199 protein-coding genes and 1 pseudogene (1 of these 200 only partly in view) are annotated in these 226,760 nt (G+C 62.6%); 101 read left to right on the plus strand and 99 right to left on the minus strand.

All coding sequences use genetic code 11. From position 1 onward, the window contains the following. Positions 1-166 precede the first annotated feature (166 nt). From OIS53_RS05000 to OIS53_RS05055, 12 genes and pseudogenes are all read left to right on the plus strand, one after another. Complete coding sequence (locus tag OIS53_RS05000; protein ID WP_264681297.1) at positions 167-964, plus strand: HipA family kinase; 798 nt, start codon at positions 167-169, stop codon at positions 962-964. Further along, entirely contained in the window at positions 942-1,337 is a 396-nt protein-coding gene (locus OIS53_RS05005; RefSeq protein ID WP_264681298.1) for a DUF3037 domain-containing protein, read from the plus strand. Before OIS53_RS05000 ends, OIS53_RS05005 begins: the two co-directional genes overlap by 23 nt. Before the next feature lie 202 nt (positions 1,338-1,539). After that, positions 1,540-2,334 (plus strand): isocitrate lyase/PEP mutase family protein, encoded by a 795-nt coding sequence (locus tag OIS53_RS05010; protein ID WP_264681299.1) that lies wholly within the window; start codon positions 1,540-1,542, stop codon positions 2,332-2,334. Then, positions 2,331-2,810 (plus strand): annotated as a pseudogene (locus tag OIS53_RS05015) (bifunctional transcriptional activator/DNA repair enzyme AdaA); the annotation flags it as partial. The gene OIS53_RS05010 and the pseudogene OIS53_RS05015, both read left to right, overlap by 4 nt. A gap of 247 nt (positions 2,811-3,057) precedes the next feature. After that, positions 3,058-3,402, plus strand: a complete 345-nt coding sequence (locus OIS53_RS05020) for a methylated-DNA--[protein]-cysteine S-methyltransferase (RefSeq protein ID WP_319805491.1) — start codon at positions 3,058-3,060, stop codon at positions 3,400-3,402. 152 nt (positions 3,403-3,554) lie between these two features. Next, positions 3,555-4,022, plus strand: a complete 468-nt coding sequence (locus OIS53_RS05025; protein ID WP_264681300.1) for a Dps family protein — start codon at positions 3,555-3,557, stop codon at positions 4,020-4,022. Between the two features lie 113 nt (positions 4,023-4,135). Continuing rightward, positions 4,136-4,852 carry an XAC2610-related protein gene (locus tag OIS53_RS05030; RefSeq protein WP_264681301.1) on the plus strand — a complete coding sequence of 239 codons (717 nt, stop codon included), beginning with the start codon at positions 4,136-4,138 and terminating at the stop codon, positions 4,850-4,852. Between the two features lie 123 nt (positions 4,853-4,975). After that, entirely contained in the window at positions 4,976-5,113 is a 138-nt protein-coding gene (locus OIS53_RS05035; RefSeq protein WP_264681302.1) for a hypothetical protein, read from the plus strand. 254 nt (positions 5,114-5,367) lie between these two features. Next, positions 5,368-5,994, plus strand: coding sequence for an FKBP-type peptidyl-prolyl cis-trans isomerase (locus OIS53_RS05040; protein WP_264681303.1), 627 nt, complete (start codon positions 5,368-5,370; stop codon positions 5,992-5,994). A 272-nt stretch (positions 5,995-6,266) separates the two neighbouring features. Continuing rightward, positions 6,267-6,821, plus strand: a complete 555-nt coding sequence (locus tag OIS53_RS05045) for a hypothetical protein (protein WP_264681304.1) — start codon at positions 6,267-6,269, stop codon at positions 6,819-6,821. A gap of 120 nt (positions 6,822-6,941) precedes the next feature. Further along, positions 6,942-8,876: a KUP/HAK/KT family potassium transporter gene (locus OIS53_RS05050; RefSeq protein ID WP_264681305.1), complete on the plus strand. Its 1,935-nt coding sequence runs from the start codon at positions 6,942-6,944 to the stop codon at positions 8,874-8,876. 385 nt (positions 8,877-9,261) lie between these two features. Further along, positions 9,262-10,824: a S8/S53 family peptidase gene (locus OIS53_RS05055; RefSeq protein ID WP_264681306.1), complete on the plus strand. Its 1,563-nt coding sequence runs from the start codon at positions 9,262-9,264 to the stop codon at positions 10,822-10,824. Between the two features lie 174 nt (positions 10,825-10,998). Here the strand turns inward: OIS53_RS05055 and OIS53_RS05060 are convergent, their stop codons facing one another. Then, positions 10,999-12,798 carry a M61 family metallopeptidase gene (locus tag OIS53_RS05060; protein ID WP_264681307.1) on the minus strand — a complete coding sequence of 600 codons (1,800 nt, stop codon included), beginning with the start codon at positions 12,796-12,798 and terminating at the stop codon, positions 10,999-11,001. A 323-nt stretch (positions 12,799-13,121) separates the two neighbouring features. Here OIS53_RS05060 and OIS53_RS05065 point away from each other — a divergent pair, with 323 nt between their 5' ends. Further along, complete coding sequence (locus OIS53_RS05065; RefSeq protein WP_264681308.1) at positions 13,122-13,667, plus strand: C40 family peptidase; 546 nt, start codon at positions 13,122-13,124, stop codon at positions 13,665-13,667. 699 nt (positions 13,668-14,366) lie between these two features. After that, positions 14,367-14,807 carry a DUF2147 domain-containing protein gene (locus OIS53_RS05070; RefSeq protein ID WP_264681309.1) on the plus strand — a complete coding sequence of 147 codons (441 nt, stop codon included), beginning with the start codon at positions 14,367-14,369 and terminating at the stop codon, positions 14,805-14,807. A 269-nt stretch (positions 14,808-15,076) separates the two neighbouring features. Here the strand turns inward: OIS53_RS05070 and OIS53_RS05075 are convergent, their stop codons facing one another. After that, positions 15,077-15,541 carry a hypothetical protein gene (locus OIS53_RS05075; protein WP_264681310.1) on the minus strand — a complete coding sequence of 155 codons (465 nt, stop codon included), beginning with the start codon at positions 15,539-15,541 and terminating at the stop codon, positions 15,077-15,079. Positions 15,542-15,663: 122 nt separating this feature from the next. On the opposite strand from OIS53_RS05075, the gene OIS53_RS05080 reads away from it, so the two are divergent. Beyond that, on the plus strand, positions 15,664-16,296 hold the full coding sequence (locus tag OIS53_RS05080) for a hypothetical protein (RefSeq protein ID WP_264681311.1): 633 nt from the start codon (positions 15,664-15,666) through the stop codon (positions 16,294-16,296). A gap of 101 nt (positions 16,297-16,397) precedes the next feature. On the opposite strand, the gene OIS53_RS05085 is transcribed toward OIS53_RS05080, so the two are convergent. Next, a complete protein-coding gene (locus OIS53_RS05085; RefSeq protein WP_264681312.1) occupies positions 16,398-18,425 on the minus strand; it encodes a M1 family aminopeptidase in 2,028 nt (675 codons plus the stop codon). 202 nt (positions 18,426-18,627) lie between these two features. Here OIS53_RS05085 and OIS53_RS05090 point away from each other — a divergent pair, with 202 nt between their 5' ends. After that, positions 18,628-20,838 (plus strand): gliding motility-associated C-terminal domain-containing protein, encoded by a 2,211-nt coding sequence (locus tag OIS53_RS05090; RefSeq protein WP_264681313.1) that lies wholly within the window; start codon positions 18,628-18,630, stop codon positions 20,836-20,838. 206 nt (positions 20,839-21,044) lie between these two features. On the opposite strand, the gene OIS53_RS05095 is transcribed toward OIS53_RS05090, so the two are convergent. The 3 genes from OIS53_RS05095 to OIS53_RS05105 all read right to left on the minus strand — a co-directional run bounded on the left by OIS53_RS05095 (position 21,045) and on the right by OIS53_RS05105 (position 22,609). Beyond that, on the minus strand, positions 21,045-21,689 hold the full coding sequence (locus OIS53_RS05095; protein WP_264681314.1) for a cytochrome c oxidase subunit 3: 645 nt from the start codon (positions 21,687-21,689) through the stop codon (positions 21,045-21,047). Positions 21,690-22,029: 340 nt separating this feature from the next. Then, a complete protein-coding gene (locus OIS53_RS05100; RefSeq protein ID WP_264681315.1) occupies positions 22,030-22,377 on the minus strand; it encodes a hypothetical protein in 348 nt (115 codons plus the stop codon). Continuing rightward, the gene (locus tag OIS53_RS05105; RefSeq protein ID WP_264681316.1) at positions 22,370-22,609 is read right to left on the minus strand and encodes a hypothetical protein; all 240 of its coding nucleotides are present in this window, start codon (positions 22,607-22,609) and stop codon (positions 22,370-22,372) included. The genes OIS53_RS05100 and OIS53_RS05105 overlap by 8 nt, the downstream gene beginning before the upstream one ends. A gap of 188 nt (positions 22,610-22,797) precedes the next feature. Here OIS53_RS05105 and OIS53_RS05110 point away from each other — a divergent pair, with 188 nt between their 5' ends. The 4 genes from OIS53_RS05110 to OIS53_RS05125 all read left to right on the plus strand — a co-directional run bounded on the left by OIS53_RS05110 (position 22,798) and on the right by OIS53_RS05125 (position 27,389). Further along, positions 22,798-23,598, plus strand: a complete 801-nt coding sequence (locus OIS53_RS05110; RefSeq protein WP_264681317.1) for a TapB family protein — start codon at positions 22,798-22,800, stop codon at positions 23,596-23,598. Between the two features lie 54 nt (positions 23,599-23,652). Next, positions 23,653-24,171, plus strand: a complete 519-nt coding sequence (locus OIS53_RS05115) for a DUF4920 domain-containing protein (protein ID WP_264681318.1) — start codon at positions 23,653-23,655, stop codon at positions 24,169-24,171. 387 nt (positions 24,172-24,558) lie between these two features. After that, positions 24,559-26,751 carry an NAD-dependent DNA ligase LigA gene (gene ligA, locus OIS53_RS05120; RefSeq protein WP_264681319.1) on the plus strand — a complete coding sequence of 731 codons (2,193 nt, stop codon included), beginning with the start codon at positions 24,559-24,561 and terminating at the stop codon, positions 26,749-26,751. A 197-nt stretch (positions 26,752-26,948) separates the two neighbouring features. After that, positions 26,949-27,389 (plus strand): rhodanese-like domain-containing protein, encoded by a 441-nt coding sequence (locus tag OIS53_RS05125; RefSeq protein ID WP_264681320.1) that lies wholly within the window; start codon positions 26,949-26,951, stop codon positions 27,387-27,389. Between the two features lie 115 nt (positions 27,390-27,504). On the opposite strand, the gene OIS53_RS05130 is transcribed toward OIS53_RS05125, so the two are convergent. Next, a complete protein-coding gene (locus OIS53_RS05130; RefSeq protein WP_264681321.1) occupies positions 27,505-28,434 on the minus strand; it encodes a polysaccharide deacetylase family protein in 930 nt (309 codons plus the stop codon). Between the two features lie 129 nt (positions 28,435-28,563). On the opposite strand from OIS53_RS05130, the gene dapA reads away from it, so the two are divergent. Beyond that, positions 28,564-29,478, plus strand: coding sequence for a 4-hydroxy-tetrahydrodipicolinate synthase (gene dapA / locus OIS53_RS05135; RefSeq protein ID WP_264681322.1), 915 nt, complete (start codon positions 28,564-28,566; stop codon positions 29,476-29,478). 281 nt (positions 29,479-29,759) lie between these two features. Here the strand turns inward: dapA and OIS53_RS05140 are convergent, their stop codons facing one another. Both OIS53_RS05140 and OIS53_RS05145 read right to left on the minus strand, forming a co-directional pair. Continuing rightward, positions 29,760-30,494 carry a (Fe-S)-binding protein gene (locus tag OIS53_RS05140; protein WP_264681323.1) on the minus strand — a complete coding sequence of 245 codons (735 nt, stop codon included), beginning with the start codon at positions 30,492-30,494 and terminating at the stop codon, positions 29,760-29,762. Between the two features lie 130 nt (positions 30,495-30,624). Continuing rightward, a complete protein-coding gene (locus OIS53_RS05145) occupies positions 30,625-31,515 on the minus strand; it encodes a hydroxymethylglutaryl-CoA lyase (RefSeq protein ID WP_264681324.1) in 891 nt (296 codons plus the stop codon). A gap of 120 nt (positions 31,516-31,635) precedes the next feature. Here OIS53_RS05145 and OIS53_RS05150 point away from each other — a divergent pair, with 120 nt between their 5' ends. After that, positions 31,636-32,967, plus strand: a complete 1,332-nt coding sequence (locus OIS53_RS05150) for a M23 family metallopeptidase (protein WP_264681325.1) — start codon at positions 31,636-31,638, stop codon at positions 32,965-32,967. Between the two features lie 147 nt (positions 32,968-33,114). On the opposite strand, the gene OIS53_RS05155 is transcribed toward OIS53_RS05150, so the two are convergent. The 3 genes from OIS53_RS05155 to OIS53_RS05165 form a co-directional block, all read right to left on the minus strand. Beyond that, positions 33,115-33,717 (minus strand): hypothetical protein, encoded by a 603-nt coding sequence (locus OIS53_RS05155; RefSeq protein WP_264681326.1) that lies wholly within the window; start codon positions 33,715-33,717, stop codon positions 33,115-33,117. A gap of 276 nt (positions 33,718-33,993) precedes the next feature. Continuing rightward, the gene (locus OIS53_RS05160; protein WP_264681327.1) at positions 33,994-34,722 is read right to left on the minus strand and encodes a hypothetical protein; all 729 of its coding nucleotides are present in this window, start codon (positions 34,720-34,722) and stop codon (positions 33,994-33,996) included. After that, positions 34,719-36,446, minus strand: coding sequence for a S8 family serine peptidase (locus tag OIS53_RS05165; protein ID WP_264681328.1), 1,728 nt, complete (start codon positions 36,444-36,446; stop codon positions 34,719-34,721). The genes OIS53_RS05160 and OIS53_RS05165 overlap by 4 nt, the downstream gene beginning before the upstream one ends. 139 nt (positions 36,447-36,585) lie before the next feature. Here OIS53_RS05165 and OIS53_RS05170 point away from each other — a divergent pair, with 139 nt between their 5' ends. Together OIS53_RS05170 and OIS53_RS05175 are read left to right on the plus strand one after the other, a co-directional pair. After that, the gene (locus OIS53_RS05170) at positions 36,586-37,416 is read left to right on the plus strand and encodes an OmpA/MotB family protein (protein WP_264681329.1); all 831 of its coding nucleotides are present in this window, start codon (positions 36,586-36,588) and stop codon (positions 37,414-37,416) included. 683 nt (positions 37,417-38,099) lie between these two features. Beyond that, positions 38,100-38,333 (plus strand): hypothetical protein, encoded by a 234-nt coding sequence (locus tag OIS53_RS05175; RefSeq protein WP_264681330.1) that lies wholly within the window; start codon positions 38,100-38,102, stop codon positions 38,331-38,333. Between the two features lie 330 nt (positions 38,334-38,663). Here the strand turns inward: OIS53_RS05175 and OIS53_RS05180 are convergent, their stop codons facing one another. The 6 genes from OIS53_RS05180 to surE form a co-directional block, all read right to left on the minus strand. Then, entirely contained in the window at positions 38,664-39,209 is a 546-nt protein-coding gene (locus OIS53_RS05180) for a 2'-5' RNA ligase family protein (RefSeq protein WP_264681331.1), read from the minus strand. Positions 39,210-39,358: 149 nt separating this feature from the next. Further along, positions 39,359-40,747, minus strand: a complete 1,389-nt coding sequence (locus OIS53_RS05185; RefSeq protein WP_264681332.1) for a M28 family peptidase — start codon at positions 40,745-40,747, stop codon at positions 39,359-39,361. A gap of 389 nt (positions 40,748-41,136) precedes the next feature. After that, complete coding sequence (locus tag OIS53_RS05190; protein ID WP_264681333.1) at positions 41,137-41,715, minus strand: SixA phosphatase family protein; 579 nt, start codon at positions 41,713-41,715, stop codon at positions 41,137-41,139. A 10-nt stretch (positions 41,716-41,725) separates the two neighbouring features. After that, positions 41,726-42,724, minus strand: coding sequence for a DUF1028 domain-containing protein (locus OIS53_RS05195; RefSeq protein WP_264681334.1), 999 nt, complete (start codon positions 42,722-42,724; stop codon positions 41,726-41,728). 110 nt (positions 42,725-42,834) lie between these two features. Next, complete coding sequence (locus OIS53_RS05200; protein ID WP_264681335.1) at positions 42,835-43,557, minus strand: TIGR04283 family arsenosugar biosynthesis glycosyltransferase; 723 nt, start codon at positions 43,555-43,557, stop codon at positions 42,835-42,837. A gap of 47 nt (positions 43,558-43,604) precedes the next feature. Beyond that, positions 43,605-44,474: a 5'/3'-nucleotidase SurE gene (surE, locus tag OIS53_RS05205; protein ID WP_264681336.1), complete on the minus strand. Its 870-nt coding sequence runs from the start codon at positions 44,472-44,474 to the stop codon at positions 43,605-43,607. A gap of 141 nt (positions 44,475-44,615) precedes the next feature. Between surE and OIS53_RS05210 the strand changes: the two genes are divergently transcribed. From OIS53_RS05210 to OIS53_RS05220, 3 genes are all read left to right on the plus strand, one after another. Beyond that, positions 44,616-45,263 (plus strand): hypothetical protein, encoded by a 648-nt coding sequence (locus OIS53_RS05210; protein ID WP_264681337.1) that lies wholly within the window; start codon positions 44,616-44,618, stop codon positions 45,261-45,263. Between the two features lie 116 nt (positions 45,264-45,379). Further along, positions 45,380-45,814, plus strand: a complete 435-nt coding sequence (locus OIS53_RS05215; RefSeq protein ID WP_264681338.1) for a DoxX family protein — start codon at positions 45,380-45,382, stop codon at positions 45,812-45,814. Between the two features lie 501 nt (positions 45,815-46,315). Beyond that, positions 46,316-48,097: a M14 family metallopeptidase gene (locus tag OIS53_RS05220; protein ID WP_264681339.1), complete on the plus strand. Its 1,782-nt coding sequence runs from the start codon at positions 46,316-46,318 to the stop codon at positions 48,095-48,097. 305 nt (positions 48,098-48,402) lie between these two features. Here OIS53_RS05220 and OIS53_RS05225 read toward each other — a convergent pair whose 3' ends face one another. Further along, complete coding sequence (locus OIS53_RS05225; protein ID WP_264681340.1) at positions 48,403-49,221, minus strand: hypothetical protein; 819 nt, start codon at positions 49,219-49,221, stop codon at positions 48,403-48,405. Positions 49,222-49,567: 346 nt separating this feature from the next. Between OIS53_RS05225 and OIS53_RS05230 the strand changes: the two genes are divergently transcribed. The 5 genes from OIS53_RS05230 to OIS53_RS05250 all read left to right on the plus strand — a co-directional run bounded on the left by OIS53_RS05230 (position 49,568) and on the right by OIS53_RS05250 (position 53,718). Beyond that, a complete protein-coding gene (locus OIS53_RS05230; protein ID WP_264681341.1) occupies positions 49,568-50,512 on the plus strand; it encodes a hypothetical protein in 945 nt (314 codons plus the stop codon). 37 nt (positions 50,513-50,549) lie between these two features. Next, the gene (locus OIS53_RS05235; RefSeq protein ID WP_264681342.1) at positions 50,550-51,281 is read left to right on the plus strand and encodes a PoNi-like cognate immunity protein; all 732 of its coding nucleotides are present in this window, start codon (positions 50,550-50,552) and stop codon (positions 51,279-51,281) included. Between the two features lie 20 nt (positions 51,282-51,301). Then, a complete protein-coding gene (locus tag OIS53_RS05240; RefSeq protein ID WP_264681343.1) occupies positions 51,302-51,865 on the plus strand; it encodes a DUF6630 family protein in 564 nt (187 codons plus the stop codon). A 268-nt stretch (positions 51,866-52,133) separates the two neighbouring features. Then, positions 52,134-52,889, plus strand: a complete 756-nt coding sequence (locus OIS53_RS05245; RefSeq protein ID WP_264681344.1) for a type IIL restriction-modification enzyme MmeI — start codon at positions 52,134-52,136, stop codon at positions 52,887-52,889. A 16-nt stretch (positions 52,890-52,905) separates the two neighbouring features. Beyond that, positions 52,906-53,718: a hypothetical protein gene (locus tag OIS53_RS05250; protein ID WP_264681345.1), complete on the plus strand. Its 813-nt coding sequence runs from the start codon at positions 52,906-52,908 to the stop codon at positions 53,716-53,718. Here the strand turns inward: OIS53_RS05250 and OIS53_RS05255 are convergent, their stop codons facing one another. After that, positions 53,719-54,600: a DNA-methyltransferase gene (locus tag OIS53_RS05255; RefSeq protein ID WP_264681346.1), complete on the minus strand. Its 882-nt coding sequence runs from the start codon at positions 54,598-54,600 to the stop codon at positions 53,719-53,721. 10 nt (positions 54,601-54,610) lie between these two features. Here OIS53_RS05255 and OIS53_RS05260 point away from each other — a divergent pair, with 10 nt between their 5' ends. Beyond that, positions 54,611-54,889 (plus strand): type IIL restriction-modification enzyme MmeI, encoded by a 279-nt coding sequence (locus tag OIS53_RS05260; RefSeq protein WP_264681347.1) that lies wholly within the window; start codon positions 54,611-54,613, stop codon positions 54,887-54,889. A gap of 243 nt (positions 54,890-55,132) precedes the next feature. On the opposite strand, the gene OIS53_RS05265 is transcribed toward OIS53_RS05260, so the two are convergent. The 7 genes from OIS53_RS05265 to OIS53_RS05295 all read right to left on the minus strand — a co-directional run bounded on the left by OIS53_RS05265 (position 55,133) and on the right by OIS53_RS05295 (position 64,649). After that, entirely contained in the window at positions 55,133-56,377 is a 1,245-nt protein-coding gene (locus OIS53_RS05265) for a bifunctional 3,4-dihydroxy-2-butanone-4-phosphate synthase/GTP cyclohydrolase II (RefSeq protein ID WP_264681348.1), read from the minus strand. 310 nt (positions 56,378-56,687) lie between these two features. Continuing rightward, positions 56,688-57,500 (minus strand): pyrroline-5-carboxylate reductase, encoded by an 813-nt coding sequence (gene proC / locus OIS53_RS05270; protein ID WP_264681349.1) that lies wholly within the window; start codon positions 57,498-57,500, stop codon positions 56,688-56,690. Positions 57,501-57,656: 156 nt separating this feature from the next. After that, a complete protein-coding gene (locus tag OIS53_RS05275; protein ID WP_264681350.1) occupies positions 57,657-58,829 on the minus strand; it encodes a glycosyltransferase in 1,173 nt (390 codons plus the stop codon). Next, on the minus strand, positions 58,826-60,100 hold the full coding sequence (locus OIS53_RS05280; protein WP_264681351.1) for a glycosyltransferase family 4 protein: 1,275 nt from the start codon (positions 60,098-60,100) through the stop codon (positions 58,826-58,828). Before OIS53_RS05280 ends, OIS53_RS05275 begins: the two co-directional genes overlap by 4 nt. 409 nt (positions 60,101-60,509) lie before the next feature. Beyond that, entirely contained in the window at positions 60,510-61,577 is a 1,068-nt protein-coding gene (locus OIS53_RS05285; protein WP_264681352.1) for a potassium channel family protein, read from the minus strand. A gap of 150 nt (positions 61,578-61,727) precedes the next feature. Further along, positions 61,728-63,776, minus strand: coding sequence for a DNA primase (gene dnaG, locus OIS53_RS05290; RefSeq protein ID WP_264681353.1), 2,049 nt, complete (start codon positions 63,774-63,776; stop codon positions 61,728-61,730). 180 nt (positions 63,777-63,956) lie between these two features. Further along, entirely contained in the window at positions 63,957-64,649 is a 693-nt protein-coding gene (locus OIS53_RS05295; protein WP_264681354.1) for a head GIN domain-containing protein, read from the minus strand. Between the two features lie 161 nt (positions 64,650-64,810). Here OIS53_RS05295 and OIS53_RS05300 point away from each other — a divergent pair, with 161 nt between their 5' ends. Both OIS53_RS05300 and OIS53_RS05305 read left to right on the plus strand, forming a co-directional pair. Further along, the gene (locus OIS53_RS05300) at positions 64,811-65,914 is read left to right on the plus strand and encodes an Mrp/NBP35 family ATP-binding protein (RefSeq protein WP_264681355.1); all 1,104 of its coding nucleotides are present in this window, start codon (positions 64,811-64,813) and stop codon (positions 65,912-65,914) included. Between the two features lie 218 nt (positions 65,915-66,132). Further along, complete coding sequence (locus OIS53_RS05305; protein WP_264681356.1) at positions 66,133-66,468, plus strand: NifU family protein; 336 nt, start codon at positions 66,133-66,135, stop codon at positions 66,466-66,468. An 85-nt stretch (positions 66,469-66,553) separates the two neighbouring features. Here OIS53_RS05305 and OIS53_RS05310 read toward each other — a convergent pair whose 3' ends face one another. Next, the gene (locus OIS53_RS05310; protein WP_264681357.1) at positions 66,554-66,859 is read right to left on the minus strand and encodes a hypothetical protein; all 306 of its coding nucleotides are present in this window, start codon (positions 66,857-66,859) and stop codon (positions 66,554-66,556) included. Between the two features lie 191 nt (positions 66,860-67,050). After that, positions 67,051-67,215 (minus strand): hypothetical protein, encoded by a 165-nt coding sequence (locus tag OIS53_RS05315; RefSeq protein ID WP_264681358.1) that lies wholly within the window; start codon positions 67,213-67,215, stop codon positions 67,051-67,053. A 233-nt stretch (positions 67,216-67,448) separates the two neighbouring features. Here OIS53_RS05315 and fahA point away from each other — a divergent pair, with 233 nt between their 5' ends. Then, the gene (gene fahA / locus OIS53_RS05320; RefSeq protein WP_264681359.1) at positions 67,449-68,738 is read left to right on the plus strand and encodes a fumarylacetoacetase; all 1,290 of its coding nucleotides are present in this window, start codon (positions 67,449-67,451) and stop codon (positions 68,736-68,738) included. Positions 68,739-68,823: 85 nt separating this feature from the next. On the opposite strand, the gene cobC is transcribed toward fahA, so the two are convergent. Genes cobC through cobT form a run of 3 tightly spaced genes read right to left on the minus strand, consistent with a single transcriptional unit; the run spans position 68,824 to position 71,215 of the window. Continuing rightward, complete coding sequence (gene cobC / locus OIS53_RS05325; RefSeq protein ID WP_264681361.1) at positions 68,824-69,402, minus strand: alpha-ribazole phosphatase; 579 nt, start codon at positions 69,400-69,402, stop codon at positions 68,824-68,826. Continuing rightward, positions 69,387-70,166 carry an adenosylcobinamide-GDP ribazoletransferase gene (locus OIS53_RS05330; protein ID WP_319805476.1) on the minus strand — a complete coding sequence of 260 codons (780 nt, stop codon included), beginning with the start codon at positions 70,164-70,166 and terminating at the stop codon, positions 69,387-69,389. The genes cobC and OIS53_RS05330 overlap by 16 nt, the downstream gene beginning before the upstream one ends. Continuing rightward, positions 70,163-71,215: a nicotinate-nucleotide--dimethylbenzimidazole phosphoribosyltransferase gene (gene cobT / locus OIS53_RS05335; RefSeq protein ID WP_264681362.1), complete on the minus strand. Its 1,053-nt coding sequence runs from the start codon at positions 71,213-71,215 to the stop codon at positions 70,163-70,165. Before cobT ends, OIS53_RS05330 begins: the two co-directional genes overlap by 4 nt. 225 nt (positions 71,216-71,440) lie before the next feature. Between cobT and OIS53_RS05340 the strand changes: the two genes are divergently transcribed. Both OIS53_RS05340 and OIS53_RS05345 read left to right on the plus strand, forming a co-directional pair. Continuing rightward, positions 71,441-72,598, plus strand: a complete 1,158-nt coding sequence (locus OIS53_RS05340; protein ID WP_264681363.1) for a zinc-dependent alcohol dehydrogenase — start codon at positions 71,441-71,443, stop codon at positions 72,596-72,598. A gap of 12 nt (positions 72,599-72,610) precedes the next feature. Beyond that, positions 72,611-73,135, plus strand: coding sequence for a hypothetical protein (locus tag OIS53_RS05345; protein WP_264681364.1), 525 nt, complete (start codon positions 72,611-72,613; stop codon positions 73,133-73,135). A gap of 279 nt (positions 73,136-73,414) precedes the next feature. Here OIS53_RS05345 and acs read toward each other — a convergent pair whose 3' ends face one another. The 9 genes from acs to OIS53_RS05390 form a co-directional block, all read right to left on the minus strand. Further along, positions 73,415-75,340 carry an acetate--CoA ligase gene (gene acs, locus OIS53_RS05350; RefSeq protein WP_264681365.1) on the minus strand — a complete coding sequence of 642 codons (1,926 nt, stop codon included), beginning with the start codon at positions 75,338-75,340 and terminating at the stop codon, positions 73,415-73,417. Between the two features lie 66 nt (positions 75,341-75,406). Continuing rightward, a complete protein-coding gene (locus OIS53_RS05355) occupies positions 75,407-77,623 on the minus strand; it encodes an AMP-binding protein (RefSeq protein WP_264681366.1) in 2,217 nt (738 codons plus the stop codon). 280 nt (positions 77,624-77,903) lie between these two features. Continuing rightward, the gene (locus OIS53_RS05360) at positions 77,904-78,305 is read right to left on the minus strand and encodes a response regulator transcription factor (RefSeq protein ID WP_264681367.1); all 402 of its coding nucleotides are present in this window, start codon (positions 78,303-78,305) and stop codon (positions 77,904-77,906) included. Positions 78,306-78,524: 219 nt separating this feature from the next. Continuing rightward, complete coding sequence (locus OIS53_RS05365) at positions 78,525-81,281, minus strand: sensor histidine kinase (RefSeq protein ID WP_264681368.1); 2,757 nt, start codon at positions 81,279-81,281, stop codon at positions 78,525-78,527. 41 nt (positions 81,282-81,322) lie between these two features. Further along, complete coding sequence (locus tag OIS53_RS05370; RefSeq protein ID WP_264681369.1) at positions 81,323-81,694, minus strand: four helix bundle protein; 372 nt, start codon at positions 81,692-81,694, stop codon at positions 81,323-81,325. Positions 81,695-81,792: 98 nt separating this feature from the next. Further along, a complete protein-coding gene (locus OIS53_RS05375; protein ID WP_264681370.1) occupies positions 81,793-82,005 on the minus strand; it encodes a hypothetical protein in 213 nt (70 codons plus the stop codon). A gap of 345 nt (positions 82,006-82,350) precedes the next feature. Further along, positions 82,351-83,868: an MFS transporter gene (locus tag OIS53_RS05380; RefSeq protein WP_264681371.1), complete on the minus strand. Its 1,518-nt coding sequence runs from the start codon at positions 83,866-83,868 to the stop codon at positions 82,351-82,353. Between the two features lie 301 nt (positions 83,869-84,169). Further along, entirely contained in the window at positions 84,170-85,813 is a 1,644-nt protein-coding gene (locus OIS53_RS05385) for a hypothetical protein (RefSeq protein ID WP_264681372.1), read from the minus strand. Between the two features lie 137 nt (positions 85,814-85,950). Further along, complete coding sequence (locus tag OIS53_RS05390) at positions 85,951-86,373, minus strand: IS1/IS1595 family N-terminal zinc-binding domain-containing protein (RefSeq protein ID WP_264681373.1); 423 nt, start codon at positions 86,371-86,373, stop codon at positions 85,951-85,953. A gap of 263 nt (positions 86,374-86,636) precedes the next feature. On the opposite strand from OIS53_RS05390, the gene OIS53_RS05395 reads away from it, so the two are divergent. Then, positions 86,637-87,551, plus strand: coding sequence for a flavin reductase family protein (locus OIS53_RS05395; RefSeq protein ID WP_264681374.1), 915 nt, complete (start codon positions 86,637-86,639; stop codon positions 87,549-87,551). Positions 87,552-87,556: 5 nt separating this feature from the next. Here OIS53_RS05395 and OIS53_RS05400 read toward each other — a convergent pair whose 3' ends face one another. From OIS53_RS05400 to tsaE, 3 genes are all read right to left on the minus strand, one after another. After that, the gene (locus OIS53_RS05400) at positions 87,557-88,105 is read right to left on the minus strand and encodes a hypothetical protein (protein ID WP_264681375.1); all 549 of its coding nucleotides are present in this window, start codon (positions 88,103-88,105) and stop codon (positions 87,557-87,559) included. 44 nt (positions 88,106-88,149) lie between these two features. Beyond that, a complete protein-coding gene (locus OIS53_RS05405; protein ID WP_264681376.1) occupies positions 88,150-89,379 on the minus strand; it encodes an alanine dehydrogenase in 1,230 nt (409 codons plus the stop codon). 104 nt (positions 89,380-89,483) lie between these two features. Further along, positions 89,484-89,909, minus strand: coding sequence for a tRNA (adenosine(37)-N6)-threonylcarbamoyltransferase complex ATPase subunit type 1 TsaE (gene tsaE / locus OIS53_RS05410; RefSeq protein ID WP_264681377.1), 426 nt, complete (start codon positions 89,907-89,909; stop codon positions 89,484-89,486). Positions 89,910-90,110: 201 nt separating this feature from the next. Between tsaE and OIS53_RS05415 the strand changes: the two genes are divergently transcribed. Beyond that, positions 90,111-91,394: a pyridoxal phosphate-dependent aminotransferase gene (locus OIS53_RS05415; protein ID WP_264681378.1), complete on the plus strand. Its 1,284-nt coding sequence runs from the start codon at positions 90,111-90,113 to the stop codon at positions 91,392-91,394. Positions 91,395-91,605: 211 nt separating this feature from the next. On the opposite strand, the gene OIS53_RS05420 is transcribed toward OIS53_RS05415, so the two are convergent. After that, complete coding sequence (locus OIS53_RS05420; protein ID WP_264681379.1) at positions 91,606-94,167, minus strand: PA14 domain-containing protein; 2,562 nt, start codon at positions 94,165-94,167, stop codon at positions 91,606-91,608. Between the two features lie 759 nt (positions 94,168-94,926). Here OIS53_RS05420 and OIS53_RS05425 point away from each other — a divergent pair. Then, a complete protein-coding gene (locus OIS53_RS05425; protein ID WP_264681380.1) occupies positions 94,927-96,267 on the plus strand; it encodes a sigma-54-dependent transcriptional regulator in 1,341 nt (446 codons plus the stop codon). A gap of 204 nt (positions 96,268-96,471) precedes the next feature. Here the strand turns inward: OIS53_RS05425 and OIS53_RS05430 are convergent, their stop codons facing one another. The 8 genes from OIS53_RS05430 to OIS53_RS05465 all read right to left on the minus strand — a co-directional run bounded on the left by OIS53_RS05430 (position 96,472) and on the right by OIS53_RS05465 (position 106,475). Continuing rightward, positions 96,472-97,287, minus strand: a complete 816-nt coding sequence (locus OIS53_RS05430) for an amidohydrolase family protein (RefSeq protein ID WP_264681381.1) — start codon at positions 97,285-97,287, stop codon at positions 96,472-96,474. 76 nt (positions 97,288-97,363) lie between these two features. Next, positions 97,364-97,903, minus strand: coding sequence for a hypothetical protein (locus OIS53_RS05435; RefSeq protein ID WP_264681382.1), 540 nt, complete (start codon positions 97,901-97,903; stop codon positions 97,364-97,366). Positions 97,904-98,060: 157 nt separating this feature from the next. Continuing rightward, positions 98,061-99,479 (minus strand): dipeptidase, encoded by a 1,419-nt coding sequence (locus OIS53_RS05440; RefSeq protein ID WP_264681383.1) that lies wholly within the window; start codon positions 99,477-99,479, stop codon positions 98,061-98,063. Positions 99,480-99,597: 118 nt separating this feature from the next. Continuing rightward, complete coding sequence (locus OIS53_RS05445) at positions 99,598-100,734, minus strand: aminotransferase class I/II-fold pyridoxal phosphate-dependent enzyme (protein ID WP_264681384.1); 1,137 nt, start codon at positions 100,732-100,734, stop codon at positions 99,598-99,600. A gap of 311 nt (positions 100,735-101,045) precedes the next feature. Next, complete coding sequence (locus OIS53_RS05450) at positions 101,046-103,103, minus strand: hypothetical protein (protein WP_264681385.1); 2,058 nt, start codon at positions 103,101-103,103, stop codon at positions 101,046-101,048. Continuing rightward, on the minus strand, positions 103,081-104,448 hold the full coding sequence (locus OIS53_RS05455; RefSeq protein WP_264681386.1) for a hypothetical protein: 1,368 nt from the start codon (positions 104,446-104,448) through the stop codon (positions 103,081-103,083). The genes OIS53_RS05450 and OIS53_RS05455 overlap by 23 nt, the downstream gene beginning before the upstream one ends. Positions 104,449-104,450: 2 nt before the next feature. Further along, positions 104,451-105,461, minus strand: coding sequence for a hypothetical protein (locus OIS53_RS05460; RefSeq protein ID WP_264681387.1), 1,011 nt, complete (start codon positions 105,459-105,461; stop codon positions 104,451-104,453). 180 nt (positions 105,462-105,641) lie between these two features. Beyond that, positions 105,642-106,475, minus strand: a complete 834-nt coding sequence (locus OIS53_RS05465; protein WP_264681388.1) for a hypothetical protein — start codon at positions 106,473-106,475, stop codon at positions 105,642-105,644. Between the two features lie 373 nt (positions 106,476-106,848). Between OIS53_RS05465 and OIS53_RS05470 the strand changes: the two genes are divergently transcribed. The 3 genes from OIS53_RS05470 (at position 106,849) to OIS53_RS05480 (ending at position 111,335) form a co-directional block, all read left to right on the plus strand. Continuing rightward, entirely contained in the window at positions 106,849-109,311 is a 2,463-nt protein-coding gene (locus OIS53_RS05470; protein WP_264681389.1) for a TonB-dependent receptor, read from the plus strand. 141 nt (positions 109,312-109,452) lie between these two features. Then, positions 109,453-110,433, plus strand: a complete 981-nt coding sequence (locus OIS53_RS05475) for a hypothetical protein (protein WP_264681390.1) — start codon at positions 109,453-109,455, stop codon at positions 110,431-110,433. A gap of 239 nt (positions 110,434-110,672) precedes the next feature. After that, positions 110,673-111,335 (plus strand): hypothetical protein, encoded by a 663-nt coding sequence (locus tag OIS53_RS05480; RefSeq protein ID WP_264681391.1) that lies wholly within the window; start codon positions 110,673-110,675, stop codon positions 111,333-111,335. A gap of 80 nt (positions 111,336-111,415) precedes the next feature. On the opposite strand, the gene OIS53_RS05485 is transcribed toward OIS53_RS05480, so the two are convergent. Further along, positions 111,416-112,054 carry a cysteine hydrolase family protein gene (locus OIS53_RS05485; protein ID WP_264681392.1) on the minus strand — a complete coding sequence of 213 codons (639 nt, stop codon included), beginning with the start codon at positions 112,052-112,054 and terminating at the stop codon, positions 111,416-111,418. A 243-nt stretch (positions 112,055-112,297) separates the two neighbouring features. Here OIS53_RS05485 and OIS53_RS05490 point away from each other — a divergent pair, with 243 nt between their 5' ends. From OIS53_RS05490 to OIS53_RS05500, 3 genes are all read left to right on the plus strand, one after another. After that, a complete protein-coding gene (locus OIS53_RS05490) occupies positions 112,298-112,678 on the plus strand; it encodes a TonB-dependent receptor plug domain-containing protein (RefSeq protein ID WP_264681393.1) in 381 nt (126 codons plus the stop codon). A 152-nt stretch (positions 112,679-112,830) separates the two neighbouring features. Then, positions 112,831-113,082, plus strand: coding sequence for a hypothetical protein (locus OIS53_RS05495; protein WP_264681394.1), 252 nt, complete (start codon positions 112,831-112,833; stop codon positions 113,080-113,082). Between the two features lie 245 nt (positions 113,083-113,327). Continuing rightward, entirely contained in the window at positions 113,328-113,633 is a 306-nt protein-coding gene (locus tag OIS53_RS05500; RefSeq protein WP_264681395.1) for a hypothetical protein, read from the plus strand. A 162-nt stretch (positions 113,634-113,795) separates the two neighbouring features. Here OIS53_RS05500 and porX read toward each other — a convergent pair whose 3' ends face one another. Beyond that, the gene (gene porX, locus OIS53_RS05505; protein ID WP_264681396.1) at positions 113,796-115,361 is read right to left on the minus strand and encodes a T9SS response regulator signal transducer PorX; all 1,566 of its coding nucleotides are present in this window, start codon (positions 115,359-115,361) and stop codon (positions 113,796-113,798) included. Positions 115,362-115,551: 190 nt separating this feature from the next. On the opposite strand from porX, the gene OIS53_RS05510 reads away from it, so the two are divergent. From OIS53_RS05510 to OIS53_RS05545, 8 genes are all read left to right on the plus strand, one after another. After that, the gene (locus tag OIS53_RS05510; protein ID WP_264681397.1) at positions 115,552-115,920 is read left to right on the plus strand and encodes a four helix bundle protein; all 369 of its coding nucleotides are present in this window, start codon (positions 115,552-115,554) and stop codon (positions 115,918-115,920) included. Between the two features lie 47 nt (positions 115,921-115,967). Further along, positions 115,968-117,197 carry an HD domain-containing protein gene (locus OIS53_RS05515; protein ID WP_264681398.1) on the plus strand — a complete coding sequence of 410 codons (1,230 nt, stop codon included), beginning with the start codon at positions 115,968-115,970 and terminating at the stop codon, positions 117,195-117,197. Between the two features lie 122 nt (positions 117,198-117,319). Beyond that, on the plus strand, positions 117,320-118,360 hold the full coding sequence (gene lpxD, locus OIS53_RS05520; RefSeq protein WP_264681399.1) for a UDP-3-O-(3-hydroxymyristoyl)glucosamine N-acyltransferase: 1,041 nt from the start codon (positions 117,320-117,322) through the stop codon (positions 118,358-118,360). A 113-nt stretch (positions 118,361-118,473) separates the two neighbouring features. Next, the gene (locus tag OIS53_RS05525; RefSeq protein WP_264681400.1) at positions 118,474-119,868 is read left to right on the plus strand and encodes a bifunctional UDP-3-O-[3-hydroxymyristoyl] N-acetylglucosamine deacetylase/3-hydroxyacyl-ACP dehydratase; all 1,395 of its coding nucleotides are present in this window, start codon (positions 118,474-118,476) and stop codon (positions 119,866-119,868) included. Between the two features lie 120 nt (positions 119,869-119,988). Further along, positions 119,989-120,789 carry an acyl-ACP--UDP-N-acetylglucosamine O-acyltransferase gene (lpxA, locus tag OIS53_RS05530; protein ID WP_264681401.1) on the plus strand — a complete coding sequence of 267 codons (801 nt, stop codon included), beginning with the start codon at positions 119,989-119,991 and terminating at the stop codon, positions 120,787-120,789. Between the two features lie 106 nt (positions 120,790-120,895). Continuing rightward, positions 120,896-121,531, plus strand: coding sequence for an ABC transporter ATP-binding protein (locus OIS53_RS05535; protein ID WP_319805477.1), 636 nt, complete (start codon positions 120,896-120,898; stop codon positions 121,529-121,531). 49 nt (positions 121,532-121,580) lie between these two features. Beyond that, positions 121,581-122,198, plus strand: a complete 618-nt coding sequence (locus OIS53_RS05540; protein WP_264681402.1) for a Uma2 family endonuclease — start codon at positions 121,581-121,583, stop codon at positions 122,196-122,198. Between the two features lie 179 nt (positions 122,199-122,377). After that, a complete protein-coding gene (locus tag OIS53_RS05545) occupies positions 122,378-122,743 on the plus strand; it encodes a hypothetical protein (RefSeq protein ID WP_264681403.1) in 366 nt (121 codons plus the stop codon). Between the two features lie 221 nt (positions 122,744-122,964). On the opposite strand, the gene OIS53_RS05550 is transcribed toward OIS53_RS05545, so the two are convergent. After that, positions 122,965-123,726: a DUF4197 domain-containing protein gene (locus OIS53_RS05550; RefSeq protein ID WP_264681404.1), complete on the minus strand. Its 762-nt coding sequence runs from the start codon at positions 123,724-123,726 to the stop codon at positions 122,965-122,967. Positions 123,727-123,833: 107 nt separating this feature from the next. Between OIS53_RS05550 and OIS53_RS05555 the strand changes: the two genes are divergently transcribed. The 3 genes from OIS53_RS05555 (at position 123,834) to OIS53_RS05565 (ending at position 127,124) form a co-directional block, all read left to right on the plus strand. Continuing rightward, positions 123,834-125,090, plus strand: coding sequence for a competence/damage-inducible protein A (locus tag OIS53_RS05555; RefSeq protein WP_264681405.1), 1,257 nt, complete (start codon positions 123,834-123,836; stop codon positions 125,088-125,090). A 312-nt stretch (positions 125,091-125,402) separates the two neighbouring features. Continuing rightward, positions 125,403-126,833: a dihydrolipoamide acetyltransferase family protein gene (locus OIS53_RS05560; protein WP_264681406.1), complete on the plus strand. Its 1,431-nt coding sequence runs from the start codon at positions 125,403-125,405 to the stop codon at positions 126,831-126,833. A gap of 84 nt (positions 126,834-126,917) precedes the next feature. After that, the gene (locus tag OIS53_RS05565; RefSeq protein WP_264681407.1) at positions 126,918-127,124 is read left to right on the plus strand and encodes a hypothetical protein; all 207 of its coding nucleotides are present in this window, start codon (positions 126,918-126,920) and stop codon (positions 127,122-127,124) included. An 84-nt stretch (positions 127,125-127,208) separates the two neighbouring features. Here OIS53_RS05565 and OIS53_RS05570 read toward each other — a convergent pair whose 3' ends face one another. The 3 genes from OIS53_RS05570 to OIS53_RS05580 all read right to left on the minus strand — a co-directional run bounded on the left by OIS53_RS05570 (position 127,209) and on the right by OIS53_RS05580 (position 132,795). Beyond that, positions 127,209-129,338 (minus strand): S9 family peptidase, encoded by a 2,130-nt coding sequence (locus OIS53_RS05570; protein ID WP_264681408.1) that lies wholly within the window; start codon positions 129,336-129,338, stop codon positions 127,209-127,211. 162 nt (positions 129,339-129,500) lie between these two features. After that, positions 129,501-132,212: a valine--tRNA ligase gene (locus OIS53_RS05575; RefSeq protein ID WP_264681409.1), complete on the minus strand. Its 2,712-nt coding sequence runs from the start codon at positions 132,210-132,212 to the stop codon at positions 129,501-129,503. A 232-nt stretch (positions 132,213-132,444) separates the two neighbouring features. Then, on the minus strand, positions 132,445-132,795 hold the full coding sequence (locus OIS53_RS05580; RefSeq protein ID WP_264681410.1) for a 4Fe-4S dicluster domain-containing protein: 351 nt from the start codon (positions 132,793-132,795) through the stop codon (positions 132,445-132,447). Between the two features lie 150 nt (positions 132,796-132,945). Between OIS53_RS05580 and OIS53_RS05585 the strand changes: the two genes are divergently transcribed. The 3 genes from OIS53_RS05585 (at position 132,946) to OIS53_RS05595 (ending at position 134,883) form a co-directional block, all read left to right on the plus strand. Beyond that, entirely contained in the window at positions 132,946-133,959 is a 1,014-nt protein-coding gene (locus OIS53_RS05585) for an acyl-CoA reductase (RefSeq protein ID WP_264681411.1), read from the plus strand. Between the two features lie 114 nt (positions 133,960-134,073). After that, entirely contained in the window at positions 134,074-134,382 is a 309-nt protein-coding gene (locus OIS53_RS05590; RefSeq protein ID WP_264681412.1) for a hypothetical protein, read from the plus strand. Positions 134,383-134,571: 189 nt separating this feature from the next. After that, complete coding sequence (locus OIS53_RS05595) at positions 134,572-134,883, plus strand: hypothetical protein (protein ID WP_264681413.1); 312 nt, start codon at positions 134,572-134,574, stop codon at positions 134,881-134,883. 169 nt (positions 134,884-135,052) lie between these two features. Here OIS53_RS05595 and OIS53_RS05600 read toward each other — a convergent pair whose 3' ends face one another. The 9 genes from OIS53_RS05600 to xerD all read right to left on the minus strand — a co-directional run bounded on the left by OIS53_RS05600 (position 135,053) and on the right by xerD (position 147,709). Beyond that, positions 135,053-135,925 carry a nucleoside phosphorylase gene (locus OIS53_RS05600; protein WP_264681414.1) on the minus strand — a complete coding sequence of 291 codons (873 nt, stop codon included), beginning with the start codon at positions 135,923-135,925 and terminating at the stop codon, positions 135,053-135,055. A gap of 140 nt (positions 135,926-136,065) precedes the next feature. After that, a complete protein-coding gene (trhO, locus tag OIS53_RS05605; RefSeq protein WP_264681415.1) occupies positions 136,066-137,019 on the minus strand; it encodes an oxygen-dependent tRNA uridine(34) hydroxylase TrhO in 954 nt (317 codons plus the stop codon). 107 nt (positions 137,020-137,126) lie between these two features. Beyond that, positions 137,127-137,759: a NeuD/PglB/VioB family sugar acetyltransferase gene (locus tag OIS53_RS05610; RefSeq protein WP_264681416.1), complete on the minus strand. Its 633-nt coding sequence runs from the start codon at positions 137,757-137,759 to the stop codon at positions 137,127-137,129. Between the two features lie 298 nt (positions 137,760-138,057). After that, positions 138,058-139,311 (minus strand): hypothetical protein, encoded by a 1,254-nt coding sequence (locus OIS53_RS05615; protein ID WP_264681417.1) that lies wholly within the window; start codon positions 139,309-139,311, stop codon positions 138,058-138,060. A gap of 54 nt (positions 139,312-139,365) precedes the next feature. Then, on the minus strand, positions 139,366-140,655 hold the full coding sequence (locus OIS53_RS05620) for a DUF2851 family protein (protein ID WP_264681418.1): 1,290 nt from the start codon (positions 140,653-140,655) through the stop codon (positions 139,366-139,368). Between the two features lie 266 nt (positions 140,656-140,921). Continuing rightward, positions 140,922-141,566: a LolA family protein gene (locus OIS53_RS05625; protein WP_264681419.1), complete on the minus strand. Its 645-nt coding sequence runs from the start codon at positions 141,564-141,566 to the stop codon at positions 140,922-140,924. Positions 141,567-141,682: 116 nt separating this feature from the next. Continuing rightward, complete coding sequence (locus OIS53_RS05630; protein ID WP_264681420.1) at positions 141,683-144,673, minus strand: FtsK/SpoIIIE family DNA translocase; 2,991 nt, start codon at positions 144,671-144,673, stop codon at positions 141,683-141,685. Positions 144,674-144,835: 162 nt separating this feature from the next. After that, positions 144,836-146,569 (minus strand): DUF6044 family protein, encoded by a 1,734-nt coding sequence (locus tag OIS53_RS05635; RefSeq protein WP_264681421.1) that lies wholly within the window; start codon positions 146,567-146,569, stop codon positions 144,836-144,838. A 237-nt stretch (positions 146,570-146,806) separates the two neighbouring features. After that, positions 146,807-147,709 carry a site-specific tyrosine recombinase XerD gene (xerD, locus tag OIS53_RS05640; RefSeq protein WP_264681422.1) on the minus strand — a complete coding sequence of 301 codons (903 nt, stop codon included), beginning with the start codon at positions 147,707-147,709 and terminating at the stop codon, positions 146,807-146,809. 174 nt (positions 147,710-147,883) lie between these two features. Here xerD and aroQ point away from each other — a divergent pair, with 174 nt between their 5' ends. The 6 genes from aroQ (at position 147,884) to OIS53_RS05670 (ending at position 152,895) form a co-directional block, all read left to right on the plus strand. After that, entirely contained in the window at positions 147,884-148,330 is a 447-nt protein-coding gene (aroQ, locus tag OIS53_RS05645; RefSeq protein WP_264681423.1) for a type II 3-dehydroquinate dehydratase, read from the plus strand. Between the two features lie 244 nt (positions 148,331-148,574). Next, positions 148,575-149,642, plus strand: a complete 1,068-nt coding sequence (locus OIS53_RS05650; protein ID WP_264681424.1) for an aminotransferase class V-fold PLP-dependent enzyme — start codon at positions 148,575-148,577, stop codon at positions 149,640-149,642. Between the two features lie 147 nt (positions 149,643-149,789). Then, positions 149,790-150,350: a MarC family protein gene (locus OIS53_RS05655; protein WP_264682307.1), complete on the plus strand. Its 561-nt coding sequence runs from the start codon at positions 149,790-149,792 to the stop codon at positions 150,348-150,350. Between the two features lie 113 nt (positions 150,351-150,463). Beyond that, positions 150,464-150,931: a ribonuclease HI gene (gene rnhA / locus OIS53_RS05660; protein ID WP_264681425.1), complete on the plus strand. Its 468-nt coding sequence runs from the start codon at positions 150,464-150,466 to the stop codon at positions 150,929-150,931. Between the two features lie 64 nt (positions 150,932-150,995). Beyond that, positions 150,996-152,120 (plus strand): acyltransferase family protein, encoded by a 1,125-nt coding sequence (locus OIS53_RS05665; RefSeq protein ID WP_264681426.1) that lies wholly within the window; start codon positions 150,996-150,998, stop codon positions 152,118-152,120. 52 nt (positions 152,121-152,172) lie between these two features. Further along, complete coding sequence (locus tag OIS53_RS05670; protein WP_264681427.1) at positions 152,173-152,895, plus strand: tRNA1(Val) (adenine(37)-N6)-methyltransferase; 723 nt, start codon at positions 152,173-152,175, stop codon at positions 152,893-152,895. A gap of 21 nt (positions 152,896-152,916) precedes the next feature. Here the strand turns inward: OIS53_RS05670 and OIS53_RS05675 are convergent, their stop codons facing one another. The 3 genes from OIS53_RS05675 to OIS53_RS05685 are packed head-to-tail and all read right to left on the minus strand — an operon-like array spanning position 152,917 to position 155,966. Next, positions 152,917-153,636 (minus strand): ATP-binding cassette domain-containing protein, encoded by a 720-nt coding sequence (locus OIS53_RS05675; protein WP_264681428.1) that lies wholly within the window; start codon positions 153,634-153,636, stop codon positions 152,917-152,919. Then, a complete protein-coding gene (locus tag OIS53_RS05680; RefSeq protein WP_264681429.1) occupies positions 153,629-154,588 on the minus strand; it encodes a hypothetical protein in 960 nt (319 codons plus the stop codon). Before OIS53_RS05680 ends, OIS53_RS05675 begins: the two co-directional genes overlap by 8 nt. A gap of 4 nt (positions 154,589-154,592) precedes the next feature. Beyond that, the gene (locus OIS53_RS05685; protein WP_264681431.1) at positions 154,593-155,966 is read right to left on the minus strand and encodes a saccharopine dehydrogenase C-terminal domain-containing protein; all 1,374 of its coding nucleotides are present in this window, start codon (positions 155,964-155,966) and stop codon (positions 154,593-154,595) included. A 246-nt stretch (positions 155,967-156,212) separates the two neighbouring features. On the opposite strand from OIS53_RS05685, the gene cdd reads away from it, so the two are divergent. Continuing rightward, the gene (gene cdd, locus OIS53_RS05690) at positions 156,213-156,701 is read left to right on the plus strand and encodes a cytidine deaminase (protein ID WP_264681432.1); all 489 of its coding nucleotides are present in this window, start codon (positions 156,213-156,215) and stop codon (positions 156,699-156,701) included. 130 nt (positions 156,702-156,831) lie between these two features. Next, the gene (locus OIS53_RS05695; protein WP_264681433.1) at positions 156,832-157,491 is read left to right on the plus strand and encodes an alpha/beta hydrolase; all 660 of its coding nucleotides are present in this window, start codon (positions 156,832-156,834) and stop codon (positions 157,489-157,491) included. A gap of 375 nt (positions 157,492-157,866) precedes the next feature. Here OIS53_RS05695 and OIS53_RS05700 read toward each other — a convergent pair whose 3' ends face one another. The 4 genes from OIS53_RS05700 to OIS53_RS05715 all read right to left on the minus strand — a co-directional run bounded on the left by OIS53_RS05700 (position 157,867) and on the right by OIS53_RS05715 (position 162,556). Further along, entirely contained in the window at positions 157,867-158,616 is a 750-nt protein-coding gene (locus OIS53_RS05700) for an SDR family NAD(P)-dependent oxidoreductase (RefSeq protein WP_264681434.1), read from the minus strand. A gap of 26 nt (positions 158,617-158,642) precedes the next feature. Then, positions 158,643-159,461 carry a type IX secretion/gliding motility protein PorT/SprT gene (gene porT, locus OIS53_RS05705; protein ID WP_264681435.1) on the minus strand — a complete coding sequence of 273 codons (819 nt, stop codon included), beginning with the start codon at positions 159,459-159,461 and terminating at the stop codon, positions 158,643-158,645. Beyond that, positions 159,410-160,138, minus strand: coding sequence for a bifunctional demethylmenaquinone methyltransferase/2-methoxy-6-polyprenyl-1,4-benzoquinol methylase UbiE (gene ubiE, locus OIS53_RS05710; RefSeq protein WP_264681436.1), 729 nt, complete (start codon positions 160,136-160,138; stop codon positions 159,410-159,412). The genes porT and ubiE overlap by 52 nt, the downstream gene beginning before the upstream one ends. A 129-nt stretch (positions 160,139-160,267) precedes the next feature. Beyond that, a complete protein-coding gene (locus OIS53_RS05715) occupies positions 160,268-162,556 on the minus strand; it encodes an OmpA family protein (RefSeq protein WP_264681437.1) in 2,289 nt (762 codons plus the stop codon). 449 nt (positions 162,557-163,005) lie between these two features. Here OIS53_RS05715 and yihA point away from each other — a divergent pair, with 449 nt between their 5' ends. From yihA to OIS53_RS05730, 3 genes are all read left to right on the plus strand, one after another. Further along, positions 163,006-163,623, plus strand: coding sequence for a ribosome biogenesis GTP-binding protein YihA/YsxC (yihA, locus tag OIS53_RS05720; RefSeq protein WP_264681438.1), 618 nt, complete (start codon positions 163,006-163,008; stop codon positions 163,621-163,623). A gap of 74 nt (positions 163,624-163,697) precedes the next feature. Then, a complete protein-coding gene (locus tag OIS53_RS05725; protein WP_264681439.1) occupies positions 163,698-164,174 on the plus strand; it encodes an energy transducer TonB in 477 nt (158 codons plus the stop codon). Between the two features lie 31 nt (positions 164,175-164,205). Next, complete coding sequence (locus OIS53_RS05730; protein WP_264681440.1) at positions 164,206-164,886, plus strand: DUF5606 family protein; 681 nt, start codon at positions 164,206-164,208, stop codon at positions 164,884-164,886. Positions 164,887-165,190: 304 nt separating this feature from the next. Here the strand turns inward: OIS53_RS05730 and fbp are convergent, their stop codons facing one another. Next, positions 165,191-166,219, minus strand: coding sequence for a class 1 fructose-bisphosphatase (fbp, locus tag OIS53_RS05735; protein WP_264681441.1), 1,029 nt, complete (start codon positions 166,217-166,219; stop codon positions 165,191-165,193). A gap of 150 nt (positions 166,220-166,369) precedes the next feature. Here fbp and OIS53_RS05740 point away from each other — a divergent pair, with 150 nt between their 5' ends. From OIS53_RS05740 to rsgA, 6 genes are all read left to right on the plus strand, one after another. Then, positions 166,370-167,647: an aspartate kinase gene (locus tag OIS53_RS05740; protein ID WP_264681442.1), complete on the plus strand. Its 1,278-nt coding sequence runs from the start codon at positions 166,370-166,372 to the stop codon at positions 167,645-167,647. A gap of 215 nt (positions 167,648-167,862) precedes the next feature. After that, on the plus strand, positions 167,863-168,645 hold the full coding sequence (locus OIS53_RS05745) for an enoyl-CoA hydratase-related protein (protein ID WP_264681443.1): 783 nt from the start codon (positions 167,863-167,865) through the stop codon (positions 168,643-168,645). Between the two features lie 365 nt (positions 168,646-169,010). After that, positions 169,011-169,475, plus strand: coding sequence for a Fur family transcriptional regulator (locus OIS53_RS05750; protein ID WP_264681444.1), 465 nt, complete (start codon positions 169,011-169,013; stop codon positions 169,473-169,475). A 159-nt stretch (positions 169,476-169,634) separates the two neighbouring features. Next, positions 169,635-170,270, plus strand: coding sequence for a peroxiredoxin (locus OIS53_RS05755; protein WP_264681445.1), 636 nt, complete (start codon positions 169,635-169,637; stop codon positions 170,268-170,270). Between the two features lie 197 nt (positions 170,271-170,467). Then, complete coding sequence (locus tag OIS53_RS05760; protein WP_264681446.1) at positions 170,468-171,730, plus strand: 3-deoxy-D-manno-octulosonic acid transferase; 1,263 nt, start codon at positions 170,468-170,470, stop codon at positions 171,728-171,730. Positions 171,731-171,812: 82 nt separating this feature from the next. Next, the gene (gene rsgA / locus OIS53_RS05765) at positions 171,813-172,739 is read left to right on the plus strand and encodes a ribosome small subunit-dependent GTPase A (RefSeq protein ID WP_264681447.1); all 927 of its coding nucleotides are present in this window, start codon (positions 171,813-171,815) and stop codon (positions 172,737-172,739) included. Between the two features lie 217 nt (positions 172,740-172,956). Here rsgA and OIS53_RS05770 read toward each other — a convergent pair whose 3' ends face one another. Next, positions 172,957-173,589, minus strand: a complete 633-nt coding sequence (locus OIS53_RS05770; protein ID WP_264681448.1) for a fasciclin domain-containing protein — start codon at positions 173,587-173,589, stop codon at positions 172,957-172,959. Positions 173,590-173,931: 342 nt separating this feature from the next. Here OIS53_RS05770 and OIS53_RS05775 point away from each other — a divergent pair, with 342 nt between their 5' ends. The 5 genes from OIS53_RS05775 to OIS53_RS05795 all read left to right on the plus strand — a co-directional run bounded on the left by OIS53_RS05775 (position 173,932) and on the right by OIS53_RS05795 (position 179,354). Further along, complete coding sequence (locus OIS53_RS05775; RefSeq protein ID WP_264681449.1) at positions 173,932-174,390, plus strand: peptidylprolyl isomerase; 459 nt, start codon at positions 173,932-173,934, stop codon at positions 174,388-174,390. A gap of 662 nt (positions 174,391-175,052) precedes the next feature. Then, complete coding sequence (locus OIS53_RS05780) at positions 175,053-175,475, plus strand: response regulator (protein ID WP_264681450.1); 423 nt, start codon at positions 175,053-175,055, stop codon at positions 175,473-175,475. A 355-nt stretch (positions 175,476-175,830) separates the two neighbouring features. Beyond that, on the plus strand, positions 175,831-177,507 hold the full coding sequence (locus tag OIS53_RS05785) for a hypothetical protein (protein WP_264681451.1): 1,677 nt from the start codon (positions 175,831-175,833) through the stop codon (positions 177,505-177,507). A 225-nt stretch (positions 177,508-177,732) separates the two neighbouring features. Then, on the plus strand, positions 177,733-178,977 hold the full coding sequence (locus tag OIS53_RS05790; RefSeq protein WP_264681452.1) for a radical SAM protein: 1,245 nt from the start codon (positions 177,733-177,735) through the stop codon (positions 178,975-178,977). A 119-nt stretch (positions 178,978-179,096) separates the two neighbouring features. Beyond that, positions 179,097-179,354: a hypothetical protein gene (locus tag OIS53_RS05795; RefSeq protein WP_264681454.1), complete on the plus strand. Its 258-nt coding sequence runs from the start codon at positions 179,097-179,099 to the stop codon at positions 179,352-179,354. Positions 179,355-179,679: 325 nt separating this feature from the next. Here OIS53_RS05795 and OIS53_RS05800 read toward each other — a convergent pair whose 3' ends face one another. Next, a complete protein-coding gene (locus tag OIS53_RS05800) occupies positions 179,680-181,206 on the minus strand; it encodes a sigma 54-interacting transcriptional regulator (RefSeq protein ID WP_264681455.1) in 1,527 nt (508 codons plus the stop codon). Positions 181,207-181,421: 215 nt separating this feature from the next. Further along, positions 181,422-182,528, minus strand: a complete 1,107-nt coding sequence (locus OIS53_RS05805) for a vWA domain-containing protein (protein ID WP_264681456.1) — start codon at positions 182,526-182,528, stop codon at positions 181,422-181,424. 213 nt (positions 182,529-182,741) lie between these two features. Here OIS53_RS05805 and OIS53_RS05810 point away from each other — a divergent pair, with 213 nt between their 5' ends. From OIS53_RS05810 to OIS53_RS05825, 4 genes are all read left to right on the plus strand, one after another. Then, positions 182,742-183,023, plus strand: a complete 282-nt coding sequence (locus OIS53_RS05810; RefSeq protein ID WP_264681457.1) for a DUF427 domain-containing protein — start codon at positions 182,742-182,744, stop codon at positions 183,021-183,023. 263 nt (positions 183,024-183,286) lie between these two features. Further along, a complete protein-coding gene (locus OIS53_RS05815) occupies positions 183,287-183,922 on the plus strand; it encodes a hypothetical protein (RefSeq protein WP_264681458.1) in 636 nt (211 codons plus the stop codon). A gap of 346 nt (positions 183,923-184,268) precedes the next feature. Continuing rightward, the gene (locus OIS53_RS05820) at positions 184,269-185,126 is read left to right on the plus strand and encodes a methylated-DNA--[protein]-cysteine S-methyltransferase (protein ID WP_264681459.1); all 858 of its coding nucleotides are present in this window, start codon (positions 184,269-184,271) and stop codon (positions 185,124-185,126) included. 79 nt (positions 185,127-185,205) lie between these two features. Then, positions 185,206-185,685 carry a DUF1203 domain-containing protein gene (locus OIS53_RS05825; protein WP_264681460.1) on the plus strand — a complete coding sequence of 160 codons (480 nt, stop codon included), beginning with the start codon at positions 185,206-185,208 and terminating at the stop codon, positions 185,683-185,685. A 152-nt stretch (positions 185,686-185,837) separates the two neighbouring features. Here OIS53_RS05825 and OIS53_RS05830 read toward each other — a convergent pair whose 3' ends face one another. After that, positions 185,838-186,818 (minus strand): acyl-ACP desaturase, encoded by a 981-nt coding sequence (locus tag OIS53_RS05830; protein WP_264681461.1) that lies wholly within the window; start codon positions 186,816-186,818, stop codon positions 185,838-185,840. A gap of 110 nt (positions 186,819-186,928) precedes the next feature. Beyond that, positions 186,929-188,584: a hypothetical protein gene (locus tag OIS53_RS05835; RefSeq protein WP_264681462.1), complete on the minus strand. Its 1,656-nt coding sequence runs from the start codon at positions 188,582-188,584 to the stop codon at positions 186,929-186,931. 339 nt (positions 188,585-188,923) lie between these two features. Here OIS53_RS05835 and OIS53_RS05840 point away from each other — a divergent pair, with 339 nt between their 5' ends. Beyond that, the gene (locus OIS53_RS05840; protein ID WP_264681463.1) at positions 188,924-190,600 is read left to right on the plus strand and encodes an ArnT family glycosyltransferase; all 1,677 of its coding nucleotides are present in this window, start codon (positions 188,924-188,926) and stop codon (positions 190,598-190,600) included. A gap of 242 nt (positions 190,601-190,842) precedes the next feature. Here the strand turns inward: OIS53_RS05840 and OIS53_RS05845 are convergent, their stop codons facing one another. The 3 genes from OIS53_RS05845 to OIS53_RS05855 all read right to left on the minus strand — a co-directional run bounded on the left by OIS53_RS05845 (position 190,843) and on the right by OIS53_RS05855 (position 194,346). Beyond that, positions 190,843-191,772, minus strand: a complete 930-nt coding sequence (locus tag OIS53_RS05845; protein ID WP_264681464.1) for a glycosyltransferase — start codon at positions 191,770-191,772, stop codon at positions 190,843-190,845. A gap of 87 nt (positions 191,773-191,859) precedes the next feature. After that, positions 191,860-193,140, minus strand: a complete 1,281-nt coding sequence (locus OIS53_RS05850; protein ID WP_264681465.1) for an MATE family efflux transporter — start codon at positions 193,138-193,140, stop codon at positions 191,860-191,862. Positions 193,141-193,338: 198 nt separating this feature from the next. Next, entirely contained in the window at positions 193,339-194,346 is a 1,008-nt protein-coding gene (locus tag OIS53_RS05855) for a GNAT family N-acetyltransferase (RefSeq protein WP_264681466.1), read from the minus strand. A gap of 219 nt (positions 194,347-194,565) precedes the next feature. Here OIS53_RS05855 and corA point away from each other — a divergent pair, with 219 nt between their 5' ends. After that, on the plus strand, positions 194,566-195,780 hold the full coding sequence (corA, locus tag OIS53_RS05860) for a magnesium/cobalt transporter CorA (RefSeq protein WP_264681467.1): 1,215 nt from the start codon (positions 194,566-194,568) through the stop codon (positions 195,778-195,780). Between the two features lie 319 nt (positions 195,781-196,099). On the opposite strand, the gene OIS53_RS05865 is transcribed toward corA, so the two are convergent. After that, positions 196,100-198,889, minus strand: a complete 2,790-nt coding sequence (locus OIS53_RS05865) for a hypothetical protein (protein WP_264681468.1) — start codon at positions 198,887-198,889, stop codon at positions 196,100-196,102. Between the two features lie 306 nt (positions 198,890-199,195). On the opposite strand from OIS53_RS05865, the gene OIS53_RS05870 reads away from it, so the two are divergent. The 5 genes from OIS53_RS05870 (at position 199,196) to OIS53_RS05890 (ending at position 205,512) form a co-directional block, all read left to right on the plus strand. After that, positions 199,196-200,866: a type VI secretion system Vgr family protein gene (locus OIS53_RS05870; RefSeq protein WP_264681469.1), complete on the plus strand. Its 1,671-nt coding sequence runs from the start codon at positions 199,196-199,198 to the stop codon at positions 200,864-200,866. A gap of 55 nt (positions 200,867-200,921) precedes the next feature. Beyond that, the gene (locus OIS53_RS20365) at positions 200,922-201,815 is read left to right on the plus strand and encodes a PAAR domain-containing protein (RefSeq protein WP_319805478.1); all 894 of its coding nucleotides are present in this window, start codon (positions 200,922-200,924) and stop codon (positions 201,813-201,815) included. A gap of 127 nt (positions 201,816-201,942) precedes the next feature. Further along, positions 201,943-202,518: a hypothetical protein gene (locus OIS53_RS05880; RefSeq protein ID WP_264681470.1), complete on the plus strand. Its 576-nt coding sequence runs from the start codon at positions 201,943-201,945 to the stop codon at positions 202,516-202,518. A 12-nt stretch (positions 202,519-202,530) separates the two neighbouring features. After that, the gene (locus OIS53_RS05885; RefSeq protein WP_264681472.1) at positions 202,531-203,430 is read left to right on the plus strand and encodes a glycoside hydrolase family 19 protein; all 900 of its coding nucleotides are present in this window, start codon (positions 202,531-202,533) and stop codon (positions 203,428-203,430) included. Between the two features lie 549 nt (positions 203,431-203,979). Next, positions 203,980-205,512, plus strand: a complete 1,533-nt coding sequence (locus OIS53_RS05890; RefSeq protein ID WP_264681473.1) for an APC family permease — start codon at positions 203,980-203,982, stop codon at positions 205,510-205,512. Between the two features lie 174 nt (positions 205,513-205,686). Here the strand turns inward: OIS53_RS05890 and OIS53_RS05895 are convergent, their stop codons facing one another. Together OIS53_RS05895 and OIS53_RS05900 are read right to left on the minus strand one after the other, a co-directional pair. Beyond that, entirely contained in the window at positions 205,687-206,409 is a 723-nt protein-coding gene (locus OIS53_RS05895) for a carboxypeptidase-like regulatory domain-containing protein (RefSeq protein WP_264681474.1), read from the minus strand. A gap of 342 nt (positions 206,410-206,751) precedes the next feature. Beyond that, entirely contained in the window at positions 206,752-207,159 is a 408-nt protein-coding gene (locus tag OIS53_RS05900; protein WP_264681475.1) for a hypothetical protein, read from the minus strand. Between the two features lie 160 nt (positions 207,160-207,319). Here OIS53_RS05900 and OIS53_RS05905 point away from each other — a divergent pair, with 160 nt between their 5' ends. From OIS53_RS05905 to OIS53_RS05915, 3 genes are all read left to right on the plus strand, one after another. Continuing rightward, the gene (locus tag OIS53_RS05905) at positions 207,320-208,651 is read left to right on the plus strand and encodes an NAD(P)/FAD-dependent oxidoreductase (protein WP_264681476.1); all 1,332 of its coding nucleotides are present in this window, start codon (positions 207,320-207,322) and stop codon (positions 208,649-208,651) included. Between the two features lie 103 nt (positions 208,652-208,754). Next, positions 208,755-208,979 carry a hypothetical protein gene (locus tag OIS53_RS05910; RefSeq protein ID WP_264681477.1) on the plus strand — a complete coding sequence of 75 codons (225 nt, stop codon included), beginning with the start codon at positions 208,755-208,757 and terminating at the stop codon, positions 208,977-208,979. Between the two features lie 171 nt (positions 208,980-209,150). Further along, positions 209,151-210,572 (plus strand): 4Fe-4S binding protein, encoded by a 1,422-nt coding sequence (locus OIS53_RS05915; RefSeq protein ID WP_264681478.1) that lies wholly within the window; start codon positions 209,151-209,153, stop codon positions 210,570-210,572. Between the two features lie 43 nt (positions 210,573-210,615). Here OIS53_RS05915 and OIS53_RS05920 read toward each other — a convergent pair whose 3' ends face one another. Both OIS53_RS05920 and OIS53_RS05925 read right to left on the minus strand, forming a co-directional pair. Then, a complete protein-coding gene (locus tag OIS53_RS05920) occupies positions 210,616-211,299 on the minus strand; it encodes a GAF domain-containing protein (RefSeq protein ID WP_264681479.1) in 684 nt (227 codons plus the stop codon). A gap of 270 nt (positions 211,300-211,569) precedes the next feature. Beyond that, positions 211,570-212,034, minus strand: a complete 465-nt coding sequence (locus OIS53_RS05925; RefSeq protein ID WP_264681480.1) for a peroxiredoxin — start codon at positions 212,032-212,034, stop codon at positions 211,570-211,572. Between the two features lie 529 nt (positions 212,035-212,563). Here OIS53_RS05925 and OIS53_RS05930 point away from each other — a divergent pair. The 3 genes from OIS53_RS05930 to OIS53_RS05940 all read left to right on the plus strand — a co-directional run bounded on the left by OIS53_RS05930 (position 212,564) and on the right by OIS53_RS05940 (position 216,597). After that, the gene (locus tag OIS53_RS05930) at positions 212,564-213,277 is read left to right on the plus strand and encodes a glycosyltransferase family 2 protein (protein WP_264681481.1); all 714 of its coding nucleotides are present in this window, start codon (positions 212,564-212,566) and stop codon (positions 213,275-213,277) included. 156 nt (positions 213,278-213,433) lie between these two features. Further along, positions 213,434-214,918, plus strand: coding sequence for a cellulose synthase family protein (locus OIS53_RS05935; protein ID WP_264681482.1), 1,485 nt, complete (start codon positions 213,434-213,436; stop codon positions 214,916-214,918). A gap of 293 nt (positions 214,919-215,211) precedes the next feature. Further along, a complete protein-coding gene (locus tag OIS53_RS05940; protein WP_264681483.1) occupies positions 215,212-216,597 on the plus strand; it encodes a glycosyltransferase 87 family protein in 1,386 nt (461 codons plus the stop codon). Positions 216,598-216,602: 5 nt separating this feature from the next. Here OIS53_RS05940 and OIS53_RS05945 read toward each other — a convergent pair whose 3' ends face one another. From OIS53_RS05945 to OIS53_RS05975, 7 genes are all read right to left on the minus strand, one after another. Next, positions 216,603-217,550, minus strand: coding sequence for a hypothetical protein (locus OIS53_RS05945; RefSeq protein ID WP_264681484.1), 948 nt, complete (start codon positions 217,548-217,550; stop codon positions 216,603-216,605). Positions 217,551-217,587: 37 nt separating this feature from the next. Next, a complete protein-coding gene (locus OIS53_RS05950) occupies positions 217,588-218,217 on the minus strand; it encodes a TIGR04282 family arsenosugar biosynthesis glycosyltransferase (protein ID WP_264681485.1) in 630 nt (209 codons plus the stop codon). Between the two features lie 273 nt (positions 218,218-218,490). Then, complete coding sequence (arsS, locus tag OIS53_RS05955; protein ID WP_264681486.1) at positions 218,491-219,546, minus strand: arsenosugar biosynthesis radical SAM (seleno)protein ArsS; 1,056 nt, start codon at positions 219,544-219,546, stop codon at positions 218,491-218,493. Positions 219,547-219,717: 171 nt separating this feature from the next. Next, positions 219,718-220,056: an arsenosugar biosynthesis-associated peroxidase-like protein gene (locus tag OIS53_RS05960; RefSeq protein ID WP_264681487.1), complete on the minus strand. Its 339-nt coding sequence runs from the start codon at positions 220,054-220,056 to the stop codon at positions 219,718-219,720. A 99-nt stretch (positions 220,057-220,155) separates the two neighbouring features. Further along, positions 220,156-220,704, minus strand: coding sequence for a heme NO-binding domain-containing protein (locus tag OIS53_RS05965; protein WP_264681488.1), 549 nt, complete (start codon positions 220,702-220,704; stop codon positions 220,156-220,158). Between the two features lie 121 nt (positions 220,705-220,825). Next, positions 220,826-221,701 carry an anti-sigma factor gene (locus tag OIS53_RS05970; protein WP_264681489.1) on the minus strand — a complete coding sequence of 292 codons (876 nt, stop codon included), beginning with the start codon at positions 221,699-221,701 and terminating at the stop codon, positions 220,826-220,828. A 2-nt stretch (positions 221,702-221,703) separates the two neighbouring features. After that, positions 221,704-222,261 carry an RNA polymerase sigma factor gene (locus tag OIS53_RS05975; RefSeq protein WP_319805479.1) on the minus strand — a complete coding sequence of 186 codons (558 nt, stop codon included), beginning with the start codon at positions 222,259-222,261 and terminating at the stop codon, positions 221,704-221,706. A gap of 208 nt (positions 222,262-222,469) precedes the next feature. Between OIS53_RS05975 and OIS53_RS05980 the strand changes: the two genes are divergently transcribed. After that, positions 222,470-223,867 (plus strand): NAD-dependent succinate-semialdehyde dehydrogenase, encoded by a 1,398-nt coding sequence (locus OIS53_RS05980; RefSeq protein WP_264681491.1) that lies wholly within the window; start codon positions 222,470-222,472, stop codon positions 223,865-223,867. A gap of 99 nt (positions 223,868-223,966) precedes the next feature. On the opposite strand, the gene OIS53_RS05985 is transcribed toward OIS53_RS05980, so the two are convergent. From OIS53_RS05985 to OIS53_RS05995, 3 genes are all read right to left on the minus strand, one after another. After that, positions 223,967-224,731: a YdcF family protein gene (locus tag OIS53_RS05985; RefSeq protein ID WP_264681492.1), complete on the minus strand. Its 765-nt coding sequence runs from the start codon at positions 224,729-224,731 to the stop codon at positions 223,967-223,969. Positions 224,732-224,850: 119 nt separating this feature from the next. Next, a complete protein-coding gene (locus OIS53_RS05990; protein ID WP_264681493.1) occupies positions 224,851-225,192 on the minus strand; it encodes a thioredoxin family protein in 342 nt (113 codons plus the stop codon). Positions 225,193-225,546: 354 nt separating this feature from the next. Next, positions 225,547-226,760: the 3' portion of a DUF885 domain-containing protein gene (locus tag OIS53_RS05995; RefSeq protein WP_264681494.1), read on the minus strand. 565 nt of this gene lie beyond the right edge of the window; 1,214 of the gene's 1,779 nt are visible here — the last part of the coding sequence; the start codon falls outside the window, past its right edge; it ends in the stop codon at positions 225,547-225,549.

Genomic DNA, 226,760 nt, shown 5'->3' on the forward strand with positions numbered 1-226,760 from the left:
TTGCGGCGCTGGAGTCTATCAGCTGCTAAAGGCGTTGCAGAAGCTGCGGCAGCTGTAGCTAAGGCGGTGTCTGGCTTAATTGGCGCAGCCACGGCAGCCGGAGCCCGCCCGGCTTCAGAAACCACCGAAATTTGCCTGTCCTTTGCCGGTCCCCGCTGTTCCTGCTATGCCCGCCTCCAACGACGACCTCTCTTTGCGCACCGTGGACGTGACGCGCTACGTGACACCCCTGCGCGAAGGCGGTTCGCTGCCGGCGCTGGTGGAGGCCGATGATGGCTTTTTGTACGTGCTTAAGTTTCGCGGGGCCGGGCAGGGACTCAAGGCCCTGATTGCCGAGCTGCTGGTGGGCGAGCTGGCGCGGGTGCTGGGCCTGCGGGTGCCGGAACTGGTGTTGTGCCAGCTCGACGAAGCCTTCGGCCGCACCGAGCCCGATGAGGAAATTCAGGACCTGCTGCGCTTCAGCACCGGCCTCAACCTGGGCCTGCACTACCTGTCGCAGGCTAGCACCTACGACCCGCTGGTCACCACCATCGAGCCCCACCTGGCGTCCCAGGTGGTGTGGCTTGATGCCTTCACGCTGAACGTGGACCGCACGGCCCGCAACACCAACCTGCTTATGTGGCACCGGGAACTGTGGCTGATCGACCACGGCGCGGCCCTGTACGTGCACCACACCGGTCCCGGCTGGGCCGACAACCCGCGCCGGGCGTTTCCGCAGATCAAGGACCACGTGCTGCTGGCCCAGGCCACGGAGCTGGCCGCCGTCGATGCCGACTGCCAGGCCCGCCTCACGCCCGAGGTGCTGCGCGCCCTGGTGGCCCTGGTGCCCGACGACTGGCTGCGGGAGCCCGACCTTTCGCCGGCCGAGCAGCGGGAGCAGTACGTGCAGTTTCTGGCCGCCCGCCTGGCCGCATCCGAAACCTTTGTTCAGGAAGCCGACCATGCCCGACAAGCACGTGTTTGAGTACGCCGTGGTGCGGGTGGTGCCGCGCGTGGAGCGGGAGGAGTTTCTCAACGTGGGCGTGGTGCTCTACTGCCGCGCCCAAGGCTTCCTGCAGTGCCGCTTCGCCGCTCCCGACGCCCGCCTGCGCGCCTTCGCCGGCCCCACCCTCGACCTGGATGAGCTGACGGCCCGCCTGCACGCCTTCGAGCGGATCTGCCAGGGTCGCCGCACTGGTGGTCCCATCGGGCAGTTGGGCCTGGCCGAGCGGTTCCGCTGGCTCACGGCCCAGCGCAGCACCGTCGTACAAACCTCGCCCGTCCACCCTGGCCTCTGCGAAGACGCCGCAGCCACGCTAGAGCGGCTGTACGCGCAGCTGGTGGACCTCACCCCCTAGCCCCCTCTCCAAAAGAGAGGGGGAACTAGTAACCCCACCCCCTCCCCAAAAGGGAGGGGCTCTAGTTCTAACTTTTTAGTCTAGAAACTAGTCCCCCCTCTCTTTTGGAGAGGGGGCTAGGGGGTGAGGTCCCAAAAATACCTGTTCATTTTTCGGTTGCGGGCCGGGGCGGCGGCCGGTTCTTTTGTCTTCCAAAAAGACTATGCACCACGACCTGTACCACCGCTTCCGGCAGCTGCACTTTCAGCCGCAACCTCTATTACTGCCCAATGCCTGGGACGCGCGCAGCGCCGCGGCGTGTGAGGCGGCGGGCTTTGCGGCCGTGGGCACTTCCAGCGCGGCCATAGCCAGCCTGCTGGGCTATGCCGACGGCGAGCAGCTGTCTTTCCCCGAGCTGCGCTACATCGTAAGCCGCATCTGCGCCAGCACAACCCTACCCGTAACCGTTGACATCGAGGGCGGCTACAGCCGCGACCCGGCCCGGATTGGGGCCCACGTGCAAGAACTGGCGGCCCTGGGCGTGGTAGGCGTGAACCTGGAGGACTCCGTAACCGAAGGCGGCCAACGGCAGCTGCTGGACCCGGCGGCCTTCGCCGCCACGCTCCGCGCCCTGCGCCACCACTGCGAAGAGCAGCAGCTACCTATGTTTCTTAATGTGCGCACCGACACGTACCTGCTGCTGCCGGAAAATCAGGCGGCGGCCACCCGACAGCGGCTGGCCCGGTACGAAGCCGCCGGGGCCGACGGCCTGTTTGTACCGGGCCTGACTGACCTGGCCGAAATCAGTGCCCTGTGCCGGGCTACTGCTTTGCCCATCAACGTCATGGCCCTGCCTGGTCTGCCGGACGTGGCGGCGCTGGCCGCGGCGGGGGTGCGGCGCATCAGCATGGGTAATTTTCTGTTTGAAGCTGTAGCCGCCCGGCAGCAGGCCCTGGCCCGCCACATCTGGCAGCAGGGTAGCCTGGCGCCCTTGTTTGCCGAGGTTCCTGCCCTATGAAAGCCCTGCTTCTTCCTTCTGCCGCCGAGTGCTACCGGGCCCTGGTAGCCAAAAACGCCGCCTACGAGGGCCGGTTTATTGCGGCGGTGAAAACCACGGGCATCTTTTGCCGCCCCACCTGCACGGCCCGCAAGCCCAAGCCCCAGAACGTTGAGTTCTTTGCTACCGCCCAGCAGGCCTTGCTGCGCGGCTACCGGCCCTGCAAGGTGTGCACGCCCCTGGCTGCCCCCGGCGCCACGCCCGCCTTCGTGCGCGACTTGCTGCGGCAGCTGGAAGTGCAGCCCGGCCGCAAACTTACCGACTACGACTTGCGCCAGCAGGGCCTGGAGCCGGCCACCGTGCGCCGCTGGTTTCGGCGCCAGCATGGCCTTACCTTTCAGGCCTACCAACGCCTCTACCGCATCAACATGGCTTTCCACAATCTTCAGAACGGCGCCTCCGTGACGGATGCCGCTTTCGGCAGTGGCTACGAGTCGCTGAGCGGCTTTCAGGATTCCTTCAAGGCCGTGTTTGGGGTGGCGCCCTCGCACAGTCAAGAGCAGCAGGTCATCCACCTCACCCGCCTCGACACGCCCCTGGGCCCCATGCTGGCCTGCGCCACGGACGAGGGCCTCTGCCTGCTCGAATTCACGGACCGGCGCGGACTGGAAACCGAGCTACAGGAGCTGGCCCAGCGCCTCCAGGCCACCATCGTGCCCGGTGAGCATCGGTACTTTGCCCGGTATGCGCGTCGAGCTGGCCGAGTACTTTGCCGGCACGCGCCGCACGTTTACGGTGCCGCTGCTGGCTCCCGGCACTGCGTTTCAGCGGGCGGTGTGGGAGGCCTTGCAAACTATTCCGTACGGGGCCACCCGCTCCTATGCCCAGCAGGCCGCGGCCCTGGGCAAGCCCGCCGCCGTGCGGGCCGTGGCCGCCGCCAACGGCCAGAACCGCCTGGCTCTGCTCATTCCTTGCCACCGCGTTATTGGGGCTGGGGGGCAGCTTACGGGCTACGCCGGCGGGCTGTGGCGCAAAAAGCGGCTGCTGGAGCTGGAGCAGGGCCCGGCGGCGCAGCTACCGTTGTTTTAGTCGGACCACGGGAGCCGGCCAGGCCAGCGCAACATCGGGGCGGGTTCTTGCGGTAAACGGGCACGCGCCGCAACTTCTGGCCGGAGCGCCGGTTCTGCCGGGGTGCCGCGCGGCGCCATACGTCCTATCTTTTTCCTGCCACCTGCTTTCCTATGAAAAACCAAATCGGCCTCGATACCGCTCAGGCCCAGGAGCTGGCTACCAAGCTCAACCTGCTGCTGGCCAACTACCAGATGTTCTACATCAACGCCCGCGGCTTCCACTGGAACATCCAGGGCGAGAAGTTCTTCGAGCTGCACGCCAAGTTTGAGGAGCTGTACACCGACGCCCTGACCAAGGTGGACGAAATAGCCGAGCGCATCCTCACGCTGGGCCACCGCCCCCTGCACTCGTTCACGGACTACCTGCGCACGGCCACCATCCAGGAGGCCACCAACGTATCGGACGGGACGACGGCGGTGCAGACCGTGCTGCAAAACTTCCAGGTGCTTATCGGCCTGGAGCGCGAAACCCTGACCCTGGCCGCCGAAGCCGACGACGAAGGCACCAGCGCCCTGATGAGCGACTACATCCGCCAGCAGGAAAAGGAGGTCTGGATGTACAACGCCTACCTGGGCTAAGCCGCCCGCGTGGCCCCAGAGCCCACCTCATCAAGCAGCCCGCCGCATCTTTCGGATGCGGCGGGCTTTTTCTTTTTTGCGCGGCCCTTTCTCTTTCACTTTATTTTCTCCCGATGCCCTACCTCTACGTGCGCCAAAGCGTCCGAAAGTACGGCGTAGCCGCTGGCCTGCTGCTTTTCTGCTTCGGCTTCCGTGCAGTCTGCGCTGCGCAACAGCGCACTTTTTCCATTCCCAATGGCTCCAGCCACTACACGGCCACCATCACCGTAGCCGGCTGCCCCGATAACTACTGCCGGGGCCGGGGCACGGTTCAGCTCTTCGACAAGCAAACCAAACGGCTGGCGCACACCTTTTCTTCCGAAGACCTGACCTTCTTCCTGGACCCGCCACGCCACCAACCCACCGTCAATGTGGTGCAGCTCTACAACGAGCAAAGCCCGCTGATTTTTGCTGACTTCAACTTCGACGGCACCGAGGACCTGGCCATCCGCAACGGTAACAACAGCGGCTACGGCGGCCCTTCTTACGACGTGTACGTGTTTACTAGCCGCTCCCGCCGCTTCATTCGCAGCCGGGAGCTTACGGCCCTGGCCACCGAAAACCTGGGTATGTTTCAGGTAGACAAGAAACGTCAGCGCCTGATTACCTTTCAGAAAAGCGGCTGCTGCTGGCACCTAACTACCGAATTTGCCGTGGTGCCCGGTCAGGGCCTGGTGAAAATGCTGACCGAGGAGGAAGATGCTACCACTGAAACCATGGTAGTAACCACCCGCCGCCGCGTAAACGGCCAGTGGACCACCAGCGTCAGAAAACATCCGCGCCAGGACTAGCCTGCCCAGCAACTCTAGCAGCCTCAACACAACAAATTAATTATGCTTGCATAACAATTTGTTGAACTGCACGTAGTATCTTTGCGTCAACAAATTGACTAGTACACACATACACGCATAGCCATGAAAAAGAGCACTGCTGCCGTTTCTTCGCTGCTATTCCTGGGAGGCTTGAGCTCGTTGGGTTTCCTGGCCGCTCAGGTTCGCAACCTGAATCTGTTTTTCGACCTGCGCGACGAAGAGGAATACCACTACTGTTAAGCCTCGCGTCTTAGCTTAATTCACCTGCGGACCCTGCCTTGTGGCGGGGTCCGTTTTTGTTTGGGCTGGAAGAAACGGCCGGTAAAAATCAGGCAGTTACGGGCGTGTTCCGAAAAAACCACATCCATTCGCGCTGGTTTTCGGTACTTCACGGCAGCGGCCGTCCAGGGTGGGCGGTCCACGTGCGTTTCACCGGCTGGGGCCGGCCTGGGGCCTCCTGCTGCCCCGGCCACCCAGCCAAACCTCCTGAACCTATGGAATTGAGTAGCCTCAAAGACCAGGTAAGCTACATCATCGGGCGCGACATGGCCCGCAACTTCGCCCAGCAAGGCCTCGACCTCAACATCGACGTGCTGGCCCAGAGCATGAAGGAAACCATGGGCGGACAGCCCAGCCGCCTCTCGCCCCAGCAAATGCAAGCGGCCATGCAGCAGCTCCAGGAGCAGCTGCAAGCCGCCGAAGACTCCAACCAAGACCCCAACGCCATGAACAACAACCGCGCGGAAGGCGAAGCCTTCCTGAAAGAAAATGCCGGCAAGCCTGGTGTGCAGACCCTGCCCAGCGGCCTGCAATACGAAGTGCTGAAAGAAGGCAACGGCCGCAAGCCCGGCCCCGGCTCGTCGGTGACGACGCACTACCACGGCACGCTCATCAACGGCACCGTGTTCGACTCCTCCTACCAGCGCGGCCAGCCCGCTACCTTCGGCGTCAACCAGGTTATTGCCGGCTGGACCGAAGCCCTACAACTCATGCCCGAAGGCTCGAAGTGGCGCCTCTACATCCCCTCGGAGCTGGCCTACGGCAAGCGCGGCGCCGGCCGCGACATCGGCCCCGACTCGGCGCTTATCTTCGACGTGGAACTGCTGAAGGTGAATAATTAGGTGAGTGATGGGGTGATGAGGTGACAAGTGCCAGGTGACAAGTAGAACGTCCTGCTCCATCTGGCGTCTGCTTGCCAAAGCATCTCTACCACTTCGTTGTGGTGCTATTGTCATGCTGAGCTTGTCGAAGCATCTCTCCCGCTGGCTAATCAACCAGAGTAGCAACGAAGCGGTAAAGATGCTTCGACAAGCTCAGCATGACGACCTCACTTGTCACTTGTCACCTGTCACTTTTCACCTCCCCACCTCCTCACTTCATCACCTAGAAAACAATGACCGAGCTGGCTCCTGATATTCCTGAGGTACCGGAGGGGTACGCGGACGGAGCGCCGGAGCCGCTGCCCCCACCGGAGCCTGAGCAGTTTGCGGAGCTGCGCAGCGAGGATGGGCGCGTGGTGCTCGGCAACAACGTGCTGGAAATAGAGGGCCAGCGGTTTGCCTGGCGCGAGCTGGCCGGAGCCGACGTGCAGCCGGTGCGCTGGCTGCTGTGGTTTTTGCTGGGTGGCCTCACGCTGGCGGGCTTCACGCTGGGGTACCTGCAGTTCTGGCTGCGCACTATGCCGGCTGCCCTGGGCATGGCCGCTGGCGCCCTGCTGCTGGCCTGGGGACTGCGCGGTACCAACCGGTGGCGCCTGCACCGCTCCGGCCGCGAAACCCTGTTTTTTTCGTTGCCGGGCCCCGCCCGGTCCTGGCAGCAGCTGGCCCAGGAAGTGAACCGCCGCATCCGCCAGCGCCACGACGAAGCCGCTGCCGCCGCCGATTACTGGCTGCAACTCACGGCCCGCACCAGCCCCGGCCCCACCGGCGGCGCCCTGCCGATTTCCTGAGCAGCCTGCCACTTTTAGGGTGGCGTTGCGTAAGCGCGCCCAGGCCTTTGATTTCAGCCCAACAGCTACCTTTGGCCCCGTTTAGGTAAAACCGGCTTTTTCACCCCTTTTCCCCTTCCCATGGACGCCAAACACCCGCACACCGCGGTTTCGACGGCTGGCTTGCTGATTGCCCTCGGCATTATTTACGGGGACATCGGCACCTCGCCGCTGTACGTGATGAAGGCCATTGTGCCCGAGCAAATCAACCCCATGCTCGTGTACGGCGGCATTTCCTGCGTTTTCTGGACTCTGACGCTGCAAACCACCATCAAGTACGTGCTGCTCACGCTGAACGCCGACAACAACGGCGAGGGCGGCATTTTCTCGCTCTATGCCCTGGTGCGCCGGCGGGCGGCCTGGCTTACCATTCCGGCCATCATCGGCGGGGCGGCCCTGCTGGCCGATGGCGTCATTACGCCGCCCATCTCGGTGTCGTCGGCCATTGAAGGGCTGGAGGCGGTGTACCCCGATATTCCGACGGTGCCCATCGTCATTGGCATTCTGCTAGGCTTGTTTCTGCTCCAGAGCTTCGGCACCCAGATTGTGGGCAAGGCCTTCGGGCCGATTATGTTTATCTGGTTTACGATGCTGGGCGTGCTGGGCGTGAGTTGGATTGTGCAGCACCCCGAGATTCTGCGGGCCCTCAACCCCTACTACGCCTACGACCTGCTGGCGAACTACCCCGGCGGCTTCTGGCTGCTGGGCGCCGTGTTCCTGTGCACCACCGGGGCCGAGGCCCTATACTCTGACCTGGGCCACTGCGGCAAAGGCAACATCCGCATCAGCTGGATTTTCGTGAAAACCTGCCTGGTGCTCAACTACATGGGCCAGGGTGCCTGGCTGCTGGCTCACCAGGGCGAGCAGCTCAACAAGCGCAACCCCTTCTATGAGCTGATGCCCGACTGGTTCCTGCTCATCGGCATCGGCATTGCCACTATTGCCGCCATTATTGCCTCCCAGGCCCTGATTACGGGCTCGTTTACGCTGGTGGCCGAGGCCATCCGCCTCAACATGTGGCCCAAGGTGCGCCTCAACTACCCCACCGACGTGAAGGGCCAGCTCTACGTGCCCAGCATGAACCGCCTGCTACTTATCGGTTGCATTGCCGTGGTGCTCTACTTCCAGAAGTCCGAGAACATGGAAGCTGCCTACGGCTTGGCCATCACGCTTACCATGCTCATGACCACGCTGCTGCTTACCGTGTGGCTGCGGGCCAAGAAGGTGGCTCTGCCGCTGGTGGTTTTGTTTGCGGTGGTGTACGGCGCCATCGAGGGGTCGTTTCTGGTGGCCAACCTCATCAAGTTCCCGCACGGCGGCTGGGTGTCCCTGGCCATTGGTGCTGCCCTGGTGGCCGTGATGTACGTGTGGCTGCGGGCCTATTACATCAAGCGCCGGCTCACGGAGTTCGTCAAGATTGAGCCCTACATGGAGGCCCTCAAGGAGCTGTCGGCCGACGAAACCGTGTCTAAGTACTCCACTCACCTCGTGTTCATGACCTCGGCCGAGCGGGCCACGGAAATCGAGTCGAAAATCATCTACTCCATCTTCCAGAAGCGCCCCAAGCGGGCCGACATCTACTGGTTTGTGCACGTAGACACCACCGACGAGCCGTATACCATGGAGTACAAGGTAATCGAGCTGGCCCCCGACGACGTGTTCCGCATCACCTTCCGCCTGGGTTTCCGGGTGGAGCAGCGTATCAACCTCTACTTCCGCAAGGTGGTGGAAGACCTGGTGCGCAACAAGGAGGTGGACATCACCTCCCGTTACGAGAGCCTCAGCAAGCAGCACGTCACCGGCGACTTCCGCTTCGTGGTGCTGGAGAAGTTTCTGTCGGTTGAGAACGAGTTTCCGTGGGCGGAAAAGCTGGTTATGCAGGCCTACTTCTACATCAAGCAGTTTATTGCTTCGGAAGACAAGTACTTTGGCCTCGACACCAGCTCGGTGAAAGTGGAGAAAGTGCCCCTCGTCATCACCCCCGTCCGCGACGTAGCCCTCAAGCGCGTTTCGTAGGTTGTTGGTGATGGGGTGACAAGTAACAGGTGACAGGTGACAGGTGACAGGTAGACCGTCATGCTGAGCGAAGGCGGAGACGAAGCCGAAGCATCTCTCCCGCTTCGTTGGGCAAGCATCAGAAGTTAGCCAGAGGTAGAGATGCTTCGGCTGCGCTCAGCAGGACAGACGTGTTACCTGTCACCTGTTACCTCCTCACTTATCACCTCCTCACCCCATCACCGTTCATACCCCAGCCCCGCTGCCAAAAACAGCGGGGCTGGTTTGTTTTTAAGCGGGAGTCAAATCCGCAAGCTCAACCATAACTATCTGATTTGTTTGCCTGTATCATCTACAGTCTGGTAAGCCAGTCCCTGTTCTTTTCCCAACCCAAACCCACCACTTCATGCGTACTACTACCCTGGCCACGGCGGCCTTGCTGGCCGCGGCGTTGGCCTCGTGCCAGCACGACTCGGCTGAACAAGCAGCTCCTCAGCCTTCCAGTGAGCCGATGACCGTCCAGCAGCTCGACGAAACCATTTTGGACCAACTGCGCCGCACCGGCGAGTTCAACTGGAATCAGGCGCCCGAACACGTGGTCTGGAGTGCCCTGCGCCGCTCCGACCAGGTGCTGTCGGTGGGCTACCGGCCGGCGGGCTTCCGGGGGCGCATCCCCGCCCACGCCGCCACCGACCCGGCCTGGCAGGCCGCCCGCCAGCAGGTGCTCAACCTGATTTTGGCGGAGGAACGCGCCGGGCGCCCGGAGCTGACGGTGGAGCAGCTGCTGGCTTACGACGAAAACCAGCTGCCCGTACTCGACGTGAACGTGCGCGAATTGAGCACCATCCGGCGCCTGCGCCAGTCGGGGCTGGTGCGTTACGCCGAGCCTATCGGCTACGAGCCCAACCGGCCGCGCGACAACGGCACGGCTTCCACCCTGTTTGATTTCGGCTGCGGGGCCAACGTACCGACCCCGGATTTGGTGGCGGGCTCCGACTTTACCGTGCTCAGCAACGGCAGCCGGTCGTCGTGGCACCAGACCAACCGGTTTCACGGCATCCGGGCGGCCTGGAGCCAGAGCACGGGCCGGGGCATCAAGGTGCTCATCATCGACTCGGGCAGCGCCGAGGCCCAGGAAAACTTGGGCAGTGGCTTCAATCAGGGCCTAAGCAGCGGCCGCACCGTGGAGCGCCTCGTGACCCTGCCCCGCCCCACCTTCCTGGGCATCCCCACCGGCCCCCAGGAAACGCCCGACGACCCCTGCGGGCACGGCACCAGCATGGCCGGGGTGTGCGCCGCCCCCCGCGGCACCGATGGCGCCTCCGTGGGCGTGGCCTTCAATGCCGACCTGGTGACGGTACGCGCCACCACCGACGTGTTCCTAGATGAAAGCCGCGAGGTGAAAGGCGTGGCCGATGCCTTCCTGCTGGCCGGCAGCCGCCCCGACGTGCGCATTATTAGCATGAGCTTGGGCCGCCTCACCACGTCCTCCCAAATCACCGATGCCATTCAGTACGCCCACAGCCAGGGAAAGCTGATTTTCTGCGCCGCCGGCACTTCGCTCAGCTTCACGGCGGGCTTCGTGGGCGTCATCTTCCCGGCTTCCCTGCCCGAGGCCGTAGCCGTAACGGGCCAAAAGGACGACCTGAACACCCCTACCCGCTGCAGCGAGTGCCACGTGGGCCCCGACGTTGAATTCACGGTGGTCATGCAGAAAGCCAGCAACGACCGGCGCCCCCTCACCCTGGCCCAGGACGGCGACGAGCCCGCCACCGTAGGCGGCTCGTCGGTGGCCACGGCCAGCATGGCCGGCATGGCCGCCGTGGTGTGGTCCCGCTACCCCACCGAGTCGCGCGCCCAGATTATGAGCCGCCTGGTTGCGGCCAGTTCCAACCGCACCCGCCGCGACGCCAGCTTCGGCTGGGGCCGCGTAAACGTGGCTGAGGCCGTGGGCGCGCCGGCTCTTTAGGTAGAAGTGATTGTGTAGAAGTGATTGTGTAGAAGTGAGTACCGAGAAGTGAGAGGTGAGACTTTCGTTCTGAACCCATTCGGGCTACCAGAACGAGAGTCTCACCTCTCACTTCTTTGTACTCACTTCTATGATAGAACGAGAGTCTCACCTCTCACTTCTCGGTACTCACTTCTACTTACGAACTGGCAGCCACTTATTGAGCACGGCTTGCTGCTCGGCGGTGGGGTTAGCCTGCCGCTCGATGCGGTAGCGCTGGGCAGTGCTGGCCAGCAGCGGGAAGTTTAGCTCTTTGATCTGTCCGTCGCGGGAGACGAGCAGCTTCACCTGGGAGCCTACGGGACGGCCGGTCAGCAGGCGGTTCACGTCGTCGGTGACGCGCAGGCCGTCTACGCTCAGGATTTCGTCGCCCACGTTGAGGCCGCCCTGCCAGGCGCTGCCGTTGCGCAGCACGCTGGTCACGGTTTGCCGGCCGCCGGCCCCGCTGATGCTGGCGCCCAATGCTGGCTCGGTGGCGGGCGTAGCGGTGAGCTTGAGGCCGGCGTAGCCCAGGGCCGTTTCGTAAGGCAGGGTTTCGGTGCCGTACACGTGGCGGCGGAAGAAGTCGTCGAAGCGGCGGCCGGCTACTTTGGCTACGGCGTCCTGGTACTCGGCGTCGGTGAAGCCGCGGCCCAGCTTCGCGTAGTACTGGTCGTAGAGCAGGCGCATCACGTCGTCCAGATGCTTCTGGCCCTTGGTTTCCTGAATCACCAGCAGGTCTAGTACGGCCCCGATCAGCTCCCCTTTGTCGTAATAGCTGATGCCGGTGTTGGGCGAGTTTTCGTTGGGGCGGTAGTACTTAATCCAGGCATCAAAGCTCGACTCGGCCGCCGACTGCACCTTGTTGCCGGGCGTGTTTTCGACCCTGGACAACACGTTGCTCAGGTCGCCCAGGTACTCGTCGGGGGTCAGCAGGCCGGCCCGCTGCACAATCAGGTTGGCGAAGTACTCGGTGCCGCCCTCGCTCACCCACAGCATGCGGGTGTAGTTTTCCTGGTCGTAGTCGAAGGGCCCCAGGGCCACGGGCCGGATGCGCTTCACGTTCCAGAGGTGGAAGTACTCGTGCGCTACCAGCCCCAAAAAGCCCTTCCAGCCAGCCTCGGTGCTGTAGGCAGTGCGCGACACCGACAGCGTGGTGGAAAACAGGTGCTCCAGGCCGCCCGTGCCCCGTTCAATGTTGTGCACAATGAACACGTAGCGGTCCAGCGGGTTGCGGCCCACCACGCGGTGCGCTTCTTCGCACACGCGCTGCATACTCTGGAGCAGGCGGGCCTCGTCAAACTTCGGGTTGCCGAACATGGCTACCGTGTGGGGCGTGCCGTTGGCCGTGAAGGTCAGTACCTGCTGGTTGCCGATTTCAATGGGCGAGTCGGCCAGCTCGTCGTAGTTGCTGGAGCGGAACGTGAACGTGCCCCCGGCCGGCTTGAGGCTAGTGCTGACCTGGGCCCAGCCCGGCGCGGGCTTCACTTCCAGGGTGCTGGGCAGCTGCTGGCCGCCGTCGGGATACATAAACACGCTGGTGCCGTTCACGTAGCCGTGGGCGGCATCCACGAAGCTGGTGCGCACGCTCAGCTCAAACGCATACACCTTGTAGCGCACCGTAAAGTTCTTGGCCTTAGGGTGATACACCCGCCAGGTATTCTTGGCGACTTTTTCGGTGCGGAGCGGGCTGCTGCCAGCCGCGGCCTCGAAGCCTTCTACGTTTTTGGCAAACTCGCGCACCAGGTAGGAGCCCGGCGCCCACACGGGCATTTTCACGTCGGTGTAGGGCTTGCCGAAATCAGTAAGCGCCATTTCCACCTCGAAGTAGTGGGTCTGGGGCTGGGGCATGGCCAGGGTGTAGCGCAGGGCGGGCGCAGCCAGTGCCAGCCCGCAGGGGCTCAGCAGCAGCACCAGCACCGCTGCCGCCAGGTGGCGGGCACGGAAAAGGAGCATGGAGTGAATGTGAGAAGTGAAGGGTGAGAAGATGGGAAAGTAGGTTGAGACAAAACCGGCCTTGCCGCCAGCAGCCCGGCAAAAGCCCAGCCAGCTGAGCCCCCGTTCTGCCGGGCAACAGAGAGTACGCCAGCTTGCTGAGCTATTCCGGTTGCCAAGCTGCTGACAGCAGAAAGCAGCCAGGGTTGCAAAGTAAGCCCGAAATCCGGGCTGTTGGCTGCTTTTTTGTATTGTAGCGCTGGAACTGCTCCACCGCCCGGCACCCGAACTTCCACCGTGAACCACTCGTTACCAGGGCATTGTTGGGCTTATCACTTTCCGCTATGCGCTACGTTTGGCTTGTTTTCCTGATGCTGGTGGGCCTGTTGCTGGGCCGCTTTGCCTGCGCCCGGCGCCCCGCTCAACCTGCTACCCCTGCCGCCGGGCTGCCCGCGCACCGCACGGCCTACGTGGTGGCAGACCGCACCCCGGCCCGCGCCGACAGCATTGTGGCCTTTGCCCTGCGCCAGCTAGGGGCGCCTTACAGCTACGCCGGCACCTCCCCCACCACCGGCTTCGACTGCTCCGGTTTTGTTTATTACGTGTTTGCCCGCTACCGCGTGCCGGTGCCCCATGCCACGGCCCTGCTCATCAGCACCGGCCAGCCCGTACCTCGCGCCCAAGCCCGCCCCGGCGACATTGTGGTGTTTACGGGCACGGCAGCCACCTCCACCACGCCGGGCCACGCCGGCATCGTCATCTCCCAGCCTGGCCAAACGCTGCGCTTCGTGCACTCCTCTTCCGCCAAACGCGAACCAGGCGTTAAAATCAGCCAGGTAGAAGGCACCGACTACGAACGCCGCTTTATGGGCATACGGAGAGTTTTATGAGAGTTAAAAAGGTAGAAGGTTGAGAAGTTAGAAAGTGAATGCAACTATACAGAACGGCACCTCCCAACACGCAACTTTCTAATTTCTCAACCTTCTACCTTCTAAACTAAAACAACGATGCCCGGCCGCCTGTGCATGGATATGCTGGGCGGGCCGGGCATCTAATCCTTCAAATCTTACCAAGCGACAGGTCTGGGGTACAGCCCCGCCATCTTCTTATCAGGTAAGACCTTGCCGTGATGCGGGTGTCAACTCAACTAGGAGCGGACACCGCGCGAAAGCTGTTGTTTAAGCGCGTCCGGCGGTGAAGCGGACCACATTCGACAGGCTTGGCAGGATTTGGTTGGGACTACTAGACATTTTGTACCTCCTTTCTTTAGATCCGACATAACTCCGGCCGCGCTTCCCAGCACCTTAGGGCGGCTTGGCCGAAGCTGTAGCACTCGCTACGGAAGGTAAAGTTAAAAACCCAGTCGATGGTTCAAAATAACTAACCCATTATTTCTGGCTGGACAGGCCATTATTTTTCATTTACCTGAACCTCAACACCTTCCTTAGTTATATTTTTTTTCGTTTTCAACAGCCTTTACAGTTGGCCTTAAACTTGTCTTACTCCGTACACGCAATCAACCCGGTAGCTTGCAATTTCCCCCAACTTTTCTCCTATCTTTTCCCGGAAATTCACCTCTCTCCCTGCCCATGAAAAAATTCCTGTTTCTCTGCCTGAGCGTGTTGCTGAGCGCTGCCGGCGGGGCTTCCGCTCAGACCCTCTCTCCCTTGGGTACCTGGACCAACGCCGATAAAAAAGCCACGTTTGAAATCTATAAGTGCGGTAACAAGCTGTGCGGCAAAATTGTAACGCTTACCGTTCCGAACGACCCCAAAACCGGCAAGCCCAAAACCGACACCATGAACCCCGACCCCAAGCTGCGCAACCGGCCGCGCCTGGGCATGGTATTCATGCAGGGCTTCGAGTATGACGCCGACAACAAGTGGGACGACGGTAAAATCTACGACCCCGAAAGCGGCAAAACGTACTCCTGCTACATGAAAATGCTGAACGCCAACTCCATGGAGGTGAAAGGCTACATCGGCTTCTCGCTGATCGGCAAGTCGCAAACCTGGACCCGGGTGAAGTAAGCCAACCGCTACCGCCCCACAAGAAAGCGCCGCTCCCTCCCCGGAAGCGGCGCTTTTTTGTGAAGCGGTTGAGGAAGTCGTCAGAAGCACACTAGCCAGTCCGTCATGCTCCATCTGGCATCCGCTTGTCGAAGCATCTCTCCTGCTTCGTCCGCACGGTTGAGATTAGTCAGAGGTAGAGATGCTTCGACTGCGGCTGCGGCTGCGCTCAGCATGACGGGCTATGGACTTTCTAAACAAGCTTATTTTTTCACCTCTCGCTTCTCACCTTAAAAAATCTCCTGGATGCGGTAGGTCTGGCCGCGGAACTGAAAGGTGTCGCCGGGGTGGTGCGGGGCCATGGCCTGAAACAGGGGCGAGAAGGCCGACAGCGCAAAGTAAGCGGTATCGTCGACGCGGATTTCGCCCAGACTCAACGACACGTAAAAACGCTGGGTGTTGGTAATAACGACCGAGCCCAGCCCGACCTGGTTTTTGGGCGAGCGGGCTTCGGGCACGCGCTGTAGTACCTGCAAGCCACTCAGGGCCTCGTCGAGCTGGCGCGCGAACAGGTCGCGCTGGCGCTGGCAGGTTTCGCGAAACGACTCGAACACGTCTTCTGCGCTGTGGTCTTCGAGGGCACTTTCCTGCACTGCGAGCATGGCCTGGCGGGCGTGGTCGGCTTTCAGTTGCTGCATGCGGCGGCACTCGGCCAGCAGCCGCTGTTTGAGCGTGGTGCGTTGGGTGGTTGTCATAGCACAAGCAAGAAAAAATAGGACATAAATCAAAAGACGACGCGGCCAAGTGCAGGGCTGCATCGTCTTCCCGAAAACCATTTATGCTCCGCAGTGTTACCCCTGAAAGCTCCTCTCCTGCCGTGTCTACGTTTCTGCAACGGTTTTTTGGTGGCACCCGCCCCACCGCCCCAGCTGAGTGGCAGCCCCTGCGGCGCAGCGCCGCCCAGGAGCGGGTGCGCCAGGCCTGGGTGGCCGACCAGGTGTACCTGAACTGGATGGGGCCGTTTTTCAAAGCCTACCATTACCAGAAGGCGGGCCTGCCCGGCGCTACGTTTCGGGTGCAGCTGGCCCAGGAAGAAGGCCGGCGCGGGGCCGTGTTTTTCTACGACCCCAGCATTGGGCCCGGCAACTTCCGCCACCTATTTGATTTTGTGCGCGACCGGGTGCTGCGCCTGGGTTACAACCTGGCTTCCTCGGATGAGCGCCGCCTGCGCCATCCGCGCTACACCGAGACCGTCAGCAAGCACTTCCTCAAGCCCCAGCCCCACGACTGCACCAGCACCGGGCGCTGCAACCAGCGCTTCGGCAACGTTACCATCGACCTGGTGAGCATCAACGGGCAACCCGGCTTTCTGCGCTTGCTCAGCAACCCCTTCACCGACGACATCTTCACCCCGGCCGCATCGTTTGATGAGCTGATGGACGCCGTATTCAACCTGCCCTCTGCCCCGCCCGAAGTCGAACAGCTCATTCGGAAGTATTATAAGAAGTGAGTTTTTTAGACCTGAGATGGTGAGACATGAGACTATCGTGCTGATGTAAAAACCAACAGAACGGAGTCTCACTTCTCATATCTCACGGTCTCAGGTCTAAACTATTCCCGCACAAACCGGGCTTGCGACACCTCGCCGCCGGGGGCGGTGAGGCGCAGCAGGTAGAGGCCGGCCGGGAGCGGGGCGGTATGCAGCACGGGGTCGGTGGCGCGGATGGCCTGGCGCAGCACCACGCGGCCAGTGGCGTCGAGCACTTCGGCCTGGGCGGGGCGGCCAGTCAGGTCGCGCAGGCGCAGCTGCTCCCGGCACGGATTGGGGTACACGGCTACTGGGGCCACGCGCGCCACCTGCCGCGACGACAAGACCAAGCTGGCGTCGCGCACGACAGTACCAGCCGGGTTGTTCAGAATCCACTGCTCGGGGTCGACCTGCACGGAAGCTACCTCGCGGGTTTCGGGCAGGGTGAAGCCACTTACGGGCTGGCTCTGGCGCAGGCGCACGGTGCGGGAGCTGCCGTCGGTGAAGACCAGGCGGTAGTCTACGTCGGTGTCGAAGAAGGGCGTTACGCTGGGCATGGACACGGTTTCGGCGGCTTGCAGGTACACGGTGCCGCCAGTCTGGTTCCAGCGCACGGTAAACGTGGGGTACCCCTCGCCCCGGAACCACTGGTCGAAGAAATACTGCAAGGAGCGGCCGGCTTCCTGCTCAAACACCCGCTGCAAGTCGCGGGTGCGGGCCGTGCGGCCGGCGTAGGTGCTCTGGTAGGTACGCAGGGCCCGGAAAAACTTGGCGTCGTCCTGGAGCAGGTAGCGCAGCATGTGCACCACGGCCGCGCCCTTCTTATACGACAAGGCAGAGCTGAAAATGCGGCCCACGGAGGTGGTATCGGCGGCCCGCACGCTGCCGCCCGCCGCCCGCATGGCCGACTGGTGGGCTTGGTCGAGCCACTGGCGCGCGGCGGCCGGCGAGGACAGCTGGTGCAGGGCCAGGTATTCGCCGTAGGATGCAAAGCCTTCGTTCAGCCAGATGTCTTCCCAGGCCCCGCAGGTAACATTGTTGCCGAACCACTGGTGCATCAGCTCGTGGGCCGTGAGCGTGAAGTTGAAGGTAGTTTGCGTGGTCATGGTCTGGTGCTCCATGCCCCCGCCCATGGGTGCCATAGAGTGCCCGTACTTTTCGTTGGCAAACGGATACAGGCCAGCCACCTCCGAGAAGTACTCCAGAAAGCCCGGCGTCCGGTCAATCTCCGTGCGGAAGGTGTTCAGGGCCGCTTGGTTGTAGACGTAGTTGACGATGGGAATGCGCGGCCCGCCAGCGGGGCTGGCGTAGTTGACATACTCCAGGTACGGCCCCACCGCCACCGACACGAGGTAGTAGGCAATGGGGTGGCGCGACTTCCACTCGTAGCGGACTTTGCCCTCGCCCACGGGCGTGGTGGCCACCAGCACGCCGTTGGAACCCACTTTGTTGGTGGCCGAAGTCGTTACCCACACGTCGGTGGAGTCGGCCTTATCGGTGAGCACCTGCTTGCAGGGCCACCACTCGTAGGCGTGGTAGGGCTCCGAGAGGCTCCAGGTGACGTTGACGTTGTAGTTCGGGACTAGGCGGGTGTCCAGGGCGTTGCCGATGGCGGCCCCGCCGCCGCTGGGCGCCGTGCCGCGGTAGCGGATGGTGGCCGTGAACAGGGCGCCGGGCGCGGCCGTGGCGGGCAGGGCCGCCGTGACGTCGCCGCCGGCGCGGCGCAGGCCGGGGCTCGGCCGCCCGTCTACGCTCACTGCTTCAATGGTGTAAGTGGGATACAGCTCAAAGGCCAGGGAATCGAGGCCCTCGGTGCCGGCGCGGGCCTTGATGGTCACGGTGCCCTCTACGGCGCGGGAATTGTTTTCGAGGCTGATGTCAAGCTTGTAGTAGCTGACGTCGTAGCGGCTCATCTGCTGGCGGTGGCGCACAGAGGCGTAGGCTGGGCGCTGGGCGTCGCCCTCCAGCTGGCGCAATCGGGTGTGGGCGCAGACCTGGGCGGCGGTGCCATCAAGGTCGGCAGGGTCGAGGTGGGGGGCGGGAACCTGGGCGGCTACGGGGCCAGCCAGCAGGACCAGCACCCCGGCCGCACGGCGGAATAGTTGCTTCATACTCAGTTGGAAAGGAGGGAAAGAATGGAAAGGGAGCAGGGCGGAAGTACGGCCCAAGGTAAGCAGGGGCGGCGCAAGTTTCGGGCGCGCTGCACGGAAACCGGGCCGGCGGTTCGTATCTTCCCTCTATCGTTATCCTTTCCTTCCAACCTGCGCTATGTCAATTCCTTACCCTCTGCCCTGCCGATTACGCCTACTCCTCTTGCTTTTCCTCGTGCTGGCCGGCGCTCCGGCGGCGTGGGCTACGCACCTGGTGGGCGGCGAGCTGGACCTGCAACACCGCGAAGGCAACACCTACCAGCTCACGCTGAATCTGTACTTCGACGCCCTGAACGGCAACGCCGGCGCCCTCGACAATGAGCTGACAGCCAGCATCTTCGACCGTGCTACCAATGCCCGCGTGCTGGACCTGGAGCTGCCGCTCACCAGCAACACGTTTGTGAGCTACACCAACCCCGCCTGCACCTCGCCCACGCTGGTGACGCGCCGGCTGGTGTACACGCGCAGCGTGGTGCTGCTGCCCCAGAACTTCGGTAGCGCGGGCGGCTACTACGTGGCCGTGGAGCGGTGCTGCCGCAACGTGAGCATCAGCAACATTCAGGCCCCCGGCGACGCGGCCCAAACCTTCTACCTGGAGTTTCCGGCCGTGGTGCGGGGCGGGCAGGCCTTTCGCAACTCCACACCCCATCGGTTTGCGCCCCTGGGCGACTACGCCTGCCTGAACGAGCAGTTCACCTACCCCTTCGGGGGCCAGGATGCCGACGGCGACTCCCTGGTGTATGAGCTGACCACGCCCCTGAACGGCCACGCGTCGGTGTCGGTGCCCAAGCCCATGGTGGCCAGCCCCGCACCCTATGAGCCTATCCGCTGGAACCCCGGCCTGTCGGTGAGCCGGCAGATACCGGGCTCCCCCACCCTTACCATCGACCGGCGCACGGGCCAGCTGCAAGTGCGGCCCACCCAGCTGGGGCTGTTTGTGTTCGGCATCCGGTGCGTGGAGTACCGCCGGGGCGTGAAGCTGGGCGAGGTGCGGCGCGACTTCCAGTTGAAAGTGGTGCAGTGCCCGGTGAATGCCCGGCCCAAGGTGCTGCTCGGCATGCCGGGCCGGGCAGCACCCTACCAGGTGGGCCGCGACACGCTGCGCCTGCGCCCCGGTGCGCCCCGCTGCTTCCGCCTGCGCTTCACCGACGCCGACCCCTCGTCGGCGCTCAGCCTGAGCTTGCGGCCCGTCAACTTCACGGCCCCGCTACCCACGCTGAGCGTGCTGCAAGGCACCGTGCGCGGGCCCGGCACCCCCGACACGCTGGTGTCGGAGCTGTGCTTTCCGGCTTGCTTTAACACCAGGGGCCGGGTGTACTTGCTGGACCTGATAGTGGCCGACAACGGCTGCCCCCTGCCCAAGCGCGACACCGTTCGGGTGGCTTTCACGGCCCAGCCCGACCCCAACGGCCCGCCTACGCTGCGCACCACGGCCGCCCAGCCCCTGCTAGCCCGCCCCGGCGACCTGATAACGTTTGACCTCGCCGCCATCGACCCCGACAACGACCCCGTGCAGCTGGAAATGACCGGCCGCGGCTTTGCGCCGGCCAGCCTGGGCGCCCAGCTTACCCAGGCTCAAAGCGGCAACCAGCGCACCGGCCGCTTCACGTGGCGCGTAGACTGCCGGGCCGTGGACCGCCCGGTGTACGAGTTTGAGTTTGCGGCCGTGACAACGCCCTGCAACGAGCGGACGGTGGCTACCGTGGTAGTGCCCGTGCAGATTGTGTACGAAAACCGCCCCCCGGCCCTGACCAGTACCCTGCCGCCCGCCACGGGCACGGCCCCGGTCGTGATTCGCCGGGCCTTGGGCGAAGTATACGAAGCCACCCTCACCGGCCTCGACCTGGACAATGACGCCCTGGCTCTGACGGCGGCGGGCCAGGGGTTTGAGCTGGGAGCCGTGGGCATGTCGTTTGTGCCCCGCAACGGGGCGGGCCAGGCCAGCGGCACGTTCCGGTGGGAGGCGTCTTGCGCCGCCGTGGCGGGCAGTGGTTCCGGCAACGGACTAGAGGTAACGTTTCAGTTGCAGGAAACCACCTGCCGACCCCAGCCCCAGACCCGCACGGTGCGCTTCGAGGTCATCAGCCCCGACACTACTACCTTCCTGCCCCCCAACATCATCACGCCCCGCCAGCGCGACAACAAAAACGACTTTTTCGAGCTGGACAACGTGCAAGCCAAGCTCCCGCCCGACTTCTGCAACTCCCGGTTTGCGGGCGTTAAAATCTTCAGCCGCTGGGGCAGCCTGGTGTACCAGTCGGGCAACCGCAGCTTCCGCTGGGACGGCGGCGGCCGGCCGGCGGGCGTGTACTACTACCTGGTCGAATTCACCGACAAGCGCCGCTACAAAGGCACCGTGACCATAGCAGAGTAAGTTTTTGCGTTTTTGGGTAATGGGGTGACACGTAAACGGTCATGCTGAGCGCAGCCGTAGTCGAAGCATCTCTACCGCTTCGTCCCCACGAATGGAGTTAGCCCGCGGTAGAGATGCTTCGCGGGGCTCAGCATGACTGTTCTCTTATCACCTGTCTCCTGTCACCATTTACCTCATCACCCCATCACTTCTTCACCCCAAAAAACCTAATACAAAAACAGAAACGCCATGAACAGCGCCACCCACAGGCCGTCGATAAAGTGCCAGTAGAGCGTAATCATGTGCAGCTGGAGGCGGCGGTAGGGGTTGCGGATGAAGACGAGGCTGCGCACAGCGTCGCGGGCGGCGTGGCTAGTGCGCAGCAGCAGGGCTAGCAGAAATAGCATGCCGCCCAGCAGGTGTGCTACGTGCAGGGCCGAAATCAGGTAGATGTAGGTGCCGCTGGCCACGCCATCGAGCACCACGCCCTGGGCCATCAGCTCGCGCCAGCCCAGCACTTGCAAGCCCGCGTACACGCTGCCCAGCAGCAGGGTGGCGCCCAGGCAGCGTTGCAGGGCCCGCAGGTCGTCGGTGGCGTAGAGGCGCTTGGCCTGGCTGATGGTATAGCTGCTGATGAGCAGCACCACGGTACTCAACGAGAAAAAGCGGGGCAGCGGATACACGCCGGTGGGCGTCCCGCTGATGGCGCGGGTGTGGGCGTACGCCACTACCAGTATCACGAACAGCACCGTAATTCCGACCAGCCCCAGGTAGAGCATCATGAGCAAGGGCGGCAGGCGCTCCATGCGCTGAAAGGCGGAGGCGGGGCGGCCGGCCCCTACACGGTTGGTAGATTCTTTATCGGAGTTCATCGGGCGGAAAAATCGGGCGGGGTGCGACTAGGCAAACCAATCTAAAGCCCTTTAGTTCCGGCCCTGATGGGCATTTTCGGCGCAGCGGGCCACCAGCAAGCTACGCAAAACCCACGGCCCCCGCTATACGGAATTCCGGCTTTATTCGGCCCGGTGCCCGGATTTTTTCTGTGCCCTGCCGAGCTTAACCAGACCTTGTACTGAGGCGCTGGAAACCCTGCAAGTCGCCGCAGGCGGACAGTTGGCATTTTTCTATCGAATCGTCCTGCTGCGCAGGTGGCGCATCAAGCCAAGGTGCGGAGCAGGACGGTCTACTTGTCACCATTCACCCCATCACCACCTACTTTCCCCGGAAAAAGGAGCCGATTTTTCCCAGCACGGCATTCAGGGTGATTTTGTGGGTGCGGCCTTCCCCGAATACTACGTGGGTTTTGCCGGTCACGCGCAGGTCCAGCACCAGGCCCAGCTGCACGGCCAGGTTGTGGAGCTGTTGCAGCGGGTCGGGGGCGTTGGGGTTCTTGGGCTTAGGCGGCGCGTTGGGGTCGCGGGGCGGACCGGCCGTAATTTTGTCGAACACGCGCTGGCTGGGGAAGTTGATGATGAGGTAGCCACCCGCGGCGGCCACCTGGATATCGTCGCCATCGAGGGTAATCACCAGCCGGGCCTCCAGTTCCAGGCCGCTAGCCAAGGTGCTCGGGGCTAGCTGGGGGCAGCGCCGGGCTGACGGCCGGCAGGTTTTCGCCGCGGGTCCGGATGCGCAGGGAACCGTTGAGGCGCCACGTGGTGGGCACGGCGGGGTTTTGCGGATTGGGCACCTGCAATTCCATCTGCTCGAAATTCAGGGCCAGCTCTACCCCGCCCGAAAGCTTGGAGAGCAGCGAAGCGGCCGTGTCGGCCCAGGAAGTAGATTGATCAGCCATACAGAGCAATGCGGTAAGCCGGCGCGCCGCCAGCAGCGCAAAGATGCGCGGAAAGTGCAGAAAACAAACCTGGCCCAGGGACGCAGAGTGCACAACCGGACCCGCCGAACCTAAACCACGGCGCCCTGCGTATGCAAGCCCCACGGCAGAATGCCTCTTTTAGTGAGTGGTGATTTTTCGAGTATACTATGCTTCGTTCTTCTTTGCTTGGGCTGCTGGCTCTGGTTCTGGTTCCGGGAGGTGCGTGGGCGCAACAGCCCGCCGCGGCAGCACCCTCCACCCCTACCCCATTTGGCTTGCACGACGACACCGAGCTGGTGTATGAGCTACAGGACGGCAAAGGCCGGCGCACCGGCACGCTGCGCCAGCGCGTGGTACACTTCGGGGAAGAGCAAAACAAGAAAAAGACCGTCACGACCACTACGGCCCTGCTGAAAAGCGGCCAGTACGACGCCCGCGACCGGCTGCTGAATATGCAGGACCTCACCTTCCGCTGCCGCCAGGACACCAGCTTCACCGACGGCGCCAGTGAGCTGCCGCAGGAACGCCTGCGCTCTTTCCGCGACCGTCTCTTTACCTACTCGCCCGTGCCGCTGGCCTGGCCCAATCAGCCTACCGTGGGCAGCACCCTGCCTAGCGGCGGCACCAGCGTGCAGGTCAGCAGCACGGCCGTGGATATTGCCCGGGTGTACGCCACCGTCCGGAACCGCCGCGTGGCCGGTGGGCCCGCCCCGCTCGCCACGCCGGCCGGTACGTTTAGCTGCTACCAGGTGGAGGCCCAGCACGAAACCGGCACCGTCGCCCGCACCGACATGACCATGCGCACCGCCGTGCGCGTCGTCGACTACTACTCGCCCACGGTGGGGCTGGTGAAGTCGGAGGTGTACGACAAGAACGGCAAGCTGGAGCGGGTGCGGGTGCTGACGGCCGTTAACCGGACCGGCAACCCCGCCCCCGCCCCAGTCGGCAGCCAGTCGAACCGGCCGTAAGGGCAAAAAGTCGTATTTTCAGGCCTCCAACCTGACTTCCCGACTTCCCCCACGATGAACTACGCCCTTCTTCCCGCCGCGGGCCTGCTGGCAGTGCTGGCCGGCTGCCAGCCCTCGGCCCGCTCTGAGGCCGACGAGGCGGCCCAGGCCTCGTCCGCTTCCGCTACCCAAGCTGCCCTCAGCGGCAAAACCTACGGCACTCCCATTTCAGCCGCCGGCGCCCAGCCGGTAGCCAAACTAGCCAACCTGCTCGGCAGCAACGACTCGGCGCAGGTGAAGCTGGTGGGCAAGGCCACGGCCGTGTGCCAGGCCAAGGGCTGCTGGCTGACCATGCAAACCCCACAGGGGCAGTCGATGCGGGTGCGGTTCAAAGACTACGCCTTTTTCGTACCCAAAGACATAGCCGGCAAAACGGTAGTTATCAACGGCTGGGCCCACCGCGAAACCGTGCCGGTGGAAGACCTGCGCCACTATGCCCAGGACGCCGGCAAGTCGGCTCAGGAAGTGGCCGCCATCACCCAGCCCGAGCAGCAGCTCAACTTCGAGGCCGACGGGGTGCTGGTGGCCGAGTAATGGCCAGACCTGAGACTGTGTCAAGTGAGGGGTGAGACCCAAGCACAGTAGCCCCGGCGGGGCGGCATGTCGGTAGAAACTTCTCTCAACATCAAAAAGCCCCAGCGGGGCGACACTTGTTATCCACGGATAGCAGGTGCCGCCCCGCTGGGGCTTTGCTTTTCTGGCGGCGTACGTGTGCTGTAGATGTGCTTTTCTTCCCCTCAACCGGTTCAAGCGCAGCGGTTGAGCTTTGTCCGGTCTCCAATTCTCCGTTTCTACTCACTTGCTGACCTGGTTGGCCCCGACGTTTTTTGCGCCACCTGCCGTACCAGGGCTGGGGGGCGTTGCGTACTTTCGTCCTGGCTCTTCTGCGGAGGTAGCCGACCCGTTCCATTCTTGCTTTTTATGTCCGAAACCGACGTTCAAGCCCGCATCCTGGCCCTCACTGAGCGCCTGCACCACCTCAACTACCAGTATTACCAGCGCGACATCTCGGAGGTGTCGGACCAGGAGTTCGACCAGTTGCTGGCCGAGCTGGCCCGGCTGGAGCAGCAGTACCCGCAGTTTGCTCAGCCCAACTCTCCTACCCAGCGCGTGGGCGGCACCATCACCAAGCAGTTTCCCACGGCCGAGCACCGCTACCCCATGCTCAGCCTGGGCAACACTTACTCCGAAGCCGACCTGCGCGAGTTTGACGAGCGGGTGCGCCGCGGCCTGGAGGGCGCCGACTACACCTACGTCTGCGAGCTGAAGTTTGACGGCGTGGCCATGAGCCTGACCTACCAGGACGGCCAGCTTACCCAGGGCGTAACGCGCGGCGACGGTACCCGCGGCGACGTGGTAACCAGCAACGTACGCACCATCAAGAACCTGCCCCTGCACCTGCGCCGCGAAGGCCCGCCCCAGCCTCCGGAGTTTGAGGTGCGCGGGGAGGTGTTCATGCCTCTGCCCGTGTTTGCGGAGCTGAACCAGGAGCGCGAAGCCAACGGCGAGGCCTTGCTGGCCAACCCGCGCAACGCCGCCAGCGGCGCCCTCAAGCTCCAGGATTCGGCCCTGGTAGCGGCGCGGCGCCTGCGCTTCTACGCCTACGCGTTTCTGATGCCCGGCCGCAACCAGTTTGCCACCCATAGCGAGTCGCTGGAAGCTCTGGCCGCCTGGGGCCTGCCCGTGTCCGACACCTGGCGGCGCTGCCACTCCCTGGCCGAGGTGCTGGACTTCGTGCACGAGTGGGACAAGAAGCGCTTCACCCTGCCCGTGGCCACCGACGGCATCGTAATTAAGCTCGACGACTTCCGCCAGCAGGAGGTGCTGGGCTACACGGCCAAAAGTCCGCGTTGGGCCATTGCCTACAAGTACCCGGCCGAGGCGGCCCGCACCCGCCTGCGTGAGGTGGAGTACAACGTGGGCCGCACCGGGGCCGTGACGCCCGTGGCCCTGCTCGACCCCGTGCCCCTGGCCGGCACCGTGGTCAAGCGCGCCTCCGTGCACAATGCCAACCAGATTGCCGCCCTCGACCTGCGCCTGGGCGACCTGGTGTTTGTGGAGAAAGGCGGGGAAATCATTCCCAAGATTACCGGCGTAGACGTGGCCGCCCGCCCGGCCGATGCCGCGCCCATCGTGTACCCCACCGCCTGCCCCTCCTGCGGCACGCCCCTAATCCGGCCGGCCGGCGAGGCGCATTTCCGCTGCCCCAACGACCGGGGCTGCCCGCCCCAGCGCAAGGCTCGCCTGGAGCACTTTGTGTCGCGCAAGGCCATGAACATCGACGGCCTGGGCGCCGAAACCGTGGGCCGCTTCTTCGACCTGGGCCTTGTTTCGGACGCGGCTTCCCTGTACGACCTGCCGGCCAAAGCCGCCGAGCTGGCCCAGCTGGAGCGCCTGGGCGAGAAGTCGGTGCAGCGCCTGGTGGCGGGCCTGGAAGCCAGCAAGCAGGTGCCGTTTGATAGGGTGCTGTTTGCCCTGGGTATCCGGTACGTGGGCGAGACGGTGGCCGAGAAGCTGGCCGCCCACTACCGCACCATCGACGCCCTACTGGCCGCCTCGGCTACCGAGCTGGCTGCCGTGCCCGAGGTGGGCGGCGTCATTGCCGAGTCGGCGGCGGCCTGGTTTCAGGAGTCCGACAACCGCGCCATGGTGGAGCGGCTGCGGGCCGCCGGCGTGCAGCTGGCCCTTACCGGCGAGGCCCCGCAGGCCGTCAGCAACCGCCTTGAGGGTCTGACCTTCGTGCTGTCCGGCGTGTTTGAGCTGCACTCCCGCGACGAGCTGCAAGCCCTGATTCAGGCCCACGGCGGCAAGGTGACGGGCTCCATCAGCAAGAAGCTCAGCTACCTGGTGGCCGGCGACAAAATGGGCCCCGCCAAGCGCGAAAAAGCCACCGAGCTAAAGGTGCCCATCATCACGGAAGCTGACCTGCTGGCCATGCTGCCCACCGACACCGAAGCTGCCGAAACACCCGAGGAAGCGGATTCTGCTGCGTTGCCGGCCAGTGCAGCTAGTGCCGCAATCGGCTCTACTGATGGTCCGGTAGCAGCCTCCGCTGTGGCCCCGCCACTGCCCGGCCCGAAGGCTGGCACAGGTCAGCAAGGTTTGCTATTTTAGAGCCCTGAAACCGGCTCCCGGGCCGGAACTTCTCACGCTGTGCCAATCCGGGCCGCCGCGCGGCCGGACACCACTCCCACCTTGGCGCACCGGGGAAGCCTCCGCCCGGGAGTTCCGGTGGCGAACAGCCCTTCAGCTGCAACCTTCGCCCCGGCCGCGTATCTTTCGCGCATCTACCACCTTCTATCGGTTTCGGTATGCTTCGCTTTCTGACTATCAGCGCTTTCCTGAGCCTGCCCCTACTGGCTCAGGCCCAAACCCTGCCCACCACGGCGCCCGAGCTACAGCAACAGCCCCGTTTCACCGACACCGGCGTCGTAGCGCCGCCCAGCCTGCCCGTAGCGCCGTTGCCCGAGGTCAAGAAGGCCCTGACTCAGCCCGATGCGGTGCTGCTCGACGTGCGCACCCCGGCCGAGTACGCCGCCGGCCACCTGCCCGGCGCCCAAAACCTCGATTACCGCTCCCCGGAATTTGCTAAGCAGCTGGCCTTGCTCGACCCCCAGAAAACGTATGTGCTCTACTGTGCCTCCGGCAACCGCAGCGGCAAAGCGGCCGTGCTCATGCAGGAGAAAGGCTTTCAGAAGGTAGTAAATGCCGGTGGCTATCCGGCGTTGAAAGAGAGCGGCGTAAAAAAGTAATGCTGAGCTCCCGCTTGGCGCTACGAGCAGAGCGAGTATCCTTGCGGCTGCACCACAGGGTGCGGTACTAGATACTCGCTCTGCTCGTGGCGCCGAGCGGGAGCTCAGCGTTACATTAAAAAGACTGCACCATGCTGTTGTGCAGGGTACGGGGGCTCCAGTAGCCGCTGGCAATGATGCGGCGGATGGTGTAGAGTGGGTCCTGAGGGTCGCGCTTCTCGGCCAGGATAAAGGCCGCGTCCATGCCCCGTTTTTTCAGCTCCGGAATGGCCTCCGGGTTCCAGAGGCCGAAGGGGTAGGCGAAGTAGTTGATTTTCTTGCCCGTAATTTCTTCGAGCTTTTTGGTGGGCTCCTCGATTTGCGTCACCCAGTCCTGGCCCTGGTATTTCTTTACGTTGTGGTGGTCCCAGGTGTGGGAGCCGATGACATTGCCTTCGTCGGCGAGCTGCTTGATCTGGGCCTTGCTCATGTAGCGCGGCCGCCCGATGCTCACCGTCATGATGAAGTACACGGCCTTGAAGCCGTATTTGTCGAGCGTGGGCCGGGCCACGGTGAACTGGTCGAGGTCGGTGTCGTCGAAAGTCAGCATCACCGGCTTGGAGGGCAGGGGCGCCCCGGTGGTCAGGTAGGCGAAGAGTTGGTCGGGCAGAATGGTGTGGTAGCCCGAGTCGGCCAGCATCTTGATTTGCTCTTTGAAGCGCTCCACCGGCACGATGTAGTCCTTGGCGCCTTTGGAATCCTTGGGTCGCCACTCCCGAATCTGGTGGTAACACAGGATAGGCACCTGCGGGCGGGCCGTGATGGTGGCGGCGTCGGCCCGCTTGCCGGGCGGGATGGTGGTGGGGCTGCCGGTGTTGCCAGCGGGGGCGGCCGGGGCCGGACTGGCGGCAGAAGAGCCGGCCGTGGCAGCGGAGTCGGCGCCGGGGCTGGCGTTGGAAGCGGCCGACTCGGCAGCGTTGGCGGTTTTGGAGTCGGTACAGGCGGGCAGGGCGCCGAGGGTGGCCAGGGTAGCTGCGGCCAGCAGCGGGTAATGGGTAAGCTTCACGGATGAGGGATGTAACGCGGCGGGCGGGGCCCGGGCCGTACTGGGGAGAGAAAACAGGACGACCTTCGCCGCCGGCATTGTACCTTCGCCGCGGGTCATTCCTCCACAAATCAACCGCTAATTTCCCGCATGGACAAACTTGCCCAGCGTCTTCCCGCCGGTGGCGGCTCCCCCCTGCTTTCCCTACGTGGCACAGGCGTAGCCCTGGTTACTCCCTTCACTTCCACGCCCGAGCGGGCTGTGGATTACGAGGCCCTGCGGCGGCTCGTGGATTTTGTGCTTGACGGCGGCGTGGAGTACCTCGTGGTGAATGGCACCACGGCCGAGTCGCCCACGTTGACCACCGAGGAAAAGGCCGAAATCCTGCGCGTGGTGCGGGAGCACACCGCTGGCCGCGCCCCCATTGTATACGGCATCGGCGGCAACGACACGGCCGCCGTGGAGCGCACCATCCGCAGCACCGACCTGGCGGGCGTCACGGCCATCCTGTCGGCCTCACCCTACTACAACAAGCCCAGCCAGCGCGGCATCGTGGCCCATTACGAGCGGCTGGCCGACGCCGCGCCCGTGCCGCTGCTGCTCTACAACGTGCCGGGCCGCACCGCCTCCAACCTTACGGCCGCCACCACCCTGCACCTGGCCCGGCACCCCAACATCATCGGCACCAAGGAGGCCAGCGGCAACCTGGAGCAGTGCATTGCCATTGCCGCCGCCAAGCCCGACGATTTCCTGCTGATTTCCGGCGACGATATGATGACCACCAGCCTCATCAGCTTCGGCGGTGTGGGCATCATCTCCGTGCTGGCCAACGCCTTCCCCCGTCGCTTCTCCGACATGACCCGCGCCGCCCTGGCCGGCGACTTCGCGGCGGCCAGCCAACTGCTGTTCGGCTTCTCGGAGCTAAACCCGCTGATGTACGAGGAAAGCAACCCCGTCGGCGTGAAAACGGCTTTGGACCTACAGGGCGTGTGCTCCGGCGCCGTGCGCCTGCCGTTGGTGGAGGCCTCGGAGAGCCTGCGGGAGCGGGTGAAGCAGCTGGTGTAGCCTCACCCCCCGGCCCCGCAACTGCTTGATGCGCAGTATCCCGTGGAGAGGGGGAGCCTGACGACATTGTTCTACGCCGCCTTTTCGGCTCGCGCCTCCGAGGCAGCTTGCCAACCAGCACTAGAGAAGCAAAGCGCCACTCCTGCGGCAGGAGTGGCGCTTTATGATTGGTAGCAGTACTTGAGGCGGTAGCCGAAAGTGCTGCGCCGGGCGGAGCGTCAGGCTCCCCCTCTCCACGGGATACTGCGCATCAAGCAGTTGCGGGGCCGGGGGGTGAGGCCCTACCACCCACTAGCCAGCACATCGGCTACGTGCAGGGTCTGGATGGGCTTTTTCTCGCGACGGATGTAGGCGTCGAGGTGCATGAGGCAGCTCGTGTCGGTGCTGACGATGTATTGGGCGCCGGTGGCCAGCGCGTGCTCTACTTTCTGCTCGGCCATAGCAACGGATATGGCCTCAAACTTCACGGCGAAGGTGCCGCCGAAACCACAGCAGGTTTCGGTTTCAGCCATTTCCAGGCGCTCTAGCCCAGGCACAGCGTCGAGCAGGCGGCGCGGGGCCTCCCGGATGCCGCACTCGCGCAGGGCCGAGCAGGAATCATGGTAGGTGTAAGTGCCCTGGAGCCGAGCCTGCGGAATGCGGGTCACGCCCAGCACATCCACCAGAAACTCAGTCAGCTCGAAGGCCCGGCGCTGCACCCCGTGGTAGCGCCCCGACTCCGGCGTGCCCTCAAACAAATCGGCGTAGGTGTTGCGCACCATGCCGATGCACGAAGCCGACGGACTCACGATGTAGTGCTCCTGCTGGGTCGGGAAGTCGTCCAGAAACTTGCAGGCTACTTCGCGGCTTTGCTGCTTATAGCCCGCGTTGTAGGCCGGCTGCCCGCAGCAGGTTTGGTTGGCATTATAGTGCACCGTGCAGCCCACGCTTTCCAGCACCTTCACCATGTTCAGGGCGGTCTGGGGGAAAAGCTGGTCTACGAAGCAGGGAATGAACAGGTCGACGGCGGCTGGCATAGGTAGTGGAACTTCACCCCCTAGCCCCCTCTCCAAAAGAGAGGGGGAACTAGCTTTTTAGTTTTTAGAACTAGAAAACCCAGCTGGTGGTGAGGTATGAAAGGGTAAACTGGAAGCTACTGTTTTAGAGCTAGTTCCCCCTCTCTTTTGGAGAGGGGACTAGGGGGTGAGGTTCCACAAAGATGCGCTGATTCAGCTCCAAAGCCGCACCCAGGGCCTCTGTTAGCAGCACTGGCTCCTCGCCTACCTCGCGGGCAAACTCCAGCAGCCGCTCGGTGGGCATGTTGCCGGTGAGCTGGTCGGCGGCCATGGGGCAGCCGCCGTAGCCACCCAGGGCTCCGTCGAAGCGGCGGCAGCCGGCCTCGTAGGCGGCCTGTACTTTCTCCCGCCAGCTCTGGGGCGTGGTGTGCAGGTGGGCGCCAAATTGGATGTGGGGGAAAGCGGCGGTCAGCTCCCGGAAGGCGGGGCCGATGGTGGCCGGCGTGGAGGCCCCGATGGTGTCGGACAAGGCCACGCGGCGTACGGCCAGGGCGTCGAGGCGCTGAGTGAACTCGCCCAGCACGCCGGGGCTCCATGGGTCGCCGTAGGGGTTGCCGAAGCCCATGCTCAGGTACACCACCTGCTCCTGCCCGGTGCGGGCACACAGCTCCTGCATCCGAGTTACGTCGTCGAGAGCCTGGGCAATGCTCTTGTTGGTGTTGCGCTGCTGAAACGTTTCGGACACCGACAGCGGGAAGCCGATGTAGCGGATTTCGGGGTGCTGGGCGGCGGTTTCGGCCCCGCGCAGGTTGGCCACGATGGCCAGCAGCTGGGTACGGGTCTGGCTCAGGTCGAGGCCGGCTAGCACTTCGGCCGTGTCGGCCAGCTGCGGAATGGCCTTGGGCGAGACGAAGGAGCCGAAGTCAAGCACGTCGAAGCCCACACCCAGCAGGGCGTTGAGGTAGGCTGTTTTTTCTTCGGTCGGAATGAAGGCCGGCCAGCCCTGCATGGCGTCGCGGGGGCACTCGGTGAGGTGGAGCATGGCAGAAATGGGGGGAATGGGCCGGTAAAGGTACACGGCTCCGGCGGGTAGAGCAGCAGCAGAACTAGTCGGCGCCAGCTGGGGTTTAGCTCATACCGTCTATCCTTCATCCTACTGCACTTGTCCCTGCTTCGCTTGCGCGCCCTGCCGGCGCTGATTTTCGTTTTATTCCTCACGGCTTGTAGCCAAAGCCAAACCCTGCAAGGCATCTTCCAGCGGGGCACGCCCCACGAGGAGTATGCCCGCCGCCTGCGCCAGGCCGGCCTCCACCAAACCGCCCTGGGCCGCGACTGGCTACACGCCGCCGAGCAGGCCCTACGCGACTCGCTGGTCGTCACGTTGCCTTTCCAGGAAAGCGGCTTCTTCCCCGCCGACCGCGCCACCGCCGCCAGCTACCGCTACGGGGTGCGCACCGGCGAAACCATCCGCATCAGCCTCACGCTGGCCCCCGGCACCGAGGCCCCGCGCGTGTTCGTGGATGCGTTTGAGCTGAGCCCCGCCCAAGCCGCTCCTACCCGGCTGGCTTCGGCCGATACCGCCAGCCTGGACTTCAGCTACGTAGCCGAGGCCGACCGCCAGCACCTGCTGCGCGTGCAGCCCGAGCTGCTGCGCGCCGGCCGCTACACCGTGCGTATCCGGCGCGAACCTAGTCTGGGCTTTCCGGTGCCCGGCAAAAACGACGTGGCCGTGGGCTCATTCTGGGGCGTGGAGCGCGACGGCGGGGCCCGCCGCCACGAGGGCATCGACATCTTTGCCCGACGCGGCACGCCGGTGGTGGCCGCCGCCAACGGCTACATCACGCGGGTAAACGAGACGCCCCGCGGCGGCCGGGTGGTGTGGCTGGCCGATACCGAGCACGGCCAGCACCTCTACTACGCCCACCTCGACCGGCAACTGGTGCAGCCCGGCCAGCAGGTGCGCATCGGCGACACGCTGGGGCTGGTCGGCAACACCGGCAACGCCCGCTCCACCCCGCCCCACCTGCACTTCGGCATCTACCGCAGCGGCCAGGGCCCCGTCGACCCGTTCCCGTTCGTGCGGCGGGCCGACGCGCTGCCGCCGGCTCCCAAGACGCTGCCGGAGCAGCTGGGCCACTGGGTACGGGTGCGCGACAAGCAAGCAATCCTGCGCCTCTCCCCCGCCGACCGGGCCGCGGCCCTGGGCACGGCTCCCCGCCAGACGCCTCTATTGGTAGTGGGCGCCCAAGCCGGCTGGCTGCGCGTGCAGCGCCCCGATGGCCGCGTGGCCTACGTGTCGGCGAAGGCCGTGGCGCCGGCCGCGCCCCTGCGCCGGGAGCAGCTGGCCGCCCCCGCCGACCTGCGGGCCCTGCCCCACCCCGACGCGCCCACTATTGCTGCCCTGCCCGCCCAAACCGCCGTGGCCGTGCTGGGCGAGTTTGGCCGCTACCGCCTGGTGCGCCAGCCCGACGGCCGCACGGGCTGGCTGGGGTAAGAAGAGGTGGTTAGTGATTAGAAGATGCATCAGGTCTGCCGCTGGCAGACCACTTGTCAATTAACTCTATCAGATTTCTTTCACAAACAACAGCGCCGCCCAAATGCTTGGGCGGCGCTATTGCGTTTGTAGGAGGCTACGGGCGCGTTATTCGGCAATGACCACGGCCCGGCCCAGCTTGCGGGAGAAAGCCAGGCGCCGCTCCCGGCCATCGGCGGCGGGGTAGTCGAAGCCTACGGCGCGGTTGTCTTCTTTTACTGAGGTCCACGATTGGGCATCCACGTTTTCGGGCTGCACGGCAGAGCGGGGCACGGCCGGCTGCACAAACCGCTCCTCACGAAAGAAATTGTTCATGCCCTGCAAAATGGCAATTTCCTTGTCGCGGACGGTTGCGGCCCGCGGGTCGTCCAGGTCCCGCTCGTTGATGAGGGCTATGGCCGGCATGGCCTCTTTGCGGAGGGTGTCGCCGGTGCTGCTGATGATGAAAAAGTGGGCCTGCGAGGTGGCAATTTTCGGGCCCCGCAGTTGCAGCACAAACCGGTCTTTGGTGCGGGGGTTAGAGAAGGCGTGGGTGGCGTTGACGGTGCGCAGCACGGTGCGCTCCGTCAGCCGCGCCCGGGCACCTTCGGGGGTGGGCGTAAATACTTGCTGGGAATTTCTGGAAGTCCCTACCTCCCGCTCGGTGTTGATGCACGAGGTGGTGTGCAAAGCCAACAACAGCCCGGCGGCAGGGAGTACAATTTTTCTCATGAGTAAGAAAGTGACCTGTTTAGGTAAATCAATTCGGCAAACAACAAAACCGGCGGGCCACTCCTTGGCCCCTACCTACGTCCTTCTGATGCGTCTTGTGCTGACGAGAGCAGTGTACCGCAAAATGCAGGCCGGGGTTGTAGGCTCCGGTGCGCGGCAGGCGGTTTTTTTAGTTGTTTTCAATCGAAGCAAAAGGCTGACTTCGCTCCGGCACAATTCGCCTTCCAGCAGCCTCACGCTCTGCGCTTGCCCCCTGCCCTGCCCTGACCAGCACCTTCACAACCAGCCCAGCTCCAGGCCAACGGTCCAGCGGGGCAGCTCCGGGTAGCGCGACCGGGCTTCGGCGCTGAAAGCAGGGCTCAGGCGGTAGCGGGCCACGGCGGCGTAGCGGCCGGAGCCCAGGCGCGTGCCCACGCCGTAGGGCCAGCGGTTCAGATACGGCAAGCCCCGGTTGACGACCTGGGTGCGGGCGGCCCCGGCCGGGCCGGGCCGGTCTTCGTAGCGGTGGGCGGTGCCCGTTACCCAGCCGGCCCAGCCCGCCAGGTCGAGGTAGCGGCCCACCACGTTGCCGCGCCGCCCAACGTTGAGGCGCACGTAGGGCTCCAGCTGCACCTGCGGCAGGGTCAGCGACTCGGTGTGGTGGCGGGCGGGCGTGGGCAGCACCTTCCGGCCGTTTTGCCGCAGCCGATACGTGAGCCAGGCGTAGCGGGCATCCACGCCCACCGCCAGAGCTGGCGAAAGCCGAAACTTGTGGCGCAGCCCCACGAAGAAATCGGCCGAAACGCCGTAGCGCAGGTCGGCGCCCGGCCCGCTGGCTGCGCCCGCCACGGGCGCGTAGCCCAGGTAAAAGTGGCGAAACACGGCCCGGTTTGGCCCCCGGCGTACCTCCATGGAGTCGGTGGCGGGCGTGGCGCGCAGCAGCACCCGCTGCGCCCGCGCCGGGCCGGCGGCTAGCAGCAGGGTGCCGGACAGCAGCAGCAGAGCCGGTGCATGCAGGATTTTCATGGGGTAGGATACGTGAGGGTGTAGCCCCGGTAGTGCACCCGCAGGGCCTCACCAGGCTGCAGCAACTCCCGAGGCACGCGCAGCACGGCCCGCTGCTGCACCTCCACCACTTCGTACAGCCGCGGGCGGCCGGCCCGGTCCAGCACCTGCCAGTACAGATACGCCGGCGCCTCGGCGGGGAAGGCAGGACCGGTTTCGGGGGCCGCCTCCCCGGCCAGGGGCGCGGGCGCCGCGTCGGCTACCAGAGGCAACACGGCTGGCTGGGTCCGGGCCGCTTCCGGCCGAATCACCACGGCCAGCACCGAATCCTGGGGGGTAATATCGAAAGTGGGCAACGCGGGTGCCGCAGGCGGCTGGGTGAAAAAGCGGGCCTGGGGCAGGCCGTAGCCGTGGGCGTAGTCGAAGTACGGGTAGAGCGTGGCCGACTGCTGCAACCGCTCAAACAGCTGCATGACGGTAAGGCCGCGCTGCTGCTGCCACACGCAGGCCGCAAACCCCGCCACCAGCGGACTGGCAAACGAAGTGCCCTGGATACGCTCGTAGCCCCCGTTCGAGGCGGCAGCTACCACTTCGCCGAAGGCCGCCACGTTGGGTTTCAGGCGCTTGCCCGGCGCGGGCCCGTAGGAGCTGAAGTCGATGTGCAGGTACGTAGCCGGGTCGAGGCCGCCCACGGCCAGCACCGAGTCGCCATCGGCGGGAGTGCCGATGATGCGCCAGCGCGGGTCGTCGCCGGCGTTGCCGGCGGCATTCACCACCAGCATGCCCTTGCGCACAGCCAGCTCGGCGGCGCGGGCTACCAGGCTGGTGCGGCCATCCATCTGCTCCGGAAAGTAGCGCCGGTCGGTGTAGCCCAGCGAGGAGTTGATGATGTCGGCGCCCTGGCGGTCGGCCCACTCGGCAGCGGCCAGCCAGGCTTCTTCCTCGGCGTACTGCTCGCGGTGCAGGTGCTCGGTGCGGGCCAGCAGAAACTCGGCGTCGGGAGCCAGGCCCAGGGCGGTGCTGTCGGGCCCAGGCAGGCGGCCCGCCAAACACGACAGCACTTTGGTGCCGTGGCTGCCGCCCAAGTACACCTGCGGCGAGTGACGCAAAAAGTCGTAGGTAGCCACCACGGCCCCGCGCCGGTAGAGGTGGGCAAAGGCCGGGTGACGGTCGGTGCCCAGAAAGCCCACGTCGAACACGGCAATGCGCAGGCCCCGGCCGCGGAGGCCGGCCCGGCCCAGCTCGGCGGCGCCCAGGCTGCTGGTCTGGCGCCGGGCCAGCTGGCGGTCGGCGGCGGTGAGGGGGCGGGCGGCAGAAGCCGGCGCCGGGTGCGCCGCCACGGGCAGGGGCGCGGCGGGCCAGGGCTGCACCTGCCGCACGCCGGGCAGCTGGCGCAGGGCGGCGGCCTGGGCCGGCGTGGCGCGGCAGGCTACGGCATTAAACCACCGGCTCACCAGCGTCACGGTGTCTGCGGCGGCGCGCACCTGGGCCACGTAATCGGGGCGCACGGGAAAGTCGGTGCTGTCGGCGGCGGGCAGGTGCTGGCGCTGGCGGCGGGCTTGGGCCGGGGTGCTGAAGTAGGAGGCCGGCGCCAGCTGCTGGCCGGCTTTGTCGCGGAACACGACCCAGTAGCGGGCCGGTGCGGCAGCCGGCGGCGCCTGGCCGGCGGCGCCAAGCACGGGCAGCAAGCTGGCTGCCCCCAGGCCGGCCGCCAGGCGCAGGAGTTTCTGTACTTGAAGACGCAACAACACGGAAACGGGCAAAACCAAAAACGCAGAACGGGACGCCGAAGGTACGACAAAGCACCGCACCTGGTACGGCCGCAACTCGACGGCGCGGCGCCTCGTTTAGCAGGACAATTTCACCTGTCTAGCTTGTTTAGCGATGCGCTCTACCTTCCTGCAACCTGTTCTGGCGGCCCTGCTGGCCACGGGCCTGCTCGGCACCTCGGCCTGCGTTTCCCAGAAAAAATACGCCGCCCTGCAAACCCAATACACCGACCTGACCAAGGCCCGCGAGCAGCTACAGGCCGAGAAAACGGCCCTGGAGCAGGACAAAGCCCGCAGCGAAGAAGCCCTGCGCACCAGCCTGCTCAGCAAAAACCAGCAAGTCAGCCAGCTGAACGCCAGCCTGAGTGGGGCCCAGCAGGAAAACTCCCAGCTGTCGGCCGACCTGCGCACCAAAGAGCAGCGCATCGCCGACATGCAGCGCATCCTCGACCAGAAGGACGCCGCCGTGAAGGCCCTGCGCCAGAAAGTCGGCGACGCGCTGCTGGGCTTCAACGCCCAGGACCTCCAGGTAAACGTGCGCAACGGCAAGGTGTACGTGTCGTTGTCGGAGCAGCTGTTATTTAAGTCAGGCTCGACGAAAGTGGACCCCAAGGGCCAGGAAGCCCTGCGCAAGCTGGCCACCGCCCTCAAGGGCAACCAGGACGTGAACGTACTGGTGGAAGGCCACACCGACAACGTGCCCGTGGCCCGCGGCACGGCCGGTATGCGCGACAACTGGGACCTAAGCGTGCTGCGCGCCACCGAAATTACGCGCATCCTGACCGAAGCCGGCCTGTCGGCGGCTCAGGTGACGCCCTCGGGCCGCAGCCAGTACGTGCCCGTCGCCCAGAACGACACCCCCCAAAACAAGGCCCTCAACCGCCGCACCGAAATTATTCTGACGCCCAAGCTCGATGAGCTATTTCAAATTCTGGAGCAGAATTAGCGCGTATTGCACAATGTGTGGAGGTAGAATTGGTAAGGTTGAGCTTACCGAACCAGAGCAAGCGGCAACGCAAACCTGTTTTTAGCCTACGCAAGCTATTTTGTATAACAGCACGGTCTTTCGCGGCGAAGGACCGTGTTTTTTTATTCGGCTTATTCAGCTAAAAAAGAAACTGCCAATTGGTTTGTTTAATTTGGTTGGCTACCCCACCTGCGCTTTTAGAGCCGGCCATTCACTTCGGCTTGTAGATTTCTCAGGATTTTGTCTTTCCCTCTCTGCGCCAGTTATTGGCTAAGACTTGCGGGTTTTCGGTGCGAATGGGCGTGAACTGCCGGATTATAAGGCACTATTAGAACAAAAATCAACCAAAAGAGGCTGCCATATTTAATCAGACAAATTTAGTCTGAAAATTCACGTACTGTTACAATCTACAACCTACGTTGACGCCGCCCTGGTTTACAACTCGCTTACTATTTCTTCGTAAGCTGAGGTATTCTACTCTCTGCCACTCAATTGGGCTTTTTATGCAGCTTAGGGCGCGCTGAGGACTGATGGTTGCAGCTGCTTTGCACTGGCGAATTTTACTTGAAGAGAAAAACATTTTTCCTAAAGTTGACTTCCCAGTAATTTTCTTTGACCTTTGAGCCAAACATTTGTCTTTCCTGTAAGTAATCTACTTCCCTATGGCCACTGCTGACCTCAACAAGCTCCAACAAATTCTGGCAAGCGCCGAAGAAAACGAAGCCGTCATCTCGCAGATTCGCAAGAACATGCAGAAAGTAAACGAGCTGCTGACCGAGATTAATACGATGCTGGAGCCCGGCTACAAACCGGAGAAAAAAGAGCGTAAGCCGCGCGCCACTAATGGTACTGGTAAGCGTCCCGGCCGCCCCAAGAAAAATGTAAGCGCCGAGTAACAAAGAAATACTTCCGATTCTTTCGGAGAAAAGGCCTGCCGAACGAAAATTCAGCGGGCCTTTTTTTTCGTCAGCTAAAGCAATTATATGCACCGGAAGCCGTGTGTCGGAGAAATATATACCGCAGCAAGCCGCAGCCAAGGGGTGCATTACTACAGCTATTTCCCGGTGCATGAAAGTAGTGTAGCGAATCAGGCGGCTGATGCTACCAATTGCTTTGTCTGCCGAAGAGCAGCGGGCTGCTTTTCGGCGAAGTTAATAGTAGCCAGGACCTACCAGCACTTCCGGCCGGCAAGCTACTCCTCGGAGCACCGCCAGAAAAGCCAGTTGCTAAGCGGCTGCCGCAGCCCCCAGCGCGCAGTGTTGCAGCGGTACCCATTGCTGCCCGTCGTGCCGAAACAAAACCAGCTGCTCGGCTAGGCAGGTAGCGCGGTAGGTGCGGGCGGCAAAGTCGCGGCGCAGGCCGGGCACGTGCTCGGCGGGCAGGTCGCGGGTGGCCAGCGTAACGTGGGGCACAAACGGCCGGGTTGGGGCGGGCACTGCCGGCAGCTCCTGGGCCAGCCAGGCGGCCAGCGCGGCGTGCAGCTGCTGCACCGGGCCGGGCAGCACCCGCACGTAAAGGGTGCGCTGCCCAAACCACGCAAAATCGTGCAGCTCTAGCGGGCACGGCGCTTGCCCGGCCGCAAAGCGCCGCAGCACGGCGGCAGCTTTGGCGGCAAATGCGGGCGGCTGCCGGGTGGGCGGCACCAGGGTAATGTGCGGGGGCAGGCGCACGGCGTTGCGGCTGCCCGTGCGCTGGTGCACCTGCTGCTTCAGCTCCCACACCTGCCCGTGCACCGGCTCCGGCAGCAGCACTACCACGAGGTACAGGTCCATTTAGAGAGGTGAGAAGTGAGAGGTGAGCAGGGATACAGATGACGGATGCGCAGTACCGCGGGGCGTCTGCACATCCGTCCGCTTACGCCTGCTACCCGCTTTGCTCGTCGCGGAAGCAGAACCGCAGGAAGGCGGAGTTAAGCTTCGCGCTACAGGCCGTACTTGCTGAGCAGGTACACGAGGGCGGCCATGCTGGCGCCGCCCAGCTCCAGCTCCCGGCGGTTTACCTTGTCGAAGGTGTCGGCGGCGGTGTGGTGCAGGTCGAAGTAGCGCTGCGAGTCGCAGTCGTAGCCGATGAGGACGCGGGCCTGGCTTTTCAGCGGGCCGATGTCGGTGCCGGCGTGGCCGGGGGTCCAGTTGGTGCTGCCGTAGGGCCGCAGCAGGGGCTGCCACTGCCGCACGCGGCGCACTGTGGCCGCATCGGCCTCAATGTTGAAGCCCCGCGGCGTAAACCCGCCCCCGTCGGATTCCATTGCAGCCAGGTGCTTTTCGCCGGCCGCTTTGGCCAGCTCGGCGTACTTGTTGCCGCCGCGCACCCCGTTTTCCTCGTTCATAAACAGCACGGCCCGCACCGTCCGCTCGGGCCGCAGGCCGGTGGCCTTGAGCAGGCGCAGCACCTCCATGCTCTGCACGCAGCCCGTGCCGTCGTCGTGGGCGCCCTGGGCCAGGTCCCAGGAGTCGAGGTGGCCGCCCACGGTAATGATTTCGTCGGGGTACTTCGAGCCCTTGATTTCGCCCACTACGTTGTAGCTTTTCACGTCGGGCAGGGTCTGGCAGCTCATTTCCAGCTCCACGGTCAGGTCGGGGTCGGCTTTGAGCAGCTGGCTGAGTTGGTCGGCGCTGTTGGTGCTGAGCGCCGCGGCCGGCACCTTGGCCACTTGGTCGTCGTAGCGCAAGGAGCCCGTGTGGGGGTAGTCGTCGTGGGCCAGAGTGAGGCTGCGCACCAGGGCCCCCACGGCTCCGCGGCGGGCGGCGGCCGAGGGGCCGGCGCGGCGCTGGTCGCCGGCTTCCCCGTAGGCTTGGCCGGTTTCGATGTAGAGCGGGTTCATGGGCCGGTTGAACAGCACAAACTTGCCTTTCACTTTCTCGGCGGGCAAAGCGGCCAGCTCTTGCAGGCTCTGCACCTCCACCACCTGGGCCCGGAGCTTGCCGCCCGTGCCCACCGAGCCACCCAGGGCGCACACGGCCAGGTCGAGGCCCTTGCCCTTAGCACCGCGCACCACGGCCTTTTCCTTGGCCCCGCGCACCCAGTGCGGCACCATTACCTCCTGCAAATACACCCGGTCGAGGCCCAGCATTTCCATCGTAACCTTGCCCCACTGCACGGCCTGCTCGGCCTGGGGCGAGCCGCTCAGGCGCCCCCCGATGCGGGTGCAGAGGTGGCGCAGGTTGTCGTAGCTCTGCCCGCGGGCCAGGGCCTCGTCGTAGAGGCGGCGGATGTTGACGGAATCGGTGGTGGCGGCCGTTTGGGCCGCGGCGGGCAGGACCGTGAGCGTGAGGCCGGCCCAGAGCAGGCGGCGGAAAGTAGCAACTAGCATGTGCGAAATGAAACCAAAGCTGGCGGTGGAGTCACTGGAACCGGGGATACCCCAAGGGCTAAAGTAGCAGAAAGCGGCTACGAGTTGCAGAGCCGCAGCCGGAAGCAGCCTCTTTCTTCGCCGAAAAGGTAGCTTTCTGAAGACAATACCACCCTTGTCAACAAGGCGTGAATGCAGCAGGGCTCGTGCAATGACCCCACCATGCGCAACCTTAGCTGCGCGAATCGGCTGACCTGCAGCAGCCCTTGGTAAGCTGATGTGGTGGACCATAACAACGAGCCCCTCACTGGCTAGCTCCACGGGAGCAGCCGGCGCGGGGCCCGTTTGAGAAGGCGCGCAGCTACAGGCAGTCCTGGCCGGCGCTGAAGGCAACGGTGAAAGAAATAATACTATTTCTCGGAGACTCCATAGCGCCGGGCTACAGCAGTTACGGCCTGGGTCGAATCCTGGGGCAAACGCACTTCCAGCAGGTAGTCGTATTCGTTATCCTGAACAGCAGGCACGGGGCGCGGGGCACCCAGGGCTTCCACGGTTTCCAGAATGGTGTTGGAGTGGCCCACCACCAGCACGGCCTGGCCGGGCTTTTCTTGCCGGATGCGGCGCACCAGCTGCGGGAGCTGGCGGGCATCGTAGGGCAGAATCGTGAGCCGGCGAGCCTGGGCTAGGGGCTGGGCCGTGGACTGGGTGCGCAGCGTAGTAGTGCTGTAGATGGCCGCCACCGGCCGGCGCAGCAATGTGTCGCGCAGGGCCTGGGCACGCTGCTGCCCGGCCGGGGTCAGAGGCGGGTCCTGTAGGCCGGGCGCGAGGTCTTTCTCGGCGTGGCGCACGATGTACACCGTTGTGAAAGTCGGCTTAGGCGTTGTACGCGGGCCGGCGCAGCCACTCAAAACCAGCAGGGGCAGCAGCACGCACAGCAGCCAGTTGGCGAGGCCGCGGACCGGAGTCATCAGCAAGAGAATACGGATCATCGGTAGCAGCTTATTTCAGCGCCAGAATTTGCTTTAGCTCGGCTTCGCTCACGGTCAGCAGGCCCACTTTGGGCAGGCGCTCGGTGAGGGTGCGCCAGTTGGGGTCCTGCTTGAAGATGGGCTTCAGCAGCTTCAGGGCTTCGGGTACCTGCTGCTTGTTGGCCAGGCTGATGGCGTGCCAGTACTTCATTTCCAGGTTCTGCGGAAACAGCTTCTCGGCCGCCTCGTACTCGCGCAGGGCCAGCGGAATGTCGTTTTTCTCCACGGCCAGGTCGCCGGCGTTCATGTGCTCGTAGGCCCGGTGCAGGCGCAGCAGGCGCCCCAGTTCCCGCAGCGGCTCGGCCGAGTCGTCCACGCGCAGGTCGATGAGCCGGTCGGTCCAGGGCGCGGCCGTGGCTTTGGCGCGCACCACCAGCAGGGCCGCCGACTGCCGCCCCCGGATGTCGCCGCCCTGGGCCTGGGCCGCGTCCAGGGCCGTGAGCAGGCGCTCGGGCAGGGGCAGCTGGGGGTTGGCCTCGAAGGCTTGGGCCATGGCGTCGGGCACGGTGTTCTTGAGCATCATGTTGGCCTGCACCGAAAACTGATTGCCCTGGCGGTGCCCGGCCATATCAATGCACTTGCTACCGGTGTGGGTGGCCACGCGCCCCTTGGCATCCACAATGGCCACCTGGCGCACCTCGCGGCCTTCGTCGGTGCGCAGCAGCTCGTCCAGGGTTTCGCGCGCCGACTTGCCACTTTTCAGCAATGCCAGTCCGCGCGGCCCAAACGACTTATTGGTAAACGACTGCGTAGCAATGGCACCCACGCCCGCTTCGGCCCAGCTCACCGAGGTGCCCACCGAAAACCAGTGGCTTTGCACGGCCACGGCCAGGTCGCCGGTGAGCGGGTCGCGGGCCACAATGCTGTAGGTGTGGGCCAGGGGCTCGGCGGCGGAATAAATCTGCGCCTGGACGGGACGCACCAGCAGGGGCAGCCCAAGCAGCAGGAGTAGCAACAACAAGCGTTTCATGAAGGGGAAGTGGGAGTTGGGCCCCCAAGATACGCGCCCGCGCTAGTTTCCTTGCATTTGCGCCCGGCGCCTTGGTGGGCGCGCCGCCGCGGGCCGGGCGGCTCTACTGCTCACACCTTGTTTTGCCGGATGAGGCGCCGGTACAGGCGCACCAGCCGCTCCTGCGGCACGCCCAGCCAGTGCAGCACGGCAATCAGCGTAAACACGGCCTGCAACCGGAAGGCACCGTTTTCGTGGTATTTGCGGGCCGAGGTGGTAACGGCCTGGGGCAGCACCCGAAACGGGCCGTGCCGCCGCAGCCGCCCCACAATCTCCTGGTCTTCCATCACCACCAGCTCGGGGCGGTAGCCGCCGGCCTGCTCAAACACCGCGCGGCGCACAAACAGGCTTTGGTCGCCGAAGCGAATGGCATCCACGTCGAAGCGCGTAAACCAGGCGTTCAGGCGCAGAAACCAGTGCTGGCTGTCGAAGCGGAGGCGGAAGCAGCCGCTGCCCGCCCCGGCGGCCACCGCCGCCCGCACGGCCGCCAGAAAGCCGGGCGGCGGGTAGGTGTCGGCGTGCAGGAAATAGAGGATGGCCCCGGCAGCAGCAGCGGCGCCGTGGTTGAGCTGGGCGGCCCGGCCTTTGCGCGGGCACCGCAGCACCCGGGCCCCGGCGTGGTGGGCTACCTCGGCCGTGCCGTCGGGGCTGCTGCCGTCGGCTACCACAATTTCTACCGGGCCCTCGGCGTGCTGGCGCAGGTAGGCCACCAGCTCGCCTATTCCCGCTGCTTCGTTGAAGGTGGGAATGATGATGCTGACCAGCTCAGGCGACGCAGCGGCACCGGGGTGCATAGGCAACGGAACGGTTGGGGAAACCACACAACGGGAGCCTAATGCTCCTACCCCAGCCCCTCGGCCGACTCGCCGGGACCGGGCTGGGCACTGCCCAGGTGCGGAGCTTCTTCGGCGGGTCCGGTGGGCGCCGGGCTCAGCTGCCAGCTGGCGTTCATCTCGCGCAGGGCGTAGAGGGCCGTCAAGTCATACTGGCAGGGCACAATGGAAATGTAGTTCTGCCGGAGGGCGTACTCGTCGGTGTCCTGGCCCTGGTCTTCGTTGACGAAGGAGCCAATCAGCCAGTAGTACGGGCGGTTGTGCGGGTCGTAGCGCAGGTCGAACTCCTCCTGCCACTTGGCCCGCGCCTGCCGGCACAGCCGCGCCCCCCGGATGGGCTCCGCCGACTTTTTCGGAATGTTGATGTTGAGGGCCGTGCCCCGTGGGATGCCGTGCGCCAGGGCCTGGCGGGTGAGGTGCTCCACCCACTCCTCCACGTGCGAGAAGTCGGCGCCGTGGCCGTAGTCGCACAAGGAAAAGCCGATGGCGGGCAGGCCCTCGATGGCTGCCTCGATGGCCGCCGACATGGTGCCGGAATACAGCACGTTGACCGAGGAGTTGGAGCCGTGGTTGATGCCGGACACCACCAGGTCGGGGCGGCGGTCCTTGAGCACGTGGTGCTTGGCCAGCTTCACGCAGTCGGCCGGGGTGCCGCTGCACTCGTAGGCCTCGATGCCCTCGAAGATGGTGCTGGCGTCGAGGCGCAACGAGGTGCCGATGGTGATGGCGTGGCCCATGCCCGACTGGGGCGAGTTGGGCGCCACCACCACCACCTCGCCGATGCGGCGCATAATGCGCACGAGCGTGGCAATGCCGGGGGCGGTGATGCCGTCATCGTTGGAAATCAGAATCAGGGGGGTGCGGGCGGAAGTAGACACGGGCAAGCGGGAAAAGTGTACGAAAGCCGGGGCGAAGATACGCCGCGGCCGGCCGGGGCGCCGGCTGTACTCGCTGCTGCTAACGCCACGTTTGGCCTGGCGGTTGCCAACGCCCGGCGCGGGCTGTGCGTATGCCGCTGTATGCGCTGCCGTATTGTCGTTCTGCTTTCCGGGCTCGGCCTGGCCGGGCTCCTGGCCTGCGACGGGTCGGCTACCCGCACGCCCACCGCTTCGGGTGGGGCAGAGCCGCCGTTTGTGTCGCCGGCCGCGCCCGCCGACCCCGGCAGCCCCACCGCCACGCCCTCACCCAGCACCGCCCCCGACTCTCTGCACCTGCTCAGCCCCGACCGGGCCGGGCGCTTGCGGCTGGGCATGCGCGAAGATGAAATCCGGGCTCAGTGGCCCGCCGACCTACTTCGGCTCGGCACCCGCACGCAGGAAGGCCTGCGCAACCCCGTGCTTTTCCTCACCGACGCCCAGCACCCGGAAGCCCCGCCCCTGGAGCTGGAGCTAACCGCCGACCCCGACGGCAGCCAGCGCCTCTGGCGCATCCGCGTCACGGACCTGCACTACCGCACGGCGGCCGGCATTGGCGTTGGCTCGCCGGTGGGCGCCGCCCGGCAGCAGTACGGCCTGGACGTGGTGGAGCGCACCGAAGCGGGCCTGGTGGGCATGTCGAGGGCCGCGGGCATGACCTGGATGCTCGACGATGCGGGGCTGCCGGCGGCTCCCCGACCGGCGCAGGTGCCCCCGGCCACGCGCATCACCGGGGTATTACTTTACCAGTAGAGCCGGGCCGCGCCGGGGTTGCATTCCAGCGTAAATATTGTACTTTGGCAACCACGAACGTATGGCTATACGGCCATATGATGTTAAATCAGGCGCCCGGCCTTCTCCCTTTGCCTATGGCTCTGTTTGCAAACCAGTACCGAACCCACGACGTAGGCCTGCTGCTGCTCCGCGTGGGCATTGGCACCATGTTCACCATGCACGGCTACCCGAAGCTGTTTAGCGGGCCCGAAGCCTGGGCCCAGCTGGGCGGGGTAATGAAGCTGGTCGGCCTCGATTTTGCGCCCGTGTTCTGGGGGTTTCTGGCCGCCGTAGCCGAAACGGTAGGCGGGCAGCTGCTGGCCCTGGGGCTGTTTTTTCGGGTAGCCTGCGCCCTGCTGCTGGGCACCATGATTATGGCCACCGTCATGCACGTGAGCACCAGCGCCGACTTTCAAGGCTACTCCCACGCCCTGGAATCGGCTTTCCTATTTCTGGGCCTGCTCTTCGCCGGGCCCGGCAAGTACAGCATCGACCAGCTGTTGTTTCCGGCGCCCCGCCGCCTGTACTAGCGCCGGGCCGGTAAGGGTGCGCTTCAGAATAAGCCGCGGCGCTACTATTGGCCACTAGCTTGTAGCAAGGGCCTACTATTCATAACCACCAGGGGCTTTTTACCCGCCAACCCCATCTATTTACAGGAGCCGCATAACGGCCCAGAGGTGTGTAGTCTTACGAGCTAACAAGAACGTAGCGCCGCGTAGCGGGGCAAGAAACGTTCGGGCGCCTCTTGCCCCGCTACGCGGCGCGGTGGGATGCCTACTTCGTGTAACTACAAATCTTCTGGCCGCTATGCGGCTTTTCGACAGCTTGGTTGGCTCAGCAGCAGTTTACTACCGCCGAAGCCATATGCGCGCGTCGTTTCTTCACCATTACTTTTCTGCCCAAACTGTACATGCTTTCGGCTGGCTGCTACAGGCAGCGCGTAAGTTGTTTCGGGAGCGGCGAAGGGTACCCGCGGGGCGGTGGGTTCGGAAGTTGGCACTACCTTGCCGGCTCCATTTGCCGCTTCCGCTATGTTTTCCCTGCTGCTCGCGTTCCTGCTCTGCACTGCCCCTGCCTCACTGCCCGCCACTGATCCTGCCTCACCGCCCGCCGACTGGCGCACGCCTTTCGAGAAGGGCAACGGCAACACCACCGCCACCTACGCCGAGTGCCTGGCTTACTACCGCCAACTCGATGCCGCTTACCCCGAAATTCTGCTACGCGAAGCCGGCCCTACCGACAGCGGGGAGCCTTTGCACGAGGTGGTGGTGTCCCTGGACGGGGACTTCGACCCGGCTTCGGTGCGGGGCAAGGGGCGGCGCGTGGTGTTTGTGCAGAACGGCATTCATCCCGGCGAGCCGGAGGGCATCGACGCGGCCATGATGCTGGCCCGCGACTACGTGCAGAAGAAGACGCTGCGCCGCCAGCTGGCCGATGTGGTGCTGGTCATCATCCCGATATACAACGTGGATGGGGCCCTCAGCCGCAATGCCACCACCCGCACCAACCAGAACGGCCCGGCCGAGTACGGCTTCCGCGGCAACGCCCGCAACCTCGACCTCAACCGCGACTACATCAAGCAGGACTCGCGCAACGCCCGCTCGTTTGCCCAGCTGTTTCAGCGCTGGCAGCCTCATGTGTTTGTTGATACGCACACCTCCAATGGCGCTGATTATCAACACACCATGACGTTGATCACTACCCAGAAAGACAAGCTGCACCCAACCCTGAGCCGCTACGTGCAGCAGCGCCTGCTGCCGGCCTTGCAGGCGGGCATGGACAAGCGGAAGTGGCCGCTCACGCCCTACGTCGACTTTGAGGGCCGCACGCCCGACGCCCGCGGCCTGCGCGGCTTTCTGGAAACGCCCCGCTACTCTACCGGCTACACCACCCTGTTTAACACCATCGGGTTTGTCACCGAAACCCACATGCTCAAGGCCTACGCCCCGCGGGTGCGGGCCCAGTACGACTTCTTGGACCTGCTGGTGCGCTGGGTGCACCAGGATGGCATCGCCCTCCAAGAGGCCCGCGCCACCGCCGACCGCCAAGTGCGGGAGCAGCGGGAGTTTGCCCTGAGCTGGCAGCTCGACACTACCCAGGCCGAGCGGGTTAGCTTCCGCGGCTACGAAGGCAAGCTCAAGCCCAGCGAAGTTAGCGGGCAGCCCCGCCTGTACTACGACCGGGCGGCCCCGTTTACCCGCTCGATTCCGTACTACAACACGTTCCGGCCTAGCGTTACGGTACAGCGGCCGGCAGCTTACCTTATTCCGCAGGCCTGGGGCGAGGTAGTGGACCGCCTGCGCCTGTCGGGGGTGCAGCTGCGCCAGCTGCGCCGCGACACGGTGCTGAGCGGGGAAGTCTATTACATTCAGGACTACAAAACCAGCTCCCGCCCCTACGAAGGCCACTACCTGCACAGCAAAGTCGAGGTGCGCCCCGTTACTCAGGCTCTACCCTTCCGCCGCGGCGACTACGTGGCCCGGCTCGACCAGCCCGCCGCCCGCTACCTCGTCGAAACCCTGGAGCCCCAGGCCACCGACTCGTTTTTTGCCTGGGGGTTCTTCGACAGCATCTTGCAGCAGAAAGAGTACTTCTCGGATTACGTGTTCGAGGACCTAGCCGCCGAACAGCTGCGCCGGCAGCCCGAGCTGCGCCAGCGCCTGGAAACCCTTAAAAAGAACAACCCCGCCTTCGCCGCCAGCCCTGCCGCCCAGCTCGACTTCCTCTACCGCCAGTCCGACCACTACGAAAAGTCCCACCTGCGCTACCCCGTGCTGCGCTGGCTCGGCGGCCCGCTGCCGGTAAGTGAATGAGTGGATGAGTGAATGAGTAAATGGGTGGATGAGTGGATGAGTAAATGAGTGATGGGAAGGTGATGGATGAACAGTCAGCTCCAGCGGGGCGGCATGTCGGTAGAAACCCAACGGGTAAATGTATTTAAAGCCCCAACGGGGCGACACCCATCGTTTGCGGATGATGGTGTCGCCCGGCTGGGGCTTGCTCGTTTTTCTGGCTCCGGCCTGCTACCGACATGCCGCCCCTCCGGGGCTGACCGTTCATCCACCACCTTCCCACCCATCCCTCCCTCACTCATTCACTCATCCACTCATTCACTCATTCACTCGCCCAGCGAGTTGGCGTAGTTTACGATGTAGGCCAGGTCGCGGGGTTCGGTGAAGCTGAGGCTATGCTGCCTGGCGTATTGCTCCAGCTGGCGCGCGTGGCGGCCGAAGTAGCTCAGCAGGTCTTTGCGCGGGTTGCGCAGGGGCAGCACGGTGCCGTTGGGCAGGCCCAGGAAGAAGCTGTCTTTCACGTCGGTGTAGAAGCCGGCTACGCGGCCGGGCGCCCCGCCGTAGCTGTAGGCCTCGTACGGCCCGGAGTAGGCCACGGGGCGCTCAATCAGGCCTTCGCGCCGCAGCAAGATGGTGGGGCCGCTGCTGAGCTGCTCGAAAAACGCCGGGCTGCGGAAGTCGCTGTAGTCGTTGTTGCGGTTCCAGCGGTAGGTCCGGAACACCCGCACCAGGGCCGTATCGGGCCGCTGGCGGCGGCGCGGGGGCGGCAGGGCGGTGAACACGGGGCTGCCGTAGTAGTACCCGCGGCGCATGTCCAGGAAGTCGTCGTAGTAATACTGGTCGCGGCGCGGGTCGTACCGCTCGCCCTGCACGGCAAAGCTCTGCACAGCCACGGCCGGCAGGGTGCGCACCGAGTTGTCGGGCAGGGTCATGGTAAGCATGTCCTCGGAGCGGTGCAGGGCCACGGGGCCCGTGAGCGTGTCGCCGGTGCTCAGTAGCACGGTGGCCTGGGTAAACTCCTGCACGAAGCCCTGCCCTCCGCCCCGCTGGGCCTGGGCCGCCAGGGGGCCAAGGAGCAGCAGACCGCCAAACAGCATCCTCTTCACCCGCAGAGCAATAGGCCTACTACTGAACGTGACTTTCATAAGATTATCGGAGTAAGCTGCTACCAGACAACATGGAAATATACGCAGTAACCCGCCGGCTCTACTACCTTCCCAAAGCGCAAAGCAGGGAAATGCAGGGCCACAAAGCCGATAACTCAGCCAGCCGACCGGCGCTCCACATACGTGCCCATTGCCTCACCCAGGAGCCGGCGTATCTGGGGCAAATGGGTATCTTACCTCCCAATCGTGTTTTTCCGGGCAGCGCCTTCCCTACAGCTACTACTGCTCCGTACCGGAGGCACGCGGCCACGCGCCCGTAGCCTCGCAGCCGAAATAGAGTACCAGTTAGTGCCATTGTTTTCTACCTACCTATTTTACCTTATATATGCCTCCTCCTTCCCCTGCCCAGGCCTTGTACTGGTGCTTTGGCGCCTGGCGCTACCGCGTGGCCGAGTTCCAGTACCGCCTCTACCAGGCCCTGGACGCGGCCCGGCGCCGCAGCACCCAGACGCGGGCCGACCACGTGCGCTTCTCTCTGCTCGACGCTGACGCCCACTCGGCCGTGGTAGCCTACGCGGCCTGCTCCTACCAGCGCGCCCACAGCGTCTTTGAACTGGAGTGCCAGGATGGCTCCTGCCGCCCCTGGCTCACGGTGCAGGCTGCCCACCTCACCAGCTTCGTGGAAGAACTGCGCCCCGGCCCTGGCCAGGAGCCCAGCCACCGCCAGCGCCTAGCCCTGTCGGCGGCGGCCCTGGTGCTGCGCGACGGCACCACCATTCAGCGCCACACCGTCATTCCCTGGGATGCCCCGCCCGAGGTGGAGCGCCGTGCCCGCCTTGAGGGCTGGAGCCGGCCCCAAGCGGCGGCCATGCCCGCTCCCTATCCCGAACTAAAGGTCTCAGCTCCGGCCAAGACGGGCCCGCCCGCGCTGTCCGGCAATCAGGAAAAAAGTATTTACGGGGAGCACCGCAGTGACGCCTTCATGCGAGCCCAGGGCCACACGAAGCTTAATGACGGCGGCCATCTTACTCCATTGCCGCCGCACCCTTCCCGCGGTCAGGGCATCGACGGAGTGTGGCGCCATGCCAGCCCGCCGCCCGACTACATCATCACCGAAGCCAAGTACAATAAGAGCCGCTTGGGCTATACAAAAGGCAGTGGTCGGCAAATGAGTGACCAGTGGATAATTTCTGATAACCGTTTGGAAAGAGCGGTAGGACGACCCGAAGCTCTACGTATCGCTGCTGCGTTACGCCGGCCGGGCAGAGTAGAAAAGCGGTTACATAATGTGGCACCTGATGGCACTTTAACGGAAACGATTCTTACCTAAGAGAAGACTGATGAGCATGGTAAAACGTGAGCCACTAATGAATGAATCGTACTTCGATAATGATATCGAACTAGTACGTGCTGAACTTCTGGTACTGGAAGACGAGAAAAGACTGCCTCCGGAAGAAATTAAACTTGATTTGGTGTACTTATGTGACTTTAATTACCGCTCCAATTTAGTTTCATCTTTGTACTCTCGTGGGTATGCTATTGAGGAAATAAGGAATGAATTTGTCGCATTAGTAAGTTCTCTTGAGCAGTTTGTACACTATTCTGCTGCTGAGAATGAAGGTATTTTCTTCAACGGCGAAATGGATGGTTACACGCACGCCGTGGCCCTCCTCTCGCTCGGCTTACTGCTGCGCGTAGACACCGATGTATTCAGGCGCTTAGTCGAAGCCATTGGCCTCAACGGGCAGGACTACCTGCTGGAATGGCTGGCTGGGCGACGTCTGCCCCAGCGCCCGCCGACCGTGCAGCTGTTGTTTCCCAAGACCTACGCCCGCCTGCGCGACGCCATCCAGGCCCCGCGTGATATCACGCCGCAGTTGCTCAAGAGCTTTCTGGCCCACTGGTACGAGAGTGTGGATACCATGTGGTACGAATGCCATCTAGGGCCGGAGGGGGGCGGCTTTACCGGGTACTGGTGCTGGGAGGCAGCAGCCGTGGCGTTTGCCCTGCGCGTGGATGACTCCGAGTTGCAAACCATGCGCTACTACCCTAAGGACCTGGCCGACTTTGCCTTCGGGCGCAAGCCTCAGCCTGCTTAATACCAGGCTCTTTTTACCTTTTGTCATTCACCTTCATCATGCACTCTACCGAATCCTTACGCGCCTTTGTTGGCCTGCTGGCAGGCAAGGCAACCGTCCAAGCCGATACCGTCTTAAAGCACGTAGGCTTGGCCCTCCGGGAGCCCGCAACCTACCTCACTGAATTTGCGGATGACTTGTCGGAGCGGGGCATTGATGAACTAACTCCCGACATAGCTGCCAACCTACCCCAAACAGCCTTGGTGCATGAATTGGAAAAAGCCAGCTTGGTGGGAGAAGTTGATTGGAAAGCCGATGCGGAAGATATAGTCTGGAACGTGAACAACGTGCTGGAGCAACAAGGCCGCCCGCAGCTGGAGGGAGACGACCTGGAAATAACCGATGAAGATGAAGTGGAAAGTTGCCTTAGGTATGTAGGCTCCGTGCTGCGTGCCCGTCATCTTACCCTCATCTATCTTCTCGACCTTGATAGCGACTCGTATCCGCTGTCCATCGTAGCAGCGGCCGATATGCCCCGCTTCACTCAGCTTGCCCACGAGCTGTCTGTCCGGTTCGAGGTGTATGATGGCGCAGTACAAGCCTAACTCCCAGCCCGCCTACACACCAGTACCACTCCGCCGGTACCTCTGGCACGCAAAAGCCCCGCCCCCAGCCAATGGCCGCAGGGCGGGGCTTTTGTATGCACTACCTGAATCCTGTAGCACCGTTTCTACCCCGTGGCCCAGGTGAGTAGTTGCCGGAAAGCCCGCTGCCGGGCGGCAGGTGTTTCTGAGATTTTATCTGGCCCGCTACGGCCGGGCAGCCCTACTGCCGTGCTACCTTGCGCCGGTACTTCTATTCACGTATTCCCCTATGCCGCTTAGCTGGAGTGAAATCCGCAAAAACGCCTACCAGTTTGCCCGTGAGTGGGCCACTGCCACCGACGAGCGGGCCGAGGCCCAGACGTTCTGGAACGAGTTTTTTGACGTGTTCGGCATCACCCGCCGCAAGGTGGCCGCCTTCGAAAAAAACGTGCGCAAGCACGCCCCCACCCTGCCCGCCGGCCTGGTAGAGGAGCCGGGCGGCGCCGTTGAGAAAGGCCGGATTGACTTGTTTTGGCCGGGCGTGCTCATCGGCGAAAGTAAAAGCCGCCACAAAAACCTCGACAGAGCCTACCAGCAGGCCCTGGAGTACGTGGGCGGGCTGCTGCCCCACGAAAAGCCCCAGTACATCTTCGTGTCGGACTTTGCCCGCCTGCGCCTCTACGACCTGCGCCGGAGCACAGTGTTTCCGGCGGTGCAGGAGCATACCGAAATCCTGCTCCAGGACCTGGGCCAGCACGTGCGCCTGTTTGGGTTTATGGCCGGCTACCAGCAGCGCACCTACCAGGAGCAGGACCCCGTGAACGTGCAGGCCGCCGAGCGCATGGGCCGCCTGCACGACCAGCTGGAAGCCAGCGGCTACCGGGGCTCCGACCTGGAGCGCTACCTGGTGCGCCTGCTGTTCTGCCTGTTTGCCGAAGACACCGACATCTTTCCCCGCGCCGCGTTCATGGACCTGGTAAGCCAGCACGCCGGCCCCAAAGGGCAGCAGCTGGGCGGCACTTGCCCTTATATTTGCTGTACCTAGCTCTACCATAAAACTCATGCAACCTATCCAAACGCCAGCCACAGAAGCTCGTATCGCCCGTATTGTCTCTTATTTGCCTCATTTGCGCGATGGCCAGCTAGTTTGGGTTGAGCGAATTGTCCTACAGTTTAAACAACCAAAAAGCTTCGTCGCTCACCAACCTGCCGGATTGATTAATGAATGCTTCTTGGAGGACTTTGGTGATGCGCTCCGCCTACACCACTGCTTCTCTGACGGCGCTTTCGCCAAAGATAAGTTTGAGTACACTGCTGTTAGAGTCTGGCAGCAGTGCGGGCGACAAGCAGCCATGGCTACCCGTGGTAACCCAGGCCATGATATTACGCTGGATGCGGAACGCATTTCGCTAAAAACCCAAGCTGACCGTAATCTTCGATTAGGCGTTGTCAATATCCATAAATTCATGGAACTTGGCCGCGGTGATTGGACTAATAATCCCACTGACCTAGTGCAATTGCGGGCGCAATATCTAGCCCATTTATCAGGCTATGAGCGGGTGCTCGTTTTACGCAACACAGCTTATCCAACTCCGGCTAGTCCCTTTTGGCGCTATGAATTGCTTGAAATTCCTATTCCGTTACTTGCACAGGCTTCGCACGGCACCTTGGAAATGATGCTTGACAGCAGACAGATGCCGAAGCCTGGCTACTGTCACGTAGTGGACACCGACGGAAATCCGGCCTTTCGATTATATTTTGATGGTGGAACTGAACGTAAATTGAAAGTCCAAAATATCAGGCGTGATCTGTGCGTAGTTCACGCCACATGGGAGTTTATTATCCAAGAGTTAGATGAAGCACTAATGGCTTAATTAGAGAGCCAGTGTAGGCAGACGAAGTTTCTGCAATCGAGTCTCTGCCAGCGCCGCGTATTCAGGGTTCAATTCAACACCCGTGCAGTTTCGCCGCAGGCGTAAGCTTGTTTCACCGACAGTACCCGTGCCGAAAAAGGGGTCAAGCACATGACCACCTACTGGACTGCCTGCTTTAATACAAGGAGCAATTAGAGCGGGCGGGAACACGGCAAAATGCGCACCTCGGTAAGGCTCGGTATTGACAGGCCAAACAGTACGTCGGTTGCGAGTGGCCTTACCATCTTGCGTAGGTTCAACAATTGCTGCATGATCGTAATAATAGTTTTCCGACTTAGTAAGTAAGAACAAGTATTCGTGTGACTGCGTCGGACGGTCTTTCACCGATTCCGGCTGGCAGTTTGGCTTATGCCAAATAATGTCGGAGCGCAAATACCATCCATCAGCTTGCAAGGCGAAAGCCAAGCGCCAAGGCACCCCAATTAAGTCTTTCGGCTTGAGCCCTACCGGCGTAGGCGGGCGGTAGCTCATAGCGCGAGCAGGATTTTTTTTGTCCGTGTCACGCCATGTGCGTCCACCGCTTGTGTATGAATCGCCAATATTTAACCACAAAGTACCGTCAGGTCGTAGCAGCCGGCGTACTTCACGAAAAATGCCAGTAATGTCCTCTAAATACTCTCCCAGTTCGGGCTCAGCTCCAATTTGGCCTTCAATGCCATAATCACGAAGCCCCCAATAGGGTGGGCTTGTGACGCAGGTGTGAAAGCTTTCATCTTTTAACTGGGACAAGGCTAGGCGAGAATCTCCCAGAAGCAAGCGACAAGTGGGCGCATCGGGTGTTGATTCGGCAGCAAAAGAAAGTGGAGAGTCAATAGAATACACGGCAAAGGAGTTGGGTTTTCGGCAAATTACTACACAAAAGACGATAGAAGATGCCGCCCACCCCGGCAGCACCCTGGCCGACCTCTACGACCCGCTGGCCATGCCCGCCGACCTGCGCGCCGCCCACCGCCACCTCGACCGCCTCGTGGACCGCCTCTACCTGCGCCGCCCCTTCCGCCACGATACCGAGCGGGTGCAGCGTCTGTTCGAGAAATACGCCGAACTGAGCGCCCCCCTGGCCCCGGCCGCCGCACCCGCCGCCCGCGCCCACCGCCGGCGCAGCGCATAGGCTGGCGGGCCGGCAGCACGCCGCGCGGTATAGGAGCAACGCCCCCGCGGGGCAACACCAGCCGGCAGCCGGTTGGCGTCGCCCCGCGGGGGCGTTGTTGTGTCAGGTTGTGGCTACTGCTTTACGGTGCGGCTCAACGCCGGGAGCCTCTTGAACGGTGTAGAGACGCGAACCGTAGGAAGGCGTAGCCAAGGGTCGCGTCTCTACACCGTTCTGGCAACTGCTCTGGTTCGCACCGGCTTCCTACTCGGCTGCCGCAGCGGCAGTATCCGGGTGGGGGGCGCGGCCCTTGGTGAGGATGGTGTGGCCCAGTTTGTCGCGCTTGGTGGTGAGGTACCGCTCGTTGTGCTCGTTGGGCTCCACCTCGATGGGCACCGAATCCACGATTTCGAGGCCGTAGCCGATGAGGCCGGTGCGCTTGCGGGGGTTGTTGGACAGCAGCAGCATCTTGCTAATGCCCAGGTCGCGCAGAATCTGGGCGCCCACGCCGTAGTCCCGCTCATCCATGCCGAAGCCCAGCTCCAGGTTGGCTTCCACCGTGTCGCGGCCCTGCTCTTGCAGCTTGTAGGCGCGCAGCTTGTTGAGCAGCCCGATGCCGCGGCCTTCCTGGTTCATGTACACCACCACGCCCCGGCCTTCGCGCTCAATCTGCTGCATGGCGCGGTGCAGCTGGGGGCCACAGTCGCAGCGGCAAGAGCCGAAGATGTCGCCCGTGACGCAGGAGGAGTGCACGCGCACCAGCACCGGCTCGGGGCCCGAGATGTCGCCTTTCACCAGGGCCAGGTGCTGGGCGCTGGTGCTGCGCTGGGTGTAGGCCACCAGGTCGAAGTCGCCGTAATCGGTGGGCAGCTTCACCGAGATTTCGCGGGTGATGAGGCTTTCCTTGTCGAGGCGGTATTTGATGAGGTCCTGCACCGAAATCAGCTTCAGGCCCCACTTGTTGGCAATTTCGCGCAGCTCGGGCAGGCGGGCCATTTCGCCGTCTTCCCGGAGAATCTCCACCAGCACCCCGGCCGGCTCGAAACCCGCCAGGCGGGCCAGGTCGATGGCGGCTTCGGTGTGGCCGGCGCGGCGCAGCACGCCTTCTTTGCGGGCTTTGAGCGGGAAGATGTGGCCCGGCTTGCCCAGCTCCTCCGGCCGGGTGGCGGGGTCGATGAGGGCCAGAATGGTTTTGCTACGGTCGGAGGCCGAAATGCCGGTGGTAACGCCGTTTTTGAGCAGGTCGATGCTGACCGTAAACGGGGTGGAGTGCAGAGCCGTGTTGCGGCCCACCATCAGCTCCAGGCCCAGCTCCTCGCAGCGCTGCTCGATAAGCGGGGCGCACACCAGCCCGCGGCCGTGCGTAGCCATAAAGTTGATGACTTCGGGCGTGGCGCAGCGGGCGGCGCAGATAAAGTCGCCCTCGTTTTCGCGGTCCTCGTCGTCGACGACCACAACCACCTTACCGGCCCGAATGTCGGCAATGGCGTCTTCAATAGAATCCAGCATGGAGCGCGGATTTAACGGATTAAAAGGATTTCGCGGATTTTGGTATCCCGGCAGGAACACCCCCGCAGCTGCTGCTACAACCGCCGCCGCCGCGCGAAGTTACGAAGGAGGGAATGAGTGAATGAGTGAATGAGTGAATGAGTGAATGAGCGGATGCAATCAGCCCGTCCTGCTGAGCGGAGCCGGAGGCGCAGTCGAAGCATCTCTACCGGAGGTAACTCTCATCATGTGCGGACGAAGCAGTAAAGATGCTTCGGCAAGCTCAGCATGACGTTCTTTTTACTACCTCACCTGTCACTCATTCACTCATTCACTCATTTGCCAACTCCGTGGCGCGGTGTTGGGCGGCTTTGATGCCGGCGGCGAGGGTTTCGGCGAGGTGGCCGGCGCGGAACTCGCGCAGGGCGGCTTCGGTGGTGCCGCCTTTGGAGGCCACGGCGGCAATCAGCTCGTCGGGGGTGTGGGCGGAGGCGTTGAGCAGGTGGTAGGCGCCCAGCATGGTTTGCTTCACCAGCAGCCCGGCCACCGACTCCGAGAAGCCTAGCTCCTGCCCGGCCCGCATCATAGCCTGCACGATGTAGTAGAAGTAGGCCGGCCCGCTGCCGCTTACGGCCGTCACGGCGTCGAGCAGGCTTTCATCTTCCAGGAAGATAGAGCGGCCGGTAGCGTTGAGCAGGTTTTCGACCTGGTGCAGCAGCCCCCGCTCCACCTCCGGCGCCGCCGAAAACCCCGTGATGCCCATGCCCAGCAGGGCCGGCGTGTTGGGCATGGCCCGCAGCACCTGCCGGTGCCCCAGCTCCCGCTGCAACCGCGCAATCGGGATGCCGGCCATGATGGACACCACCACCTGCGCTGGCCGCAGCACGGCCCGCAGCCCCGGCGCCACCCGCCCAAAGTCCTGGGGCTTCACGGCCACCAGCACCACGTCGTAGGTGCTCACGGCGTCGGTCAGCTCATCGGTGGACAGGCCGGGGTGGGCGGCGGCCAGGCGCTGGCAGTGGGTCAGGTCGCGGCCCAGCAGCAGCAGGTCGGCGCGGGCCACCAGGTTGTAGTGCAGAAACGCTTTGGCGAAGGCCATGCCCATGTTGCCGCAGCCCAGAATGGCAATGCGTAGATGTTTCATGTACAGGGGCTTAGGGTCTTGGGAGCTTAGGGTCTTAGATGAAGTTCTATTTACTATCTGTCAAATTACTATTTGTCAAAGCTGTTTAGGAAGTCATCTGCAATGTAGCTGACACTCATAGCCATGCTCCACCTCACTACTCACCACTTCACCACGTCACCTCTCAAACAACGTCTCCAGCTGGCGGGTGGCGGCGTCCCAGTTGTAGTGCGCTTGCACGAAGGCGCGGCCGCGCTGGCCTAGCTCGGCGGCGGAGCCGAGGTGCGTGAGCAGGTGGCTGAGGTGGTCGGCCAGCTCCTGGGCCGTGGTGCCGATGAGCAGGTCGTGGCCGGGCTGGCCGCGCAGAGCGTTGTTGGCCAGGGGCGTTGTCACGCAGGGCAGCTGCATGGCCATGGCTTCCAGCAGCTTGTTTTGCAGGCCTGTGCCCACGCGCATGGGCGCCACAAACGTGCGCGCCGCCGCGTAGGCCGTCCGGATATCCTCTATCCAGCCGCTGATGGTCACGGCTTCCGAGGCCAGGGCCTGCACCCGGGCCGCGGGCGTGGTGCCGGCCACCAGCAACCGGGCCTGCGGGTGCTGGTGGCGCACCAGGGGCAACACTTCCTCGGCCAGAAATACGGCCGCGTCCACGTTGGGGTGGTAGCTCATATTGCCGCAAAACAGCAGCTCATGGGTTTTTGCGGCGGCGGGCTGGGGCTGAAAAAAATCCGTGTCAATGCCGTTGAGCACCACGTGGAGGTCGTGGCGGCGCGGGTGCTGGATAAGCTGGCGGTCCTGGTCGGAGATGATGGTGTGGTGGCGAAACCAGCTGAAGGCGGCAGCCTCGTAGCGCAGCAGGCGGCGGCCCTCCAGGGCAAACACCGGCCGCTGCCAGCGCGGAGCCGTGGCCGCCCGCCGCAGCATGCCCTTGGAAAACACATCCATGTAGTCGAGGGTCATGGGCAGGCGGCCGGCGTAGGCGCGCAGGTAGTGGGCCATGCGAATGAGCTGGCAATACACGTGGTCGGGCCGGAACTCTTGCACGAGGGCATCGAGGCGGCGCTGGGCGGCGGGGTCGTAGAAGTAGCCTACCTGCAAGGGCAGGCCGCGGGCCAGGGCCTGGCTCATGCCCGCCGCAATGCCGGGCTTGTGCAGGCGGTGCACGTGCAGGCCGCCCGCGCACCAGGGCGCCACGGCCGCGTACTCGTCTTCCGCCACCGGCTCATCGGACAAGGCAAACAGGCAAATCTGGTGGCGCTGGGCCAGGTGGCGCAGCTGATGAAACGCCCGCAGCTTGTCGCCCTTATCCAAAGGGTACGGAAACCGCGACAGGAGCACGAGCAGCTTCATGGACGCAGGCCGGAGGTAAGCGGCTCGGCCGGGGTGCGGCCCTCAGTGGCGGCGCGGCCTTGCACACTACTGTACAAATCGAGGAAGCGCTCCACCACGCGGCGGTTGTCGTAGAGGCGGGCCGCGGTGCGGGCGGCTTCCTGCCCGATGGCCGCTGGGCCCAGCTCGCCGCGGTAGTAGCGGCCCAGGCAATCCAGCCACTCGGCCGGGGAGTCGGCCAGCACAATGTCGTGGCCGGAGCGCACGTGGATGCCCTCGGCGCCGAGGCGGGTGCTAAGGATGCACTTGCCCAGGGCCATGCCTTCAATGATTTTGATGCGCATTCCGCCCCCGCTCAGCAAGGGCACCAGCATCAGGTCGTAGGTTTGCATAAACTGGGCCGCCGACTCCACGAAGCCGTGCACCGTAACGCCGGGCACCTGGAGCTGCCGGATTCGCTCGGGCGTGTCTTTGCCGGCCAGGTGCAGTTCCAGCTCGGGGTAGCGCCGCCGGGCCTCGGGCCACACTTCCCGCAAAAACCAGTCGAGCCCTTCTAGGTTAGGCAGCCAGTTCAGGGAGCCCAGCATAAACAAGGTGCGCGGCTTGGGCCGAATGGCGGGGTCGGGCTGGAAGCGGCTCAGGTCGACGCCGGCCGGAATGAACTCGATGGCTGGATGAGCGCCTAGTGCGCTCAGGCGCTGCTGGTCGGTTTCGGTAATAGCGGCAATGGCGTCGAAGCGGCACAGCATCCAGTTCTCGAACTGCTTGAGCCGCGCGGCTAGCTGACGCAGATACCATTTTTTCAATGGGTTGCCCGCATTGCGGGCCAGCTGCTCCCAAATCGTGTACTCCAGGTTGTGGGCGCGCAATATTACGGGCGGTACGTGCTGCCCACGTTGGGCCCCGCCCGCCCAATACCTTGCATACCAAGCCACGAACGTGCCTTCCATCTGCACCACATCAAACTGCTCCTGGGCCAGCAGTTCGACCAGTTTCGCCTTCACTTCCTCGCTCACGAACCGCTCCACGTTGTAGGGCAAGTGGCTGAAGAGCAGATTCCGCAGGGCTTTCACCGGCGACAGGCGCGTATCTACATCCACCGTCACCAGGCTCACGTTGGGCCCCAGGTGGTCCAGTACGGTGGTGAGCTGGTGGTGCTTGGGGGTGTTGAGGGCCAGTACCGTAACGCGGTGGCCGGCGCGGGCCAGGCCAGCCGCCACGTCGTACATGGCAATGGCGCCCCCATCGTGGGGCGGATACGGCACGCGCGGACAAAGCTGAAGAATGTGCACAGAGAAGCAAAGCAGGTACGGCCGGCAAAGCTACAAAGAAGGGTTTGGCTGGCGGCAGACTTGCCAGCTGTGCTGGCGCGTCTGCCCGCCGGGGGATGGGGCCAGTCTCCCGACTGGCGGCCGCTGAAAGCGGCCATCAGGCGTCAGGGCCACGTGGATTTGTCGCTCAGCTAAAAGACAGTAACGCGAAGTTTCACTTCGTGAGGCGTTGGAACGATTCTATACCGGTCGTCCTAGTATCTCGCGAAGTGAAACTTCGCGTTACATCTTTCTGGCCCATTACCAGCCCATGCGGCACGGTGCCGCATGGCCGCTTTCAGCGGCCGCCAGTCGGGAGACTGGCCCCATCCCCCGGCGGGCAGACGCGCCAGCACAGCTGGCAAGTCTGCCGCCAGGCCCCGTCAGGCCTCTACCCTGCCCGAAACAGCTGGAGTAAGGTCAGGATTTGGGCGTCGGTGCCGAGGAAGAGGAGGACGTCGCCGGGGGCGGGCACCAGGTCGGCGGGCGGGCTCACGGTGAAGTCGCCGCCCTGGTGCTTGAGGCCGATGACCGTGGCCCCGGTGCGGGAGCGGACGTCCAGCTCCCGGATGCTGAGGCTGCGCAGCTCGGGGCGCAGCTCCGAGCTGCTTAGCTCTTCCAGCCGCAGCTTGTTGGGGCCCAGGCCCGATATCATGTCCAGAAACCGGATTACCTCGGGCCGCATAATCAGGTTGGCCATGTGGGAGCCCCCGATTTCGTCGGGCATCACCACCGAGTCGGCGCCGGCGCGCAGCAGCTTCGGCTCGCTGCTTTTGAGGCTGGCCCGCGCCACGATGGTGATGCCGGGGCTTAGCTCGCGGGCCGTCAGGGCCACGAATACATTGTCGGCGTCTTTGGGCAGGGCCGTGATAAGGGCGCGGGCCCGCTCCACACCGGCCGCGCGCAGGGTTTCGTCGAGGGTGGCGTCGCCGAACACGGCCATAATGGCCTCGCCGGTGCCCTCGGTGGCATCTTTCACCAGCTCTTCGCTTTGTTCTACTATCACCACCTGGGCGCCGTTGGCCCGCAGCTCGTGGTAGGCCTTGCGGCCGTTGCGCCCAAAGCCGCACACGATGATGTGCTGGCGCAGGGCCCGGATTTCCTGGTCGTTTCGTAGCATGGCAAACATGGTCCGCAGGCCGCCGTCGAAGATGTAGGTGGTCAGCACCGACAGCAGATAGGCCAGCATCAGCAGGTTAAAGAAAATATAGAGCGACACAAACAGCCGCCCCGCCGGCGACATAGGGCGAATCTCGCCGAAGCCCACCGTCGAAACGGTAATCATGGTCATGTAGAAGGCCTCGAGCAGGGAATAGCCTTCCACCCACATAAAGCCGCCCACGCCCACCACCAGGCTCAGGGCCGTGAGGGCCAGCGCCCCCACAAAGCGGGTCAGGGCAAAGCGCCGCCAAATAGCGCGGGTGTACAAGAAAGAAGTGAAACGAGGCAGGGAGGGCATAATCAAAAGTAAGGCAACCGGGCCGTAGAGACACGTATCGGCTACGCCGACCTGCGGTACGCGTCTCACTCTTATATGGTGGGGCTTTTTCTCCCGCTTGTCGTTCAACAAAGGAAACGCACCTACGCCGGAAGACGAGACTACGCGTCTCTACATGCTGGCCCGCGGAATGACGGTGCCCAGCAGGTGTGCCAGCTGGTTGTCCATCTGCTTGAGCAGCTTGATGGTTTGCAGGTGGTCGAGCATTTCCACTTCGTCGAGTTGGGGCTGGCGCAGGGCGTCGAGGCGGGCGGCCAGCTCCCGCTCCACATTCACCTTGTTGAGACGAAGGATGGCATTGTCGCAGGCGGTTTGCAACAGGTCCAGCTCCCGGGGCACGTAAATCTGGTGGGTGGTCCAGTTGGGGCTCAGCTCGTACTTCTCAGTAGCCAGCTCAGCCACCAGACTGCGAATGTCGCCGCGGCCGTGCTGGATAAAAGTGCGCACCTCGGGCCAGCGGCCCTGGCGTAGCTCCTCGCGGCACAGGTGGAGCAGGTCGGCGTAGAGGCCGGTTTTGAAGGGCGTGTCGTCGAGCTGCTGCAAGAGGTACTGGGCCACGCTCACTTCCGGGGCCAGGGGCTGGGGCGAGTACAGCAGCAGCAGGCGCACCACCTCCCGCTCGCACTGGGCCAGCACGTCGGGCACGGGCTCCAGCTCCTCGGGCGGGGCCGTGAGGGCGTCGGGGCCGCCGGCCAGGTCCTCCGGCGAAGCTCCGTACATCAGGGCCTCGGCTTCCTGCTCGGGAGTGAGCTGGTTGTTGGTGGGTGGCTTTTGGTTTTTGGCTTCGTTCTGACCCAGCCCGCTCCCACCGCTGGCCGGGGCCTTCGGGCTGGCCTGGCGCACGATTTTGTTGTACTCGGTGATGAGTACCTGCTCATCAATGCCAAAGGCCTGCGAGGTTTGCTGCAAAAACACCTGGCGCTTAATCGGGTCGGGCACCTTGCCGATGCTTTGCAGCACGTCCCGAATAGCCTCGGCCTTTTTCACCGGGTCCTGGGCGGCTTCGCGGCTCACCAGGTCGGTTTTGAACTGGATGAAGTCCTGGCTGGCCTGCTCCAGGTGGTCTTTGAAGCGCTGGTCGCCGACTTTGCGGATGTAGGAGTCGGGGTCGTCGCCGTCCGGAAACAACACCACGCGCACGTTCAGGCCGCCTTCCAGCAGCATATCAATGCCCCGCAGTGAGGCCCGGATACCGGCCGCGTCGCCGTCGTAGAGCACCGTCACGTTGTCGGTGTAGCGCTTAATGAGGCGGATTTGCCCGTCGGTGAGCGAGGTGCCCGACGAGGCCACCACGTTCTTGATGCCGCCCTGGTGCAGGCTGAGCACGTCGAGGTAGCCTTCCACCAGGTAGCACAGCTCCTCCGAGCGAATAGCCTGCCGGCCCTGGTAGAGGCCGTATAGCACGTCGGACTTGTGGTAGATGTCCGACTCCGGCGAGTTCAGGTACTTGGCCGTCTTGTCGTGGGGCTTGAGCGTGCGCGCCCCGAAGCCAATGACCCGCCCCGACACGTTGTGAATCGGAAACATGACGCGCCCCCGGAACCGGTCGTAGCGGCGGCCGGTGTCCTGGCCCTGGTCGTCTTCTTTCGTAACCACGAGGCCAGTTTTCTCCAGATACTTCCGCTCGTAGCCCGCCTTCTCGGCCGATTTGAGCAGGTCGTCCCACTGGTCGAGGGAGTAGCCCAGCTCGAAGGTTTTGATGGTCTGCTGGTTGAGGCCGCGCTGGCGCAGGTAGCTCCCCCCGATGCTCTGGCCTTCGTCGGTGTGGAGCAGTAGGTGGTGGTAGTGGTCCTTGGCCCAGTTCGAGACGATGAACTGGGAGTCCTTTTCGTTCTGGGCCAGCTGCTGCTCGGGCGTCTTCTCCTCTTCCTGGATGTCGATGCCGTACTTCTTGGCCAGGTATTTCAGGGCCTCCACGTAGGAGGTGCCCTCGATGTCCATCACAAACTGCACCACTCCGCCCGCCTTGCCGCACCCGAAGCACTTGTACAGCCCCTTGGCCGGCGCCACCGAGAAGCTCGGCGACTTTTCGTGGTGAAACGGGCAGCAGGCCCACAGATTCTGCCCCTTCTTCTTCAGCGACACAAAATCGCCCACCACCTCTACAATGTCGGCGTGGTGAATAATCTGGTCGACTGTCTCCTTCGGAATCCGGGCCATACTACCAGCAAAGGTAGGCAAGAGTAGCGCGGACTGCGCAGCCCAATCGTCAGCGCCCATTGCTAGCTGAACAACAGCGCGGGGCACAGCCCCGCGCCGGCTAGGTGGCTTTGTTCATGCAAAAGCCCCTCACCTCACGGCAAAGGGCTTTACAAACAAGCAAACAAAAAGGCTAGCAATCTACCGGCTCACGCGGGCGGTACCTTTGTTTATGATGTCGCTGGAGCCGGAAGACTGGGCCTTCAGGGTTTCGGATACGGCCAGGTAGGCGTCGCTGGAACCGGAGGCCGTGACGGTGGCCTGGCGGCCCTGCAAGCCCGAAGCCAGATAGTCGCTGCTGCCGCTGAGCTGTACCTGCTGGCGCTCGGCCTGGCCGGTCAGCTTGACGTCGCTGGAACCCGAGGCTTCTACCGTCAGGGCCTTCACATTCAGCTTCAGCACCACGTCGCTGGCCCCGCTGGCCCGGATGCTGAACGCGTCGGCCGCCAGCTCCGATTCGCCCATAACGTCGCTGGCGCCGCTGGCCGTGATGGCCGTCAGCCGGGGGGCGGTGATGTAGATATTGACGTGGTTGCCTTTGGTGTTGAGCAGGTTGCGCAGCGTCTGGCTCATGCCTTCTTCGCGCCGGATTTCGAGCACGCCCCCGCGCACGGTGGTGGTGATGTAGGACAAGGCTTCTTTGGGCGCCTCCACCACCACGGCCGTCTGCGGGCCCTGCTTCAGAAATACATTGACGGCGCCCCCGGCCTGCACGGCCTCAAACGTGCCGGTGTCGCGGGTTTGCTTGGTTTGCTGAGCCAGGGCGGCGCCCGACAGCAACAGCGGTAGCGCCAGCAAGGCGGCGCACTTCGGGGAGAAAAGCAGGCTATTCATACGCTTGTAGAAGGAAAGGTGACACTCGGGAAGAACAGATGCGCCCGGCTACCGAAGCGTTGCCTGCTTCGGAAAATACTGGGCCAGAAAGCCTTGGCCGCCCGTATAAAGGCAACTCTGCCCGGTGTTTTCGGGTTATCTTTGCACCATACTTTCCGCCCATGACCCCGATAACCACCGAAGCCGTTCTCAAAGCCCTGAGCTACGTGGAAGAGCCCGACCTGGGCCAGGACCTCGTCACGCTCAACATGATTGAGGACGTGCAGATTGACGGCCGCAAGGTTGCCTTCACTGTCGTCCTGACCACGCCCGCCTGCCCGCTCAAGGAGCTGATTCACAACGCCTGCGTGCGCGCCATCCACACCATGGTGGACAAAGACGCCGAGGTGACGGTGCACCTGACCTCGCGCGTGACCACCATGCGCCAGAACCGCGACATCCTGCCCGGCGTCCGCAACATCATTGCCATTGCCTCGGGCAAGGGCGGCGTGGGCAAAAGCACCGTTACGGCCAACCTGGCCATTGCCCTGGCCAAAACCGGCGCCAAAGTTGGCCTCGTGGATGCCGACATCAGCGGCCCCTCCATGCCCCTGATGTTTGGGGTAGAAGACGCCCGCCCGCACGTATACCGCACCCCCGAAGGCCGCAACCTCATCGAGCCGATAGAAGCCCACGGCGTGAAGCTGATGAGCATCGGCTTTCTGGCCCCGGCCGAGTCGGCCATTGTGTGGCGGGGCCCCATGGCCTCGTCGGCCCTGAAGCAGTTTATCACGGAAGTGGACTGGGGCGAGCTGGACTACCTGCTCCTGGACATGCCCCCCGGCACCTCCGATATTCACCTCACCATGGTGCAAACCGTGCCCGTCACCGGCTCGGTCATCGTCACCACGCCCCAGAAAGTAGCCCTGGCCGACGCTGAGAAGGGCTTGCAGATGTTCCGCCTGCCCCAGATCAACGTGCCGGTGCTGGGCATCGTGGAGAACATGGCCTGGTTTACGCCCGCCGAGCTGCCCGAAAACAAGTACTTCATCTTCGGGGAAGGGGGAGGAAAAGGCCTGGCTGCCAAGCACGAAGTACCCCTGCTGGGCCAGATTCCGCTGGTGCAGAGCATCCGCGAAAACGGCGACCGGGGCACGCCCGCCATCCTCGAAAGCGGCTCCGCCACGGCCGAGGTGTTCGGCCAGCTGGCCGAGGAGCTGGCCCGCCAGGTCAGCATCCGCAACGCCGTAGCACCGCGCACCCAGGTAGTCGAAATGAACCGCTGATTGACGCTGATTCTTCTGGCTGCACCGATTTTGTTTTCTATTTATGCCCGCTGCTCAGCAGTTTTTCGCCTGCATCATGCAGGTCATTAAACTTCTCTCCCAGCCCGCTGGTTGAATTCAGACCAGCCAAAAGCCCTACCTTTGCCGAGCTGATTTGCCCGGCCGGCGGCCGGTAAAAAGCTGCGAAATCACAATTAATCAGCGTAAATCAACGATTCATGACACATTCTGCCGCCGTAGACGCGCACCCGCTGCTAGCCCGCGTTGAGCAGGCGCTGGACACCATCCGGCCCTATCTGGCGGCCGACGGCGGCAACGTGCGCGTGCTCGACATCACCGCCGACATGGTGCTGCGCCTGGAGTTGCTCGGGGCCTGCGGCACCTGCCCCATGTCGCCGATGACGCTGAAGGCGGGCGTCGAGGAATCGGTAAAAAAAGCCGTGCCTGAAATCAGGGCCGTGGAGGCTACCAACGTGACGCCCATGCACGAGCAGCCCGCCGGCCAGGCTGGCCGCCCCGTGCAGCCTAACCCCGTGCCTACGCCGCAGTTTTAGGTTTACTTGTCTTAACGTAGCGCGCCCCGCTTCTGCCGATTTTCGGTGAGAGCGGGGCGCGACGCTTTTATTTGAGCAAGTACTCTTACTGTTCTTTTGCTTTTCTTTTATTCTTTAATTCTTCCATATCAGTCAGATCCTTAGCTCTAGCGCTTGCCATTTTATCATCTAGTAAGTCGTTATAGCCTATGAATGGAATATCAATTCCAGCTAGCTGCACGATTTGCCGGTTTGCAAAAGCTGATGTAAAATTTAAAGGGGCCTTCAATTGTGGTAGAAAATCAAGAGTAAAGTCTTCAAATTCGTACTTAAAGAAAGATTTTCTTGGGCTCGGAGCTTGCTCGTTTTTGAAGGCTGTAACATCCTGTCCCAGTTCTTGCAATGCATTCAAAAGGTTAAAGTAGTTTCTCGTACGATGGGTTGTACCAAAAATCTAAATCGGGCTTGTCTGCAAGTGTACCAGACGAAGTAGTAGAGTATCTGAAATATCCGTGTAGTGCCACAGCCGTACCGCCTACAATCATGTATTGCACAGCATGTTTATTCAGAGCGTGGCATAATTTGATAATGGTATCAAACAAATTATTTTCCATCAGAATTAGTCGTTTTCGATAAAGTAATATTTCTTCTCATTAAGGCTAGTAGCTCTTCAAACTGAACCATTTTCTTATTCTTCAAGGCGCTGTTATCAGATTTGACATCAGCTTTTAACGCTGCGAAGCTTGTATGCCGGGTCAATTTTTCCATGGCTGTATGGCTGAAAATGGCTTCTAACGCTGCGAATGGATTTTCATTCCTTAACGGCAATGGTTAAGATGCTGGTATAAGCTGAACCACTAACTCTTGGTTGTGATACAACACCAATGCCAGCCGCTACCGATAAAGATACTTGGCTTGACTGACTACTTCTCCATCCTCGCACATCGTTTTCCTCACGCCGCTACCTTTGCCCCTCTCCTATCACCAACCATTCAACCCGCATGGCCCAGCCCAACGACCCCGCGCTCCGCTCCTGGATTGACATTGCCCCGACCAGCGACTTTCCCATTCAAAACCTGCCGTTTGGGGTGTTCGACAAGGACGAGCAGCCGGGTCCGCGCCTGGGCGTGGCCATTGGCGAGTACGTGCTGGATTTGTACGCGGTGGCGCAGTTCGGCTTTTTCGAGGATCTGGATTTGGGACCCAAGATGCCCAAGGTGTTTCGGCGGGGGGCGCTCAACTCGTTCATCTCCCTGGGCCGGCCGGCGTGGCGGGCTGTGCGCCAGCGCGTGAGTGAGCTGCTGCGCCACGACAACCCCGCCCTGCGCGACAATGAGGAAGCCATGCGCGCCTGCCTGGTGCGCCAGCGCGAGGTGCGGATGCGCCGCCCCGTGAAGCCCCGCAACTACACCGATTTCTACTCCAGCATCGAGCACGCCACCAACGTGGGCATAATGTTCCGGGACCCGGCCAACGCCCTGCTGCCCAACTGGCGTCACATTCCCATCGGCTACCACGGCCGGGCCTCCTCCATCGTAGTCAGCGGCACCGACATCCGGCGGCCCAACGGGCAGCGCAAAGCCCCCGATGCCGCCGCGCCCACCTTCGGTCCCTCGCAGCAGCTGGATTTTGAGCTGGAAATGGCTTTTGTGGTGGGCAAAGGAACGCACCTGGGCGAAACCGTGCCCATTCAGTACGCCGAGGACCACATCTTCGGGCTGGTGCTCTTCAACGACTGGAGCGCCCGGGATATTCAGAGCTGGGAGTACGTGCCGCTGGGGCCGTTTTTGGGCAAGAGCTTCGGCAGCAGCGTGTCGCCGTGGGTGGTGACGCTGGACGCGCTGGAGCCGTTCCGGGTGGCCGGGCCGGTGCAGGAGCCCGAGCCCCTGCTCTACCTCCGCCAGCTCGACGCGCACAACTTCGACATCAAGCTGGAAGTGGACCTGCAACCAGAAAACAGCGCCGCCACCACCATTTCGCGCTCCAACTTCGGGCTCATGTACTGGAGCATGGCCCAGCAGCTCACCCACCACGCCTCCAACGGTTGCAACCTGGAAGTCGGCGACCTGTACGCCTCCGGCACCATCAGCGGCCCCACTCCCGACTCGCTGGGCTCCATGCTGGAGCTGGCCTGGCGCGGCACCCGCCCCGTGCCCCTGGCCGACGGCTCGGAACGTAAATTCCTGCAAGACGGCGACACCGTGACTATGCGGGGATTCTGTGAAAAGGATGGCCTGCGGATTGGGTTCGGGGAGGTGACCGGGAAAATATTGCCGGCTTCAGCGGGGTAGGAATTTTCTCGCAGAGGTCCGCAGAGGGATGCGCAGAGGCAGGCAGAGGAACGACCTCAGCGGACCTCTGCGAGAAAACCCCACGTCAGCCATTCGTGTACGCCACGCTGAACTGGCCATGCTTGCAGCGCACCTTCGTGATGGAGCCGTAGTCGATATCGAGACGGAAGGCGTGCTGGAGGGGCAAACCCAGGCAGTGGCACACGAGGCTGCGGATAACGGCCGAGTGGCTGAACACCAGGGCCGTAGCCGGCGCTTCGGGGGCGGCCAGCAGCTCGGTCAGGAACCCGACAGCGCGGGCTTGCAGGCCGTGGAAGGTTTCGCCGCCGGGGGCGGCGGTGTGCACGAAATCGGCCATCCAGGGGTCCAGCTCCGAAGCAGGCAGCTGGTCCCAGGCTTGCAGCTCCCAGCGGCCGAAGTCGTACTCCATCAGCCGGTCGTCGAAGGTGATGGGGCCGGGAGCCAGGGCTTCGGCCAGGCAGTGGCACCGGGCCAGCGGGCTGCTGAACACGGCCACCGGGCCGACGGCCAGCACCGGGGCCAGGCGCTGGCGCACGGCGGCTTCGTCCTGGGCGTAGGTGGCGGCCACGGGCACATCGGAGCGGCCGTAGCAGATGCCGGCGGCCGTTTCTACGCGGGTGTGCCGAATCAGGTAGATATCCATAGCGGGGAGCAGAAAAACAGGTAGACCACCACCTCGGCTACTTGCTGGGTGGCGCCCAGACAGTCGCCGGTGTAGCCGCCGATCCACTTCTGGAAATAGCGGGCCAGGTACCACTTCACCAGGACCAGCGGCAGCAGCACCAGCAGCAGGGCGGGGCGGCCCAGCCAGGCGGCGTAGAGCAGCAGCGGCAGCACCCCGAAGCCCAGGCCCACCAGCAACTCCGCGCGGCTGATTTTCTTGGCCACGGGCTTGGCTTTACTGTCTTCGTTGGCGCGGGCGTAGTCGTGGGTGTAGATGAAGGTGAGGGCCGTGGCCCGGCTCAGGGCGTGGGCCACCACCAGCACCGGGGCCACGGCCGTGGGCGGCAGGCTGCGCAGGGCCCCAAACTTCAGCGCCAATATCAGCCCCAGCCCAGCCGCCCCGTAGGTACCCAGGCGGCTATCCTTCATGATTTCCAGAATGCGCGCCGGCGTCCAGCCGCCCCCGAACCCGTCGCACACGTCGGCAAAGCCGTCTTCGTGGAAGGCCCCGGTCAGCAGGATGCTGGCTACCATGCTCAGCAGCAGGACAACATCCACTGGGAACAGGTAGCTCAGGGCCCAGTAGGTGCCGGCCGCCACGCCGCCCACCAGCCAGCCCATCACCGGGAAGTAGATGGTGGCCTTGTTGAGCAGCTCCTCGGAATGGCCTACCCACTTCGGGCAGGGTACGCGGGTGTAAAACATTAGGGCCGTGAAAAACAGCTCTACCTGGCGGCGCATCATAGGGCGGCGGGCGTTTCGGCCTGGCTCACGCCGGCGCTGGCAAACGAGGCCATGTCGTTTAGAAAGCGTACCGCCGACTCCAGCAGCGGGTAGGCCAGGGCGCAGCCCGTACCCTCGCCCAGGCGCAGGCCCAGGTGCAGCAGGGGCCGGGCCCGCAAGTAGGCCAGCAGGCGGGCGTGGCCGGTTTCCTCCGACTGGTGGCAGAATACGCAGTACTCGCGCACAGCGGGGTGCAGGGCGGCGGCGGCCAGCAAAGCCGCCGTGGCAATGAAGCCGTCCACCAGCACCACCAGGCCCAGCTCGGCAGCCTGAAGCATGGCCCCGGCCATCTGCACAATTTCAAACCCGCCCAAAGCGGCCAGCACCGCCAGGGGCTCCGTCAGGTGGGCGTGCGTTTCGGCGGTGGCGGCCAGCACGGCGGCTTTGTGGCGCAGCTGCTCGTCGTCGAGGCCGGTGCCGCGGCCCAGGCACTCGGCCAGGGGCAGGCCCGTGAAGCGGTGCATGAGCAGGGCCGCCGCCGAGGTGTTGCCGATGCCCATTTCCCCGAACCCCACGACGTTGCAGCCCGCGGCGGCTACTTCGCGCACCAGCCGGGCCCCGGCCGCCAGGGCCTGCTCGCACTGCTCCGGGGTCATGGCCGGCTCGTGGCGGGCGTTGCGGGTGCCGGCGGCTATTTTCTGGTCGATGACGGCCGGAAACTCCGCGAAGGAGCCTTTCACCCCGGCATCCACCACTTTCAGCTCCAGGCCGTGTTGGCGGCAGAACACGTTGATGGCCGCCCCGCCGCGCACGAAGTTGAGCACCATCTGGTAGGTTACCTCGGCCGGGTACTTGCTCACGCCCTCGGCGGCCAGGCCGTGGTCGGCGGCGAAGACGAGCAGGTGGGGCCGGCGCAGCTCGGGCGTCAGCGTCTGCTGAATCAGGGCCAGCTGCCGGGCCAGGGCTTCCAGTTGGCCCAGGGCACCGAGGGGCTTGGTTTTCTGGTCGATTTTATCCTGGATGGCCGGGGCCAGGTGCTGGCGCAGGGGCTGAATCTGGAAGTGGGGCATGAGCAGGGCAGAATTTCCGGCGAAGGTAGGCTAGTTCTCCGGCGTATCCGCACGTATTCCTGCCGGAAGAAGCCGGACCGTAGCAACCTTACCCCGCCAGGCAAGTACACCTCATGCCCGCAGGAGCAGAGCCTTCTGCCGCGCACCTGCTGGTTGCCCGGCGGCCGGAAGCTTCTCGCCGCTGCCAACACAGCCTTCCACCTCCACCACCTAACCCTAGTTCCTATGCTTGCCATGGATTACCGAGGCCCGAAGCGGGTCCGCGCCAGCCAAAAGCCCATGCCCGAAATCCTGCACCCCGAAGACGCCATTGTGCGGGTAACTCGCTCGTGCATCTGCGGCTCCGACCTGCACCTCTACAACGGCAACGTGCCCGACACGCGCGTGGGCACCACCTTCGGGCACGAGTTTATCGGTGTGGTGGAGGAAGTGGGGCCCGACGTGCACAAAGTCAAGGTGGGCGACACCGTGCTGGTACCCTTCAACATTGCCTGCGGGCGGTGCTCTTTCTGCCAGCAGGGCCTCTACGGCAACTGCCACGAGTCGAATGCCCAGGCTTCGGCCGTGGGCGGCATCTTCGGCTACTCGCACACGGCGGGCGGCTTCCACGGCGGGCAGGCCGAGTACGCCCGCGTGCCCTACGCCAACTTCGGCCCCACGGTGATACCCGAAGGCATGGACCCCGACGATGCTGTGATGCTGACCGACGTGGTGCCCACGGGCTACCAGGCCGCCGAAATGGCCGGCATCCAGCCCGGCGACACGGTGGTGGTGTTCGGGGCCGGGCCGGTAGGCATTATGGCCGCGCGGTGCGCCTGGCTGTTCGGGGCCGGCCGCGTCATCGTCCTCGACCACGTGGACTACCGCCTGGAGTTCGTGAAGAACTACGCGCCCTGCGAGGCCTACAACTTCGAGAAGGACATGGACGACCCGGTGGTGTTCCTGAAGAAAGCCACCGACTGGCTGGGCGCCGACTGCGTAATTGACGCCGTGGGTGCCGAGGCGGCCGGCAACCTCATGCAAACCATTACGGGCCGCAAGGCGCTGTTGCAGGCCGGCTCGGCTACGGCCCTGCACTGGGCCATCAACTCGGTGAAGAAGGGCGGCATCGTGAGCATCGTGGGCGTGTATGGCCCCACCGACAACCTCGTGCCCATCGGCAACGTGGTGAACAAGGGCCTGACCATCCGGGCCAATCAGGCTTCGGTGAAGCGCCTGCTCCCGCGCCTAATTCAGCACATCCAGAATGGCGTGCTCAACCCCAAAGCCCTGATTACCCACCGCCTGCCCCTGGAGGAAGTGGCCGACGGCTACCGCCTGTTTGCCGACAAGCTCGACAACTGCATCAAGCCCGTGCTTATTCCCCCATCTGCCCGCAGCTAACCTTTCCCCGTTATGAACCGCATTACCGACTACAAGCAAATCAACGGCTGGGGCGTGGACGCCGACCCGCAAAACGACCCCACCTACCCCATGAAGCCCCACCACACCGACGCCGAGCAGCGCGGCTACACCTGGGAGCGGCCCGCCCAGCAACCCGAAAGCGTGGAAGTGCTGCAATCCATCGAGCGGCCCAACCTGCCCGCCGTGTTCGGCACCGCCTCGCCCCCGCAGGGCCTGAGCGGCATGCTCCGGCGCGTGGCTTTCAAGTACAGTGAGTCGCACTACGGCCACTGGCTGCCCCTGCTGCTCGCCGACCGGGTGAACGTGGTGGAAGGCATCGTAGAGGACCTCGCCCACGGCAAGCTGCCCAACATCTTCGCCGAAAAAGGCTACAAAGCATCCTGGCAGCACGACCGAACCGGCCTTATTACCCGCCTGACCACGGCCGCCGTGGTGGGCGTGGGCCTGGTGGCGTGGCTTTCTTCTTCAAAGAAGAAGCGCAAGCCCCAGCCCCGAAACTATCTGAGCCGGTTTTAGGGCCTCACCCCCCGGCCCCGCAGCTGCTTGATGCGCAGTATCCCGTGGAGAGGGGGAGCCAGTTCCGGGTTGTTCTACGCCGCTACGTCGGCTAGAGGCCTCCGCAGCGGCTCACCATTTAATAAAAGCAAAGCGCCACTACAAAGTCGTAGTGGCGCTTTCTTGTTGGTAGCAGTTCTTGAGGCGGTAGCCGAAAGGGCTGCGCTGCCGAAATCGTCAGGCTCCCCCTCTCCACGGGATACTGCGCATCAAGCAGCTGCGGGGCCGGGGGGTGAGGCCCTACTTCCTTCCTCCGATAATCTCGTCCACCACCAGTGGGTCGAGCAGGGTCGTTACGTCGCCGAGGTTGCTGGTGTCGCCTTCGGCTACTTTGCGCAGGATGCGGCGCATGATTTTGCCGGAGCGGGTTTTTGGCAGGCCCGACACAATCTGGATTTTATCGGGCTTGGCGATTTTGCCGATTTCGGCTACCACGGTTTCGATGATGCTGGCTTCTATGTGGCTGCGGTCGGCTTCGGTTTCGGGCACGCCTTCGGGGCAGATGACGTAGGCGTAGATGCCCTGGCCTTTCACGTCGTGGGGGTAGCCGACTACGGCCGATTCTACCACGTGGGCGTTCTGGTTGATGGCGTTTTCGATTTCGGCCGTGCCGAAGCGGTGGCCTGACACGTTAATCACGTCATCGACGCGGCCGATGATGCGGTAGAGGCCCTGCTCGTCGCGGCGGGCACCGTCGCCGGTGAAGTAGTAGCCGGGATAGGGCGCGAAGTAGGTCTGGCGGCAGCGCTCGTGGTCGCCGTAGGTGGTCCGGATAATGCCGGGCCAGGCCTGCTTGATGGCCAGGTAGCCTTCCTGGTCGTTGCCCTCGATTTCCTGACCTTCCTGGGTGAGCAGCACGGGCTGCACGCCCGGCAGGGGCAGGCCGGCGCGGGCCGGCACCGAGGGCGTGATGCCGGCCAGGGCCGAAATCATAATGCCGCCGGTTTCAGTCTGCCACCACGTGTCCACCACCGGGCAGCGCTCCTTGCCCACGTGCTGGTAGTACCAGTACCAGGCTTCCTCGTTGATGGGCTCCCCCACCGAGCCCAGCACCCGCAAGGAGTCGAGGGAGTAGCTGAGCACATGGTCCAGGGGCATGGCCATGAGGGAGCGGATAGCCGTGGGTGCGGTGTAGAAGGCCGTAACGCCGTGCTTGTCAATGACCTCCCAGAAGCGGCCGGGGCTGGGGTACGTGGGCACGCCCTCGAACATGAGCGAGGTGGAACCGGCCAGCAGCGGCCCGTAGAGCAGGTAGGAGTGGCCGGTTACCCAGCCGATGTCGGCGGTGCACCAGTACACGTCGTTTTCCTCGATCTGGAACACGTTGCGAAAGGTGTAGTCGGCCCACACCATGTAGCCGGCGGTGGTGTGCACCACGCCCTTAGGCTTGCCGGTGCTGCCCGAGGTGTAGAGAATGAACAGCGGGTCTTCGGCGTCCATTTCCTCGGCCGGGCAGGTTTTGGCTACATCCCTGGCTTCGTCGTGAAACCATACGTCGCGGCCTTCCTGCATCTGCACGGGCCAGCCCAGGTGCTCCACCACAATGACGCGGCGCACCGAAGGGCAGCTCTCCAGGGCCTCGTCTACCACCCGCTTCACCGGAATCTGCTTGGCCCCGCGGTTGAGGCCGTCGGAGGTCAGCACCACGCTGGCCTGGGCGTCGTTCACCCGGTCGGCAATGGCCGTGGCCGAGAAGCCAGCGAAGATAACCGAGTGCACCGCCCCGATGCGGGCACAGGCCAGCACGGCCACGGCCAGCTGCGGAATCATGGGCATGTAGATGCACACCCGGTCGCCCTTCTCCACGCCGTTGTTGAGCAGCACGTTGGCAAACTTGCATACCTCGTGGTGCAGCTCCCGGTAGGTCAGGCGCAGGTGGCGGGTTTTGGGGTCGTTGGGCTCGTAGATGATGGCCAGCTTGTTGCCGCGCGTAGCCAGGTGGCGGTCCAGGCAGTTCTCGGTGATGTTGAGGCGGGCGCCCTGGAACCACTCGTTGCGGCCGGCGGGCATGTCGGAGCTGAATACCTGGTCCCACTTGCGGCGCCAGGTGAAGGGCTCGGCCACCTCGGCCCAGTATTGCTCGGGGCTTTGGGTGCTGCGGCGGTAGGCATCATGGTACTCGTCCAGGGTACGGATGCGGGCGTGTTTGGGGGCGGTGTCGGGCATGGTGGGAATATGGTGAGGTGGTGGTAGTGAGGGGGTGAGTTTTTAGGACTAGAGCTAGCTCTAACTCTAGTCCTGAGTGCTTTTAGAGGTGAAGGCTAGGCCGATGCTTCGAGTGAGAAGTACACTCTTGATTTCGTCCAGGATGGCGGGGTCATCAATAGTAGAAGGCATAGAAAAGTCTTCGCCGTCGGCGAGCTGGCGGAGGGTTTTGCGGAGGATTTTGCCGGAGCGGGTTTTGGGCAGGCGCTTGACCACGGCCGCCTGCCGGAAGCAGGCCACGGCCCCGATTTTGTCCCGAATCAGGGCCACCAGCTCCCGTTCCAGCTGCTCCTCCCCTATGGTCTGGCCGTCTTTCAGCACCACCAGGCCCACCGGCACCTGCCCGCGCAGCTCGGAGGCCACGCCCAGCACGGCGCACTCAGCCACGGCCGCGTGGGCGGCCAGCAGCTCCTCCATCTCGCCGGTGCTCAGGCGGTGGCCGGCCACGTTAATCACGTCATCCACCCGGCCCATAATGTAGAAGTAGCCGTCCGGGTCCTGGTAGCCGCCGTCGCCGGACAGGTAGTAGCCGGGAAAGGTGCTGAGGTAGGAGCTGCGGAAGCGGGCATCGTCCTGCCAGAGCGTGGGCAGGCAGCCAGGCGGCAGAGGCAGCTGTACGGCCACCAGCCCCGTGGTGCCGCGGGGCACCGGCTGGCCGGCCTCGTCCAGCACCTGCACGTTGTAGCCGGGCACGGGGTGGCCGGCCGAGCCGGCGCGGGGCGGGGGCGTGTCGGGGTAGCCCGCCGGCGTGGCCAGCATGGGCCAGCCCGATTCGGTTTGCCACCAGTGGTCGACCACGGGCACGCCCAGCACTTGCCCGGCCCAGTCGTAGGTGGCGGGGTCGCACCGCTCCCCGGCCAGAAACAGGCGGCGCAGGGAGCCCAGCTGGTAGCGCCGGGCCAGCTCGCCGCCGGGGTCTTCCTTCTTGATGGCCCGAATGGCCGTAGGCGCCGTGAACAGCACCTGCACGCCGTGGTCCTGCACCACGCGCCAGAACGTGCCGGCGTCGGGAGTGCGCACGGGTTTGCCTTCAAACAGCACCGAGGTGCAGCCGTGTAGCAGGGGCGCGTACACGATGTAACTGTGCCCCACGGCCCACCCGATGTCGGAGGCGGCCCAGAACGTGTCGCCGGGCTGCACGCCGTAGATGGCCGCCATGCTGTACTTCAGGGCCACGGCGTGGCCGCCGTTGTCGCGCACCACGCCCTTGGGCTTGCCGGTGGTGCCGGAGGTGTACAGGATGTAGAGTGGGTCGGTGGCGTCGAGGGGCACGGCCGCCACGGGCGCCGCGCGCAGCAGCTCCTGGTAGTCGATGTCGCGGGGCCGGCGAGGCGCGCATAGCTGGCCGTTAGTGGGGCTCAGCGGTTGGGTTAGCCGCCCAAAATGGTTGCCGGACTCTTCCTTCTGCGTATTCAATGACGCAAACCCGTCGGCGGCAGCTTCTGCCTCCTGGATGCGCCCCTGCGCAGTATCTCCCTGCTCCTCCTGTTCAGCCGGACACTCCGCCAGGTCTGCCAACCGCCCGAAATGGTCGGTGGTGTAGGCAACGGGGGCCGCTTCGGCTGTTGCTGATGCTTCCGAAGAAAGGCTGAGGGGCAGCCCGTCCGGATTCGGCTTCAGCTCGGCGCGGCAGAAGTCGCGCTGCAACACCACCACGTAGTCGGGCTGGTGGGTGGCCTCTTGCAGGGCGGCGTCTACCAGGGGCTTGTAGGGCACGGCTTTGTCTACTTCCAGCCCCGCCGAGGCGCAGATGATGGCGCGCGGCCGGGCATCGTCGATGCGCACGGCCAGCTCGCGGGGCGCGAAGCCCCCGAACACCACTGAGTGCACGGCCCCCAGCCGGGCGCAGGCCAGCATGGCCACCACGGCCTCGGGCAGATTGGGCATGTAGAGGAGCACCCGGTCGCCGCGCAGTACGCCCAGCTCGCGCAGGCCCCCGGCAAAGCGGCTGGTCAGGTCCAGCAGCTCCCGGTAGGTGAGGCGGCGCACGGTCTGGGTCACGGGCGAATCGTAGACCAGGGCCACTTGCTCGGCGCGGCCGTGCTCCACGTGGTAGTCGAGGCAGAGCCAGCTGGTGTTGAGCTGCCCACCCCGAAACCAACGGTAGAAACCGGTATCGGGCTCCTGGCTGAGCACGGGCCGCGGCGGCTCCCGAAACCAGCGCAGCTGCCGCGCCTGCTCGGCCCAGAAAGCCGCCGGGTCCCGGAGGCTGGCGGCGTAGTCGGTGGCGTAGGTTGAGTTCATGGTAGCCCCACCCCCTAGCCCCCTCCCCGGTTGGGAGGGGGAACTAGCTCTAGCTCCCCCTTCTTGGCAAGGAAGGGCTGAGGGTGGTTGAGTATTTAGGGTGGGAGAAGATGAGGAGACGGGTGGACGAAGGCGGGCTTTGGGCGAAGCAGTGAGAGAGTTATCATCCGTCCTTGGCCCCGCCCCAACCCAGCTACTTCATGCGCAACGCTTGCTGCGCGAAATCCGGTAGGGAGGGGCTCCAGTTCTAGTTTTTAGCTAGTAGACTAGAAAGCTAGAACTAGAGCCCCTCCCCCGCAGGGAAGGGGTTGGGCTCGAGCAGTTCTTTTACTTTTTCCATGAGCTGGCGGGTGCTAAAGGGCTTGCTGAGGTAGAGGTCGGCGCCGGCTTCGTAACCTTTCTGGATGTCGGCTTCCTTGCTTTTGGCCGAGAGGAACACCACGCGGGTGGCGGCCCGGTCGGGGCGCTGGCGCAGGTGGCGGCACACGTGGTAGCCGTCCACGTCGGGCATCATAATGTCGAGCAGCACCACGTCGAAGCCAGTGCGGTCCACGGCTTCCAGGGCCTCGGTGCCGTTGCGGGCAATGCTGACCTGGTAGCCGTTTTTGCGCATCAGAAATTCCAACGACATGACGATGTTCGGCTCATCGTCAACAATTAATATGTGGGGGGCCGTAGTCATGGCACTGGGTACTAGGGGTATTTCAGGAGTCGTTTGTCGCAGAGGATGCAAGAGACGCAAAAGCAGCACTTGTCATGCTGAGCTTGCCGAAGCATCTCTACCGCTTCGTTGCGGATGCCTGCTTCGTTGTAACCGATTGAAGTTAGTCAGAGGTAGAGATGCTTCGGCAAGCTCAGCAGGACGTTCTTTATTCATTCGCTCATTTACTCATCCATTCATTTACTCATTCCCAATTGAAAACTCCACGGCAAACGTGGCGCCTTGCTCGGGCTGGCTTTCCACCCAGATGCGGCCGGCGTGCAACTCCACGATTTTCTTGGTAATGGCCAGGCCCAGGCCCGAGCCTTCGGGCTTGCGCGTGGTCTGGTTGCGGGCCTGAAAAAACTTGTCGAAGATGAGCTGGTGAAACTCCGGGGCAATGCCCTTGCCGTTGTCCTGCACCCGGATGCGGAGCGTGTCGGGCGCGGCCTCAGCCACCACCCGGATGCGCCCCGTCCCATCGGCCCGGCACGATTTTACGGCGTTGCTCAAGAGGTTCACGAGTACCTGCATCAGCCGGTCCCGGTCGCCGGCCAGGGGCGGCAGGGCGGGCGGCACGGCCACGTCGAGGTGGATGTGCTTGTCGCGCAGCAGCTGGCCCACCGCGTCGAGGGCGTCGCTGATGACTTCGGCCACGTCCACCGGGGCCTTGTCCAGGGTGGCCTTGCCCGACTCGTACTTCTCCAGGTCGAGCACCAGGGTAATCAGCCGGCTCAGCCGCTCCGATTCCTTGGTAATAGTGAGCAGAAAACGCTGGCGCTCCTCCTCGTCCATGTCGGGGTTATCGGTCAGGATTTCGGACAGAGCCCGAATGCTGGTGAGCGGGGTGCGCAGCTCGTGGGTGACGGTGTACAGAAACTCGTCTTTGTGCTGGTCCAGCTCCTGAAGCTGGTTGTAGGCGGCTTGCAGCTCCTGGGTAAGGCGCTGGAGCTGGCGCTGCTGCTTCTGGAGTTGGCGGTTGGCTTCCAGCAGCTGCTGGCTTTCTTTCAAGATACCCACTACGTTGTCGAAGCTGATGTCTTCGGTGCCCACGGAGGAGCTGAGCAGCAGCCGGGCCGAGGCCGGGCCGATGGAGCCAGCCAGCAGGCGCTCGGCGTAGGCCAGCAGGCGCGGGTCGGCCTGGGGTGGCGTTAGGGCCGCTTCGGTGGCCGCGTGGGCATCCGGGAACCGCTCCTGGAAGGCGTGCAGGGCCTGGTTGGTGCGCCTCTTCCCCAGAAAACCCGTGAGCAGGGCCCGCACATCGGGCAGGCGGGCCGCGCTCTGCCAGCCGGCCGGCCCTTCAAACGGGGTGCCGTAGCGAAACACGTCCACGAACACGTTGGCCTGGCGCTGCTCCAGGGCCGAGGGCGCCCCCAGCAACGACACGCCCACGTAGCAGCCCACATTGAAAAACCAGCTCCAGAACAAGCCGTGCGAGAGGTAGTCGAGCCCTTCGAGCCCGAACAAGGCAAACGGCCGCAGTCCGCCCAGGCCCAGCGGCCCCTCGGTGAGCAGGCTTTCGGGCAGCAGGCCGGGGGCCACCATCGTGGGCAGCACCAGAGTGTAGAGCCACACCGCAAACCCGGCCAACAGGCCCGCCGTGGCGCCCTGATGGGTGCCGCCCTTCCAGTAGAGCCCGCCCAGCACCACCGGCACAAACTGCGCCACCGCCGCAAACGACACCAGCCCGATGTTCACGAGCGGCAGCAGGTGGCCCACGGCGGCGTAGTAGCCAAAAGCCAGGGCCAGCACCAGCACCACGGCCAGGCGGCGGCTGTGCAGGGCTGCCTGCCCCAGGTAGGCAAACCAGCGCGGCCCCTCGGCCCGGGCGGCCGGAATGCGCACCAGCAAAGGCATGAGCAGATGGTTGCTCATCATCACGCTCAGGGCAATGGTTTCGACGATAATCATGCTGCTGGCCGCCGACAGTCCGCCCAGGTAGATGAGCAGGGCCAGCCAGGGCCGACCCGCTTGCAAGGGTAGGGCCAGCACAAACGTGTCGGCGTCGAGCAAGGCCAGGGGGTCGAGCAGGCGCCCCCCGAAGGCCAGGGGCAGCACAAACAGATTGATGACGATGAGGTAGAGCGGAAACAGCCACATGGCCTTGCGCAGGTGGTCCTCGTTCACGTTTTCGACCACCGCCACCTGAAACTGCCGGGGCAGCAGCAGAATGGCAGCCATGCTCAGCAGCAGCAGGGTAAACCACTGCCCCGGCGTGGTGCCGGCCCCGTGCAGCGTGAACAGCCGGGCCAGGTCGGGCAGGGCGGCGGCCCGCTCAAATACATCCGCAAACCCGTTGAACAGCCCGTAGGTGACGAACAGCCCGGCGGCCAGAAACGCCACCAGCTTCACGAGGCTTTCCAGGGCCACGGCCAGCACCATGCCCTCGTGCCGCTCGGTGGCTTCGATGGAGCGCACCCCGAAAATGATGGTGAAAAACGCCAGCGCCACCGTCGTGTACAGGGCCGAGCCGGCCGCGGCGGCCCCTTCCACCGGCAGGTGCAACGTGCTGGGCGGCCGGGTCAGGATGTCGAACGAAGCCGCAATAGCCTTGATTTGCAGGGAAATGTAGGGCACCACGCCCAGCACGCACCCGGCCGTGGCCAGGGCGCCCAGCGAGGCGCTTTTGCCGTAGCGGGCCGAGATGAAGTCGGCAATGGAAGTGAGGCGCTGGGTGTGGCACACCCGGATAATCTTGCGCAGCACCAGCCAAGCCGCCGGCGCCATCAGCGTGGGGCCCAGGTAGATGCCGACAAACTCCAGCCCGTAGTACGCTGCCCGCCCCACCGAGCCGTAGTAGGTCCAGGCCGTGCAGTACACGGCCATGCTCAGGGCGTACACGTAGGGGTTGCTCACCAGGCTTCGCCGCTCCGCCGAGCGCCGCTCCGCCGCATACGCCACCCCGAACAGCAGCGCGAGGTAGCCGAAGGAAAAGCCGATGACAAGCCAGGCGGGCATGTTTTGGAAATGAGTGAATGAGTGGATGAGTGAATGATGGTTTACTGGGCGGAGGCGGTTTTGCGGGCTGCGGTGAGAATGGCTAGTACTTCGCTGAAGTCTTGGTGCAGGGTAGCCAATTTGGCTTCGGGAAAAATGCCTGCTTCCGTCAGCAGCTCCAGCCAGTACAATGTTTCGTCGGTTTCCTCTACACAGATACACAGCTTGGCGTAATGTTCCGCCTTAGACCTGGCCCGGCACACCGCCCGGTAATTAGCGCCAACCGAAGTAGCCGAGCGCAAAAGCTGTTTACCGATAATTCGCGCTTCATCCGTTTTGGGCAGGCGCTGAAATAGTCGAATGGTACGCAGAGCCATTTGCTTGGTGCGGCTCCGTAATGCTTCTGTGAAAGCTGCTTTGTTTACTTTATCCATATAGCAAACTACCCACTATTTATCCGGTGTCATAACTTCCTAACAAGTCCCTATTCACTCATTCACTCACCTGCTCATTCACTCACCTGCTCATTCACTCATTTCCTCACCAGCCACCCCGTAGCGGCTACCAGGGCCACCCAGGCCAGCAGCACATAGAGGTAGAGCACCGGGATGCCCCCTACCCTGCCGTCGTGGTCGAAAACGGCCAACAGGGGGAAGTTGAGCAGCACACCGAACAGCACGGTTAAGAACAGCAGCCGCTGCCCGCGCCGCTGCTCCGGGCGCTCCTGGGGCGAAATGGAAGGCATGATGGAAGTTAGAAAGTTGGGAAGTTGAGAAGGTAGAAAGTGAACAGGAGGAGATGAAGCTGTTCAGGAAAGCCGATAGACCGTCATGCTGAGCTTGTCGAAGCATCTTTACCGCTTCGTCTGCACATGATGAAAGTTAGCCAGAGGTAGAGATGCTTCGGCAAGCTCAGCATGACCATACCACTGCAACGTCAGCACGCGAGATGCTTCACAGGGTGGATGCCAGATCAAGCAGGACGGTCTAACTATCAACTTTCTACCTTCTCAACTTCCCAACTTTCTACCTTGAAAAAAGTCCGCCGAACCTGGGCCCGGCGGACTTTGCGGCAAGCCTGTGGGCCGTTGCTACTGAACCGGCTGGTCTTCCATGAGGCGTACGTTGCGCACGTCCTTCATCAGCGCTGAGCCAATCATCCAGCAAATCAGGGCAATGGCGACCGGGTAGAGCAGGCCGGCGAAGCTGCTGTACTCCTTGAAAAGTGTCCCCTCGGGCTGGGCGGCGGCGCGCAGCGTCAGGGCCGTGGCAATGAACGGTACGAAGCCCCCGAACACCCCGTTGCCGATGTGGTAGGGCAGCGACAGGGAGGTGTAGCGCACTTTGGTGGGAAACAGCTCGACGAGATAGGCCGCAATGGGTCCGTAGGCCATGGTCACGAACAGCACCAGGCAGAACACCAGCGCAATCATAGCCGGCATGTTAGGGCTGAGGGCTTTCATCACGGCGGGCACGGCCTTGCCGGTGGCATCCACAGTGGCGGCGGTTACTTCCGTAATGGGGCCGGCAAAGGCCTTGATGCCGTAGAAAATCGGGATGGTGAACAAGGCACCGCACAGCAGGCCCATCATAATGATTTTCTTGCGTCCGATGCGGTCCGAAAGTGAGCCGAAGTACACGAAGAAGGGCGTGGCCAGCAGCAGGGCCGCGCACAAAATGATGCTGGCGTCCACCAGGTCTAGCTTCAAGGTGTTCAGCATGAAGGAATAGGCGTAGAACTGGCCCGTGTACCACACCACGCCCTGGCCCATGGTGGCCCCAAACAGCGAAATCAGCACCAGGCGGCGGTTGACGGGGTTCACAAACGACTCGCGCAGGGGGTTGGTGGAGGTTTTGCCTTCGGCCTTGGCCTTGGCAAACAGCGGCGACTCGTGCAGCTTGCGGCGGATATAGTAGGAGGCAATAACCAGCAGGCCCGAGAGCAGGAACGGTATGCGCCAGCCCCACTCCTTAAAGGCCTCTTCACCCATGGTTTTGCGCGTCACCACAATCACCAGAATACTCAAGAACAGCCCGGCCGTGGCCGTAATCTGAATGAAGGAGGTAAAGTAGCCGCGCTTGTGGTCGGGGGAGTGCTCAGCCACGTAGGTGGTGGCCCCGCCGTACTCGCCGCCCAGCGCCAGCCCTTGCAGCAGGCGCAGAATGGTCACGATAATGGGCGCCGCCACCCCGATGCTGTCGTAGCTCGGAATCAGACCGGTCACGAAGGTGGCCCCGCCCATAATCAGCAGCGTGAGCAGAAAGGTATACTTGCGCCCGATCATGTCGCCGACGCGCCCAAACACCAGCGCCCCGAAGGGCCGCACCACGAAGCCCGCCCCAAACACGGCCAGCGTGCCCAGAATTGTATCCTCAATCTTGCCCGTGGTGCCAAACAGCACCGGCCCGATAATGGCGGCCAGGGAGCCGAAGATGTAAAAGTCGTACCACTCGATGACGGTGCCCACCGACGAGGCGGTAATCACCTGCCAGATTTTGCTTTTCTCGACCGAGTTGTTGTCGTGGGCCACGGCGGTGTCGGAGCTTGGCCCGCCGGCCAGGGGCGTGGCGCCAGCGTAGGCGTCGCGCTGCGGTTGGGTATGGTTCATCATTGTCTGGATGAGTGAATGAGTGGGATTTGTGCGAAGAGAGTGATGGGCTGATGAAGTGGTGAGGTGAATAGTGACAGGGGACAGGAGAACAGTCATGCTGAGCGCAGCTGGAGGCGGAGTCGAAGCATCTCTACCGCTGGCTAATTCCAATCGTGCAGACGAAGCAGCCATCCGCAACGAAGCGGGAGAGATGCTTCGGCAAGCGGACGCCAGATGAAGCATGACGCTCTTCCTGTCACCTGTCACCTGTCACTTGTCACCTGTTACCCCACCATCATCCACCCCACTACCTCAGTTCCTACAAGAAAATCTGGGTTTGCAGGGTGATTTCGGGGCGGTACTCCACGTCGTTCACCCGCACGCCGCCTTCGGGGCGGGCCACCTGGTTGGTGAAGTCGGGGCGGTGGCGGTAGTTGAGCGTGAACTTGGCGTTGTGGCCGTCGATGTAGAAGTTGGAGCCCACATCAAACACGTTGGTGTTCTGGATGTCGCCGTTGGGCTTGCGCAGGCCTTCGTAGCCAGCCAGCAGAAACGAGGTGTAGGGCTGCACCCGCACCTTGGGCCCCAGCACGTTGGTGGGCAGCAGGTAGCCGGTTTCCACAAACCCGATGTTACCGGTGCCGGAGTGCGGAATGGCGTTGCCGCGCAGGGGCGTGGCACCCCAGCCGGGGTTAGCCGGCCCGATGTAGCGCACGTGGTTCGGCCCGAAGTTGTAGTTGTAGTATACGCCGTACACGGTGAAGGCCGTGCCTCGCTCCTTGTTGATGGGCGTGTCGAAAAACACGTCGGCCGAGAGCAGGGTGATGTCGTGCTTGCGGGTGGGGATGGCCGCAATCTGGGCCGCCGTGAAGCCCGAGCCATTCACCTGGGCCACGTCGGAAGTGCCGCGCGACGACATGCCGTCGTTGTTGTAGAAGAAGCCCGCCCCGATGTTGAGCACGCGCTTGGTGCCCAGGTAGGTGCCCACGTTGAAGGGCAGCAGATTGGATTCCTGATCCATAAACTCCCAGCTGACGTAGCCCTGGTAGATGTGGTCGGTGCCCTGGGGATTGTACTGGGCAATGTTGGAGCCGGTATTGGTGGTGGTTTGGTTGCTGCCGGCGCCCGTAGTTACGGAAGTGCCCAGCCCCAGGGCATTGCTGAATGCGCCCGTCTGGTTTGTGAGCAGCGACTCGTTCACGCTCAACGCGTAATCAAGCTTGGCTACCCGGCCCTTGGCGTACACCCCGATGCCGCGCGCAAACTGGTCAATGGCCTCAATGACGGGCCAGTTGGTCAGGGGCGCGTCCATGGTCAGGAAGTTGAGCGTGCTGGAGCGGGTGAGGCGCGAGAGGCCGTTCTGGTAGTGCATGCCCGCACCCAGGCTCACGTACTTGTTCACCTTGTACTCCACCACTGCTTCGTGAATGAAAAGCTGCGGCTTCTTGGCGTCCTGGGCCGGCGCCACGCCCCCACTCACCCCCGTCTGGTTGTTGATGCCGACGTGGGTGTAAATCATGAACCGCGGGTTCAGCTGCGACAGGATGATAAGACGGGAGCGGCGGATGGAGAAGTCCAGCTGGTCGTCCTGGAACTTGCCAGGGGCGCGCTGGGTGCCGGTGTTGTTTTTGGTCCAGCGCGTCCAGATCTGGTGCCAGGTCAGGAAGCGCAGGTACTTGGTGCCATCGGGCGAGAGGTTCACCTTCATGCCCGCCCCGTAGGGCACCGACTCCGTGGGCGGAGTTGGCGTAACGGCGCTGCCCGCTGCCGGGGCCGCGGGCGGCGAGGGCGTGGGGTTGGCCGAGGGCACCGGCGTGCCGGTGGGTGGCGCGGCGGGAGTTGGGGTGGTGGGGGCCGGCGTAGGCTGGCTGGGCGGTGGTGTGGGAGTGGGCGTCACCTGCGCCACGGCTCCGGCGGCATTCAGCAGCGCGCTCAGGACCAATGCGTAACGGGGGTTGAGCATAGGGTTTGGTGGGAGTTGGTACCGTGAAAAGGAACGTCCCGGCGCCGGACCCTGCGGCCTCGGCTCGGCTCTCCCAAATAGAAGAATCCCAAGGTGGAAATCACCTTTATGCTATACTTCCGCTAAATTCTATAGCTCTACCCCTGCCGAAACCGCTCCCAGCGAATCATCATGTACTTGTCGCCCAGCTCCGTCACCACCAGCCCGGCGCCTTTCAGGTTCTCGGGCTTCTGAAAGAAGTCCGCCAGCTCTTTCTGGTTCAGAATCTTATAGGTAGGATGATACTCGGTCTGGCGCGGGGCCTTCACGCCGTACTTTTTCACCCAGTTCATCACCGACACGTGGCTCACGCCCAGCAGGCGCTCAATCTCCCGGTAGCTCACGCCCTCCACGTACAGCTGCAAGGCCTTGATGACGTAGTAGGAGTTGATTTCCTTGCCCGCCTTGGCCACGGAGAAGTGGTAGCCGCAGTTCTTGCACTTGTACCGCTGCCGGCCGCCCACAATGCCGCTTTTGGTAGCTTCCTTGAAATCACACTTGGGGCAGGCGGGCGTGGTCATAGCGGGAGCGGGGTTACGGGTACGGTTTGCTATACTTATTTAGTGAAGATATAGTTAGTTAGCAAACATTGTAGTAAGTAGGCAGGTGAGATAGGTGCAGAGAAGCTTGGCTCGAGCCAGAGACGAGTGCCAAGTAGGCAGATGTGGATTTCTCGCGGAGGTTCGCGGAGGGTGGCGCAGAGGTCGTTCTCTGCGAACCTCAGTGCCACCCTCCGCGAACCTCCGCGAGAAATAATCCGGCTGCAACCCCGAACTTCGCCCGCATGTCTACTCCCTTCCGCAGCATTGTCCCGTCTGACCTCAAGCCCGCCGATTGGCACCCGTTTATGGTGGGCGCCGTGGCCCCGCGCCCAGTGGCCTTCGTCAGCACCCAGGCCGCCGATGGCTCCGTCAACCTCAGCCCTTATAGCTTCTTTAATTGCTTCGGCTCCAACCCGCCCATTCTGGCCTTTTCGCCGGCCAACCGGGTGCGCGACAATTCCCAGAAGCACACCCTGCAAAACGTGCGCGAGGTGCCGGAGTGCGTCATTCACATCTGCGACTACGCCATGGTGGAGCAGATGTCGTTGGCCAGTACCGAGTATGAGCGGGGCATAAATGAATTCGTGAAGGCCGGCTTTACCCAGGTGCCCAGCCAGCAGGTGCGCCCCCCGCGGGTGCTGGAAGCCCCGGCCGCCTTCGAGTGCGTGGTAGAGCAAGTCATTGAGCTGGGCCAGAACAACGGCGCCGGCAACCTGGTGCTGTGCCGGGTGGTGCTGGCCCATTTCCGCCAAGACATCATCCTACCCTCCGGCGTCGGCATCGATCCGCAGAAGCTCGACGCCATTGCCCGCCTCGGCGGCGACTGGTACACCCGCGCCTCGGGCAGCAGCCTCTTCGAGGTGCCCAAGCCCAACCGCCACCTCGGTATCGGCATCGACCAGCTGCCCGAGCACATGCGTACCTCCGACCTGCTCACCGGCAACAACCTGGGCCGCCTGGCCAACATCGAAGCCCAGTCCATTCCGTCAGCCGAAGAAGTGGAGGCCTTCCGCCAGGAGCCCCTCGTGAGCTACACGCTCAATAAGTTTCGCGACGAGCCGCAGCAGCAACGCCAAGAGCTGATGCTGCTGGGCAAGAAGCTGCTGGAAGAGGGCCGGCTGCTGGAGGCGTGGAAGGTGTTACTGCTGGCAGCGTGATATAGTCAGTGTGATATATCCACCTCGGTTTCTGGCAACGTCAGCCCCCAAAGAGCAAGCAACCAAAACAGCCCGAATACACCTATCAACAACCATTGTCTGGTATTGAAGCCGGGTTGTTCTACTGCCTGCACTTCTTCTGATACCAAAAGCGCCGTGGTGAAAACATTGTAGGCTGGCAACAGGCACGCAAAGGCCAGTAGTGAAATCAACCAGAATGGATCTGGTAATCTGCTTAGCAAGGATAGAATGATGTAGCCAGCGGCCAGATTGCCAGCTCTATAGTCTGCGGGTATCGACTGCCGATTGGCAAAGCGTTGCAGTGTCTTCAGCAATTCATACACCGTGAATATGCTGAAAATAGCCCGCACCGCCGGCCAAATATCCGACTGCTGCCACTGCTTGAGGAAGCGCCACGCCTTGTATTGCCAATACAGGGCGTAAAGGCCACACGTTAGCAAACACAGCAGGATAAATTTGGAAGAACTGATTAGTACTTGGGTTTCAATCTTGGTTGCTCCACCATTCTGCACCGAACTATACTGTGATTCCACTTGCTTCTAGAAATTACTTATCACTAGAAAAACAGAAAGTAAATCTAATTCCGCACCGCAATCATCAACGCCAGCTCCTTGTAGCGCATGTTGAACTTGCGGGCAATGCTGGCGTTGGTCAGGGAGCCTTTGTAGACGTAGACGCCGGAGCGGAAATGCTCGTTGGTGAACAGCACCTCGTTGATGCCGCCATGCTGGCTGATTTCCTGCAAGATGGGCGTGAAGATGTTGCTCAGGGCATTGGTAGCAGTGCGCGGCACGCGGCTGGCAATATTGGGCACGCAGTAGTGAATCACGTCGTACTTGCGGAAAACCGGCTTGCTGTGGCTGGTCATTTCGCTGGTGGCGAAGCAGCCGCCCTGGTCAATGCTCACGTCGATAATCACCGAACCCGGCGCCATCGTCGATACCGTGTCTTCCGACACCATGAACGGAATGCGGCCTTCCTCGGCGTTGAGGGCCCCGATTACGACGTCGGCGCGGCGGATTTGCTGGCTTAGGGCAAAGGTGTCGAGGGTGCTGGTGTAGAGCTGGGGCTGGCCCAGGTTCTGCTTGAGGCGGCGCAGCTTGTAGAGGTGGTTGTCGAACACCTTAACCTCGGCCCCCAGCCCGGAGGCGGCGCGGGCGGCGTACTCGGCCACGGTGCCCGCACCCAGAATCACGACCTGCGACGGCGGCACGCCCGTGATACCGCCCAGAATGATGCCCTTGCCTTCGTTGGAGCGGGCCAGGTACTCGGCCGCAATGAGCATGACCGTGGAGCCGGCAATTTCGCTCATGGCCCGCACCACCGGCCGGGCCCCCGAGGGGTCCTTGATCAGCTCGAAGCTAATGGCATTGACCTTTTTGCGCAGCAGGGCCGTGATGTACTCGCCGGTGAGGGAGCCGAATTGCAGGGCCGAAATCAAAGTCTGGCCTGCCCGCAGGTACTCCAGCTCGTCGTAGGTGGGCGGGGCCACTTTCAGGATGATGTCAGCCTCGTACACCTCCTTGGGCGAGTAGGCCACGGTGGCGCCGGCTTCGGAATAGTCGTGGTCGGAGTACTTGCTGGGCTCCCCGGCCCCACTTTCCAGCAGAATTTCGTGGCCGGCCTCTACCAGGTGCTTCACGGCTTCGGGCGTGAGGCAGATGCGGTTTTCCTGCAGAGAGCTTTCGCGGGGCAACCCGATAAACAGCTTCCGCTTCCGGGTTTCCACGGCCAGCATGGATTCCTGGGTGAAGTAAGCGCGGCTCGTGGCCAGCGACTCAAAGCCGGGGGGTACTGCTTCGGGCATTCTGATTTTAATTAGTACTTAATAAGTAAGAATTAGGAATGAGCAGACCACCAAATGGGGTTTCTTTCGAGCACAACAACCAAGTGGTGTCAAATTATTCATTCTTAATTACTAATTATTACTTCCCGTGAAGAGGGGCCGGTGACGGAGAGCGTGACGAGCAGCCGGTTTTCGGGAAGCAGGGCCTCGATGCGGCTAGGCCACTCAATCAGGCAAAGATAGCCAGAATCGAAGTACTCCACGGCCCCGATGCCCTCGGCCTCGCGCGGGTTGTCGAGGCGGTAGAAGTCGAAGTGGTAGATGGGCTGGTTGTGGGCGTCGCGGTACTCATTCACGAGGCTGAACGTGGGGCTGCTGACCTCATCCTCCACGCCTAGCTGCTGGCAGAGGGCTTTGATAAACGTGGTTTTGCCGGCCCCCATTTCTCCCTCGAAGCACACTAGGGTGTGGGAACCAAGATGGGCGCGCAGCTGCTCGGCGGCCTGGGGCAGGGCAGCCAGGGTGGGAATGGCAATGGTGGCGGTGGGCATGAGCACAGAATTTGGCCGGCCAAGTTACGCACGGTGCCCGAGCTTCCCGCTCACCGCCACCTCTTGAGCGCCCCCGTGGGTGGCGAGCTTACCAGTTTCTATGGTTTGCGGCGCAGGCACCGGATGGGGAGGACTGTTACCTTTGCCTGGCCTCCCCCGGCTCACCACCTCACTACTAACCACTTCACCACTTCACCTCCCATGCAAGTTTCGCGAATGGCGGGCAGCCTGATTGGCTCCGAAATCATCAAAATCGGCAATGAAGTCAACGACATGATTCGCAAGGGGGAGCAGATCTGCAACCTCACCATCGGCGACTTCGACCCCAGTATTTTCCCTATTCCGCAGGAGCTGCAAGCTGAAATTACCCGCGCCTACGCGGCCGGCCACACCAACTACCCGCCCGCCAACGGCATGGCGGGCCTGCGCGAGGCGGCGGCCGGCTTCACCCAGGCCCGCCAGGGCCTTCAGTACTCGCCCAATGATTTTCTGGTGGCCGGCGGCTCCCGCCCGCTTATCTACGCCGCCTACCTGGCCCTGGTAGACCCCGGCGACCGGGTGGTGTTTCCGGTGCCGAGCTGGAACAACAACCACTACTGCCATCTGTCTGCGGCGGAGGCTGTCATGGTGGAAACCCGCCCCGAAAATAACTTCATGCCCACGGCCGAGGAGCTGGCGCCCCACCTGGCCGGGGCTACCCTGCTGGCCCTGTGCTCCCCGCTCAACCCCACCGGCACGGTGTTCAGCCGCGAAGGGCTAGAGGCCATCTGCGACCTGGTACTGGCCGAAAACCGCCGCCGCCAGCCCCACGAGAAGCCGCTCTACCTGCTCTACGACCAGATTTACTGGCTGCTCACCTTCGGCCAGACCCAGCACTATGACCCGGTGAACCTGCGGCCCGAGCTGCGCGACTACACCATCTACATCGACGGTATCTCGAAGTGCCTGGCCGCCACCGGGGTGCGCGTGGGTTACGCCTTCGGTCCCAGCGGGGTTATCGACAGGATGAAAGCCATCCTGGGCCACGTGGGGGCCTGGGCACCCAAAGCCGAGCAGGTAGCCACGGCGCAGTACCTGCCCCAAACCGCCGCCGTCGATGCCTACTTGGTCGGCTTCAAAGCCCGGATTCAGCGCAGCCTTGACACGCTGCACCGCGGCCTGCAAGTCCTGAAAGCCGACGGCCTGCCCGTGGATTCTATGGTGCCCATGGGCGCCATCTACCTCACTGCCCAGCTCGACGTGCTGGGGCGCACCACCCCGACCGGCCAGGTGCTCAATACCACCAAGGAGCTGACCTCCTACCTCATCAGCGAGGCGCGGCTGGCCCTGGTCCCCTTCAGCGCCTTCGGCACCGATGGCGCGGCGCCCTGGTTCCGGATGTCGGTGGGTGGGGCTTCGCTGGAAGCCATCGAAGCGGCCCTGCCGCGGCTGCGGGCCGCCCTGGAGGTGCTACAGCCCCACAAAGCTCATGTAGAAGTGGTTTAAGTAATCAGGCAACTGATTCAGCTCACTGTAGCGACGCAACCCCTTGCATCCTCTCAACTGCACCGACAGAACAATCAGTGCTAGTCGCTTAACGCTGAGACGTGCCCCTTGGCTACACCTTCCTTCGGTTCGCGCCGCTACACTTCTTACCACAAAAAAACAGGAGGCTCATGTGAGCCTCCTGTTTGTCTTTACGAGCAAAAGCCGCAGCCTAGCGGGCAATAACCAGTCGGCCGTGTGCGGTTTGGCCGGCTTGCGTAAGCCGTACATTGTAGGTACCCGGCACGAGTTGGCGCGTGTCAATTTCGAGCTGGTTGCGGCCCGACGTAGTGGCCGACTTGTTGGTGCGCAGCACTACGCGGGAAAGCACATCCAGCACTTCCACGGCCACTTCCTGGCCACCCTCCGCTTCAAAGTTCAAGGTTACGCGGCCATTAGCCGGGTTCGGGAACACCTCTAGCGGCTGGGCAGCTACTCGCTTACTGGCGCTAGGAGCAGTGGTGGCCGCCGCGGTGCCGGACCGTGAAAGAGCCGTAGCCGGCACTACCTGCTTGCTGATGCCCGGCCCGGCGTAGCTTACGTCCAGCACCTGCTGGCCGTACTTCTCAAAGAAGGTGGCCGAAACGGCGTGTACCCCGGCTTTCAACCCGATTTTGCCGCTTTGCTCCTGGGCCGCGTGCAGGCCGTCGTTGTTGACTACCAGCTGATTACCGATAAACAGCTGCGACCCGTCGTCGGAGTTCGTATAGAAGGTATACTCGCCATCCGTCGGCACGCTGATGAAGCCCGAGTAGCGGAAGCCGAAACTGTCGTCACGGTTGCGCGGCGCCAAGCTGAAGGTGCTGATCGTGCCGGTTTTCACGGCGGTAAGAGACGAAAAATTCGGCAGTGCGTCCCAGGTGCCTTCGTAGTACTGGTAGCTCAGGCCCGCCACTGTATTGGCGGGGTTATCGGGAGTGCGCAGCAGCGAGGTGCGGAACCAGGCCGAGGCGGGCACCACCTGCTTGCTGATGCCGGGGCCGGCGTAGCTCACGTCCAGCACTTCGCCGCCGCCCCGCTCGAAGAAGGTGATGCTAACGGCGTGCAGACCAGCACGTAGGCTGACGGTACCCGACCGTTCCTGAGTTCCGTGCAGGCCGTCGTTGTTGACTACCAGTTGGTTGCCGATGAATAGCTGGCTGCCGTCGTCGGAAGACGTGTAGAAGGTGTACAGCCCGTCGGTGGGCACCTGGATGTAGCCCGTGTACCGGAAACCGAAATCATCGTTGCGGTTGCGCGGCGCCAACGACGGCGTGCTAACCGACCCGGTTTTTATGGCCGTGAGGCTGTTAAAATTCGGCAGTGCGCTCCAGGCGCCTTCGTAATACTCGTAATTCAGGCCGGCCGAGGTGTTGGCGGGGTTTTCGGGGGCCCGCCGGTACGACAGCTTATAAATCGTGCCGCTGTGGTCGTCGGAAATCAGCATGTCGCCCTGCCGGTCTACCACGGCATCCACGGGCCGGCCTACCACGTTGCCGTTCACCAGGAAGCCCGTTACCAGGTCCTGCTGGCTGGTGGGCCGCTGGGTGCTGGCGTCCCACGGGAAGTACACCACTTTATACCCGGTCTTAACACTGCGGTTCCAGGAGCCGTGCAGGGCCGTTACGGCGCTGGCGCGGTAGGGAGCGGCGAAGTTGGTGCCCTGCATAAACGACAAGCCTAGCGGCGCCGAGTGAGCCTGAATGCCCCGGCTGATGCGCGTCATGCCGTTGCAGTCCACGGCCCCGTCCCGGTTGAACTCGTAGTCCCGGTCGAAGGGCATATCGTTGAGGGTGTTGTCGGGGTTGGGGTTGCAGAAAGGCCAGCCGTAGTTGCCGCCGTCCTGCACGTAGGTGAATTCTTCTGGCGGGTGGTTGTCGACGTAGCTGGTCAGCACCTTGCCGTAGTCGTTGGTGCCGTCGCCGTCGTAGTCGTTGTTGAACGGATAGGCAATGTTGTCCCGGTTGTTTACCACCACCCACAGGTTATTAGTGCCGGGCACGAAGGCCAAGCCTTCGGCATTGCGCAGGCCTTGGGCAAACAGGCGTCGGCCGGTGCCGTCGGCGTTGTACTGGTACACGGACCCGCGGATCGGGTCGCTCTGCGTGTCGCTCAGGCAGGCGTTGCAGGTGGAAGCAATGGACACGTACAGCTTATTGTTGCTGTCGAGGGCAATGTTCTTGAGCTGGTGGCCGTAGTTGCCCTGGAGTTCCGGCGTGCTGGCGTCGGGCAGGCCCGTAATCACGATTTGCCGGTTCTGGCCGGTCAGGTTGCCGTTGGTGTAGGTGTAACGGTTGATCTGGTGGCTTTCGGCGATGTAGACGTAAGTGGTGGAGCCGATGGTGTGGAACACGATGTCGTGCGGATTGCGCAAGCCCGTCACGAAGTCCGACACCAGCGGGTCGCTGCTGCCATTGGGCCGCACCAGGATTACCTTGCCGGTGCTGGGCTGCGACACCAGCAGGTCGCCGTTGGGAGCCACGGCCATGAAGCGGGCCTTGCTGACGCGGGCGTACACCGACAGCGAGAAGTCGGGCGGCACGTTGAAGTAGCGGTCCACGTCGAAGGGGGCGGAGCGCATGCTGGCTGGCACCTGCACTTTCACGCTCACGGAAGCCGCCGGCGGGTTGGTTTGGGAGTGGGCCGGCCCAGCCAGCAGCAAGGGCAAGCTGAGCGCGCCAAGCAGGCGGCCCAGACTCGTGTACCGAAGGCCTCCGCTTCGGCGCGGCGCCTTCGATGTGTAGAATGTTTGCATAGCAAGTAAAAGTTTGAAAGATGAGAAAGGGCGGGTTTGCTGCCTGAGACCTTCAGGCAACGGTTTTCTAAGATACGAAGAGCCGTCCAAGATGAATTACTCTTATCCAGTTTTAATTAGCACATTATCAATAGATTACTGTCGAGCTTCATTCAGAAAGGCTAACCGCTTCTAAGGGCTAGCCACGGCCGACTACGGAGACTTCTGGAGCTGCTGTGGCACTGGCACGAGCCTGCCGGTACTGCTTTCGCCGGGTTCCAGAGCGGTTCTCGGGTCAGTGGACGTTTCCAGGCAGGCGGCTGCCCGCTCGGTTGTCGCCGGAACATCGTCATCAGGGCGTCATCAGGTGGGAGTCAGCACGGAGCCAACCGGGCAGGCGGCTGCCAGCCGCCCGCCCGAAGGAGCGGCTATCTGCCACCGCAGGATGCCGTTCGTTTGCGCATGAGCTTCTGGCTGATCTGGGTCGAGGCTCGGCTCATACTGCTTCTGGAAATACTGAAAACCACACGTTTATGCGATTCTATCGGCGGGCGGATTCTGTACCTTCACTTGCCTGAACGCGCCCCTGCTTCTATCCTGCTCAGGGCAGAAGCCGGCGGCGCGGCGGCGTCCCGCGCCCACCCGTTGCTTGGCGCCTTAGCTCCGGCTCATTCCGGCGGCGCCGGGGCGCGAGGCTCACGTTCGTGTCTGAAAATCAACGCGGCGGGCCTGCTGCTTTGCCGCTCCCGACTACTACGCTCCGTACTATCCCCTTTCCAGATGTGGTTTAAACCCTTTACGCGCCAGCACGCCCTGCTGGCCGACATCCTGCACGAGTTGGACGAGGCCGGCCTGAGCCTGCACGCCCTGCACCCCAACGACCCACCCGTGGGGCCGGGCCTTGTGTTCGTAGACCCGCTCACGCCCCTGGCCGAGGTAGAGGAAACCCTGCAACTGGGCGCTACCTACGCCGAAACCCGCGTCATTGCCGTGTCGGTAGGGCTGCTGCCCTCGGCCAGCACCTGGGCCCTGCTCCGGGCCGGGGTAGCCGAGGTGTTTGCGTGGTTTGAAGTAGAGAAGCCGGTGCAGATTGTGGCGGCCCGCCTGCACTACTGGCAGGTGGTGGAGCAGCACGTGGCCGACTTGCAGCAGCGGCTGGTGGGCAAAAGCCAGCGGTGGCTCGACACCCTGCGCCAGCTCGTCGACATGGCCTTGTCGAGCTGCCAGGTGCTGATTATGGGCGAAAGTGGCACGGGCAAGGAGCTGGTGGCTCAGGAAATTCACCGCCTCGACCCCCGGCCCGACAAGCGCGACTGCGTGGTGGTAGACTGCACCAACCTGATTCCGGGCCTGTCGGGCTCCGAGCTGTTCGGGCACGAGAAGGGCGCCTTCACCAACGCTATCAGCACCCGCGACGGCGCCCTGGCCCTGGCTCACGAGGGCACGCTGTTTCTGGACGAGCTGGGCGAGCTGCCCCTGCCCTTGCAGGCCGAGCTGCTGCGGGCCCTGCAGGAAGGCACCTACAAGCGAGTGGGCAGCAACACCTGGCGCCGGGCTCACTTTCGGCTGGTCAGCGCCACCAACCGCGACCTGGCCCAGGAAGTCAGCCGCGGCACTTTCCGGCAGGATTTGTTTTACCGCGTGTCGGGGTGGACCTGCCAGCTGCCGCCGCTGCGGGAGCGGAAAGAGGACATCGTGCCCCTGGCCGAGCACTTCTTCCGCCACCAGCACGGCATCCGCCAGCCCGTCGATAGGCAGGTGTACGACTTCCTGCTTCTGCGCGACTACCCCGGCAACGTGCGGGAGCTACAGCAGCTTGTCAACCGCATTGCCAGCAAGCACCAGGGCGAGGGTCCCATCACCCTCGGCGACATTCCGCGCTCCGACTGGCCCGCCACCCTGGGCCTGGTCCCGGCCGCCCTGGGCGGCGAGCTGGAGGCCGGCGTCACGCACCTGCTTTACCAGGGCCTGGGCCTCAAGGAAATCAAAGACCAGGTGACGGAAATTGCCAAGAAAGTAGCCATCCACCACGAAAACGGCAACCTCAAGCTGGCCGCCCACCGCCTCGGATGCAGCGAAAGAATCCTGCAAATGCACCGGCGGGAAGTAGTGAATGAGTGAATGAGTGGATGAGTGAATGAGTGAATGAAGGAAGGGAGAAGACCGTCCTGCTGAGCGAAGGCGCAGCCGCAGTCGAAGCATCTCTACCGAGGGTAACTCCAACCGTGTGAACGAAGCGGTAGAGATGCTTCGACAAGCTCAGCAGGACGGTCTTCTCCCTTCCTTCATTCACTCATTTACTCATCCACTCATTCACTCATTTACTCATTTCCCAATCAGCCACGGGTCGCGCCACTCGGTGGCCAATTCGGCGGCTACGCTTACGCGCGGCTTGTGCGCGAGCTGCTGGCGTACTTGGCCGATCAGGCGCAGCAGGTTGCCCGACAGCACTTGGCGGGCGTCAGCGGGAGGCAGGTGCAGGGCGGCAATTTTGCTCAGCTCCACGCCGGGGTGCAGCCAGGGGCCATCGGAGCCGAAGAGGAACTTGCTGGGGCCGGCACGGTCGAGGGCGCGGCGCAGGATGTCAAAGCGGCGCACACCGGAGGTGTCGGTGTAGATGTTGGGGAAGCGCACGAGCTGGTCGATGAGGCCGGTTTGGGCTCGCCAGTCGTCGGAAAACGAGCCCAGGTGCGGGATAATGAAATTGACGTCAGGGTACTGTTCGCCGAGCAGCTCCACGGCTGAGATTTCGCCCACCACATCATACAGCACCGGCAGGCGGAAGGCGCGGGCCACGTCGCAGATTTCGCGGCTCAGGCGCGCGTCGTAGCGGTGGCACTTGATGCCCACGAAGCCGTACTGCTGCACGGCCGTGCCCACCAGCTCCAGCACCCGGCCCCGGTCGCGCTGGGCGTGCACGAAGGCGAAGCCGTAGAACCGCTCGGGCTGCTGCTGCACCAGCCGGGCCACGTGGCGGTTGGCCGCGGCGTAGTCGGAGTGAAAGGCGGCGAAGAGCACCGTGCGCTGGATGCCGGCTTCGTCGGCCCATTGAAGGTAGTCGGTGAGGGGCGCGTCGGTGTCCCAGGGGCCGGTGAGGCCGTCGCCCCGGCCGGCGTGGCAGTGGCAGTCGATGATGAGCATGGCTGGATTATTTTACCGGATGCTACTAAGCTGCTGGTTTACACGTGTGGCTGCCTCTAGTAGGCACCTGGTCTGCTTAAAAGACCTCTATCTCCTTGTGCCTTGATTGCTTGGCTTTGCCAATCAATCTCTTGCCATGAGCTTTTAACGCCTCAGCTACGCTTTGCGCACTGATACTGTGTCGTGCGGCCTGGGCGAGCAAATCGGGGCGGCTATTGATATCATTCGCCAAGCGCACTAAGCCAGCCCCCACGTTGCGGTTTACTTGAGCTTTCACCGGGTCGCCCGACCGACCAGGCTTGGATTTAGTACCGTATAAATTCTGCCGTAACTGCTCAGCTTCTGCTACTACAATGCGCTGCAAGGCTTTTTTCTGCTCCTCTGTCAGTATCTCTGCCTCAAACTCAGCGGCCACCTCGGCACTCAGCAACTCGTCGAGCACCGTTGGCGTGGGGCTGGCAGCACCGCTGTGCCGGCAGCCACACGTGGCCGGGGCCGCTTGCCGGGCCTGTAGCCGCAAGCGTGCCTCTAAGCCGAAGGGCTGCAAAAAGCGTCGCACCGCTTGCTGGCAAGTTGGGCAGAGCGGCTCGTTGGTTATCAGCAGGATGCTCTTCACTTGCCGCGGGAATCCTGGCTCGGCCGCGGCCCGCTGCTGAAACCAGCGCATTAACTGCTGCTCGGGCGGCCCGCCCTGGCTTGCCCGGCGCAAAGGCACGCGCAGAGGCGGACCCTGGTGTGGGTACACAATGGCAACGGCCGCCGAGCCGGCCGCATCAGGAGTGGAGTACGGGTTCATGGGAAGACGCGTGAGAAGGTGAAGGTTGAAACGCCCCGAGCCGGCGCAGAAAGGCCAAACTGGTGCGGATGCCCCGCCAGAAGTTGGGCAGGTGCAGAAATTCGTCGGGGCCGTGCTTGCCGTCGTCGGGCAGGCCGAAGCCCATGAGCACCGTAGGGATACCCAGATGCTCCTCAAAAAGGCTGACCACCGGAATGGTGCCGCCGGAGCGCTGGAGCACCGGCGCCCGCCCGAAGCCTTCGGTGTAGGCTTGGGCCGCGGCTTGCATGGCCGGGTGGTCGGGCGCCACGGTATAGGGCGGCGCGTGCAGCTGAGCCTGAAGCGTGGCTTGCACCTGGGGCGGTGTAAGCTGCCGCAGATAATTCCGCAGCTGCTGTTCCACGATGTGCGGGTCCTGGCCGGGCGCCAGCCGGAAGCTGAGCTTGGCGCGGGCCTGCGGCGGCACCACCGACTTCACGCCCTCGCCTTGGTAGCCGCCGCTCAGGCCGGTGATGCTGAGCGAGGGGCGCAGCGTGGTACGCTCGTAGAGGCTGTAGCCCGGCTCGCCCCAGCCCTGCCCTACCTGGGCTTCGCGCAGCAGCTGGGCATCGGGCGGGCCGTGGCGGCGCAGGTAGGCTCGCTCGGCGGCGGTAGCTGGCTGCACGGCGGCGTAAAACCCCGGAATAGCCACCCGGCCGTCGGCATCGTGCAGGGCAGCCAGCAGCTCGCTGAGTGCCTGCAAGGGGTTGAGCACGGCCCCGCCGAACACGCCGGAGTGCAGCTCGGCCCGCGGCCCCTGCACGGTTAGCTCGGCGGCCAGGGCGCCACGCAGGCCGTAGGTGAGCGAAGGTTGCGCGCTGGAAATCATGTTGGTATCCGACAGCACGGCCCAGTCGGCCCGCAGCCGGCGGCGGTGCGCCTGCACAAAGGCGCCGAGGTTGGGGCTGCCGATTTCCTCTTCGCCTTCCAGCAGCAGCTTCACGTTCAGCGGCAGCGGCTGGCCGCTGGCCAGCAGCAGCTCCAGGGCCTTCACGTGGGTAAACAGCTGGCCTTTGTCGTCGGAGGCGCCGCGGCCGTAGAGCTTGTCGGCGTGCACCACGGCCCCGAAGGGCGGCACCGTCCAGGCCGCCGTGGGCTCCACGGGCTGCACGTCGTAGTGGCCGTAGATGAGCAGCGTGGGCTTCCGCGGCCCCACCAGCTTTTCGGCGTACACGATGGGGTGGCGCGGCGTCTCGAACACCTGCACCCCGTCGAGGCCGATGCGGCGCAGGTGCCCGGCCAGCCACGCCGCGCAGGCCCGCACGGCCCCGGCATACTGCGGGTCGGTGCTGATGCTGGGGAAGGCCACGAGCTGCCGCAATTGGGCCAGCGCCCGGCGCGGCCACGCAGGGCCAGAAGGAAAGTCAGCAGGTTGCATGGGTAAGGCAGAACAGGTTTCTGAATACGGTACCGGCCGGGCGGCCTAACCGAAAAGCGGCGCGGCCGCTGCCCACAAAGCAGGCGCCGCCAACGGCGCCGGGGCCGCGCGCCGGGCCCTAGTAGCGGGAAGCGGCCGGGTCAGCTTCGTGGGGAACCTGGGCGTTGGGAGTGAAAGACCAAGCGGCGGCACCTGCGGCCCAGGCCAGCAGCGCGCCGGTAAGGCGGGCCACATCGGCGGCCGAGTGGTCGGCGCGCAGGCAGAAGGCCACCTGAGGCACGGCCGGGCGCTGGGCGTTGGCCAGCAGCAGGCCCCGGATGCCTTGCTGCTCCAGGTAGCAGTGCAGCCCCAGCGCCGCCGCGGCCGTGGGCAACGCCAGCTTCTGCACCGGAAACCAGCCCCCACCAGCCGCCCAGCCCGCCCCGTGCAGGACCCGCCGAAACTCACCGATGCGCAGGGCCAGTTGCTGCCGGGCCGCGTCGCCCGCCCCGGACGCGTCGCGCTGAAGAGCTTGGCCAGCGGCCCAGGCGTGCCAGTTGGAAACCGGGCTGCTGTGCACGCGCGTGGCGCCGCGGCGCGCCAGGCGGGCCACCCAGGCCCGGCTGCCGGTGAGCACCGCCACGGGCACGCCCAGTCCTTTAGCCAGGGAGGTGATGCAGAGCAGGTGGGGGCCACGCACGCCCAGATAGGCCAGACTGCCGCCCCCGTCCCGGCCCAGCGGCTGCCGGACCGTGGGCTTCTCCCCCACCACCCCAAATGCCTGCGTGTCGTCGATGAGCAGCACGCTGCGCGGGTCGGGGCGCAGCAGGTCCTGGTAGCGGGCCAGCGGCGCGGGGCCGTCGGCGCCGGGGCGCCAGCCGTCGGTGAGCAGCCAGGGCGTGCGGCCTTGCTGGCGGTAGGTGTGCAGGAGGCGGCCCAGGGCAGCCAGGTCGTTGTTGTCGGCCGAGAAAGGTACCACGGGCAGGCCGCGCAAGGCGGCGCGGGCCGCACCCCACTGTCCCACCGGGTACATGGCCTGGTCAATGAACACTGCCGCCGTGGTCGGGGCCAGCGCCAGCACGTCCCAAAACAAATGCAGCGTGGAGGGAGCCAGCAGGCCGGTTTCCAGGCCTTGGCGCCGGGCCACCGCCGCGGCCACCTGCCGGTGCCAGCCCGGCTCCTGCAACGCCGCCGGGCGGCCGGTGCTCAGCGGCAAACCGGCCGGCACAGCGAAGCGCGGCGAGCCGAGGTAGTGGGCAGAGGTGAAGTCGAGCATAAACGGCGGTGAGCAGGCTAAGAGCAGAGCGGCGGTGCATGCAGCGGTGGTTTCGGGGCCTGGCCTTCCCCCCCGAGTGAACGGCCCGGAAGATGTGTACCGCGAAGTTTCACTTCGCGAGGCGTCAGAACGAGGACGCTGGCCGGCACTGAGTGGTGCCTACCCGACGGCGCACACGCGAGTCGCGAAGTGGAACTTCGCGGTACAGGTACATCTTCTGGGCACCGTTCACCGGTGCTGGGCTACCCCGTAGGCGCGCGCAGCAGACCGGCCTACCAGCTTTTGCAGCCGCCAGGCCGGTTGGTTTAGCGCTATTCCTCGTAGCCGTTGCCGTTGTAGCGCGGCACGGGCACGGCCGCGGGCCGGGCTTGGCCCAGGCCGTTGGCCAGCGGGCCACCCGCCAGCCGGTTTTGGCTGCGGCGGTTCTGGGTTTGCTGCAAGGCCACCTGCCGGTCAATCAGCTCGGCGGGTTGCAGGTAGCGGTCCTCGTTGCTGGGAATGTTCACGCGGGCGTCCACGATGTCGGAGGCAATGTCGACGCCGGTTACGGCCTGGTAGGCGTGGATGTAGCGCTGGATTTCCTCGCGCCAGTAGTGGGCCCAGTTGGCCGCATTCACGGCCCCCACGTTGGGGTCGTTCCAGGAGCCGTAGCGGATGCTCAGCAGCAGCTGCTCGCCAAACACGCCCAGGTCGCGGAAGTGCGAGATATTGGTGGAGTTCCAGCCTTGCAGCGTCTTCATGTTGTCGACGCGGTCCATCCACGGCTCGGCGTAGGGCACCATGATGCGGCCGCCCAGGAACTCGCGCATTTCGGGGCGGGCCAGCAGCCACTGCTGGGTCAGCATCTCGGCGCGGGCGGCCCAGGGCAGGTCGCCGTACTGGTTGTGGGCGCCTTCGGCCAAAGTCAGGTGCACCTCCCGCAGGTGGTTGAGGATGGGAAAGCCATCCGGAATCACCGTGGTGAAGTTGGCCTGCTGGTAGAACTCCATCGTAGTGCGCAGCAAGCTATGGAAGCCGCGCTGGAAGTTGGAGCGGTGCTCGGCGGCCGGAATGTCCTGCACGGCGCGGCCCTTCAGCGAGTAGCCGTACTCGTACTTGTACTCCTGGTTGCGGCGGTTGATGGTTTGCCGGAACCGCTCGTCCTCGATAAAGCCCCAGATCAGGTTGCTCAAGGGCCGCAGCGGGTCCAGGTTGAGGTTGGCCAGCGGGTCGGGGCCGGGGCCGGGACGGCGCACGTTCTGGAAGCGCAGGCTGATGGCGTTCATGGTTTGCACCAGGCCGCCTTCCTCGTGCCAGTACGACCAGATCAGCTCCATCAGCGGCGGCGCTTGCAGCCGCGACTTCAGGATGCCGTAGCACCCGTTGCCGTTCAGCTCGCTGCTGCTTTTCAACGGCACTTCCGACAGCTTTTCCCGAATCAGCTTGAAGTAAGGCAGCACCTGCGCGTTGCCGTCCTCGGTGCTCAGCTGGTCGAGGTAGTCGTTGCGCAGGGCGCCTACGTCGATGCGGGCCCCGGCCAGGCGGCCCGCGTTTGACGCGCGGCGGCCGGGCAGCTCGCGCGGGCGGTTTTTGTTGAGGTTGCCCGCCACGCCGTCTAGGTCCTGCTCGAAGGTGCTGTTACGGTCGATGGCCAAGCCGGTTTCCTGCATCAGAAACGCCTCGGTGGCATATTTGAGCAACGTGTACGATGCCACCCGCGAAAACGGCAGGTACTGATTGCGCGCATCCTGGCGCATCTTCACCGAGTCGGCGTCCTGCGCGCACATCACCTTGTCGATAAAGGTGCGGTAGCGGCTGAAGTTGACCGTGCGGTTGCGGATGAGCACCCACAGGGCCTGGTCGGGGCTGCTTTCGCGGCGGGCTTCCTGCATGGTCACCTTCACCGGCGGAGTGGTGGCCTCTTCCAGCACGCGCACCTTCACCGGCCCGAAGTCCAGAAACTGCTCGTTAGTGGGTATGGGCTCCTCGTCGCGGCGGTCCGAGTCCTTGGCCACGAAAAAGCCCCGCACCAGGTACGACCCCAGCTCTTCCCAGGCATGTACCGTCCACGTCAGCGTTAGGCTTTGCTTATCGGCCAGCACCACCTCGTCTTTCGGGTACGTGATGTCGGCAAACATGGCGCTGTTCTCAGCCGGCTCTTCCTGGGGCGGTATCAGCCGGCGGCCGTTCTCCGCGGTGCCGTAGCCCCACACGTACTCCAGGCTCGGGGCGTCGGGGCGCAGGCTGTCAAACACCAGGCGGATGGCCTTGTGCTTGCCAATTTCAGCGGCCAGCTTTTCCTCGCTGCCTTCAACAATCAATTCCAGAGTCAATACGGAGCTGTCGCCCAACGACACCTGCGTGGCGTCAATGATTAGTTCGCGGTTCATGAGTAGTGGTGGTTAAGGGTTGGAAAGAAGTGCCGTTGGCCGAGAGCAGCGGCCGGGCCAGCGCGGAAACCGGCGCCGGCCCGCCGTAGGTGCGGGCCCGGCCCAGGGCCCAGCGCGTGAGCAGGTGCGTGAGCTGGCCGTACTCCTCGGCGGCCGTGAGGTGGCCGTCGGCCTTGGCCTGGCCCACCACGGCAAACGCCAGCGAAGGAGCGGCCTGGGCACGCAGGGCCGGCTGGGCCTGCCACTGCTGAAACAGGCTTTGCAACTGGGCCGGCTGCCGCTCGGCCACCGGAAACAGCTCGGCCAGGCGCCGCCCGCGCAGGGCCGGGGAGCGGTGGTTGCACACCAGCCCGGCAAAGGCCGGCAGCAGATTCAGCAGTAGCCCAATCAGCTGCTGCTTATCGGCGGCCAGGCCGTGGGTGGGGTACAGGGCCTGCCACTGCTGGGCCAGCGCCGCCCACTGCGGGTGCGGAAACAAGGCCTGGCCCAGGGCGAGGCTGATGCGCACCCGCATCCACGGAAACGGGTGGGGCCCGTCGGTGCCGATGCGGAACACGAAGTAGCTCGGCAGGCTCACCACGCTCAGCAGCCCGTAAGTAGCCGAAATGCCCAGGTGCGCCAGCGCCCAGAAGTCAGACAGGATTTCGTTGAGCCAGCGGCTGAGCAGCTGCCAGCCCACTTGCTCGGCGGGCCCGCTCTGCGCCGCGCGCTGGTCGAGCTCGGCCCGGATGGTGGTGGTCAGGCCCAGCAGCTCGGAGCCCTGGTGGCCGACTTCGTGAATCAGCGAGGAGGCAATGCCGCTGCCCACCAGCCGCTCGCGCGGAATCTGAATCACGCCCACGGGGTTGTCGTCGCCGCCGGGCAGGCGGGTGCGCGCCCTACGGATGGCGGCCCCGTGCCCGCGCTCCACAAAGCAGATGAGCGGCGGCGGGTCGTAGAGGTGGCCGGGCAGGGCCAGGGCGTCTTCGGCCAGGGCATCGAGGCCGGCCATGAACACCCCCGTCACGTGCTCCCCGCGCTGGCTGAACACGTCGGCGAAGATGTCGACCTGGTCGAGCAGGTTGTTGAAGCGCAGCTTCAGCAGCACGAAGCGGGCCTGGGCCTGGTCGGCGGTGAGGGCCTGGCTGTCGGGGCTGCGCACCCAGCGCACAAACTCCTGCAAGCGGCGGCGCAGGTCGAAAGCCACGCGGGCCAGGTGGGCGTTGATGGCCGCCTGGGCCGGCGCCGACACGGCCGCGGCCAGCACCATGGGCATGCCCAGCGCAAACGAGCGCACCGTCTGCAAGCGGCTGAACAAGGCCAGCGCCTCGTTGGCCAAAAACCGGGTGTCGGCGGCGCGGCGCATGGCTAGAGCTGGATGATGAGCGTGCGGCCCCGGCGCTGCCACGTGCCGCGCGTAGCCCGCTGCGGCGCCGGGCCGTAGCCGGCCGCCGAATCATCCGGGCCGAAATCGTCGTCGTTGTAGTCGGCCCCAGAGTCGGCGTCGTAGCCGTCGTCCGGGCCGGGGCTGTAGCCGCCGGAGCCGTTGGCAGCTACGGGCCCGAAGCTATTGCCGAAACTGAAGCTGCTGAAGTTGGGCCCGACGCCGATTCGGGCGCCGCCCAGGCCGGGACGCATACTGCCGCGGGAGCCGCCAGGCGTGGGGCGCCGGCCGGCCGTACGGCCACGGCCAGCCGCCGTAAACCGGCCGCGCGCGTCGCGGGCCGGCGGACCGCTCCGGCGCAGCAAGCCGGGGGCGTGGCGGCGGGCCGCCTGGCCCAGGGCCGTGCGTACGGCCGCCTGGGGTGGCAGGCCGGGGCGCTGCCGCTGTAGCCCGGCCCCGCGGCGGGCCGCCGAGTTGGCGAAGCGCACAAAGGCGCGGGCCGTTTCAAACTCCTGGTCTTCGGGGCTGAGGCCTTCCAGCTCCAACTCAAACAGGTTGCTGGCGGCCGAGCCGAGCTTGCCGCCAATCATGCCCCCGATGGGGCCTCCCACAAACGTGCCCAGGGCCGTGCCGGCAACGGGCAGGGCGGTTTTGGCCACCGTTTTGAGGGCCCCGCCGATGCCGCGCCCGATAGGTGAGTTGGCAAAGTTGCGAATGGCGCTGCCCGCGCCCTTAATCAGCTTACCCAGGAACATGTTCAGCTCCTGCTCATTGGTAACTTCGAGCAGCTCGTGGGCCAGCTCCATTTCCTGGGTTTCGTTGAGTTCCTCGCCGAGTTCGTACTGCTCGTACTGCTCGCCGTTCAGCTCGTACTGCTCGCCGCTAAGCTCACCCATAAACTCGGGGTTGAACTCAAAGACTTCCTGCGAGCTGCCGTACTCCTGCTCCTGGCTGAGGGCTTGCTCGAACTCCTGTGCAAATTCGTTCTGGTACATGACGAAAAAGAATTAGTAAGAAGGTGATGGGGTGAAGAAGTGAGAAGGTGCCGATGGAGTGGTGAGGGGCTGGGATGGGGTGAGTTTGATATTCCGGCGGCGCGAGCGGCCCGAACCGGACCAATGACAGGTTGATTCCACTAGCTCACCGCCCGCCTCACCACCTTGCTACTCTTCGCTCTAGACGTTGTAGATGACGAGGGTGCGGCCGCGGCGGACCCAGGTGCCGCGGGCTGGCTGAGCTGAGCCGTTGATTTCGCCGTCGTTGGCGGGGCCGCCTTGCAGCAGGCCCGGCGCCAGCTGGGGCACCGAAACACCGAGCACCTGCTGGCCCAGCTGGCCTGGGGTCAGGCGCGGGTTGCGGCGGGCCAGCTGGCTGGCGCGGCGGGTTACGTCGGAAGCAAACCGCACGTAGGCCCGGGCAATTTCCAGCTCCTGGTTTTCGGGGCTGAGGCTTTCCAGCTCCAGACCGAAAATGCGTTTGGCGTTGCTGGCCAGAAGGTTGCCGGTCTTTTTGCCGACCCAGCCGCCGATAGCGGTGCCCGCCGCCTGCCCGGCCTGGTCGCCAAGGTAGCCGCCGGCGCTGCCGGCAAGCGGCCCCAGGCGGCTCCCCAGCGCGGTTCCGGCCTGCTTGCCCAGGGCCCCACCGGCCGCCCCACCGTACTGGGCGCCCAGCTGGGGCAGCGTATTCTGCCCCACGCCCATCAGGTACTGGCCCACGGCCTGGCCCTTGGGCGAGGCCACGAAGCGCGAAGCGGCGGCCTTCGCGGCCGAAGCGGCGCCCTGCACGGCGCCAGCCACCCGGCTCATCATGCTGCCCAGGAACTGGTTCAGCTCCTGCTCGTTGCTGACTTCGAGCAGCTGGTACGCCATTTCCAGCTCCAGCTCCTGCTGGCTGTACTCCTGCTCATTGCTGTACTCCTGGCCGAATTCCATTTCCTGGCCGTACTCGCCTTGGGAGCTAAACTCGTAGCCGGTTTCCAGCTCTTGCAGCGTCCGATCAATGTTGTGCATGGTTGACAAAGGATTTAGGATGAAGGGGTGTGATTTCCCCTTCTCTTTTGCCAAACCCGGTGCCAGCTTGCCGAAGGCCATTTCCAGCGTCTGAGCGGGGGTAGCGCCGAAACCCGTTTCGGTTGACCTACTCACGGGCCCCTTTTGCCGAAACTGATTTCGGGCTTTTGAGCGGGTTTCTTTTCCGGCGGCGAGGCCATGATTCTATGGCAATCTGTTTATCTTCCGCCGCCCAACCGGCCTGGCCCTGGCCACCGGCTGCCGCACCTGCCCTCCGCTCCGGAGCCACCAGCCGGCACTTCGCCGGGGCTCTTACCCGCTGCTCTGCCTCCTATTGCACTTCCGCCTTTCCACAACCCCTGGAACGTGTACTATGCTCTTCTTTCCGGCCTGCCCTTCGCGTAGGCTTCCGCACGCTTTTGTAGCTGGATTACTCGTCTTTACTGGTGCCGCGCAGGCTCAGCTGCGGCCCGCCCCGCTCACGGGCACCGTGCGCACCAGCGCCGGCGCTGCCGTGGAGTACGCCACCGTCACGCTGCACCGCCCCACCGATTCGCTGGCCCTGAAAACCGAGTTCAGCGACGCCGAAGGCCGGTTTCAGCTGGAGCCCGCCGCAGCGGGGAGCTACCTGGTGTCGGTGGCGCAGGTGGGCTACGGCCGTGCCTGGGCCGGCCCGCTGGAGGCCGGCGCCGCCTCCGCGCCGCCCTTGGTCTTTACCCTCACGCCCAGCGCCGCCACCCAGCTGCAAGGCGTGACCGTAACCGGCCAGCGCCCCCAGTTTGAGCGCCTGCCCGACCGCACCATCGTGAACGTAGAGGGTAGCCCGCTGAGCGCCGGCAGCACCACCCTCGACGTGCTGGGCCGCGCCCCCGGCGTGCGCCTCGATGGCAACGACAACCTGGCCCTGCGCGGCAAGCAGGGCGTGCTGGTGCTGCTGGACGGCAAGCGCGTGCCCCTCACCGGCGCCGAGCTGGCCACCATGCTCCAGTCGTTGCCGGCCGAGCAGGTGCGCTCCATCGAGCTGATTACCAGTCCGCCGGCCAAGTACGACGCCCAGGGCGGGGCCGGCATCATTGCCATCAACCTGCGCAAAGACCAGCGTCTGGGTACCAACGGCTCCCTGAACGCCGCCTACGGCCGGGGCCGCTACGGCAAGTTCACCTCGGGCCTCAGCCTCAACCACCGCACCAAAAGCCTGAACCTGTACGGCTCCTACGCCTACGCCGACCGCCAAAACTTTTTGGAGCTGGACTTTCGGCGGGCCTACTTGCAGGACGGGCGCCCCACCCGCACCAGCGTGCAGCGCAACACGCCCCGCAGCCACCTTCAGTCGCACACCTGGCGGGCCGGGGCCGACTACACCCTGGGCGCCCGCACCACGCTGGGCGTGCTGGTGAGTGGGCTGGGCAGCCGCCTGCCGTCCAGGGGCGACAACTGGGCGCAGTTCTACAACGAGCACGGCCAGCTGGATGCCTCGTTCCTGGCCGACAACCGCCGCCTGCTGCTCACGCCCAACGTGGGGGCCAACGTGTCGGTGCGCCACCAGTTTCCGAAAGACTCCTTGGGCACTGCCGAGCTGACTGCCGACGTGGACGCGGCCCGCTACAGCCTTACCCGCACCCTGCACCTCACCGTCACGGACCTGCTCAGCTCCTTGTATAGCCCGGCCGTGCTCCTGGGCGACCAGGACGGGGAGCTGACCATCTGGAGCGCCAAAGCCGACTACGTGCGCCCCCTGCGCCACGGCCTGCGCCTGGAAGCCGGCGTGAAGGTCAGCCAGGTGGAGTCCGACAACGACGTGCTGTTTGAGCGGGAGCGGGACGGCCGCCGCGAGGTAGACGCGGGCTTGACCAACCGCTTCCGCTACGACGAAAACATCAACGCGGCCTACGTCATTCTGAGCCGCACCCGCCCCGGCCTCACCGTGCAGGCCGGCCTGCGCGGGGAGCAAACCATTGCCACCGGCCGCCAGGAAGCCGGCCAGCACGCCGCCCTCGACCGGAGCTACTTTCAGCTGTTTCCGAGCCTGAGTGTGCGGCGGCCCCTGTCGGAGCGGCACGAGCTGGCCCTGTCCCTGAGCCGCCGCATCGACCGGCCCACCTACAACCAGCTCAACCCCTTCCGCTCCTACGTAGACCCCACCTCCTACCGCACCGGCAACCCCGTGCTCTGGCCCCAGACCAGCACTCAGGTGGAGCTAACTCATACGTTTCGGCAGAAGCTGAGCACGGCCCTGAGTTACACCCGCTACGCCCGCCCCATCGTGAGCGTGTACCTGCTGGACGCCGACGGCCTGGTGGCCGCCACCGACGTGAACCTGCGCGCCCAGGAGCACTACGGCCTTACCCTGACCGCCCCGCTGGAACCCGCCAAGTGGTGGAAGCTGTACGCCAACGCCGAGCTGTTCTACATTCGGTTTCAGGGCGAGCTAGCCGAAACCCCGCCTCCCACCGCCCGGCCTGGTGCCATCCTGAGCCTGAACAACTCCCTGACCCTGGGCCACGGCTGGAGCGCCGACGTGAACGGCTCCTACAACTCGCCGGAACGCTACGCCTACCAGGACCTCCGCTCGTTTGGGCAGCTGGGCCTGGGCGTGCAGAAAAGCCTGGGCCCCGCCACCCTGCGCCTCAACGCCACCGACCTGCTCTACACCCAGCCCCTGCGTGTAACGTCGCGCTACCGGGTGCTAGAGGAGCGGTTCCGCTCAGCCCAGGACACGCGCGTGGTAACGGCCTCGCTCACCTACCGCTTCGGCAGCGAGAAAGTGGCCGCTGCCCGCAAGCGCGCCACCAGTGCCGAAGACGAAAAGCGCCGGGCTGCTTCGGGGTTGCAGTAAAGGAGCCTGAAAAATGGTGGCTTGCAGCAACAACTATTATGTCCCCCTAGAAGCTATTATACACAACAACTACTACTATCTCTTGCATTAACTCAATGCATGAGCTTTATTTGTTACAAAATAAACTTCAAATCATTCATAATGAAAACAAAACTTTGTTATCTACTGTGCATTGGATTGTTGTTCGGCTGTTCCAAAGAAGAGGCACCTCAACCGGTAACCTTGAAACAAAAGAATAGCCAGCATGATTACATACTGCCCGGCGTTACCATTGTTGGCAGCTCACCCGGTGGCGGTACGGGCACAGGCGGAAACTTACCCGTTGAGAACCCAGGAGGTGGAGGGGGCACCGGTCCTAGTGGCCGCGGTCCTGGCGGCTACGAGGGCCCTACTTACAACAATGACCCTGGCGGAGGTTGGGCGGGCACTGACCCTAACAATGTGGTATTGCACATCATTACGGGCCAATCTATTTCCGATAATGAAAAGGCAGATTGTATTCTTTCTAAACTCAAGAGCAACTCACAATTTATGGCCTTGTTAGCTAATTTTCAGAATACTGCTAGATACAATGTGGAGTTCTCTTTAGATGAGTTACCTAATGGCTGGACTGGTATTACCCGTTGGAGTAGCTCAAATAATACGGCTCAAATAAAAATAGATAAATCTATTCTAGAATACCAACATGCTATTTGGGGAGCCACGACTTTTTTTCACGAGGCATTCCATGCTAATTTACAACAGTATGCTATTTCCACTTTTGGAACATTTACTGTATCAAATTGGCCAAAGTCAATTAACGACATGAATTTACAAGAGCTAGCAAGCTACATTGAATCTACCTCACAAAGTAGTGCGGATTGGGTGAATGCCACTCATCAGTTCATGGCTGTACATAATAATATAATAGCTGAAGGTATGCGAACATTTGTCCAAGCAAATTACCCGAGAACATATGCCGAAATTGGCGGAGATATAGAAATTTACAAATACTTAGCTTTAATGGGTCTTGAGGAAACTAAATATTTTAAAGATGAGATTGAGTCTCGTAATAAAACAAATCATTTTGAGCAAGCAATAAACAGATTCTTAACAACAGAACTACAAGATTGTACTAAATAAGTATTATTACATTGCCGATTATATTGAACTAATAAACAACCTAAATAATGTTTTTTTGTCATCTATATTATGTATCATAGTTTAATGATGTTAATCAGCCACAAATGCAGGAACGCATTATTGTGTAAAAAGATTTTAATTATGGAGACCGTTGACGGTAAGGCCCAATATATCGTGTACTGATGCCCAAATTATTCTCATCCAATTGTTGTCAAAATACGCATCACCCGTGCGTCCAATTGAATATCTACAAATATAATTGGCAAGGCAAAATGTCAATTAAATCACCGTCTAAAATCTTACTTGCCATGCGGCACCTGACGACAATATTGCTATGCTGCTTGTTCTACACTCCAGGACGTGCTCAGCATCACAAACCAGACCGATTGCTACAATTTTTTCAAGCAAATTTTGACAGTACGATTATCTATCATGCGTGGAGTTCCTGGTATCCTCATCCCAATTACTATATTGTGGCAAAGCAAGGAAGCCAGAGTTATTATTTCACGTATAAAAGTCCATATAGAGAAAGCAAAGGAGCGCACATACCTGGTGGCTTGATTCGCAAGTTTAGCAGCGAAGAAACAGCTTTTCAGCATGCAAAGCCTGATACCAACCGCTATTTTTTGCCTTTCCCAATTGCGCGACAACAAAGCGCCGTGAGCTGGCAACAAATCAATTCGTCTGCTATCTGGCAGGCTCAGGAAATTATAAACCCAAAGAATACGTGCATGATTGATGACGCCTCGCGGGATACATTTTATCTAATCACCAGGAAAAACAGCAGGGCTATATCGTATTATGCTGCTGAGGAATGTGAGCAGGAAGACCCTACAAACCTTCAGCGGCGGCGAGTTATCCAAACCAAAAGGGCAATTCTAGCTGTGTTCAACGGTAAATAGCCGTAAGTACCCAAAAAAACCGGCCGGTAGACAGTACGTCGCCGGCCGGTTTTTTTGGGTAGTGCCTGGCTGGGCGCAACTTACCCATAGTACCCGCGCCCCACGCCGACGGGCTCGGCCGGGGCCATGAGCTGCTCCAGAAACTCGGTGTGGGTGAGCGGCTGCGAGAACATGGGGAAGTTCTTTTCGCAGGCCAGGCGCTGTTCTTCACTCACAGTGGCGGTGCAGTCGGTGAGGGTGCACACATAGTAGCCCAGCTCGTAGGCCGTGCGCATCGTGGACTCGACGCAGCAGTTGGTGAGGAAGCCGGCCAGGGCCACGTGGGTGATGCCGCGCTGGCGCAAAATGAAGTCCAGGTTGGTGCTCACGAAGCCGTCGAGGCCGCGCTTGCCTTCGATAATGATGTCTTGGCGCTGGGGCCGCAGCACGTCCACAATGTCGGCGCCCCAGGAGCCCTGCCGGAAGGCGTTGCTGTCGACGACGCTTTTCAAAATGCCGTAGGGGCGCGGGCGCAGCTCCCGGAAGTTTTCGGTGAAGGAAATAGGCACGTGCACAATGAGGGCGCCATAGGTGCGGGCTTGGCGCACCAGCTCCTCGGTGTGAGCCAGCATGTTGGTTTGCTGCATCACACTGCGCACGGCCTCGTGCAAGCAGCCACCGGGGGTCGTAAAGTCGTTCTGAAACTCGATGAGGACGACGGCAGTAGTGGTTGAATTCATAGCGGTGCAGGTTGTACTCCTTGGATGTGAACAAGGTACACGTTGCCCCTGCCCAAACCTAGTATAGCGCTATATCTGATTGTCACAATCCGCCCGTTTTCGGCGCATATTTATTTTTCGGTTCGGCTATGGAAAGCCGCTTTAGGTGGCATCTGAGTAATAGGCTGCTGGGGCCCGGCACCAAAAACCCACTTGTGAGCCGTCAACTGCCTGTCTCATCCATTCACCTTTTGTCCCCTCTTCATGCTGTTTTTCCCACGATTCCTCCTACTTAGCAGCTTGCTTGCAGCCGCATCCGTGGCGCAGGCCCAAACGCCCGAGCCACCCCAAGCAACCCAGCAAGCCAGCATTGCCCAGCGTCCCGACTCAGCAAAAGCTAAAGCTATCCGAATCACGTGCGCCAGCACCCGCACACCCAAAACCGAACCCCTCTGTGTTGTAAATGGCGTGCCGGCATCTTCTTTTGAGGACATCAAAAACCTCAATCCCAATGACATTACGGAAATCGTAGTTGTGAAGGGTGCAGAAGCTACTGCCCTCTATGGTACCCGCGGCGCCAACGGCGTTATCCTTATCACCACTTCCAAGGCCTACCGCAAGGCACAAAAAAAGGCCGGTCACTGACCGGCCTCTCTGGTAATGGCTGCTGAACTCATGAGTTGAGCATTGTAAGCGGAAAAGATGCCCCTTCAGTAAGATGCTGCCGCACCGGAACGTGTTCCTGTGGCAACTTGGCTACAGTATCATTCGGTGGATAAACCTAGTATCTTGCCAGTATGAACACGCTACACCTGACCATTCCGCTCACAATTTCGCAACTGGCTGATTTGCTACGCCAGCAATTCACTGCTGATGAACGACAGAAGCTGGCGGAACTGATGCTAGAGCAAAAGCCGAAAGCAAAAAGGCAAAAAAAGCAATTGCCTTCCGTGCGTGAAGATGTGTTGGAGGCCTTGCGGGAGCTGAAGCAGTATCAGCGCGGTGAGATTCAATTACAGACGCTCGATGAATTTTTGAATGAGCTATAGAATCAGGCTCCTCGACAAATTCAAGCGCGACACCAAGCCGCTACTTAAAAAGTATCCGTCGTTGCTGCTGGAAATACAGCAAATGCAGCAGTAACTACTGGTAAACCCAACCTCAGGCAAACCTCTTGGGCAGAATTGCTACAAGATTCGTCTTGCCATTAGAAGCAAGGGTAAGGGCCGTTCTGGTGGCGCAAGAGTGATTTTTTATCTAAGCTGTAGTAGACGAGGAAATCATTTTGCTTACGATGTATGACAAGTCCGAAAAAGCCGACCTCCGCCCCGGCGAGTTGCAAGAGTTGCTGGATGGGGAAGGTGAATCGACCATATTAAAGCGTAATCATGATGGCAGCAGTTCTCATTGTATTTTTTTGGGCTCCTCAAATAGTGTGTGCCATATGGGCTATTATGCGTCAGAAACACCGAAAAGGTGGTATGACAAGCCAGTTACTTATTACCTTATTTCTTCCGATGTGTTTACTAATAATACTTCTACTTATTGCACCATTTCTTATATTTCTAGCTTATGGCTTGGAGAAAATACCGCAACCTAGAACGATTATTCTGTTATCTCCGGCTATTTTGTGCAGCTTATACCTATTTTACAATGCTCTGCAGAAACCTCAGAGTTAGCAATTGAAATAGCAGCAAATTTTCGTGAATAAAGAAGAGGTGAGCCAAAGTAGCTCACCTCTTCTTTATAATTTTCAATGCTATTACCCCCGCGGGCTCAACGTCACGTACGGGATGATGCACTCCTCCAGGGAGATGCCGCCGTGCTGGAACGTGTCCTTGTAGTAGTTCACGTAGTAGTTGTAGTTGTTGGGATAGGCGAAGAAATAGTCGCCCACCGTAAATACATAGGCGGTGCTCACGTTTTCGCGGGGCAGGAAGATGCGCTCCGGCTTGCGCACGGTGTACACATCCTTGCTGTCGTCGAAGCCCAGGTTTTTGCCGTGCTTGTAGCGCAGGTTGGTGTTCGTGTTCCGGTCGCCCACGATTTTGTAGGGGCGCTTTACGCGGATGGTGCCGTGGTCGGTGGTGATGATAAGCTTGCCTTTGCGCTCGGCAATCTGCTGGAGCATCTCGTAGAGCGGCGAGTGCAGGAACCAGCTGCGCGTGATGCTGCGGTAGGCCGACTCATCGGCGGCCAGCTCCCGAATCATGGCCATGTCGGTGCGGGCGTGGCTGAGCATGTCTACGAAGTTGTAGACGATGACGTTCAGCTTGTAGTTGTTGTGCAGGTTGGCCATTTTGCCCAGCAGGTCCTTGCCGGCTTGCAGGTTCGTGACCTTGTTGTAGGAGTACTTGTGCTTCTGGCCGGCCTTCTGGAACATGATTTCCATGAACTCGGCCTCGTGCATGTTCTTGCCTTCGTCGTCGTCGTCCCACACCCACAGGTTGGGATACTTCTTCTGAATGTCGCCGGGCATCATGCCCGAGAAGATGGCGTTGCGGGCGTAGGCCGTGGTGGTGGGCAGGATACTGTAGTAGGTTTCCTCATTATCCACCGTAAATAACTCGGCAATAATGGGTTCCAGCACCTTCCATTGGTCGTAGCGCAGGTTGTCAATGAGCAGGAAATAGACGGGCGTGTCGCCGGTGTCCTTGAGCAGCGGAAACACCCGCTGCTGAAACAGCTGGTGCGACATCAGCGGGGCCTCCTTGTCGTCGCCGTTCACCCAGTCCTCGTAGTTCTCGGTGATGAAGCGCCCGAAGTAGGTATTGGCCTCGTCCTTCTGCATGTTGAAGACGTCGGCCATGCTCTTGCCCTCGGTTTCGTTGATTTCCAACTCCCAGTATACCAACTTTTTGTATACCTCGGCCCACTCCTGGGCCGAGAGCCGGTCGGAGAGCTGCATGCCCAGCTGGCGGAAGTCGCGCTGGTAGCCGGAGTTGGTTTTTTCGCTCACCAGGCGCTTGTTGTCGAGCACCTTCTTCACCGACAGCAGAATCTGGCTGGGGTTGACGGGCTTGATGAGGTAGTCGGCAATCTTGGAGCCGATGGCCTCCTCCATGATGTGCTCTTCCTCGCTCTTGGTAATCATCACCACCGGCACGGTGGGGCGGGCGGCCTTGATTTCGGTGAGGGTTTCCAGGCCCGTAAGGCCGGGCATATTCTCGTCCAGAAACACGATGTCGTAGGTCTGCTCCTGAATTTGCTCGATGGCGTCGGCGCCGGAATTCACGCCGGTTACGTCGTAGCCTTTTTCCTTGAGAAAGAGAATGTGCGGTTTGAGCAGGTCGATTTCATCGTCGGCCCAGAGGATGGAGTATTGCATATAGGGTCTTGGGGTCTTAGGGGCTTGGGAGCTTGGTTATTTCGCTGCTTGATAGGCAGAAAACCAAGCTCGCTTTTTTCCCTGATGCTGCGGCAAAGCAACTAGCTTTACCGGGAAACAGAAAAATATGATTCAGCTTATTTGACACGGTAGACGCGCTGAATGGTTCAACTACCGTTTTTAAGTATTTATGTTTGACTTTCGAAAACTACGCATTTGGCAACATGGTCAAGAGGTAACAGTAGCTGTTTACCAGCTAACGCGGCATTTTCCTAAGGATGAGTTATTTGGTTTAACCAGCCAGCTGCGCCGTTCGGCGGGCTCGGTACCACACAATATTGCTGAAGGCTGCGGTCGACTGTCGAAGCCGGACTTGTTGCGCTTTCTTACCATTGCTATGGGGTCCGCTAGCGAGTTAGAATCTCAACTTCTGCTAGCACAAGCGTTGGGATATTCTTCAACGGAAGCCATAGAAGCCTTATTGTCTGATGTTGTACGACTGCGTAAAATGTTAGCTGCCTACTATCAAAAAGTCAAAGGCAGTCAGGGTGCGGAGTAAAAATAAATGATCCAAGACCCCAAGCCCCTAAGACCCCTAGATCCTAAATGAACAAAAAGAAAATCTTCAACGACCCGGTGTATGGCTTCGTGACCATCCCGACGGAGTTGTTGTTTGACCTCATAGAGCACACCTATTTTCAGCGGCTGCGGCGGATTCAGCAGTTGGGGCTTACCTCTTTCGTGTATCCGGGGGCCTTGCACACGCGCTTTCACCACGCCCTGGGCGCCATGCACCTGATGACGCTGGCCCTGCGCACGCTCAAAGACAAGGGCGTGAAGATTTCGGCCCGGGAGGGCGAAGCGGCCATGGCGGCCATCTTGCTCCACGACATCGGGCACGGGCCCCTCTCCCACGCCCTGGAGCGCAGCATCTTCCACGACGTGCACCATGAGCAGCTGAGCCTCCACCTCATGCGCAAGCTCAACGCCCAGTTTGGCGGCGCCCTGGACCTGGCCATCGAAATCTTCCAGGGCACCTACTCCCGGCCGTTTTTTCACCAGCTGGTCAGCTCCCAGCTCGACATGGACCGGCTCGATTACCTCAACCGGGACTCGTTTTACACCGGCGTGCAGGAAGGCCGCCCCGGCGCCGACCGCCTCATCAAGATGCTCACGGTGGTGAATGAGCGACTGGTGCTGGAGGAAAAGGCCGTGTACAGCATCGAGAACTTCCTGGTGAGCCGACGGCTGATGTACTGGCAGGTGTATTTGCACAAAACCGTGACGTCGGCCGAGCAGATGGTGATTCGCATCATGCAGCGGGCCCGCGACCTGGTGCGCGCCGGCCACACGGTGCCGGCCTCGCCGGCTCTGCACTTTTTTCTGTCGCGCAACGTCACGCAGCAGGAGTTTGAGCAGGATGACCAGATTCTGCGCCGCTTCACCCGCCTCGATGATACCGACGTGTGGGGCGCCGTCAAGCTCTGGGCCGACCACCCCGACAAAGTGCTCAATTACCTGGCCCAGAGCATGCTCGACCGGCATCTGTTCAAGATTACCGTGCAGCAGGAGGCCTTCGACCAGGAGTTTCAGCTGGGCATCGTGGACCTGATTGCCGACCATTTCCGGCTGCCGCCTGCCGACGCGGCCCAGCTCATGATTGCCGGCCGCATCAGCAACAACGCCTACGACGCCGACGGCCAGGACACCATCGACGTGCTGACCAAGCGCGGCCGGGTGGTGAACGTAGCCGAAGCCTCCGACCTGCCCAACATCCGGGCCCTGAGCCAGCGCGTGGAAAAGCACTACATCTGCTACCCGAAAGAGATTTTGTAGAACATGCTTCAGCTTGTTCGTCGTTCGCAACGGCCCGCGCACCTCAGGCACGATTCTAGCGCGCGGTCTTCTAGAATGAACACGCTACAGTGCGTTCTACAATCATTATCTACTTTTGCCCGATGGAATTTACCGTAGGCCAGATAGCAGAAGTGCTGCGCGGAGCAGTGGAAGGCGACGCCTCGCCGCGCATTGACCGGTTGGCAAAAATTGAAGAAGCTCAGGCCGGCTCACTCTCCTTTCTGGCCAATCTTAAGTACGAACCTTACCTCTACAGCACCGGCGCCACGGCCGTCATCGTGAGCCGCACGCTGGAGCTGAAGCAGCCTACCGCCGCGGCCCTGATTCGGGTGGACGACCCGTACACCAGCTTCACGACGCTGCTGGAGTTTTATCAGCAGGCCACGCGCACCGGCAAGCGCGGCGTGGAGGAGCCCAGCTTCCTCGGCGCCGGCTCCACCATCGGCGACAACCACTACCGCGGGGCCTTCTCCTACATCGGCGAGAACTGCGAAATCGGGCGCGACGTGGTGATTTTCCCGCACGTGTTCATCGGCGACCGGGTGCGTATCGGCGACGGTACCATTCTGTATGCCGGGGCCAAAATCTACGCCGAAACCGTCATTGGGGCCCGCTGCACCATTCACGCGGGGGCCGTCATCGGCTCCGATGGGTTTGGCTTCGCGCCCCAGCTCGACGGTTCCTACCGCACCATCCCGCAGATTGGCAACGTAGTGCTGGAAGACAACGTGAGCGTGGGCGCCAATACCACCATCGACTGCGCCACCCTGGGCTCTACCATCATCCGGGAAGGCGCCAAAATCGACAACCTCGTGCAGCTGGCCCACAATGTGGAGGTGGGCCGCCACACCGTGGTAGCGGCCCAAACAGGCGTGTCGGGCTCCACCAAAATCGGGGACTTCTGCGTGCTGGCCGGCCAAACGGGCATTGCCGGCCACCTCACCCTGACCAACCGCACCACCGTCACGGCGCAGTCGGGCGTGGGCAAGTCTATCAAGGAAGAGGGAGTGGTGCTGCAAGGCTCCCCGGCCTTCAACCTGCGCGACAGTTTGCGCGCCAACGCCGTTTTTCGCCGCCTGCCCGACCTGGAGCGCCGCCTCGACCAGCTTGAACGCAGCCGTACCCAACCGGAAAACTCCTAGCTTTGCATGGTTTAGAAGTGAGAGATGAGAAGTGAGAGGTGAGAAGCCGTTGTTGCGCTCAGCAAGCCGGTTTTTCTTCTCACTTCTCGCCTCTCGCCTCTCACCTCTCCAGAATGAACGACAAGCAACATACCATCAAGGCTCCCGTCACCGTGAGTGGCATCGGCCTTCATACCGGCGTGCAGGCCACCATGACGTTTTGCCCCGCGCCCGTGGGCCACGGCTACAAGTTTCAGCGCATCGATTTGCCCGGCCAGCCTACCGTAGACGCCGACGTGGACAACGTGGTAGACTTGTCGCGCGGCACGACAATTGAGCAGAACGGGGCCCGCGTCAACACCGTGGAGCACACGCTGGCCGCGCTGGTAGGCTTGCAGATTGATAACGTGCTGATTCAGCTGGACGGCCCCGAGCCGCCCATCATGGACGGCAGCAGCTTCGAGTTTATCCGGCCCTTGCAGGAAGTGGGTCTGGAAGAGCAAAACGCCCTGCGCAACTACTACGAGATTCCCGACGAAATCCGCTACGTGGACAACGCCCGGGCCGTGGAAATTGCCGGTCTGCCGCTGAACTCCTACCGCCTCACGGTGATGGTGGACTACAACTCGCCGGTGCTGGGCTCCCAGCACGCCTCCCTCACCCACATCGACCAGTTTGCCACGGAAATTGCCTCGTCGCGCACCTTCTGCTTTCTGCACGAGTTGGAAGCCCTTTACAAGCAAAACCTGATCAAGGGCGGCGACCTGAGCAACGCCATTGTGGTGGTAGACCGCGTGGTGAGCGAGGAAGAGCTGAGTGACCTGGCCACCATGCTGGGCAAGCCCAAAGTGGCCGTCAAGAAAGAAGGCATCCTCAACAACGTGGACCTGCGCTACAAAAACGAGCCGGCCCGCCACAAGCTCCTCGACCTGGTGGGCGACCTGGCCCTGGTAGGCCGCCCGCTGAAAGGCCAGATTCTGGCCGCCCGCCCCGGCCACGCCGCCAACGTGGCCTTCGCCAAGCGCATTAAAAAGAAGATGATGGAGGCCCACACCAGCCCCGTGCCGACCTACGACCCGTCGCGCGAGCCGGTAATGGACATCAACCAGATCAGCCAGATTCTGCCCCACCGCTACCCCTTTCTGCTCATCGACAAAATCATTCACCTCGACGCCAGCACCGTGACGGGCGTGAAGAACGTGACGATGAACGAGCCCTTCTTTCCCGGCCACTTCCCCGGCAACCCCGTAATGCCCGGCGTGTTGCAGATTGAGGCCATGGCCCAGACCGGCGGCATTCTAGTGCTCAACACCGTGCCTGACCCCGAGAACTACTGGACCTACTTCCTGGGCATCGAAAACTGCCGCTTCCGCCGCAAAGTGCTGCCCGGCGACACCCTCATTTTCAAGTGTGAGCTGATGGCCCCCATCAAGCGTGGCATTGCCAAAATGAGCGGCAAAGCCTACGTGAACGGCAAGGTGGTGATGGAAGCCGAAATGTCGGCCAGCATCATCCGCAAAGACGCCTGATTTTTGAATTAGTAATTAATAATTAAGAATGAATAATTCTCATACGACATCCGTTTCTCGGGCCGTTGGGACAATTCTTAATTATTAATTCTTAATTACTAATTGCCAATTACCCATCGAATGAACCAGCCGCTCGCCTATATACACCCCGAGGCTAAGATTGCGCAGAACGTAGTGGTAGAGCCGTTTACCACGATTGACAAGGACGTTGAAATCGGGGCGGGCACGTGGATTGGGCCTAACGTGACGATTATGGCGGGGGCCCGCATCGGCAAGAATTGCAAGATTTTTCCGGGCGCCGTACTTGCGGCTGTGCCGCAGGACCTCAAGTTTGCGGGCGAAAAAACCACGGCCCACATCGGCGACAACACCGTGATTCGGGAGTGCGTGACGGTGAACCGCGGCACCGTGGACAAGCTGCGCACTGTGGTGGGCGCCAACTGCCTGCTCATGGCCTACGTCCACATTGCCCACGACTGCTTTATCGGCGACAACTGCATCCTGGCCAACACCGTGCAGGTGGCTGGCCACGTCGAAATCGGTGATTATGCCATCGTCGGCGGGTCGTCGGCGGTGCACCAGTTTGTGCGCATCGGGCCCCACGCCATGATTTCGGGCGGCTCTTTGATTCGCAAGGACGTGCCGCCGTTTGTGAAGGCGGGCCGGGAGCCGCTGAGCTACGCCGGCATCAACAGCATCGGGCTGCGCCGCCGCGGCTTCTCCGACCAGAAGATTGCCGAAATCCAACAGCTCTACCGCCTGCTCTTCCTCAGCGGCCTCAACAACGCCGCCGCCCTCGACCAGATTGAGCTGGAGCTGGCCCCCTCCCCGGAGCGCGACGAAGTGGTAAACTTCATCCGCAACTCCGGCCGCGGCGTCATCAAAGGCTACGGCCGCGGCAGCGGCAATCTGGGTGAATAATGTTAGACCTGAGACGTTGAGACATGAGAAGTGAGACGATGTTCTGCCGAACCTTTTACCGCCAGAACATCGTCTCACTTCTCATGTCTCAACGTCTCACTTCTCTATGATGCAGATTACCGCCGTGGGGCTGGGCAAGCGGTTTGCCCGGGACTGGATATTTCGGGAGCTGACCCACGTGTTTCGGGCGGGCACGGCCACGGCTATTTTGGGCCCCAATGGGGCCGGCAAAAGCACCTTGCTCAACACGCTGTCGGGGCAGCAGTTGCCTACGGCGGGCACGCTCACCTACGAGCAGGATGGGCGCGCGGTGGCCGTCGAGGACGTGCCGGCCTACCTGGCCTACGCTGCGCCCTACCTGGAGCTGATTGAGGAGCTGACCTTAACCGAGCTGCTGCAGTTTCACACCCGCTTCAAGCCGCTGCGGCCGGGCCTCAGCTCTGCTCAGCTCATCGAGCTGATGTACCTCGAAAAGTCGCGCCATAAGCTGGTGCGCGACTTTTCGTCGGGTATGAAGCAGCGCCTGAAGCTGGCCCTGGCCCTGTACAGCGCCGCCCCTCTCCTGCTGCTCGACGAGCCCACCACCAACCTTGACCGGGCCGGCGTGCACTGGTACCAGGAGCACGTGCGCGCCACGCTGCCGGGCCGCACCGTGCTCATATCCAGCAACGTGCCCGAGGAATATGACTTCTGCCCTGAGCAGTTGCTGATTACCGATTTTGGGGCGCAGGCGGCGCGGTAGCGCCCGGTTATCATCCTGGCTGCGTATTTTTGAGAAAAGCCCCGCTATTATGTCTGCGCAGCCTCAGCCGCTCCTTGATACCAAGACGTTTGCCACCGACGAAGAATATCTGGCTGCGGAACGGCAAGCCGAGTTCAAGCACGAGTATTACCAGGGAGAGGTGGTGGCCATGGCCGGTGCCAGTAATGAGCACAACCTTATTACCGGTAATTTGATTACGACGTTAAATGTCGCCTTACGAGACCGGGACTGCACTGTTCGGGCCAGCGACATGCGCCTACAAACCACAGCTGCCGGGTTGTATTCTTACCCCGACGTATCGGTGGTGTGCGGGTTGCCAGAGTTCCGGCCCGACGCCTACCTCGATACCCTGTTGAATCCGTCGCTGCTCGTAGAAGTAACATCGAAAAGTACCGAGCAGCTTGACCGTCGCAACAAATTCATGTTGTACCGCCTGATTCCTAGCCTGCAATACTACTTACTAGTATCAAGCAAGCAGCCGGAGGTTGTGGTGTACGCACGCGACGAAGGTGAGAAGTGGCTTCTGGAAATATTTTCCAATCTGGCGGTTAGTATCCCGCTTCCGCTGCTGGATATAGAGTTACCGTTGACTGAAGTGTATCGCAAAGTAACTTTTCCGCCTGATACTTCCGGGCCTCGGCAGTAACCTTACTTTACCATCTACCGCCGCCTCGAACTGCCTGATACCGCAGCCACAACCGCCTAGCGTCGTTTTTTGTGCGGCCCAGCCGTAACCCAGATAACGGCTTAGCGCGTATCTTGGCACCCAAACCAATCCTCACCCTTTCACCCGGTATCTTTCACCCTTACGCCCCTCACAAGGCCATGAGACAATACGACGACCTCGACGACGACCTCTTCGACGATGACGATGAGATAGACAGCTTCGCCAAAACCGGCGGCAGCAAAACCCGGGGCTCTTCCGAAGACCAGCTGTCGGCCAAGTACGCCGACTATCTGATGTGGCGGGATACGGGCTCCTCCCACGACGAGGCCCTGGACCTGGCCAATATGACGGAAGAGGAATACACCGCTGCCGAAGCCGCCGAGGACCCCGACAGCAGCCGCGGCTTCAGCTCCCTCGACGACGATGACGACTTCGCCAGCGACGATGATGAGGACGATGACTTCGGCAGCCACCGCACCGGCAGCGGCCGCCGCGGCTCCAGCTACGATGACGATGATTTTTAACTAATGTGGGGGAATGTGAGAAATGTGATGAATGTGCTAATGCAGCAATAATTCATTTCTTCACTCCACGCAAAGGCCCACCTTCTGAAGCAGAAGGTGGGCCTTTGCTGTTCTATTCATGCCACTGATTCACTTAGCAGCTTTATCCATTTACATTAAAGCATTTTCCACATTCAACACACTTTTCTCATTTCCCACATTTCTCACATTCAAACACATTACTAAGAGGACTTCCGGCCGAAGACGCGGCGGAGCAGCTCGGTGGTGCGGGCCACAGGGTTTTCGCGGATATTGGCTTCTTCCTGGGCAATGAGCGTGAACAGGCCGTCGATGGCCTTGTCGGTGGCGTATTGATTGAGGTCGGTTTGGACGGGACGCACCAGCGGAATCTGGTTGTAGCGGGTGGTAAGGGCCGCGTAGTAACGGGTGGCGCCTACTTTGTCGAGGCTTTGCTGAATAATGGGCTTGAAGGCCGTGGTGAGCTGCTCGGTGGTGGTGCGCTTGAGGTAGTTGGTGGCCGCGTCTTTCTCGCCGGTCAGGATGCCCCACACATCCTTGAAGGTCAGACTCTTGATGGCAGCCAGGAAGATGGGCTTGGCGCTCTTGGCGGCGTCTTCGGCCCCGCGGTTCAGGGTTAGCTCAAACTTATCGACCTCCCGGCCCAGGCCGATGGAGCGCAGCGTGGTGGCCACGCGCTGGGCATCGGGCGGAAACGGAATGCGAATCAGCCGGTTCAGGTAGAAACCGTCGGTTTGGGAGGCTTGGTCGGCGCCTTTGCTGATGCCCTGGGTCAGGGCTTCTTTGAGGCCGCGGGCGGCTTCGTCCTGGCTGAGGCTGCCGGTGCTGCCGGCTTTGGTGGTGGAGGTACGGGGCTGGGGCAGTTGCAAGCCGCCAATTTTGGGGATGCGGATGGTTTGGGCAGCGGCAGTGCCGGCAAGGCCCAGCAGGGCAGCCAGCAGCAGGGAAAGGCAAATCTTTTTCATAACTCGAAGCGGCTACAAGCGGTTAAGGGCACCGGGTGCTCCTGGCCCCGTGCAGTTGCACAAACCAGACCAAAAGTAGCTTTCCTCACCTTCTCTCTCCTCCCCTTATGCCCCAGGTTCCTAACGCAGAGATTCTTACCATCGGCGACGAGCTGCTGTACGGTCAGGTTATCGACACCAACTCAGCCTTTCTGGGCCAGGAGCTAGGCAAGCTCGGTATTCGCGTCAAGCAGATTACCAGCGTGTCGGATAGGGCCGACGAGATTGTGGCGGCTCTGGACCTGGCCCGGCAGCGGGCCGAGGTGGTGCTGATGACCGGCGGCCTCGGCCCCACCAAAGACGACCTGACCAAGCATGTGCTGGCCCGCTACTTTGGGGCCGAACTGGTGCTGCATCCGCCCACTCTGGAGCACGTGGAGGCTATTTTCCGGCGCTTCAACCGCCCCATGCTCGACGTGAACCGCCAGCAGGCCCTGGTGCCCAGCAACTGCGAGGTGGTGTTCAACGCCGTGGGCACGGCGCCGGGCATGTGGTTTGAGGACCAGGGCACCGTGTTTGTGAGCATGCCGGGCGTGCCGTTTGAAATGAAGCGCATGATGACCGACATCGTGCTGCCCAAGCTGCAGGCTTATTTCAATACGCCCGCCATTGAGCACATCGTCATTCAGACTGTAGGCCTGGGTGAGTCGTTTTTGGCCGAGAAGATTGCCGACTGGGAAGACGCCCTGCCCCCGAACGTGAAGCTAGCTTACTTGCCCTACCTGGGCGGGGTGCGCCTCCGCCTCACCGGCCACGACGACGGCCAGCCCAACCTGCGCGCCCGGATGCAGGAGCTGCTGCCGGCCCTGCAGGAGCGCCTAGGCGAGTATATTTTTGCCGAAGGCGAAACCACCCTGGAAAAAGCCGTGGGCCAGCTGCTGCGCGACCGGGGCCTCACCGTAGGCACGGCCGAGAGCTGCACGGGCGGGCTGCTGGCCCACCGCCTTACCAGCGTGCCAGGCAGCTCCCACTACTTCCAGGGCAGCGTGGTGGCCTACTCCAACGACGTAAAAGTGCAGCAGCTCGACGTGCGCCCCGACACCCTGGCCGCCCACGGGGCCGTGAGCGAAGCCACCGTGCGCGAAATGGCCGAAGGCCTGCGCCGCCGCCTGGGCGTGGATGTGGCCCTGGCCACCAGCGGCATTGCCGGCCCCGACGGCGGCACCCCCGACAAGCCCGTGGGCACCATCTGCATAGCCTACGCCGACCAGCACCGCACCGTGAGCAAGCAGTTTACTTTCGACCGGGGCCGCCAGCTCAACGTGGAGTACACCGCCACCGCCGCCCTCAACCTGCTGCGCCAGAGCCTGCCGCCGCAAGGCTAATTGCCTGTGCAGGCAGTTATACAAGGCCGTCATGCTGAGCTTTTCGAAGCATTTCTACCGCTTCGTCTGCATGATTGAAGTTAGCCAGAGGTAGAGATGCTTCGACAGGCTCAGCATGACGGCGTGCTTGTCGGCTTTTACCTCTTCAGCCAGCCCGGTGCGAAATTTCGCCCGCATTGGCGCGCCCAGCCAAAACAGCTACCTTTGACCAGCGTGGAGCCGGCTTGTCCCACCCAGAAAACGGCCGTCTTCAGTAGCTACTACGCTGACGTACAATCACCCACACCCCCAAATACCCTCCCCGACAACCGCATGGCACGAGTAGAAATGGTGATGCCCAAAATGGGCGAAAGCATTATGGAAGGCACCGTTCTGAAATGGCTCAAGCAAGTAGGCGACGCCATTGAGCAGGACGAATCGGTGCTGGAAGTAGCCACCGACAAGGTAGACACCGAAGTTCCCGCCCTTCATGCCGGCGTGTTGCAGGAGATTCTGGTGCAGGAAGGCCAGGTGGTGGCCGTGGGCGCCCCCATTGCCGTGATTGAAACCGATGCCGCCAGTGCCACTACTGCCGCGCCAGCCGCCACGGCGGCGGCTCCCGCTCCGTCCAGCAATGGCGTAGAGAAAGCCGCTGCCGAAGTGCCTTACCTGCCCGAAGCTCATGACCCGCAGGCCAACCCCGCCCTGGCCATAGCCACGGCCGCGCAGCCCCAAACTGGCCGTTTCTACTCCCCGCTGGTGCTCAGCATTGCCCGCGAAGAAGGCATTTCCATGGCCGACCTGGAGTACCTGCCCGGTACCGGCAGCGAAGGCCGCGTCACCAAAAAGGATATTCTCGACTACGTAGCTGCCGGCAAAAAGCCGCTGGTTCCCACGGCCGCCCCCGTAGCCGCCGCAGCTCAGCCCCAGGCCGTTGCGGCCCCGGCTGCTCCCGCTCCGCAGGTGGCCCCGGTGCCCCAGGCTGCTCCAGTAGCTGCGGCACAACCTGCGTCTACTCCGCAGACTGCCAGCAAGCCTGCGCCCTCAGTAAGTGGTGGGCAGGAGCTGATTGAAATGGACCGCATGCGCAAGATGATTGCCCAGCGCATGGTGGATTCCAAGCGGATTTCGCCCCACGTTACCTCATTTGTGGAGGCCGACGTAACCGAAATCGTGAACTGGCGCAACCGGCACAAGGACACCTACAAGAAGCGCGAGGGCGAGAACCTCACCTTCACGCCCATCTTCATCCAGGCCATTGCCCGCGCCATTCAGGACTTGCCCAACATCAATGTATCGGTAGACGGGGACTACATCATCAAGAAGCGTGACATCAACATTGGGGTGGCCGTGGCCCTGCCCTCCGGCAACCTCATCGTACCCGTGATTCACAACGCCGACCAGCTCAACCTCAACGGCCTGAGCAAGCGCGTAAACGACCTCGCCGGCCGAGCCCGTGCCAACAAGCTCAAGCCCGAAGACCTGGAAGGCGGCACCTACACGGTGAGCAACGTGGGCTCGTTTGGCAACGTCATGGGCACGCCCATCATCATGCAGCCCCAGGTGGCCATCATGGCTGTGGGCGCCATCAAGAAGAAGCCCGCCGTCATCGAAACACCCCAGGGCGACCTAATCGGCATCCGGCACTTCATGTTCCTGTCGCACTCCTACGACCACCGCGTGGTAGACGGCTCCCTGGGCGGCATGTTCGTGCGCAAGGTGGCCGACTACCTGGAGCAGTTCGACCCCAACACGGCTATTTAGTTTCTGACCAGCTGAACTGGTGAGTGGCTGGCGGTTCCTGCGGGAGCGGCCAGCCATTTGCTTGTCCGGCCCTTTTCCTCTTGTATGAACCGCGTTGTTTCTCTTGTGGCCCTGGTGCTTGCGCTGGGCCTCATCATCTTTCTCTACCTGCGCCTGCGCACGGCCGAAGAAGCCCTAACCCAGGCCAACCGCCGCTTCGCCGACTGTGAGCAGGTGAATTTCCAGCTGCAAAACCAACTCGTAGCCGCCACGCGAGGGGTCGTGCCGGATAGCCTGAAGGTGCGGGACTAGTTTCTCGCAGTGTTGCGCAGTGAAAAGGCGCAGTGTTTCGCAGTGTTCAGACGACGTTAGACCACTGCGCAACACTGCGAGAAACTACGCCTTCACCCCCAGCAGCATGAGCATAAAAGCATACTGCCGGGCTACGTCGTGGATGGACTTGAAGCGGCCGGAGGCGCCGCCGTGGCCGGCGTCCATATCAGTGTGCAGTAGCAGCAGGTTGTTGTCGGTTTTCAGGGTGCGGAGCTTGGCTACCCACTTGGCTGGCTCGAAATACTGCACCTGCGAGTCGTGCAGGCCGGTGGTAACGAGCATGTTGGGGTAAGCCTGGGCCTTCACCTGGTCGTAGGGCGAGTAGCTGAGCATGTAGTCGTAGAACTCCTTTTGGTTGGGGTTGCCCCACTCGTCGTACTCGCCGGTGGTCAGCGGAATGCTTGCGTCGAGCATGGTGGTTACTACATCCACGAAGGGCACTGCCGCCACCACACCTTTGTAGTACTCCGGGTGCAGGTTCACGACGGCACCCATCAGCAGGCCGCCCGCCGAGCCACCCATGGCAAACAGCTTCTGCGCCGAAGTCCACTTCTGGTCAATCAGGAACTTGGAGCAGTCGGTGAAGTCCGTGAACGTGTTCTTCTTCTTGAGCTTTTTGCCATCCTCGTACCACTGCCGGCCCATCTCCTGCCCACCCCGGATGTGGCACACCACGTAGGCAAAGCCCCGGTCGAGCAAGCTGAGCCGGGCCGCGCTGAAGGTGGGGTTCATGGAGATGCCGTAGGAGCCATAGGCGTACTGCAACACCGGCGCCGAACCGTCCTTTTTGAAGCCCTTCTTGTAAACGATGGACATGGGAATGCGCGTGCCGTCGGTGGCCGTGGCGTACACCCGTTCCGTTATGTAATCTTCTTTTTTGAACCCGCCCAGCACGGCCTGCTCTTTGCGCAGGGCTTTGGTGCGGGCGCCCATGTCGTAATCGTAAGTGGAGTTGGGCGTGGTGAGCGAAGAATAGCTGTAGCGCAGCACCGGCGTGTTAAACTCCGGGTTGATGCTGATGGCCGCCGTGTAGGCCGGCTCCCCGAAATTGAGGTAGTGCTCCTGCTTGTCCTTCCACCGAATCACGCGCAGCTGCAGCAGCCCTTCCCTCCGCTCGCCCAGCACCAGATAGTCCCGAAACAGCTCCATATTTTCCAGAAACACAGCCGGGCGGTGCGCAATAACTTCCTGCCAGGCGGTTTTGGCGGTGTTGGCTACGGGCGTTTTCAGCAGCCGAAAATTGGGCGCCCCGGCATTGGAGCGCACGTAAAAATCCGAGCCGAAGTGCTCCACGTCGTACAAATGGTCGGCCTCGCGGGGCAGGAAGGTGGTGAGGGCCGCCGTGGGCGTAGCCGCGTCCAGAAACCGGGTTTCCGACGACATGGTGCTGCCGGCCTGCAAAAAGATGTACTTGCGCGACTTCGACCGCCCCACCCGGATGCGGTAGGTGTTGTCCTTTTCCTCGTACACCAGCGCGTCCTGCTTGGGGTCGGTGCCCAGGGTGTGGCGGTAGAGCTGGTAGTCGAGCAGGGTACCGGGGTCTTTCTTGGTGTAGAACACCGTTTTGTTGTCGGCGGCCCACACCGCGTTGCCGCTGGTGTTCGGGATTTGCTCGGGGTAGAGCTGGCCGGTTTTGAGGTTACGGAAGCGCAGGGTGTAGAGGCGCCGGCTCACCACGTCCTCCGTGTAGGCCAGCACCTGGTTGTCGTCGCTCACCTCAAAACCACCAATCTGGTAGTAGGCCTTGCCCTTGCCCAGCTCGTTGGCGTTGAGCAGCACCTCCTCCGGGGCTTTCAGGTTGTCTTTCTTGCGGCAGTAAATCGGGTACTCGGCTCCGGCCTCGTAGCGGGTGTAGTAGTAGTACCCATTGTCGCGGTAGGGCACCGACTCATCCTGCTCCTTGATGCGGCCCTTGATTTCCTGAAACAGCTTATCCTGCAAAGCCTTCACCGGGGCCAGCTGCTGCTCGGTGTAGGCGTTTTCGGCGCGGAGGTAGCTGAGCACTTCCGGGTTTTCGCGCTCATTCAGCCAGTAGTAGTTGTCGGTGCGCGTGCCGAAGGGCGAGGTGAGCTGCTTGGGCTTGATAGCCGCAACGGGTGGTTTGAGCATGGGAGTTGGGGAGGCTGATTGAGCCGCGGCGGCGGTGCCCACCAGCAGGCTCAGGCCGGTCAGCCAAGTCGATAAGAGGTTCATAGAGCAAACCGTGAAGTGGAAAGTGCTCTAAAATGCAGATATTTTTTAGGAATATTTCTCGCTGAGGTACGCAGAGGAAAGGCGCCGAGGTGCGCTGAGCTGTTCAACGACAACTCGGCGGACCTCGGCGCCTTTCCTCTGCGTACCTCAGCGAGAAACCAATTACAGCGCCGCCAGGCTCTGCTCCAGGGCCACAATCTTGGCCTCGGCGTCGGCCAGCTTCTGCCGCTCCCGCTCCACCAGGTCGGCTTTGGCGTTCTGCACGAACTTCTCGTTGCTCAGCTTTTTCAGCACCGACTCCCGGAAGCCTTGGGTGTACTCCAGCTCCTTGGTGAGGCGCTCCTTCTCGGCGCCCACGTCAATCTGGCCTTCCAGGGGTATTGAAAATTCAGCTCCCGCAGCAACAAAACCAATAGCCGCCGTGTGGTTGGTAGTGTACTGAATGCTGTTTAAAGACGCCAGTTTCATGATTATGTGGCCATAATCACTCATCAGATTGTCGTAATCTGCTTTAGCAACTAGCGTCAGGGGCTTGTTAGGGCCCAGGCCTTTCTGGTTGCGGATGTTGCGCACGCCGGCCACGATGTCCAGGGCCTTGTCCATGCGGGAGAGCAGCAGGGCGCCGCCGGGCACGGGCTGGACCTTGGGCCAGGCGGCTACGCACACGTACTCCTTGGGGCCGCGCTCGGCCAGCTCGTGCCAGATTTCTTCGGTGATGAAGGGCATGAACGGGTGCAGCAGCTTGAGCAGCGTTTCGAGGAAGCCGGTGGTGTGGCGCAGGGTTTCGGCGTCGATGGGAGCCTGGTAGGCGGGCTTCACCATTTCCAGGTACACCGAGCAGAAGTCGTCCCACACCAGCTTGTACACCGTCATCAGCGCGTCGCTCATCCGGAACTTGTCGAAGTGCTCGTCCAGCTCCGTGAGCGTGGAGTGCAGCTTGGCCGCAAACCACTCCACGGCCCGGTCGTTGGCGAAAGGCAAGGCGGCATCCACCTCCCAGCCTTTGATGAGGCGGAAGGCATTCCAAAGCTTGTTGGTGAAGTTGCGGCCCTGCTCCACCAGCTTGATGTCGAAGAGCAAGTCGTTGCCGGCCGGCGAGGAAAACAACATACCCGTGCGCACCCCATCGGCGCCGTACTGAGCCATGAGGTCGAGCGGGTCGGGCGAGTTGCCGAGGCTCTTGCTCATCTTGCGCCCCTGAGCGTCGCGCACGATGCCGGTGAGGTAAACATTGCGGAAGGGCACCTCACGGCGGTATTCCAGCCCGGCCATAACCATGCGGGCCACCCAGAAGAACAGGATTTCCGGGGCCGTCACGAGGTCGTCGGTGGGGTAGAAATAGTTGACGTCGGCGTTATCGGGGTCCTTGAATCCGTCGAACACCGAAATCGGCCACAGCCACGACGAGAACCACGTATCCAGCACGTCTTCGTCCTGTCGTAAGTCCTGCAAAGTCAGCTCGTTGTTACTAGTCTGTTCACGAGCTTGTTGAAGCGCCGCCTCGGCCGTTAGGGCTACCACAAAGGAGCCATCCGGGAGGTAGTAGGCCGGGATGCGCTGCCCCCACCACAGCTGCCGCGAGATGCACCAGTCGTGCACGTTTTCCATCCACACTCGGTACATATTCTTGAACTTGGGCGGGTGCAGCTTCACCTGGTCGCTCTCCACCACAGCCAAGGCGGGGCCGGCCAGGTGCTCCATTTTCAGAAACCACTGCATACTCAGGCGCGGCTCAATGACGGCCCCGGTGCGCTCCGAAGTTTGCAGCACGCTCTGGTACTCCTCCACCTTGGCCAGCAAACCGGCTTCCTCCAGGTCCTTCACGATGTTGCGGCGGGCCGCAAACCGGTCCTGCCCCACGTAGAGCTGGGCTTTCTCGTTGAGCGTGCCGTCGTCGTTGAGGATGTCGATTACCGGCAGGTTGTGCTTGAGGCCCAGCTCGTAGTCGTTCAGGTCGTGGGCCGGCGTCACCTTCAGCGCCCCCGTGCCAAAGTCAATGGCCACGTACTCATCGGCAATGATTGGAATTTCGCGCCCGAGTAGCGGAATACTTACTTTTTGCCCAATGAGGTGTTTGTACCGGTCATCGTTGGGGTTCACCGCCACCGCCACGTCCGCCATGATGGTTTCGGGCCGGGAGGTAGCCACGGTTAGGAAGTGAGAAGTGAGAGGTGAGAAGTGAGACTCTTGACTGGAATCGTCAGACAACCTTTCTCTTGTCTCACTTCTCACTTCTAACTTCTCACTTCTATCACCCACCACTTCATACTTCAGGTGGTACATCTTGGCCACGGTGTCCTTGGGCAGCACTTCCTCATCGGACAAGGCAGTGCCGCCCTGGGGGTCCCAGTTTACCATGCGGATGCCGCGGTAGATAAGCCCTTTCTGGTAGAGGTCGACGAACACGCGCAGTACGGCCTCGGTCAGCTCGGGCTCCATGGTGAAGCGAGTCCGGTCCCAGTCGCAGGAGGCACCCAGCTTCTTGAGCTGCTCCAGGATGATGCCGCCGTACTTTTCCTTCCACTCCCAAGCGTGCTCGAGGAACTGCTCACGGGTCAAATCTTTTTTCTCAATTCCCTTTTCCTTAAGCAGTTGCACCACTTTAGCTTCCGTAGCAATTGAAGCGTGGTCGGTGCCCGGCACCCAGCAGGCTTCCTTGCCCTGCATCCGGGCCCGGCGCACCAGCACGTCCTGAATCGTGTTGTTCAGCATGTGGCCCATGTGCAGCACGCCCGTCACGTTGGGCGGCGGAATCACCACGGAGTAGGGCTGCTTGCGGGGGTTTACTTTGGCTTTGAAAAAGCCCTGTTCCTGCCAGCGCTGGTACCATTTGGCTTCAACATCGGCGGGGGTATAGGTTTTGGCGATGGACATCGTCGGAGGGAAAGATCAGGTCAGAGGAGAGGCAAAAGTACCACTGATTCGGGCGGATTTTTCGGATCGGTCGGATTTTGTGGCTGGGCTGGAGCAGTATGGCGGGCCAAACTCCCTGGCCACATTTCACAAAAAAGCCTCACCCGGAGGTGAGGCTTTCACGTGCCAACGGCTCGATAAGGTGCCGCCCACAAAATCCGACCAATCAGAAAAATCCGCCCGAATCCGTGGTTTAGGCCTCCTGGTGCAGCCACTGCTTTTTGCTCAGCAGCTTCTCCTGCGACTCGCGGTAGTCGGGGTCATCTACGCAGCAGTCGACGGGGCACACGGCGGCGCACTGGGGTTCTTCGTGGAAGCCCACGCACTCGGTGCACTTATCGGATACGATGTAGTAGTACTCGTCAGAAATCGGGGTTTGGGGGGAAGTGCCGGACACCACCTGGCCGCCGTCCACTTCTACTTGCGTCAGCCGGGTGCCGTCGGCCCAGCGCCACTGCGCGCCGCCTTCGTAGATGGCGGTGTTGGGGCATTCTGGTTCGCAGGCACCACAGTTGATGCACTCGTCGGTTATCATGATGGCCATAGCCTTCAGTTGTCTTAGGTAAGTAGAAAAAATAGGATGCTGCCTTCTGTACGCAGCGGCCGGCAAGCAGGATGCCGGTGGGCAAAATTAGAAATTAGCCGTACACTCTTCCGTAATTTTGCCTTCTGCCTTTTGTTTTTCCTTGAATATATGACGCACTCCGACCGTCTGGCGGCCTTCGTGGCCCTGGGCCAGCGCCTGAGCCAGCTCCCCGACGACGAACTCACCACTCTGGCGGCGCGGGCCCGCAACCAGAACCCCTGGTTTGACCGGCCCAACGTAACGGCCGCCATTCAAGGTGTGGCGGCTATGCTGGCCGAGGAACCCTTGCGGCGCTGGGCTGCCCACTACCCCGCCGAGCCCGAAACGCCCCGGCAGGTAGGCGTGGTCATGGCCGGCAACATTCCGCTGGTGGGCTTCCACGACTTGCTGTGCGTGCTGCTCTCGGGCCACCACCTGCTGGCCAAGCTCAGCCAGGACGACACCCTGCTTATGCGCTGGGTGGCCGATGAGTTGCTGGGCCTGGAGCCCCGGTTTGCCGAACGCCTGCAGTTTGTGGAGCGCCTCAACGCCGCCGATGCCTTTATTGCCACCGGCTCCGACAACACAGCCCGCTACTTCGAGTACTACTTCGGCAAGAAGCCCCACATCATCCGCCGCAACCGCACCAGCCTGGCCGTGCTAACCGGCCAGGAAACCAACCACGACCTGGGCCTGCTGGGCGAAGACATCTTTCGCTACTACGGCCTGGGCTGCCGCAATGTGAGCAAGCTCTACGTGCCTCAGGGCTACGACTTCACGCCCTTGCTCGACTCCTTGCAGCCCTGGCACCACGTGCTGAACCACAACCGCTACCAGAACAACTACGACTACAACAAGAGCCTGCTGCTGGTCAACCGCGTGCCCCACCTCGACTCAGGCTTCCTGCTGCTCACGGAAAGCCCCCGGCTGGTGTCGGCTATTTCGGTGGTGCATTACGGCACCTACGCCCACGAGGTAGACCTGGCCGACCAGCTCACCGACGTGGCCGCCCAAACGCAGTGCCTGGTGTCGGCGGGCGGCCTGTACCCCGGCAGCTTCCCGCTGGGGCGGGCCCAAAGCCCCGGTGTGGCCGACTACGCCGACGGTGTGGACACTATGCTGTTTCTGGCGGAGCTGCCGTAGCGGCGTCTCGGTGAACCGGTGGTTTTACTCGACCAAAGGGGTTGCATTTTTTAGCAGAGAATTGAACATTGTGAAGAATTCTTCTCTCCACGTTTTCACCTCTTCTCACCCACCATGCTACCGCTACCGTCAACAGCCGAAGCTTTTGAAACTGTCGCCAAAGAAGACCTGCTAGCCCTGCGTTTTGCCGCCGCCGACGTGCTTGCCACAACTGCTGAGCGGCAGCGCCGCCGCTGGGAAGCAGAACGGGCCACTACTCTCGGCAACGCCTACCACGGCAAGGTCGATATCTACTTTCAGGTTGACGGTGGAGCCACCAAGCGCGTGCAAACCACCGTGTGGGCCAGTGATGCCGACTATCTGACGCTTAAATCGGGAGCTGCGCTACCCCTGCGCTGCGTGCTCGGCATTGACTTTTACTAAGACGATGTTTTCTCGTAACATCTGTACCCCCTGAGCCTGCCCCCCCGCCCGGTTGAGCTGTTGAAGCAGCTTGGCCGGGCGGGCATTTTTATACCGAGGTAAACAACCGATAATTTTTTGGGGGCTTCTCAACACTTTTTCAGGGACTCACTAGTTAAACACTATACGTCCACCTTAGCCCTACTTGCCATGCTCACCGAGTTGCACCTCCCGGATTCCGCCGTTGAGTTGGTGGAGAAGGAACTGATTCCGCAGCTGCGCTTCGCCCCCGACGACGTACTGACCGACCCCGAAGCCATTAAGCGCCGCCGCTGGGAGGCCGAGCGGGCTACCACCCTCGGCAACGCCTACCACGGCAAGCTGGACATTTACTTCCAAACCGCCGACGGCAGCATTAAGCGGGTGTATACCACGGTGTGGGCCGCGCACGAGGAATACCTGACGCTGAAGTCCGGCATTGCCCTGCCCCTCAAGGCAGTGCTCAGCTTCGACTTCTATTAATCACAGATTGTGCAGATTAAGTGGATTTCGCGGACTAGTATGCCAGATTAGTCCGCCAAAGCAAAGGGCCACCCCAATGTGGGGTGGCCCTTTGCTTTAACAGACGTACACTTGTGCGGGAACCACCTACGGAATCTGGGTAATCCTTGTAATCTGCACAATCTGTGGTTTACAGCCGCTCCAGGGTCTTCTGAATCAGGCTGCTCATAATTTCATCGGCGTTGTTGGCAAACTCGCCGGTGGCGCGGTTGGCTACAATGGCATTCAGCGACACGACCTCGTGGCCCAGCATGCGGCCCAGGGCGTAGTAGCCGGCAGTTTCCATCTCAAAGTTGGTGAGGCGGAACTCGCCTTCGGCGCTGTGGTGGCGGAACTGCTGGAGTTGAGTCATCATGTGGGGCAGGCGCAGGTCGAGGCGGAGCACCCGGCCCTGGGGACCGTAGAAGCCGGGGCAGGTGAGCGTGTTGCCCGGCACCATATCGAAGCCCAGCTGCTCGCGCAGCAGGTCGGAGCCGCGCACGCAGTACGGGCGGTAGTCGAGCTGCAAGCTTTGCTGGATGCCGCGCGTCACGTCCACTTCCAGACCGGTTTCGACCAGCGGGTAGAACTGCATCAGCGAGTCCATACCCACGCCGTGCTCCGTGACGAGGTGGCTGCCCACCGGAATGTCGGGCTGCAAAGCGCCGCTGGTGCCCACCCGCACGATGCGCAGGTTGATGCGCTCCTCCAGCGGCCGGGCCTCGCGGGTCACAAAGTCCACGTTCACCAGCGCGTCCAGCTCATTGAGCACGATGTCCACGTTGTCGGTGCCGATGCCGGTGCTGATGACGGTCAGGCGCTTGCCCCGGTAGTAACCCACGTGGGTCACAAACTCGCGCTTGTGGAGCTGGGTTTCGATGGAGTCGAAATGCTGGCTGACCAAGGCCACCCGCTCCGGGTCGCCCACCGTGATAATGGTTTCGGAAATGTGGTCGGGCAGCAGGTTGAGGTGGTACACGCTGCCGTCCGGGTTCAAAATCAGCTCAGAGTGGGCAATGGACATAGGGGTCGAGTTAGAAAGTTGAGAAGTTTGGAAGTTGAGAAGTTGAAAGGGAGAAAGTTGAAAAGGACGGTCCCGGAGCTATTACTGTTCCAGAACCACCCTTTTCAACTTTCTAACTTTCTACCTCTTTAACTTCTAAACTACCGGGCTGGGGCCCGGTACGACAGCAGGCCCTGCTCGGGGTTGTAGTGGTTGCTGTTTTTGGGGTAGGTGCCGGTGCCGTCGTAGGGGCGCTTATCAGGGTGCTGCTGGCAGGTGGTGGAGCAGGCCCCGTCCAGCTGCTGGCCGCAGGCTTCGCACAGGGGTACGTGGGCGTTGCAGTGCGGGTTGGCGCAGTTTACCATCCGGCTACTGGGCGTGTGGCAGTGGTGGCAGTAGCTGATGACGGTGGGGTTAACGCGGTTCACGTCCACGGCCACGCGCCCGTCGAACACGTAGCATTTGCCCTCAAAGTCCTCACCGCCCGCTTCCAGCCCGTACTTAATGATGCCGCCGTGCAGCTGGTACACATCCTCAAAACCTTGTTCTAACAGGAAGGCCGAAGCCTTTTCGCACTTGATGCCGCCGGTACAGTAGGTCAGGATTTTCTTGCCGCGGTACTGCTCCAGCTCCTGCACTTTGTCCGGAAACTCGCGAAAGTTCTCGATGTCCAGGGTTACGGCATTTTTGAAGCGGCCCAGGCGGTGCTCGTAGTCGGAGCGCACGTCGAGCACTACCACATCGGGCTGATCTTTCAGCTGGCGAAACTCCTGGGGCGAGAGGTGGGTGCCGGTCCGCTCGTAGGGCTTCACGTGGGGCAGGCCCACGTGCACGATTTCGGGCTTCACGCGCACGTGTAGTTTCTGGAAGGTATGGGCCGGGGCTTCTTCCACCTTGAATTCGAGAGCCACGAAGCGAGAATCAGCCTTCACCACACGCATATACTCCTCACAATCGGCGCGGCGGCCCGACACGGTACCGTTCAGCCCCTCCCCCGCCACGATAATGCGGCCCAGCAGGTTCAGGCGCAGGCACAGCCGGTGGTGCTCCTCCCGAAACGCCTCTGGGTCAGCAATGGGCGTGTAGCAGTAATACAGCAGAACGAGGTAGTCCATATTGTAGAGGTGAGACAGTGAGAAGTGAGAGGTGAGACTTTCGTGCTGACGTTTGGCTACTAGAACAGAGTCTCACTTCTCACCTCTCACATTCTCATGTCTAAAAATTAAACTTTCTGAGCGGGGTTGCCGAACACGGTTTGGCCGGCGGGCACGTCGGCTACCACTACGGAGCCGGCTCCGACGCGGGCTTTGGCGCCGATTTTAACGCCGGCCACCACCACGGCCCCGGCGCCAATGAAGGCCAGCTCGCCTACTTGCACTTCGGCGTTGAGGATGGCCCCGGCGCCGAGCTGGGCGTAGTCGCCGACTTCGGCCTTCACGTCCACTACCGAGTTGGCGCCCAAGATGCAGCCGTCGCCGAGCCGGGCGGTGCCGGCCACCACGGCGTTGGGCCCGATGAGGTTGCCGTGGCCCAGCCAGGCGTGCGCCGACACGCTGGCGCGGTGATGGATGGCATTGACCGGGGCCACCTCGTACTCGTCGCGGAGCATGCCAGTGAGGCTGCGGCGGCTGGCTGTGTCTTCGGTAGCTACGAATACCTCGCACTTCTTGCCCAGCAGCTTCAGCAGCTCTTTATCGTCGGTGTTGCCCATCACGGGCACGTCGTTCAGCTCGGTGTTTTGCAGCTGGGCGTTGTCGTCGAGCAGGCAGTACACCACCACGTCGTTGCTCTGAAAGGCGTCGAGGGCAGCCGTGCCCACGGCTTGGGCGCCGAGGATGATTACAGGGTTTTCCATGCTATGAAAAAACGGCCGCAGTACGGCCGGGATGGTTGTTTTTAGAAGACTGCAAAGATAAGGGTTCTGGTTTGGGAATGAGGTGATGAGATGATGAGGCGATGAGGTGACAGGTGACAGGTGACAAGTGGACCATCTTGCTGAGCGAAGTCGAAGGCGAAGTCGAAGCATCTCTACTGCGGGCTAACTCAATCGTTAGCTTCAAAGCAGGTATCCGCAACGAAGCGGTAGAGATGCTTCGGCAAGCGGACGCTAGATGGAGCATGACGTTCCTGCTTACTTGTCACCTGTCACTTCATCACCTCTCCAGCCGCCGCAGGAAACGGGCGGCGTAATCGTTTTGGAGCAGGAGCAGGAGCAGGAGCAGAAAAGGCAGGAAAGAAACCCGGTAGCGGTTGAGAGTGCCCAGGTTGGGGGTGGTGAGGCCGAGCAGGGCGGCTACAACCAGGCAGTAGAGTAGCAGGGCCAACACCAGGGCAAACGGCAAGTGGCCAGGCCGGCCGCGTACGGTAGCCACCACGGCCACGCCGAGTACGGCCAGCAGCAGCAGGTTTTCCAGCCCGGCCACTGTGTAGAGCCCGCGCCCCTCCCAGGGCCAGGGTCGCGCGAGGGTGTTGGCGGCGGCTTGCGGGGCGTGTTGCAGGGCACTGGCCGCGGTGGGCGCCAGCGCCGGGTACTCCAGGTGCGGCCGGCCCCGTGACGAGGCTACCAACTCGGAGTAGTTGCGTAGCAGTTGGGAGGTGAACTTGTTGGCCCGAAACACCGGGCTTACCTCACTGGCCGCCCAGGCGCTGGCCGCCAGAAACCCGAGCAGCACCACGGCCTGTCCCCAGCGCCAGCGGGCCACGCCCAGGGCCTGCACCGCCCGCACCAGCCCCAGCCCCGCCAGCGCCCCCAGCAGTACGATGGCCAGGAAATAGCGCATCTTGAAGTGCAGCACGGCCGCCGCGAGCAGCAGAGGCAGCACCAGCCCCGGCCGGACCGGCGCGGGCCCGTACCCCAGGCGCAGCACCAAGGCCAGCACCACGTAGCCACTAGCCACCAGCAGGCTTTCCTTGGTAAGGCCCGACGTCCAGTACAGCACCGTTGGCCACAGCAGCAGGGCTACTACTCCGGCCCCGGCCGGTGCCTGGGGCCAGCGCCGCCGCAACTGCCGCACCAGCTCCCAGGCGGCCACAAAGTTGGCCAACGACAAGTACCCGGCCGTGAGCAGGGCATTACCGGCCGAAGCCAGATTCACAGCGGACAGTACCTTGAGCAGAAAAAACGTGTTGGAGTAGCCGTGGAACACCAAGTGCCAGCGTCCATGGTGAAACTCGTCGGCAGGTAGCATCCGCAGCCAGGCGCCGGGGTCCTGCCAGAGCTGCTCGGTCATGCGCCCCGACCACACCAGAAAATAGCGGGCATCCTCGCTCAGCAGCACCACCGACAGCGCCGTTACGGCGGCCTTGAGCACAAGCGTAGGCAGCACCCAGTGCCCAACGCCCGGCAACGGCCGCACCCGGCGCAGCCAGCGCCGCAGGGCCAGCACCAGCACTGCATTCAAAACCAAGGCAAGCAGAGGGTGTAGCAAACCGAGTAGAGCAGCCGGGAGAAGGTTGGAACCCTAGCTGCGCTGCAAGATATGGCTGCCGATGCTACACTGCACGCAGCGGCGCGGGGCGCAGTAGCCCCGGTGCAGGGCCAGCAGCCCCTGCGAATCGGCGGCGGAACGGTGCTCGAAGCCGGCAGCCTGGTAGGCGTCGGTGAGGTGGTTGTGCTCGGCGGGCAGCTGCTCCAGCAGGCTAACAGCGTCTTCCACCAGCTCGGGGTTGCCGAGGTGGCGGCCATAGGCAGCCCGCAGCGGCACCACCACGTTGATAATGAGCAGGTGCACGCTGCTTTTGCCCAGGGCCGGCACCCGGCCCGGCTTGCCCGGCTGGTAGTGCTGGCGCCAGTACGCAGAAACCGGCGCAGCGAAGAACCCCTCCAACGCGCGCACGTCGCGGGCCGTGAGCAGGGCGTCGAACAGAGCCGGGCGGGCGTGGAGCAGGGCGGCCAGCTGGGCCAGGCGCACGGTGGGGAAGTTGGCCGGGCGCAGGCGCAGGAAGTTCCAGTCGTGGCGCAGGAGGGCGGTACCGGCCAGGTTGTACTTGTGGCGCAGAAACGCAAATTCCTCCCGCAGACCCTGCACGTACAGGTCGTGCTCGGTAGCAGGGTCCTCTTCCAGAAAGCCGGCCTGCCCGAACACCAGCGCCTCCAGCTGGCGGGCGTCGTGGCGGTGGCGGCGCAGCAGGGCTAGCGGCAGGGCCCGCGCCAGGCGGGCCAGGGGCTCATTGTTTTTCTGAAAGCCGAAGCCTGCCGCCAGCGCGTGGTAAGCCGTAGCTTCCCAGTCGTGGGCCAGCTGCTGGTGCAGGCCCGCTACCACGGCAGCTTTTTGCTCCACGCGCTCCAGCAGGGTGCGGCCCGTCATCATGGCGCGCGTGAGCATGGGCACCTGAGGCAGCAGCGGGGCGCAGGGCAGCAGGGCTTCGGCAGGCTGCTCCCGCAGGCGCTGGTACGCAGCCAGCAGCTCCGGGGCCAGGCGCCCGGCCAGGGCCAGAGCCGGAATTTCGGTGGCATTGGTGCGCTGCACGGGCTGGTCGGCGGTGTGCACCACGTGCAGGATTACCTGGTCGTACTTGGGGTCGTGCTGGTGCCGGTGGCGGTGCCAGTCGGAGGCGCGCAGGTGGATTTCCACGGCCCCGTTCCACTCCACTTCGCCCAGGCGCAGGCGGGCATTCAGGAAATCGGGGCCGGCGTCGGGGTTGCGGTGGCCGGGGCGCAGCACGGTAATGGGCTGGCCGTCCTCGGTTTGTAAATCAGTTTTATCGAAATATTGATGCTGCCACACATAGTGTAGAAAATCTTCCTGCATAGAAGTAGATAGATAAGGTGGGTAAGATAGACTTTTCTGTAACGCGAAGCTCCACTTCGCGGGGCGGTGTGGGCGTTTGCTAAGAACTTAACGGAGCCTGTCATTCCGAGCGGAGCGAGGAATCTGGGTTGCTCAATACAGACTAACCCAGATTCCTCGCTCCGCTCGGAATGACAGGCTGTGCGTCATTATTCGGCCCGTCTACACACACAGAAACGCCCGCCCCAGTTGTAGCTGAGGTGGGCGTTTGTGTCAAGACAATCAAATCAGCGCAGGTCAATCACCTTCACGCCTTTGTACTTGCTTTTGTCGAAGGTGAAGGTGGTGGCGTCCACGGGTACATTGGGCTGGAACTTGCTGATTTTGTAGGTGTAGCGGTTGCCGTTCTTCTTGAACATCTGCCAGCTTTTCACCGACTTATCGGCCTTGCTCACTTTCAGGCGCACCTTGTACACGGGGTTGGAGCGGTCCTCGGGCGAAAGCTCGATAACGTCCACCGGCACGCCGTTTTCCTTGGCTTCCTGCACGTAGGCGTACTTATAGCCTTTCTTGTAGAGGGTGTAAATCTGGGAAGGCGAGATTTCCTGGTCCTCGGGCTCGTAGTCGGAGATGTTCACCTCGTTTTCGGCCTTCATGTAGGTCCACATGGTCTGGCCGTTGTTGATGACTTCCTGGCCGCTGAGCTTGAGGCGGAACTTCTGCCCGCTCACGGTAATGTCGCCGGTGATATTTTCTTTCACCTTGGCGGCATCGTTTTCGAGGGTTTGGGTAAACGTCGCTTTGAAGGCCTTCATGGCTTGATACTTGGCGCTCATTTCGTCCAGAATCTTGCCGGCCTTGGGGTCCTGCTGCGCCGTGGCCGCGGAGGCCAGGAAAACGGAAAACGCAAACAGGGCGAGAAACTTCTTCATTGCAAAAGGAAAGGTGGATTGGGAGAGGTGAGTACTGAGACCTGAGAAGTGAGATTTTGTTTGAAGACAACTTTGCTTGAACGAAAGTCTCACCTCTCGCTTCTCTGTACTCACTTCTATTTCGGTAGGTTGTTCAACAACTGTTCCAAACTGTATTCGTCGGGAATCAGCACTTCGCGGGCCTTGCTGCCTTCAAACGGCCCCACGATACCGGCGTGTTCCAACTGGTCGATTAGGCGGCCGGCGCGGTTGTAGCCCAGCTTGAGCTTGCGCTGGATCAGGGAGGTACTGCCCTGCTGGTGCAGCACAATGACGCGGGCGGCTTCCTCAAACATGGAGTCCCGGTCGGAAGGGTCGAAGTCGTCCGGGTCGCCGGAGCCGCTGCCCGATTCGCCGGGCACTTCGGGCAGCTCGTAGGCATTGGGGTAGCCCTGCTGCTCGCCCACGAAGTCGCAGAGGCGGTCCACCTCGGGCGTGTCGATGAAGGCGCACTGCACCCGGATGAGGTCGGAGCCGGCCGAGAACAGCATGTCGCCCTGGCCCACGAGCTGGTCGGCCCCGCCGGTGTCCAGAATGGTGCGCGAGTCGATTTTGCTGGTCACCTTAAAGGAGATGCGGCAGGGAAAGTTGGCTTTGATAATGCCGGTAATCACGTTTACCGAGGGGCGCTGGGTGGCCACAATCAGGTGAATGCCAATGGCGCGGGCCAGCTGGGCCAGGCGGGCAATGGGCGTCTCGACCTCCTTGCCGGCCGTCATCATCAGGTCGGCCAGCTCGTCAATCACCAGCACAATGAAGGGCATGTAGCGGTGGCCCTTCTTGGGGTTGAGGCGGCGCTCCACAAACTTGCGGTTGTACTCCTTGAGGTTGCGGCAGCCGGCATCCTTGAGCAGGTCGTAGCGCCGGTCCATCTCCATGCACAGCGAGTTCAGGGTGTTCACTACCTTCTTGGTGTCGGTGATGATGGGCTCGTCGGACTCGGGCAGCTTGGCCAGGAAGTGGCGCTCAATCTTGTTGAAGATGCTCAATTCCACCTTTTTGGGGTCGACGAGCACAAATTTGAGCTGGCTGGGGTGGCGTTTGTAGAGCAGGGAAGCCAGAATCACGTTCAGCCCCACCGACTTGCCCTGGCCCGTAGCTCCGGCCATTAGCAGGTGGGGCATCTTGGCCAGGTCGGCCACAAACACCTCGTTGGTGATGGTGCGTCCGAAGGCAATGGGCAGGTCCATTTCGGTGCCGATGAACTTGTCGGTGTTGAACACCGAGCGGATGCTCACCATTTCCTTCTTGGTGTTGGGCACCTCGATACCGATGGTGCCCTTGCCCGGAATAGGCGCAATGATGCGGATACCCAGGGCTGCCAGACTCAAGGCAATGTCGTCTTCCAGGCTCTTGATTTTGGAGATGCGCACCCCAGCGTCGGGCACGATTTCGTAGAGCGTGACCGTGGGGCCGATGGTGGCCTTGATGGAGGCAATGTTGATGCCGTAGTGGCCCAGCGTCTCCACAATCCGGTCCTTGTTGGCTTCCAGCTCCTCCTTGGTTACCTGGGCCTTGGCCAGGCCGTAGTCGTTGAGCAGTTCCAGCGTGGGGTACTGGTAGCGGGGCAGGTCGAGGGTGGGGTCGTACTCGCCGGTGGGCATCACCTCGTCGTCCTCGTCCTCCTCGGCAATAACGGCCATGTCGGCACCCGCGGCCGGGTCCAGTTCGTGCGGCGTGGCCGAAGAAGTGGTATCCTCCACCTCAAACGACAAGCCGGCAGCAGCCGGCGCCATTGGAGCCACTAGGGGCGCCGCCGGCAGCGGAGCCGGCCCATCCGCCAAATCGGCTAAGGACAAGGGCGTGGGCACGCGCGGTGTAGCCGCCGGCGGTGCGGGCGCTACTTCGGGGGCGGGCATTTCAATGGAGAAGCTGGGGCCGCTGGGCGCCGCGGCTGCGGCCAGGGCGGCGGCCGGCGCCAGGGGCAGCGCCGAGCCAGCCAGGCCGCCCGCCGCTACCGTAGCCGAAGCGGCAGCAACGGCCGGGGCGGCGCTGGGCACATCGTTGGTGATGCTGAACGCGGGAGAAGACGAGGCTACCGGGCCCGTGCGCAGCGGCGCGGGAGCTTCGGCAGCTTCCTCTTCTTCCGCCAGGGCGGCCGGCCGGCCAGCCAGCGGACCTACGCGCTTTAGCGTGATGCCCAGAGAATCCTCTTCGTCCTCTTCTTCCAGCGAGGCCGTGGGGTCGGCGGCGTGGTTGACGCCCAGGCCGGTGCGGCCGTAGAGGTCGTGGCCGTCGGGGGCGGTGGCTTCGTCGTCTTCCTCATCTCCAGCGCTGCGGCGCAGGCTGAGGTTGAGGCTGGTGACGTTGAAGAAGAACACCACGAAGGAAATCAGCAGGAAGGCCAGCAGCAGCACCGTCCCCCACCCAATGAGGCTGTCGAGCCAGGAGGCGGTTTCGTAGCCCACGCCCCCGCACAGGAAGTCGAGGCTGTGGGCCAGGGCTGGGTCTACGTCGGGGCTCTGAATGGTGAGCACCACGTAGCCCAGCAACACGCTCAGCCAGAGCATGGTAAACAGGCACAGGGCCAGCACGTAGGTAAACGACACGCCGGCCCGCCGGAACACAATCTTGTAGCCCAGGAAGAAGACGATGGGAATGACGGCAAAGGCCGCCACCCCAAAGCCCCGGTAAATCAGCAGCTGGGCCAGCCAGGCGCCCACCAGCCCCAGCCAGTTGCCCGACTCCTGCCCGGCTTCCTTCACCGGCGTCTGGTCCAGGGTTTCGACCACGCTCTGGTCGGCGTGGCCCGTGAACAGGAAGGAGATGAAGGCAATGGTCAGGTAGATAGACCCGAGCAGAAAGAAAAAGCCCAGGAAAAGCTGAAAGCGCCGGTCGCGCACGAAGCCAAACAGGCCGCGTACGTTGAAGGTGGGCAGCTTCAGGGGCTTGCGCGGCGCCTTGGGGCCGGCGCTGCCGCGGGCCTCGCGGCGCTGGTTTTCGCGGGCCGGCTCCGGGGCCGCCGGACGCGGCTGGTTGCGAGCCGCGCGGGGCTCGGCCGGCTGCCGCGGCTCATTGGTGCGGCCGGGAGCCGCAGTGGGTTGTTGCCTGTAGGTATTTTTTGCCATTCTCGCACGCCAAAGCACCAAATCTAGGCATTTTAGGGATGAGTGGATGAGCAGATGAGTAAATGAATAAATGGGGGATAGTTGTTTGGCACTCCGCCCCCGGCCCCTCCTCTCTAAGAGAGGGGTACGTTCTGGCAGAACCTCACCTCTGGCGCCTCAGCGTCACGGGCGCGTGCGACGCGCCCCTACCTCATACACCCACACGTGCCAGAACGCCGAAGGCGCTACGTACTCTCTCACCAGCTGCAAGCCGCTGCTTTCGGGCCGGGCCAGGCGGGCCGCCGACAGCACGTAGCGCCCACCCAGGGCCCGAAAAGCGGCAGCGTTGAAGCGAAATTCCTGAATGGTGCGCACCGGCTTCCCTCCTACCCGGAAATTCTTGCCCAGCTCCGCCGAGAACAGGTAGCACCGGTTGCCCCAGGCGTCGAAGTAGCTTTGCAGCTCCGGGCTCTTGGCCAGCTCTTCGGCAATGATGGGGCGAAACTGATGCTTGTAGGCCAGGGGGTAGTTGTTGACGTAGGCGTCGAGGGTGTAAAAGCCATTGAGTGTGGCCACGGCCGGCGGCAGGCCCAGGCAGGCCACGCGGTAATCGGCCGGCGCCTGCCCGGTGCGCCGGGCCAGGTCGTGGCGGATGTGGGCAAACAGCTCCGGGGCCACGTAAGCGGCGTAGGTGGGCTCCTGAGCGGGCAAGCGGCCCAGCAGGCGCAGGGCATTGCGTGTCCATTCGGTGTTCATGCCCAGGCCCACCACCACTTGGGCCGCCACCAAAGCCCAGCGCAACCGGCCCGATGGCACAAAGCGCAGACTTAGCACCAGCACCCCAAACCACAGCAGCGGGGTCAGAAAATGAAACCGGGACAGGTTGAAGGCGCCCAGCGCGGGCACGTAGCGCTGCACGGCTCCTATCAGCTGCGGGTAGAAGCCGCAGAACAAGGCCAGCCCTGCCAGCACGCCCAGCAAGGCAGCCAGCTGCCACACCAGTCGGGGCCGCCGGGCCAGCGGCGCATAACTCCAGGCCAGCCCTACCGCCGCCAGCGGCACCACTCGCGCAAACAAGCTGCTATGGTACTGGCCCAGCAGAAAGTATTGGGCCGCGCTGCGCAGCCCCACCCCCACGCCCGGCCGGGCCAAGCGGGCGTAGTCGAACTCCAGGCGGTGGGGCACCAGCTGCCGCCCCAGCAGCACCGAGTACACCAGCGGAAACTCTACCACCAGATATGACCCGCTCAGCACGGCCAGCCCCAGCACCGCCCGCCACGCCACGCGGCCCCGGCGCCAGGCGTCCCAGGCCAGGGCGGCCCCGGCTCCGGCTACCACAAACGCCCCCGCCAGCACCAAGCTCGACCACACCGGAAACAGCACTAGTGTCAGCCAGTCGGGCCACCGGCCGGGGCCGCGGCGCAGATTAAGTAGGGCCAGCGCCACCCAAGGCTGCCCCAGCAGGGAGGCCCCATACACCGTGTAAGCCGGCAGCACGGCCCAGGCCAGGGCCAGCCCCGCGCACAGGGCCCGGTGCTCGGGGTCGGGCAGGCCGTAACGGCGCAGCAGGCGGTACAGGCCCAGCAGCCCCAGCAGGCGCACCAGCAACTCGTGCAGCAGGTAGGCCGGCAGCGGCTCCAGTACGGCCATCAGCCCCACCAGCGGCTGCACCCCCGGCCGCAGCGCGTTGCGGGGCAGCCCGTTCATCAGGCGCTCCACCTCGGCCGTGGGGCGGTAGTCCAGGGCCACCCCGTCCTGCACCAGCGCGTACGGTATGGCCAGTTCCGTATCCAGGTTGTCGTCGATGAGGATGTAGGGCTGCCCCGCGTACACCAAGCTCAGCCCCAGCAGCACCAGCACGGCCACTACTACCGGGCGGCGCAGCCACCGGGCGGCGTTCTGAAAAGATTCAGCCATGCCGCAAAAGTAGGTGGTGGTTTTCGTGAGGAGGTGAAGAGGTGAAGAGGTGACAAGTGACAGGTAAGAAGAACCGTCATGCTGAGCTTGCCGAAGCATCTCTCCCGCTGGCTAACCTCAATCGTGCAGACGCAGCGGGAGAGATCCTTCGACTTCGCCTCCGGCTGCGCTCAGCATGACGACCTCACCTGTCACTTCATTACCCCATCACCTCTTCACTTCATTACTAAAACCACCTCAGCTCCGCGGGTGAAACTCGGTGATGACCTGGCGCAGGTAGTCCCGGTCGAGGTGGGTGTAGATTTCGGTGGTGGTGATGCTTTCGTGACCCAGCATTTCCTGCACGGCCCGCAGGTCGGCGCCGCCTTCGATGAGGTGGGTGGCGAAGGAATGGCGAAACGTGTGCGGGCTGATGCTCTTTTGAATGCCGGCCCGCTCGGCGGCGGCTTTGATGATGGTGAACACCGACACGCGCGAAAGGCGGGAGCCGCTCTTGTTCAGAAACACGGTGTCTTCGTGGCCGGGCTTGATGTCGAGGTGGGCGCGCACGCCTTGCAGGTAAAAGCCCAGGTGTTTCAGCGCGTCGCGGCCGATGGGCACGAGGCGCTCCTTGTTACCCTTGCCCGTGACGCGCACAAAGCCCTGGTCGGCGTAGAGATTGGACAGGCGCAGGTCCGACAGCTCGCTCACCCGCAGCCCGGAGCTGTAGAGCACCTCCAGAATGGCCCGGTTGCGGGTGCCTTCCGGGGTGCTCAGGTCGATGGCGCCGAGCAGCTGCTCGATTTCCGGGTAGCTGAGCGTATCGGGCAGCTTGCGGCCGATTTTGGGCGCGTCCAGCGTGTCGGTGGGGTCCAGCGTGAGCAGGTCTTCCATGATGAGGAAGCGGTAGAAGGCCTTGATGCCCGACAAGGTGCGCGCCTGCGAGGTGGCCGACATGCCCAGCCCGCCGAGCCAGGCCAGGAAGTCGCGCAGGATGCGGGTGGTGACCTGCTGGGGCGAGGCCGGCAGCTTCTCCAGCTCCAGGTACTGCCGCAGCTTGTGCACGTCGCGCACGTAGGCCTCCACCGAATTCGCCGAAAGAGACTTTTCCAGCTGAAGGTACCCTTCAAACTGCCTGATGGTAACGGGCCAGGTGGACATAGTAGTAGGGAATTGGGGACTTCGGAACTTAGATTCCTACACGTGCCCATTGCAAAAGAAAAAGATAATTCGCGAAGATACGGGCCGTCCTGCTGCGGTCAGGAGCGCCTATTACCTTTACTCCTACTCAGGTTTCTAAGACCCCAAGACCCCAAGACCCTAAGTCCCTACTTCATGCACATCCTCCTCCTCAACGGCCCCAACCTCAACTTGCTCGGGCGGCGCGAGCCGGGCATCTACGGCACCCGCTCCTTCGAGGACTACCTGCCGGAGCTGCGCGAGGCGTTTCCGCAGTTCGAGCTGGAATACTTCCAAAGCAACCATGAAGGCGAGCTGCTCGACAAGCTGCACGAGGTGGGCTTCAGTTACCACGGCATCGTGCTCAACGCCGGGGCCTACACCCACACCAGCGTGGCCCTGGCCGATGCCGTAGCCGCCATCAGCACGCCCGTGGTGGAGGTGCACCTGAGCAACCTGCACGCCCGCGAGGAGTTCCGCCAGAAAAGCCTGCTCGGCCGCCACTGCGTCGGCAGCATCAGCGGCTTCAAGCTAGAAAGCTACAAGCTGGCCTTGCACTACTTCGACGGCTTGCGTCCGAAACGAGTGGGATTTAAGGTGTGAGGTGATGGGGTGACAGGTGACAAGTGACAGGTGACAAGTGAGGTCGTCCTGCTGAGCGCAGTCGAAGCATCTCTACCGCGGGCTAACCTCAATCGTGCGGACGAAGCGGTAGAGATGCTTCGGCTCCGCTCAGCATGACGGTCTACTTGTCACCTGTCACTTGTCACCTGTCACCTGTCACCTGTCACCCCATCACCTCCTCCCCTCCTACCTTTGCGCTTCTTCACGTTTGACTTTCGCACCTATGTATACATTCAATCCCGGCCCTTCGCAGGTGTACCCGCAGGTGCGGCAGTACCTGCAGGATGCCTTTGACGAAGGGTGGCTGTCGGCCCCGCACCGCGGGGAGCGGTTTGTCCAGCTCATGCGCCAGACTGTGGCCGAGCTGAAAAACAAGCTCAACGTGCCCCAGGACTACACCGTGTTCTTCATGAGCTCGGCCACGGAGTGCTGGGAGGTGCTGACCCAGAGCCTCACGCCCACCAAGAGCTTTCACCTCTACAGCGGGGCCTTCGGCGAAAAATGGTTCGACTACGCCAAGGCCCTGCGGCCCGCTACCACCGGCCTGCGCTTCGGCCTCGACGAGGTGCCCGACGCCCACCACCTGCCGGGCCTTGACGAGCAAACCGACCTGGTGTGCATCACCCAGAACGAAACCAGCAACGCCACCCAGCTCCGCGACGGCGTGGTGCTAAACCTCTACAACCGCCTGCCCGGCAATGCGCTGCTGGCCGTGGATGCTACCTCGTCGCTGGCCGGCATTCAGCTTAAGTACATCAAGGCCGACATCTGGTACGCCTCGGTGCAGAAGTGCTTCGGGCTGCCGGCCGGGCTGTCGGTGATGCTGCTCTCGCCGCGGGCCCTGGAGCGGGCCCGGCGCCTCAACGAGCGGGCCCACTACAACTCGCTCACGGCGCAGTACGAGAAGATGCTCAACTTCCAGACCACCCACACGCCCAACGTGCTGGGCATCTACCTGCTGAGCCGCATGTTGCACGACCGGCCCGCCATCAAGGCCGTGCACCAGCACGTGCAGGACCGCGCCACCAAGCTGTACGACTACTTCGACCAGGCCACCCAGCTCAGGCCCCTGGTGCAGAACCCCGAAACCCGCTCCACCACGGTTATCGGACTGCAAGCCCCGGCCCCGCTTATCGACGAAGTGAAGCGCCGCGCCCTGGCCCAGGGCCTGCAACTCGGCAGCGGCTACGGCTCCTGGAAGCCCACCAGCCTGCGCATCGCCAACTTCCCCGCCATCCCCGACGCCGCCTTCGAGCAGCTCGTTCAGTTCTTCGCCCGGGAGTTCTCCTGACCACAGATGACGACGGATGAAAAAATGGATAGAACGGATAAAACCGGAACTCTACTCTACAATCCGGTTTATCCGCCTATTTATCCGTCAGCATCCGCGGTCCTCATCCGTTTTCATCCGTTGTCCATCCGTTCTCATCTGCGGTCCGTGTTTAGCTTCAAGGAAATAGCCTCCGTCACGCTCACGCTGTTTGCCATTATTGATATTTTGGGTTCCATCCCAATTATCATCCAGATTCGGCAGCGGGAGGGCAAGATTAACTCCGAGAAAGCCACGCTGGTGGCGGGGGCGCTGATGATTGCCTTTCTGTTTCTGGGGCAGAGCATCTTGTCACTGTTCGGGGTTGATTTTCAGTCGTTTGCCCTGGCCGGGGCCATCATCATCTTCCTCATTGGCATGGAAATGATTCTGGGCGTGGAGCTGTTCAAGCACAATCCGCTGGCGGCTACGGGCTCCATTGTGCCGCTGGCGTTTCCGCTCATCGTGGGGGCCGGCACCATGACCACGCTCCTGTCGTTGCGGGCGGCCTACCAGTTGCCCAACGTGCTGGCGGGCATCCTGTTCAACCTGGTGTTTGTGTACCTGGTGCTGAAAAGCTCGGCCTGGATTGAGCGCAAACTCGGCAAAGCCGGCGAAGACATCCTGCGCCGCGTGTTCGGCGTGATTCTGCTGGCCATTGCCATCAAACTGTTTAAAAGTAATTTTTAGGGACTTAGGGTCTTGGGGGCTTGGGGTCTTGGTTGACGTTCTATTACAGATGGATGTGGTCAGAACGTCAACCAAGACCCCAAGCCCCCAAGACCCTAAGCCCCCAAGACTCAATGATCTACCTATTCACCGACGGCTCTTCGCGGGGCAATCCGGGGCCGGGGGGCTACGGGGCCATTCTGCGGTTTGGTCAGCACGAAAAGGAGCTGACCCAGGGCTTCCGCCTCACCACCAACAACCGCATGGAGCTGCTGGCCGTGATTGTGGGCCTGGAAGCCATTACCCGCCCCGAGCTGCCCATTACCGTCGTCACCGATTCGCGCTACGTGGTGGACGCCGTGGAGAAGCGCTGGGTGTTCGGCTGGGCCCAGAAGCCCGACTTTGGCAAAAAGGCCAACGAGGACCTGTGGCGGCGCTTTTTGAAAGTGTACAAGCAGCGCACCGTGCAGTTTCGGTGGGTGCGCGGCCACAACGGCCACCCCGAAAACGAGCGGTGCGACCAGCTGGCCGTCTGGAGCGCCACCCAAGGCCAGCTGCTCATGGATGAAGGCTACGAGCTGATTGAAGCCAAACGGGGCTGACGTGAAATTGCACGTCAGCCCCGCGCCGCATGGCCCGTTGCCTACCGTTCTACCACTTGCTTATATGCCCACTACAAAAACGTATGCGCCGGCCCTTACGGGCCTGCGCGCCCTGGCAGCTTTCCTTGTCTTTATTTTCCACTATCGAACTGAGTTGGCGCCGGCTACCACCCGGCCCGGCCAGGTTGTACTGGCTTTCATCAGCGAGTTTCACATTGGCGTCTCTATTTTCTTTACGCTCAGCGGCTATCTGCTTTGCCGCCGCTACTTCGACCAAAGCCCGGCTACCCGGCAGGAATTTAGCACTTTCTACCTGCGGCGGTTTGCGCGCATCTACCCGCTTTTTTTCCTGCTTACCGTTGCGTACTTCCTGCTCGACCCGACGCAAACCGGCATGAAGGAAGCCACTTGGCAGCGTCATTTTGTTGCCAATATCACCCTGCTGAAAGGCTTTTCCGAGGGGCTGTATCTCACGGGCATCAGCCCTAGCTGGTCGTTGGCGGTGGAGGAAAGCTTTTACTTGCTTATCCCGCTTCTCTTCGTTCTGGCGCAGCGGTACACAATAGCCATCTGGGTGCTTTGCGTCGTGTATCTGGCCGGTCTGGGGCTTGTGCTGAGCTACTTTGTAGCGGAGTTTGGCGTTCTGGAAACTCCGCGGTTTGTGCTGGTGGGCACTTTTCTGGGCCGGAGCGCCGAGTTTCTGATTGGGGCCGCGTTTGCGCGCCTCCTGCCCGCCCGGGTGCCCCACGCTACCCGGCTGGGACTGGCTACGCTGGGCGCCGTCTTGCTGGTGCTGGTGGTTGTCAAGCTTTTCCTGCAGTTGACGGTCAGTATTGAGAGCCTGTGGGGCGTGGCAGTCAACAACTGGCTGCTTCCTTGGGGAACCGGCCTGCTGCTGCACGGCCTCGCCACTCAGCCCGGCGGGCTACTGCAGCATCTGCTCAGCACCCAGCCGGCGCAGGTCCTGGGCAAAAGCTCTTATGCTTTCTATCTTTTGCACATGGGCATGCTTCCTAACCTAGTGCTGCCATTCTTCAAAAGTCATGTGCCGTTGTTCTGGGCTATTTTGGCGTATTGCGTACTGGCCTGGGTGCTTTCTATCGGGTTGTACTATCTGGTCGAATCCCCCCTGCACACACTTATTTTGCGGCTAGGCTCCGCCAGGAAGTCTTCCACCCAACCAGCGTAGCGCCCGGCCTTCATCTTGGTTTTGCGGGCCGATACGCTTCTTCCTGTACGCAGTGCCCAACTCTTACTTTCAGTTCAAGCAGTTCCGAGTAGAGCAGGGCGAGTGCGCCATGAAGGTGTGCACCGATGCCTGCGTGCTAGGCGCGGTGGCCGACGTGGCCGAAGCGCGGCGCATCCTGGACGTGGGCACGGGCACCGGCCTGCTGGCCTTGATGGCCGCTCAGCGCAACCCGCTGGCCCGCGTTGAAGCGGTGGAGGTAGATGAGGCTGCCGCTGCGCAGGCGGCGGCCAACTTCCGGGCCAGCCCCTGGGCCGCGCGCCTCGCCCTACACGCGCAGTCTTTGGCGCAGTTCGCCGCTACCGGTCCTGCTCCTTTCGACCATATTCTCTGCAACCCGCCCTTCTTCCGCCATTCCCTCCGCTCCCCCGATTCGGGCCGCACCACCGCCCGCCACACCGCCCCCGACACCCTGCCCTTCGCCGAACTGGCCCGCTTCGCCGCCGACTACCTCACGCCCGAAGGCCGCCTCACCGTGCTGCTGCCCCCACCCGAAATGCAGCACTTCGAGCGGGCTGCTGCCTTGCTGGGCCTCTCCCCCGCTTCCCGGCTGATAGTTCGGCACCGCCCTGGCAGCAAGCCGCTGCGCCACATCACGGCCTTTACCCGCCGTACCGGTTCAGCTCAGGCGGCCGAGCTGGCTTTGTACGAAGCTACTGGCGACACGTATTCGGCGCAGTTTCGGGAGCTGCTGGGGCCGTTTTACCTGGCGCTCTGAGCTACAGCCGCACCGTTGCCGCTAATTTTCTGCCGGCTCCTGCTTAAGCGGCAGCAGCGTACTTAGGCGGGCCAGCTTGTCCTGGTGCAGCGTGTCGAGCAAGTCGGTGGAGAGGCGGGCGAAGTCGGTGGCGGGGTAGTGGCGCAGCACGCGGCCGTCGGCCAGCACGGTTATTTCGTCGCACAGTTCGGTGAGGGAGCCCAGCAGGTGGGAGGTCAGTAGGATGCCCACGCCCTGCCCGCGCAGGCGGCGCAGCACCTCCATCAGCAGCAGGTTGGTGCTCAGGTCGAGGCCGTTGAAGGGCTCGTCGAGGATGAGGTAGCGGTAGTCCTGCACCAGCAGGGCCAGCAGCGCCAGCTTCTTTTTCATGCCGGCCGAGTAGGTTTCGGCGTACTGATTGAGCGGCAGCTCCAGCAGTTGGTTCCAGGGTTCCAGGTCGGGTACGGGCCGGCCGCGGGCTTGCAGGCAGAACTCCACGTACTCGCGGCCCGTCAGGCGCGGATAGAAATACGGCTCGTAGGGCAGCAGGCCGGTAGTGGGCCGAATGGGCCGGCCGTGGGTTTCGCGGATGATGCCCTGGTAGTCGTGGTGCAGGCCGTAGAGGCAATGCAGCAGCGTGGTTTTACCCGAGCCGTTGGCGCCCACCAGCCCGTGCAGCGTGCCGGGCCGCAGCGTCAGGTCCACGTGGTGCAGCACGGCCTGGTCCCCGAAGGCTTTCTGGAGGCTGCGGATTTCAATCATGACGAAAGTGGGAAAGACGGCGGCTACTCTTCCACAGCAGCCCCAGCAAGCAGGCCACCAGCAAAGCCAGGTACGCCGGGTTGTTACTCAGGATAGATAAGCCCACCACCACCACACCCGCCTGGGCCAGTTGGGCGAGCAGGGCCTGGGGGTAGAAGGCATATTTGGCCAGCACCAGCATGGTAAGCACCACGGCGCACCAGGCCAGCAGGCCCGCCGTGCCGGCCCAGCCCGCCGGGCCACCGGCCAGCACCCAGGCCAGCGGGGCGCTGGTCAGCCCGAAATACAGCAGCCCCCACCCTACCCGGCCGCGCAGCCAGGCAGCCGGGCTCCGTAGCACAGCCAGCAGCTGCGGCCACGGCTCGGGCGTGCCGTACAGCGGCACTAGCAGCAGCAGCCACGCTACCAGGGCCAGCGCCGGGCCGGCTGCCGTGGCGCGCGTGTAAACACTTACCCCAAGCAGGCCGGCCCAGGCCACCAGCAGCCCGCGCCGGCCCCCACTCACCCACTCAAACGCCACACTCCGAAATAAGCTACGGCGCCGTGAGGAACCGGTGCCCGCCGTAGCCGCCGGCAGCCAGGCAACAGCGGCAGCTAGCGCCACGGTAAGCAGCGCCGGCCCCCAGCGGCCCCACGCCAGCAGCGCCAATGCCGCAGGAGTGGCCAGCAAGCTATACTCAGCTGCCAGGCCTGGGCGCGGTTGTGGCATTGTCAGGGCCAGGAAGGTGAGGTCGGCGCGGCGGCGGTGGCCGCTGGCCACGAATAGGGCTACTGCGGGCGGCACCAGCCAGCTGGTTGCGGGGCGGGCGGCAGCCGTAGCCAGGGCCCGCGCCAGGGCCAGCCCCAGCAGCAGGCCCAGCGCCACCAGCCGCCACCAGCCCAGCTCCCGCAGCTGCCGCCCCACCACCCGCGCTCGTAGCCGCAGGTAAGCCTGCACTTCAGCCCGGCCCATACGCTTACCGGCTCAGGGCCGCTGGCTGCCCCACTGCCTGTTTCTCTTCCACAAACCGGATTTCGTACTCCTGCTCCAGCTCCCGGAGGATGGGCTCGTACAAGTCGGGCAAAGTAGGAATGACCACGCCCCGCTGCGGCAGCTGGCCCTGCGCCAGGCGCCGCACAGCCATGCCCAGCGGCAGGCCCACGGTTTTGGCCATGGCCGTGGGCCCCTGCACGTCGCCCAGCACCACTAGCGACGACGTAGCCCGGTACGCCTGCCCCGCCAGCTCGTAGCCGAACTGGTGCTGCATGACAATCATGTCCTGGTCGCCGGGCTGCAGGGCCCAGCGGGCCGTAAGCAGGCGCTCCAGCAGCTGGGCAGGGGTGGCGTCGGCCAGGCCCACGGGCGTGTCGGTGAACAGTCCCAGCCAGTGCAGGCGCTCCAGCTCGGGACCCGTCGGGCTCAGGCCCAGGTAGGAAGCCAGGCGGGCGGGCAGGGCCGGCCCGGTGCCCCCGGCCGGCAAGTAGGACTCCACCAACGCGGCCCAGGTCAGGTCGGCGGAGTTGCCCAGCCGCGCGGTGTCGTCGGTGAGGCCCAGGCGCACCAGGGCGTGCCAGGCGGCGCAGTAGCCGGGGCGGCGCAGGGTGCCGCGCAGCATGGTCGGAATGCCCTCCAGCCCGTACGGCGTCTGGTAGCTCAGGGAGTCGCGGTTGGCGTAGCCCTCAAACGTGCCGTAGCCGGGCACTTCCAGGGTTTCGGTGCGGGCAAACAGCTGCTGGTACGGAATGTAGCGCGGGTGGCCGTCTTCCACGTACTTAGCCGTGCCCTGCCCGGCCAGCACCACGTTGCGCGGGTTCCAGGTAAACTTGTAACGCCACGGATTGTCGCCCTCGGAGCCGGGCGCCAGCAGCCCGCCGCAGTAGGAGCGAAACGCCGTGACCCGCCCGCCGCGGGCCCGCACCTCGTGCAGCACCCGCATGGCCGACATATGGTCGAGGCCGGGGTCGAGGCCACATTCCATGAGCAGGGTGACGCCGGCGGCGCGGGCTTCGGCGTCCAGGGCCCTGATTTCTTCGCTTACGTAGCTGGCCGTGGCCAGGTGGCGGCGGTGGCGCAGGCAGGCCTGGGCTACGGCGCCGTGCCACAAGGCCGGCAGCATGGAAATCACAATATCGGCCCCGGCTACCAGCGCGTCCAACAGAGTTTCGTCGTGCACGTCGAAGGCTACGGCGCGGGCGTAGGGCGCGTGGGCCGCCAGCACGGGCGCCAGGTGGCTGGGCTGCACGTCGGCCACGGTCAGCTGCCAATCTTCGGTGGGCGCGTGGCGAAGCAGGTAGTCAATCAGGGCCGAGGCCGAGCGGCCAGCGCCCAGCAGCAGCAAACGGGTGCTCATACACAGGCAGATAGTGGGTGGGGACGCAGCCGGAGCCGTCGGTTTTGGTGGCCAGAGCAGCCACCGGCGCCAGCGTTGCGCCGCCAAGTATCGGCAAATCTGCGCAAAAGAATCGGTGCTACGTTGCGGCCGTGCCACAGGCCGGCAGTGCGCTAGGGGGTGTTGCGGAATTATTGCCTACATTCACCGCCCCTTTTCACTGTCCGGGGCCGCGCGCCGGTGCCGGACCGCCCCTTCCCGCCACTCATGGCCCACCCGCTCCACCTGACTATCACCGTGGAGGTTGTCGCTTCCGAAGCCGACCTTACCCCCGCCGAAGCGGTTACCTGGCAGGCCGCCCGCGCCGCCACCAACCACTCGTACGCGCCCTACTCCCGCTTCCACGTGGGCGCGGCCCTGCTGCTCGACGACGGCACCATCTTCCGGGGCACCAATCAGGAAAATGCCGCTTTCCCTTCCGGCCTCTGCGCCGAGCGTACGGCCTTGTTTGGCCTGGCCGCCGCCCACCCCGAGCGCCGCATCCTGGGCATGGCCGTGGCTGCCCGCCCCGCCACCGGCGACTTTGTGCCTATCACGTCCTGCGGGGCCTGCCGCCAGGTTATGGCCGAGTACGAGCACCGGCAGAACCAGGCTATTCCGCTGCTGCTGCCCGGCCCCGACGGCTCCATCTACCGCTTCCGCTCCCTCAGCGACCTGCTGCCCTTCGGTTTCTCCGCCGACGACTTGCCGGGATAAGGTCTTAGGGTCTTGGGAGCGTAGGGGCTTAGATGACTGGTAACTACAGGGCAGTCATTCTCGTGCGCTGCTGAAGGATGGCAGCACACATCAACTTCCCATTTTACTATCTCACTCCTCGCCCCCTCCCATGCTCACTGCCCACGAACACCACTTGCCCGTTACGCGCACGGCCCGGTATTACCAGCTGGGCGAACTATCGGGCCAGACGCGGCAGGTGTGGGTGGTGTGCCACGGGTACGGACAGCTGGCGGCCTACTTCATTCGGCACTTTGCTCATCTGGCAGCTGCCGACCCAGGTTTGGTGGTCGTTGCGCCGGAAGGTCTTTCGCGCTTCTACTTGCAGGGCACCGGCGGCCGGGTGGGCGCCACCTGGATGACGCGGGAAGACCGGCTCACGGAAATCAACGACTACGTAGCCTACCTCAACCAGCTGACTGCGGCCCTACGAGCTCAAGCCCCGGTTGGTACTCCTATAACAGCCCTTGGCTTTTCCCAAGGGGCGGCCACCATCAGCCGCTGGCTGGCCCAGGCCGATTTTCGGCTGGCCCACCTCATCCTCTGGGCTGGTGCTTTTCCGCCCGACATGGAGCTGCCCGTTGCAGCTCAGCTGCTGCGCGGGCTGCCTGTTACACTGGTGTGCGGCACGCAGGATGAGTTTATCAAGAATGAAGACCTGGAAAAACAGCGCGACTTTTTGCGCCAGCTCGGCGTGGAGCCCGTCATTATCCGCTTCGACGGCAAGCACACGCTGGATGCCGGCGTGCTGTCCTCATTGCTACACGCCTAAGCCCGACAAAGCAAAAACTCCAACACCACGCGCCGGAGCCTACAGTAGGTATCTGTAACAAAGCTGTTTAGAATCACCTAACCGTCCTGCTGAGCATGTGGCGCATCAAGCCAGCGTGCGCAGCCGCAGTCGAAGCATCTCTACCACTTCGTTGTACTGGTCTTGTCCTGCTGAGCTTGTCGAAGCATCTCTCCCGCTTCGTAAGGGCTGTTCGACGAAGCGGTAGAGATGCTTCGACAAGCTCAGCATGACGGTGGGGTGATTTCTAACTACTTCAACGAACGGCTAACCTCTTCTCATTTAGAACGCCAGAACGAACGGCTAACCTCTCACTTCTAGCCTCTCACCTCTACGAACCTCCTCTACGAACCTTCTCTACGAAGTGCGGCGCACCTGCGTGGCGGAGGCCTGGGCGGCAGGCAGAATCAACACTTCGGCCAAGTTGACGTGGGGCGGGCGCGTCACCATGAACTGAATCAGGTCGGCAATGTCTTCGGGGCGCAGGGGTTCCAGGCCTTGGTAGGTTTGGGCGGCGCGGGCCGTGTCGCCCTTGAAGCGCACCTGGGAAAACTCGGTTTCCACGAGGCCCGGATTCACTTCGGCCACCCGGATGTTCAGGGGTAGCAGGTCCATGCGCATACCCTGAGTGAGGGCGGCTACCGCCGCTTTGGAGGCGCAGTACACGTTGCCGTTGGGGTAGGTTTCGTGGCCGGCAATGGAGCCAATGTTGATGATGTAGCCCACCCGGCGCCGTTGCATGGCCGGCAGCACGGCCCGGCTCACGTAGAGCAAGCCTTTCACGTTGCCGTCGAGCATGGCGTCCCAGTCGCGCACGTCGCCGTCCTGGATGGGGGCCAGGCCGTGGGCATTGCCGGCATTGTTGATGAGCACGTCCACGTCCTGGAACTCAGTAGGCAGGCTGGCCACGGCGGCGTCCACGGCAGCCTGGTCGCGCACGTCGAAGGTGAGCAGGTGGGTGGGCACGCCTTTCAGCTCCTGGGCCAGCTCCTCCAGCCGCTCCCGGCGGCGGCCCGCCAGCACCAGCCGGAACCCGCTGCGGCCCAGCGCCACTGCCGTAGCCCGCCCAATCCCCGACGAAGCGCCGGTAATAAATGCCGTTTGCATATGGATACTGCGGAAAGTGCGGCCGGCTAGCGCCCCGACCAGATGTTGAGGTACAAGGTCACCGTGTTGCTTTTCATGCTCTGCAAGCTGCGCGTGTACACGTCGGTGGCGCCGGGCTGGTGCAGGTTGGTGAGGCCGTGGGAAAAGCGCAGCTCCGGCGAAAACTTGAAGTACGGATAAAACAAGTCCAGGCCCACGCCGTACTCCAGGGCCACGTCGGCGGTACCGGCCCGTATCACGTTGGCTTGCTCGTCGGTGCGGCGGCTGCCCAGGGTGAAGTTGGGGTTGACGCCGCCCACGATGTAGACCCGCGTGTTGCGCCGCCGCTCCGACTTTATCTTGAACAGCACCGGCAGGTCCAGCTGGGTCGTTCCCACTTCCTGGGTCTCGATGGTTTCAGGGTCGGCGGAGGTTTGCGGCGCGTAGCCGAAATCTTTATAATCGATACGCCGCGTCAGGAAGCTCACCCCCGGCGTGAAGGTCAGCGTTAGGTAATCGGCTATGCGCAAATCACCCAAAAAGCCCACCGAAAAGCCGGGGCTAACCGTAGAATTGGCCGAAACGCCCTGCTGGTCGGGGTAGCCGGGTGCCTGCTCAATCTTGTAGCGCGAAAAGTTGGGCGCCACGTACAGGCCCAGGTGCAGCCACCGGTCGTCGTAGCCGGGCAGGTTGTTAACCGTCACGGATTTCACCTGGCCGTTGCGGCCGCGCTTGGCGCTGGTTTGGCTTTTGCGCTGGGCCTGGGCCGTGAGCGGCAGCGCCAAAGCGGCTAGGGCCACCAGGCCCAGCCGGGCTACTTTTGCGCGGTGTAAATGGAGCTGATGCCGAACGTGAGGGGTTGCCATGCGGGAGAAGTAAAGCCGACTTTACGCAGAATGGCCAGAAAATCGGGGCCATCCGGAAATGCCTGCACCGACTCGGGCAGGTACGTATAAGCGGCGCGGTCTTTGGAAATGAGTTTGCCGAATACCGGCAGGATACGCCGAAAGTAAAAGTTGTAGGCCTGCTTCAGCGGAAACGCCGTGGGCTTGGAGAATTCCAGTACCACCAGCTTGCCGCCGGGCCGCAGCACCCGCCGCATCTCCACCAGGCCCTGTTCCAGGTTCTCAAAGTTGCGCACCCCAAATGAAGCCGTCACGGCATCGAAGTGGTTGTCAGGAAACGGCAGATTCTCGGAGTCGCCCAGTTCCAGCTGAATGCGGTGGCCCAGGCCTTTTTCGGCCAGCTTGCGGCGGCCCACTTCCAGCATACCTTCCGAAATGTCCACGCCCGTCACGTGGGCATCGGGGGCGGCGGCACGCAGGGTTTCGATGGCGAAGTCGGCCGTGCCGGTGGCAATGTCCAGCACCCGCGCCGGGCGCAGCTGCTTCAGCTCCCCCACCGCCTTGCGCCGCCAATAAATATCGGTCCCGACGCTCAGGAAGTGGTTCAGGAAGTCGTACTTCCCGGCAATGCTGTTGAACATCTGCGCCACCTGCGACTTTTTGCCAGCGGCGTCATCTTTGTAGGGTACTACGGACATGCTTCTTGGGGCGAACAACGAGGATTCGGGGGCGAAATTGCCCAAACATAACGTCCCACCCACCATTATGTTGAAAAAAAGCGGGCCGGGCATTATGCCCGGCCCGCTTTCGTCAGTAGCCAATGCTGCTTAGTCGTTGTCGGTCTTCACTTTGACCTTCTCGCCTTCTGCATCTTTTGCCTTCGAGTCAATCGTGCCGTCTTTGGTTACGGTCTTGCTCTTCTCGCCGGCGGGGCCTTCGGTTTTCACTTTCACCTTGTCGCTGTCCTCGTCCACTTTGGTTTTCACCTTGGTGCCGTCTGCCATTTTCACCTTGCTCTTGCCGGGCGTCAGCGGAGCAGCCGTGGTGGTCGTGGTAGTAGTTGCGTCCGTGGCGGTGGTAGTCGTGGTGCCAGTGGCCGTGTCGGTGCCGGTTGGGGCAGCGCCGCCGCTAACCTGCGGAGCAGTCTGGCCTTCCTGGGCTACCACGCGGAACTCCACGCGGCGGTTCAGCTGCATGTTCTCCGGCGAGTCGTTGGCCGCGGCCGGACGACGCTCCCCGTAGCTTACGGTTGCCATGCGCGTTTCGGCAATGCCCGACTTCTTCAGGAAGTTGAAGGCAGCGTTAGCACGGTTCTGGCCCAGCACCATGTTATACTCGTCGGTGTTGCGCGAGTCGCAGTGGCCCTCAATCGAGATGTTGATACCGGGGTTAGCCTTCAGAATGCCGCTGATGTTGTTCAGCTCGGTAATCGACTCCGGCCGCAGCTTGTACTTGTCGGTGTCGAAGTAGATTTTCTTGAAAGCAAACAGCGCCGCCGAAGTAGTGTCTACGTACGGTACGTAGAAGTTCTTCTCCACCACCGTCGAATCATTGGTCGAAATCGGCACGGCAAACTCCTGGGTCTCGATGTTCTTGCCATCCTTCGACACGGCCACTTGGTAGGTACGGCCCGAAAGCACGCTCACCTGGTAGTCGCCGGTTTCGGGCTTGGTTACATCGCGGTAGCTCAGAGCCGTTTTGTCGGCCTGGGTGCCGCTGAACACCAGCTCCACACCCGGAATTACGGTGCTGTCGCGCTGCGAGTACACCTTGCCCCGGATGATGGCGTTCTTGATGTAGTTGATGGTGTAGATGTCTTTCTCGCCGTAGCCCCCGATGCGGTAAGAGCTGAGGTAGGCGTAGGAACCATCCGGGCTCAGGCGGTAGTAGGTGTCGTCGTCGGGGGTGTTAATGGGGTAGCCCATGTTTTCGGGGCGGCCCCACTTGCGGCCCACCGAGTCGTACTCCGACTTGAAGATGTCGTAGCCGCCCATGGTGTTGTGCCCGCGCGAAGCGAAGTACAGGGTCTTGCCGTCCTTGCTCAGGTAAGGGCTGTCGTCGTCGTAGGGCGTGTTGATGGCGCCCCCGATGCTCTTGGCCGGGCCCCAGTCGCCGCCGGGCTGGCGGGTGGCAGAGTAGATGTCCAGCGTACCGTCTTCCGAGTATTTGCCGGTCGAGAAGTAAATGGTCAGGCCATCGGGCGTAATGAAGGCATCTGACTCGAAGGCTTTCGAGTTGATGTTGCCATTCAGCTTCTTGGGGTTGGTCCAGTCGCCACCGCTCTTCTCTGAGTAGAAAATGTCGCCATTCTCATCCTGGCGGTAGAGCAGCATCTTGGTGTCGTTGTCGAACACCTGAATGGAAGCGTCGTGGCCTTTGCCGTTGAGCACGGTGCTCAGCGAGCGAGGCTTCTCCCAGTTCTGTTCGTCGACGCGCTTGGCTTCGTAGATATTCTCATAGTATTGACCGTCAGCAGCAATAGCCCCTTTCCCCTTCTCTTTGCCTTTCATATCCTCGGCCACCGGCACATTGTTCATGTTGTCGGAGCGCGAGGTGAACAGCAGGATTTTATCGTCGGCCGAAATTACCGGGCTGTGCTCCGACCACTGCGTGTTGATGGTGGGGCCCAGGTTGTTGACGAAAATGTCCTTGGGGCTGTTGAACTGCACCTTGGCGTTTTTGCTGTGCTGAATCAGCTGGGCCAGCTCACGCTTGCGGCTGTCCTTGCTTTTCAACGTAGCATTGTAGGCCTGGAAGTGACCGATGGCCTCGTCGAAGTTGTAGTTTAGGTGGTCGACGCGGCCCAGCCAGTACTCCACGTCCTTGGCCACGTTCTTCTTCAGGCGCTGGGCCTTGTAGATGTAGTCGCTAGCCTTTTCCTTGTCGAAAGACATGTAGGCAATACCCGCCCGGAACAACGCCTGAGCGTTGTTTGGCTCCTTGGCCAACACTTGCTCGTAGAAAGGGATGGAGGCCCGGTAGTTCTCTTCATTAAAGAACTTATTGGCGGTCTTCAGCTGCTTGCGTGTGCTCTGGGCCAGGGCAGGCTGAGCCACAGCCGCCGTCAGCGCGAAGGCGCACGAGGCTTTCAGTAACCTTCTGACTAAGTTGTCCATTGTTGGAGGGGTTAAGGAAATAAGGAGTTGCAAAAAGAGGGTGGCAGAAACTAGGCCGCCAGGCGCGGGCTTATTTTCAGGAATTGCCCCTTATACTGAAAACCGCGCGTAGGGTTAAGCAGAACCAGTGTAAGGGGGATGTTGCGAGATAAATCAGGTGCGGTTCAGCACCTTATTTTTTCTGCAACGCAGATTTCAAAGAAAAGTCAATTGCGGGCAAAGATAGAAATTTTCTAATGCGACCTTTGCCGTATACAATTCACGAATCTGGCGGGCGAAAAGGGCTGCAAAACATGCTTTTCAACGTTGTAGATACGCAAAAAACAGTACTGCGAACCGCGCAAATATAGGTCAGCTTTGTAAACCGCAAGGGTTTTAGTAAAAAAAGATGAACCATTGCACCCCTCCGCTTTCCCTACCTTTGCCGCTCAGCCAACCCCGTACCCCCCATGAATATTCGGCAAGCCAAGTTTTTGATGAGCAATTCCCGCGTTGAGGATTGCCCCGCTCCCACTCTGCCAGAATACGCATTTATTGGCCGCTCAAATGTGGGGAAATCTTCGCTGATAAATATGCTTACCGAGCAAAAAGGTTTGGCAAAAACTTCTTCTTTACCAGGCAAAACTCAGCTTATAAATCATTTTCTCATTGATAATACCTGGTACTTGGTTGACTTGCCGGGCTACGGCTACGCCCGCGTCAGCAAGGAGGCCCGGACCAAATGGGGCCGCATGATTAATTACTACCTGCACAAGCGCGAAAACCTGACCTGCGTATTCGTGCTGCTGGATTCGCGCCTGGAGCCCCAGGCCATCGACCTGGAATTTATGGAGCAGCTCGGGCAGGACGGAATTCCCTTTGTAATGGTGTTCACCAAAGCCGATAAGCAGTCGGGCACGCGCACCCGGCACCATGTGGCCAGCTACCTGGCGAAGATGGGCGAAACCTGGGACGAGCTGCCTCGCCATTTCGTTACTTCGGCCACCGAAAAAACCGGCCGCGACGAGCTGCTTTCCTTTATTGAGGAGGTAAACCGGCAGGTGGCGCAGGCGGGCGACAATGCGTAAATTGGCCCCGTAATTGTCCTGCTGCGGCCGCCGTGCTGCGGCAGTATTTCTTCTGGTTTTTCCCCTTTTTTCTCATGAAAAAAATTTTTGTTCTGCTTAGTGTAGGCCTGCTGGCTTGCTCGGTGCCGGCGCTGGCTCAGAAAACCAAAGTCAAGGTGAAAACCGACGGCCCGGCCCCGGCAACCACGGAATCCACGCCAGACCAGGGCGCGCCGGCCGCGCCGGCTTCGGCGCCCAAGACCATTCCGGTGGCCGAGTATTATGAAGGCGGCCAGGAAGCCATGTACGCCTTTATCGAAAAGGAACTGAAATACCCCATCATGGCCCGCCGCAACCGGATTCAGGGCCAGTGCATCGTGAGCTTCACGCTGAACACCGACGGCACCATGTCGGGGGTGAAGCTGGTGAAGAACATTGGGGGCGGCTGCGGCGAGGAAGCTCTGCGCGTGGTGCGTTTGCTCAAGTTCAAGAAGCCCGACTACGCCGTGCTCACCAGCCTGCCCGTCACGTTTAAGCTGCCGGCGCCCGGCCAGGCCGCCGCAACCGAATAACTTTGCCCGTTCAACAACTGCTTTTTTTCTTATGCCCTACGACCTGAAGGAAGTTGCCGCCATCAGCGGAATGCCCGGTCTGTACCGCCTCGTCAAGCCCACCCGCGCGGGGGTTATCGTGGAAGCCCTCGATGAAAAGGGTACCCGCTCGGTGGCCTCGGCCCGCAACAAGGTGTCGCTGCTGCACGAAATCTCCATCTACACCCAGGAGTACGACACCACCGTACCGCTGGCCGAGGTGTTTGACCGCATCTACCAGAAGCACGGCGCCGAGCTAGCCCTCACGCACAAGTCGGACGACCGGGACCTGACGGCCTTCATGGGCGAGATTCTGCCCGACTACGACCGCAACCGCGTGTACATGTCGGATATCAAGAAGCTGGTGCAGTGGTACCACGTGGTAAGCCGCCGCCTGCCCTACCAGGAAGCCGCTCCGGCTACTACGGAAAGCGCCACCGCCGCCGGGGATTCGGCCCCTACTCCCGAAGCTACCCCGGAAGCTGCGGAGTCGTCGGCAACACCAGCCGCTTCGGAGGGCAAGGCCAAAGCGCCGCGCAAAAAGGCCGCCAAGTCAGACGATGAGCCCGCGGCTGATGAGGCGCTGAGCACGGCCGGCATTATCCCGGCCGCTACCGAAGACACGGCCGAGGGCAGCCCCGAAGCCGCCGTTGCCAAGCCCGCCAAGAAAACCACCCGTAAAAAGACTGAGTAACCATTTGCAACATACTAAAAAGCCTCTCCAGCCGTGTTGGAGAGGCTTTTTAGTATGTTACAGATGCTGAAGTGCCCAATGGTGTGGGGCTGGGCCCCGTGCCGGCTACGTGGGAGGCTCTGGCCTCCCCCGACAGGACGGGTTGTAGAGACGCAACATATTGCGTCTCGTCGGTGAACGACCCCGCCGCCAATCGTGCAGATGGCGCAGACGACGAGACGCAACATATTGCGTCTCGTCTACAACCCGTCTAGGCGGCACGGGGCGCAGCCCCGCGCCAGCGCGAGCGTCGTGTAACGCCAGCTTAGGCGTTTAGCACGATGTCGTTGGCGTACTCGCTGGCCAGGAACTCTTCTACTTTCTCCACCAGCTCGGGGGAGCCGATGAAGAGCGGGCACCGCTCGTGCATGGTTTGGGGCTCAATTTCCATGGTGCGGCGGCGGCCGTTGCTGGATTTGCCACCGGCCTGCTCCACGATAAAAGCCAACGGATTGCACTCGTACATCAGGCGCAGCTTGCCCTGCGGGGATTTCTGGGAGGCCGGGTACAGGTAGATGCCACCCTTGAGCAGGTTGCGGTGGAAGTCGGCCACCAGGGAGCCGATGTAGCGGGCCGAGTAGCTGCTTTCCTTGCAGTGCGCCACAAAGGCCTTCATGCCCTCAGAGAAAGACTCCGACACGCCCTCATTAATGGAATAGATGGCGCCGGTGCGGGGTGTTTGGATGTTGGGGTGCGAGAGGAAGAACTCACCCAGGGAAGGCTCGTAGGTGAAGCCGTTGACGCCATTGCCGGTGGTGTACACCAGCATGGTGCTGGAGCCGTAAATCACGTAGCCGGCCGCTACCTGGTGGGTGCCGGTTTGCAGGCAGTCCTGGGCCGTGCCCTCGGAGCCGGTCGGCGACACGCGGCGGTAGATGCTGAAGATGGTGCCGATGCTGACGTTGACGTCGATGTTGGAAGAGCCGTCCAAGGGGTCGATGGCTACCACGTACTTGCCCTGCACGTTGCCGGTCTGAATCATCTCGTCGTCTTCTTCCGAAATGATGGTGCACACCTCGCCGCCGTTGCGCAAAGCCCGGATAAAGCGGATGTTGGCAATAACGTCGAGCTTCTGCTGGTCTTCGCCCTGCACGTTGCGGTTGCCATAGGCCCCGGCAATGTCGATGAGGCCGGAGCGGTTGATTTCGCGGTTGACGATTTTGGCGGCCAGCGCAATATCGCGCAGCAGCTGCGACAGCTCCCCGGTGGCGTAGGGGAAGTCTTCCTGCTTGCGCATGATAAAGCGGTCCAGGGTGGTGCCGACGGGCAGCGCCAGTTTGTCGTGGTGGGTCATAGAGCGTGAACGGAAATTGGGTGGGAGGCCAAAATTAACCAATTTGACGGAGTGGGCGGCGCGGCTTTGGAGGAGCAGCCGGGGCCGCTGCCGGTTGTGCCGCGCTGCTGGTGATGGCGCCTTCCTGCGCTTCATCCTACATTTGGGACCATGCACGAACCGCATCAGCTGAAAGTCTACAAATTCGGTGGAGCCTCGGTGAAGGATGCCGCAGCCATTCGCAACCTCGTTCAGATTGTCCGGCAGTATGGCTCCGATGGGCCCTTGCTCGTGGTGGTGTCGGCCATGGGCAAAACCACCAATGCCCTGGAGGAGCTGTACGAGCTGGCCCACGCCGGCCACGACTACGCGGCCCCGTTGCACACCCTGCGCGAGTTTCACCTGAGCGTAGCTGCCGAGCTGGGCATTGCCGCGGACTTCAGCCCCGACGCGCCCGGCCTCACGGAGCTGCTTCAGCTCCTCGGCGACCGGCTGGCTACTCTACAGCCCGGCGATTACGACAAGCAGTACGACCAGGTGGTGAGCTTCGGCGAGCTGCTGGCTACCTGCATCGTGGCGCGGGCCCTGGCGGCGCACTGGCTCGACTGCCGCCCCCTGCTGCGCACCGACCACACCTGGCGCGAAGGCCGCATCGACTGGCCCACCACCGAGCGGAACCTGCGCGCCACCCTCCCCGACCTGCTGGCCCGCGGGCCCGTGGTAACGCAGGGCTTTTTGGGCGGCACGGCCAGCGGCCTCACCACTACCCTGGGCCGTGAGGGCTCCGACTACACGGCCGCCATCCTGGCTTACTGCCTGGGCGCGGGCTCGGTTACCATCTGGAAGGATGTGGCCGGCTTGCTCAACGCCGACCCCAAGTTTTTCGCCGACACGGTGCGCTACCCGGAAATCAGCTACCAGGAAACCATCGAAATGGCCTATTACGGGGCATCGGTCATTCACCCCAAAACTATTAAGCCCCTGGCCGTGCGCCGCATTCCGCTGCTGGTGAAGTCGTTTCTGGACCCCACGGCCGAGGGCACCATCATTCACGACTGCCGCCACGGCCTGCTAGCCCCGGCTTTCATCCGCAAGGCGGGGCAGTGTTTGATTTCGTTTGAGTCCAAAGACCTGACGTTCATTTCCGAAGAAAACCTGGAGGTGATTTTCGGGGCCCTGGCCCAGGTGCGCCTTAAGATTCACCTGATGCAGAACTCGGCCATCAGCTTCTCGGTGTGCACCGATTTCTCGGCTCACCGCCTCTCAACGCTGCTGGCCTTGCTGCGCGAGCAGTTCACCATCCACTACAATACCGGCCTGGAGCTGTACACCATCAAAAACTACGACGCCGCCAGCATCCGCCGCCTCACCACCGACCGGCAGCTGCTGCTGGAACAGCGCACCCGCCAAACTTTCCAGTTCGTTTGCCGCGGCGGGCTGAATGAATAGGGGCTTGGGGACTTGGGGTCTTAGGGGCTTAGATTTGTTCTGACTTTCATCTTCGTCCGGCATGTGGCGTCTAGCATCCGGCTATTGCTGAAGAATATACGAACAGCACCTATCTAAGCCCCAAGACCCTAAGCCCCAAGTGTAGCAGCAGAGCATAAACGCATCGACGGCGCTCCAAGCCCCTAAGTCCCCAAGACCCTAAGCCCCTAACAACCATGACCACCCCTGAATTTATTACCGTTACGCCCCAGGCCCGGCCGCAGGTGGCCTTGGTTCAGTTGAACCGGCCCAAGGAGCTGAATGCGCTGAACCTGCAGCTGATGCAGGAAGTAGCCGCCGCGCTGAAAAGCCTGGACCAGGACCCCGACGTGCGCGTGATTGTGCTGACCGGCAACGAGCGGGCCTTTGCCGCCGGCGCCGACATCAAGCAGATGGCCGGCCGCACGGCCATCGACATGCTCATCATCGACCAGTTCACGATTTGGGACCAAATCCGACGGACCACCAAGCCGCTGCTGGCGGCCGTGTCGGGGTTTGCGCTGGGCGGGGGCTGCGAGCTGGCCATGACCTGCGACATGATTGTGGCCTCCGAGACGGCGCAGTTCGGGCAGCCCGAGATTCGCATTGGCACCATGCCGGGGGCCGGCGGCACCCAGCGCCTCACGCGGGCCGTGGGCAAGGCCCGCGCCATGGAAATGGTGCTGACCGGCAAGCCCATATCAGCTCAAGAAGCCGCCACCCACGGCCTCGTCAACCGGGTGGTGCCCGTGGGCCAGTACCTGGAAGAGGCCTTCCGCCTGGCCCAGGACATAGCCCAGATGTCGCCGGTGGCGGCCCGGCTGGCCAAGGAATCGGTGAACCGCGCCTTTGAAACCCACCTCGACGAAGGCCTGCACTTCGAGCGGAAGAATTTTTACCTCACCTTCGCCTCCGAAGACCAAAAGGAAGGCATGGCCGCCTTCGTGGAGAAGCGGAAAGCGGAGTTTAAAGGAAAGTGATAAGGTGAATGGTGATGAGGTAACAGGTGACAAGTGACAAGTGACAAGTGACAGGTGAACGGTCATGCTGAGCTTGCCGAAGCATCTCTCCCGCTTCGTTTACACGATTGGAGTTACCCTCGGTAGAGATGCTTCGGCTGCGCTCAGCATGACCGTTCACCTGTCACTTGTCACTTGTCACCTGTCACCTGTCACTTGTCACTTGTCACCTGTCACTTGTCACTTGTCACCTGTCACTTGTCACTTGTCACTTGTCACTTGTCACCTCATCACCTCATCACCTCATCACCCCACCTCCAACCAAGAAACAATTTTGCCGGGCAGTGCCTTATAGGCCTATCTTTGCCGAGTATCATTTTTGTCTGGTGAGCTTTTCCTCTGATCATTCTCCGGCCCCGACGGCGCTTACGCCGGCCCAGCTGCGCGACCGGCTGGCGCGGGCCGGGCTGCGGGCCACGCGCCAGCGCCTCCTGATCCTGGAGTGTTTGCTCACGCTGCCGGGCCACCCTACGGCCGAGCAGGTACACCGGCAGGTGGCGGAGCGGGAATCGTCGATTTCGCTGGGCACGGTGTACAAGACGCTGGACTCGTTTGTGGCCGCGGGCCTCACGCGCCGCGTGGCCTCGGCCGAAGGCTCCGCCCGCCGCTACGACGCCGACTGCACCGAGCACCACCACCTGTTCTGCACCGATACGCAGGAAATAATCGACTACTGCGACCCGCAGCTCGATGCTCTGATCCGGGAGTTTTTTGCGGCCAAGGGGCTGCACAACTTCGAGCCCCACTCCTTTTCCTTGCACGTGCGCGGCTGCAAGGTGGCGCGCAAGTAAGCGGGCCGTAGTCCGGGCCGGCGTGTTCTGTTTGGATCATTGCTGAGGCATAAGCCCAGGCTTGCTGCTTGACCGGCCAGCCGGCCTGGGCCGCTGCGGGATACCTCAGGCTGATTTTTTGCGTATCTCCTTCTTTCTCACCCACACCCCTCATCCCCTATGGCAGTTCTCGTAGGCAAACGTGCTCCTTCCTTTAAAGCCATTGCCGTTCTCGGTGGAGAATTTGAACCAGACTTTTCCCTGGACCGGTACCTGGGCAAGAAGCACGTCATCTTCTACTTCTATCCCGCCGATTTCACGTCGTTGTGCCTCACCGAAATTCTTGCTTTCCAGGAGCGGCTGGCTGATTTTGAGGCCAAGGGTGTGGCCATTGTGGGCTGCTCCACCGACACGCACTTCTCGCACTACACCTGGCTGCAAACCCCGCGGGAGCAGGGCGGCATTCAGGGCGTAACGTACCCGCTGGTGGCCGACACCACCAAAACCATTGCCGCCAACTACGACGTGCTGGGGGGCCACTACGACTACAACGACGCCGGGGAAATGACCTTTATCGGCTCGCCCCTGTCTTACCGCGGCCTGTTTCTCATTGACAAAGACGGTATTGTGCGCCACCAGGTCGTGAATGATGGGCCGCTGGGCCGCAGCGTAAACGAGGCACTGCGCCTGGTGGACGCCCTGCAACACTACGAGCAGCACGGCGAGGAGAGCCCCGCCGACTGGGAAGCCGGTAAAAACGCCCTGCGCTCCACCAGCAGCGCCTCGAACTACCTCGATAAGCACACGGCCCGATGACCTGGCCGCACTTCCGGTAAGGATAAAAAGCCTTTGCCTCTGCTGGCAAGGGCTATTTGCCTAGCCGGTTTTCGGCCCAGATTCATGTTCCGGGCCGAAGCATGTCGTCAGGAGCAGCCGAAGACTGTAGTTTTGCGGCACGATTCTCGTCGGGCGGCTCGCCGGAATCGGGTTTCACTGTAGTTTCTCTGCTTCTCTTGCACTTTCTGTATTCGTTTGGCTTGCACCTGTATGCGCTGCTGCTGCGGCTGGCGGCGCCGTTTGTGCCGAAAGCGGCGCAGTGGGTGCAGGGGCGCCGGGGGCTGCTGCCGCGCGTGCAGGAGGCCTTACGCGCCGAAACGGCTCCGCTGGTGTGGTTTCACTGCGCTTCCCTGGGCGAGTTTGAGCAAGGACGCCCGCTGATGGAGGCGTATGCCGCCCGCTACCCCGGCCACAAAATCGTGCTGACGTTTTTCTCGCCCTCGGGCTACGAGGTGCGCCACAACTGGCCGGGGGCGGCCTACGTGTTTTATCTGCCCCTGGACACGGCCACCAATGCCCGCGCGTTTGTGGACGCCGTGCGGCCCCGGCTGGCGGTGTTTGTGAAGTACGAGTTCTGGTACTACCTGCTTACGGAGCTGCACCGCCGCCAGGTGCCTACTGTGTGCGTGTCGGCTATTTTCCGGCCTGAGCAGGTTTTTTTCCGGCCCTGGGGCGGCTTCTTCCGGCAGATGCTCGGCCGCTTCACCCACATTTTCACCCAAAACGCGGCCTCGGTAGAGCTGCTGCGCCAGGCCGGCATCGGGCAGGCCAGCGTGGCCGGCGACACCCGCTTCGACACGGTGGTGCGCACGGCTTCGGCCCCGCCGCGGGCCTTGCCCCTGGTCGATGCCTTCACCGACGACTGGGCGCCGGTGCTCATCATCGGCAGCAGCTGGCCCGAAGACCTGCCCGTGCTCACACCCCTGTTGCAGCAGTACCAAGACGAGCTGCGCTTTGTAGTGGCGCCCCACGAAATCAGCGAAGCCAACCTGCGCCTGGTGGAAGCCGCCCTGCCCGGCCGGGTGGTGCGCTACTCCCAGGCCCAGGCCGCTACCGTGGCCGCCGCCCGCGTGCTGCTCATCGACAACGTGGGCCTGCTCAGCCAGCTTTACCGCTTCGGGCACTTCGCCTACATCGGTGGGGCCTTTGGCAAAGGCTTGCATAACACCCTGGAAGCGGCGGCTTTTGGCCTGCCGCTGTTTTTCGGGCCCACCTACCACAAGTTTCAAGAAGCCCAGGACCTGGTGGCCCTGGGCTGTGCCTTTCCGGTGGCCTCGGCCGAGGAGCTGCTCCAGGCTTTCGGCCGCCTCTTTCACCACGAAGAAGCCCGCCTCACCGTGCAGGACCTTAGCCTCGACTACGTGCACGACCACAGCGGCGCCACCAGCCGAATCATGCGCTGGGTGGAAAGTTGGGAAGGTAGAAAGTTGGGAAGGTAGAAAGTTGCTATTGTTTCTTTCCCTAGCTTCCTGGCCTCCTAACTTTCTACCTTCTCACCTCACCAACTTTCTACCTTCCCCCATGACCGGAACCATTGTGAAATCTACGGGCTCGTGGTACGTGGTGCGTGAAACCGGCACGGGGCAGCTGCACCGCTGCCGGCTGCGAGGCAAGTTCAAGCAGAAAGGGCTGAAGGTGAGCAACCCGCTGGCTGTGGGCGACCAGGTGGCGTTTACGGTGGAGGAGCAAGCCGAAGGCGCGGGCGTCATTCACCACATCGAGCCCCGGCGCAACTACATCATTCGCCGCTCGGTGCACAAGAGTGAGCACGCCCACATTGTGGCCGCCAACCTTGACCAGGCCCTGCTGGTGGTAACGCTGGCCTCGCCGGCCACCTCGTTTGGGTTTATCGACCGGTTTCTGGTGACGGCCGAAGCCTACCACATTCCGGTGGTGCTCGTCTTCAACAAAACCGACCTCTACGACGACGACCTGGCCGACTACCAAAGCCAGGTGCAGACCATGTACCAGCGCGTGGGCTACCCCGGCTTGCGCTGCTCGGCCCACACCGGCGAAGGCGTAGCGGAAATAGATGCGCTGCTGGACGGAAAGGTGTCCCTGCTGTCGGGTCATTCGGGTGTGGGCAAAAGCACGCTGATTAATGCTCTGGTACCCGACCTGGACCTGAAAACCGCCGAAATCAGCCAGTATTCCGACAAGGGCGTGCACACTACCACCTTCGCCGAGATGCTGGAAGTGCGCCCCGGCACGTACCTCATCGACACGCCCGGCATCAAGGAACTGGGCCTGGTCGATATGAAGCCCGGCGAGTTGGCGGGCTACTTCCCGGAGATGCGCGCCCTGCTGGGCCAGTGCCGCTACCACAACTGCCAGCACCTGCACGAGCCCGGCTGCGCCGTCCGCGCCGCCGTCGACGCCGGCAAACTCGCCCTCCCCCGCTACGACAGCTACGTAAGCATGCTACAAGGCGAGGATAACCGGAAGTGAGGTTGGAATGTGAGAAATGTGGCGAATGTGGGAAATGTGGAAATATGTCATTCCGAGGCGGAGCCGAGGGACCTTATAGCAGTTGAACAACTGCGCCGGAACGCGCAAACAAAGCAATGACTTGTGCTGATGCGAAAAAGTCCTTTGGCTACGTCTCAGGATGACAGACCTATTCCTTATATTCACCACATTCCAACCACATTAATCACATTCCTCTTCACTCCCCCGCCGGCGGGAGCAGCACGTTGTCGATGACGTGAACGATGCCGTTACGGGAGACTACGTCGGGCGTTTCGATGGTGGCGCCGTTGATTTTCACCTTGCCGTTCTCCACAGTGACGCTGATTTTTTCGCCGTTGACGGTGGTGAGCTGCTGGCCGTCGCGCAGGTCCTGGGCCACCAGGCGACTCTGGATGACGTGGTAGGTGAGCACGCCGCGCAGCTTGTCTTTGCTTTCGGGCTTGAGCAGGCCAGCCAGGGCGCCGTTGGGCAGCTGGTCGAAGGCGGCATTGCTGGGCGCGAATACGGTGTAGGGACCTTCCTCGCTGAGCGTGGCGTCGAGGCCGGCGGCCCGCACGGCCTGCACCAGCGTGGACAGGCTGGGCGCCTGCACGGCATTTTGCACAATGGTTTTGTCGGGCAGCATGGCCACTCCGCCCACCTGCACGCCCTGGGGCTTGCCCATGCGGGCCGAGTCGGAGAGCAGGGCGGCCGAGTCGATGGTTGCGGTGGTGGCAGCAGTGGCAGTGGTTTCGGTGGTGGCCGTATCGTTGCCGCCGCAGCTGCCGAGGCCCAGGGCACTGCCGGCGGCCAGGGCCAGCAGCCACGTAGAGGAGAAGGTGTTTTTCATAGTACGCGAAAGAGAGGTAAGGCACTGTGAGGCACTAAACGGCTGTAAAGACGCATTCCTACAGCCTTGGGTTAAGCCAGAACAGCACAGCAGCCTGGATGCATAAGGCCCTGAGCGGCGCAAACCGAAGCTGAACTACCCTTGCAGCGTGCCCGCACCGGCAAACGGACTGCGGTGCTGCTTTCGCCAAATGCGCCTAGAAACAGGCTCCGGAGCCTGCTGCACGCAGCCCCGTGCGCCTTCAGGTGGCAGCAGCAGTTGCTTTTGGCTACCTTTGCGCCCGATTCGTACTCCAGGCTTGGCCTTGCGTACAAGGGCCATTCCACCCGTTTTTTAATCTGTATGAAAACTGCCGAAATCCACACCAGCAAGGGCGTGATGAAAGTTGAGTTCTTCGAGCAAGATGCCCCCAACACAGTGAAGAACTTCACCGACCTGGCGCAGAAAGGCTTCTACGACGGCCTGAAGTTTCACCGCGTCATCCCCAACTTCGTCATTCAGGGCGGCTGCCCCAACACCCGCGAAGGCGCCAAGGGCACGCCCGGCACCGGTGGCCCCGGCTACAAAATTGATTGTGAGCTGAACGGCAACAACCAGTACCACGACCGCGGCGTGCTAAGCATGGCCCACGCCGGCCGCAACACCGGCGGCTCGCAGTTCTTTATCTGCCACTCCCGCGACAACACCGCCCACCTCGACCGCAACCACACCGTGTTCGGCAAAGTGGTGGACGGCCTGGACGTCATCGACCAGATTAAGGCCAACGACAAGATTGAGAAAGTGGTAGTGAGCGAGGCGTAAGAGGCTGTTTGGCTTATTGGTCAAGATGCCAGCCCGGCGTAAAGACGCAAGACGTTGCGTCTTTACGCCGGGCTGATGTTGGATAGCCCACGATTGTCGTGCAATGAGAAGGTGCGAACCGAAGAAAGGCAAAGCCAAGGGCCGCGTCGCTACACCGGTCAGCCAACCGGGTAGCGTAATGCCAACTGTTTGGTAGGCTTTTCTTACCCACGCAAATGCCCCGCGCATCTTCCGGTACGCGGGGCATTTGCGTGGGTAAGAACCCAGGCCTTCAACTGCTTGGTGGCACCACCTGCGCCAGTGGCGCGGCGACGCTCTGCAAACCATGCGTCCCCGCGCCGAGCGGCCGGCACGACGAACTTCGCCAACCCGTCTGGCTCACGGGAACACTCAACCTTACGGAGTAGTTTGACCATGAACCCGGCATGCCTGTATCCAGCTAGGCAGCAAGCATAGCTGTGCAGTAGATTTTGCCGCCCGCACAGCCACGTCGGATGCCCTGGCCTGCGCTGCGCATGGGTAACGGCACGGTGGAAAATGCCGACGGCACACACGCAGCTCAGAGTAAACCCCACTAGAAACCTACGTTTGCCGTTTTCTTTCGGCGCTCTTAGCTGCTCAGCCGTATAGTAAGCTCAACGCTCCATTCCCCTTCTTTTTCTATGAACAAACTTCCGTGCATCCTCCTGGTAGACGATGACAAAACCACCAATTACTTAAACCAACAACTGCTCAACCGCCTGGGCGTAGCCGAGCACCTGCTCGTGGCGCTGGACGGCAAAGGAGCCCTGATCCAACTGGAAAACCACTGTGCGGTATCCGCAGCCACTTGTCCGTCCCTGGTGCTGCTCGACGTGAACATGCCCGGCATGAACGGCATCCAGTTTCTGGAGGCCTACCAGCAGCTGCCGCTGGCCCAGCAGCAGGCCACCGTCATTGTTATGCTCACTACTTCCCTGCACCCGCGCGACGTGGAGCGGGTAAAGCAGTTTCCCGTGGCCGGTTTCGTCAGCAAACCCCTGACGGAGGGTAAGGTCAAAGAAATTCTCCACACGCACTTTCAGCAGGAGCTGCCGGCGGCGTAGCGTCCGTTTCCGCCGGCTGCCGCTCTTTTCCAACATCTGGACTAAATAAGCCCTTCTGCCCAAACTGTACCCTTATGCGCTACCACTTGCCCGCCGATGGTAGGCTAAACCGAAGCACTGCTCTATGTGACTTACTACTCAAAGCTCGCCGAATCTTCGGCGGGCTTTGGTTTTTGCTGGCCGTTGGCGGCCTGCTTTGCAAAGTCGCTTTTCAGGTAATACAACTCTGTAATTATCAACTGCTTACTTACTATATCAGCTTTGGCAGAAAGTCCGGTAAACAGGCAAGTTAGTTTGGCATAGCGAGGTGTGGGGCGGTACGTTAGAGCCGCTTCTCACGCTTTACCCACACCGTATGCCCAGGTTTACTTCTCTCTTATTTTCCACTAGCACCCTGTCGTGGTTTCGGGGCCGCCGGGCCAGCGCGGTGCTGGGCTGGCTGCTGCTGCTCAGCTACCTGCCGCTGCTCAGCAACTGTAGCTACTACCACAGCCGGCCTAAGGAAGTGCAGCCGGAGCGGCTGTCCAAGCTGGCCGATAAAAAGCTGTTCTTAGTTCATCAGGGCAACAGCATCTGGCAGCTAAACAATCCGCGCCTGAACGGAGAGCAGCTGGAAGGAGAAAAGTCGGAGGTGACGCCCCAGGCCCAACCCTACCTCAACCCGCCCCGCCGCAATGTCTCACCGCGCTACAAAGGCCGCGACGAGCAGGTGGTGCTCAACATTGTGCACCTGTATATTTCTGATTTTCAGCCTGGCCAAGCCAGCCAGGTACACATTCCGTTGTCGACAATACAGCGGCTGGAGGTGCTGGAAGAAGATGACCTTTCTACCGTACTCTCTTACATTGGCATTCCCGCCGGCGTCGTGGCGCTTTTGTTTATCATCATTGCCCTCACCAAAAGCTCTTGTCCTTTTGTATACGCTCACAATGGCACGGGTTACCAGTTTGTGGGCGAAACCTACGGCGGCGCCATTTTCGCCCCGTCGGAGCGCGACGACTACATGCCCCTGCCGAGTCTTCAGCCTACCAGCGAGGGCGAGTACCTGCTGAAAATCAGCAACGAGCTGCGCGAGCGGCAGTACACCAACCTGGCCGAGCTGTGCGTGGTGGAGCACCCCGACAGCGTCCGGGTGCTGCTCGACCGCCGGGGGCAGCCCCACACCCTGGCCCGGTCGCTGGCCCCGGTTCAGGCCACGGCCGGAAGCGGCCCGGCGCTGGTGCCCGCCCTGGCAGCCGTGGACAAGCGGGTAGTAATGTTTGATGAGCCCACGCCGGGCGCCAGGCCCAACAGCGTGCTGCTGACGTTTGCCAACCCCGGCCGGGCCCGGCAGGGCAAGCTGGTGCTGCGGGCCCAAAACTCCCTGTGGCTGGATTATCTGTACGGCGAGTTCACCAAGCAATTCGGTTCCTATTACAACGACTGGGCCGCCACCCAGCAGCACGAGTCGCCCCAGAAGCTGCAGCAATGGGCGCTGGACCAAGGTATTCCGCTGACAGTATCGGTGCGCACCCGCCACGGCTGGCAGGTGGTGGACCACATTCCACCGGTGGGTCCCCTGGCCTACCGCGACCTGGTGGTACCCCTCCCCCTGGCCGACGTGGCACCGGGCCCGGTGCAGGTGAAGCTCGAAACCGGGTTTATGTTCTGGGAGGTCGACTACGCCGCTCTCGACCTCAGCCCCAACCTGCCCGTACGCCTGACCCGCTGCGCCCCCCACGCTGCCCGCGACGAGCACGGCCGCGACCAGCGCCCCGCCCTCCTGCACGACGACCACACCTACCTGCGCCAGCTCCAGGCAGGCACCGAAGTACGCCTCACGTACCGGCCGGCCGGGTTGCCGGCGGCGGCCCCGGCCCGGCGCACCACCGCCTTTCTGCATACCAAGGGCTACTACGAGCCCATCCGCCAGTACCAGGGCCTGCCCGACGTAACCGAGCTGTATTCTTTCCAGCGTCCCGGTCGCTTCATTGAGTTTTCCAAGGAAAAGTACCGCCAGTCGTACCAGCAGATGGCCGTAGCTGCCAAGTAAGCCCGTGCTACCGCATGAGTGGTACCTGTCCTGCTCTATCTGGCGTCCGCGGAGCCGGAGGCGCAGGCAAGCAGCTCCCCCGCTGACCAACTGATTAGCATTGCAACGAAGCGGGAGAGATGCTTCGACAAGCTCAGCAGGACGGTTTATCATTAGCACGTGAGATGTTCGCTTATTCCAACCTCCAAATCGGAGAAACCTCCTCTTTAAATCTGCCTTCCCTTTATGATAGAACAAGTTCTTATTCCGGAGCTGCACTACCTGCCGGCGGCCGCGCCGGCCGAATCTGCCACTGCGGTGCCAGCCGCGGCTTTGCCGCCTACGGTGGTGCAGTCGGGGTGGCGGCGGGCGGCGCTTCGGGCCGTGTTTGGGCTGGTCGATTTCGGCACGGTGCTACGCTACCTGCACCGGCCCGGCCAGCTGCGCCAGGCCGTACGCCAGATTCGGGAGCTGCGGCGGCAGTACTACGGCCCCCTGCGCGTGCGTAAAGTGGCCCGCGTGGCCGGCCGCTACTACCGCGAGTTCCAGACGCCGGGCTGGCCCTCGGCGGCCTATACCAGCTTTCTGGCTACTACCCTGCACCGGCTGGTACCGTTTCGGGCGGCCGGGCCCACGCTGCAGATGGTGTTTCTGGCCATCACCAAAAAGTGCCCTCTGGCTTGTGAGCATTGCTTTGAGTGGGACGCCCTGAACCAGCGCGAGAAACTGTCGGTGGCCGATGTGCACTCGATGGTGCGGGAATTCCAGGCCCGCGGCGTCACCCAAATCCTGTTTAGCGGCGGGGAGCCCATGCTACGGATGCCCGACCTGCTGGCCGTGCTACGGCAGGCCCGGCCGGGCACCGACTTTTGGGTGTTTACGTCGGGCTTCCACTTCACCGCCGAAAACGCCCGCCAGCTCCGCCAGGCTGGGCTTACCGGCGTTTCCATCAGCCTCGACCACCACGACCCGGCCCGGCACAACGCTTTCCGGGGCTCCGGCCAGGCCTTTGCGGCGGCAGTGCAGGCGGCAGTGCACGCCCACGCTGCTGGCTTGGTGGTGTGCCTGACTTTGTGCGCTACCCGCGAGTTTACCACCGAAGCCAACCTGCTGGCCTACGCCCGGCTGGCCCGCCACCTGGGTGCCACCTTCATTCACGTGCTGGAGCCCCGCGCCACGGGCCACTACGCCGGGCAGGATGTAGACCTGAGCCCCGCCCAGCTCACGTTGCTGGAAGAATTCTACCACCGCCTCAACCAGGACGACGCCTACCTCGACTGGCCCATTGTGCATTACTACGGCTACCACCAGCGGCGCATGGGTTGCAGTGGGGCCGCCGACCGGTTTGTGTACGTAGACACCGACGGCGACCTGCACGCCTGCCCTTTCTGCCAACGGAAAGTCGGCAGCGCCCTACACGGTGCCCTCCCGGCTTCACTGGCTGCGGTGTGCCAGGGCGGCTGCCACCAGTTTCCGGCGGCGGTTATCTAACGTTGACTTCGTCCTGCTGCCCGCTCAGCCCGCGCTGGCACTCAAGCGCAATCAGCTCGTCTTTAACTATTTGAAAGTCAATATCGTAAGCAGAAGCATACCACATAACTTCCACTGCTATGATACTGCGTTCCGGTTTTCGCCTGCCAGCTGCCTTGGCTGTCCTTTTCCTTAGTGTAAGCTGCTCCGTGCTGGATGGCAGCGCCGTTTCCAACGATCCGCAAGTGCAGGAGCTAGAGCGGCGCGTAGAAGAACAAAAGCGCGTAGCCCAGGAAGCCGAGCTGCGCGCCAAAAGCGAGAAACAAGAGCTAAAGGCTCGTGAGCTGCGCCTGAAATCGGCCAAGAACGAAGCCAAAGCCCGCCAGATCCGTACGTAACCGGCCCGGGCTTTATCATCACCATTACACAAAAGCCGCTCTGCATAGCGCAGAACGGCTTTTGTGTTGGATAAGCGGGAAGCTATTTTTTGGCGACAGAGTCGAAGTCTAGAGTGCACCCGGCTGAGGCTCCACGTTTTTCGTCTACTTTCCCAACTACCCTATTTGCAATGCCAAGGGGCGCTTCTCTCTGATACGCAAACGCCCCGCGCACCTTTCGGTACGCGGGGCGCTTAGGTTGTCATTCCGACGCAGGAGGAATCTGAGTTATTATGCAGAATGTTAACTCAGATTCCTGCTGCGTCGGAATGACAGGCGGGCTGGATTATCTTCTCCGGCCGCGCTGGGGCCGCTCGTCTTCGTCCTCGTCGTCATCCTCGCCGAAGCTGGGCATGGTGAACATGCTGCTTAGCAGGTCTTTGAACTGGGCGCCGGCAATGAGGCGGTTGCGGGAAATCAGGCTGTACTCGGCCAGGCCGTGCAGCAGGAATTCCATCAGGAAGTAAGTGGTTTCGGCGTCCTCGTTGGGGTGCAGCTCCTTCACGATGTCGCGCAGGCCGGGCACTTGGTCCAGGGCCGTGCGGTAGTCCGTGGTGGATGCATCGTGCAGGATGTCGACGGTGTGGCCTTGCCCGAACCACTCCTGCACGGTTTTGTACGGGCTGGGGCGGTTCTTGAGCTTCTTGGCCTTGTCAGGGTCGGGGAAGTAATTCAGGAACAGGGTGCGGACGGCTTTTCCCATGAGCTTTTCAGCCACGATACCAGCTCCCTCCTGCTCGCCCTCGTACACCAGCTCCACCTTGCCCGTAATGGCAGGCACGGCCGAAATGAAATCGGCTACGCGCACGTAGGTTTGCTTTTCGCCGTTGATGAGGGCCCGCCGCTCGGCCCCGGCCACCACCTGCTCGTAGGCCGAAATGGTGAGGCGGGCCGACACGCCCGACTTGGCATCTACAAACTCGGAGCCGCGGGCTTCCACGGCCACCTGCTCTACCAGGTCGTGCACGATTTCGTTGGTGGTCACCAGGCCGCGCTGCTCCTCGCGGATGCGGGCTTCCTGCTTGGTGATGCGCTTACCGATTTCGATGCTTTTAGGGTAGTGCGTAATAATCTGGGCGTCGATTCGGTCCTTGAGCGGAGTCACGATGGAGCCGCGGTTGGTATAGTCCTCGGGGTTGGCCGTGAAGACGAACTGAATATCCAGCGGCAAGCGCACCTTAAAGCCCCGAATCTGAATGTCGCCTTCCTGCAGAATGTTGAACAGTGACACCTGGATGCGGGCCTGCAAGTCGGGCAGCTCGTTGATGACGAAGATGCCGCGGTGGGCCCTTGGAATCAGCCCGAAGTGAATCACCCGCTCGTCGGAGTACGGCAGCTTGAGCGTGGCGGCTTTGATGGGGTCGGCGTCGCCGATGAGGTCGGCCACCGACACGTCGGGCGTAGCCAGCTTTTCGGTGTACCGTTCGTTACGGTGCAGCCAGGTGATTTCGGTTTCGTCGCCGCGCACTTCAATCAGGTTGCGGGCATACACCGACAGCGGCTGCAGGGGGTCGTCGTTCAGCTCGGAGCCTTCCACCACCGGAACGTACTCATCCAAGAGGCCTACCAGCAGGCGGGCAATGCGGGTTTTGGCCTGGCCGCGCAGGCCCAGCAGGTTGATGTGATGGCCGGCCAGAATGGCGCGCTGCAGCTCGGGAATGACGGTTTCCTCGTAACCGTAAATGCCCGGAAACACCTCTTCTTTGTTTCGGAGTTTTTGAATCAGATTGTCACGCAGCTCTTGCTTGACGCTGCGCGGCTGGTAGCCGGACTGCTTAAGGGCACCCAGGGTACGGATGTCGGGTCGGGTCATGTATAGGGTACGGAAAAGAGAATTGTGTGGATGGTGGACCTCACCCCCTAGCCCCCTCTCCAAAAGAGAGGGGGAACTAGTTTGTAGCTCTACGCTAGAAAGTTAGGACTAGAGCCCCTCCCTTTTGGGGAGGGGTTGGGGTGGGGTTGCTAGTTCCCCCTCTCTTTTGGAGAGGGGGCTAGGGGGTGAGGTTCCAGAGTAATATGCGAGTGGGGTTACAACGACTTACGCCGATTGCGCTTGTAGTCCTCAAAAATCAGGTGGCCCAGCCCCTTCAGCGACGAGTAGTACGCCTTGCCCTGGTTTACTTCGGTGAATTCCTCCACGAAGCGCCGCAGATACGGGTCGTCGGCAATCATGAAGGTGGTAATGGGCACTTTGAGGCGGCGGGCAGCGGCGGCCAGGTTCAGGGTTTTGTTGACCACTTTGCGGTCCAGGCCGAAGGAGTTTTTGTAGTAGCCGTTGCCTTCCTTCAGGCAGGTAGGCTTGCCGTCCGTAATCATAAAGATTTGCTTGTTCGGCGTTTTGCGCTTGCGCAGCAGGTCCAGGGCCAGCTCCAGGCCGGCCACGGTGTTGGTGTGGTAAGGCCCCACTTGCAGGTAAGGCAGGTCCTTCACCTCAATCTGCCAGGCGTCGTTGCCGAACACCAGCACGTCCAGAAAATCCTTGGGGTATTTCTGCTTCACCAGCTCGGCCAGGGCCATAGCTACCTTCTTGGCCGGGGTGATGCGGTCCTCGCCGTACAGAATCATGGAGTGCGAGATGTCAATCATGAGCACGGTGCTGGTCTGCGACTTATGCTCGTTTTCGCGCACTTCCAGGTCGCCTTCGGTCAGCAGGAAGTCTTCGCCCGAGAGGCCGTGGTTGAGCTGGGCATTGCGGATGCTCTCGGTCATGGAAATCTGGTCGAGCGAGTCGCCGAAGCGGAATTCGCGCATGTCGGTGCTTTGCTCGTCGCCCTGGCCGGTGTGCGGGGTGTGGTGGTTGCCCTGGCCCGACTTTTTGAGCTTACCGAAGATTTCTTCCAGCGCCGACTTGCGAATCTGCTGCTCGCTTTTGGCCGTGATGGTGAAAGCACCCTGCTCCTGCGGGTCTTCGTCGATGTAACCCTTCTTTTTCAGGTCCTCGATGAAGTTGCCCATGCCGTACTCGTCGTCGGTGAGGCCGTACTGCTTATCCAGCTCGTTCAGCCACGATAAGGCCTCGCCCACGTCGCCGCTGGTGATGGTAACCAGCTGCATAAATATCTTGAAAAGGGAGTCGAAGCCTTTCTCACCCGACTCCTCGGGCACGTAGTCCCGAAAACGAAAGCCTGCGGACATAGCGAATGTGGATGAGTTCTAAGAACAACGCGCCTACAGAGTTAGTTTTTCGTTTGTCGTTTTTGGTTTTTCGTAGGCTGTGTGGCCCGGCTTCTATTCCATTGACTGAGGCTATCTGGAAAGTCATAAGACAGCCCTGCTATGTTTTGGACGGACGCCTCAACGGCTCTGTTCCGTCGAAAAACCAACGACAAACCACGAAAACCAATACCTATGAAAGCCATTTGGAACAACGCGGTGGTGGCGGAAAGCCCCGACACGGTAGTGGTAGAAAACAACCACTACTTTCCGGCCGATTCCTTGAAGCGGGAATACTTCGAGGACAGCATTGCCGGCACTACCTGCCCCTGGAAGGGCCGGGCCAGCTACTATTCTCTGCGCGTAAACGGTGAGCTAAACAAGGATGCCGCCTGGTACTACCCCGACCCTAAAGAAGCGGCCGGACACATTCGGGGGCGGGTGGCCTTTTGGAAAGGCGTGCAGGTGGTGCCGTAGGACCCTGGCGCGGGGCAGAGCCGCTACGTTGCGGGTGCCTTGGCGTGACACGACTTCCTGCGAAACTACTCTGCATGGCGTAAGTATAAGGCAGTGAGCAAACAACCTACCGATAACGGAGAAACTACAACTCTATCGGTATACTTGCGTTTACATCGGGCAGTCTCTCCCCAGGCTCTTTGACTGGTATTCGCAATCTGGTTAAAGCACCATTTGTTTCCCTTTTTCACCTCACTGTCATGCGAATTTCTGCTTTTTCTTCTGTGCTTTTAGCCGGCGGCGTGCTGGCTGCTTCGCTCACGGCCTGCGACTCGGCGCGGCCCATAGCCAGCGAAACTTCCTCGGCTGATTCGGTACCTACGTCCCCTACGGTAGAGGAAAGCGACGTAAGCTTCAACCGCGAAGTAACGCAGGGGAACTTCCGATTCACCGTGAAAACCTACGGCTCGCAGGACCAGCGCGTAGCCAGCATCCGCTCCTACCGGGGCGCAGCCCAAACTACCGACCCGATTCGGACCGACATCAGCGGCGCGGTTACCGACGTGGCCACCGGCGACCTGAACGGCAACGGCAAGCCGGAACTGTATGTGATGACCGACAACAAGAAAGCCAACGGCGGCCTCTACGTTTTTGAGTTTGGGGAGCGGGGCTACACGCCCGTCACGCTTCCCGGCACGCCGGCCGGCTCGGCGGGCATCGGCTACTCCGGCCAGGACACTTACCGGATTCAAGGCAACAAGCTGGTGCGCACCTTCCCGGTGGCCAGCAGCACGGACGCCGCCGGTACGGCTGGTGCTACTACCGCTGGCAGCACCACTGCCGGTGGCACCCGCAGCGTAGAATACACGCTTGACGCCAATGGCCGCTTCGTTATGGGTCCCGTGACGAACGGCCAGTAGTCTGATTGTGCTGCATTAGCGCAAAAAGCCCCGTTTCCTGACCGGAAATGGGGCTTTTCCTTTTCCATATGTTGCAAGGCTTTTGAAATACTTGGCGGTATTTAAGACAAGAGCGGAGGAGCTAGTTTTCCCTTCTCGATAAAAAGGCGGGGTTAGGGGTAGTCGACACAGGATAGAACATCAAGCTACAAACCAGAGCTAGAGCCCCCTTTCTATTCCGCACATTAAGCGGCGTAGGGGTTGGGGTGAGGCAGAATAGAGCTAGAAACCCAGCAAGTTTCGGGTGGTGGGCCTGGTAGCGCGCGGGTATCTTGGGCTAAATCAAGACGTTTGCCGTGCCGTTGCCATGACTGACTACCACCGGATTGCCCAAGCCATTGCTTACATCCAGGCCAACTTTCAGGCCCAGCCCGACCTGGAGGGCATGGCCGACCAGGCGCATTGGAGCCCGTTTCACTTTCAGCGTAAGTTTCAGGAGTGGGCCGGCGTGTCGCCGAAGAAGTTTTTGCAGTACCTGAGCCTAGACTACGCCAAAGCCCTGCTCCGGCAGGAGCACTCCGTAGCGGCCGCCGCTTACGAAACCGGCCTATCGGGCGCGGGCCGCCTGCACGACCTGTTTGTGAGCCTGGAGGCCATGACGCCGGGCGAGTACCGCCAGGGCGGCGCGGCCCTGCACATTGCCTATAGCTTCGGGGAAAGCCGGTTTGGGCGCTACCTGGTGGCCTCCACGGCTAAAGGCATCTGCAAGCTGACGTTCAGTGGCGACGACGATGCGGCGGCCGTGGCTGAGCTGCGCCGTGAGTGGCCCCAGGCTATGCTGCTCCCGCACGCGCAACCCGTGCACGAGCAGGTGGCCCGCTTCTTTCGCCACGAGTTTACGGCCGCCGACCGGCTTCACCTGCACCTAAAGGGCACACCGTTTCAGGTAAAAGTCTGGGAGGCGCTGCTGCGGATTCCGGAGGGGTGCCTGACCACCTACGCAGGCCTGGCAACTCAGGCCGGACACGCGCGGGCCGTGCGGGCGGCGGCCAGTGCCGTCGGCGATAATCCGGTGGGCTACCTCATTCCTTGCCACCGGGTAATTCGGCAAACCGGCGAGCTGGGCCAGTACCGCTGGGGCAGCACCCGCAAAGTGGCCCTGATTGGCTGGGAAGCAGCGCGGGTACGCGGCCACCTGGAATTGGAAACCGCCTACGTGAAGTGAGCAAGAATCGGGTGGCCATGGCGCCGACCAGTGGGCAATTTGCAAGGAGCATTTTTCTTTTACCTCTTTGCTAATCGCCATGTCAAACTTTAGAATTGTGCCCGTGGACGCCGCCTGGGCCGCGCGGCTGCGTCAAACCAGGCAAGACGACTTCGGCCACCCGCTGAAAGCCGTGCCAGCTACCGGGCGCGGGCCGTGCCGCGTGTCGTTGCGGCCGTTTACGGTGGGCGTCGATATGCGCATTCTAGCCGCCTATTCACCGTTTTCCCAGGCCAGCCCCTACGCCGAAACCGGCCCCATCTTTATTTCGGCCGAAGCCGTGGCTCCGTACACCGATGTACACCGCTTCCCACCCAAAATCAAGGCCGACAAAGTACATTTCCCACTGTCGTTGCTGGGCTACTCCGCTGCTGAGCACATGGTGTACACCGAGCAGGTAGGCGACCAGGACATCGACCAGCGCATCGAACAAGTATTTGCCACGCGCCCGGAAGTGGCGTTTCTACACGTGCGCAACTCGGAAGCCTGCTGCTTTATCTGCAAAGTGGAGCGGCGGTAGACTTTCGGGTAAACAACTTCGATGTATCACCAACCTTGGCACAAAAAAGCCGCCGCAACCAGCAGTTGCGGCGGCTTTTGGCGTTGTGGTCAGCAGGTTTGAGCGGCTTGCTTGAAGCCAATTCAGATTCCTCGCTTTGCTCGGCATGACGGCTATTCAATCCACTTGAACTTGTATTCCAGCTTGGGCACGGGCATCCGGTCGGCGACGCGGCGCAGGCGGTTGGGCAGGGCCATAATGTACTCGCGGGCCTTCTCGGCGGCGCCGTTCAGGCCGGTTATCTGGTCGATTTTCCAGTCTTTGATGAGCGTGTCGAGGATGTCGGTGTAGTCGTGGCTGGTGTACACGCCCAGGCGCTGGGCGGCGTCGGTGAAGTGGCCGAAGGTTTTGCCCATCTCCACGCCCAGCTCGCGCATGTAGTGGGCGGGCATCACAATCTTTTTGCGCATCATGTCCTCGAAGGCCAGCATCATCTCGGAGGGGTCCACCTCAAAGATTTTCTCCACGAAGGTTTTGTAGACGCGGGCGTGGCGGGTTTCGTCGCCGGCAATCATGCCGCAGATTTTGGAGAGCTGGTCGTCGCCGGCTTTGCGGGCCAGCATGCCCACGCGGCGGTGCGAGAGGTTGGTGGCCGTTTCCTGGTAGCTGGTGTACACGAAGGCCCGGTACGGGTCGTGGGCCGTGCCCAGGTCGAAGCCATCGGCAATGAGGTACTGGGTGCTGACCTCAAACTCGCGCATGTTGACGCGCCCGCACAGGTAGAGGTAGCGGTTGAGCAGGTCGCCGTGGCGGTTTTCCTCGGCCGTCCACCCCCTGATCCACTGGGCCCAGCCGTTGTTGGGGTCGCGCCCCAGGTCGTCGAGCTGATGAAACCAAGCCTCGTAGTTGGGCAAGGCTTCTTCGGTGATGGTGTCGCCGATGAGCACGGCCAGCAGGTCGTAGCTCAACTCCTTGGCCCGCTCCCGCAGCTGCTTTACCTGGTCGAAAAAGTTGTCGAGGCGGGAATCGGGCAAAAAATCGGTGGGCTGCCAGCTGCTCTCCACACTTTTGAGAAACGAGCCGAGATTGGAACGCAAAAAGGGCTCCAAGTACTGAAGCACTTCCGCACGAGAAGTCATAGAGGCGGTAATCATGGCGAAGCCGGAAAAAAAGGGAAAACAGGGATGGCCAAAGGTATATACTCGCTACCCCGAGGCTGGAGAATTAAGTCCGAAAGCGGGCACAAAATTTTGGCTTTACATCCTTAATGCGGGAATTTTGTACGCATTTGATACAGCTGGGCCCGCTCAGCCCGCCCTGAATCAGGCTGCACCGGCACCAGCACCCGCAGTGGCTGCCCGGAAGCGGGCCGCAGCGCCAGCTGCCGGTTAAGAATGGCCGCTGCTTCCGGCGTAAGCACCCAGGCCACGCCGGGCCGGCCGCCCAGCCGCCGCAGAGCCTCCGTGAAGTCGCGGGTGCCGGTGAGCTGCTGGCGCAGGGCCGCCTGCGAAGGGTGCAGAGTGTGCCAGCCGGCCACCGCCAGCCGCTGCAGGTCGAGTACAGGCAGCGTGTACGTAGCCAGCGGCGGCGCGGGCCCGTCGTTGAACGGGGACTCGGCTTTGAAGGTAGGCTCCCAGGCATCGGACACGAGCAGCGCCGAGCGGCCGGCCACGTGTTGCAGGCGCTGCCGCTCGGTGCGGTTGCGCTGCTGTTCCTGCGCTAGCACCACGCGGCGGTGTGCGGTTTTGTAAGCATACGGGACGGCGGCTACGGCCAGCACCGCCAGCAGCACCCGCGCCGCCCGCGTCGGCTCCAAGGCCGGCAGTTGAAATACGTATACCACATTGCCCAGCACCCACAAATCGAGCAGCGGCAGGGCCAGGCGGGGCGGCAGCTTGAGCACCGTGCCTACGCCCAGTGTTAGGCCTACGTAGGCCAGCTGCACCAGCCAAAACCCGCGCTCCGTGCTGCGCTGCCGGGCCGCCAGCACCCAGGTAGCCAGCAGCAGTAGCAGCAGCGGAAAATAGTCGCGGGCCAGTTGGGTTACAGTGGCCGTGAGCTTGCCGGGGGCAGTGTGGGCGAGGAAATAAGCCGGGCGGATGGGCGTTGCGCGCCGGAAAAAAGCCTCGTTTACCAGCGTCGAGTCGGCCAGCATCCAGCGGTGGGCGGCGGCCAGGGCCAGGCTATCCTGGGCGGTAAGAGGTTGCGCGGGTGGGGCGGTCAGCTGGAAGTCCAACAGGTTGGATTTGAGCACGTCGAGGCGGCGGAAGGTGGCGGCTTCGGGGCTCCAGGTGAGGTGGAGGCACAGGGCTCCGAGGAGGCTCCAGGCGGCGGCTCCGCCCAGCACCGGCCCGGCCCGGCGCCCGGCCAGCCACCACGCCCCCGGCGCGGCCACCACGGCGCCCAGCACCGCGGCGCTGGGCCGCACCAGCCAGGCCAGTCCGAAGGCCAGCAGCCCCAGCACCAACGCCCATCGGGCCGGGGTGCGCTGAGCCGCGAATAACACCCCGGCCCCCGCCAGCAGCACCGGCACCCGCACGTAGCTAAACCAGAAGCCGTGCTCCAGCCACGCCACCCCGAAAAACAGCCCCAGAAAAGCCACCAGCCCCGCCCCCGGCAGCCTCCCGCGCAGCAGCTTTTCGAGCACCGCACCTCCCAGCACCGTGGCCGCATACAGCAGCCCATACAGCGTCAGCGCGTACCAGGGCACCATCGGCGCCGAGCGGTACAGCGCCGCCCACACCGCCGCGTAGCCGTGGAAGTACAGGTGCAAGTCGGTGACGGGTGCGGCGGCTGAAGTGCCCCGCAGCAGGCCCACGATGGTCAGGTCGTCGTTGGTTTCAAGGTAAGCGCCCAGCCCCGCGCCGCTCAGCAGCAAAAACAAGAGTGGCAGCAGCAAAAGCAGGAAACGGCGCAACATGAGCCGCAAGGTAGGGAGTTAGGGGCTTGTTAGGGACGTAGGGTCTTGGGGGCTTAGGGGCTTAGATGATGTTCGATTTCAGCTGTCATCCTTTATCCGACGTCCGCTTAGCGAAGGACCTGCTCACGCCAGAACGACTGGCAACTGAACAGAAGGCTCAACAACGACTCGTTTAGCGGGCATAAGCTCCTTCGGCTACCGCCTCAGATGACAGAACATCAACTAAGCCCCCAAGCCATATTGTAACGCAAGGCTAACCAACCAGTATTGACATGTGACACGACAGAACATCAACTAAGCTCCTAAGTCCCCAAGACCCTAAGTCCCTAATTTGCATCCGTGAATCGAACTGGACCCGGCCTGGCTACGTGGGCGCTGCTGTTTGTGGCGGCGTTTACCGTAGCGTACTTCTTCCTGACGCATGAGGGGCTGTATGCCCTGGACGATTATTTCTACGCCCGTTATGCCCACCAGCTGCTCAGCGGCACGTTTCGGGTGGAGCCCGACCCGCTGGGCCTGCTCCACGACCCGCTGAAGGAGCGGTTCCTGATTTTTGGGCCAGTGGCGGGCTTGTATGCCTTGCTGGGCGTCAACATCATCAGCACCACGCTCTGGCCCCTGCTGGCCACGCTGGGCTGCGCGGTGCTGATGTGGCGGCTGTACGGGCGGCGCGAGCCGGTGGTAGCGGCCGGGGCCATGCTGCTGCTGGGGCTGCACTACTTCACCCTCAACCTCACCAACTACCTCTATCCCGACAACATTCTGATGTTCTGGTGCCTGGCTTGCGCGGCGGCGCTGCTGAGCGGGCGGCGGCCGGGGCGGCAGCAGCCGGGGCGCTGGGGGCTGCTGTTTGCGGGCCTCAACTTCGCCGCCCTGCTCAGCAAGGAAACCATCATCTACTACCTGCCTTTCTACGTGGGCGTGCTAGTTCTCGACCTGCGTCGGCGCCGCCACGGGCGGTTCTGGGCCGTAGCAGTGGGTTCGGGAGCAGCGTTGCTGGTAATCTATTTGGGGTTTTATCAGGTGTTTACGGATGATGCCCTGTACCGCCTCCACCTGATTGAGCGCACCAACGAGTTTCTGAAAGAAGGCAACTACCTGCTCGGCAACCGCGCAGCCCTAGTGGCCCGCCTGACGTGGCAGCCGCTGGCGTTTTTCGTAAGCATCGGCCTGGCGCCTATGCTGGTGCTGGCGGCGGTGGCCGCCAGGCGCCCCGGCCCTGTTTTAGCCTCGGAAGCACCCGAAACCGGGCCAGACCGGCAGTTCTGGCTGGCGCTGGCGGGCAGCACCCTGGCGTTCTACTGGCTGGGCAGTACCTCGTTCAGCCAGTACAACCCCATCACCCTGCTGCCGCGCATGACCACGCCCTTGCTGCCACCTCTGGCCTTGGCCGCGGGCTTCGGCCTGCGCCACGTGCTGCTGGAGGGCACGGGTCGCGCGGCGGCCGGCGTGGGCGCCCTGCTGCTGGGCGCCGCCGCGTGGCTGCACAACAGCCTGTCGGTGGTGTACGGGGCGCTGGGACTGTACTGGCTGGCGGTGGGCCTGGGGCAGGGCCGCCGCTTCTGGCCCGCGGCCTTGCGGCCGGGCACTGGGGCGCTGGTGGCCCTTACGCTGCTGGTACTGGCCGGCAGCCTGGCCCTGCGGCCAGTGTACTTTATGCAGAAACCGTCGGTGTCCTCGCACTTCGCCCAGGAGCGAGTGATACGCGGCCACCTCACAGCCCCGGCCGCTCAGGGCGTGGTGTTCGTGGATGACTACCTGATTGGCAATTACGACTTTTACTACAGCTTCCGAGTGCCGCCGGGCCTGCGCTACCGCCGTTTCTGGGCCCGCGACTCGGTGCAACTAGCGCCCGGCGAGCGGGCCTGGCTTTTGCTCAACCGCAGCACCCTCACCAACGACGAACTCACCCGCAAGCTCATCCGCTACTCCCCCGACTCTGTGCTCAGCTGGTACCCCCGCCGCCGGCTCGTGGAGCAGTATGGGAAAGTGGAATTGTATGAGGTGAAGTGGTGAGGCGGTTAGTAGGAAGGTGATGAGATGGGGAGGTGAGCCGCAGGAACGGCAACCCCAGCGGGGCGACATATCGGTAGTAAAGTCTGCCCGCTAGACCGTCAAAGCCCCAGCGGGGCGACACCACCATCTGCGGCCGATTGGGTGTCGCCCCGCTGGGGCTCTAAATTATTATTACCGGATGGTTTCTACCGACATGCCGCCCCGCTGGGGCTGCCGTTCCTGCGGCTCACCTCCCCATCTCATCACCTTCCTACTAACCGCCTCACCACCACTCCCAACAACCAATCCACTACTTGCACCCGGCGCAGCTGGCGCAGCAGCTGGTACAAGTCGCGGGCTTCGGGGAGGTTGCGGTGGCGGACGGCCTGGCGCAGCTCCCAGCGCACGCGCACGGCCAGGGCGTCGCGCTCGGCCTCGGTGCGGCACAGGGCCAGGGCCTTGTGGCAGACGCGGATGGTGGAGCGCAGGTAAGGGTCGTGGGGGCGGTAGCCGCGGCTCGACATGGACTGCGGATGCAGGCGCTTCTGGGTGGTGACTTCATCGAGAAAGTGAAACTCCCAGTCGCGGGCGGCGCGCACCCAGAAGTCGAAGTCCTCGTAAGCCAGGGCTTCGTCGTAGCCGCCCAGCTCCAGCAGGGTGGCGCGGCGCATCATCATGGTGGGCGTGCTGATGAAGTAGCGGGCCAGCACGTCGGCAAACACCAGGCCCGAGGCGGGGCGCGGGTGCAGGCCGCGGGCGTCGCGGCGGAAGTGGTAGCGCACGTGGCGGTCCTGCTCGTCAATCAACTCGGCATCGGAGTACACCATGCCGCAGCGCGGACCCGCCTGCTGAAACGCCGCCACCTGCCGGGCCACGCGGGTGGGCAGCAGTACATCATCGGTGGCGAAGTCAATAACGAACTCGCCCCGGCTACGGCTTAGAGCCTGATTGAAGGCCCGGCAGTTACCCACGTTCTGGGGCAGTAACAGCAGGTGCCAGTGCGGGTGCGCCGCGGCATAGCGCCGCAGCACCTCGGCGCTGCCATCGGTGCTGGCATCGTCTACTAGCCACACTTCCAGGCGGGGGTAGGTCTGGGCCAGGATGGAATCCAGGGCCGTTTCCAGAAACCGGCCGTGGTTGTAGCATAGGGCCACGATGGTGACGAGGGGCTGGTCCGGCTCGGGAGTGTGCATAGCGGCGCAAGATACGTGCCCTGGCCCCGACCACACCGCGCCGCGTGTCCTTCCTCGCCCTACTTGGAATGACGGTTCAACTACGCTCTACCACAGCTCCCGCCGGAAGTACCACAACCCCCAGGCCAGTACCAGCCCAAACCGCGCGGCGTGGGCCAGCGGGGCGCCCAGCAGGCCGTAGCGGGGCAGCAGCAGGGCCAGCAGCCCGGCCAGCAGGGCCGCCGAAGCAGCCTGCACGGCCACGTAGCGCCCCACCTGGGCCTGGGCCGTGAGCTGAAACAGGAGCGTCCAGGTCAGGAACTTAGCCCAGTCGCCGAGCAGCTGAGGGGCCAGCAGAAACCCGGCCGCGGCGAAGCTCGGCGTAAATAGCAGCGGCAGCAGCCAGCCGCGCAGCAGCCACAGCAGCCCTAAGCCCAGGGCCGCAGCGGCGGCCACCACGACCAGCACCGTGCGCACCAGTCGGCGACGCTGGCCGAGTTGTCCGCTCAGTGCCGCCAGCCGAGGGTAGTACGCGCTACCCATCACAGCCGAAAACACCATGGTATAGTTGTCGGACAGCTTGGCTACGGCCTGCCACAAGTCGGTTTGGGCTAGGCTGAACTGCCGAATCAGGACTTCGCGCAAGCCAAAGTCCACGGCTTTGCTGAATAGCAGCACGCTCACGGCCATAAGCAGAAACCGGCCCAGCTGCCGCACCGCTAGCCGGCTCGGCCGGAGCCGTAGCGACGGTAGCAGGCCGGCGCGGCGGGCCAGCACCAGGGCCGGCAGCACGGTCAGGCCCTGGGCCAGCAGGTAGGCCAGCAACGCGCCCGGCACCGACCAGCCCAGGCCCAGCGCCCCGGCCACTGCCCCCACGCCCAGGGCGCTCAGCAGCACCGTCAGGCCGACGTAGGCCCGTAGGCGGCCGGCGGCCAGCAGCACTGCTCCCACGAAGGCGTAGGCCGTGAGCAGCCCCAGGCCCAGCAGCAGCGTCAGGCCCCAGCCGGCCCCAGTGCCGAACAAACCCAGCAGCTGCCCCGGCGCCAGCAGCAGGGCTAGGCCACTCAGCAGCAGGGCCCCGGCATTCAGCACCAGCCCGGCTCCCAGCCAGGCCCGGTACCGCCCCGAGTTCGGCCGCAGGGGCGCCAGGTACTTCACCACACCCACGTGCACGCCGTCGTTGGGCAGGGTGGTGAACAGGGCCATCAGGTTCTGGAAGTGGGCCAGCAGCGTGAGGCCGCCGGGCCCGCCGTACACGGCCAGCAGCTTGTTGAGCAGCAGCGCCCCCGCCGTGCGCGCCCCCACCGCCACCCCCGAGCCCACCGACCCACGCAGAAACCGCGCCGCCACCATCGACCGGGACTCAGGCTGGGAAGTTGATACAGGCATTTTTTTTAGCTACAAGCTGTAAGCTGTAAGCTGCAAGCCGCAAGCTACGTGCTTTTAGGCCGCAAGCCTAAATCGGGAGCTGCAAGCCACTTCAGTAGCTCATAGCTTTAGTTTTGGGTGGTGAAACAAAACTCTCACCTTGCTACCACGGCTAAACTGCTTGCAGCTTATAGCTTGCAGCTCCCTTTGCAGCTCCCCTCACAGCTCCCGCTCAAACGTGAGTTTGAGGCTGGGCACGCCGCCCAGGTGGCGCTTGAACTGGAGCAGGGACTGATTCAGTCCCTCGGGCAGCGTGGACGTGCCCAGGTCGAGCAGGCGCAGGCCACTGGCTTGGCAGAAGGCGTGCAAGCCAGCGTTGAGCAGCACCACCGGGCTGAAAGCATTATAAGCCAGCGGGCTAGCCGGATAGAAATTGTACAGCACCCCGTTGCCGACCAGGATGGCCACCGTCAGGGCGGCCCACTCGCCCTGGGCATTGCGCACCGAAAACAGAAAGTGCTGGTTGGGGAACTGCTGAAACAACTCTTGCAGACGCTCCAGGGGCAAGGACAGCGCCTGGCCTTTCTCCTGGCGGCAGCGGCTCAGAAACTCGTAGGCCCAGGGCAGCAGCAGCGGCGGCTCCTGCTCGAAGCGCAGGCCGTGCCGCTCGCACTTGTGCAGGCGCCGCCGCTCCGACGGGTGCAGGCGGGCCCGAAAATCAGCCGCGCAGGGCAGGTGGTTGTTGATTTCAGCCAGGGCCACGCGGTAGCCCAGGCGCGTGAGCACGTGGGTGAGGCGGGCACTGGCGGCGGGGGCGTAGGCGAAGGGATAGGGCCGCAGCATGAGGCGCCGCACCCCGCGGGCCGCCAGCTGCCGGTGTACTTCCTCCAGAAATGCCGCCAGCACCTCCGTGGGCAGCTCCGGGGCCAGCTGCACCGCCCCAAACGGCGCCTGCCAGGGGCTGCGGGCCGCCTGCCCCGCCTCGTCCCCGAACACGGGCAAGTGCGCGACGGTGTGGCCCGTGTGCGTATCTTCCAGAAAGAAAGCTGCCTGCAACCCCGCGTGGCGCTGCAAAGCCAGGTGCGCCGGCGTCAGGTACAGAAACGGTTCGTAGGCCGGCGGCAGCACCGGGGCGGCGGCCGCGGCGGGCAGTTGCCGCACCTGGTACCGGCCGCCCGGCTCCAGTGGCCCCGGCAAGGAAGAAACAAGAGCGGCGAGCAACGGCAACGGGCGCGGGTTTGGTACGGCAGGGGCGAAATTACGAGGAATTTCCGGGGTCTGGCCGGGCCTGGAAGCGGCGGGCCGTATGTTTGCGTTGCCGGGCCGGGGCCGCCCGCGACCCAACGCTTCCGGTTGTTGCGCCCAGCCGGCCTGCTGGGTGGCACAGGCCTTCAGTTTAGTTTTTCTTCCGATTTTGCGTACATCGCCCCGTAAACACCTTGCCGCATGACGCCTCTCAACGACGCTTCTGCTCCCCTCTCCTCCTCGTCGCCGCCCGTTGCTTTACCTGACGAGGACGACCTCCCGCAGTCTGCCGATAGCGGCGTGGCCGACCGCAATGCCACGCGCCAGGCTCGGGAGCAAACCGTGGGGCAGCGCCCCGGCACGCTCGTTATTCGGGAAGGTGCCCTGCCGCCCCGGCTGTTTTTGATTTCGTACAGCGACGACTTTTTCACCGAAGGCGAGTACAGCAGCTACGACCAGCTTCTGCAGTTTATGCGGGCTCACCCCGAGCTGAAGCACTGGGTGGACGTGCGCGGCTACGGCGACCTGGAGCTGATGCAGCGCCTGCAGCACGACTTCCGCATCCACCCGCTACAGATGGAAGACGTGCTGGGCGACTACCAGCGGGCCAAGGTGGAAGAAAGCGAGGAGGGCTTCTTCCTGGTGTCGCGCATGACCGAGTTTACAACGCTGCTGGAAATCGACGACGACCAGCTTTCCATCTTCACCGGCCCCAATTACATCCTGACTTTTCAGGACGACTACGAGGATTGCCTCGACGCCGTGCGGCTCCGCCTGCGCTCCACCCGCAGCTCCAGCCGCCGCCGCTCGCCCCTGTACCTGGCCTACGCCCTCACCGACGTGGTGCTCGACCACTACTACCCCACCATGGCCTCCATCGGCGACTACCTCGAAACACTGGAGGAGCGCATTTTCCGGGGCCGCTCGGATAGGCGGGTGCTCAACCGCATCCTGCAAATCAAGAAAGACATCGTGCGCTTCCGCCGCCTGGTGTACCCGGAGCGCGACAAGATTGCCGAACTGCTGCGCATGCCCGAGGAAGACGTGCCCGAGGACATCAAAACCTACTTCCGCGACTGTTACGACCACGCCATCCAGGCCCTGGACCTGGCCGAGAGCTACCGCGAAACCGTCAGCAGCCTCATCGACCTCTACATGTCGGACCAGAGTAACCGCGCCAACGAGGTGATGAAAGTGCTGACCATCATCAGCAGCATCTTCATTCCCCTGAGCTTCATTGCCAGCGTCTACGGCATGAACTTCTCGCGCGAAAACCCCGACGGCAGCACCAACTTCCTGAACATGCCCGAGCTGTACTCGCCCTGGGGCTACGTGGGCGTTATTACGTTTATGCTAGTGGTCGTCATCGGGCAGCTTACTTACTTCTACCGCAAAGGCTGGCTGACGAATCGGTGAGGTAGTGAGCGGTGAGGTGGTGACCCCGGCGGCAGACTTCTCGCCGGAGGCGAGGCGTCTGCCCGCCGGGGGATGGGGCCAGACTCCCGACTGGCGGCCGCTGAAAGCGGCCATGCGGCACCGCGCCGCTTGGGCCGGCTGCACAAGACGGTAACGCGAAGTTTCACTTCGCGAGGCGTTGGAACGGTCCAGAACCGGTCGTTCTAGTATCTCGCGAAGTGAAACTTCGCGTTACATCTTTCTGGCCCACTACCAGTTCATGCGGCCCTGACGCCTGATGGCCGCCGTTGGCGGCCGCCAGTCGGGAGACTGGCCCCATTTATCGGCGGGCAGACGCGCCAGCTCCGCTGGCAAGTCTGCCGCCAGGCCTTGGCTCATTTCCAAGCTTCAACTCCGTGCGGCGCAGCTCCTGCCCGACGATGCGGAAGAGGTGGTAGGTGGCGGTGCCGGGGTCGAAGGTGAGGCTGATTTCAGGCGTGGAGAGGTCGAAGGGTTGGCCGCCGATGAGGCGCAGGCGGGCGTCGTAGAGGTAGACCTTGCCGGGGCCGGGCTCCGCAATGGCGTACACGCGCCGCCCGCCGCCGAAGTCGAAGAACTGCACTGGCTTGGGTGCCGAGGTTACGAAGTTTTGCGTGAGCAGCTGCCGCCCATCGGCGTCAAACAACGCCAGCCGGCCGCCTTCTTCCCGCACCACCACCAGGCCGCGCCGCTGCTGATCGGCCACCAGGCGAAACACCGAGTTGCGGCTCCAGGTGGCCACGCGCCGCCGGGCCACGATGTCGCCGCTCAGGTTGAAGCTTACCAACTCCCCGTGCTGGGTAACGACGGTAAGGCGGGTGCGGCGGAGCGTGGTGCCGGCCTCCACCACCGCCCCGCTGGCCAGGCGGGCACCCAGGCTGATGGGGAAGCCTGGGTACACCCCGCCCGCCTGGTTGTAGGCGTACACGTAGCCATTTTCCAGCAGCACCACCACCACGTCGCGGCCGGCCACGCTCAGGTATTCGGGCGCGGCGGCCAGCCGAAACTCCAGCTGCTTGGGCTGCCAGCCCGCGTACGTGCGCCCCTGCGTGTCGTACAAAAACAGGTTGCTGCTGGCGCCTGCCACCAGCAGGCGCCGCGCCTGCCCCGCCCCGGCCGGCGACACGCTCAGGGAAGTAGCGCGCACAGTGTCGGGAAGGTTAAGCGGGAAGTTAGGCTGGAGCTGGCCCCGGCCGTCGTACTGAAACAGCTGCCCCGGCGTGGCCAGCAGCATGCCCGTGCCGCCGGGCAGGCGGTAGGGCGCCCCCACCAGCGGCCCCGGCAGCGTGTCGGACCAGGCCACCACGTTGTCGGGCGTGACGTAGTGCAGCACCTGGGCCGTGTCTTGTACCAGCACGCCCGGCAGGCGGGCTCCACCGACGGGCAGCAGGGCCGGGCCGGCGCTGAGCGGCACCTTGAAGGCCAGCACGCTGCCCGTGCCGTTCTGGTTTTGGGGCCGGGCTACGGCGGGGCCCACCACCGGATGGCGCAGCACCAGCTGGGCGAAGTACTGGGCTCCGGGTTCTTGTTCATTAGGAGCCGGCACCCATTGCAGGGCCACTTGCGGAAAGCGTTTAAACAAGGCTTCGTTGCGGAGCAGGCCGGCCCGACGCTCTTCCTGCAAGCCGCGCAGCAGCAGGTTCCAGCAGTTGCGGGTGTCCAGCACCACGCGCAGGCGGGCCAGGGGCTGGGTTTCCTGCAGAAAAGCCACCTGCGGGGCTGAGCGGCTCCACACCTCCCCGGCGGCCACCTGCTGCAGCCACTGCCGTGCGGCGGCTTCGTTGTCGGCAAACGCCACGTAGTTGCCCGCCTGCGCTACCACGGGCGCCGCAAACCCACGGAACATGGGCCCCAGCAGCCGCTGGGGCAGCTCGGCCACACCCGCCTGGTACAGCTGGAAAGGCCCCACCCGCCCAAAGCCCGGACTGGTGCCCGTGGCCCGGCGCAGCCTCCCCAGCAGCCGGCTCACCCGGCCCGGATTGGCGCAATAGGCCACCGCCAGCTTGCCGGGCCGCTGCCGGGCCGTGCGAGTAGTGAGGTAGCATAGGCCCACTTCCTGGCCAAGGGCACTCGTGAGACTATCTACCAGCCCCACGGCTTCCGGGGCCAGCGAGTCGGGTAGCAGGGCCGAGCGGGGGCCGCGCAGGGCGGCGGCCGGACCCAGGCCCACGTGCACCAGCAGGGCCGTGCTCAGGGGCAGCACCTCGGCCATGCCCAGGCGCTGGGCCGGCTGCCCGCGCAAGAGCTGGTGCAGTCCGTCGCGGGCTGTTTCGGGGTTGGCAAAGCCCGTCAGCACCACTTTGTTGCCGGCCAGGCGCAGCTGCAACAGGTCGTTGCGGGTCAGGCTGGCCACGGTCGTCAGCTCGGGGCCCAGCTCCTGCCGGAAAAACACGCCCAGCAGCTGGGGCAGGCGGCGCTGGTTGAGCAGCAGCGTCGCGTCCACGTCCTTGAGCTGGAAGTAGTCGGTGCCCTGAAACTCGGCCGCCACGGTGGGCTGGTCGGGGCGCTCCAGGCGACGCACCACGGCTTCCAGCAGGGCGGCGTTGGCGCTCAGCAGCAGGTGGTTGCGGTAGTTGAACAAGGTCAGGCCCTCGCCCCCGTCGCGGGGGCGCACCTGCGTAAACAAATGGCCCTGGTAGATGCGGGTGCTTACCTCGAAGCGGCCGTCGCGGCCCATGCCTTCCACCAGGCCCCGCACCTGCCGGTACTCGCGCACACTCCCAATGGGCACCTGAAACAGCACGTCGAAGCGGCCGGGCCCAGTAACGTGCAGGGAAGTCAGCACCCGCTTGCGCCCCAGAAAGCGTAGCAGCACGCTACGCCCGCCGGCCAGGCTGTCGGCCAGGGCCAGGTGGTCTTCTACTTGCTGAAAATAGCGCACGGCCGTCAGGTCGTCCCAGAGCTGGGTTTCCTTCAGGTGCCGCACCAGCGTGGGGTGGTCCCGCGTCATCATCACCACGGCCGCATCGTCGGGCACCAGGGCCCAGGGGTCGACGGGCGTGCGGGCCACTGTGCGGCGGTAGTACACGTAGGAACCCAGCGCCAGGAGCAGCAGCAGCCCCGTCAGAATCACCAGTAAACGTTGCGACATGCAGGGAGCCGGGAGGTGGGCCGGCAAAAATAGGCATTTGCCAGGGAGCGAAGGAAGGCGAGTCCGAAGCTGGTTTTACTGTGGTACTGTTGTGGTTAATTGATTACTCCCTACATTGTAGCCGAATTATATATTTCATTCTCAATACTCATGCCTCGTCTTGTTCAATTAGTTGTGCAGCCCCAAGCATACGCAAAGCCTCTCCCTGAAGTAGCCGCGTTTCGCCTTTATCAAGACCTGCATACGCATCATTCCTTTGAAGTAGAGGTATTGTTCGACCATCTGGAAACCCTTGCTACCAGCTTTATGGAGAAGGCGCATCAGCAGTTGGTAGGCAAGCCCATTTATATTTCCATCCAGGAAGATTCGCTGACGGAGACGGATTATACCTTCCGGTTTACGGGGGTAGTGACCAGCCTGCTGATGAGCAGCTCCAACAACTACACGGGTAGCTTCATCATCAAAGGATTCAGCCCCACCTGCCTGCTTACCGACGGGGTGCAGAAGCGCACTTTCCGTGACAAGACGCTGGCCGACATCGTGAAGCAGGTGTTGCAGCCATACCACTACGACAGTCTCAAGCTGGCCAAAGGCACTCTGGCCCACACCGCGCCACTACCTTACGTGGCCCAGTACAATGAAAGCAACTTCGACTTTTTGAACCGGCTGTTGACCTCGTATCAGGAGTGGTTTTACTTCAACGGCACCGAGTTGTGCATAGGCCAGGAGCCCGGCGAAAAAACAACTTCGCTGTTCATGGACGGCTACTGGAGCACTTTCCAGGTTGAAGCTGCCATCCAGCCTTCGGCCGTAACGTTCTACGCCTACGATGCCACCCGCCACCAGCACTTCCACGGCCCCGGCCCCGACACCTCCGGCGAGGTAGCTTCCAATCCGTACGCGAAGTTTGCCGTGCAAAAATCCCGGGATGTCTTTACCCAGCCTTCGCACCTGCCCGCTCTGGCGGCCATCAAGAGTTCCAGCGAGCTGGACCAATTGGCCAAAACCATCAGCCAGGCCGGGGCGGCCAGTGCCCTCCTCTTCCGCGGCCGCACCGACAACCCCAACCTGCGTCTGGGCCAGCTGCTTGATGCCACCGCCGAAGGTTTGGGCAGCACCGTGACGCGCAAAGACAGCCTGGGCAAGTACCGTATCATCAGCCTCAGCCACGAGGTAGACGAGGAAGGCAACTACCAGAACACGTTTAAGGCGGTGCCCCACTCTCTCCCCGTGCCGCCCCTCAACCCGCACGCCGTGCTGCCGGCCGCCCAGCCGGAGCTAGCGGAGGTGATTGACTTGAAAGACCCGCAGAAGCTGGGCCGCCTGCGCGTACGCTACCACTGGACCCCGGCCCGCCCCCAGGATGCCGAGTCGGGCTGGCTGCGCGTGACTACCCCGTACAGCGGCGACGGCAAAGGGCAGCTCTTCACTCCCGAAATCGGCTCCCAGGTGCTCATCGGCTACGAGCATAACCACCCCGAAACGCCCATCGTCCTCGGCAACCTTTTCCACGCCAACAACAAGCAGAAAGCCAGCTACAGCCCCGATGACAACGCCGTGAAGGGCATTCAGACGGCCAGCGGCAACAAAATCACCTTTCACGATAAGAAAGGCAAAGAGAAGATTCTGATTTCCAGCGGCCAGAAAAAGGACACGAAGCTGGAGGTATCCTTTGCCAAGGATGGAAGCATCGTCCTCAAGACCAAAGGCATGATTACCCTGGATGCGGGCGAGAAAATCATTCTTGAAAGCCAGGACATCGTTATTGCGGCCCAGGACACGCTGGAGCTGCAAGGCCGAACGATTTCCATTCAGGCCGAAACGAAGCTGGAAGCTACCGGCCAGAAAGTGGAGGTAACAGCACAAACGACCTTGGATCTGGCCGGACAAACCGGTGTCAAGGTAGAAGGCCTGACCGCCGAAGTGAGCGGCTCGACCATGACGACGATTAAAGGCACGCTCGTCAAAATCAACTAAACACAGCACGATGGGAAAGCCGTCAACCCGAATTAGTGACAACCACGTGTGCCCAATGCTGGACGGACCTAAACCACACGTGGGTGGCCTGGTCATGCCCCCCGGCACCCCCACGGTACTCATCGGTGGCCTGCCCGCTGCCACTATGGGCGACTTATGCATGTGCGTGTCCCCGGTGCCCAATAGTATTGCTATCGGCTCGGTGGGTGTGTTCATCGGCGGCCGGCCCGCCGCCCGTATGTTCGACAAAACCATGCATGGTGGCACCATCATGACAGGTGCCCCCACCGTGCTCATCGGCGACATTGCTGCCTCAGCGGGCCCGGCTATTTTTCCGGGCAAGCAGAATTATAATAATTGCGGGGTGCAAGCATCTCAGCAACTCATTCGCCAGCTTACCGGAGTAGTTCATAAAGAGGATGAGTTGCTTGCCTGGGCAGTTGAGCAAAAGTTGGCTCATAATGGCGTTCGTGCCAAAACAAAAGAGTTTGACCTCAACCTGTACGGGCGTACCAGTAGTCACTCACTTCAAGCATTACTAGCAGCCCGACAGGTAGCTTCAACTATAGTTATGCAGCCTCAGATGACAGACCTTGCCGATGCACTTAAGGATGGTAAAGGTATCATAGCAGGTGTGGACTTCGGACAATTGCACTATGGTGAACCAAACGGAGATGGCCATGCCATACTAATTACAGATGCCGACTTCGATGGCCAAGGTAGATTGACTCATATTTACTTAAATGATACAGGGGCAAACACGGCAGCCAAGGGCCAAGGGCGGCGGGTAACTATTGCCGAAATGGCGGTAGCAATGGATGAATGCAAACACCCTGAAACTGAGGAACCGCTTGCCTTCTTACTCGTGTCAGAAGCACCATTGTGGACTAGCACGCCCATAGATTTGGAACCTGCCCGCCCATCCGCACCACCTACAATGCATGCATAACTCGCAGTTGTCATACAACCTGTAAATATGTTATTACAGGTTGGGAGATTTATAATACAGGATCTGCACATCATTTCTAATCTGTGCACTTGCTTTTCGTACGATCAACTTTTTGCTTAAGAAAACTATGATTGAAGATTGGTACATAAGTGTAAAAAGAGCCGCAGTGGAAACTCTCCCACCCGACTTATATTTAGATGTAACTGCCTTAGGAGGGTATAATACAGTACTTATTCCAACTGTAGAAGGAGAAGAACAGTGGCTTATCTCCGCCTACTGTGGTGTCACGAGTAGTGGCTACGCTAACGCTCACGGGGTGCCCCGTCTTCTTTTTCCACCCCACTTGATGTTGCGCATTCACTACCCTTCAGGACAATTTGAGTGGATCGAACTAGAGAATTCTCCTTATGATGGGCCTGCTTTGCAACGCAACGCAGCTGGAAATGAATGCTTGGGTCCTATTTCGCGTGAACATTTAGGACCCGGTGAATGGAGGAATGCTATGCGCCGGCACTTTCAGCTCGTGTGTCAAGTAGTAGAGCAGCGCTGGCTGCTAACAGCACATTCTGTAACAGCTGAGGAACAAGCGGTGGCCCGTGAGTTACAAGACTGCATCCGGGCTGCCTACGACAAGCCACTCCTCCCCTATTATCAGCACTACGGTCGTCACTTCTTGGCTTGGATGGAACGAGCAGCTAAATAAATAGGCCAAGTAATGGAATATAAGGTTCGCATAAAAAACTTGTTTAGTCGTGAAAATGTCATCGACTTGCTGAAAGGAGGTAGATGTACGATATTTTCCGCAGCTAGTGGTGAGCAGTTGTTGCGTCCCTACATTCCGGGCACGGCTGCTTCCTTCTCACCTTCCACTCTCAACCGGATGCATCAGTTTAATGCTGGCCGCCCTCCGGTGCAGGAGACTCATGACTATGCCCTATATTATTTATCCTCCAAAGGAGGCATGGAAAAAGATTATTATTTGGTAGATAGCCGCTGTTTAATTTATGACCGCCAAATACAGTGGGCCTATTGGGAGACACCTCTAATAGTGCCAGTTGTCGAAGGACTGGAGGTCACAGCTGCCCAAATCAAAGCCATTTGTCCACCAGCCAGCATGTCTAATATTAAAAAGCACGTCACACATCTAAACGAAGCCATGCGTAAATACAAAATTAACACACGCTTACGCCAGGCTCATTTTTTGGCGCAAGTAGCCCATGAAAGTGACCATTTCAATACGGCTCGCGAATATGCAGATGGCAGCAAGTACGAAGGTAGACTTGACTTAGGAAATACCGAGCCAGGTGACGGAAAGAGGTTCCGAGGTCGAGGATTGATCCAGCTTACCGGCCGAGATGTGTACAAAAAATATGGAGCCTATTTAGGAAAGAATTTTATAGATGGCACTAATATGTTCCAAGTAGAACAGGAACCTTATGCTTCGGATTCAGCAGGTTGGTTTTGGCTAATCTATAAAAAGAGTAAAGATATAAACGGCCGTGCGGATAGAGATGATGTAATAGCAGTTACCAGGGCTGTAAATGGTGGACGAAATGGCTTAACAGAGAGAATAAAGTATACTAACAATGCTAAAACTGTATTTGGCATAAGCTAATTACTCCTAAAAACACTCCAGATGAAGAAGTTTCTGATAATAATATATATAAATATTTCTTTTGCCTTATGCGTCAGCTGTAATGCTCAGGTTAAAACTGAAAATTCTACACCAGTCAAAAAGAGCACTACCAACTTATTAATAGGCACATGGCAATCTACTCAAGATCCTAAATTCAAGGTTAAAATAGATAATGACTTTTATTATGAGATCTACAAGGGAACAGCGCCTTCCGCCTTAAGATATAAAAACACCAATAGATGTTCTTGTGATGATAAAAAATACGAATCGAGCAAGAACAACCTCTTAGTTACATACGAAGATGATCCTGCCGATTGTTATTGCTATTCAATAATTAAACTTGACGGCAACTATTTGTCTTTGACATACCTAGGAAGAGGCAATACATTAACTTTTAAGAAAGTCAGGTAAAAACCTCTAAGCGCCTCCACGCTAATCTAGACATTCCCCCTACCTCAAACCGCCCGCACGCCTCATGCGGGCGGTTTCTTTTCTATCTTCCGGCCCCAAACTTTCTCCTTCTCCCCTATGTCCGAAAAACAAGGTCAGTTTCAGCGGGCCATTACGCTGTTCGACGCCGTCATGATTGTGACGGGCAGCATGATTGGCTCGGGTATTTTTATCGTGTCGGCCGACATTGCCCGGCAGGTGGGCTCCAGCGGGTGGCTGCTGGTGGTGTGGCTGCTCACGGGCGTCATTACCCTGGCTGGGGCCATCAGCTACGGCGAGCTGGCTTCCATGTTTCCGAAGGTGGGCGGGCAGTACGTATATCTGCGCGAGGCCTACAACAAGCTGGTGGCGTTTCTGTACGGCTGGTCGTTGTTTCTGGTGATTCAGACCGGGGTTATTGCGGCCGTGGCCGTGGCTTTTGCCAAGTTCACGGGTGTGTTGCTACCCTGGTTTAGCGTGAAGAACGTGCTGTTTCGGGCCGAGCCTCTGCGGCTGCCGCTGGTGGGTGAGTACACGTTTGAGTTCAGCAGCGTGCAGTTGCTGGCCATTCTGCTTATTGTTGGTATTACGGCCATCAACGCCCGCGGCGTGCGGGCCGGCAAGCTGATTCAGAACGTGCTGGGCTCCACCAAGCTCGTGGCCCTGGCCCTGCTCATCCTGGGCGGGGTTACTTTGGGGCTGAATGCCGAGGCCGTGCAGGCCAACTTCCAGGATATGTGGACGGCTGTGCGCTTCCCGGTGCCTGGCGCATCGGCCTCGCCCCTGCCCCTGACCCTGAGCGGACTGGTGGTAGCCGTGGGCATGGCCATGACCGGCTCCCTGTTTTCGTCGGACTCCTGGAACAACATCGGGTTTGCGGGCGAGGAAATCGTGAACCCCGAGCGGACCCTGGTGCGCAGCATGGCCTTGGGCACGGCCATTGTCACGGCCCTGTACATTCTCTCCAACGTGGTGTACCTGCTGGTACTCCCCCTGGCCGGCTCTCCGGACGCACCCACCATTGCCGGCCGCGGCATCATGTACGCCACCGACGACCGGGTAGCCACCGCCGTAGCCGAGCACGTGCTGGGTCCGGCCGGGGCCGTGGTGCTGGCCGTGCTGATTATGCTAAGCACGTTCGGGGCCAACAACGGCATTATCCTGAGCGGGGCACGGGCCTATTACGCCATGGCCAAAGACGGCCTGTTCTTCCCCGGCCTGGCCCGCCTCAACGCGGCTGGCGTGCCCAGCCGGGCTTTGTGGGCGCAATGCCTGTGGGCCAGCCTGTTGTGCTTGTCGGGCTCCTACGGGCAGCTGCTCAACTACGTTATGTTCTCGGTGATTCTGTTTTACGTCATCACCATCATCGGCATTTTCGTGCTGCGCCGCACCCGGCCCACCGCGCCCCGCCCCTACCGGGCCTGGGGCTACCCGGTGCTGCCAGCGCTGTACGTAGTGCTGGCCTCAGGCTTCTGCCTCATCCTGCTGCTGGCCCCCGACACCGCCGAGTTTTCGCGGCGCGGGCTGTTGCTGGTGGCCCTGGGCGTGCCGGTGTACTTCCTGTTCGGCAGCCGGTTTGCCGGCGGTACACCTTCCGTCCCGACCGAAACGCCGCAGCGGCAGGCGCAGTAACCCGACGAGCATAGCACGTAAAAGCCCCACCAGCGCCGGCTGGTGGGGCTTTTGTATTCGAGTGGAGTGTAGCGCGAAGCTTTTGCTTCTCTCATGCGCGGAAGAAGTTTCGCACCGCTATGGCTTTACCCTTTCATCTCTAACTTCTCACCTCTAGCCTCTCACTTCTACACCCTACCGCCGACGGCGGCGGGGGGCGTCGGCGCGGGGTACCAGGGTTACGTTTTGAGTCTGGCTGCCGCGGGTGCGTAGCTCCTGGTCTTCGTAGCCGCCGTAGCCATACACCACGGTGTTGTCGCCGGCCGGGACTTCCAGCTTGTAGTTGCCTTTGGCGTCGGTGCCAGTACCGGTGCGCTGGCCTTTTATCATGACGGTAGCCCCGGCCAAGGGGCGGCCTTCCTCATCGAGGACGCGGCCCGCGAGCGTAACCGTGGGGGCCGGGGCCGCGTCGGCGGGAGCGGCAGGCACGGGCTCGATAACAATTTCCTCGGCTGCTTCCGGAGCGGGAGCCGCCTCCGGAGCCACCGAAGCGGCCGGGGCCGGCGCAGCCGGCGCGGGAGCCACCCGAGCTACCTCCGTTTTCTCTTCGGCCGCTTCTGCTGCTGCTGCTTCGGGAGTTGCTTCGGGCTCGGCAGCTGGAGCGGTGGCGGCAGTTTCTTCGCTGGGGCGGGCGGCCGTTGCATTGGGTTTGCTTTGCCCCGTAGCAGGCATGGTTTGCGCAATGCGGCGCGTGGCCTGGGAGGGCAGCAGCACGTAGCCCAGCACCACCACCGTCAGCACCGCCCCGACGATGATAGCCAGGCGACCATTGCCGGATGACAGGTTTTCCTCGTCGCTGTTCAGTTCGGGGGAAGTAGGGTTTTCGTTTTCGGGTTGAGTGGGAGAGTTGGCATCCATACCGGGGGAGGTAAGAAGAAACAGAAAGTAGCCGGCGCCGCCTGCCGGAGCCACTGGCAACCGAACACCACGACGGCTCCTAAAGATAGACGAAAAACGAGTTTGGTTCCTACAGTCGGTGCAAGCAGTATATTTTCAAAAGTTGCCCCCCCGCGAATTATTCTTGCGTTATTGATTGTCGAGCGAACTGCGTGCTGGTTAGCGGCAAAATAAGCGCGGGCAGCGTTGATAGGTTATTGATTGTCGAGCGAATTGCATGACCCGTTTTATCACAAAAAAGCCCCATTCTACAGGGTAGAACGGGGCTGCGAGCAAGTACGACAACCGGCCGCTACTGGACGGTTAGTCTTGCACGGGATGAGCGGGGCCACTGGTGGTTTTCTCGCCGAACTCCTGGTCACGGGTACGCAGTTGGTGGTCTAGCTCCACGCTGCCCTCCAGCTCAAAGCCGGGGCCCTGGGCCTGTTCGCCGCTGGCTTGGTGCTCGTTGCCGCCCTGAGGCACTCCCTCACCCCCGCCGATGTGCAGGTTTTCGAGTTGGTCTTTCTGGTCGGAGCGCTGGGTGTAGCCGTCGGCGCCGGTGTGGCGGAAGGCCGAGGGGTCGTTGGCGGCCTTGCCATTGCTCATCATTTCCTTGAACTCCTTTTCTTTTTCCAACTGCTCGTTTTGGGGAGCCGCGTAGGCGTTATTTTCGGTGATCTGCTGGTTTTCGGTGCCAACGGTTTCGCCGTTCTGGTCGGTCGTTTTCATGGGATAGTCAACTACATGAGTGGAATACCTGTCTGTACGAGGAGCGGCAGCAGAAGTTAGTGCCCTGCTTGGGCCCACTGGCCCCGCCAAACCGGTTTGCGCCCGGCGGCGTAGCTTTGCAACTATTCGGTGATACCTGCGGCCGAACTTCGCCTTCTCCATGCATCTGGTCATTATCGGCAACGGCATTACCGGCATCAGCTGCGCCCTGGCGTTACGGCAGCGGCAGCCGGCGGCGCGCATCACCATCGTCTCCGACGAAGCCACGCACCACTTTGCTCGCACGGCCCTGATGTACGTGTACCTGGGCCACCTGCGCCTTCAGGACCTCAAGCCCCACGAAGACTGGTTTTGGGCCGAAAACCAGCTGGAGCTGGTGCACGCCACGGCCACGCGCCTTGATACCGAGCAGCGCCACGTGTACCTGAGCGCCGGCCCGCCCCTCTCCTACACCCACCTGCTGCTGGCTACGGGCTCGGTGAGCCGCTTCTACAACTGGCCGGGCCAGGACCTGGCCGGCGTGCAGGGCCTGTACAGCCTGCCCGACCTGGAGCGTATGGCCCGCGACACCCACGGCGTGCGCCAGGCCGTGGTGGTGGGCGGGGGCCTAATTGGGGTGGAGCTGGCCGAAATGCTGCATTCGCGCGGCATCGAAGTCACCATGCTCATCCGTGACGCGCACTACTGGGGCTCGGTGCTGCCGCCCGAAGAGGCAGCCCTGGTCCAGCGCCAGTTGGCTGCCCACCGCATCCATACCCTGTACCTGACCGAGCTGGCCGAAATCCTGCCCGATGCCCAGGGCCGGGTGCGGGCCGTGCGCACGACGGCGGGCGGCGAAATTTCCTGCCAGTGGGTGGGCCTGGCCACGGGCGTGACGCCCAACATTGGGCTGGCCCGCGCCTCCGGTCTGGAAACCGACCGGGGGATTCTGGTGGATGAGCTGCTGCAAACTTCCGCCCCCGGCGTGTACGCGGCTGGCGACTGTGCCCAGCACCGCCAGCCGACGGCCGGCGAGGTGCCCATCGAGCAGCTCTGGTACACCGGCCGGATGCAGGGCCAAACCGTGGCGCACACCATCGGCGGCGAGCCTACCCCCTACCGGCGCGGGCCGTGGTTTAACTCAGCCAAGTTCTTCGACCTCGAATACCAGACCTACGGCCAGGTGCCGGTCCGGCTCCCGGCCGGGGAGCAAACCTTTTGCTGGCAGCATCCCAACGGCCGCCACCTGCTGCGCCTCAACTTCCGGGCTGCCGACGGGCTGGCCGTGACGGGTATGAACGCCCTGGGCCTGCGCCAGCGCCACGAGGTGTGGGACGAGTGGCTGCGCCGCCGCGCCCCGGTGACGGAAGTGGTGGCCGACCTGGCCCGTGCCAACTTCGCCCCGGAGTTTTTCCGGCGCCACGAGGCCGACATCGTGGCGGCCTTCAACCGCCAGTTTCCGCAGCAGGCGGTGGTGCCCGGCCGCCGGCAGTGGTTTTCCTTTCGTAGGTAGGAACTACGAAGAGTGAGCCGCCGGTTGTCCGCAACTTGCGTAGCAGCTGCTTGGTTCATCCTGGTTACCTGTTTCCTTCCGTCTATTTTGCTTTCCTAAGCCCATGGATTTCTCCAAGCTCTACCGCCCCGACGCCCTCAACAGCTTCCAGTACATTGCCCTGGTGGGCGCCGTGATGAGCGGAGCAGCGCAGGTAATTATGCGGTGGCTGGCACAGCCCCAGCCCCAGGGCTACAACTGGCTGTACGCGTGCTGGCTGGGCCTGTACGTGTTCGGCTCCTTGCTCAATCTGTTCGGTAAGCCCACCGACCACCACCATCATCACTAGCCCGGCACAACGGCCTGTGCGTATCTCACTAGCCGGTGGTACCGGCGTCCCAGGGCTGAAGCCTTGGGCTACGTAGCGCCCAACAATGCCCCTGACTAGCCCAGGGCTTCAGCCCTGGGACGTTCGGCTAATTGAGCCGCCCCTTGCTTGCTTATCCTTCTATTCTCAGGTATGAACCTGTCCCTCTCCTCCACCGAAAACCAAGCCCCGCCGCCCGCCGTGGCGGGCCCGGAAAAGCTGCTGCTCACGGTGGTAGGCCTGGGGCTGCTGCTGTTGCTGCCCGTAGCCTTCGATGCCGATGCCGAGCGGGCCCGGTGGTGCTTTTTCGGGGCGCTGGGGCTGCTGAGCGCCGGCACCCTGGGCTGGGCGTGGTGGAAGTTTGGGCGCGGGCCGGCCGGGGTGCGCCAGGATGGCCTGTGGCAGCGGGCCAGCACTAGCCGCGGGGCCGTGGCCTGGCTGACGGCCGTGGTGCTCACGGGCTTTTACGTGGTGCTGTACTGGTACAGCGCCGACAACGGCCAGGGCAACTTTGGGCCGCTCAACCAGCTCATCCATGCCCTCGACCCGGTGAGCCAGTGGCTGCGCCGCCGCCCGTCGGACCAGTGGTTTCTGTACGGGGTGTTTTACACGCTGGCTGTGCTGGTGATGGGCGGCCGGGCTCTGCTCAAGTACCGCCACTCGCCTTATCAACGCCTACGTACCGTGTCGGTGATGTTCTTTCAGCTGGGCTTGGCCTGGCTGCTGCCGGGGCTGCTGCTGGCCCTGCAAAAGCCGGAGTTCTACTTCAGCTACTTCTGGCCCCTGAAATACGACTACCTGTTTCCGGGCACCGTGGACTACTTGCTGCGCGACGGCGGGCCGGGCCTGGGTGTGTTTCTGGTGTTCTGGAGCGTGGTAATGAGCCTGGTAGCCACGCCGGTGCTGACGTATTTTTTCGGGAAGCGCTGGTACTGCTCCTGGGTGTGCGGCTGCGGAGGCCTGGCCGAAACCGCCGGCGACCCGTACCGCCACCTCTCCGACAAGCGCCGCAGCGCCTGGCGCCTGGAAGTGCGCCTGATTTACCCCATCCTCGGGGTGATTGTCTTGCTCACGGTCCTGCTCTGGCTGGGAGCGGCGGGCCTGCTGCCCGCGTGGTTTACCTCGCCCACGGCCGTCGGCCTGCCCCTGGTGGGCGGCCTAAGCCCGGTAGACGGGCTGGGCAAGGTGTACGGGTTTGTGATTGGGGCCGCGTTTTCGGGCGTGATTGGCGTGGGGTTTTACCCGCTGCTGGGCAACCGGGTGTGGTGCCGCTTCGGGTGCCCGATGGCGGCCTACCTGGGGCTGCTGCAAAAGCACTTTTCGCGCTTCCGCATCACCACCAACGGCGGGCAATGCATCAGCTGCGGCAACTGCTCCAACGCCTGCGAAATGGGCATCGACGTGAAGCAATACGCCCAGCGCGGAGAGCCTATCATCCGGGCCTCGTGCGTGGGTTGTGGCGTGTGCGCCACGGTGTGCCCGCGCGGGGTGCTCAACCTGGAAAACGGTCCGCGCCCAGGCCGCTACCAGGCCTCTCCCGTTATTCTGGCCGACAGCCTGCGCATTCTGGACTAAGGCCTCGTAGGCGGGGCTGTCTGCATAGCCAGGCTGCGCGGTACTATTCAGCAGTGCCGGCAGATTTCGGGCGTAGCACCTGGGCTACTTCTTCCAGGCGCTTAGCCATGGGTTCCAGCAGCTCCACGGGCACGGGCACTTGGCCGCCGCTGCGCACTTTCAGGTAGCGCACCAAGGCCATCTGGTTATGCAACTCCTCCTCGGCCTGCTCCCGCAGCTGCTGCCAGGCGGCGGGGCCAGCCGAGGTCAGCAGCTGGCGGCGGGCTTCCAGGGCCAGCATCACCAAAGCAGCCAGCTGGCTGAGCACCTGCTGCTCAGCCCTGGTAAACTCCCGGGGCTCGTGGCCGGCCAAGCACACCGTTCCGATGCACTGGCCCTGGGGCGTACACAGCAAGGCGCCGGCGTAGAACACCACCTGGCGCTCCTGAACAATATGGATGTCAGCGTTTTCCAGCTGGCGGAGGTCGGAGTACACCAGCACGGGCTCCTCGGCTTGCACGGCCTGCGAACAAAGGGTCTGCTCATGGGCCAAGCTTTCCAGGGCGGGCATGCCCACGCTGGCTTTGTGCCACACTTCGTCCTGCCCCACGAAAGCAATGCGCGCCACCGGCACGCTGAAAATGTAGGCGGCCAGGGCGGTCAGGTCATCGAACAGCTTCTCCTGGGCCGAGTGCAATATATCGTAGGAACGCAGGGCTTGCAGGCGCTTGTGCTGAGAAGCTGACATTCGGTAAGAACTTATCGGGTGGCGTACGTCAGATGTCAAAGGTAGAGGCCGGACGGCAACAACCCAACTAGCGCGGGCCCAAAAACCGGCCGCAAGCGTAGCCGGGGGCGCTTGACATAGGCTACGGCCCAGCTGCCGACCCGCCCGCAACGGCCACAACTGCTCCAGCAACCCCAACCTTCAAGCATGGAATGAAGATAGAAAAGCACGCCGGCAAGACGACACCAACCGTCGCCTCGCCGCTCTTCCTGCCTTCTCTCACCAGCGAGCCTACCGGACCTGACCGCGCTTCTCGAGCACTTGCCGGGCCTGCGCCACGTGGTCGGTGGCCCGGCTCAGGGAATTGAAGATGTACTGAATTACGCCCGCTTCGTCGATTACAAACGTAACCCGGCCGGGCAGCAGGCCCAGCATGGCGCGCGGCACCTGGTAGAGCTTGCGCACTTGCCCGCCGGCATCGGCCAGCAGCGGAAACGGCAGCCCGTGCTTATCGGCGAAGCGCTGGTGCGAGGCCTCGCTGTCGGAGCTGACGCCTACCACCTCGGCGCCCAGGTCCTGAAAATCCTGGTACTGGTCGCGGAACAGGCACGCCTCGGCCGTGCAGCCGGGCGTGTCGTCTTTGGGATAAAAGAACAGGACCACGGCCCGCTTACCCCGGTAGTCACTCAGCCGAAACGTGTCGCCGGAGGTGGTCGGCAAAGAAAAATCAGGAGCCAGTTCGCCAGGTTGAAGCATGGGGTGCGGTGGTGAGGAGGTAAGTTTTGTCTGGCGGCAGACTTAGCCGCCACAGGTGGCGCGTCTGCCCGCCGGTGGATGGGGTAAGTCTCCCGACTTGCGGCCGCCGCAGGCGGCCACCCGGTATCGCGCCACCAGAAGTGGGCGGCGAGAAGCTGAAAAACACCGAAAGATACGCTCAACTCGCGCTTCTCGTAGCAACGCTGAGTTTGCCCCTGGATTCTTGCCCACGTAGCGTTTTCAGAAACAGCTTGCGTCAGTGTCTCTACATCGTTCCGCGGCTTCTGGTGCCACTGCATACAACGGCTGAGGCCTTGGTAGAGCTTCCCTTCCCGTTTCGTTTTTCTTACTACTCGCTCCTGACGGCCCTAACGCGAGTTGGCCGCTGCGCGGCCGCAAGTCGGGAGACTTGCCCCATCCACCGGCGGGCAGACGCGGCAGCACGGCTGCCTAAGTCTGCCGCCAGACACAACTCACCTCCCGCACTACTCACTACCTCACCATCTTTGCAAACTCAACCTGTTCTGTAATGGCTGCTGCTCCTGATTCCGTACCGCTACTCGATGTTATCATTCCTGCGTACAACGAGGAGCAATCCATTGGCCGGGTGCTGGCCGAAATTCCGGCCGGGCTGGTGCGCGAGGTGGTGGTGGTAGACAACAACTCCACGGACCGAACGGGCGAGGCGGCCCGGGCCGGCGGGGCCACCGTGCTACGCGAGCCGCGCCCCGGCTACGGACACGCCTGCCTGGCCGGCATTGCGCACTGCCTGAGCCGCCCGCCCCAGGAGCAGCCCGATATTTTCGTCTTCCTCGACGGCGACTATTCCGACTACCCCGCCGACATGACCGCCTTGGTGGCGCCCCTGCTACGCCGGGAGGCCGACCTCGTCATTGGCTCCCGGGCCCTAGGCCAGCGCGAAGCCGGCTCCATGCTGCCCCAGCAGGTGTTCGGCAACTGGCTGGCCACCACGCTGCTGCGCTGGCTCTACGGCGCCCGGTTCACCGACCTGGGCCCGTTCCGGGCCATTCGTCGAGAAGCTTTGCAACGCATCGGTATGCGCGACACCACCTACGGCTGGACCGTGGAAATGCAGCTGAAAGCCGCCAAGCTAGGGATGCGCAGCGTGGAGGTGCCTGTGCGCTACCGCCGCCGCATCGGCGTCAGCAAGGTGTCGGGCACGGTGCGCGGCACCTTGGGCGCGGGCTACAAGATTTTGTGGACCATCTTCCGCTACCTATAATTTTCCGGGAGGCCTGGCCGGGGCTGGCGACTGTGCCGGGCCTTCCGGAGCCGGGAGGCGCTGTTGTTATGCCGCTGTGCTACCTGGGCCACTTTGCTTTTCTACTTTCGTCGCGCTGCACGGTGACGGCGCTCCGTTGCTATTTTTTCGTACTTGATGCTCGGCCTGGAAATTCTACTGCTGGTGTTGTATGGGCTGTGCCTGCTGTTCATGCTGGGCTTCAGTTTGGTGCAGCTGCAGCTGGCCCGCCGGGCCCGGGCGGCAGCGGCTCACCCGGCCCCGACTCCGGCGCCCCCGGCCGTCTGGCCCCGCGTGACCGTGCAGCTGCCCCTCTACAACGAGCTGTACGTGGCCGAGCGCCTGCTTGACGCCTGCGCCGCCTTCGACTACCCGCCCGACCGGCTGCACGTGCAGGTGCTCGACGATTCCACCGACGAAACCGTGGCGCGGGTGGCGGCCCGCGTGGCCCACTACCGCGCCCAGGGCCTGCGCATCGACCACGTGCGCCGCCCCAGCCGCCAGGGCTACAAGGCCGGCGCCCTGCGCCACGGCCTGGCGCTGACCGACGGGGAGCTGCTGGCTATTTTCGACGCCGACTTTGTGCCGCCCCCCGACTTCCTAAGACGCACGGTGCCCTACTTCGCCCACGAAGCCCGCACGGGCGTGGTGCAAACGCGCTGGGGCCACCTCAACGCCGAGTACTCCTTGCTGACTGAGTTGCAGGCCTTCGGGCTGAACGCGCACTTTCTGGTGGAGCAGGTGGGGCGCCAGGCCGGGGGGCACTTCCTGAACTTCAACGGCACGGGCGGGGTGTGGCGGCGCACCTGCATCGAAGACGCCGGCAACTGGCAGGCCGACACGCTCACCGAAGACCTGGACCTGAGCTACCGAGCCCAGCTGCGGGGCTGGCAAGTGCGCTACCTCCCCCAAGTGGCCGCCCCCGCCGAGCTGCCCGCTACCCTGGATGCCCTGAAGTCGCAGCAGTTTCGGTGGACCAAGGGCGCGGCCGAAACCGCCCGCAAGCACCTGGGGGCCGTGCTGCGTGCCCCGCTGCCCCTGAGCACCAAGCTGCACGCTACGTTTCATCTGCTCAACAGCAGCGTGTTCGTGGCTATTCTGCTGATGGGGATGCTGAGCGTGCCGCTGGTGGCGGTGCGGGCCCTGGTGCCGGAGCTGCGGCCGGTGTTTCACCTGGCGTCGGGGTTTTTACTGGCCCTGGTGCCGCTGGTGTTTTACTTCCGCACGGCCTGGACGCTAGGGCGCCCCTACCAGCCGCCGGGCCGGAGCCGGGGCGGGTTTGTGGGCCAGCTGCTGCTGTTTCTGGCTTTTTCGATGGGCTTGTCGTTGCACAACAGCCGGGCGGTGCTGCTGGGGCTGCTGGGGCGACGCACGGCCTTTATTCGCACGCCCAAGCTGGGCCTGGTGCAGCGGCAGGGCACCTGGCGCGGCCGCCGTTACCGCACCGGCCGCCTCTTCGACGGCCTCACGCTGCTGGAGGGCCTGCTGGCCCTGTACTTTGCCGCAGGGCTGGCTGCGGGCCTCTACCTGCGCACGTGGGGCTTGCTGCCCACTCACCTGCTCCTAACCGTGGGCTACGGCCTGGTATTCTACTACTCCATCCGCCACAACTTCGAGAGGTGATACGTGAGACAGGAGAAGTGAGATGCTAGCCCGTAGCTACCTTGCCGCCTGCGTAGCCCTTCTGGCTAATTTATCACCGCTTGTTACTCATTGTGAAACGATAACTACGTTTTGGTCGTGACATCAGTATGTCACGCTTAGCCAGACGACGGAGGCGGCCGAAACTGCTAGTTTAAGACGGCTTTTCCCACCTCCTGTGCTCAGACCTGGAGGGCTGTGTGCTACCGGCCTTCTTATTTTTCTGCGTCTTCTGCGCACTCCTCCGCGCCTTCTGCGGGAACCTTCATTTGCTCATGCGTCCACCCCCTACTCGCCTGCTGCACCTTTTGGCTTTGACAGGTCTGGCAGGGGCGCAGTTACTGCTGGCCTACGCTACTCCGCGTCCGGCTTTCGGGCAGCTGCTGGCGCTGTGGGGGCTGAGCTTCGGCCTGTATGCCTACCTGCTGCGCACCCGGCTGCCGCTGCGCGCTGGCCTGGTGGCGGCTCTGGTGCTGCGCCTGCTGTGGCTGCCGGCCCTGCCGGCCCTCTCCGACGATTACCACCGCTTCCGCTGGGACGGACTGCTGCTGGCCTCGGGCGTCAACCCGTATCAGTTCCGGCCCGATGAATTCGGGGCTGGTTCTGCATGGTTCGCTGCCCGACCGGATAGGGCGGCCAGCCGGGTGCCTCCTAAACTCACCACAAACAACGAGCAACAAAAAACCAAAAACGAGCTGGCCGCCCTATACCCCAAGCTGAACTCGCCGCACTACTACTCGGTGTATCCGCCGGTGTGCCAAGCGGCATTTGGCTTAGCCGCCGTGCTGGCTCCGGCTTCGGAACGGGGCGCCGTGCTGGTGCTGCGCCTGGTGCTGGTGCTGGCCGAGGCGGGCACGGCGGCGCTGCTGCTGGCCCTGCTGCGGGCCTGGGGCCAGGACTTGCGCCGGGCGCTGTGGTACCTGCTGAATCCATTGGTATTGGTGGAACTCACCGGCAATCTGCACTTCGAGGCCTTAGTTGTTTGCCTGTTGCTGCTTACGCTGTGGCTGCTGCGGCGGGGCCGGGCCGGGGCCGCCGGCGCGGCCCTGGGGCTGGCCGTGGGCACCAAGCTACTGCCCCTGCTCGTGCTGCCGTTGCTGGTGCGGCGCCTGGGCTGGCGGCAAACGCTGTGGTGCGCGGCTGGCACCAGCGTAGTGCTGGTGGTGGTGCTTGCGCCGTTTGCCTCGCCGGAGCTGGCCGCCAACGTGGGGCGCAGCCTGGGCCTGTACTTCCGCACATTCGAGTTCAACGCCAGCCTGTACTACCTGCTGCGGGCCGCGGGCACCGGGCTGGTGGGCTACAACCCCATTGCCTGGGTCGGCCCGGCCCTGGCCCTGACCACGGCGGCGGGCATCCTCCTCCTGGCCGCGCGGGAGCGGCGCCCCACCCTCGCCTCCCTGCCTCATACCCTGCTGCTTACGCTGGCTTTCTACTACGCCCTGGCTACCACCGTGCACCCCTGGTACCTGGCGCCGCTGGTGGCCTTGAGTGTATTCAGCCGGTGGCGCTTTGCCCTGGTCTGGTCGGGCGTGGCGGTGCTGTCGTACGCGGCTTATCAAACGGCTGCCTACTCCGAAAACCTGTGGCTGGTGGGGCTGGAATACGCAGTAGTAGTGGCGGCGGTGTTGGGGGAAAGTCGCCGGGTTCCAGCTCCTGTTTAACTCTCTTATTTTCCCGTGCTGTCCGCCGCAATGGCGCTGGACGGGGCCGCCGGCTGGTTCCAGTAGGCGTAGCGGCGCACAGATTTCAGGAACAGTGTGCGGCCATCCCAGGTGGTTTGGCGCAGCAGCACGTTGGGGTAGCGCCGGGCAAACCAGTACACGTTGCGCTTCTGCGGGGCCAGGTCCACGGTAACCCGCCAGGCGGCTTGCGGAACTTCTTCGGCGGGAGCTTCCTCTACGCGCAGGCGGGCCTGGTAGAGCGTAGGTGCCGGGGCCTTACTGGTTTGCTGCAACTCCACGATGGTGGCCGCGAAGCGGGGCTTGTTGTCGAACTGCAAGCTGCGCAAGGTGTACGGCAGGGCGTCTTCAAACAGCACGTCGCGCCGCACCTGGCGCTGGCCGGCCCCCTGCCCGTCCCAGTAGGAGTTGTACGTTTCGAGGTAGTGCAGGCCCTCGTCGGTGAAGGCCTTGAACGTGGTGCCGCACCACTCCTGCGAGGAGGTGGTGAGCTTATGCAGTTGCACGGGCTGGTCGCGGCGGAAAAACAGGGACGTAAGAAAATGGTAGGGGTAGTTGTCGGTAGGAATGCGGCAGAACTGGTTCACCTTCATCACCGGAAACAGGTCCTTGCGCTGGTAATCGTCGGTCTTGACGTTGTGCTGCTGATTAAACTCTTCCTTGACCGTAATCAGCGTGTACTCAAACTGCCGGGGCTCGTCGTATATCACCCGCTCGGCTTGGTAGGTGGCTACTTCGGCCCGGCCATCTTCCCACAGCGCATCCATGGCCCACTGCTGCCGAAACGGCCCGCCTGGACGCGTCAGCTCCGAGCCGGCGCCGGCCGGCGCCGCTTTCGCGGTGGGGTTTTCGGGAGTCGAACTACAGGCCAGCAGCCCCAGGCTCAACCCCACAAGCAAAATAGGGCACGGCAACAGCAGGTCGGCACAACGCATGGCACGGAAACGGAAGGTGAGGAAGCCAACGGCCCGGCTAAAGTACGCCGAATCCATCCGGAAGTGTTCCGGGAGCGGCCTGCTGCCACCGGCGCAGGTCGTCGGCCGTGTCGATGTCGTGCAGCTGCGGCAGCTGGTGCACCCGCAGCCCCAGGCGCCGGGCGTCGGCCAGCGTATCGGCCCGCACCGAAGCGGTGCTCCAGGCTTTCAGCTCAAACAAGTTCGGCCACAACTGCTTCATGCCCAGCAGGTAATACCCGCCGTCGGCGGCCGGGCCCAGCACCAGGTCGTGGGTAGCCAGGGCCGTAAAGGCTGCGCGCAGGTGGTCGGTGGTCAGGCCGGGGCAGTCGGTGCCGATGATGACGGCGGCTGGTGCTCCGTCGGCAAAAGCCTGCGTGAAGGCAGCCTGCATTTTCTGGCCCAGGTCGCCGGCCGGCTGGGGCCACTGCTCGAAGCCCAGCCAAGCGTCGGTACGGTCAGCGCCGGGGCCCGGCTCGGCCAGCCACACGGTTTTGCGCACCTCTTGCAGCGGCCCCACCACCGCCCGCGTGTGCTCCAGCAACCACCGGTACACGCGCAAGGCTTCCTCCTCCCCCACTCCCGCCGCCAGCCGCGTCTTCACCTTCCCTAGTTCCGGATAGCGGGCGAAGATGAGCAGAGAGGTCATGGGAATGAGTAAATGAGTAAATGAGTGAATGAGTAAATGAGCGGATGAGCCAATGTAGGAGCGAACGGCCAGCCCCAGCGGGGCGACATATCGGTAGAAAATAAGTCAATATCAACTATAAAGCCCCAGCGGGGCGGCACCTTTCGTCCGCGAACGGTGGTGTCGCCCCGCTGGGGCTCTGACCCTCTAATTACTTGCTGGTTTCTACCAATATGCCGCCCCGCTGGGGCTGGCCGTTCACTTCTACATTCACTCATTCACTCATCCGCTCATTTACTCATTCACCGTAGCGCCGCCGCAGCTGGAGCCAGCGCCGGCGGTGCAGCCGTAGCAGTGCTGGCCGATGACGATGGCGCGGGCCGAGAGGGCGGCTTCGCTGAAGTCACGGATGTGCTGGGGCGCGGGCGCGGCCACGGGCAGGTCGAGCTGCTGGTTGAAGTCGCAGTCGTAGAGCTGCCCGTCCCAGCCGATGCTGAGGGTGCTGCGGCACATCACGTTGGCGGCGGCCACGGGGTTGTAGGCGTCCACCAGCTTCTGCATGTAGCTTTCGTAGTTGCCGCTTTCCAGCAGGTACTCCAGAAACCGGCTAATGGGCAGGTTGGTAATCGTGAGCAGGCTGTTGAACACGATGCCATGCTCCCGCGCCAGCCGCTGCTTGAAGTCGCGCTCCAAGGCCGCCTGGCTGCCCGGCATAAACGCGCCCGAGGGATTGTACACCAAATCGAGCATGCGGCCCGAGCCCTCCACCCCGTAGCCTACCGCGTTGAGCATGCGCAACGCCCGGATACTCCGCTCAAACACCCCCTCACCGCGCTGGGCATCGGTGCGGGCGGCCGAGAAGTGCGGCAACGACGACACCACCCGCACCCCATGCCGGGCAAAAAACTCGGGCAGGTCGTGGTACTTGGGGTTGGCCACGATGATGGTGAGGTTGCAGCGCACGATGATCTGCCGCCCCAGGGCCGAAATCTGCTCCACCAGCCAGCGGAAATCCGGGTTCATTTCCGGGGCGCCGCCGGTCAGGTCCACCACCTCGATGTCGGTGCGCGCCAGGGCATCCAGGCAGAGCTGCATGGTCTGGCGGGTCATAATCTCGGTGCGGTCGGGGCCGGCGTCGACGTGGCAGTGGCGGCAGGTCTGGTTGCACATCTTGCCCACGTTCAGCTGCATGGTTTGCAGCGTGGTAGGGCGTAAGGGCAGTAGGCCACTTTCCCGCAGCCTCTGGGCAAATGGCACCAGCCGCGCCCCTTCGGCTTCGGCCTGCGTGAGTACACGCAGCTGAAAACCAGTGTCGGCCAAGGGGTCGTGCCGGGCGTGGAGGCTTTTCATAGGAATGTGGTGGGAATGTGGGTGAATATGATGAATGTGAAAAATGGGCCGATGCTGTAGGTCTGGAGAGAGTAAAATGAGCGTGAAAATTTCCGGCACCTAGCCCAGTGGTTTTTCACGTTTTGCTTTCTAGCCTACTCCAACTCTTCACATTCCCCACATTCAACCACATTACATGGCTAGCTCCTTAGCTTTGTTCATCATCTGCACGCCGTGCACCAGGGCGGCCCCTCCTTTGATGGCGGCGGCCACGTGCACGGCTTCCATCATCTGGGCTTCGTCGGCGCCTTTTTGCAGGGAGTCGGTGGTGTAGGCGTCGATGCAGTACGGGCACTGCACGGCGTGGGCCACGGCCAAGGCAATCAGAGATTTTTCGCGCTCCGTAAGGGCGCCGTCTTTGAACACCTCGGCGTAGTAGGCAAAAAACTTGTTGCCCATCTCCGACTGCCACTCCGTGATGTTGCCGAACTTGGCCAGGTCGGCCGGATTGTAGTAGGTTGCTTTTTCCATGAGCGTAACACGTGAGACGCGGCCACACGGCCACTCGCTAATAAAAGCAAAGCGGGCCCGAAGGTTCACGAAACTGCGTCGGAGCTGCCAACTTTAGCTTCAGCGCACCGGCCGGCGGCGCACCCGGATGCTAACCCGCTCGCCTTCCTCGCTGGTGGTGGGCACTACCTCCATCTGGTCGGCCTCGTCGTAATAGGCCGCAATGCCGCGCACAATACCCACGGCCAGCGCCCCCATGCGCCGCGGCGACACGTAGTCAATCACCAGCTCATCCTTGGAGAGGCGCGTGACGTGCAGCACGGGCGGAGCATTTTCGGCGTGGTCGAGGCGGACCTGCCGGTGCATGGTGTTTTCGGTGTGCTCCAGCATGTCCAGGGTTTTCCACTCCGGCCGAATCAGCCGCTGGTACATGTACATGAGGTCGGGCACCAGGTACTCGCCAAACTTCTCGTGCAGCTCCTGGGCCGGGATGCCGGTCATCTCCGCGGCCTTGCCCACCAGCGCGTACATGTGCTGGTCGGGGTACACGCTTTTGTGGTCGAAATCGGCGGAGGTGAGGCCGGCGGCTTCCACCAGCCGCACCCAGGTGCTATGGTCGTATTGGGTCTGGACGTAGCGTTTGAGCAATGAAAAGATAGAGCCGTGCACAGGAATGAAGAATTATGAATTGGGAAGTAGAAATCAGTCCGTAACTCCTTCACCTGGCACTAGGCAAAGCGGAGTTATAAAGACCAATTTCTACTTCTCAATTCGTAATTGAAATTCACCCCTAAAGGTTTCCGATGACGGTCATTGTGCTCAGCGTGGGGGCGGCGCTGCCGCCCTCGTCTTCCACGGTCATGGCAAAGGCCTGGGCGCTGGCTATGTCCTTCATCTGCTGAATACTGTCGCCGACGGCGGTGGCGGCGGTAAGTACGCCCGCATCCACGGGCTTGCCGTTGTCGAGGGCCCAGAGCTGGTACTGTTTGCCGGCGGGGGGCGCGGGCAGGCGGCGCACATCTACGTACACGGCGCGGGTGCCGGGGTTGTAGTACACACGGGCCAGGGCCTGGGGCGCTTTGGGTGTGCCCTTGAGCTGCACGGCCCGGAACTGCTCACTGCGCAGCACGTTCAGCTCCTGGGTGCGGGCATCGAGGCGGCGCTCCACGGCTTGCTGGGTGGCTGCAAACCGGGCCTGCTCGTTGCGGGCCGCCAGCAAGTTGGCCTCCGACTCTTGCAACCGATTGTAGAGCAACACGTTGCCCAGCCCGCTTAGCATCAGCAGGGCCACCGAGGCGGCCATCAGCCAGCGGCTGCGGCTGGGCTGAACCTCAGCCGGCGGGGGCATTTGTCGTACCACGGCCTCACCGGCAGCGGCGGATGGGGCTGGCTGCGGCGTGGCGCTGGCCGTCATGGCGAGGGCGGGAGTTTCCGGGCGGATGGCCTGCTGCCAGCCGCTGAGTACCCGCTCCCGCATGCCGGCCGGAGGCGTTACGGCGTGGGCCTGGGCGTAGGCTTCCACCCCGCGCAGGGCCTCGTCGAGTTCCTGGCGCACCTGGGGATGCAGGCCAGCCATGCGCTCCACATCGGCGCGCTCAGCCTCGCTGAGCAGGCCCAGGGCGTATTCTTCCAGAATGCCGGATTCGATATAGTGCTGAATGTCCACGGTTATCGAATCAGTTTGGAAAGTACTTTGATAGCCGCCCGGGCACGGGTTTTCACCGTTCCCAGCGGCAGGTTCAGTTCTTCTGCCACTTCGCTTTGCGTAAATCCGCCGAAATAAAGCAGGTCCACGATTTGCCGCTGGTCCGGACTCAGCTGGCGCGTCATTTCCTGCAAGCCAATGTGCTCAGGTCGGAAGGTAGGTTCGGCGGCCTGGCGCAGCGCGGCACTTTCTTCTATGGGCTGCGTGCGGCTACCTACGCGGTACTGCCGGGACCGGATTTTGTCGATGGCCAGATTGCGGCAGATGTTCAGCACCCACGTGTACAGCCGGCCTTTGCCGGCGTCGTAGGAAGGAAACGAATGCCAGATTTTGACCATGGCCTCCTGCAATACGTCCTCGGCAGTTTCTTCTTTCTGGACGATGCGCAGAATAACGCCGTACAGGGCTGCGGAGTACTTATCGTAGAAGATGGTCATGGCCGCTTCGTCCCGGTCGCGCAGGCGCTGCACGAGTAGTTGTTCGGTGGCGAGGGCGGCTGACTCAGGAGGTGAAGCAGACACGGGCAGCAACTAGAGAAAGGGCGTGGGCGTAGGTAAGGCCGCCGCCCGGATGAGACGAAAGTACACGATTCACCTTGACTCTGGCGCCGCAGCCCGCAAAAACCCGCTACCACGGCGCCAGTAGCCTGGTGCTACGGCCATAGCCCAGCTTGCGTTGCGCGGCCGGGCCGGCCCCTCCCCTGTTTTCCTGCTTCCCCACTCTTGCGCCATGCCCATCGAATCTTTCAACCCCTACACCGGGCGCGTGCTGCGCCGCTTCCGCCCGTTCAGCTGGAAGAAAACCGAGCGTATCCTGGCCCAGGCCCACCGCACGGCCGCCGAGTGGCGCACCACGTCCTTTGAGCACCGGGCCGGGCTGATGCACCGCGCCGCCGCGCTACTGCGGGAGCGGCAAGACGAGCTGGCCCGCCTCATGGCCCTGGAGATGGGCAAGCCCGTGACGGATGGCCGCGCCGAGGCACTGAAGTGCGCCCTCACCTGTGAATATTACGCCGACCACGCCGCCGAATTTCTGCGCGACGAGCAAATCCGGACCGAGGCCCGCCACTCCTTTATCAGCTACGAGCCCCTGGGCGTGGTGCTGGCCGTGATGCCCTGGAACTTCCCGCTGTGGCAGGTTATCCGGTTTGCGGCCCCGGCCCTGATGGCCGGCAACGTGGGCTTGCTCAAGCATGCCTCTAACGTGCCCCAGTGCGCCCTGGCTTTGGAAAAAATATTTCAGGATGCCGGCTTCCCCGAGCACGCCTTCCGGGCCCTGCTCATCGGCTCCGACCTGGTGGAGCCCCTCATTGCCGACGACCGGGTGCGGGCCGTAACGCTAACCGGCTCGGAGGGGGCCGGGGCTCAGGTAGCCGCCGCGGCCGGCCGCCACATCAAGAAAACCGTGCTGGAGTTGGGCGGCTCCGACGCTTTTATCGTGCTGGCTGATGCCGACCTGGAGCTGGCCGCCCGCACCGCCGCCCAGGCCCGCATGATTAACGCGGGCCAGAGCTGCATAGCCGCCAAGCGCTTTATCGTGGAAAAGCCCGTGGTAAAGGAGTTTGTGGCCCGCATGAAGGAGCACCTGCTGGCCTTCCGGGCCGGCGACCCGCTCGACGACGCCACCCAGTACGGCCCCCTGGCCCGCCCCGACCTGGCCGACGACCTCACCCGGCAAGTCGAAGACTCGGTGCGCCAGGGGGCCCGCGTGGAGCTGCCCGGCGGCCAGGACCGCCCTGGCACGGCCCTATTCCGGCCCATGATTTTGCGCAACGTGAAGCCCGGCCAGCGGGCCTACGAGGAGGAGCTGTTCGGTCCCGTGGCCGTGATTCTGGAAGCCCGCGACGCCGCCGACGCCCTGCGCCTCGCCAACGACTCCCGCTTCGGGCTGGGCGGCTCCATCTGGACCCGCGACGAGGAGCGCGGCCAGCAGCTGGCCCGCCGCGTGGAAGCCGGCGCCGTGTTCGTCAACGCCATGGTCAAGTCCTCGCCCGAAATGCCTTTCGGTGGCGTGAAAAAGTCCGGCTACGGCCGGGAGCTGTCCTACCTGGGTATTCGGGAGTTCGTGAATCAAAAATCCATCTGGGTGGCAAAGCCGGAGAAGCGGGAGGAAAAGAAAGTAGAGTAGTGCCTCACCCCCCGGCCCCCTCTCCCGTGGAGGGGGGGAGCCAAACGACGGACGTTCTGCGCAGCCCTCTCCACGGGAGAGGGGGCCGGGGGGGTGAGGCTAACAGTACCCCAGCACCTTGTACACCAGGTAGCCGCTGATTTCGCGGGCCAGGACGCTCCAGAGCAGCAGGGCCTGGGCATCGGGGACGAGGAGGTAGTCGGGGGTGAGTTGGCGGTCCTGGGAGTAGTAGCCGGCGGGGAAAGGCGTGGGGTGCACGCCGACTTTACGGAAGCAGCCCAGGGCCCGGCGCTGATGGAAGGCCGAAGTAATGAGCACCACCGACCGGATATCGGGGTGTTGGGCGAGCAGCTGGCGGGTGTAGAGGGCGTTTTCGCGGGTGTTGCGGCTGCGCGTTTCCAGCAGGATGTCGCGGGCGGGCACGCCGGCCAGGCGCAGCAGAATCCGCAGCTCCTCAGCCTCTGAGCGGGCCACCGTCTGCACCGCCCCCGAGCCACCCGACACGATGATGCGCCGGATGCGGCCGGCCCGGTACAGCCACAGCGTGTGCAGGAGCCTGTCGGCGCCCTGCTCCACGTACACCCTGTCGTGCGGCGACTTGCGCACCTCCGTAATGCCCGTGAGCAGCACGCCGGCATCGTGCGCGGGCAGCTGGGAGAGGCGCACCGGGGGCAGCTCCCAGGCCAGCAGCGCCTCGTTCACCAGGGCCGGGTTGGTAGTCAGCAGCGCCAGAACCGTAGTGGCCAGCAGCAGGCGGCGGCGCCACGGGGGCCGGCGCACCAGCACGGCCGCTACCAGCAGCCCCACCAGCCACACCGTCGGCAGCAGCAGGTAGTACAGCAGTTTGGAAAGAATGAAAAACATGGCCGCGAAGCTACGGCCTGTTTCGCCAGCCTAGCTGGTGGCGCTCCGGCGGCTGCCGTCCGTGGCCCAGTAGCCGGTTCGGCGGACTGCTTGTTCGGGCAGCGGGCGGTGCCGGAGGGCTAGTTTGCCCCAACCGAGCGGTAGTCCAGCAGACGCTCCAGCAGGTCGGTTACTTCCTGCTCGTGCTGCAAGGTGTCGCACTCCAGCATCCGCCCCCGGTGGTAGGCCACGAAGAAGGGAGCTACACGCTGGGCCATCATCTGGCGGGCCACGGGGTTTTCATCCGAGTTCAGCCGCAGAAACGCAATGCCGGAGTAGCGCGGGTCAAGAGAGTACTTCTCAAACGAAGGAGCCAGCAGCTCACAGATAGCACAGTTCTCCGACGTAAACTTGGCTACCACTTTCGGGTAGTCATGAATCAGGGTGCGGAGGCCAATGTCGTTCGTATCGATTACGCTCATGCAGGCAGCAGTGAGGGAAGAAGTGAAATTTCAAAAGGTATCCAAACAGGCGCAGGTACCCCCAAACACTGGACGGCAGACACCACCACCCGCCGGATGGTTCCGGCCGTGTGGAAATGAGTGAATGAGTGAATGAGTGGATGAGTGAATGAGTGACAGGTTACAGGTGACAGGATGGACGGTCATGCTTCATCTAGCGTCCGCGCAGCCGGAGCCGCAGTCGAAGCATCTCTACCTCTGGCTAACCTTACTCGTGAGGACGAAGCGGGAGAGATGCTTCGGCTGCGCTCAGCATGACCGTTTACCTGTCACTTGTCACCTGTCACCTGTAACCTGTTACCTATCACCTGTCACTTATTCACTCATTCCCTTCCGCATCATCTGGCGGATGTACTTGACGGGGGCGCTGCCGTAGCTGAGGAACTGCTCGTGGAAGGCTTTCAGGGTGAATCCCTGGCCCTGCTGGCGCTTCAGCTCCTCGCGCAGGTCGTAGATTTCGGTGTAGCCGGTGAAGTAGGAGCTGAGCTGCACTTGGCTCAGGGTGGCGCGGCGCCATTTGTTGCGGGCCTCGGCTTCCTCCTGAAAACCGGCCCCGGTGAGCAGGGCCACGGCCTGGTCCTCGGTGATGCCCTTCACGTGCACCTCGTGGTCGAGGATGGTGTTCAGGGTCACGCGCATGTTCCACTTGTCCCACATCAGCCAGATTTCGTCGGTGCCCGCGCCGTAGCCGCTTTCCAGCATCATGCGCTCGGCGTACACGGCCCAGCCCTCAATCATGGCCCCGTTGCCGAAGATGGACTTCACCAGGGACGGGCTGCGGTTGGCGTACACCAGCTGGGTGTAGTGGCCCGGAATGGCCTCGTGGATGTTGAGGATTTGCAGGGTGTACTGGTTGTACTCGCGCAGGTAGCTTTCGGCCTGGGCGGCGGGCAGGCCCACCAGCGGGTCCACGTTGTAGTAGGTGTTGGCGGCCTTGTCGTAGGGGCCGGGGGCCGATATGCTGGCACCCGCGCCGCTGCCGCGCATATAGGGCGGCGTTTCGCGCACCACCAGGGGCTTACTGGGGTCCTGGGTCAGCAGCTGATGCTCATCCACCCAGCGCACCAGTTCCGGTATCTGCGCCTGCACGGCCTGCACGAAGCCCGCCGGCGTAGCGTGCCGCTCCGAAAGCTTGCTTATCACCCGCCGGATGAGCTGCTGCGAGTCTGTGGGCTGGGGCTGGCCGGGGAAGTACCGGGGCCAGAGGCGGGCGGCGCGGCGGCCCATGTCGGTCAGCAGCTCCTGCTTGCGGGCCAGGGCCTTCTGGTACACCTCGTCGGCGGAGTAGGTGGACTGGATGTCGAGGGCAAACTTGCGGGCAAACAGGTCCTTGCCCAGCCGGAAGCTCCGGAACCGGCCCGCTGGCAGCACCTCCTGCTGCAAAAACTTGATGTAGTTCTCCACCACCAGCCGCGTAGTAGCCAAGCGGTCCAGCAGCTCCTTTTTCTCCCGCGCCGTCAGTCCCGAGCGGGCCACGGAGTCCTGCAAGGCCTTGCCGAATACCTCCAGCCCGCCCTGATTTTGCAGAA

The sequence above is a fragment of the Hymenobacter sp. YIM 151500-1 genome, from assembly GCF_025979885.1.
In the GTDB taxonomy this organism is placed as follows: domain Bacteria; phylum Bacteroidota; class Bacteroidia; order Cytophagales; family Hymenobacteraceae; genus Hymenobacter.

Excerpts from the sequence above, each read along its gene's own strand:
- OIS53_RS05000 (WP_264681297.1), top strand. The coding sequence starts at position 167 with ATGCCCGCCTCCAACGACGACCTCTCTTTGCGCACCGTGGACGTGACG.
- OIS53_RS05005 (WP_264681298.1), top strand. The coding sequence starts at position 942 with ATGCCCGACAAGCACGTGTTTGAGTACGCCGTGGTGCGGGTGGTGCCG.
- OIS53_RS05010 (WP_264681299.1), top strand. The coding sequence starts at position 1,540 with ATGCACCACGACCTGTACCACCGCTTCCGGCAGCTGCACTTTCAGCCG.
- OIS53_RS05020 (WP_319805491.1), top strand. The coding sequence starts at position 3,058 with ATGCGCGTCGAGCTGGCCGAGTACTTTGCCGGCACGCGCCGCACGTTT.
- OIS53_RS05025 (WP_264681300.1), top strand. The coding sequence starts at position 3,555 with ATGAAAAACCAAATCGGCCTCGATACCGCTCAGGCCCAGGAGCTGGCT.
- OIS53_RS05030 (WP_264681301.1), top strand. The coding sequence starts at position 4,136 with ATGCCCTACCTCTACGTGCGCCAAAGCGTCCGAAAGTACGGCGTAGCC.
- OIS53_RS05035 (WP_264681302.1), top strand. The coding sequence starts at position 4,976 with ATGAAAAAGAGCACTGCTGCCGTTTCTTCGCTGCTATTCCTGGGAGGC.
- OIS53_RS05040 (WP_264681303.1), top strand. The coding sequence starts at position 5,368 with ATGGAATTGAGTAGCCTCAAAGACCAGGTAAGCTACATCATCGGGCGC.
- OIS53_RS05045 (WP_264681304.1), top strand. The coding sequence starts at position 6,267 with ATGACCGAGCTGGCTCCTGATATTCCTGAGGTACCGGAGGGGTACGCG.
- OIS53_RS05050 (WP_264681305.1), top strand. The coding sequence starts at position 6,942 with ATGGACGCCAAACACCCGCACACCGCGGTTTCGACGGCTGGCTTGCTG.
- OIS53_RS05055 (WP_264681306.1), top strand. The coding sequence starts at position 9,262 with ATGCGTACTACTACCCTGGCCACGGCGGCCTTGCTGGCCGCGGCGTTG.
- OIS53_RS05060 (WP_264681307.1), bottom strand. The coding sequence starts at position 12,798 with ATGCTCCTTTTCCGTGCCCGCCACCTGGCGGCAGCGGTGCTGGTGCTG.
- OIS53_RS05065 (WP_264681308.1), top strand. The coding sequence starts at position 13,122 with ATGCGCTACGTTTGGCTTGTTTTCCTGATGCTGGTGGGCCTGTTGCTG.
- OIS53_RS05070 (WP_264681309.1), top strand. The coding sequence starts at position 14,367 with ATGAAAAAATTCCTGTTTCTCTGCCTGAGCGTGTTGCTGAGCGCTGCC.
- OIS53_RS05075 (WP_264681310.1), bottom strand. The coding sequence starts at position 15,541 with ATGACAACCACCCAACGCACCACGCTCAAACAGCGGCTGCTGGCCGAG.
- OIS53_RS05085 (WP_264681312.1), bottom strand. The coding sequence starts at position 18,425 with ATGAAGCAACTATTCCGCCGTGCGGCCGGGGTGCTGGTCCTGCTGGCT.
- OIS53_RS05095 (WP_264681314.1), bottom strand. The coding sequence starts at position 21,689 with ATGAACTCCGATAAAGAATCTACCAACCGTGTAGGGGCCGGCCGCCCC.
- OIS53_RS05105 (WP_264681316.1), bottom strand. The coding sequence starts at position 22,609 with ATGGCTGATCAATCTACTTCCTGGGCCGACACGGCCGCTTCGCTGCTC.
- OIS53_RS05110 (WP_264681317.1), top strand. The coding sequence starts at position 22,798 with ATGCTTCGTTCTTCTTTGCTTGGGCTGCTGGCTCTGGTTCTGGTTCCG.
- OIS53_RS05115 (WP_264681318.1), top strand. The coding sequence starts at position 23,653 with ATGAACTACGCCCTTCTTCCCGCCGCGGGCCTGCTGGCAGTGCTGGCC.
- ligA (WP_264681319.1), top strand. The coding sequence starts at position 24,559 with ATGTCCGAAACCGACGTTCAAGCCCGCATCCTGGCCCTCACTGAGCGC.
- OIS53_RS05125 (WP_264681320.1), top strand. The coding sequence starts at position 26,949 with ATGCTTCGCTTTCTGACTATCAGCGCTTTCCTGAGCCTGCCCCTACTG.
- dapA (WP_264681322.1), top strand. The coding sequence starts at position 28,564 with ATGGACAAACTTGCCCAGCGTCTTCCCGCCGGTGGCGGCTCCCCCCTG.
- OIS53_RS05140 (WP_264681323.1), bottom strand. The coding sequence starts at position 30,494 with ATGCCAGCCGCCGTCGACCTGTTCATTCCCTGCTTCGTAGACCAGCTT.
- OIS53_RS05145 (WP_264681324.1), bottom strand. The coding sequence starts at position 31,515 with ATGCTCCACCTCACCGAGTGCCCCCGCGACGCCATGCAGGGCTGGCCG.
- OIS53_RS05155 (WP_264681326.1), bottom strand. The coding sequence starts at position 33,717 with ATGAGAAAAATTGTACTCCCTGCCGCCGGGCTGTTGTTGGCTTTGCAC.
- OIS53_RS05160 (WP_264681327.1), bottom strand. The coding sequence starts at position 34,722 with ATGAAAATCCTGCATGCACCGGCTCTGCTGCTGCTGTCCGGCACCCTG.
- OIS53_RS05170 (WP_264681329.1), top strand. The coding sequence starts at position 36,586 with ATGCGCTCTACCTTCCTGCAACCTGTTCTGGCGGCCCTGCTGGCCACG.
- OIS53_RS05175 (WP_264681330.1), top strand. The coding sequence starts at position 38,100 with ATGGCCACTGCTGACCTCAACAAGCTCCAACAAATTCTGGCAAGCGCC.
- OIS53_RS05180 (WP_264681331.1), bottom strand. The coding sequence starts at position 39,209 with ATGGACCTGTACCTCGTGGTAGTGCTGCTGCCGGAGCCGGTGCACGGG.
- OIS53_RS05185 (WP_264681332.1), bottom strand. The coding sequence starts at position 40,747 with ATGCTAGTTGCTACTTTCCGCCGCCTGCTCTGGGCCGGCCTCACGCTC.
- OIS53_RS05190 (WP_264681333.1), bottom strand. The coding sequence starts at position 41,715 with ATGATCCGTATTCTCTTGCTGATGACTCCGGTCCGCGGCCTCGCCAAC.
- OIS53_RS05195 (WP_264681334.1), bottom strand. The coding sequence starts at position 42,724 with ATGAAACGCTTGTTGTTGCTACTCCTGCTGCTTGGGCTGCCCCTGCTG.
- OIS53_RS05200 (WP_264681335.1), bottom strand. The coding sequence starts at position 43,557 with ATGCACCCCGGTGCCGCTGCGTCGCCTGAGCTGGTCAGCATCATCATT.
- OIS53_RS05210 (WP_264681337.1), top strand. The coding sequence starts at position 44,616 with ATGCGCTGCCGTATTGTCGTTCTGCTTTCCGGGCTCGGCCTGGCCGGG.
- OIS53_RS05215 (WP_264681338.1), top strand. The coding sequence starts at position 45,380 with ATGGCTCTGTTTGCAAACCAGTACCGAACCCACGACGTAGGCCTGCTG.
- OIS53_RS05220 (WP_264681339.1), top strand. The coding sequence starts at position 46,316 with ATGTTTTCCCTGCTGCTCGCGTTCCTGCTCTGCACTGCCCCTGCCTCA.
- OIS53_RS05225 (WP_264681340.1), bottom strand. The coding sequence starts at position 49,221 with ATGAAAGTCACGTTCAGTAGTAGGCCTATTGCTCTGCGGGTGAAGAGG.
- OIS53_RS05230 (WP_264681341.1), top strand. The coding sequence starts at position 49,568 with ATGCCTCCTCCTTCCCCTGCCCAGGCCTTGTACTGGTGCTTTGGCGCC.
- OIS53_RS05235 (WP_264681342.1), top strand. The coding sequence starts at position 50,550 with ATGAATGAATCGTACTTCGATAATGATATCGAACTAGTACGTGCTGAA.
- OIS53_RS05245 (WP_264681344.1), top strand. The coding sequence starts at position 52,134 with ATGCCGCTTAGCTGGAGTGAAATCCGCAAAAACGCCTACCAGTTTGCC.
- OIS53_RS05250 (WP_264681345.1), top strand. The coding sequence starts at position 52,906 with ATGCAACCTATCCAAACGCCAGCCACAGAAGCTCGTATCGCCCGTATT.
- OIS53_RS05265 (WP_264681348.1), bottom strand. The coding sequence starts at position 56,377 with ATGCTGGATTCTATTGAAGACGCCATTGCCGACATTCGGGCCGGTAAG.
- proC (WP_264681349.1), bottom strand. The coding sequence starts at position 57,500 with ATGAAACATCTACGCATTGCCATTCTGGGCTGCGGCAACATGGGCATG.
- OIS53_RS05275 (WP_264681350.1), bottom strand. The coding sequence starts at position 58,829 with ATGAAGCTGCTCGTGCTCCTGTCGCGGTTTCCGTACCCTTTGGATAAG.
- OIS53_RS05285 (WP_264681352.1), bottom strand. The coding sequence starts at position 61,577 with ATGCCCTCCCTGCCTCGTTTCACTTCTTTCTTGTACACCCGCGCTATT.
- dnaG (WP_264681353.1), bottom strand. The coding sequence starts at position 63,776 with ATGGCCCGGATTCCGAAGGAGACAGTCGACCAGATTATTCACCACGCC.
- OIS53_RS05295 (WP_264681354.1), bottom strand. The coding sequence starts at position 64,649 with ATGAATAGCCTGCTTTTCTCCCCGAAGTGCGCCGCCTTGCTGGCGCTA.
- OIS53_RS05300 (WP_264681355.1), top strand. The coding sequence starts at position 64,811 with ATGACCCCGATAACCACCGAAGCCGTTCTCAAAGCCCTGAGCTACGTG.
- OIS53_RS05305 (WP_264681356.1), top strand. The coding sequence starts at position 66,133 with ATGACACATTCTGCCGCCGTAGACGCGCACCCGCTGCTAGCCCGCGTT.
- OIS53_RS05315 (WP_264681358.1), bottom strand. The coding sequence starts at position 67,215 with ATGGAAAAATTGACCCGGCATACAAGCTTCGCAGCGTTAAAAGCTGAT.
- fahA (WP_264681359.1), top strand. The coding sequence starts at position 67,449 with ATGGCCCAGCCCAACGACCCCGCGCTCCGCTCCTGGATTGACATTGCC.
- cobC (WP_264681361.1), bottom strand. The coding sequence starts at position 69,402 with ATGGATATCTACCTGATTCGGCACACCCGCGTAGAAACGGCCGCCGGC.
- OIS53_RS05330 (WP_319805476.1), bottom strand. The coding sequence starts at position 70,166 with ATGATGCGCCGCCAGGTAGAGCTGTTTTTCACGGCCCTAATGTTTTAC.
- cobT (WP_264681362.1), bottom strand. The coding sequence starts at position 71,215 with ATGCCCCACTTCCAGATTCAGCCCCTGCGCCAGCACCTGGCCCCGGCC.
- OIS53_RS05340 (WP_264681363.1), top strand. The coding sequence starts at position 71,441 with ATGCTTGCCATGGATTACCGAGGCCCGAAGCGGGTCCGCGCCAGCCAA.
- OIS53_RS05345 (WP_264681364.1), top strand. The coding sequence starts at position 72,611 with ATGAACCGCATTACCGACTACAAGCAAATCAACGGCTGGGGCGTGGAC.
- acs (WP_264681365.1), bottom strand. The coding sequence starts at position 75,340 with ATGCCCGACACCGCCCCCAAACACGCCCGCATCCGTACCCTGGACGAG.
- OIS53_RS05355 (WP_264681366.1), bottom strand. The coding sequence starts at position 77,623 with ATGAACTCAACCTACGCCACCGACTACGCCGCCAGCCTCCGGGACCCG.
- OIS53_RS05360 (WP_264681367.1), bottom strand. The coding sequence starts at position 78,305 with ATGACTACGGCCCCCCACATATTAATTGTTGACGATGAGCCGAACATC.
- OIS53_RS05365 (WP_264681368.1), bottom strand. The coding sequence starts at position 81,281 with ATGCCCGCCTGGCTTGTCATCGGCTTTTCCTTCGGCTACCTCGCGCTG.
- OIS53_RS05370 (WP_264681369.1), bottom strand. The coding sequence starts at position 81,694 with ATGGATAAAGTAAACAAAGCAGCTTTCACAGAAGCATTACGGAGCCGC.
- OIS53_RS05375 (WP_264681370.1), bottom strand. The coding sequence starts at position 82,005 with ATGCCTTCCATTTCGCCCCAGGAGCGCCCGGAGCAGCGGCGCGGGCAG.
- OIS53_RS05380 (WP_264681371.1), bottom strand. The coding sequence starts at position 83,868 with ATGAACCATACCCAACCGCAGCGCGACGCCTACGCTGGCGCCACGCCC.
- OIS53_RS05385 (WP_264681372.1), bottom strand. The coding sequence starts at position 85,813 with ATGCTCAACCCCCGTTACGCATTGGTCCTGAGCGCGCTGCTGAATGCC.
- OIS53_RS05390 (WP_264681373.1), bottom strand. The coding sequence starts at position 86,373 with ATGACCACGCCCGCCTGCCCCAAGTGTGATTTCAAGGAAGCTACCAAA.
- OIS53_RS05395 (WP_264681374.1), top strand. The coding sequence starts at position 86,637 with ATGTCTACTCCCTTCCGCAGCATTGTCCCGTCTGACCTCAAGCCCGCC.
- OIS53_RS05405 (WP_264681376.1), bottom strand. The coding sequence starts at position 89,379 with ATGCCCGAAGCAGTACCCCCCGGCTTTGAGTCGCTGGCCACGAGCCGC.
- tsaE (WP_264681377.1), bottom strand. The coding sequence starts at position 89,909 with ATGCCCACCGCCACCATTGCCATTCCCACCCTGGCTGCCCTGCCCCAG.
- OIS53_RS05415 (WP_264681378.1), top strand. The coding sequence starts at position 90,111 with ATGCAAGTTTCGCGAATGGCGGGCAGCCTGATTGGCTCCGAAATCATC.
- OIS53_RS05420 (WP_264681379.1), bottom strand. The coding sequence starts at position 94,167 with ATGCAAACATTCTACACATCGAAGGCGCCGCGCCGAAGCGGAGGCCTT.
- OIS53_RS05425 (WP_264681380.1), top strand. The coding sequence starts at position 94,927 with ATGTGGTTTAAACCCTTTACGCGCCAGCACGCCCTGCTGGCCGACATC.
- OIS53_RS05430 (WP_264681381.1), bottom strand. The coding sequence starts at position 97,287 with ATGCTCATCATCGACTGCCACTGCCACGCCGGCCGGGGCGACGGCCTC.
- OIS53_RS05440 (WP_264681383.1), bottom strand. The coding sequence starts at position 99,479 with ATGCAACCTGCTGACTTTCCTTCTGGCCCTGCGTGGCCGCGCCGGGCG.
- OIS53_RS05445 (WP_264681384.1), bottom strand. The coding sequence starts at position 100,734 with ATGCTCGACTTCACCTCTGCCCACTACCTCGGCTCGCCGCGCTTCGCT.
- OIS53_RS05450 (WP_264681385.1), bottom strand. The coding sequence starts at position 103,103 with ATGAACCGCGAACTAATCATTGACGCCACGCAGGTGTCGTTGGGCGAC.
- OIS53_RS05455 (WP_264681386.1), bottom strand. The coding sequence starts at position 104,448 with ATGCGCCGCGCCGCCGACACCCGGTTTTTGGCCAACGAGGCGCTGGCC.
- OIS53_RS05460 (WP_264681387.1), bottom strand. The coding sequence starts at position 105,461 with ATGTACCAGAACGAATTTGCACAGGAGTTCGAGCAAGCCCTCAGCCAG.
- OIS53_RS05465 (WP_264681388.1), bottom strand. The coding sequence starts at position 106,475 with ATGCACAACATTGATCGGACGCTGCAAGAGCTGGAAACCGGCTACGAG.
- OIS53_RS05470 (WP_264681389.1), top strand. The coding sequence starts at position 106,849 with ATGCTCTTCTTTCCGGCCTGCCCTTCGCGTAGGCTTCCGCACGCTTTT.
- OIS53_RS05475 (WP_264681390.1), top strand. The coding sequence starts at position 109,453 with ATGAAAACAAAACTTTGTTATCTACTGTGCATTGGATTGTTGTTCGGC.
- OIS53_RS05485 (WP_264681392.1), bottom strand. The coding sequence starts at position 112,054 with ATGAATTCAACCACTACTGCCGTCGTCCTCATCGAGTTTCAGAACGAC.
- OIS53_RS05490 (WP_264681393.1), top strand. The coding sequence starts at position 112,298 with ATGCTGTTTTTCCCACGATTCCTCCTACTTAGCAGCTTGCTTGCAGCC.
- OIS53_RS05495 (WP_264681394.1), top strand. The coding sequence starts at position 112,831 with ATGAACACGCTACACCTGACCATTCCGCTCACAATTTCGCAACTGGCT.
- OIS53_RS05500 (WP_264681395.1), top strand. The coding sequence starts at position 113,328 with ATGTATGACAAGTCCGAAAAAGCCGACCTCCGCCCCGGCGAGTTGCAA.
- porX (WP_264681396.1), bottom strand. The coding sequence starts at position 115,361 with ATGCAATACTCCATCCTCTGGGCCGACGATGAAATCGACCTGCTCAAA.
- OIS53_RS05510 (WP_264681397.1), top strand. The coding sequence starts at position 115,552 with ATGTTTGACTTTCGAAAACTACGCATTTGGCAACATGGTCAAGAGGTA.
- OIS53_RS05515 (WP_264681398.1), top strand. The coding sequence starts at position 115,968 with ATGAACAAAAAGAAAATCTTCAACGACCCGGTGTATGGCTTCGTGACC.
- lpxD (WP_264681399.1), top strand. The coding sequence starts at position 117,320 with ATGGAATTTACCGTAGGCCAGATAGCAGAAGTGCTGCGCGGAGCAGTG.
- OIS53_RS05525 (WP_264681400.1), top strand. The coding sequence starts at position 118,474 with ATGAACGACAAGCAACATACCATCAAGGCTCCCGTCACCGTGAGTGGC.
- lpxA (WP_264681401.1), top strand. The coding sequence starts at position 119,989 with ATGAACCAGCCGCTCGCCTATATACACCCCGAGGCTAAGATTGCGCAG.
- OIS53_RS05535 (WP_319805477.1), top strand. The coding sequence starts at position 120,896 with ATGATGCAGATTACCGCCGTGGGGCTGGGCAAGCGGTTTGCCCGGGAC.
- OIS53_RS05540 (WP_264681402.1), top strand. The coding sequence starts at position 121,581 with ATGTCTGCGCAGCCTCAGCCGCTCCTTGATACCAAGACGTTTGCCACC.
- OIS53_RS05545 (WP_264681403.1), top strand. The coding sequence starts at position 122,378 with ATGAGACAATACGACGACCTCGACGACGACCTCTTCGACGATGACGAT.
- OIS53_RS05550 (WP_264681404.1), bottom strand. The coding sequence starts at position 123,726 with ATGAAAAAGATTTGCCTTTCCCTGCTGCTGGCTGCCCTGCTGGGCCTT.
- OIS53_RS05555 (WP_264681405.1), top strand. The coding sequence starts at position 123,834 with ATGCCCCAGGTTCCTAACGCAGAGATTCTTACCATCGGCGACGAGCTG.
- OIS53_RS05560 (WP_264681406.1), top strand. The coding sequence starts at position 125,403 with ATGGCACGAGTAGAAATGGTGATGCCCAAAATGGGCGAAAGCATTATG.
- OIS53_RS05565 (WP_264681407.1), top strand. The coding sequence starts at position 126,918 with ATGAACCGCGTTGTTTCTCTTGTGGCCCTGGTGCTTGCGCTGGGCCTC.
- OIS53_RS05570 (WP_264681408.1), bottom strand. The coding sequence starts at position 129,338 with ATGAACCTCTTATCGACTTGGCTGACCGGCCTGAGCCTGCTGGTGGGC.
- OIS53_RS05575 (WP_264681409.1), bottom strand. The coding sequence starts at position 132,212 with ATGTCCATCGCCAAAACCTATACCCCCGCCGATGTTGAAGCCAAATGG.
- OIS53_RS05580 (WP_264681410.1), bottom strand. The coding sequence starts at position 132,795 with ATGGCCATCATGATAACCGACGAGTGCATCAACTGTGGTGCCTGCGAA.
- OIS53_RS05585 (WP_264681411.1), top strand. The coding sequence starts at position 132,946 with ATGACGCACTCCGACCGTCTGGCGGCCTTCGTGGCCCTGGGCCAGCGC.
- OIS53_RS05590 (WP_264681412.1), top strand. The coding sequence starts at position 134,074 with ATGCTACCGCTACCGTCAACAGCCGAAGCTTTTGAAACTGTCGCCAAA.
- OIS53_RS05595 (WP_264681413.1), top strand. The coding sequence starts at position 134,572 with ATGCTCACCGAGTTGCACCTCCCGGATTCCGCCGTTGAGTTGGTGGAG.
- OIS53_RS05600 (WP_264681414.1), bottom strand. The coding sequence starts at position 135,925 with ATGTCCATTGCCCACTCTGAGCTGATTTTGAACCCGGACGGCAGCGTG.
- trhO (WP_264681415.1), bottom strand. The coding sequence starts at position 137,019 with ATGGACTACCTCGTTCTGCTGTATTACTGCTACACGCCCATTGCTGAC.
- OIS53_RS05610 (WP_264681416.1), bottom strand. The coding sequence starts at position 137,759 with ATGGAAAACCCTGTAATCATCCTCGGCGCCCAAGCCGTGGGCACGGCT.
- OIS53_RS05620 (WP_264681418.1), bottom strand. The coding sequence starts at position 140,655 with ATGCAGGAAGATTTTCTACACTATGTGTGGCAGCATCAATATTTCGAT.
- OIS53_RS05625 (WP_264681419.1), bottom strand. The coding sequence starts at position 141,566 with ATGAAGAAGTTTCTCGCCCTGTTTGCGTTTTCCGTTTTCCTGGCCTCC.
- OIS53_RS05630 (WP_264681420.1), bottom strand. The coding sequence starts at position 144,673 with ATGGCAAAAAATACCTACAGGCAACAACCCACTGCGGCTCCCGGCCGC.
- OIS53_RS05635 (WP_264681421.1), bottom strand. The coding sequence starts at position 146,569 with ATGGCTGAATCTTTTCAGAACGCCGCCCGGTGGCTGCGCCGCCCGGTA.
- xerD (WP_264681422.1), bottom strand. The coding sequence starts at position 147,709 with ATGTCCACCTGGCCCGTTACCATCAGGCAGTTTGAAGGGTACCTTCAG.
- aroQ (WP_264681423.1), top strand. The coding sequence starts at position 147,884 with ATGCACATCCTCCTCCTCAACGGCCCCAACCTCAACTTGCTCGGGCGG.
- OIS53_RS05650 (WP_264681424.1), top strand. The coding sequence starts at position 148,575 with ATGTATACATTCAATCCCGGCCCTTCGCAGGTGTACCCGCAGGTGCGG.
- rnhA (WP_264681425.1), top strand. The coding sequence starts at position 150,464 with ATGATCTACCTATTCACCGACGGCTCTTCGCGGGGCAATCCGGGGCCG.
- OIS53_RS05665 (WP_264681426.1), top strand. The coding sequence starts at position 150,996 with ATGCCCACTACAAAAACGTATGCGCCGGCCCTTACGGGCCTGCGCGCC.
- OIS53_RS05675 (WP_264681428.1), bottom strand. The coding sequence starts at position 153,636 with ATGATTGAAATCCGCAGCCTCCAGAAAGCCTTCGGGGACCAGGCCGTG.
- OIS53_RS05680 (WP_264681429.1), bottom strand. The coding sequence starts at position 154,588 with ATGGGCCGGGCTGAAGTGCAGGCTTACCTGCGGCTACGAGCGCGGGTG.
- OIS53_RS05685 (WP_264681431.1), bottom strand. The coding sequence starts at position 155,966 with ATGAGCACCCGTTTGCTGCTGCTGGGCGCTGGCCGCTCGGCCTCGGCC.
- cdd (WP_264681432.1), top strand. The coding sequence starts at position 156,213 with ATGGCCCACCCGCTCCACCTGACTATCACCGTGGAGGTTGTCGCTTCC.
- OIS53_RS05695 (WP_264681433.1), top strand. The coding sequence starts at position 156,832 with ATGCTCACTGCCCACGAACACCACTTGCCCGTTACGCGCACGGCCCGG.
- OIS53_RS05700 (WP_264681434.1), bottom strand. The coding sequence starts at position 158,616 with ATGCAAACGGCATTTATTACCGGCGCTTCGTCGGGGATTGGGCGGGCT.
- porT (WP_264681435.1), bottom strand. The coding sequence starts at position 159,461 with ATGGCAACCCCTCACGTTCGGCATCAGCTCCATTTACACCGCGCAAAA.
- ubiE (WP_264681436.1), bottom strand. The coding sequence starts at position 160,138 with ATGTCCGTAGTACCCTACAAAGATGACGCCGCTGGCAAAAAGTCGCAG.
- OIS53_RS05715 (WP_264681437.1), bottom strand. The coding sequence starts at position 162,556 with ATGGACAACTTAGTCAGAAGGTTACTGAAAGCCTCGTGCGCCTTCGCG.
- yihA (WP_264681438.1), top strand. The coding sequence starts at position 163,006 with ATGAATATTCGGCAAGCCAAGTTTTTGATGAGCAATTCCCGCGTTGAG.
- OIS53_RS05725 (WP_264681439.1), top strand. The coding sequence starts at position 163,698 with ATGAAAAAAATTTTTGTTCTGCTTAGTGTAGGCCTGCTGGCTTGCTCG.
- OIS53_RS05730 (WP_264681440.1), top strand. The coding sequence starts at position 164,206 with ATGCCCTACGACCTGAAGGAAGTTGCCGCCATCAGCGGAATGCCCGGT.
- fbp (WP_264681441.1), bottom strand. The coding sequence starts at position 166,219 with ATGACCCACCACGACAAACTGGCGCTGCCCGTCGGCACCACCCTGGAC.
- OIS53_RS05740 (WP_264681442.1), top strand. The coding sequence starts at position 166,370 with ATGCACGAACCGCATCAGCTGAAAGTCTACAAATTCGGTGGAGCCTCG.
- OIS53_RS05745 (WP_264681443.1), top strand. The coding sequence starts at position 167,863 with ATGACCACCCCTGAATTTATTACCGTTACGCCCCAGGCCCGGCCGCAG.
- OIS53_RS05755 (WP_264681445.1), top strand. The coding sequence starts at position 169,635 with ATGGCAGTTCTCGTAGGCAAACGTGCTCCTTCCTTTAAAGCCATTGCC.
- rsgA (WP_264681447.1), top strand. The coding sequence starts at position 171,813 with ATGACCGGAACCATTGTGAAATCTACGGGCTCGTGGTACGTGGTGCGT.
- OIS53_RS05770 (WP_264681448.1), bottom strand. The coding sequence starts at position 173,589 with ATGAAAAACACCTTCTCCTCTACGTGGCTGCTGGCCCTGGCCGCCGGC.
- OIS53_RS05775 (WP_264681449.1), top strand. The coding sequence starts at position 173,932 with ATGAAAACTGCCGAAATCCACACCAGCAAGGGCGTGATGAAAGTTGAG.
- OIS53_RS05780 (WP_264681450.1), top strand. The coding sequence starts at position 175,053 with ATGAACAAACTTCCGTGCATCCTCCTGGTAGACGATGACAAAACCACC.
- OIS53_RS05785 (WP_264681451.1), top strand. The coding sequence starts at position 175,831 with ATGCCCAGGTTTACTTCTCTCTTATTTTCCACTAGCACCCTGTCGTGG.
- OIS53_RS05790 (WP_264681452.1), top strand. The coding sequence starts at position 177,733 with ATGATAGAACAAGTTCTTATTCCGGAGCTGCACTACCTGCCGGCGGCC.
- OIS53_RS05795 (WP_264681454.1), top strand. The coding sequence starts at position 179,097 with ATGATACTGCGTTCCGGTTTTCGCCTGCCAGCTGCCTTGGCTGTCCTT.
- OIS53_RS05800 (WP_264681455.1), bottom strand. The coding sequence starts at position 181,206 with ATGACCCGACCCGACATCCGTACCCTGGGTGCCCTTAAGCAGTCCGGC.
- OIS53_RS05805 (WP_264681456.1), bottom strand. The coding sequence starts at position 182,528 with ATGTCCGCAGGCTTTCGTTTTCGGGACTACGTGCCCGAGGAGTCGGGT.
- OIS53_RS05810 (WP_264681457.1), top strand. The coding sequence starts at position 182,742 with ATGAAAGCCATTTGGAACAACGCGGTGGTGGCGGAAAGCCCCGACACG.
- OIS53_RS05820 (WP_264681459.1), top strand. The coding sequence starts at position 184,269 with ATGACTGACTACCACCGGATTGCCCAAGCCATTGCTTACATCCAGGCC.
- OIS53_RS05825 (WP_264681460.1), top strand. The coding sequence starts at position 185,206 with ATGTCAAACTTTAGAATTGTGCCCGTGGACGCCGCCTGGGCCGCGCGG.
- OIS53_RS05830 (WP_264681461.1), bottom strand. The coding sequence starts at position 186,818 with ATGATTACCGCCTCTATGACTTCTCGTGCGGAAGTGCTTCAGTACTTG.
- OIS53_RS05835 (WP_264681462.1), bottom strand. The coding sequence starts at position 188,584 with ATGTTGCGCCGTTTCCTGCTTTTGCTGCTGCCACTCTTGTTTTTGCTG.
- OIS53_RS05845 (WP_264681464.1), bottom strand. The coding sequence starts at position 191,772 with ATGCACACTCCCGAGCCGGACCAGCCCCTCGTCACCATCGTGGCCCTA.
- OIS53_RS05850 (WP_264681465.1), bottom strand. The coding sequence starts at position 193,140 with ATGCCTGTATCAACTTCCCAGCCTGAGTCCCGGTCGATGGTGGCGGCG.
- corA (WP_264681467.1), top strand. The coding sequence starts at position 194,566 with ATGACGCCTCTCAACGACGCTTCTGCTCCCCTCTCCTCCTCGTCGCCG.
- OIS53_RS05865 (WP_264681468.1), bottom strand. The coding sequence starts at position 198,889 with ATGTCGCAACGTTTACTGGTGATTCTGACGGGGCTGCTGCTGCTCCTG.
- OIS53_RS05870 (WP_264681469.1), top strand. The coding sequence starts at position 199,196 with ATGGAGAAGGCGCATCAGCAGTTGGTAGGCAAGCCCATTTATATTTCC.
- OIS53_RS20365 (WP_319805478.1), top strand. The coding sequence starts at position 200,922 with ATGCTGGACGGACCTAAACCACACGTGGGTGGCCTGGTCATGCCCCCC.
- OIS53_RS05880 (WP_264681470.1), top strand. The coding sequence starts at position 201,943 with ATGATTGAAGATTGGTACATAAGTGTAAAAAGAGCCGCAGTGGAAACT.
- OIS53_RS05885 (WP_264681472.1), top strand. The coding sequence starts at position 202,531 with ATGGAATATAAGGTTCGCATAAAAAACTTGTTTAGTCGTGAAAATGTC.
- OIS53_RS05890 (WP_264681473.1), top strand. The coding sequence starts at position 203,980 with ATGTCCGAAAAACAAGGTCAGTTTCAGCGGGCCATTACGCTGTTCGAC.
- OIS53_RS05895 (WP_264681474.1), bottom strand. The coding sequence starts at position 206,409 with ATGGATGCCAACTCTCCCACTCAACCCGAAAACGAAAACCCTACTTCC.
- OIS53_RS05900 (WP_264681475.1), bottom strand. The coding sequence starts at position 207,159 with ATGAAAACGACCGACCAGAACGGCGAAACCGTTGGCACCGAAAACCAG.
- OIS53_RS05905 (WP_264681476.1), top strand. The coding sequence starts at position 207,320 with ATGCATCTGGTCATTATCGGCAACGGCATTACCGGCATCAGCTGCGCC.
- OIS53_RS05910 (WP_264681477.1), top strand. The coding sequence starts at position 208,755 with ATGGATTTCTCCAAGCTCTACCGCCCCGACGCCCTCAACAGCTTCCAG.
- OIS53_RS05915 (WP_264681478.1), top strand. The coding sequence starts at position 209,151 with ATGAACCTGTCCCTCTCCTCCACCGAAAACCAAGCCCCGCCGCCCGCC.
- OIS53_RS05920 (WP_264681479.1), bottom strand. The coding sequence starts at position 211,299 with ATGTCAGCTTCTCAGCACAAGCGCCTGCAAGCCCTGCGTTCCTACGAT.
- OIS53_RS05925 (WP_264681480.1), bottom strand. The coding sequence starts at position 212,034 with ATGCTTCAACCTGGCGAACTGGCTCCTGATTTTTCTTTGCCGACCACC.
- OIS53_RS05930 (WP_264681481.1), top strand. The coding sequence starts at position 212,564 with ATGGCTGCTGCTCCTGATTCCGTACCGCTACTCGATGTTATCATTCCT.
- OIS53_RS05935 (WP_264681482.1), top strand. The coding sequence starts at position 213,434 with ATGCTCGGCCTGGAAATTCTACTGCTGGTGTTGTATGGGCTGTGCCTG.
- OIS53_RS05940 (WP_264681483.1), top strand. The coding sequence starts at position 215,212 with ATGCGTCCACCCCCTACTCGCCTGCTGCACCTTTTGGCTTTGACAGGT.
- OIS53_RS05945 (WP_264681484.1), bottom strand. The coding sequence starts at position 217,550 with ATGCGTTGTGCCGACCTGCTGTTGCCGTGCCCTATTTTGCTTGTGGGG.
- OIS53_RS05950 (WP_264681485.1), bottom strand. The coding sequence starts at position 218,217 with ATGACCTCTCTGCTCATCTTCGCCCGCTATCCGGAACTAGGGAAGGTG.
- arsS (WP_264681486.1), bottom strand. The coding sequence starts at position 219,546 with ATGAAAAGCCTCCACGCCCGGCACGACCCCTTGGCCGACACTGGTTTT.
- OIS53_RS05960 (WP_264681487.1), bottom strand. The coding sequence starts at position 220,056 with ATGGAAAAAGCAACCTACTACAATCCGGCCGACCTGGCCAAGTTCGGC.
- OIS53_RS05980 (WP_264681491.1), top strand. The coding sequence starts at position 222,470 with ATGCCCATCGAATCTTTCAACCCCTACACCGGGCGCGTGCTGCGCCGC.
- OIS53_RS05985 (WP_264681492.1), bottom strand. The coding sequence starts at position 224,731 with ATGTTTTTCATTCTTTCCAAACTGCTGTACTACCTGCTGCTGCCGACG.
- OIS53_RS05990 (WP_264681493.1), bottom strand. The coding sequence starts at position 225,192 with ATGAGCGTAATCGATACGAACGACATTGGCCTCCGCACCCTGATTCAT.